We start from the raw sequence: 227263 nt of genomic DNA, 5'->3' as shown, positions 1-227263 counted from the left end.
GTCCTCCAGGGTGTAGGCAATGCGTTCCCGGGGAGCGGCCGGGTCGATGGGCACATAGGCCCCACCGGCCTTGAGGATGCCCAGCAGGCCGATGATCATTTCCGGGCCGCGCTCGACGCAGATCGCCACGCGCTGGTCCGCACGCACCCCCAGCGCCAGCAAGCGATGGGCCACCTGATTGGCGCGGCGGTTGAGCTCGCCGTAACTCAGGCGCTGCGCCTGGAAAAGCAGCGCCGGCGCCTCGGGCTGGACTCGGGCCTGGGCCTCCACCTGCTGATGGATCAGCGGGCTGTCGGGGTACTGCCCCAGGGGCGTGTTCAGGCCCTGCAGCAGGTAACGCCGCTCGCTGGCCGGGAGCATTTCCAGGCTGTACAACGGCGCCTCGGGGTTTGCCTGCAGGGCCAGGGCCAGGCTTTCCAGGGTGGTCAGCAGGTAGCCGCTGATGCGCTCGGCCCCCAGGCTGGCGTCCACCAGGGCGGTGATCTGCAGGTCCTCGCCCAGATCGTCGATGTTGACGGTCAGCGGGTAGTTGGTGCGCTCCTGGGCACCCAGCACCAGGATGCCCGGCACCAGCTCCTGGACCTGGTCGCCATCGGCCCGGTGGCTGTGGCGGTAATTGAGCATGGCGCTGAACAGCGGGGTCGGCGCACTGACTGCGCTGCAACGCTGGGCCAGGGCCAGGGAAGCGTGCTCATGGGCCAGCAAGGCGCTCAGCCGAGCATGGGTCGCCAGCACCCCGGCGCGCACGCCTTGTGCTCCCACATCCACCCGCAGCGGCAGGGTGTTGATGAACATGCCCAGGGCCCGCTCACCGCCCTCGCCCACCTCCATGCGCCCCAGCAACACGGTGCCGAACACCACCGCCTCGCGCCCGGACAGCTGGCCCAGGACCCGGCCCAGGGCCAGGTGCATCAGGCTTGCCACACTCACCCCCAGTTGCCGGGCCTGGCTGCGCAGGCGTTGGCTGAGCTGGCGCTCCAGAGGCAGCCGGTGTTCTTCAATGCGGCCGGTTGCGCCCTGCACATCCCCCAGGCCGAACGGCAGGGTCGGCTCATCGATATCCCCGAGCATCTCGCGGAAGAAGGCGGCGTGGCGCTCCTCGCTCTGCCCCAGGCGGGCCTGGGCCAGGTGGTTGCGAAACGGCACCGGCAGCGGCAACTGCTCGCGCTGGCCCAGCAGACAGGCCCGGATTTCCTGGCGCACCACATCCAGGGCGGCGTGGTCCAGGGCCATGTGATGGAACAGCAGCAACGCCACCTGGCGCGAGTTGACCGGGTCCTCGGCGTGCACCAGGCGCAACAGCGGCGCCTGACGCAGGTCCAGGCGGAAATGCCGGGAATCGTAGTGCTGCTGCAACTGGGCCAGGGCATCGCCCCCGGCGGCGTCCAGCGGCAGTGCTTCACACTGCAGCGGCGCCTGGCGCAGGACCACCTGCAGCGGTTCATCGAGGCGTTCCCAGACGATCGCGGTGCGCAGGATGTCGTGGCGCTCGATCACCCATTGCAAGGCCTCGGCAAAGGTCTGCAGCCGTTGTCGGTCGGCAAAGGCGAAATGCGCCTGGAGCACATAGGGATCGCCCTGGGGCGCGGACAGGTAGTGATAGAGCATGCCTTCCTGCAGCGGCGCCAGGGGGTAGATGTCCTGCACATTGGCGGCGCCCCCCGGCACGCCGGCAACGATGCGGTCGATGGCCGGCTGCTCCAGTGACACCAGGGGCAGCATGTCCGGGGTGATCCTGAAGGCCGGGCTCAGCCAGTGGCCGCCCTGTTCGCTCACCTGCTGCAGAAGCTGCGCCTTGTGCTGGATCAGGCTGTCCCAGAGTGCGTCGTCCAGGGCCTCGTCATCGCCCTGCACCAGCAGATCCTCGCCGTCCCGTTGAAGACGGATCGCGAGGGTCGAAAGAACGGCCATCAATTCGCTGAACTGCATGTCGTAACCTGCCTGAGAATTCGGAAATGGTTGAAGAGAACGTCCTTGTTTCAGATGCAACCTTTCAGAGGCGGCGCAGGGCCCGAGCGCTCAGCGGCCAGCGGCTCGGGCAAACGCCGCAGGCACTGATCCCGCCAGGGCTCCCGGCAGCCTGGAAACGCTAAAACATCCGTCCTTGAGTGTCTGACATGGGAAGCCAGGACATGCCCCCGGCGCTGTCCCGGCCTCCGTCCTGTGGCGCCCCTGCAAGGCCGAAGATGGGCTCAGAGGCGCCGCTGGCGCTTGAGCTGGGGAATGGTGGTGGCGGGAATCTCCAGGCGCTGCAACTGGCACTGGGTATGGGCCGCCAGGGCCGCCAGGGTCGGCTGGCTGAACAGCAGCCGGGCATCGGCATGCAGGCCCTCCTGGCGCATGCGCGCCACCAGGCTGACCGCAAGCAGGGAGTGCCCGCCCAGTTCGAAGAAATGGTCATGGCGCCCCACCCGCTCGACCTGCAGCACCTCGGCCCAGAGCCGCGCCAGGGTCGTTTCCAGCTCGCCCTGGGGCGCCTCGAACTCGCGGCTCAGCACTGCGTCCACCCCGGGTTCCGGCAACGCCTTGCGGTCCAGCTTGCCGTTGGCGCTCAGGGGCAGCGATGCCAGCCGCACATAGGCGGCCGGCACCATGTACTCCGGCAACTGCTCCAGGACATGGGCCCGCAGTGCCTCGATACCCGGCGGCGCCTGGTCCGGGTGCAGGCTGAAATAGGCCACCAGGCGCTCATCGCGCATCAGCACCGCCACCTCGCGCAGGGCCGGGTGTTGCGCCAGCCGTGCCTCGATCTCCCCCAGCTCCAGGCGCAACCCGCGCAGCTTGACCTGGAAGTCGTTGCGGCCGAGGAACTCCAGGTCGCCGTCGGCGTTGTAGCGCACCAGATCGCCGCTGCGGTACAGGCGGTCACCGGCCACGAAGGGGCTGTCGATAAAGCGCTCGGCCTGCAACTGCGGCAAGCCCAGGTAGCCCCGGGCCACGCCGACGCCGCCAATATGCAACTGGCCGCTGACCCCCAGGGGCACCGGCTGGTCATGGGCATCGAGCACATACAGCCGGGTATTGGTAATGGCCCGGCCGATGGGCAACTGCACCGGCGGTACAGGGGCCCCGGGTTCCAGGGTCCAGGCACTGCTGTCCACCGTGGCCTCGGTGGGGCCGTAGACGTTATGCAACCGGGCCTTGGGCAGGCGCCGCTGGAACAGCCGGGCGATGGCCTCGGTGAGCTCGCCACCACCGCAGAAAACGTCGGTCAGGCTGTGGCACTGTCCGCTCTCCTCCAGTTGCAGGAACTGCAGGAGCATCGCCGGCACGAACTTGATCATGGTCACCTGCTGCGCTTGCACCAACTGCGCCAGGTAGCCCGGATCACGCTGGCCGTCGGGCCGCGCCAGCAGCAGGCGCATGCCGCTGACCAGGGGCCAGAACAGCTCCCACACCGAGCCGTCGAAACTGAACGGGGCCTTTTGCAGCAAGGTGCCGCCCGGACATGGCCCACACAGTCGCGAACTCCAGTGCATCAGGTTGCCCAGGCCACGGTGCTCCACCATCACCCCCTTGGGGTTGCCGGTGGAGCCCGAGGTGTAGATCACATAGGCCAGGTGCCTGACCCCGAGCCCCGGCACCACAGGGTCATCCTGGCCCGGGTGCTGCCAGTGGTCGCGGTCGAAATCGATCAGCGGCACGGCCTGGGCCTGCAGCAGCGCCCGGGTGGGCTGGTGCACCAGCACCGCCAGTGGCTGGCTGTCATTGATCAGGAAGCTCAACCGCTCCGGCGGGTACTCCGGGTCCAGGGGCACATAGGCGCCACCGGCCTTGAGGATGCCCAGCAGGCCGATGAGCATTTCCAGGCCGCGCTCCACGCACAGCCCGACCCGCACGTCCGGCCCCACCCCTTGCTCGCGCAAGTGATGGGCCAGCTGATTGGCCCGCTGGTTGAGCTGGGCGTAGCTCAGGCATTGCTCGCCGGCCTGCAGGGCAATCGCCTGGGGCGTGCGGCGGACCTGGGCTTCGAACAGCCCGTGCAGGGTCAGCTCGCTGGGGTAGTCGGACGCGGTGGCGTTGAACGCCAGCATCTGCTGCCGATACTCCGCCGCCGGCAGGATGGACAGGCTCTGCAGCAGGGTCTGCGGTGCCTGTTCCAAGGCCTGGACCAGCCCCTCCAGGGCGCAGCTCAGGTAGTCCAGCAGACGCTGCGCGCCGATCCGCCTGGGCGCCCGGACTCCCAGGCGAAAGCCCGGTTGCAGGTCGTCCACCGCCAGCATCAAGGGGTAGCTGAGCACTTCTTCGCTGCTCAGCCATTGCGCCCCCGGCACCCCTTGCAACAGGGCCTGGGCGTCGGCGGCGACGTTGTGCCGGTAGTTGAGCAAGGCATTGAACAGTGGCGTCGGCGCCGCCACGCCGCTGCAACGCTGAGCCAGGGACAGGGGCCCCTGCTCATGGGCCAGCAGCGCGCTGAGGCGTTCCTGGGTCTGGCGCAACCCGGCCGCCACCGTCAGCCCCGCCAGTTCCAGACGCAGCGGCAAGGTGTTGATGAACATGCCCAGGGCCCGGTCCGCTCCCGCACCGGCCTGCAAGCGACCCAGCAGTACCGTGCCGAACAGCAGGTCCTCGCGGCCGCTGGAGCGCCCCAGCACCAGGCCCCAGGCCAGGTGGAACAGGCTGGCGGCACTGACCCCGAACTGCCGCACCTGATGACGCAGGCGCAGGCTCAAGTCGTGATCCAGCAGAGCACTGGCATGTTGCTGATCCAGCGGCTCGCCCGCACGCTCCTGCCACTCGAAGGCCAGGGTCGGCTGGTCCACCTGGGCCAGGTATTCACGGAAGAACGCAGCATGAGAGGCCTGTCCCATCCGCGTGCGGGCCACGTAGTCACGGTAGGCGAAGGCCGGCGCCAGCGGCTGTTGCCGGCCGTTCATGTGGTCGGCGATTTCCGCCATCAGCAGGGCCGTGGACGTGGCATCGTTGACCAGATGATGAAAGCGCAGCAGCGCGAGCCAGCGCTGGTTCGGCCGGTCCTCGGCCCAGGCCAGGGCCAGCAGCGGTGCCTGGCGGATATCCAGCGGGTTGTGCCGCGGGTGGTAATGCTCGCGCAACTGCTCCGCCAGCGAGCCGCCCTCGGCCGCCGGCTGCCACTGCTCCACCGGCAACCGGGCCTGGCGCCAGACCACCTGCAGAGGCTGCTCTGCCGCGTCCCAGACCAGGCTGGTGCGCAGAATGTCGTGGCGCTCGATCACCGCCTGCAAGGCCTGGGCGAAGGCGTCCAGGTCCTCGCGACGGGAAAAGGCCAGCAGCGCGTGCTGCTGGTACGGGTCATGCGCGGCAAAGGTCATGTGGTGGTAGAGCAAGCCCTCCTGCAGCGGCGCCAGGGGATAGATGTCCTGCACGTTGCTCACACCACCGGGAACCTGGGCCAGCACCCGGTCGATGCTTGCCTGGTCCAGGTCCACCAGGGTCAGCATCTGCGGGGTGATGTGCCGGCAATCGGCAGGTATGCCATTGGCCGGGATTTCCACGTCCTGCCGGCCCTCCACCGCCGCGGCCAGGCTGGCCAGGGTCGGCTGGCCGAACAGCACCCGCACATCGGCATGCAGCCCCTGCTCCTGCATGCGCTGGATCAGTTCCAGGGCCAGCAACGAATGGCCGCCCAGTTCAAAGAAATGGTCATGGCGACCCACCTGTTGCACCTGCAGCACCTGGGCCCAGAGCTGGGCCAGGGTGGTTTCCAACGGGCCCTGGGGGGCCTGGTACTCGCGGCTGACCAGGGCCTCGGGCCCGGGTGCGGGCAAGGCCTGGCGGTCCAGCTTGCCGTTGGCGGTGAGGGGCAATGCCTCGAGCCGTACATAGGCCACGGGCACCAGGGCGTCGGGCAACTGCCGGCGCAGGAAGTCCCGCAGGTCACTGATCGGCACGGCCTCGCGGGCGGTGAACCAGGCCACCAACTGGCCGTCCCGGGCCTGGACCAGCACCTCCTGCAGCGCGGGATGGGCGCCCAGGCGGGTTTCGATTTCTCCCAGCTCGACGCGCTGGCCACGGATCTTCACCTGATCGTCATTGCGCCCCAGGTACTCCAGGCGGCCGTCCTCCAGCCAGCGAGCCAGATCGCCGGTGCGGTACATGCGCGCACCGGGCCGGTCGCTAAAGGGATCGTCGAGGAAACGCTCGGCCGTCAGCTCGTCGCGATTGAGGTAGCCCCGGGCCACCCCGTGGCCACCGATATAGAGTTCGCCGGCAATGCCGATGGGCAGCGGGCGTTGGCGCTCATCCAGCAGATAGACCCGGGTATTGGCGATGGGCCGGCCGATATGCAGCGGCTGCCCGGCCTCGATGCTCCCGGAGGTGGCCACCACCGTGGCTTCGGTAGGGCCGTAGTTGTTGATCAGGGCAAAGCGCTGTGGCTCGGGTAACTGGCGCAGGCGATCGCCACCGATCAACAGGGTGCGCAGGGTCGGATGACCGAGCCGCTGGCTCAAGGCGTACTCGGCCACCGGCGTGGGCAGGAAGCTCACCTGCAGCGGCTGGGCCCGCCACCAGGCAAGCAACCCATTGAGGTCTTCGGGGCCGTCACTGGCCGGGGCCAGGTGCAGGGTCGCCCCGGCGCACAGGGCCGGCCAGACTTCCCAGGCCATGGCATCGAAACCGAAGCCGGCCAGGCAGGAGGTGTGGCTGCCGGCCTGCAGCTCGAAGGCCCGGCAATGCCAGTCCACCAGGGCGGACAGGCTCTGGTGTTCCACCATCACGCCCTTGGGCAAACCGCTGGAGCCGGAGGTGTAGATCACGTAGGCCAGGTGCTGCGCCGTCAGCCCGGGCACCTGGGGACCGGGCGCCGAGCCTGACTGCCATTGCTGATCGTCCAGCTCGATCAGCGGCACTGCCAGGCTCGGCAGGCGCTCGCGCAAACCGGCCTGGGTCAGCAGCGCCACCGGCTCGCAGTCCTCCAGCAGGTAGGCCAGTCGCTCAGGGGGATACGCCGGGTCCAGCGGCACGTAACAAGCACCGGCCTTGAGGATCGCCAACAGGCCGACCAGGGTCTCCAGGCTGCGTCGGGCCAGGATCGCCACCCGCTGATCGGGACCGACCCCAAGCCCTTGCAGGTGCAGGGCCAGGGCATTGGCCCGGCGGTTGAGCTGGTCGTAACTCAGCTGCTGGCCCTGGGCAACCAGGGCCACGGCGCTCGGAGTGCGCTGGGCCCAGGCCTCGACCCGCTTGTGGATGCGCTGCTCGGCAGCCAGCGGCTGGCGGGTGGCGTTCCACCCTTGCAAACGCGCGTTCTGCTCTGCGCTGAGCAGCGAAAACTGCTGCACCGGCAAGGCCACGTTCGCCAACCCCTGCTCCAGCACATGGATCAGGCAAGCGGCCAGGGCCTCGATCTCATGGGGCTGGAAATACCCCGTGTCGTAGACGTAATGCATCCAGGCGTTGTCGTCGAAACGGTTGCTGCGCAGGTGGATGGCCAGGGGCGTCGGCTCGTGGCGATTGGAAACTTTCACCGACGAGGCCACGGCATCGCCGTAGCGGTATTGCAGATCCTCCAGTTCATAGGACAGGGTCAGTTCGAACAATTGCCCGCGGTCTTCACGCAGCAGGCCGAGGGCGCGATTGAGCTCGCTCAGGGGAAAGCGCTGATGACGATAATCCTGCTTGAGCACGTCCCGCACCGCCGCCACCAGCGCCTCGAAACTCAGCTCGCGGCCGAAGTCCATGTGCACCGCACTGACTTGGGTGAAACAGCCCAGGGTCACCTTGAAGGCGGCGTTGGGCCGGTTCAGCACCGGCATGCCCAGGACCCAGTGGTCGCGCTGGCCGGTGCGGGCGAAATACACATACAAGGCCGCCAGCAGCACGTGGAAGGCCGAAGCCCCGGTGCTTGTGCCCAGGGCTTTCATCCGCTCATGCAGGGCTGCGGGAAAGGCCTGCACCAGGGTCGTCCCGGGCGTCCCGGCTTCCTGGCCCGGACGATGGCGCGGGCGCAGCAGCGGCTCCGGCAGACTCTGGTACTTGGCCAGCCAGTAGTCCCGGTCGCGGGCATAACGGCTGGACTGCTGGTAGCGCGCGTCGTCCTCGATGAAATCGACAAAGGACGGTGCGCCAGGGCCGGGCTGCTCGCCCCGCACCAGAGCGCTGTAGAGGCTACCCAAGGACTGGGACAACTGGGCAAAGCCCCAACCGTCGAGGATCAGGTGATGGGCCTCGGCTTGCATCAGGTGATGCTCGGGGCTCAGGCGAAACAGCGAGAAGCGGCACAGGCGTTCGCCACTGAGTTTGAACGGCTGCTGCATCTGCCAGTGAATCCGCGCCAGGGCAGCGGCCAGCGGGTCGGCCTCGGCGGACAGGTCGTGAAATGCCAACTGCACCGGCCAGTCGCGGTCGAAGTACTGCAACGGCAGGCCATCGCTGCTGCCCTCCAGGGACAGCACCGTGCGCAGCACATCATGCTTGCGCACCAGCGCCTCCACCGTGCGCTGCATCAGCTCGGGCTGGAGCGGTCCCTTGAGGTCGGCATAGCCGCCGATGTTGTACAGCGGCGAGTCACCGCGGCTCAGTTGATCGAGCCAGATATCCCGTTGCCCGGTGGTCAGCGGCAAGCCTTGGGCCAGCTCCGCCCCGGCGCTCATGCCATCACCGGTGCTGAACGTCCAGCAGGCAGCGCACCGTGGATGACAAGGGTGATTGGCGCGACCAGATCGGCCACGGCAAAGGCAGAAAAACGCGTCATAAGATCCTTCTCATGTGATGGGCCCGGGCACCAGCGTCCGCGGATTTAAGCATCGGCCCCACACCCTGTATGTCACCCGAAACCCGGACATTCCCGAGCCCTGTCGGAGCAGGCTCAAGGCCTTGAGAACGGCTCTGGCAGGCCGCCAGGCAAGCCCCCGCGCAGGCACCGTCAGCGCCGGGACGCTGCTGCGGATCGGCTGAAATAGCTGTAGGACATTGACCACCCGTACATGAGGCTCCTGGCCTCGCCTGCCTTGCCGTCAAGGCCTGATGAGCCTGTGCCGACAGCGCCTTGCACAACCGCGAGGACGAACGCCAGCGGGGATTGCGCGCCTGTTGCCGACCCACGGGGACTGCCCGGCAGCGCTCTGATGCGGCCTGCCTGTCCCGGTTTACCCCTACAGACGCGAAGTAAATTCTTAGGCTTAAATCAGATTTTTCCGACCAAATCAGGTGCATGAACACTGTGCCGCGGGACACCGTGGCGACCGCGTTTCGATCAGCGATTTGTCTCGATCAAGGATGATAAGGATATGGGTCTGACCAGCAGTATCGCCAACATGGAAACTCCACCCTTCTACTTCGAACTGGGGCAGTTGATCTCCAGTACCGGCCATTGCGGATTCGCCAGGGACATGCTGCAACTGGTGGACAAGCTGGTGCCGGTCAGCCAACTGCTGCTCAGTGAGTGGACCCTCGACGAACGCCAGGCCAGCTCCCTGGCAATCACCTTGCTGGGGCGGGCCGGGCTGCAGGAGGACCTGCCTCTGCCGGAGCCCCCGCGACGCCATGATCCGCTGCTGCACAAGATGCTGGAAATGGACGACTCGCTGCTGATTCAGATGAATGCCCAGGCCCAGGGCGGAACATCGCGCCACACCCCGCACCAATGCCATCTGGTCTCGCGCAAAGCCAACCGCCGCTGTGTCATCGCCCTCTACCGCGAACCCTCTCAGGGCGGTTTTTCCCTGGCCGAACTGTCCTTTCTCAAGAGCCTGTCGGCCACCCTGCTGCCGCTGTTGGAGCGCCATGCCCAACTGCACCGGCAACAGGCCCTGAAGAACCTGCGCAGCTGGAGCAGCCGCCCCGTGGATGCGCGTCAGCAGACGCCCCTGCAACGGGAGTTCGACGAGCGCCTGTCCCTGGGGGACATCAGCCTTTCGGCCCGGGAAAAAGAAGTCTGCCTGGGGCTGTTGACCGGAGGCACGGTGCCGGAAATGGCCCAGCGCCTGAGCGTCAAGAACAGCTCCATCGAAACCTACCTCAAGCGTGCCGCCGCCAAGCTCGGGGTCAGTGGCCGCCACGGCCTGGCCAAGTGGATGGTCGGCGCCTGAGGCGCGGTTGCTGCGCCCCTGTCGTCCACCCTCAGGCGGTCCTTGTCACGAGGCTGATATGCGTACCTCCCCTTCGATCCTGGCGGCCCTGGCCCTGGCCCTTGGCGGCTGCTCGCTGATCCCGGACTACCAGCGCCCAGCGCCGCCGGTTGCTGCCCATTACCCTCAAGGCCTGGCCTACGCCTCGGCCGCCGGCACCGCGGGAGCCGACTGGTCCGGCCTGTTCCAGGACCCCTTGCTGCAACGGTTGATCCACAGTGCCCTGGACAACAACCGCGACCTGCGGGTGGCGGCGCTGAACGTCGCGGCCTATCAGGCCCAGTACCGCATCCAGCGCGCCGACCTGCTGCCGGCGGTGGCGGCCAGTGTCAACGGCAAGCGCCAGCGGCTGCCCGAGCAGATGACCGGCGGCAAGGCGCTGATCAATTCCAGCTATGGGGCGAACCTGGGCATCAGCGCCTACGAGCTGGATTTCTTCGGCCGCATCCGCAGCCTCAGCCAACAGGCGTTGATGACCTACCTGGCCAGCGAGCAAGCCCGGCGCAGCGCGCAGTTGAGCCTGGTGGCCAATGTCGCCAGTGCCTACCTGACCTGGTGCGCCGACCAGGAACTGCTGGAGCTGACCCGCAAGACCCTGGCCGCGGATGAGCAGAGCCTGCGTTTGACCACCCGCAACGGCCATGCCGGGAAGATCTCGGCCCTGGACGTGGCCCAGGCCCGCACCCGCGTCGACAGCGCCCGGGCCAACCTGGCCCGCTACCAGCGCCAGGTGGCCCAGGACCTGAACAACCTGACCCTGTTGGTGGGGGCGCCCCTCCCCGCCGACCTGCCCCAGCGCAGGCTGGCCGAAGGCATGTTGGCCCAGGTGCCCGCGGGCCTGCCTTCGAGCCTGTTGCAGCGGCGCCCGGACATTCTCCAGGCCGAGTACCAACTGCAAGCCGCCAACGCCAACATCGGCGCGGCAAGAGCGGCGTTCTTCCCCAGCGTCAGCCTGACTGCCAATGCCGGCAGCTCCAGCAAGGAGCTTTCCGGGCTGTTCAAGGGAGGGGCCGGCGGCTGGACCTTTCAACCGCAGATCAACCTGCCGATCTTCAATGCCGGCAGCCTGCGCGCCAGCCTGGACTACGCCCGGCTGCAGAAGGACATCAGCGTCGCCCAGTATGAAAAGTCGATTCAGACCGCCTTCCAGGAAGTGGCCGACGGCCTGGCCGCTCGCCAGACCTATCAGCAGCAATTGATGGCCCAGGGCAATCTGGTGCAGGCCAGCCAGGACTACTACAAACTGGCCGAGCATCGCTATCGCATCGGCGTGGACAGCAACCTGGTGTTCCTCGATGCCCAACGCTCGCTGTTCAGCGCCCAGCAGGGCCTGATCAACGACCACCTGGCGCAACTGCTGGCCGAGGTCGACCTGTACCGGGCCCTGGGGGGCGCCTGGAGTGAAGCACCGAGCCTGGCCGGCACCCAGGCACAACCCTGACGCGACCCTCGGCTTGAGGTCCGAATTGAGGTTCTAGGTTGGAGGGGGAAGTAGCGGCTAGCGGGGGATGTTAAACGCATCGAACCTGAAGTGCCGACCCGGCCAGCCAAGGGCAGTAGGCAGAACACGGACCGGGCAGGCAGGTATTGCGATGTTGCAGCCCGCCCTGACCAGAAACCACCACTGGGCATGGTGCCTGTGGTGGCTGGCCGGGCGAACGGGGCAATTCTAAGCAGCGGTCCTGGCAACGTATGTAAGAAAATTCTTATTCCTGCATATCCTCGGTCGCGCAATCGACGGGGATAAAACCAGAATCTTCCAAGAATGCTCGGGACCGCCGCTGTCGCCCGCGGTTAACGGGTGCCCGGCACCAGATCTAGGATCTCCTCGATGCCCAGGCAACGGGGTTCCACCTCCAGGGTCCGGCCATGTTCGAGAATGCCCACCGCCACATCACGCATGGCCATGTAGGCACTGCGCAGCATGTGGTTGGCGTAGATCACCGCGTTGAAGCCGGCTCCTTCCAGCTCGTCGAAACTCAAGTGGGCATAGCTGGTGGGTACGCAGATCAGCGGCACCCGCGGGCATTGGCGACGGAACTGCCGGGCGAATTCGAGAATCTCCAGACCGTCCTTTTTCCGACTGTGGATCATGATCCCGTCGGCGCCGGCGGCGACATAGGCCAGGCAGCGCTCGATGGCGTCGTCCATGCCCTTGTCGAGGATCAGGCTTTCACAGCGGGCGATGATCAGCAGGTCCTCGTGGCTGCGACTGCTGCAGCCGACGCGGATCTTGTCGCAGAACTCCTCGATGGAGTCCTGAAGCTGGCTCACGGCGTTGCCGAACAGCGAGTTCTTCTTCAGCCCGCACTTGTCCTCGATGACCACCGCCGAGACCCCGGCCCGGTCCAGCATCTTCACGTGGATGGCGAAGTGCTCGGCCTTGCCCCCGGTGTCGCCGTCGAAAATCATCGGCAGCGAACAGACATCGAAGATCTCGCGAATGCCGTGCAGGCGGTTGCTGGGCGAGAGGATCTCGATGTCCGGCAGGCCCTTGTGGGTCGAGTCGGTCAGGGAACTGGACCAGATGGCGTCGTAACTCAGGCTGGGCCCGGGCCCGCGCTCCAACCTGGATTGTTCGGCCAGCAGCGCCGAGATCGGGCTGTGGGCTTCAAGGACTCGCAGACAGCGCTTGCGGCGCAGCAACTGGCTGAGGTTGGTTCGGCGAATATCAGCGTCCTGCATGGGATTCACGCGCCTCTTGTGAGTAGGAACAGCGGGTTGGCTGCGGGGCCTGGGCTCAGGGATGGGTCATGTCCAGGGCCACCACATAGCGGTCGAAATCCGCGGCCGAAACGTAGCCAAGCTGTTGCGCCACCTCCCGCAGGGACTTGCCCTCCTGGTGGGCGGTCTTGGCGATGATGGCCGCCTTGTCGTAGCCGATGTGCCGGTTGAGGGCGGTCACCAACATCAGGTTCTTCTCGATGTTGGCCTCGATCCGCGCTCGGTTGGGCTCGATGCCCACTGCGCAATGGTCGTTGAAGGCGCGGCAGGATTCGGCCAGCAAGGTGATGCTTTCCAGCACGTTGTGCACCATCACCGGCTTGTAGACGTTGAGCTGGAAATTGCCCTGGCTGCCGGCGAAGGCCACGCTGGCGTCATTGCCGAAGACCTGGGCACAGACCATGGTCAGCGCCTCGCACTGGGTCGGGTTGACCTTGCCCGGCATGATCGAAGAGCCCGGCTCGTTCTCGGGGATGTCGATCTCGCCGATGCCGCAGCGCGGGCCGCTGGCCAGCCAGCGCACGTCGTTGGCGATCTTCATCAGGGCCATGGCTAGGGTACGGATCGCCGCCGAGGTGTTGATCAGCGCGTCATGGGCCGACAGGGCGAAGAACTTGTTGGCGCAGGACTTGAACGGGTAGCCGGTGAGCTCGGCGATGATTAGCGCGCACTCGTCGCCGAACTGCGGGTGGGAGTTGAGCCCGGTGCCCACCGCCGTGCCGCCGATGGCCAGGTCGTAGAGGCCGCCAAGGTTGAGTTCGATGGCCCCCAGGGCGTAGTCGATCTGTTCGACCCAGCCGCCGATTTCCTGGCCGAGGGTGATCGGGGTGGCGTCCTGCAGGTGGGTCCGGCCGACCTTGACCACATCGCGATACTGCTGGGATTTCTCGAACAGGGTGTCTCGCAGGGTTGCCACCCCGGGCAGCAGGGTCTCGAAGATTTCCGTCACCACCACCATGTACATGGCCGTGGGAAAGGTGTCGTTGGACGATTGCCCACGGTTGACGTGATCGTTGGGGTGGATGGGCTTCTTGCTGCCCAGCTCGCCGCCGAGCATCTCGATGGCCCGGTTGGCGATCACTTCGTTGGCGTTCATGTTGGACTGGGTGCCGGAGCCGGTCTGGAACACCACCAGCGGGAAGTGATCATCCAACTGCCCACTGATGACTTCGTCCGCCGCCTTGACGATGGGCAGCGCGATGGCCTCGGGCAGTTCGCCAAGCTTGAGGTTGGCCAGGGCCGCGGCCTTTTTCAGGATGCCCATGGCACGGATCATCGGCGCGCCCCACTGGAAGCGCGAACGGCCGATGGGGAAGTTGAGGATCGAGCGCTCGGTCTGGGCGCCCCAGTACTTGTTGGACGGTACGGAAATGGAACCCATCGAGTCGGATTCAAGACGCATGTTCATGGTTCTCCAGTCTTTGCTATGCAGCACAGTCAGTCATGGGAGGCCGGGCCGTCGCCGCGCCCGGCATGGTTTGCAGGGGCCCTACGCCTTGAGCACGGAGGCCATTTTTTCCAGGTGCGCGCAGGCCCGCACCACGTACTCGTCGGACAGCGCGGCGATGCGCCGGTAGTTGATCTGCTGGCCGGTGGCCTGGGTGTAGAGTTTCAGGGCGTCGGTGGCGTGGCGGAAATGCCGGGCCTCAACGGCGCCGCAATGGACGCTGAGGAAACCGGCGATGCGGTTGGCCTCCCCCGCCGGATAACCGCAGGACTCGCGCAGCCAGTTCTTCCACAGCGGCGTCATCAGGTTGTATTCGCCGGTGTTGAACAGCTCGGTCAGGGCCATCATCTCCAGGGCTTCCACCAGGTTCGGCGCCAGGGGGCGCTTCTCCCCGACCCAGGTGGAGAACTCCTTGGTGATGGGGTTCAGGTACTTGTCCTGCAGGCGCCAGTTGTCGGAACCGCAGATGGCCGAGGCCATGCGGTGGTACAGCTTGGAATGGTGGGGATGGCCGTGCATTTCGCCTAGGCCGACGTCTTCGACGATGATCTCGCCGCAATGCCGGGCGGCCTCCAGCAGCTTGAGTTTGTTGTCGTCGCCGGGCAGGTCCGCGGACTCCTGCAACAGCCGCACGATGATGCTGGACACCGCGTGGGCCGCACCATCAGGGCTGCGCCAGCCGCAGAAAAAGGTGCACAGCGAATCCTCGGACCAGCGGCTGGATGTCATGCGCTCATAGGTCTGGCAGTAGCCGTCCAGCTTGTCGGGATGGTTTTCAAAGCCGGTCAGCAGGGCCTCCACCAGATTCCGGTCTTCGACATCCACCAGGGCCTGGTGCACGTAGCCGATGAACGCTTTGCGGGAACTCTCCATGTTTCTCTCCTGTATTTATTGTTCACTTCACGGACAGCAAGACGAGCGACGCCACCCGGGCCACCACAGGGGGCGCGGGAACAGCGGTGATGACGGTGCAACGGCGGGCGACTTGAAGCGCCTTCAGTCCATGACGATGGCCGACATGAACTGGTTGAAACGGCCCAGCCCCTCGATCAACTCCTGGTACTCGACGGCGTAGGAAATCCGGATGCAATGCGGGTCGCCACACCCCGAGCCCGGGACCACGGCGATATGCGCCTCGGTCAGCAGCAGGTCGGCCAGGTGCTCGACATCCCGCACCTGCTCGCCGCGGTAGTAGCCCCCCAGGCGGGAGGAGACGTCCAGGTAGAGATAGAAGGCCCCTTCCGGTGGTGCGTAGCGGATGCCTTCCAGGCGATCCAGGTAGGTGCGGGCAGCGTGCAGCTGCCGTTGCAGGAACGGATTGACCTGGTCGGCGAACTGCGATGAATCGGCGTTCAGGGTGTTGAGCGCGGCGTATTGGGACAGGCTGCTGGGGTTGGAGGTGGTGTGGCCCTGGAGGTTGTGCATGGCCGCGATCACCGGCGCCGGGGCGCAGGCGTAGCCGATCCGCCAGCCGGTCACTGCCTGGCTCTTGGAAAAGGAGTCGATCAGCACGGTTTGCGGCTTCAGCGCCGGGAACAGCGAGAGGATGTTGTGATGCTCATGGGGCTCGCGCACCAGGCCGCGATAGCACTCGTCGAACATCACCCAGAGCCCCTGGTTGAAGGCCAACTGAGCGATCGCCAGCAGTTGCTGGCGTTGATAGACGGTGCCCGTGGGGTTGTTGGGGGTGTTGATGACGATCATCCGGGTGCGCTCGCTCAGCGCGCCCTGCACCGCCTCAAGGGTCAGCCGGTAGTCGTCGCCCCGGGTCTCGACCAACACGGGCGTGGCGCCCGCCAGGCGGATCTGGGTGGGAAAGGTTTCCCAGTACGGGGTCGGCACGATCACCTCGTCACCGGGGTTGAGCAGCACCATGCAGGCGTTGTACAGGGCCTGCTTGGCCCCGGCAGTCACGGCCACCTCATTGGCCGCAAAAGTCACGCCGGTGCGCTGGCTGACCTGCTGGGCGAGCTTTTCCCGCAGGGCCGGCAGGCCAATGGGCGGGGTGTAGCGATTGCGCGCGTTTTCGATGGCGTCGATGGCCCCGGTGCGCATGTCCTGGCAGGCGTCGAAGGACAATTCGCCGGCGGCGAAGTTGATCACCTTGACCCCGCTTTCCTTCAGGGCGTTGGCTTTGCTGCGCATGCTGGACGTACCGGGGGCACTGAGGCCCAGGGCACGCTTGGACAAGGAAAATCGGCTTGCAGTGGCTTCGCTGTTATTCATGTTCTTACCTGCGAAAACGATCTGGAAACAAGGCGCCCCGAATACCGGAAACACCTTGCGCAGCCAACCTGGATGGGGGCTCCAGCCAGGTCTTCTTACATTCTGATGACAGTCAGAATGTCCGGCCAATACCGTTTGCGTCGTGATTGATACTGCAAAAGTAAGAAATATCTGATGCCCGCGAGGCCCCTGCCGCGAGCCCGGGCGCAGAACGCATCAGGCCCGGGCAGAACAGCCCCGGGCCTGATGATTCAAGGGTCGACAGCAAGCATCAGCCAGGGCTGGACAATGCCCGGGCATCGGCGTCCAGGCCGCGCTGCACGTACCAGGACAGCGGCAGCGTCAGCAGCAGCGTGGCGGCCAGGGCCATCACCGCCAGGGGTATCCCGGTAACGTCCCCCAGGCTGCCGAACAGCACCGGGGCCAGCGCCCCGCCACCGATGGTGCCGGTATAGAACAACGAGAACGCATGCTCGCGTTTGCCGGCCCCCGCCAGGTCCGGCACCGCGCCGTACAGCACCGAGGAGGTGCCGTTCAGCGCCAGGCCCAGCAGGGGCAACATCAGCATCAGGCCGTTGTAGGGCAGAAACACCGCCAGCACGATCAGGCTGGCGGTGGTGAACTCGGTGATCCACACCGTCTTCATCATGCCGATGCGCGCCCCCAGGTAACCGCACAGCAACTTGCCGAAGGCGCCACCGACAAACAACAGGGTCAGGGCCAGGCCGATGCCGGCGGTGCCGGCGCCCTTGGCCTTGAGCAAAAACGGCAGGAAGGTCAAGAAGCCCATGCGCACTGCACTGTCCAGGGTGCCGGTGAGGATCAACGCACGCATTCCGCTGGCCGAGCCTTGGCCCTTGACCGCCTTGGGCGCCTTCTCGCTCATGGCCGCGGTGACGGCCCGGGAGGGAATCAGCCACCACAGCAACAGCGCGGCGGCCAGCCCCAGGAGGCCGATCAGGGTGACACTGGCGCGCCAGCTGATCACCGTCAGCAACAGGCCCACCAGGCCGGGGATCAGGGTCTTGCCGATGTCCCCGGCAAAGTTGTACTGGGACAGGGCCTCCTTGACCCCGCCTCCGGCTTCGTGGGTGTCGGTGATCAAGGAAGACGCCAGCGGATGCTGGGTACTGGCCCCCAGGCCGCCCAGCAGCAGGGCCAGGAGCAACACGCTCAAGCCCCCGGCCTGCCCCGCCAGCAGGTAGGCCAGCCCGGCCAGCGCCGTGCCGCCCACCAGCAGGCGCTCGCGACCCCAGCGCTTGGCAGCACGGCTGGCCAGCAGTTGGAACCCGGCCATCATCCCGGAATAGGCCCCGCGCAACAGGCCGATCTGGGCATAGCTCAGGGCGAACTGCGCCTGCCAGATCGGCAGCAGCACGTAGATCACATCGGTGAGACCGTCGTGTACCGCATGAGCACTGCAACCGGCCACCAGGGAGCGGCGGCGTACCGAAGTGTCGGTGGCCGGCATGGCCTCCAGGGAGGCGCTGTGTTTCAGGTCATTCATCTTGGGGGCGGGCTGCGAGGTCGAAGGGATAGGAATCAGTCACAGGATAGGCAAGCCTGGGCCAGCCACAAGCCCCGTTGCCAGGGCCGGGCCGCACGCCATCAGCGCAACAACTGGCTGCAGTCGCGCATCACCCGGGCCTTGCGCTGCAGGTATTCGCAGAAGATTTCCCGCGCCACCTGGGGGTCGACACGCACCTGCATGGCATCGACGAATTCCTCGACCGCCGCCACCGCATGGGCGAAGTGGTTGCTCTCGGTGCCGCCGGTGTGCACCGTGACCCAGGCCACGGTGGTCCGGGCCTTTTCCGCCGGCACGCCCATGTCGCGCACGAACCATTGCTTGTACAGGGGGTGGATGAACTCCACTTCACCGTGGGTATAGACCTCATGGATCAGGGTGGTCAGCAGGCCCTGGAGCAGATCGCGATCGCGCAGACGGCGGAAGTCGGTCCAGTCCTTGAAGCCTTGCGCCGAGGGCAGGCAGTTTTCCTTGAGCAGCCACTGATCGTCGCCGCAGATGGGCGTTGCCATGTTGTAGAACAGGTCTGAATGCAGGGTGTTGCCCAGAGCGCCCAGGTCTTCATCGGTGATGCGCTGCAGGCTGCCGCAGGCACGATAGAGGCCGTCGGCGGCTGCCGAGCCCTGCCCCGAACGGGCCAGCAAGGTGATGCGGTTGGCCAGGCCGGAAACGCTGGTGGCGGAATTGTTGGTCTTCGACCAGCTGGCAAAGAACTTGCGCAGCACGGCAGGCGCGTGGCGGCGCGAGGTGAGCTTCTCGAAGGCATGCTCGATGTCCACCAGGGCGCTCTCTTCGCTCCAGAACGCCTCGAACAGCGCATGCTTCAAGACACTGGCCGGCATGTCGTTCAACACAGGTTCGACAATCTTCAACAACTGGCTCTGCCGGGTCAGTACGTTATTCATGGTCACCTCACGTATTCCTTGTTGGATGATGCATCTAGGGGGTTCACCGGCCTGGGATCGGCGACCGGTGCTTCGGGTTCGAGGGGCTTCCAGCCGCCCCAGGCAATCAGCAGCGACAGCAGTTGGAAAACCACGATCAGCGCCACACAGCCCTGCCAGCCCCAATGGCTCCAGAGCAGTGCCGGGACCACAGCGCCGAAACTGCCGCCCAAGTAGTAGAACGTCAGGTACAGCCCCACCGCCCCGGCCTTGTTGTGGCGGGCGGTGGCGGTGGTGAAGGAGTTGGCGGCGGCCTGCGCCATGAACACCCCGGTGGAACTCAAGGCCAGGCCCAGCACGATCAGCCACAGCGAAGGCAGCAGGGTCAGGGCCGAGCCGCCGACCCCGAGCAGGGCCGCGACCTTGAGCAACTCGGCCTGGGGCCGGGACTTGCTCAGGCGGCCGGCGATGGGAATCACCACCAGTGCCAGCAGGAATACGCTGTAGATGGCCCCCAGGGCCGCGGCGCCCAGGTCGAAGGGCGGCAGGCTGAGGTAGAGCCCGGCGTAAGTGAAGGTGGCCACCTGGGAGAACAGCACGCAGAAGCCCACGCCATAGGCCGCCAGCAAGGGCCGGCTGCACAGCTCGCGCAGATCCCGCATGCGGTTCTGTGCACGGCTGCTGACCACGGGCGCATTGGCCGGCAGCAGGAAATGGATGGCCATGCCGATCAGCAGACTCAGGCCGGCCAATAGCGCGAAGGCCTCGCGCCAGCCGACGTACTCGGTCATGAAGCCGGTGACGAAACGTCCGGCGAAACCGCCCAGCACGGTGCCGGCCACGTAGAGGCTGGTGACTTCGGTGACGGTGCCGCCGCTCCAGCGATCGCCGATGTAGGCCACGCTGGTGGCGAACACCACCGGGATCAGCATGCCTTCGATAAAACGCCAGAACAGCAACTGGGCAAAGCTGCCGGCACAGGCTGCCAGCAGCGCCGGCAGCGCCAACAGCAGGGACGCCAGGACCATGACCGAGCGCTGCTGGAAACGGCCGGTGAAACGGCTGACAAAAGGTGCGGTGATGGCCACCGCCAGGGTGGTCACGGTGATGCTCCAGCCCGCGTCCCTGATACTCACCTGAAAGCTCTGGGCGAGCTCCTGAAGAATGCCCTGGGTTGCATACAGGTTGAGAAAGGCCGCACAACCGCACAAAAACAGGGCGATGCGAGCACAATGCTGGCGCGGATTCATGAAACCTCTCGTTTTATGACGAAAGGCCTTTATAAAATACCCCGCGACCCCAAGACCAATACCGATTTACGACCGATCAATACCCAGGGAACAGGATGCTCGATCTACGCAAGTTGCGTTACTTTCTGACCGTCGCCGAGGAGCTGCACTTTGGCCGTGCCGCCCTGCGCCTGCACCTCGCGCAACCGCCGCTGACCCGGCAGATTTCGGCACTGGAAGCCGAACTGGGGTTTCGCCTGTTCGACCGCACCAGTCGCACCGTCTCCCTCACCGCCCAGGGCCGGCACTTTTTGCCTTACGCCCGGGCCGTGCTGGAACAGGTGGACCTGACCCAGGTCATGGCCAGCAAGCTGGCCAAGGGCAGCGCCGGGCAACTGGCCCTGGGCTACGCCAGCTCGATCGCCCTGTCGGACCTGTTCAGCCAGGCGATCCAGGCCTTCGCCCAGCGCTACCCGGACGTGCAACTGACCCTAGTCGAGGGCGCGTCGGTCAGCCAGTGGTCACAGATCGTCGACGGGCGAATCGATATCGGCATGAGCCGGATGCAGCCACCCAGCGAGCAGAGCGAAATCCAGGCCCTGTCCCTGGGGGACGAACCCCTGGTGGCGGCCATCTCCAGCGACAGCCCCCTGGCCGCCCAGGATCAGGTGACCCTGGCCGAGCTCAGCGAACACCCGTTGATCCTGTTTCCGGCGGACTACGGCTCGGGGCTCAACGAGGCGATCGAACAACTCTACCGGCGCAACGGCCTGCCCCTGCGACCGGGCCCCAGCGGCCGGCAGATCACCTCGATCATCGCCCTGGTCGCCGCCGGCCGGGGCATTGCCCTGGTGCCTCGCTGTACCCAGACCCTGGCCAAAAAAGGCGTGACCTACCGACCGCTGACGGACCCCGGCGCCACGGCGCAACTGCTGGTACTGACCCGCAAGCAAGGGCGCAGCCAACTGGTGGACGCCTTCATGGGGGTGCTCGACGAATTGCTCCAGGCGCAACCGCAATCTGTGGGCGCTCGCGGCATGCCACCCGGGCCTCTGCCCCACCTCCAACGATGAGCAGATCGTTGCCATTGACGTCGCTGCCCACCAACTCTCTGCTGTAGCCATGCACGTGCAAAGGTCTGCTAGACACTTCGACAGTCTTGGCAACTGGCTAGCCGCTGATGCAGGCGTATATTGATAGTGTCGATCCAGGTAGTTGAGGCGATAAAAGGTCGCCAATGGTGGGACAAGCGAGGGTGCTGGGGGCGCTAGCGGATAACCCGAAACGCTGGAGGTGTCACATGAGGCAATATCAACGACTCTTTCTGATCGCAGGTCCCACCATGCGTCACTCGCCGGCGATGGAGCGGGCAATCGCCCTGGCCGACGCTACGGGCGCCGCGCTGCATATCGCAGTGTTCATCGAAGACTTCGACCTTATGCGGTTAATGAGCAACAGCGAACAACTTCGTGAGAGTTGCCGGCAGGAGAACCTGCAGTGGTTGACGGATGAGGCCGAACTCATGCGCAGGCAGGGCATCAACGTGACCACCGAAGTTGCAGTGACCCGTGACCCGCTGCAAGCAATCCTTGAGCATGTGGCTGAAATGCAGCCGGACCTGATTATCAAGGACGTACATCATGAATCAGCGCTCAAACGCGTATTCGTCACACCTTTGGATTGGCAGTTGCTGCGTCAATGTCCGACCCCCTTACATCTGGTCAGTGAAGTCAGGTGTCCGCTTCCTCGGATGATTGTGGCGGCGGTTGATCCATCGCATCCAGAGGGTCAGATCAGCGGAATCAACGACAGCATCATTCAGGCGGCGAACGAACTGGCGACGCAATGTGAGGCTGAATTGCACATGCTGTATGCCTATGAACTGACACACACACATTTCTCTGATGCGGGTACCGGCGCCGTGACGATGCCAGGCTTCAGCGACGACGTGCGCCGGTCACTTGAAAAGTGCTTCATTGCCTTGGCGGAACGCCATGGCGTGCCACCTGAGCGGCAACACTTCATTGCAGGGCCGCCAACCAAAGCGATGGCCGAATTTGCCACTCATACTCGAGCAGATGTCTTCGTAATGGGAAATACCCATCACAAAGGGGTGGACAAGCTTATTGGCAGTACTACCGAGCATGTTCTGCATCAGGTGCCGTGCAGCGTTCTGGCCATCACGGGAGAAGCGGATCAATGAACGGAAAAACCGCCACTATCGCAGCCGGCTGTTAGTGCTGATGTGGTTTTTGACCCAAGCTGCGGACTTGCGCTGCCCCTTGGGGGGTCTGTGATAACGACGCTTCTGTGGGGTAAAGAAAATCACCAGAAAACCTTCCATTTTCATTTCCTCAGCGCGTACCGATCATTTGCTAGGACAGAAGTCCTGCGGCGTGCAATGAAACCGAGCCGAGTGAACACAGCCATTGCCCTCCTGAATCAGGGCAGCTGTCTCGGTGGAAAATGTGGAAAAGGTGGTCAGTCCGCCACAGAAGCCCGTGATGAAAGGAGGAATACCCTCTCCTGTTTTCATGCCATGGCAGCCACTGTCAGACTTTCAAGGTACAACGAGTTCGTATGAACTGGCTTAGTGAGTTTTGACACCTCAATCGAACACTATGGTGGCGCCCAGATTCGAGGTGTATCTCTACCGCGCCCTGGTCTACGCGGCGCAAATCGCAAGGAAAAACCACGACATGAAGATTCACGACCTTTTTTCCGCCCCCAGCTTTCGTAGACGCAGACCCGTTTGCAGCCCTCTTTTCCTCATCGTCATGAATGTCTAATTCAATGCAGAAAACATGTGCATGAACATAAACAGCAAAGGTGACCGTCGACCGTTTTTTATATTCCTCATCTTTTTGCGCTTGGGACTGACCTCATTTGGCGGCCCCATCGCACACTTGGGGTATTTCCGCGATGAGTTCGTCACGCGCCGGCAATGGCTGACTGAGCGTAGCTATGCTGACCTGGTCGCACTTTGTCAGTTCTTGCCAGGCCCCGCGAGTAGTCAGGTTGGTATGGCGCTGGGACTCTCTCGTTCGGGCTACTCTGGGGCGCTGGCCGCCTGGGCAGGTTTCACGCTGCCCTCGGCCATCCTTCTGATCCTGTTTGCGTTAGGTATTTCCAACCATGGCGACATCATCGCGCCTGGCGTACTGCACGGCCTGAAAGTCGTGGCCGTTGCGGTGGTCGCTCAAGCCGTATGGGGAATGGCACGGAATCTATGCCCTGATGCGTTGCGTATCACGATCATGGCGATTACGACGTGTGTGGTGCTGTTGGTTCCGTCTGCATGGGGGCAGATCGGCTCAATTGTTGTCGCGGCTTTTGCCGGCTTGCTTTTATTCAAACCCGCTCACGCCGCCGAACATGATCCACTGCCTATAAAGGTCGGTTACCGAGCAGGTTTGTTCTGGTTATCACTGTTCTTCGCTTTGCTGGTCGGCTTACCGATAATGAGCCAGATGCTACTCAATCAGACGCTCTCCATGGTAGATGCGTTTTATCGCTCCGGGTCTCTGGTGTTTGGTGGTGGTCATGTGGTGTTGCCATTGTTGCAGGCCGAAGTAGTGCCTTCAGGCTGGGTCAGCAATGAAACCTTTCTTGCCGGGTATGGTGCAACGCAGGCTGTTCCTGGGCCGCTTTTGTCCTTCTCGGCATTTCTAGGCGCTTCGATGAGCGTCGAACCCTCTGGCTGGGTCGGCGGGGTCATTTGTTTGCTAGCCATTTTTCTGCCGTCGTTTCTATTGATCGTTGGTACGTTACCGTTTTGGGAACAACTGCGGCGCAGCGTACATATCCAAGCAGCGTTGCTTGGGATCAATGCAGCGGTGGTTGGTTTGCTTCTAGCGGCGCTTTATCAGCCTGTGTGGACGAGCGCGATCCTTAAGCCACAGGACTTCGGTTTGGCATTGGTGTGCCTGGTCGCTCTGATGTTTTGGAAGCAACCGCCCTGGTTGGTGGTGATCGGTGGTGGTGTAGCCGGATGGTTGCTGAGTGCCATGCTTTGACAGTCTTTCAAACTCCGTAGGGCTTTCTCGTCCGGTTGGAATGCCCTTCTATAGCGTCCTTGCCATGGGCGGAGAGTTGGCCAGGTCGGTAATCGAGAAGCCGCGGGGAAAGCAACCGCTCTACGCGTTCCCGCTTGGCAAGCCTGATAGCGTGGGGAATGAAACGACGTTCCACCACATGAATGACTCAGCCTGGAAGCAGGCCAGGGTCAGGGCGGCGAGAATGTGGCAGGAGAAGTTCCTGCGGCCGACGCATGATGGCTTTGTCAGAATCCGCATTCGCGACACCTTGGGTAGAAGGCGACGTGCCGCGGGCGTGACTTAGGAGGATCGAAAAGCACTGCTCGGCAGCAGAACTGGATCAGCTCATTGAGGCGGCAAACAACGTATCAGCAACTGACTCGCATGCACCAGCGCTGACGATTTTGAAAAGGAGGGAGGCCTGAAGAAAATGGCCAGGGTCACTTGGAAAGTCACTATGGCAGAAACAACAAAACCGCTCGAAAGCGGCTAAGTCATTGAAAAATATGGTCGGGACGGAGTGATTCGAACACTCGACCCCTAGCACCCCATGCTAGTGCGCTACCGGACTGCGCTACGCCCCGACTAGGCGTGAAACCTGTTTCACTTCTCAGGAAACGTTGAGGAATATACCGCAAGCTTTTGAAAAGTGGAAGTATTTAATACGATGAATTACTTCTTGAGCACCACAAGCACATCTTCAAGCTCAGAGATCATCTGACGGATCAGTTGCTTGTATTGGGTGGTGTCGTCTTTGGCCTCATCACCGGAAAGGCGCAAGCGCGCTCCACCGATGGTAAACCCCTGATCATAAAGCAACGCGCGGATCTGCCGGATCATCAACACGTCCTGGCGCTGATAATACCGGCGATTTCCGCGGCGTTTGACGGGGTTGAGTTGAGGAAACTCTTGCTCCCAATAACGCAGCACATGCGGTTTTACCGCACAGAGCTCGCTGACTTCACCAATGGTGAAGTAGCGCTTACCCGGGATGACCGGGAGCTCGTCGTTATGACTTGGTTCCAGCATAAGCCTCAACTCGGGCCTTCAACTTCTGCCCTGGACGAAAGGTGACCACACGGCGAGCCGTGATCGGGATTTCTTCACCCGTTTTCGGGTTGCGGCCAGGACGCTGGCGTTTATCCCGAAGGTCGAAGTTACCGAAACCGGACAATTTGACCTGTTCGTTATCTTCGAGAGCGTGCCTGATTTCTTCAAAGAAAAGCTCGACCAATTCCTTGGCCTCGCGTTTATTCAGGCCTAGCTCTTCGTAGAGACGTTCGGCCATTTCAGCTTTCGTCAGAGCCCCCATACGTCACTTCCTTAACGTGGCGTTCAACCTTTGTTCGAGCGAGGTGAGGATGTTTTGTGTCGTGGAGTTCACCTCATCGTCATTAAGAGTGCGCGATGGATGCTGCCAGGTCAAGCCGACGGCAAGGCTTTTTCTATGCGGATCAATGCCTTTACCCTGATAGACGTCAAAGAGCCTGAGGTCTGTCAGCCATTCGCCTGCATTTTCACGAATTACGTCCAGTACTGCGCTCGCCGCCACGTCACGATCCGCCAGCAATGCCAGGTCACGGCGTACTTCTGGGAAACGCGAAAGCTCGTGGAACTTCGGAAGACGACCTTGAGCCACCTCGCCCAGAACCAGCTCAAACACGTAAACCGGACGATCCAGGCCGAGGTTTTTTGCCAGTTCCGGGTGAATAGCCCCCAGATAACCGACCTCACGACCATCACGCTCGATACGTGCAGTCTGACCAGGATGCAGCGCAGGATGCTTGCCCGGAGCAAAAGTGAATTCATCCAGTGCGCCAGCAAGGCCCAGCACTGCCTCGACATCCGCCTTGACGTCAAAGAAGTCGACACCGTCGCGACCTTGCGCCCAACCTTCAGGCAAGCGACTGCCGCAAACGACGCCGGCCAACATTGGCTGCTGCTTCAAGCCTTCCAGTTGACCGATAAAGCGCAAGCCGCTTTCAAACATGCGGACGCGATCTTGCTGACGGTTCAGGTTGTGCTGAAGTGCCTTGACCAGGCCAGGCCACAAAGAAGCGCGCATGGCCGCCATGTCAGCCGAAATCGGGTTGGCCAATAGCAGCGGTTCAACACCTGGATTGAACTGCTCAAACAATTTCGGATCGATGAAGCTGTAAGTGATTGCTTCCTGATAACCACGGGCTACCAGCAGACGCCGCAGGGCAGGCAGATCACCTTGCGCTTCCGCCTTAGCCTGAGGGGCCAGACGAGCCTGCGGATAACGAACCGGCAAACGGTTGTAGCCGTAGAGACGCGCCAACTCTTCGATCAAGTCGACTTCAAGGCTGATATCGAAACGGTGGCTTGGCACTTCAACGCGCCACTGGTCTGCACCATCAGCAGTGACTGTCAGGCCCAACGCCGTGAGCAGACGCTCGACCTCGGGACCGTCGATTTGCATGCCCAGCATCTGGGTGATGCGCTCAGCGCGCAGCGTCACAGGTGCAACAGATGGCAAGTGCTGCTCGCTGACAACTTCGATGATCGGACCAGCTTCGCCGCCAGTGATCTCCAGCAACAAGCCAGTTGCACGCTCCATGGCCTCACGAGCCAACTGCCAGTCCACACCACGCTCATAGCGATGAGAAGCATCGGTATGCAGGCCATAGGAACGGGCTTTGCCAGCAACCGAAATCTGGTCGAAGAAAGCGCTTTCCAAAAACACATCGCGGGTGTTTGCGGTAACGCCACTGTGCTCACCGCCCATAACGCCAGCGATTGCCAGGGCACGGGTGTGGTCAGCAATCACCAGGGTATCGCTACGCAGGGTAACTTCCTGGCCGTCGAGCAGTACCAGTTTCTCGCCCTCTTCGGCCATGCGCACCCGAATGCCGCCGTTGATTTCGGCGAGATCGAAAGCATGCAGCGGCTGGCCCAGTTCGAGCATCACATAGTTGGTGATGTCCACCGCCGCATCGATACTGCGCACGTCGGCGCGACGCAAGCGTTCAACCATCCACAGAGGGGTCGGCTTGGACAAATCGACATTGCGAATAACCCGACCCAGATAACGCGGGCAGGCCGTCGGAGCCAGTACTTCCACAGGGCGTACTTCGTCGTGCACTGCGGCAACCACTTTCACTTCAGGGCGCTGCACTTTAGCGGCATAGAGCGCACCGACCTCACGGGCCAGACCGGCAAGCGACAGGCAGTCACCACGGTTTGGAGTCAGATCGACCTCAATACTGGCATCGTCCAGGTTCAGATAGACGCGAACGTCCTCCCCCACCGGAGCATCGGCCGGCAGCTCCATCAGACCATCGCTGCCTTCGCCAATCTGCAGTTCGGCTTGGGAACACAGCATGCCGTTGGATTCAACGCCACGCAGCTTGGCTTTCTTGATCTTGAAATCGCCCGGCAGCTCGGCGCCAATCATCGCGAATGGGATCTTCAAGCCTGGACGCACGTTGGGTGCGCCGCAGACCACCTGGAAGGTTTCCGCGCCATTGCTGACCTGGCACACACGCAGCTTGTCGGCATCCGGGTGCTGCTCGGTGCTCAACACCTCACCCACCACTACCCCACTGAAATCTCCGGCGGCTGGCGTTACGCTATCAACCTCAAGACCGGCCATCGACAGACGAGCAACCAACTCGTCGCGACTTACTTGCGGGCTAACCCAGCCACGCAACCATTGTTCACTGAATTTCATCCTGCTCTCCTAATAGATTCGTTACGGACGCGCGACTAGCGAAATTGCGCAAGGAACCGCAAGTCGTTGTCGAAGAACAGGCGCAAGTCATTGACACCGTAACGCAGCATGGCCAAGCGCTCGGCGCCCATGCCGAAGGCAAAGCCCTGGAACTCTTCCGGGTCGATCCCGGACATACGCAGCACGTTCGGGTGAACCATGCCGCAACCCATCACCTCCAGCCAGCCAGTCTGCTTGCAGACACGGCAGCCTTTACCGCTGCACATCACGCATTCCATATCAACTTCAGCGGAAGGCTCGGTGAACGGGAAGTAGGAAGGACGGAAACGTACGGCCAGTTCTTTTTCAAAGAACACCCGCAAGAACTCTTCAATGGTGCCTTTCAGGTCGGCGAAGTTGATATCGCGGTCGACCAGCAGGCCTTCGACCTGATGGAACATCGGTGAGTGAGTGATATCGGAGTCGCTACGATACACACGGCCCGGGCAGACGATGCGAATCGGCGGCTGCTGCGATTCCATGGTGCGGACCTGTACCGGCGAGGTGTGGGTGCGCAACAACATGTTCGCATTGAAATAGAAGGTGTCATGCATCGACCGGGCCGGGTGATGGCCAGGGATGTTGAGCGCCTCGAAGTTGTGATAGTCGTCTTCAACCTCAGGGCCTTCGGCGATGCCGTAGCCAATGTGGGTAAAGAATTGCTCGATACGTTCCAGGGTCCGCGTAATCGGGTGCAGACCGCCAGAGGTCTGGCCACGGCCCGGCAGGGTTACGTCAATGCATTCGGCGGCGAGCTTGGCGCTGAGTTCCGCCTCCTCGAAAGCGGCTTTACGCGCATTGAGAACCTCTGTCACACGCTCCTTGGCCACGTTGATCAGCGCACCGACTTGCGGGCGCTCTTCGGCAGGGAGATTGCCCAGGGTCTTCATCACCTGAGTCAGCTCGCCCTTCTTGCCAAGGAAGTGAACCCGGATCTGCTCCAGGGCATTGATGTCTTCAGCGTGTTGCACGGCCTCAAGTGCTTGAGAAACCAGCGCATCCAGGTTTTCCATGTACAGACTCCAGATACAAAATAGGGGAAGAGCTTGAAGGCTCTTCCCCTATTTATGACGTTTAACACCAGAGCCCACGATAGGTGAGCCCGGATGACTGTCGGGGGTACTTAAGCCAAGGTGGCTTTAGCTTTCTCGACAATCGCAGCAAACGCCGCTTTTTCGTTCACTGCCAGATCAGCCAGAACCTTACGGTCGATCTCGATGGACGCCTTTTTCAGGCCAGCGATCAAACGGCTGTAAGACAGACCGTTGGTACGAGCACCAGCGTTGATACGAGCGATCCACAGAGCGCGGAACTGACGTTTTTTCTGACGACGGTCACGGTAGGCGTATTGGCCTGCCTTGATTACCGCTTGCTTGGCAACACGGAATACGCGCGAGCGTGCGCCGTAGTAGCCTTTAGCAAGTTTCAGAATTTTTTTGTGACGTTTACGGGCAATGACGCCACGCTTTACACGAGCCATGAGTTACTTCCTCTATTCTTGATCCAAAAATTAACGAAGGCGCAGCATGCGCTCGACTTTTGCCACGTCAGACGGATGCAGCAAGCTGCTACCGCGCAGTTGACGCTTACGCTTGGTCGACATTTTGGTCAGGATGTGGCTCTTGAAAGCGTGCTTGTGCTTGATACCGTTAGCAGTTTTCAGAAACCGCTTAGCAGCACCACTTTTGGTTTTCATCTTTGGCATGTTCGGATACTCCGCATTCAGTTGATAAACATAATCAGAAGGCCTGCCGTGCCCTGTTGATTACTTCTTCTTTTTCGGGGCGATGACCATGATCAGCTGGCGTCCTTCCATCTTAGGATGCTGTTCGACCGAACCGTACTCTTGCAGGTCAGCTTCAACCCGCTTGAGGAGTTCCATCCCCAGCTCCTGGTGGGCCATCTCACGGCCGCGGAATCGCAAGGATACCTTGGCCCTGTCCCCGTCACTCAGGAAACGTACCAGGTTGCGCAGTTTTACCTGGTAATCCCCTTCCTCCGTCCCTGGACGAAACTTGATTTCTTTAACCTGAATCTGCTTCTGGTTCTTCTTCGCAGCAGCAATCTGCTTCTTCTTTTCGAAGATCGATTTGCCGTAATCCATCACCCGGCAAACAGGTGGGACTGCGTCGGCGGAAATCTCCACCAAATCCAGCTTGGCTTCTTCAGCTATACGAAGCGCTTCATCAATCGAGACGATGCCAATCTGCTCGCCGTCAGCGCCAATTAACCGAACCTCGCGTGCCGAGATATTCTCGTTGATCGGGGCTTTCGGTGCAGCTCGTTTATCTTGTCTCATATCACGCTTAATAATAATTACTCCGAATCTTGGCGACCACGCCGGGAAACCGCTTGTGCGAGGAACGCCGAGAATTGGTCCACAGGCATCGAGCCCAGGTCTTCACCTTCACGGGTACGCACAGCGACAGTCTGCATCTCGACCTCCCGATCTCCAATAACCAAGAGATAGGGAACCTTGAGCAAAGTATGCTCGCGGATTTTAAAGCCGATCTTTTCATTTCTCAAGTCGGACTTGGCACGAAATCCGCTTTGATTGAGTGTTTTTTCTACTTCAAGGGCAAAATCTGCCTGTTTATCAGTGATATTCATCACCACGGCCTGAGTCGGAGCTAGCCACGCAGGGAACGCGCCCTCGTAATGCTCGATCAGAATCCCGACAAAACGCTCGAAGGAGCCGAGAATCGCCCGGTGCAGCATCACCGGATGCTTACGGCTGTTGTCTTCGGATACGTATTCAGCACCCAGGCGGATCGGCAGGTTGAAATCCAGCTGCAAGGTACCACACTGCCATACACGCCCCAGGCAGTCTTTCAACGAGAACTCGATCTTCGGACCATAGAACGCGCCCTCGCCCGGCTGCAGATCATACGGCAACCCGGCACTATCCAAAGCCGCAGCTAGCGCATTTTCCGCACGATCCCACAACTCATCGGAACCCACGCGCTTTTCAGGACGAGTGGAAAGTTTCATCTCGATGTCCTTGAAGCCGAAGTCGGCATAGACATCCATAGTCAGCTTGATGAACGCAGCGGACTCGGCCTGCATCTGATCTTCAGTACAGAAGATGTGAGCATCGTCCTGGGTAAAACCGCGCACACGCATGATGCCGTGCAACGCTCCCGAAGGCTCGTTACGGTGGCAAGCACCGAATTCGGCCAAGCGCATCGGCAGCTCGCGGTAGCTCTTCAGACCCTGATTGAACACCTGCACGTGGCACGGGCAGTTCATGGGTTTGATCGCGTAGTCGCGGCTTTCCGATTCGGTGGTGAACATGTTCTCGGAATAGTTGGCCCAGTGCCCGGACTTTTCCCAAAGGCTGCGATCGACCACTTGCGGAGTCTTGATCTCCAGATAGCCGTTTTCACGCTGCACCTTGCGCATGTACTGCTCGAGCACCTGGTACAAAGTCCAACCATTGGGGTGCCAGAACACCATGCCCGGCGCTTCTTCCTGGGTATGGAACAGCCCCAAACGCTTGCCAATCTTACGATGGTCGCGCTTTTCGGCCTCTTCGATACGCTGGATATAGGCAGCGAGCTGCTTCTTATCCGCCCACGCAGTACCGTAAACCCGCTGCAATTGCTCGTTTTTGGCGTCGCCGCGCCAGTAGGCACCAGACAACTTGGTCAATTTGAACGACTTCAGGAAGCGCGTGTTCGGCACGTGCGGACCGCGGCACATGTCGACATATTCTTCGTGATAGTACAGGCCCATTGCCTGCTCATTCGGCATGTCCTCCACCAGGCGCAACTTGTAGTCCTCGCCACGAGACTTGAACACTTCAATCACTTCGGCTCGCGGGGTGACCTTCTTGATCACGTCGTAGTCTTTCTCGATCAGCTGCTGCATGCGCTGTTCGATAGCCGCCATGTCTTCGGGCGTGAAGGGACGCTCGTAGGCGATGTCGTAATAGAAGCCTTCATCAATGACCGGGCCGATGACCATCTTGGCGGTCGGATACAACTGCTTGACCGCATGCCCTACCAAGTGAGCGCAAGAGTGGCGAATGATCTCAAGCCCCTCTTCGTCCTTTGGCGTGATGATTTGCAGGGTTGCGTCGCTGTCGATCACATCGCAGGCGTCGACCAGCTTGCCATTGACCTTGCCGGCCAGGGTGGCCTTGGCCAAACCTGCGCCAATAGATGCAGCGACCTCGGCTACGGATACCGCATGATCGAATGAACGTTGACTGCCGTCGGGAAGAGTAATGGTGGGCATGGCGCCTCCTCTCCTAGTGGTGACCCCTACCAAAGGTCACGTGGGTTGGGATGAGCCAGTACGCGATTCAGTCCGGCCGTTCTGTAACAAACGCCTGCCTCACAGTGGCAAGAGCCTTGCGGCCAACCGGGAAACCGAACCAGAGTGACTGGGGTTCAAATCAAAATTAATGAGGCATAGACCGCGAGGGAGAAGTGCAACACCCAAAGCTTGAAAACACCCAAGCCGGGCATGCTAGCACAGATAAATCGCAAGCACCGCGCAGCAAGTTTCCCAAAAGATACTTTCCGGTCTTTTATTGAAGAAAGTGAACTTGCGATGTACGCCGAACCTCAAATACCAAGAGAATCGTCGTCCTTGCTATCGACCTCAGGAGAACTCGACTCATGCGCCTTACCCAATTGCTTACCCTTGCCGCCCCACTCGCCCTGCTCCTGCCCTTGAGCGCACAGGCTGCATGGCCTGCCGGAGCTCGTGCCGACTATATGAAGGATTGCACTGCAGCAGCCAGCCAAAGCATCGACGCCAAAAGCGCCGAGAAACATTGCGCCTGCGGTGCAGACAAGCTGAATGAAAAATTCACCACCGATGAAATCAAGGAGCTGATGAGTAAATCCAAGCAACCTAGTGCAGAACTGAGAACCCGAGCCCTGGACGCCATCGCTGCTTGCCGAGTGGTCAAATAACCAACCACCGCTCGAAACAGGCTGTACCAAGGCATGTCAGCAGGCCTAAAACGCGGTTTTTTTCACAATTTACGCAGCTTTTACGGGTTTTTTTATCACCGTTTGTTTTCCGCGAAAGCCCCTTAAACCGGGGCCTACAGGCAAATCGAACGGCAAAATACACGGACACACCGGGCAAAGAGCACCTACAGGGGGCTCCCAAGCCGAACATTTCGACTATGATAGCTCGGTGTGCCCAGTTGGCCTGAGCAGCACAGCACTACTGAAAATATATGTTTCTTGGAGATACACCATGTCTAATCGCCAAACCGGCACCGTAAAATGGTTCAACGATGAAAAAGGCTTCGGCTTCATCACTCCTCAAGGTGGCGGTGACGACCTGTTCGTACACTTCAAAGCTATTGAAAGCGACGGTTTCAAAAGCCTGAAAGAAGGCCAAACCGTTTCCTTCGTGGCTGAGAAAGGCCAAAAGGGTATGCAAGCTGCACAAGTTCGCCCTGAGTAAGTTTTCAGCGAGCTAAAAAAACCCCGTCCATGTGACGGGGTTTTTTATGCGCGGGCAAAAAGCCTAACCCTCAACCACAGTTGACCCGAGTAACCACCAGGCCGGCATCGGTATTGAGGTTCAGGCGGTCGGAGCGGTACTCCAGAGTAATCATGTCATTAGGCTTGAGGAAACGCGCATATTGGGCTCCTGCGCGAGTACGGGCCTGCTCCAGCAGTTCGGGAGAAGCCTTCTTGCCGACGGCAAATTCGGCAGCTGTTGCTTCACAACGCGTGTGCCCGGATTCAGAGGCCACAGGTTCCTTTGTCGACCCGGTGGTGCTGCATCCACTGAGGACAACAGCGGCCAACAAGGTTCCGAATGAAGCGAGCTTCCAAGGCATGAAGCCTCCTTTTCAAAATTAAGCAGAGATCGTGCGACAGCCGATTTGGCTTTTGGTTTCAAAACAAAATGGCCTTTTGCCCTATGTCACGGACAGCGAGTAAGTCTGCCTCAGGCATCGCGACACTTTCACAGGACAATCGTCACTGAATATGAACAGTACTCAATAGATATCGATGTAGTCGAACGCCGGTTTCGGCCAGTTCTGCTTGAGTGCATTGAAGATCTGCATTACCCAAACCTCGTCACTGGCCGCCACGTTACCGACATAGCCGGATCCGGCGGCCCAGGTTTCCAGGCGAAACAACAAACCCTCGATGTCGACACCTCCCACCACTCCCGAAGAGATGTAGGCAATCCCGGTCCTGGTGACACGCAACTGGGTATGCACGTTGTCACTGGCCGAAGCCAGAAGCTGGCGCACCGCCTCCAGGGTCAGGGCATCAGGCTGATTCAAATCGATTTGCACAGAAGCTTCCTTGAGCGCAGGAAAAGCGCCAGTGTCGCATAGCCCCCCGCTTGATGCCTAAGTCGGAGTGCCAAACGCCCGGCAACATGGTTAACTCTGCGACGCAGCAAACACCCGCCCAGGCCCGGCCCTGGCGCCCGCCTTATCCGAATTCGTGAGACTTTCATGGCCACCGTGAGTATCGACGCCGACATCAAAGCCAAATGGCCCCAGGGCCAGTGCTCCTACAGCCCAGGGAGCCCGGAGGAGTTGGCGATCATTGGCATAGACCTGCTGGTCAAGGAGCTGGGAACCCAATCCGCCTGGGCGTTCATTGAGCAGGTTTTCGAGAAGTACCCTGCTGATCACCCAGGCGCACAGGACCCGGAACGGGAATAGAACCCCGCAAGCAGGAGCCTGCGGGGGCGCTGCTTACTTGAGGCGAGCCAGACGCTCGGTGAGCAAGTCGAAAAAGCCCTGAGCATCACCGTTCTCAACCCAGAACACGTTCTTTTCCTGCTTCAGGCCGTCGTACCAGTCAACGATGGTCTGGCCGAACGTCGGCCCTTCACGACTGTCGACAACCATGTTGGCCTGACGCCCGCTGAACAGCTCAGGCTTGAGCAGATAGGCGATCACCGTCGCATCATGCACCGGGCCGCCGGGAATACCGTAGTGCTCCATGTCGCCCTTGACGTACTCATTGAGGATATCCCCAACCACCTTGCTGGCATTGTTGTTCAAGGCGGCGATCTTCTGCAGTCGCGCCTCGCTGGTCAGCACCTTGTGGGTGACGTCCAGTGGCAGGTAGGTCAGCTTGACGCCACTCTTGAGCACCACTTCGGCCGCTTGAGGATCGGCGAACAGGTTGAACTCTGCCACCGGGGTGATATTGCCGCCATTGAAGTGCGCGCCCCCCATGACCACCACTTCCTTGATGCCCTGGGTAATATCCGGCGCCTGGATCAATGCCAGTGCCAGGTTGGTTTGCGGCCCCAACATGGCAATGGTGATGCTGTGGGGCTTGGCCGCCCGCAACGTATCGATCAGATAGTTGACCGCATTGCCCTTGGCCAGCGGCGCCTTGGGCTCATGCACAGTCACCCCGGAAATGCCTTCCTTGCCGTGAATATTCTCGGCATAGATCGGCGTGCGCAGCAGCGGTTTTGGCGCCCCGGCGTAGACCGGTACTTCATCGCGACCAGCCCACTCACGGGCCAGGCGCGCATTGCGCGAGGTCTTGTCCAGGCGTACGTTGCCCGCCACCGTGGTCAAGGCACGAATATGCAGCTCCTCGGGCGATGCCAGGGCGAACAACAGAGCCACCACATCGTCGGCCCCCGGGTCGGTGTCGATGATCAGATCGATTTTTTCCGCCGCCTGAGCGCCGGTAGCAGTGAGTAGAGACAAGAGCAGCAGACTCCGGAACCAGTGTTGAAACAGCAGAGCATAGCGGTGCATGGCGCACTCCTTGTGCAAGATAAGGAAAAGCCGGACAGCGGCCTAGAAGGTCACCCCGGCAACCAGGGCGATGTTGCAATACGGCTGGCACTCTCCCGTGCGAATCACTGCACGAGCCTGGCGACTGAGCACCTTGAGATCTTCGTGACTCATCAGTCTGCGCGCCCCGAGCTCGCCACTGAGGTTAAGCACGTCCAGCCCCAGTAAAGGCTGCGGCCGCTTGAGCAGAACTTCCTCGGCCAGCACGTGACTCTCCACCTGCATCTCGCTGAGCAGCACCTTGAGCGTGCCGAGAAAATCGGGCACGCCGTGGGTCAGGGCCAGATCGATCAATTCGACGCCAGGAGGCACCGGCAGACCGGCATCACCGATCACCACGATGTCGCCGTGGCCCAAAGAGGCAATCAAGCGTGACAGGGCAATATTGAGCAAAGGTGTCTTTTTCATGAAGGGACAAAGGCCTGTACGTCGGACAGTGTGGGAATGGAAGGTTGTGCACCGGCGCGCGTCACCGAAAGCGCCGCAGCGACCTGACCAAAGCGGATCGCCTCGGCCTCGCTCTTGCCGGCAGCCAGGGCGGCGGCAAAACCACCGACGAAGGTATCCCCCGCGGCCGTGGTGTCGATGGCCTTGACCTTGGGCGCCGGAAAATGCTCGAAACTGCGGCCATTGGCAAACAGCGAACCTTGTGCCCCCAGGGTGATGATGACCTTGCCGGCACCGGCGGCGATCAAGCGACCGGCCGCAGCTTCGGCGCTCTCCAGCGAGTCCACCGCCACGCCACTGAGGGCGGACGCCTCGCTTTCATTGGGAATCAGGTAGTCGATCGAGCCGTACCACTGCTCCGGCAGCGGGCCGCTGGCCGGCGCCGGATTGAGAATCACCGTCTTGCCCAGCTCACGCCCGCGCTTGAGGGTGTACCCCACCGTTGCCAGGGGCACTTCCAACTGACAGATGATCACGTCGGCCTCCTGCAACACCCGATCAAACCCGGCAACCTTCTCGGGGCTGAGCAGGCCGTTGCCACCGGCGACGATGACAATTGCATTCTGGCTACTGTCATCCACCACGATCAGGGCCACGCCGCTGGAACCCTCTACCGCGCTCACCGCCTGGCAATCGATCTGCTCGGCGAGCAAGGCACTGCGCAATTGCTCGCCATAGGCATCATCGCCAACACAGCCGACCATCGACACCTGCGCCCCCAGCCTGGCGGCCGCCACTGCCTGATTGGCTCCCTTGCCACCGGACACCGTCGCAAAGGATTTGCCAATCAGCGTCTCGCCTCCTCGCGGCAAGCGCTCGGCCCGGGTCACCAGATCCATATTGAGGCTTCCCACTACCACTACTTTTGCTGGCATACATCGATACTCAATCAATTGGATTCAGCGGTACTCGGCAAATGCGCTACTGAGCGGCGCTGTCGATTCCCGCAAGACAATATTCGGCGTAACGATGCGCTGGTCGACCGGCAACTCCCGCGCAGCGATCCGGCGCAGCAGCAACTCTGCCGCGGTCTCCCCCAGTTGCAGGATCGACTGACCCACCGTGGTCAGCGCCGGGTAGACATAACGGCTCATGAGAATGTCGTCGAAGCCGATCACCGAGAGCTCACTGGGTACACGGATATTGCGCTCCGCCGCGGCCCGCAACACACCGATGCCCATCATGTCGTTAGCGGCGAAAATGGCGCTTGGCGGGCGCCTCTCAAGCAACTGCGCCGCAGCCCGATAACCACCAGTGCTGCTGAAGTCACTTTCCAGGATGCGCCCTGCTGGCACCTCGACACCGGCTTCCTGCAACGCCTGGCGAAACCCCGCCAGACGCATCTGCGCCACGCTAGTGTTGGCCGGCCCGCCGATACAGGCGATGTCCCGGTGCCCCAGCTCCAGAAGGTGCCGGGTCGCCAGGTAGGCACCGTAATGGTGGTCGATACGCACCAGATCGGCGTCCACCCCTTCCAGCCCACGGTCGACAATCACCATCGGCGTGCGCACCCCGGCCAGGCCCTGGGCCAGACCACTGTCGCCACCAGCGGATGTCACAATCAGCCCGTCGATGCGCTTTTCCAGAAGCACACGCAGATAGTTGCGCTGCTTGTCCGGGTTATCGTCGGAGTTGCAGAGGATCACGCAGTAACCGTTGCGTTCGCAGTAGTCCTCAATCCCTCGTGCCAGTTCGGCGAAGTAGGGGTTGAGACTGTTGGGCACCAGCAGGCCGATGGTCGCGGTGGTCTTAGCCTTGAGTGAACGAGCCACCGCACTGGGTACATAGTCGAGGCGCTTGATCGCCGCCTCGACCTTGACCCGCACCTCTTCACTGACCGGCCGCGTCTTGTTCAGTACATGGGACACCGTGGTGTAGGAAATCCCCGCCAGCGCTGCCACATCCTTGATTGTTGCCATGAATCAAACCCGCCGATTGGCGCGCTGGCTGCGATAGGTGTCCAGCACCACGGCAATCACAATGACCGCACCGGTGATGATGCGCTTGGTCGGTTCTGATGCGCCGATTTGCGCCAGGCCTGCAGCCAGCACGGAAATAATCAAGACGCCGAAGAAGGTACTGATCACCGAACCGCGTCCGCCCATCAGGCTGGTGCCGCCAATCACCACCGCAGCGATGACCTGCAACTCCAGACCGGAGCCCGCATTCGGGTCTGCCGCTTCCAGGCGAGAAATTTGAAACAGCGCTGCAATGCCCGCCAACAACCCCATCAGGCTGAACACCAGGATCTTGTAGGGTTTGGGATTGATCCCCGCCAGACGCACCGCCTCTTCGTTGGTACCGATGCCGATCAGGTAGCGGCCGAACACGGTGCGCGTCAGCACCGCCTGGGCCAGGAAGATAATCAGCAGGGCAATGATAAACGACGGCGAAATGCCAAAGGCAATCGGATTCGACAACCAGGCGAAGGCATCACCGATATAGGCCGTGCGCGAGCCGGTCATCTGATAGGCAACGCCCCGGGCCATTTCCAGCACCCCCAGGGACACAATGAACGACGGGATACGCCAGGCCACAGTGATCGAGCCGGTGATGGTTCCCGCCAGCGCTGCACAGGCCATGCCCAGCAATGCCGCAGGTACCACGCTCCAGCCCCAGCCGAGAATCGCCACGCTGACTGTCGAGGCCGCCAGGGCCAGCACCGACCCCACGGACAGATCGATGCCACCGATGATCAGGACGAAGGTCATACCCACCGCCAGCACCATCAGGTCGGGAATCTGGTTGGCCAGGGTGCTGAAGGTGTCATAGGAAAGGAAGTGGCTGCTGAGCAGGGAGAACAGGACGATCATCCCCAACAACGCCCCCGCCAGACCCAGGTAGGTGCCGAGGCCGTAGTAATGGCCGCCTCGCTTGCCGCTTGCAGGTGCAGTTTTCATGATGCATTCCTAGGCGTCGCTTCGCTGAGCAACGCATCTCGTTTTTGATAGCCGGCAAAGGCGGCGGCAAGCAATTCGTCCTGAGTCCAGCTGTCACGCTCGAAGGTGTCGATCAGACGCCCGGCGGAGAGCACGCCGATGCGATCACAGATCAACATCAACTCGCGCAGGTCGCTGGACACCACCACCAGGGCCTTGCCCTGACGGGTCAACTCTCCCAGCAAGCCATAGATATCGAACTTGGCGCCGACATCGATACCGCGAGTGGGCTCGTCGAACAGCAACACCGAGCAGTCGCGCTCCAGCCAACGACCGATCACCACTTTCTGCTGGTTGCCGCCGGACAATTCGGACACCAATTGCGCCGGACTGGAACTGCGAATGCGCATGGCATCGATCTGCCGCCGGGCCAGTTGCTCTTCATCCTGGCCATTGACCAGGCCGCCACTGGAAATAGCCGGCATGTTGCCCAGGGCGATATTGGCGCTGATGGACTGGGTCAGCAGCAGCCCTTCGCCCTTGCGATCCTCAGTGATCAACGCAATGCCGTTGGCCACCGCATCCACCGGGGAGCGAATGGTCACCGGACGGGCCGGCGTGCCCAGGGCAATGCTGCCGCTGTCGGCGACGTCGGCACCAAAGATCAGCCGCAGCAACTCGGTACGCCCTGCCCCGATCAGGCCGGAGATACCGAAGATCTCGCCACTGCGCACCTCGAAGGACACATCACAAACCTTGTCCGAGCGACTCAGGTTGCTGACCGTCAACGCCGGCGCACCGATCTTGCGCTCGCCCAGGTCAATGTGTTCACCCAGCTCGCGCCCCACCATCAGGTTCACCAACTGTTCGCTGTTGTAGTTGGCCATGGGCTCGACACACACCAGGCAACCGTCACGCAACACAGCAATGCGCTGAGCCACCCGTGCCAACTCTTCCAGGCGATGAGAGATATAGATGATGGACACACCACGGGCCTGCAGGCGGGTGATCTGCTCGAAGAGCATCTCCACCTCGCGGGAAGTGAGCATGGCCGTCGGCTCATCGAGAATCAGCACATGACAGTCGCCGATCAGGTTGCGGGCGATCTCCACCATCTGCTGGTGACCGATGCCCAATTCACCCACCAGCGTGTCGGGATCGATAGCGTCCAGGCCGACCTGGGCCATAGCCTCGATCGCCGCCTTGCGCAATTGCTTGCGGCTGATCCAGCCACCACTGCTGGGCAGGTTGTCGAGAAACAGGTTCTCGGCCACCGACAGGGTCGGCAGCAGGTTGAGCTCCTGCATGACCATGCGAACCCCCGCCTCTTCCGCCTGGGTCCGGCTACCGGGACGATAGTCCTGGCCATTGAACTGCATGTGGCCGGTGGTGGGGCTGACCAGACCACCGATGATCTTCGACAAGGTGCTCTTGCCGGCGCCGTTCTCACCGGTCAGAGCCAGCACCTCCCCGCGCATCAGCGTCAGATCGATGCCGGTCAATACCGGTTGTGCATAGGTCTTGCCGATACCGCTGACCGAGAGGACAGCGTTCGCAGCGGAAACTGACATAAGAAACTCTCCATGCGCTCGCCCGAACGGGCGAGCGCCGTTGTGCCGCCGGAAGGACTACTTGGTGACCAGCTCAACCGGAGTTTCGATCACACCGTTGGCACCGCTGTCGACTTTCTCGCCCTTGAGGATCTTCAGCGCGGTCTCGATGCCGAACACCGCCTGCTTGGCAGCGAACTGGTCGGCAGTGGCCAGGACCCGGCCATCCTTGAGCATGGGTTTGATGGCGTTGATATTGTCGTAGCCCACTACCTGGACCTTGCCTGCCTTACCGGCGGCCCGCACGGCGGAAACCGCCCCCACTGCCATGCTGTCGTTACCGGCCAGCAATGCCTTGAGATTCGGGTACTCGCTGAGCATTGCCGAGGCCACACGGTTGCCTGCGTTGATTTCCCAGTCGCCGGATTGCAGCGAGACCACCTTGATCTGCGCGGCGTCCATCGCGTCCTTGAAGCCAGCGGTGCGCTGCTGTGCGTTAGTGGTGGTGGAGACCCCTTCGATGATCCCCACTTCGTCGCCGGCCTTCAGTTGCTTGGCCAGGTACTCACCCACCAGGCGAGCCCCCTTGCGGTTGTCCGGCCCCACGAAAGGTACGCTGATGTTCTTGCTTTTCAGCACACCGGGATCGAGTTGGTTGTCGATATTGATCACGGTGATCCCGGCATCCACCGCCTTCTTGATCACTGGCACCATGGCCTTGGAGTCGGCGGGTGCAATCACCAGGGCATTGACCTTGGAGACGATCATCTGCTCGACAATGCGGATCTGGTTGGCGGTATCGGTTTCGTCCTTGATGCCGTTGGACACCAGCTCGAAATCGGCGGAATGCTCTTTCTGATAAGCCTTGGCGCCGTCTTCCATGGTCAGGAAGAACTCGTTGGCCAGGGACTTCATGACCAGGGCGACCTTGGGTTTCTGCGCGGTGTCGGCATGGGCCGAAGAGAGAGGGAGGGCAGCGGATGCAGCAGCCAGAACAGCAACAGCGAGTAGACGTCCAGCGAAGGGCAGCTTCATGAATTCACTCCGATCTTATGATTATTGTGAGCAGCGTCCGCACGGCAGGGTGAGCAGGCCGTCATCAGCAGGGATGGGAGGCCGGTGCCGCACTTTGGAAAGATAGACGATTGTCGTTGTCCAAAGGCCGCGCAAACGTTTGCGTAAAACGAACTATGCGAACCTAGCCAGAGTTTGTCAACGCCGATCAGTGTCTGGAAAAAGCAGACAGACAGGGGGCAAAAACCCCACTGCTGGAGAGGAGAAACCTGTCCGCACCGTAGCGTCGAACAGGCTCAGAGGGTCATGCGGTGGTGTTTACCAGGCCGCCCGAGGAGGAGTCCTTGGCCAGCTCACGGACCAGATTGCCCGATACCTCGGCCAGGGCCCCGTTGGTCTGGGCGATCTGCCCTTGAAGGCCCATCACCACGGTCTGCTTGGCTTCAGGGGTCGGATAGTCGGCGGCCTGGGCGGCAGCCAGTTGCTGTTGCTGCTGCTTGAGCTGCTCCTGCAACTCTTGCATACGCTTGAGCAGCATCTTGACGACGATGCTCTGATTATCTCCACCCGAGTCTGCGGCTTCGGACTTTTCCGCCTGCTTGCCGGAACCCACCCGGAGGGTGTCCGACTCATCGGTGCCCAGCGCCGTGGACGCCTCCTCGGCAGTGGCGTTACTCAACGCATCAATGGTCGCCGGTGACTTGCCATTGATCAAAATCGCTCCTGCGCCAGGAAATCCGACTGACAGAGACATATGAACTCCTGAAAAAAAGATCCTGTCGGGTCATCGACCGTCTCGCGACATTCTTTAATGACCGCCCCTGCCCCTTTGCACCAAACCGCTGACGGGCATTTTCGGATTGCCGAACGCCTACCCGCGCAAACGTTCGGAAACCCGGACGCACACCACTCCATCGCCGTCAGAAAAATGAATAAAGTTGATATAAATCAGTAACTTAAAATACTTATCGGACCAAGGTAGCGCTGGTACAGATCCTGCTCAACCCTCACTGCCTCACCGCATACAGATCTGCGGTCGGGGTGTTTCTAGATGAACCTGCATCAGCACCGTCTCACTACTAGAGAGAAAATAATGAAATCTGCCTTCAAAACCTTCGTTCCGGGCGCTTTGGCCCTCCTCCTGCTTCTGCCTGCAGCTGTGCAGGCCAAAGAAGCTGAAACCCAACAGAAACTCGCCAACGTTGTGGTCCTTGCTACCGGTGGCACCATCGCCGGTGCCGGCGCCAGTGCCGCGAACAGCGCCACCTACCAAGCAGCCAAAGTCGGCATCGAACAACTGATCGCCGGCATCCCCGAGCTGAGCCAACTGGCCAATGTGCGTGGCGAGCAAGTCATGCAGATCGCTTCGGAAAGCATCACCAACGAAAACCTGCTGCAACTGGGTCGCCGCGTTGCCGAACTGGCCGACAGCAAAGACGTCGATGGCATCGTCATCACCCACGGCACCGACACCCTGGAAGAAACCGCCTACTTCCTCAACCTGGTAGAAAAGACCGACAAGCCGATCGTGGTCGTCGGCTCCATGCGCCCAGGCACCGCCATGTCGGCCGACGGCATGCTCAACCTGTACAACGCAGTAGCCGTAGCCGGCAGCAAGAACGCCCGCGGTAAAGGCGTGCTGGTCACCATGAACGATGAAATCCAGTCCGGTCGCGATGTCAGCAAGATGATCAACATCAAGACCGAAGCCTTCAAGAGCCCATGGGGCCCACTGGGCATGGTAGTGGAAGGCAAATCCTACTGGTTCCGCCTGCCTGCCAAGCGCCACACCATGGATTCGGAATTCGACATCAAGAACATCAAGAGCCTGCCTGACGTAGAAATCGCCTACGGCTACGGCAACGTCAGCGACACCGCTTACAAGGCCCTGGCACAAGGTGGTGCAAAAGCCATCATCCATGCCGGTACCGGCAACGGCTCCGTGTCCTCCCGCGTAGTGCCAGCCTTGCAAGAGCTGCGCAAGAACGGCGTGCAGATCATTCGTTCTTCCCACGTCAATGCTGGCGGCTTCGTACTGCGCAACGCTGAACAGCCTGACGACAAGAACGACTGGGTCGTGGCTCACGACCTGAACCCGCAAAAAGCCCGCATCCTGGCCATGGTCGCTCTGACCAAGACTCAGGACAGCAAAGAACTGCAACGCATGTTCTGGGAATACTGACAGCCCTCCGCTCGACCGACTCCGGTCGAGCAGGCTTCAACCACTCGCCCATCCAGGCGAGTGGTTCCGCCCTCCCACCCCCGCCTAACAGCCTCGTCGCGCCCTCCCCCGTAAAAAATCTCCCTCATCCGTGAGACAAATGCGTAAAGCATGGTCAGAGGAACTTCTTGAATCTTAAGCAGTTGCGAAATGTCCTACAGTTAAATACTGTATACACGTACAGCTTATTAAGGATTGTTCCGTGGCCACGACCCAAACGCCCCTCAGCTCCTACGAACGCCTGGGTGTACGCATCCAGAAAATCATCAACTCCCCTACCGCACAGAAAGCCAAGGCAGCCCTGATCTTCCGCCTCGCCGATGAGCCCCAGGACGAGTGGGAACGCCTGCTGGAGGAAATCGCCGAGAACGACAACGTCACCCTCGCCTATCGCGACGATGGTGGCGTGCAAATTTTCTGGGTCGTACCGAAGGAAGACTGAGTTGATGAGTGTCCGTTGTTTTGCCGTACTGCTGTTTTTCGTCACCTTCACCGCCCAAGCCGATGCCCCACGCACCTTCAGCGAAGCCAAGAAAGTCGCCTGGAAACTCTATGCCCCCCAATCAACCGAGTTCTACTGCGGCTGCAAGTACAACGGCAACCGGATAAACCTCGCCGCTTGCGGCTATATACCGCGCAAGAACGCCAAGCGTGCGGAGCGCATCGAATGGGAACACATAGTGCCGGCCTGGCAGATCGGTCATCAGCGCCAATGCTGGCAGCAAGGCGGGCGCAAGAATTGCACCCGTACCGACCCGGTCTATCAGCGGGCCGAAGCGGACTTGCATAACCTGGTACCAAGCATTGGCGAAGTGAATGGCGACCGCAGCAACTTCAGTTTCGGCTGGCTGCCGGAGCAATCCGGGCAATATGGCTCATGCCTGACCCAGGTGGACTTCAAGGCCAAGAAAGTCATGCCCCGCCCCTCGATTCGCGGCATGATCGCCCGCACCTACTTCTACATGAGCAAGCAATACGGTCTGCGCCTGTCGAAACAGGATCGACAGCTCTTCGAAGCCTGGAACAAAACCTATCCGGTGCAGGATTGGGAGCGCCAACGCAATCAGAGCGTGGCCTGTGTGATGGGGCGCGGGAACGAGTTTGTCGGAACCGTCAACCTCAAGGCCTGCGGCTGACCCAGAGGCGCCCCTTGATGTGGGCGCCTCTCGATATGGCGGGAGCGGGCTTACTGTGCAGCCTGGTGCTCGATAACCGTGACCTCGATGTCACGCTTCTTGGCCTTGATGAGTTTCTCGACCACTTCGGTCTTTTTTGCCTCGGCCTCGGCCTGGGACGCAAAAGGCCCGAGCAGCACCCGCTTCTTGCCTTCCACGGTCACCACATTGGACATGATCCCGTGCTCGATCAGCCAACCTGTGAGATCACTGACCGCCAGGGGCAGTTCGCTGCCCACCCACACATCCCACTGCGGCGCGGTAGAAGCCTGAACCGGCTGAACCTGCGTCGTCGCCAAAGCGCTCTTGTTCGCCTCGACTGGCTTGCCTTCACCGCAACCGGCCAACGCCAACACCGCCATCATCATCGCTACTGTGCGCACAACCTACCCCTAGAAAGTCTGAGGCGGCGATTTTAGCACTCAAGACAAAAGAGACCTCGTCACAAAATCAGGCCGAAACAGGAAGAATGATATTTATTGCCTCTGTATAGTTGCGCCTTGGGAATTAATAGATCGTCTGCGCGTCAGAAAGAGGCACCCACTCAGTGGAACTTCGCACTAATCTATACCTAAGACCGACCTCTGCACTGTTTGAATCTGGTGCTCTACAAAGCCATCAAGGAGAAGATCATGCTGATACTCACCCGCAAAGTCGGTGAAAGCATAAACATCGGTGACGACATTACGATCACCATTCTCGGCGTCAGCGGCCAACAGGTCCGCATCGGTATCAACGCGCCAAAAGACGTCGCGGTACACCGCGAGGAAATCTATCAACGCATTCAAGCCGGACTGACCGCCCCGGACAAACGCGAAACCCCATGAATCCAATGAGCACCCGCTCCCTGCCTGTGCCCAACAGCTGGCGCGGCGCGTGCCCTATTTGTCTTGAACCTCTCCTACAGAACACCTGCATGCCCTGACCGGATTGCGGCTATAACAGATTCCCGCCCACTGGATTGTCGTCAAGCACTGACTATGCCCTTTTCTGGCAAGTACCAACCGCGGCCTCCCGGTACGCGGCGCCTCAGCAATACAGGCGTCGCACCCGGGCTCGGCGGTCAGGCGCTGACCGCTGGCTTGAACCCCAGATCCTCAGTGAACCGCAGCAGGTAGCCGTCCGGATCAAGCACCAGCAGGTTCAACTCACCATGCAGTAACTCATCATGCCGGTACCAGCACTCCTGGATTTCCCTGCGCAGGACGATACCGGCATGCGCCAGAGCGGCAGCCATCTGGCGAATGTCCGGGCACTCGATGGACAAGTTCATGCCTCGGCCAAAAGGCGCCTGCAAGGGGCCGACGCGCCACTCTGATTCCTCCTGATCATCCTGCTCCAGCATCAACTGAGCGCCGTTGAGGGAAAGAAAGGCAAAGAAGTGTTCCGGACGCTGATACTCCACCTTGAAACCGAGGGTATCGCGATAAAAAATCAGACTGCGCTCCAGGTCCGTGACCAGCATTTCCGGAACCAGGTTATTCATTTGAAACATGGCAAAAGTCCATTGCTCATTGATCGAGCCGCGAGACTACGCCCAAGCCGATCCCAAGTGCAGCCCCGCTTACCAATGATTACAACTGAGCCAATGCCACACCAGGCGCCACGCCCATCCACCTGCAGCCGATCATCCATGGACAGCCTTCAGAAAGAAAAGGCGACCCGCATTCGGATCGACAACATCCGTGCGGGCCGCCTTGCCGTTGAGAAAAACAACGACGTCACTGTTCAGCCATGACGCTCCAGCAACACCTTGCTCCACAGGGTGAAGGCCACGGAGGGCGTCCATGCCGGGTTTGAAGTGTGCTCTTGAAGGCAGAGATAGTGATTGCCCTCGTAGCTCACTCCGTCATCCCGGAGATAGCGTTGACTGCTACTCCACTCAGGAAAGCTCGGATCGACGGCGCCACCCGCGGTCCTGACACTCAGGCTGCGACTGGGCAACGATTCACGACCCTGAGTATCAGTGGCCGTGACGAAGTAACTGTACTGGGTATCGGCACTCAGCCCCTTGTCTTCGAAGCCCAGGGAAGTCGACTGGCCCACCGCATTGCCATCGCGATACAGGGTGTAGAACTCCACCGGGCGCACACCACTGGAGGCGCCCCAGCTCAAGGTGACACTGCTACGAGTGGCTCCCAGCACCTGCAGGTTGCCAGGTGCCCCGGGACGCTCGGGCTCTGCGCCATCGCCATGGATCAACGGCGCATAACGGTTGCGGAACTCCCAGTTGTACGGCACGCCTTGCCGACTGACTCCGGCATCCCAGTTCACCGACCAGGTCATCAAGCCCTTGATGGCATGACCAGCATCCTGCAGCCGCTTGAACGCATTGCTCACAGCCGCGGGATCGATGACATAGCCCGTGGCCGCGGCATCGACGTTGCTGGGCAAGCCGATTGCCAGCTTGTCCGCCGCAATCCGGGTGTAACCGCGAGAGCCCGAAGCCAGGCTGTCGGTCAGGTAGAACAGGAAGTCCTCCTTCATCTGATCATTGTTCTGGGCAATCCAGGCGCCCTGCCCGCCATTGGCCTCCGGCACCCAGAGTCCATCGCCACCCTGGTTGTAGTATTGCGGCGCGACAAAGTCGTAGTAGCCCTCCAGGGCTTGCAGGTAAGCCACGTACTTGCCATTGCTGGTCAGGTACGGAAACTCCGGCGCCATGCTGATGATGAAATGCTTGCCCTGACCGGCATAGTGATCCTTCACCAGCTTCAAGGCTGCCGGCAACACACTCTTGTTGTCGGCATAGTCGATTGCACTCTGCTCCAGATCGATATCCAGGCCATCGAAGCCGTAAGTCTCCACCAGACGGATGATTTCGTTGGCCAAAGGCTGCTCGTCGCCCTTGCGCAACTCGATATGCGCATCGGCACCACCCAGGGAAATCAGCACGACGCGCCCCTGGCTGTTGAGCACACCGACCTGACGCCGGAACTCGGCGTCCGAGAGGTTGTAGGGCTTGAAGGTGGGAATGCCGTTGCCCTTCATGAAGGCCACCGCCACCACGTTGTACTCCTTGGGGACATCCAGCAGGCTCAGATTGGCAAATTGCCCCTGCTGATAACCGTCGGCAGAACCGGCGGCCCAGTTATGCCAGAAGCCCATGAGGATCTTCTTGCCGGCAATGCTCGGCATCATGGCGGCCGCATCGGCAGCTTGACTCTTGTTTAATGCAAAATCGATTTTATTCACGCTCTAATCCTTCAGAACTGTTAAAGGGGGCTGCACGACCGAGACTTACTTGAAGTCCAGATCGAAGGCCTGATAAAACCCGTTTCCGGTATTGGCGACAACCCACACCAGCACCACAACATGGTGGCCTTTCTTGTTTTTTGGCAGCACAACTTCATGATTAGTCTTGGCCTTCAATACCGAGCCAAACTTGTCGAATGGAACTTCGGTATAAAAATCCTGATAAAAAGCCTGAGGTTCCAGTTGTGCGCGGCTGATGCGTTGCTTCGGGTCCCAACCATCTTTAGTGATGAACCAGCTGTAGCCACGAGTGACGTGGGGCGCGGTGTACTCCCATTGCACCCGGAACACCTGACCGGGGTCCACATTGAGCAGCGGCCAGCTGAAGGCACGATTGATTTTCTTCGACATTTCCTCGTTGGTGAAGTTGATGCAGTCGCGCTCATCCACCTTGCCACCACTGAGAATGTGGCCATCTGCGGGAGGTACCGCGCTCCCGACATCGCTGTCGTAAGGTTTCGGGAAAGGCCCGGCGGTCAGAGCCGGAAAGTTTTTCCCGCCTTCCATTTCATTCACCTGCCAGGTTCCCAGCAATCCCAGCTCTACAGCAACCGCACCACGACTGGAAGGCGAAACAACGCGACCATGTTTAACTTGAGCTTGTGGCTTGTTCATATCTTTCACTCCATTGATTAAGTAAGTCTTGCTCCTTGTTGAGCACCTTTAACTTAGCGCACTTTTCTCGTTTTTTTCACCACATCACAAACTAACCATCCAGAACAATTTACACAACTCAGCGCCAGCCCTATTAAACACTAGACTTCTTTGTTCGAACTGACACTTTAAAGAGTCAATGTATTACACGCTTTTCTACACTAAAACTCATACTTTCTGCCGAGAAAAAATATCAAGCCATACAACTTGCGTTGAAAACACGGCACCCAGAAACAACAAAACCCGGCGATTGCCGGGTTTGCTGACAGAAAGGCTGAGCGCCTACACCTGAAGCGCTGTCTGGGCTTACAGACAGGTCGCCAACGCGGCCAATCGACGCTTCGAAACAGAGCTGTCCTCGATCGCGTAATAGTGGACAGCGGTGCCCGAGGGCTCGGCCTTGATATCCACGAAGACTTCAGCTGCACGGGTATACACCGTATATCCGCCTACCTTGCCAGCTTGCAGGTAGGCAGCCGCATCCACACCAAAGACCGCCTCATCCTGCCAGGCGAACTGTACGCATTGCGCCACCAGTTGATCGGCCTTGGCCGAGGTCAGGGTCTTATTGGGCGTTCTTGTCCGGGCATCGTCCATGGTGGAACTTGCACAGCCGGCCAACAACACCGCAACCATCACCGCCATCAAAACCCGCATGCTGCCACCTCGTCCATAAAACGCGAGAGTATCGCTCACACGGCGGAGAAAAGGCGTTTGAGCAGAAAAAAAGAAGCCGCGATGCCAATTGCCTTTTGTTTACAAACCCCATTGCAAGGCCTCAGGCAAAGGATTAACCTTCGCGCCCCTTCCCACACTTTTGCCAAGGAGATCCATCATGCAACAGCTGATCACCCCTTGCAGGACGTGCCTGGTTTAAACGCTGTATCCGCTACCCGTTAGCGCCTTCGCTTAACCCCGCTCCGTCCTGCCACTACCTGAATATTTTTTTCCAATCAGGAATTGGACATGGACACTTGCATCCGTCATTTGTCGAATGGCGTCTCTCTTATCGCCTCCGACACCACCTGGATCGAAGACAAAGCGCTCCAGCAACTGCACACCACCGCCCAACTACCCGGCATGCGCCAGGTCGTCGGCATGCCTGACCTGCACCCAGGCCGAGGCTACCCGGTGGGTGCAGCATTTTTTTCCACTGAGGTGGCCTATCCGGCACTGGTGGGCAACGACATCGGCTGCGGCATGGCGCTGTGGCAAACCGACCTCTCCAGCAGCCGCCTCAATCTGGACAAGCTGGAAAAGAAAATCGGCAATATCGATCTCCCTCTGGATGAACAGTGGGATGAAGAACGTGCCCAGCTGGGCCTGCCCCTCACCGGTCACGAGCACTCACTGGGCACCATTGGCGGCGGCAATCACTTCGCCGAGTTGCAACAGCTCGATCAGGTGTACGACACCGCAGCCCTGCTGGCTCTGGAACTGAATCCGAAAGCCTTGTTGCTGCTGGTGCATAGCGGCTCTCGCGGCCTGGGAGAGGCCATACTGCGGCGCCATGTGGATCAGCACGGGCACAACGGCCTGGAGATGACCAGCGCCGCTGGCGTCCAGTACTTGCAAGAGCATGATGAGGCCCTGCGCTTCGCCGAAGCCAACCGACGACTGATTGCCGAACGCCTGCTGCACAACCTGCGAGCCAAGGGGCACGCAGCTCTGGACATCAACCACAACCTGGTGTCCCCGGCGAATATCGATGGCGTCGAGGGCTGGCTGCATCGCAAGGGCGCCACACCATCGGACCAGGGTCCAGTGGTCATTCCGGGCTCCCGGGGTGACTACAGCTACCTGGTACAGCCCACTCCGACGCCTGTCAGCCTGTTCTCCCTGGCCCACGGCGCCGGACGCAAATGGCTGCGCAGCGACTGCAAGGGCCGGCTGGCGACCCGATTCAGTTTCGACCAGCTCAAGCGCACGCAACTGGGCAGCCGAGTGATCTGCGAAGACCGCGGATTGATGTACGAGGAAGCGCCCGAAGCCTACAAGAGCATCGACAGCGTAGTGGGCAGCCTGCGGGACGCCGGCCTGGTAAAGGTCATCGCCCGGCTCAAGCCGGTACTGACTTACAAACGCCGGGGGTGCTGCTGATGCTGCTGTTACAGCTGTCCTCTGCCCAGGGGCCTGCCGAGTGCGAGCTGGCGGTGACCAAGGCCTTGCGCCTGCTGTATCGCGAAGCCGAGGCACAAGGCGTACATACCAGCCTGGTCGAGCAGGTACCCGGCCAAACCCGGGACACCCACAAGTCGGCCCTGATCAGCCTTGATGGCGAACAGGCTGCAAGACTGGCTGAACGCTGGACAGGCACCCTGCTCTGGACCTGCAAAAGCCCGTGTCGCCCTGGACACAAACGCAAGAACTGGTATTTCGCCGGGCAACTGTTCAAGGCTCCACAAGACAGCATGGACGGCGAAATCCGCTTTGAAGCCATGCGTGCATCAGGTCCGGGCGGACAACACGTGAACACCACCGACTCCGCCGTGCGTGCCACGCACCTGGCAACTGGAATCAGCGTGAAAGTGCAGTCCGAACGCAGTCAGCACGACAACAAGCGCGTTGCTCGCCTGCTGATCCTGCAGCGCCTGGCGGATCGGCAACAGCAATCCGAGGAAGCACTGCGTCTGCAACGCCGCGACGCCCATCACCGAGTGGAGCGCGGCAACCCGGTACGCCGTTTCAACGGCAACGCGTTCATAGCCCAAGACTGACCCCCGGCCACGGGAGCCGGCCATCACGACGGCTCCCTGCACCAGAAGTTGGCGAGCTTCGCCTGCGCAAACAGGGAACCGCACGTAAAAAATCCTCAACCCATTCGCCAACAGGACCGCCACCCACAAAAAGAACCGTGGACGGCAACGACCAGGACAATGGAAGACACGGAGTAAAAACCTTGATTAACAGCTATTTTGAAAGCCCCCTTCAAAGGCATCCCCTTGATCAGCAAGTAACCCACCCGGATATCCAGGTGGGCCGCTACAGCTACTACTCAGGTTACTAGCGCGATCACAGCTTCAATGACTGCGCAAACTGCCTTCTTCATGATGAAGGCGCTGACCAACTGATTATCGGCAGCTTCTGCTCAATTGGCTCAGGGGCGGCATTCATAATGCCCGGCAACCAAGGGCATAGGAACGAGCGGATCAGCACCTTCCCCTTCTATTGGATGTCCGAGGAGCCTGCGTTCACAGGCGCGCAAAACGGCTACGAAGCCGCTGGGGACACGGTGATCGGCAATGATGTCTGGATGGGTTCCGAAGCAGTTGTCATGCCCGACATCAAAATCGGAGACGGTGCAGTGATAGGCACCCGCGACCTGGTGACACGAGATGTCGAACCTTAGGCAATCGTCGGCGGCAGTCCTTTCAAGACGATCCGTAAACGCTTCGACGAACGTAGCATCGAGAGGCTTCTGGCGATGCAGTGGAGGCACTGGAGCGACGACCAGTTAAAAGCGGTAATGCCACTGATGACCAGTAGCAATATCGCGGCGTTGTTTCAGCACTGGAAGGAGTTCGTTCGAGCGCCCTGACCCGACATCCCCAAGCGGCCCGCTCACTCCGGCCGCCATCAGGACAAGAAGCGCCACGCGGAAAAACAGTGATCGCACCGAAGTTCTGAAGAGCGCCTCGCAATACAATTAAAACGCCCAAAGCAAAAAGGGGCTCACCTTTCGGTGAACCCCTTCTAGACCGCCCAGCAGAGCGGATTTTGTTTGGTAGGCGCGATTGGACTCGAACCAACGACCCCCACCATGTCAAGGTGGTGCTCTAACCAACTGAGCTACGTGCCTGCTGTGAGGCGGCATTCTACGGAATTCCAAAGGGGTGTCAACACCTTTTTTGCAGCTAAGCCTATGAATATGCGAATTTTTTAATTTCGCGGCTACGAAGAAGTTTTTCTTCCTGTCTGGTAGCGAATTTTCAACTCAGGTAGCATCGACGCACTCGTAAAATATATTAAACACATGAGGTCGCAGGATGGCGAACATTCCCTACCCACAGTCTTATTACGCTGCTTCCGCCAATGCGGCCCCGGAACGCGCACAGTTGCAAGATGAGGTTGAAACCGACGTCTGCGTGATAGGCGCAGGTTACACGGGCCTGTCCAGCGCCCTGTTTCTTCTGGAAAACGGCTTCCGGGTGACCGTGCTCGAGGCCGCCAAGGTCGGCTTCGGTGCATCCGGGCGCAATGGCGGGCAGATCGTCAACAGCTACAGTCGCGACATCGATGTAATCGAACGCACTGTCGGCCCCAAGCAAGCACAACTGCTGGGTCAGATGGCATTCGAGGGCGGCCGTATCATCCGCGAGCGCGTCGCCAAGTATCAGATCCAGTGCGATCTGAAAGACGGGGGCGTGTTTGCCGCACTGACCAGCAAGCAAATGGGTCACCTGGAGTCGCAAAAGCGTCTCTGGGAGCGCTACGGCCACACTCAGCTGGAGTTACTGGACGAGCGGCGGATTCGTGAAGTCGTGGCCTGCGACCAGTACAAGGGCGGCATGCTCGATATGAGTGGCGGCCACATCCACCCGCTGAATCTGGCCCTGGGTGAAGCGGCTGCCGTGGAATCCCTGGGCGGGACCATTTACGAACAATCCCCAGCGCTACGCATCGAGCGCGGCGCCAGCCCCGTGGTACATACCCCGCAGGGTAAAGTCCGCGCCAAGTTCATCATCGTCGCCGGCAACGCCTACCTGGGCAACCTGATTCCGGAGCTGGCAGCCAAATCCATGCCGTGCGGCACCCAGGTGATCACTACCGAACCCTTGGGCGATGAGCTGGCAGCCAGCCTGCTGCCCCAGGACTACTGCGTCGAGGACTGCAACTACCTGCTGGACTATTACCGCCTCTCCGGCGACAAGCGCCTGATCTTCGGCGGCGGAGTAGTGTATGGCGCCCGTGACCCGGCCAATATCGAAGCGATCATCCGGCCGAAGATGCTCAAGGCCTTCCCGCAGATGCAAAACGTGAAGATCGACTACGCCTGGACCGGCAACTTCCTGCTAACCCTGTCACGCCTGCCACAGGTTGGTCGTCTGGGAGACAACATCTACTACTCCCAGGGCTGCAGTGGACACGGCGTGACCTATACCCACCTGGCGGGCAAGGTCCTGGCAGAGGCCCTAAGAGGCCAGGCAGAGCGTTTTGACGCCTTCGCCGATCTACCCCACTACCCTTTCCCTGGAGGCCAATTGCTACGCACTCCATTCACTGCACTAGGAGCCTGGTACTACAGCCTACGAGACAAGTTCGGCCTCTGATAAACGGCCTTTCTGACACCATAAAAAACCGCCCAACAGGCGGTTTTTTTATGCTCGGACATTTCCACTCAAATTGCACAACTGCGCCATGCTTATTGCAAAAACAAAAAACCCCGGTCTTTCGACCAGGGTCTTTGCTATCTATGCGAATCAAGCCTTTGGCTTTCTTCGTTGCTTCAAGGCGTTCAGTGGTCCTTGAAACTGATATGGCGCAGCGGACGGGACTCGAACCCGCGACCCCCGGCGTGACAGGCCGGTATTCTAACCGACTGAACTACCGCTGCGTATCGCTTGGACTTGCGTCCATGTGAACCGTTTAAATCGTCTGACTAAAAAGCTTTTGGACTTTTCAATCTCAAACCAGGTCAACCTGATCTGGAAAATATGGCGCAGCGGACGGGACTCGAACCCGCGACCCCCGGCGTGACAGGCCGGTATTCTAACCGACTGAACTACCGCTGCGCGTCGGTTGGAGGCTTCCCTGGAAGCTTCCGCCTTTCTCTCGAAAGACTCTCAGCAATGGTGGGTGATGACGGGATCGAACCGCCGACCCTCTGCTTGTAAGGCAGATGCTCTCCCGGCTGAGCTAATCACCCTTTGCTTCGCTGAGGCCGCGAAATTTACGCAGGTACCGAAGCTAAGTCAATAGCAGGCTTGAAGTTTTTTTCAGAAACAGCTGCAAGCGACACACTGCGAGGCTCAGGCAAAAGCCAAGACCGCATCATCCCTGATAAATCATTTTCTTGGTCATGCCGCCGTCCACCACGAACTCTTGACCAGTAACGAATCCCGAGTTGCGCGACAGCAGCCAAGCCACCATCGCTGCCACGTCCTCAACCGCCCCCACCCTGCCCGCTGGATGCTGGGCGTGATCAGCATCAGACAAAGGCTCGGCACGTCGCACCGCTGGATCACGAGCGTCGATCCAGCCAGGACTCACGGCGTTGACCCGAATTTCCGGCCCCAGGCTAATTGCCAGGGCGTGAGTCAAGGCCAGCAAACCACCCTTGCTCGCCGCATAGGCCTCACTGTCGGGCTCCGATTGCCGAGCACGAGTAGAAGCCAGGTTGACGATAGAACCGCCATGGGCACGCAGATAAGGCGCGCAATGCTTGGCCAGCAGCATAGGCCCGCCAAGATTCACCGCCAGCACCCGATTCCAGTAGGCCAGGTCCAGGCTTTCCAAGGTGATGTTGTGCGGATCGGCCACCGCAGCATTGCAGACCAGGGCGTCCAGGCGCCCGAACTGCCCCAGCACCTCGGCAACCCCTTGAGCCACCTGCTGCTCATCCGCCACGTCCATGGTGATGAACCAGGCATTCTCACCCAGCACCTTGGAAACCTTGGAACCGCGCTCCCGATCCAGATCGGTCAGCACCACTTGCCAGCCTTCACTGATCAGCCATGCAGCGATCCCCAGGCCAATGCCCCGCGCCGCGCCGGTGACCAGCGCAACACGACCATTAACGCCACCCTGAGGCGTGGACAACTCGATCACAAGGCTGCCAGACCGCGAGCCAGGTCGGCCTGCAGGTCAGCCACATCCTCCAGCCCCACTGCAATGCGGATCAGACTGTCACGAATACCCGCAGCCTCACGCTCCTGAGGCGCCAGACGCCCGTGGGAAGTGGTGCTCGGATGGGTAATAGTGGTTTTGCTGTCGCCCAGGTTGGCAGTGATCGAAATCAGCCGAGTGGCATCGATAAAGCGCCAGGCGCCCTCTTTACCGCCCTTGACCTCAAAGCTCACCACCGCACCGAAACCACGCTGCTGGCGCTTGGCCAGCTCGTGCTGCGGATGACTGGCAAGACCGGCGTAGTGCACCTTCTCGACACCGTCCTGCTGCTCCAGCCATTGCGCCAGGGCCAGGGCATTGGAGCAGTGGGCACGCATCCGCAAGCTCAGAGTCTCCAGCCCCTTGAGGAAAATCCAAGCATTGAACGGACTCAGGGTCGGCCCTGCAGTACGCAGGAAACCCACCACTTCTTTCATTTGTTCGCTGCGGCCGGCCACCACACCGCCCATACAACGGCCCTGACCGTCAATGAACTTGGTCGCCGAATGCACCACCACGTCCGCGCCAAGCTTCAGCGGCTGCTGCAACGCAGGGGTACAGAAACAGTTGTCGACCACCAGCATCGCACCCTTGGCATGAGCTACCTCGGCCAGTGCGGCGATGTCCACCAACTCGGCCAAGGGATTGGATGGCGACTCGACAAACAGCAATTTGGTGTTGCTCTTGATTGCCGCATCCCAGCCGGACAGGTCCGCCAGGGGTACGTAATCAACCTCAACACCAAAACGCCTGAAGTACTTCTCGAACAAGCTGATGGTCGAGCCGAATACACTGCGCGACACCAGCACGTGGTCCCCAGCACTGCAAAGGCTCATCACCACCGAAAGAATGGCCGCCATGCCAGTGGCCGTGGCGACTGCCTGCTCCGCACCTTCCAGCGCCGCGATTCGTTCTTCGAACGAGCGCACCGTCGGATTGGTGTAGCGCGAATAGACGTTACCAGGAACCTCGCCGGCGAACCGCGCAGCCGCATCGGCGGCTGTACGGAACACATAGCTGGAGGTAAAGAACATTGGATCACCGTGCTCGCCTTCCGGCGAGCGGTGTTGGCCGGCGCGCACCGCCAGGGTATCGAACGCTACGCCTTCAAGGTCGCTGTCCAGCCGACCGGCATCCCAATCCTGACTCATGCCGCCTACTCCTAATGTCTTCTTAAATGCTCTGGATCAGTTGTTGTACAGATCGATGATGGCGCTGACTGCCTGAGTCTTGGCCTTGGAAGCATCATTACGAGCGTCCTCGATCTTGTTCAGATAGGCCTCATCCACATCGCCAGTGACGTACTTGCCATCAAACACGGCGCAATCGAAGCTCTCGATCTTGATCTTGCCACCACCGACCGCTTCGATCAGGTCTGGCAAGTCTTGATAGATCAGCCAGTCGGCACCGATCAGGTCCGCCACATCCTGGGTCGAACGATTGTGGGCAATCAGTTCATGGGCGCTTGGCATGTCGATGCCGTACACGTTCGGATAGCGTACAGCAGGGGCCGCCGAGCAGAAGTAGACGTTTTTCGCGCCGGCTTCACGGGCCATCTGGATGATCTGCTTGCAGGTGGTGCCACGGACGATGGAGTCATCCACCAGCATCACGTTCTTGCCGCGGAATTCCAGCTCAATTGCATTGAGTTTCTGACGCACGGATTTCTTCCGCGCCGCCTGGCCCGGCATGATGAAGGTGCGACCGATATAGCGGTTCTTGACGAAACCTTCGCGGAACTTGACGCCCAGATGGTTGGCCAACTCCAACGCCGCGGTACGACTGGTGTCCGGAATCGGGATCACCACATCAATATCGTGCTCCGGACGCTCGCGCAGGATCTTCTCGGCCAACTTCTCGCCCATACGCAGACGCGCCTTGTACACCGAGACACCATCAATGATCGAGTCAGGACGAGCCAGATAAACGTGCTCGAAGATGCACGGAGTCAGCTGCGGGTTGGTGGCGCACTGGCGGGTGTAGAGTTTGCCTTCTTCAGTGATGTAGACCGCCTCGCCCGGAGCCAAGTCGCGAATCAGGGTGAAGCCCAGCACGTCCAGGGAAACGCTTTCCGAGGCAATCATGTACTCCACGCCTTCGTCGGTATGACGCTGGCCGAAGACGATCGGACGGATACCGTGTGGATCACGGAAACCGACGATGCCGTAACCGGTGATCATGGCCACCACTGCGTAACCACCGACACAGCGGTTGTGCACGTCAGTCACCGCAGCAAACACGTCTTCCTCGGTAGGCTGCAGCTTGCCGCGCTGGGCCAGCTCGTGAGCGAACACGTTGAGCAGCACTTCGGAGTCGGAGTTGGTGTTGACGTGGCGCAGATCGGACTCATAGATCTCTTTGGCCAACTGCTCGACATTGGTCAGGTTGCCGTTGTGCGCCAGGGTGATGCCGTACGGCGAGTTGACGTAGAACGGCTGAGCCTCGGCCGAAGTCGAACTGCCCGCAGTCGGGTAACGCACATGGCCAATACCCATGTGACCGACCAGACGCTGCATATGCCGCTGCTGGAACACATCACGAACCAGGCCATTGTCCTTGCGCAGGAATAACCGGCCATCATGGCTGGTCACGATACCGGCAGCGTCCTGGCCGCGGTGCTGGAGGACGGTTAGCGCGTCATACAGCGCCTGATTGACGTTCGACTTACCGACGATACCGACGATGCCACACATGCGACGCAACCCCTACTTAATGAAACTGAACTGAACACATCTTACTGAGGCGTTTTGGCCGGTAAGAGGTGCTCCTTGAACGGTATTTCAGCGGGTACGCTGATACCGCTGGCCAGCCACTGACTGCTCCACCCCAGAATGAGGTTCTTGGACCAGTCTGCAACCAATAGAAATTGTGGCACCAGTCGCGACTGTTGCCACCAGGAATCCTGCTGAACCGGCCCCAGGCTCAAGAGCCCGACGGCCACGACCACCAGCAACGCGCCACGCGCCGCGCCGAAGGCCATGCCGAGAAATCGATCGGTTCCGGAGAGACCGGTGACACGAATCAATTCGCCGATGAGATAGTTGACCATTGCCCCCACCAGCAAGGTGGCGACAAACATGATTGCGCAGCCCGCGATCACGCGAGCCGAAGGAGTTTCGATATAACCGCCGAGGTACTCGGACAGTGAGCCACCAAACATCCAGGCAACGACTCCTGCGATGATCCAGGTAAGCAACGACAAGGCTTCTTTGACGAAACCGCGGCTCAAGCTGATCAAAGCGGAGATGGCGATTATTGCAATGATCGCCCAGTCAACCCAGGTAAATGGCACAGTGCAGCCTACAGACGGATAAGGCGGCGCATTTTAACAGAGCGCTTGGCTGTCGGTAAGCTGCGATTCACTGTGCTTTTGAAATCAGCCAGATAGCCTCAGCCACGCTCCGGCTGGAAGCGCACCACAAACCCCTTGAGGTTGTGCTGACGACCCAACAGGTCACGCAGACGATCAGCCTCGGCCCGCTCGATCAACGGCCCGACAAACACCCGATTCTTGCCTTCAGCAGAACGGATATATGCGTTATAGCCCTGGCTGCGCAGGGTTTTCTGCAGGTTTTCCGCACTTTCACGGCTCGACAGGCTGGCCAACTGCACCGACCAGCTGATGGACAGACCATTGGCATCGATCCGACTCTGACTGGTATCAGGCTTGGCTACGGCAATCGGCTGGGCTGGGGCCGGCACAGGGGCAGGCTTAGGCGCTGGCGCCGGCTTGCTGGCCACTACAGGTGCTGGCGCAACCGCTGGCGCACTCGGAGCAATCGACATCGACGGTGCAACCTGCTGCACCACGGGCTCCTCGACAGGCACCGGTTCCTGGGGCAATACCTGGGGCTCAGGCACCACCACCGGCTCAACCTGAACCTGAGGCATGGTCGAGGCCTGTGGCGCCGGCGGCGCTTCAACCGTTACGTGGCGCTGCTCATCCTCTCGCGAGAACAGCATCGGCAGAAAAATCACCGCCAAAGCCACCAACACCAGCGCTCCAACCATTCGCTGCTTGTAGACCTTATCCAGCATTGCCATGTGCAGCTTCCTCCGTGGAGCGCCGGGCGAGCCACTCAAGCGCCTCGGCAACACAATAAAAAGATCCGAACAGCAGAATTTCGTCATCTGCAGTCGCTTGCGCACATTGCGCGTCCAACGCCGCTGCGACACTGGCATAAGACGCTACCGAAGCACCAAGGTTCTCCAAGGCGGCCTGCAGATCCTCAACAGGACGCGCCCGAGGCGAATCCAGTGGAGCCACCGCCCAGTGCTGGACCGAGGCCTGCAAACTGCCGACAACTCCCGACAGATCCTTGTCTGCCAGCAGGCCGAATACCGCCAGGCGCTTGCCGGCTACGGGTCGACGCGCCAGGCGCTCAGCCAGATACTGCGCGGCATGGGGATTGTGCCCCACATCCAGCAGCAGGTTCAGACGCTTGCCCTGCCACTCGATCTGCCGACGATCCAGACGGCCGGTCACCCGGGTCCGCTGCAGAGCTGCACCGATCAGCTCAGGCTGCCAGGGCAACCCGGTAAGCAGGTAGGCCTGCAACGCCAACGCCGCGTTTTCCATGGGCAAATCGAGCAGCGGCAGATCCCGCAACTCAACCGGATTGCCCCGGGCATCCAGACCACGCCATTGCCAATATTCTTCGGTGAGCCCGAGGTCGAAATCTCGCCCCCGGAGAAAAAGCGGACAACCCAGCTCTCGCGCCTTGTCCAGCAAAGGCTGCGGCGGATTCAGGTCGCCACACAGAGCTGGAGCGCCGGCACGGAAGATTCCAGCCTTCTCGAAAGCCACGGACTCCCGGGAATCCCCCAGGTACTCGATATGATCGACACCAATGCTGGTGACCAATGCCAGGTCGGCATCCACCAGATTGACCGCATCCAGACGCCCACCCAGCCCCACTTCCAGGACTACGGCATCCAGGGCCGCGCGCTGGAACAGCCAGAACGCCGCCAGGGTGCCCATCTCGAAATAGGTCAGGGAAACATCACCACGCCCCGCCTCTACCGCAACAAAGGCCTCGCACAGTTGCTGATCAGTGGCCTCAACGCCATTGATCTGCACCCGTTCGTTGTAGCGCAGCAGGTGCGGCGAGCTGTAGACCCCAACCTGCAGGCCCTGAGCCCGCAACAGGGAAGCGACAAAGGCACAAGTAGAGCCCTTGCCATTGGTACCCGTGACTGTGATGACCCGAGGCGCCGGCTTGCCCAGCCCCATCCGGGCCACTACCTGCTGCGAGCGCTCAAGCCCCATATCGATGGCCGAAGGGTGCAACTGCTCAAGGTAGGCGAGCCAATCGCCCAGGGTACGCTGGGTCATAGGTTTGCTGGAGCCGGCGGAACCACGATCGGTTCAACGGGAGCAGCCACGAATTCAGGCGTCGGCAGCCCCATGAGCTGGGCCAGCAGATTACCCAGGCGCGGACGCAGCTCCTGACGGGAGATGATCATGTCGATGGCACCGTGCTCCAGAAGGAATTCGCTGCGCTGGAAGCCTTCCGGCAGTTTTTCCCGCACGGTCTGCTCGATCACTCGCGGCCCCGCGAAGCCCACCAGGGCTTTAGGCTCGGCGACGATTACATCACCCAACATCGCCAGACTGGCGGAAACACCACCGTAGACCGGGTCGGTCAGCACGGAGACGAATGGAATACCTTCTTCACGCAGGCGCGCCAGCACGGCGGAGGTCTTGGCCATCTGCATCAGGGAGATCAGCGCCTCCTGCATCCGCGCACCACCGGAGGCGGAGAAGCAGATCATTGGGCAACGGTTTTCCAGAGCGTAGTTGGCCGCGCGGACAAAGCGTTCGCCAACGATGGCGCCCATGGACCCGCCCATGAAGGAGAACTCAAAGGCCGAGACCACGACCGGCATGCCTAGCAGAGTGCCACTCATGGAGATCAGAGCGTCCTTCTCGCCCGTCTGCTTCTGCGCTGCTGTCAGACGGTCCTTGTACTTCTTGCCGTCACGGAATTTCAGACGGTCAACCGGCTCCAGGTCAGCGCCCAGCTCGGCACGACCTTCGGCGTCGAGGAAAATATCGATCCGGGCGCGAGCACCGATGCGCATGTGGTGATTGCACTTGGGGCAAACATCCAGGGTCTTTTCCAGCTCCGGACGATAAAGCACCGCCTCGCAGGACGGACACTTGTGCCAAAGACCTTCGGGCACCGAGCTTTTCTTCACCTCGGAACGCATGATCGAAGGGATCAGTTTGTCTACTAACCAGTTGCTCATGCTTTCTTTCTCCAGTACCGGCGGCCCGAACGCTCTGGTTCGCAACCCCGCGTATGCCCTTGAGCTAAATTCATGTGTGCGGCGATGATCACTTCGCTACCGCGGTCAGCACCGGGCTCGACCTGCCTGCAATGAAGCGCCCCTCAGCCATCCCGACAACCCGCAATAGAGCGGTTGCCACTCGATTCCGACCCCGCCTTAAGGCGGCGCCTGCCTGTTTTGTACAGTGGTGTTATGGACGGCGGCAGACTGCCAGCCGTCACATCGACTCGTTGCTACGACGCACTGCCTGCATAAATGCCTGAATCTTTGCCGGGTCCTTGATGCCCTTGCTCTGCTCCACACCGCCACTGACGTCCACCGCGTAGGGGCGAACCCGAGTAATGGCCTCGGCGACGTTCTGCGCAGACAGCCCGCCAGCCAGGATGATCGGCTTGCTCAGCCCCTGAGGAACCAGGGACCAGTCAAAGGCCTCGCCAGTTCCCCCCGGCACACCCTCGACATAGGTATCCAGCAGAATTCCGCTGGCGCGCGGATAAGCCAGGCAGGCAGCAGCAACGTCATCCCCGGCCTTGACTCGCAGCGCCTTGATATAGGGACGGTGATAACCCTCGCAATCCGCTGCCGACTCATCGCCATGGAACTGCAGCAGGTCCAGCGGAACGGCATCGAGGATCTCCCCCAACTCGCAGCGACTGGCATTGACGAACAGCCCGACCGTCGTCACGAACGGCGGCAAGGCGGCGATGATCGCCCGCGCCTGCTGCACACTCACCGCCCGGGGACTCTTGGCATAGAACACCAGACCGATGGCATCGGCCCCCGCCGCCACCGCTGCCAACGCATCTTCTATGCGGGTAATCCCGCAAATCTTGCTGCGAACAGCTGACATGTCGTTTGAACCTCGGGGGCAAATTCGGAAAGTTCCGGATGGTAGCAAATGCTTTTCCGGGCGTCAGCCGTCAAGTTCAGACCAACCGGTGAGGAAATGTGGCCCGATGTATCGCTCCGGCAACTGGAACTCATCCTTGTATTCCACCTGCACCAGATACAGGCCGAAAGGATGGGCGGTGACCCCGCCCGTGCGGCGAATCCGGCTCTCCAAGACCTCCCGCGCCCACTCCACCGGCCGCTCGCCCGCACCAATGGTCATCAAGACCCCGGCAATATTGCGCACCATGTGATGCAGGAAGGCACTGGCGCGAATATCCAGGACAATCATCTTGCCGTGCCGGGTAACCCGCAGGTGGTGAATCTCCTTGATCGGTGACTTGGCCTGGCACTGGCCAGCCCGGAACGCACTGAAATCATGGGTCCCCACCAGAAACGCGGCAGCCTGGGCCATCCGTTCGATATCCAGCGGCCGGTGATTCCAAGTGACCTCCTCATTGAGATGGGCCGGACGGATCTGATCGTTGTAGATCACATAGCGATAGCGCCGGGCAATCGCCTTGAACCGAGCATGAAAATGCGCCGGCATCTCACGAGCCCAACTGACACTGATGTCATGAGGCAGGTTGATATTGGCCCCCATGACCCAAGCCTTCATCGAGCGCACGGCCTGGGTATCGAAATGCACCACCTGACCACAGGCATGCACACCGGCATCGGTACGCCCCGCACAAGCCACCACCACCGGAGAGTCCGCGACCCTGGACAAGGCCTTCTCCAGGGTTTCCTGGACGCTGGGCACACCAGAAGCCTGACGCTGCCAACCGCGATAGCGCGATCCCTTGTATTCAACACCCAGAGCGATGCGGGAAAAGCCTGCGGCCGCCATTTCGGCGGCCGGGTTATCTATATTTGCCAAGAACTTACAGCCTGCTGATATGCGCAAAGGCGCTCATTATAAGGCTGGCGGGAGCAGACGCCATGCACTGCCGCGGTTTAGTTGCAGATTGCTTCACCTCGACAACGATTGCATCAGCCGCCAGGTCATCGCTATATAGCAATCTACATAGCGGTAGAAAAACAAACACCCTGACCGAGAGCCGACGAATGATCGCAACCAACAAAGAAGCCGTGGGCCTGGCCTACAGCCTGGAAGGCATGCTCCACGCCAAGCGCATGACCTGGGAGGCCATCGCGCAAATGGCCAGGCGGATCAGGCCCGGCATGCACGAATCCACCGCCAGGGAGATGGGCCTGCAAGTATTACAGGAGCTGGGCATGGAACGTATTTGGCACCCACTGCTGATTCGTTTTGGCGCCAACACCCTTAAGACCTTCAAGCAACGCTCCGACAGCGACCCCCAGCTGAATGAAAACGATCTGTTCTTCATTGACCTGGGAGTCGTCTGGGATCGCCACGAAGGCGATTGCGGAGCGACTTACGTCGTAGGTTGCGACGAGGAAATGCACGCCTGTGCCGCGGCCGCCAAGAGCCTGTTCGATCAGGTGCACGATCACTGGAAAACCCATCAAGTGGCCGGCGCCGAACTGTACCAATATGCCGAAGAACAGGCCCGCGCCATGGGCTGGATGCTCAACCTGGAGATCAAGGGGCATCGGGTCAGCGACTTCCCCCACGCCATCTATCGCGCTGGAGACCTGGGGGACTTCGCCGACTGCCCACAAGTGGGCCTGTGGATCCTGGAAATCCAGATCGCCCACCCCACTCGCCCCTTTGGCGCCTTCTACGAAGACCTGCTGGTCTGAATGACCGCCAAAAGCGCCACCAACAAAAACGGCAGCCTTATCGGCTGCCGTTCTGCTCAAGCATCGGGTTGTTTCAGGCCAGCCTTGCGAGCATTTCCTGCGCTTCGCTCTTCTGCCCTTCATTACCCTCGCTGAGCACTTCGCCCAGAATATCCCGCGCGCCGTCGTTGTCACCCATATCGATATAGGCCTGAGCCAGATCCAGCTTGGTGGCCACTTCATCGCTGCCGGCGAGGAAGTCGAAATCCGCTTCCTCAGGCGCAGCCGCAGCATCTTCAGCCGTGAAGCTTGGCGTAGCCGGCTCCGCCTGATCCAGACTCTGGGCCAGACGATCCAGTTCGGCGTTGACATCATCCAGTTCGGAGGCAAAGGCGTCCTTGGGCTCTGCCGCGGCATCCATTTCATCAGCCAGGGACAGATCGAAGTCCGCCGATAGATCCAAGTCATCCAGCGTTGACTCGGTGACGGTAGGCACATCGCCAGCCGGCAGATCCTTGAGATCGTCTTCCAGGCTCAACAGGAAGTCGTCGTCACTCTGGGTCGACGCCGGCAGGTCCGCTCCGAGATCAAGGTCGAAATCCCCCAGATCATCCAGGCTTTCCTGGGCCGCAGTCTGCTGCTCAAGAACCGAACCAAAGCTCAGGTCGTCGTCCAGAGGGAACTCCTCCAGCTCAACCTCAGGTTCGGACACCACTACCGCTGGCGAAGCTGCCTCGAGGTCATCCAGGCTCAGATCGAAATCCGCGTCCAGACCTTCCACAGGCGCCGCGGGCTCAGGCTCATCCAGCAGCTCCTTGACATACTGAGCATCCAGCTCCGCAGCCACAGCCGCAGCAGCCAGCCCCGCTGTCGCCGCCACCGCCACCATCGCCGGGAAACGGCTCTTGAGCTGCTCGACCTGAGCGTGGTTATCGCCATTGGCTACCAGCTGCCGCTCCTGAGCGACGAAGGCACTGCGATCCCCCTGATGCGCATACACTTCCATCAGCTTGAGGCGCAGATCACTGCGCTGCGGCTCGAGCTTGACCGCCTCTTCAAGAATGGCTGCCGCCTGATTCAGGCGACCACCATCGATATGGTTCTGCGCCTGTCCCAGCACATCGGTGGCTCGCTCAACCGGCGCCGCCGGAACTGGCGCCATCACCGGAGCTGGAGCTGGAGCTGGAGCTGGAGCTGGAGCTGGAGCTGGAGCTGGAGCTGGAGCTGGAGCGAGCTTGACGCTTGGTGGCGGGACTTCAAGACCTTCGAAGCTACCTTCCGGAAGATCCAGTTCCTCGGCGAAGTCGCTATTTTCCTCGGACAACGCCCGCGCCATGCGCAGGTGCTTTTCCGCTTCCTGCTGAGCCTTGCGACGACGCGCCAGCAACAGCAACAGCAGCAACACCGCCACTATCGCACCGCCACCTACCAGCCCGAGAAGGATTGGATTGGTCAGCAGGTCGCCATACTTGTCTTCGTCAGCCTGGGCCGCTGGCACATCCGGAGCCGGATTGGCTGCTGGCTCACTGACTGGAGCTTGCGCAACCACTGGCGTCGCCGCAGGCGCCTCAGGTTTGGCCACCAGCTCAGCAGGCATCACCGCCGTCGGCTGAGCGACAGGGGCTGCACCTTCAGCCTGCAACTTGGCCAACTGGTTGTTCTTCAATTCGATCAGGCGCTGCAGCTTGTCCAGCTGACTCTGCAGATCCGCCATGCGCTCCTTGAGCTCAGCATTATCGCGACGGGTTGCATCCAGGCTTTCCTGAGTCACCGCCAGCTTGTTGTTCAGGGCCTTGCTATCACCCGCGACGCCCTTGCCACCAGCCTTGCCGCTGTCCGCAGAAACCAGGCTCAGGTTGTCCTTGGTGTTGACCTGCTTGGGCGCCTTTTCGGCACCCGCACGACGAGTCGCATCCACCTGCAGCTGGCTCCGTGCACCAGCGCGACGCCCCTGACGCCAGGCAGCATTCTGCGCAGCAACTTCGGCAATGGCCTTGGGCTGCGGCAACGCGGTGCTCTGCACCACGTCAGGCAGGCGCAGGACCCTGCCAGCTTTCAATCGATTGATGTTGCCGTCGATAAAGGCATCCGGGTTCAGCGCCTGGATCGCCAGCATGGTTTGCTGGATCGACGCACCATTGCGATTCTTTGCGGCGATTTCCCACAGCGTGTCACGAGGCGCAGTTGTGTATTGCTCAGGCTTGCTGATTTTGTTGGCACGAGTGACCGGGGCATTCACCGCCGGACCACTGACCGGTGCCGCCTGTGCAGCAGCAGCGGTTTGCGGGGAAAACTTCGAAGGGTCCAGCAGCACGCTGTAATCGCGCAGCAGACGACCGTTGGGCCACATTACTTGGACCAGAAACTTGACCATCGGCTCCGACAACGGCTGGCTAGAGGTCACCCGCAGTACGCTCTTGCCGCCTGGATTGAGAACAGGAGTAAAACTCAGGTCATTGAGAAAGGCCTGACGATCGACGCCGGCCTTGGCGAACTCTTCTGCCGGGGCCAGGCTGGGCACCACTTCCGCAGCAGTAAGGTCCTTGATATCGAGCAATTCGATTTCTGCTACCAGAGGCTGGTTCAGACTCGACTTCAGGGTCAGCTCCCCGAGCCCAAGCGCCTGCGCCATACCGGAGGACAGCGCCGAGGCGGCCGCTATTGCTAACACCAGTTTGCGAACTTGAACCATAGCCTCATCCTTTGTTTGAACATTCCTCGGCCAGCGAGAAGGTTTTGTAGCGGCTGCCATAAGGCACTGCGCGGGATCATGAGCGACCGCCACGCGGGATTATTTACTGCATGCCCCGGGAGCACCTGACGGCCACTCACCTCCAGCAACTTGCCAAGCATAGCGCCCAGCTAGATTCATTCTGCAAATTGTTGCCAAGTATCTTTTACAGCAGGTCTTTTATCAACAATTCAGCCAGCTGCACAGCGTTCAAGGCCGCACCTTTGCGGACGTTGTCCGAAGTCAGCCACAGATTCAGTTCCGCCGAATCGTCGACGCCCCCACGAACCCGCCCCACATAGACTACGTCCTGGCCCACGGCGTCACCCACTGCGGTGGGATAATCACCGGCGTCCACCAGTTCCAGGCCGGGAGCCGCCTCCAGCGCCGCATTCACCGCCGCCAGATCGACGTCGGCACCTGACTGCAAAGTCACGCTATAGCTATCGCCAAAAAACACCGGTGCTTGAATGCAAGTGACAGAAATCTTTAATAAAGGCTGCCCCAGCACCTCCCGCAACTCTCTCACCAGACGCTTTTCCAACAGAGTGTGTCCCTGGGCATCTGGCGTACCGACCTGAGCCAGCAGATTGAAGGCTACTTGGCGGTCGAAGAAACGCGGCTCCAGCGGTCGCACATTCAGCAGTTCGGCGGTTTGCCGGGCCAGCTCGCTGACGGCCTCACGCCCCTGGCTGGAAATCGCCAGGCAGGCGGTCAGGTTGACCCGCTGGATATCCAGCACGCCCTGCAATGGCGCCAGCGCCACCGCCAGTGCCGTGGCCGCAGCACTGGGACTGCTCAGTTGCACCGGCTTCTTTAGACCAGCCAGCACCTGGGTATTGGCCTCAGGCACGACATTGGGTGCCTGGGCCGACGGCAAGGCACCGGAGAGGTCGATCACGGCGCAATTGGCCGCTGTGGCTCGCGGAGCGAAGCTCAGGGTCACCGCAGGGCCCGCGGCGAAAAACGCCAACTGAACCTTGCCAAAGTCGAACTCGTCGACTTCTCGCACACGAACATTCTTGCCGCGAAACGGCACCGAGTGACCGGCCGACTCACTGCTGGCGAGCAGGTGCAGGTTGGCAACGGGGAAATCACGCTCTTCGAGAATCTGCACCAGGGTTTCGCCAACCGTGCCGGTGGCGCCGATAACAGCAATATCAAAGGACGGGGTCATGGTGCTACCTCAGGCGGAACGGGGGGAGCGGCACTTTACCCGGCACGGGGTGACGAGGCAATTCGCGGGGGAAAGTGCCGGTTGGGCTAAAGCACTCTTCGCGGGCGAGTCCGCTACATGAGCATGAAAAAGCCCGCGCCTTGTGCAAGGGGCGGGCTGTTTCAAACGCTTAGAGAATCAACGCTCCAGCAAGATCCGCAGCATGCGGCGCAGCGGTTCGGCTGCACCCCACAGCAACTGGTCGCCCACGGTGAAGGCACCGAGGAACTGCGAGCCCATGTTCAGCTTGCGCAGACGGCCAACCGGAATGTTCAGAGTGCCGGTGACCTTGGTCGGACTCAGCTCCTGCATGCTGATGTCGCGCTGGTTCGGCACCAGTTTGACCCAGGGATTGTGCTGGCTGATCAGCCCTTCGATATCGGCGATCGGCACATCCTTGTTGAGCTTGATGGTCAGCGCCTGGCTGTGGCAGCGCATCGCACCGATACGCACGCAAATGCCATCCACCGGGATCGGGCTCTTGAAGCGACCGAGGATCTTGTTGGTCTCGGCCTGGGCCTTCCACTCTTCACGGCTCTGGCCGTTAGGCAGTTCCTTGTCGATCCACGGGATCAGGCTGCCGGCCAGGGGCACGCCGAAGTTCTCGGTCGGATAGGCATCGCTGCGCATGGCTTCAGCCACTTTACGGTCGATGTCGAGGATGGCGCTGGCCGGATTGGCCAGGTCATCAGCGACAGCCGCGTGGGTCGCGCCCATTTGCTTGATCAGCTCGCGCATGTTCTGCGCGCCGGCGCCGGAGGCCGCCTGGTAGGTCATGGCGCTCATCCACTCCACCAGACCGGCTTCGAACAAGCCGCCCAGGCCCATCAGCATCAGGCTGACGGTGCAGTTGCCACCGATGTAGTTCTTGGTCCCGGCATCCAGTTGCTGGTCGATGACCTTGCGGTTCACCGGGTCAAGAATGATCACCGCATCATCCTGCATGCGCAGGCTGGAAGCGGCGTCGATCCAGTAACCCTGCCAGCCGGCTTCACGCAGCTTGGGGAAGACTTCGCTGGTGTAGTCGCCACCCTGGCAGGTCAGAATCACGTCGAGGGTTTTCAACTCTTCAATGTTGTAGGCGTCCTTCAGTGGAGCAATGTCCTTGCCCACCGACGGCCCCTGGCCACCGACATTGGAAGTGGTGAAAAACACCGGTTCAATAAGATCGAAGTCCTGCTCTTCAAGCATCCGCTGCATGAGCACGGAACCGACCATACCGCGCCAACCGATCAGACCTACACGTTTCATCGCAACTACACCTTTACAAAAGTGGGCCACCGTCTGTGCGGTGGGCCCGAAAGATTACAGATTCCGCAGCGCGGCGACTACTGCATCGCCCATTTCCTGCGTACCGACTTTGGTGCAACCGGCCGACCAGATGTCACCGGTGCGCAAACCCTGATCCAGCACTCGGCTCACTGCCTGCTCGATGGCATCTGCCGCGTCATTCAGGTTGAAGCTGTAACGCAGCATCATCGACACCGAGAGGATGGTCGCCAGCGGGTTGGCAACACCCTGGCCGGCGATGTCCGGCGCCGAACCGTGGCAAGGCTCGTACATGCCCTTGTTGTTGGCATCCAGGGAAGCCGACGGCAGCATGCCGATGGAACCGGTGAGCATCGAAGCCTCATCGGAGAGGATGTCGCCGAACATGTTGTCGGTGACGATCACGTCGAACTGCTTCGGCGCACGCACCAGTTGCATGGCGGCGTTGTCCACATACATGTGGCTCAACTCGACATCCGGGTAGTCCAGCGCCACTTGTTCGACCACTTCACGCCACAACTGGCTGGAGGCCAGAACGTTGGCCTTGTCCACCGAGCAGAGCTTCTTGCCACGCACCCGCGCCATGTCAAAGCCGACCCGGGCGATACGACGGATTTCACTTTCGCTGTACGGCAGGGTGTCGTAGGACTGGCGCTCGCCATTTTCCAGCTCACGGGTGCCGCGAGGCGCGCCGAAGTAGATACCGCCGGTCAACTCGCGCACGATGAGGATATCCAGGCCCGAGACAATTTCCGGCTTCAGGCTCGAGGCATCGGCCAGTTGCGGATAGAGGATCGCCGGGCGCAGGTTGCCGAACAGACCCAACTGCGCACGAATCTTCAGCAAGCCGCGCTCAGGACGGGTATCACGCTCGATCTTGTCCCACTTCGGACCACCCACAGCACCCAGCAGCACAGCATCGGCGGCACGAGCACGATCCAGGGTCTCATCGGCCAGGGGCACACCGTGCTTGTCGATGGCAGCACCACCGATGACGTCGTGGCTCAGCTCGAAGCCCAGGCTGTACTTGTCATTGGCCAATTCCAGCACCTTGACCGCCTCGGCCATGATTTCCGGACCAATACCGTCACCTGGGAGAATCAGAATCTGCTTGCTCATGCGTTCCTCATTTGCTCTGTCGGCGCACCCGCAGGCGCGCCCGGAAAAGTTCTATCGCTCGGCCCACAGCACCAGTACATCTGTACTGAACGAACCATCGGCCTCAATCTCAAAATATTCGCGCACTTCATTGCCCATTGCCTGCTGCAGCTCGCGAATTGCCGCCCGCAGCACCTGGGGCGTGCGCATGCGCTCGACCCAGGAGTTGTACTCCAGGCGCAGACGCTGACGAGCGGTACTGCGGGTATGCAACCCAGCCTCGCTGACCTGGCGCAGCCACTCCCCAGCCGAATAGTCACGAACATGACTGGTGTCACGCAGCACTTCGACGCTTTGCAGGTAAGTGTCCAGCAGTGGACTGCCCGGCGACAAGACATCAACGAAAGCCGCCACGCCACCCGGCTTCAGCACCCGGCGCACCTCTCTCAAGGCCAGGCCCAAGTCGCTCCAATGGTGAGCCGAGTAGCGACTGAAGACGAAGTCGAACTCGCCGTCGGCGAACGGCAAGCGCTCAGCTGCGCCTTTAACGGTGCGGACGTTGTGCAGATTACGCTCCTGCGCGGCTCCCGACACTACATCCAGCATCTGCTGGGAGAGGTCGTAAGCCACCACTTCCTTGACCAGCGGCGCAACGTGGAAGCTGACATGACCGGCGCCACAGCCCAGGTCCAGGACCCGGGCAGCACCCCGGCCCGCCACTTCGGCTTGTAGCAGCGCGAATTCGGCGCCTTGAGCGTGTACGGCACTGCTCAGGTAGGCCGAGGCCTGTCCACCGAATTGCTTCTGTACCACCTGGCTATGGGCGTTGCTGGTCATGCTGTGGTCCTTTTGATCAGGGGAACGGCGTTCGCTGGCCAGCCAGCTCCTGCAACACAAATCCGCAGGAGCTGGCTGCCGGCGATCAGGCGTCGCGGAACAACCAGGGCTGGCTGGCCCGATGCTTGGCCTCAAAGGCGGCAATGGCGTCAGCGTCCTGCAAGGTCAGGCCGATGTCGTCCAGACCGTTGAGCAGGCAATGCTTGCGGAAGGCATCAATCTCGAACTTCAACACCTTGCCGTCGGGACGGGTCACGGTCTGCGCCTCAAGGTCGATGTGCAACTGGTAACCCGGCGTGGCTTCGACCTGCTGGAACAGCTCGTCGACTTCGGCGTCGCTCAAGATGATCGGCAACAAACCGTTCTTGAAGCTGTTGTTGAAGAAGATGTCGGCATAGCTTGGCGCGATGATGCTGCGAAAACCGTACTCTTCCAGGGCCCAGGGCGCGTGCTCACGGCTCGAGCCGCAGCCGAAGTTCTCCCGCGCCAGCAACACGCTGGCCCCTTGGTAACGCTCGGCGTTAAGGACGAATTCCTTGTTCAACGGACGCTTGGAGTTGTCCTGGTAGGGCTGGCCCACGTCGAGGTAGCGCCACTCATCGAACAGATTCGGACCGAAGCCGGTGCGCTTGATCGACTTGAGGAATTGCTTGGGGATGATCTGGTCGGTGTCGACATTGGCACGATCCAAAGGCGCGACCAAACCATTGTGCTGGGTGAAAGCTTTCATGCTGCGCTCCTTAGATCAATTCACGGACGTCGACGAAACGACCGCTGACAGCGGCGGCGGCGGCCATGGCCGGGCTGACCAGATGGGTACGCCCACCGGCACCCTGGCGCCCTTCGAAGTTGCGGTTCGACGTCGACGCGCAATGCTCACCGGACTCCAGGCGATCCGGGTTCATCGCCAGGCACATCGAGCAGCCCGGCTCACGCCATTCGAAGCCGGCTTCGAGGAAGATCTTGTCCAGGCCTTCCGACTCAGCCTGGGCCTTCACCAGCCCCGAACCCGGAACCACGATCGCCTGCTTGATGGTGGAGGCCACTTTACGGCCCTTGGCGATCACCGCCGCAGCACGCAAGTCTTCAATCCGCGAGTTGGTGCAGGAACCGATGAACACGCGATCCAATTGAATGTCGGTGATGGCCTGGTTGGCGCTCAAACCCATGTACTTCAAGGCACGGACGATGGAGTCACGCTTGACCAGGTCCATTTCCTTGGCCGGGTCCGGCACGCGCTGATCCACGGCCAAAACCATTTCCGGCGAAGTGCCCCAGCTGACTTGCGGCTTGATTTGCGCGGCGTCGAGCTCGACCACGGTGTCGAACTGGGCATCGGCATCGGACACCAGGTCTTTCCAGGCCTCGACCGCCAAGTCCCATTCGGCGCCCTTGGGTGCAAATGGACGACCCTTGACATAAGCCACGGTCTTTTCGTCCGCCGCCACCAGTCCGACACGGGCACCGGCTTCGATGGACATGTTGCAGATGGTCATGCGGCCTTCAACGGAAAGGTCGCGAATCGCGCTGCCGGCGAACTCGATGGCGTGGCCGTTGCCACCGGCAGTGCCGATCTTGCCGATCACTGCGAGGACGATGTCCTTGGCGGTCACGCCAAAGGGCAAGGTGCCTTCCACGCGCACCAGCATGTTCTTCATCTTCTTGGCCACCAGGCACTGAGTGGCGAGCACATGCTCCACCTCGGAAGTGCCGATGCCATGGGCCAGGGCACCAAAGGCACCGTGGGTGGAGGTGTGGGAGTCACCGCAGACCACGGTCATGCCCGGCAAGGTGGCGCCCTGTTCCGGGCCGATCACGTGGACGATGCCCTGACGCACATCGTTCATCTTGAATTCGACGATGCCGTATTCGTCACAGTTGTCATCGAGGGTCTGCACCTGCAGCCGGGAGACCTGATCGGCAATCGCTTCGATCCCGCCCTTGCGCTCAGGCGTAGTCGGTACGTTGTGGTCCGGGGTAGCGATGTTGGCATCGATGCGCCAAGGCTTGCGTCCGGCCAGACGCAGGCCTTCGAACGCTTGCGGCGAGGTCACTTCATGGATGATGTGACGATCGATATAGATCAGCGCCGAACCATCGTCGCGCTGCTTGACCAAATGCGAATCCCAGAGCTTGTCGTAGAGCGTCTTGCCGGCCATCGGACCATTCCTCATCAGCTTGTTTCTATGCCCCGGGCCCTGACCGTCGGCCGATCAATAACCCCTTGGCTTGTGAGGCTGATGCTATGGCGTTAGATTAAATAACTCAAATTCATATTTTTCATGCTTTGGATAACCAACTGGAATACAACCATGGACCTGGCCAACCTCAATGCCTTTATAGCCATCGCCGAGACCGGCAGCTTTTCCGGCGCCGGTGAACGCCTGCACCTGACCCAGCCCGCTATCAGCAAACGTATCGCCGGCCTGGAGCAGCAGCTCAATGTGCGGCTGTTCGACCGCCTGGGCCGCGAGGTCGGCCTGACCGAGGCCGGACGCGCCCTGCTGCCCCGGGCGTATCAGATCATCAACGTGCTGGACGACACCCGTCGCGCTCTGACCAACCTCACCGGGGAAGTCAGCGGCCGCCTGACCCTGGCCACCAGCCATCACATCGGCCTGCACCGCCTGCCGCCGCTGCTGCGGGCCTTTACCCGGCGCTACCCGCAAGTGGCCCTGGACATCCAATTCCTCGATTCCGAGGTGGCCTACGAGGAAATCCTCCACGGCCGCGCCGAACTGGCGGTGATCACCTTGGCACCCGAGCCCCACAGCCTGATCAAGGCCACCGCGGTCTGGGACGACCCGCTGGACTTTGTCGCCGCCCCGGAACATCCGCTGGTCAGCAACGGCCAGGTCAGCCTGGCGGATATTGCCCTGCATCCGGCAGTTTTTCCCGGCGGCAACACCTTTACCCACCATATTGTCCAACGCTTGTTTGAGGCCCAAGGCCTGACGCCGAACATCGCCATGAGCACTAACTATCTGGAAACTATAAAGATGATGGTTTCCATCGGTCTGGCCTGGAGCGTCCTGCCCCGCACCATGCTCGACGATCAAGTGGCGCGCATTCCTTTACCGGGCATACAACTGCGACGCCAGCTAGGCTATATCCTGCATACCGAACGGACGCTGTCGAATGCTGCGCGGGCCTTCATGGCCTTACTGGATGCACAAGTCGATTGGCCAGGGAACCCGGCATAGCTCTTCCGGGTATTGCCCGTGCCAAGCCGAACTGTCATGAGTATCCCGCGCCAAACGAATGACTCAGCTCAAGGCCTGACACCCATGCCAAAACCCGCTGACCGTATTCCACCCATGCCGCGTATCCATGCTGTCGACCCCAGGGAGTCGGAGCAAAGCTGGGAAAGCGCACCGCAGTTGCTCGCCGCTCTCAATGGCGCGCGGCTGGGAGCCTGGTATTGGGATATTGAAAGCGGACAGATCAGCTGGTCCCGGGGCACCCAGGCACTGTTTGGCTTCGATCCACGCCAACCCCTGCCAGAAAACCTCGAATACCTCGATCTGCTCCCCATTGAAGACCGGGCCAGAACCGTACGGGCTTTTCATTCAGTGCTGGCGGGAGCGCCCCTGGAACACGCGATGCACCACCGCATTCGCTGGCCCGATGGCAGCCTGCACTGGCTGGAGATCAACGGCAGCGTGCTACCGGACAAGCATGGCAAGCCCCGAATGATCGGGGTGATCCGCGAGATCACCCACCAACGCCAGCGGGAGGAAGCCCTCAGCAGCTCGGAAAAACGTTTCGCCACCCTGTTTCACCTGTGCCCCAACATGGTGCTGCTGACCCGCCTGGAAGATGGCCTGATCAGCGAGGCCAACCAATACTTCGAAAGCCAGTTCGGCTGGCCCGCCGAACATGTGATAGGCCGCACTACCCTGGAGATCGGCCTGTGGGTTAATCCCGAACAGCGCGCCCAACTGATCAAGGCCGTGCAGAAAAAGGGCCAGGCCGCCAGCCTCGAAGTCCAGTTCCGCGCCAGCAACGGCCAGATCCACGACGGCATTCTCAGCGCGCAGAAAATCGAACTGGAAGGCAAGCCCTACCTGCTCAGCACCTTTCTCGATACCAGCGAACGCAAAAGAGCCGAACAGGCCCTCAAAGACAGCCAGGAACGCCTCGACCTGGCCCTGGATTCGGCGCAACTGGGCACCTGGGATTGGCACATTCCCAGCGGCATGCTCTATGGCTCGGCCCGGGCCGCACAATTGCACGGCCTGGAGCCGGCGCCCTTCCATGAATCCTTCGAAGCCTTTTTCGAGGGCGTCCCCACTGAAGAACGCGACAGCATGCGCGATGCCTATCGCAGCCTGCGGGAAGGCCCGGCGGGCAACTACCAGCTGACTTACCGGGTGCAACTGGCGGACGGCAGCTCGCGCTACCTGGAAAGCCGCGCTCGCCTCTATCGCGACGAGCAGGGCAATCCACTGCGCATGGCCGGAACGCTGCTGGACATCACCGAACAGGTGGAACGCGAACAGCGCCTGATCACTTCGGAAGAGAAGTTCGCCAGCCTGTTCCAGGTCAGCCCGGACCCCATCTGCCTGACCCTGCTGGAAACCGGTCAGTTCATCGAGATCAATTCAAGCTTCACCCAGACCTTCGGCTGGACCCCGGAAGATGTGATCAACCGCAGCGCCGAACAGATCGGCTTCTGGGCAGATCCCGCCCCGCGTCTGCGGCGGATCGAACAGGTGATTCGCGAACAGGCGCTGAACAACGTGGCAGTGGTGGTCAACCACAAGAGCGGCCAGGCACTGACCTGCATCATTTCCAGCCGCCTGATCACCGTCGACAAGCAGCCGTGCATCGTCACCACGCTGCGGGATATCACCCAGCAACAGCGTTCCGAGGCCGCGCTCAAGGCCAGCGAAGAGAAGTTCGCCAAGGCCTTCCACTCCAGTCCTGACGCCATCACCATCACCGAGCGCGACACCGGCCGCTACCTGGAGGTCAACGACGGCTTCTGCCGCCTGACCGGCTACCGCACCGATGAAGTGCTCGGCCACACCATGTATCAGGTCGGCATCTGGGCCGAAGAAGCCCAGCTCGCCACACTGCTGGCGGAGCTCAGGCTCAAGGGCCGGGTGCATCACCTGGAAATGCTCGGGCGTAACAAGCGCGGGGAAATCCTCACCCTAGAGGTCTCGGTGGAGCCGATCATCCTCAATGAAACCCCGTGCCTGCTGCTGACGGCCCGGGACGTCAGTCTGCTGAAGAATGCCCAGGCACAGATCCGCCACCTGGCCTACCACGATCCCTTGACCAACCTGCCCAACCGCGCCCTGCTGATGGACCGCCTGAGCCAGCAGATCGCTCTGCTCAAGCGCCACAATCTGCGGGGCGCCCTGCTGTTCCTCGACCTGGACCACTTCAAGCACATCAACGACTCCCTGGGGCACCCGGTGGGCGATACCGTACTGAAGATCATCACCGCCAGACTGGAAGCCAGCGTGCGCATGGAGGACACCGTCGCGCGCCTGGGCGGCGATGAATTCGTGGTGCTGCTCAGCGGCCTGGAAGGCTCGCGCAATGAGGTCAGTGAACAGGTGCGGCAACTGGCCGGGACCCTGCGCGAGCTGCTCTCGGAACCGATGTTCCTCGACGGCCAGCGCCTGCAGGTCACCCCCAGCATCGGCGTGGCGCTGATTCCCGATCACGGCTCGACCCCCACCGACCTGCTCAAGCGCGCCGACATTGCCCTTTACCGCGCCAAGGACTCCGGGCGCAACACCACGCAGATGTACCACAACACCATGCAGAAGGCCGCCAGCGAACGCCTGCGCATGGAAACCGACCTGCGTCTGGCCCTGTCCCGCGGCGAATTCAGCGTGCACTACCAGCCACAGGTGGATGCCCGCGACAACCGCATCGTCGGCGCCGAGGCCCTGGTGCGTTGGCAGCACCCGGAGCTGGGGGCGCAATCACCGACGGAGTTCATCAAGGTGCTGGAGGACAGCGGACTGATCCTTGAAGTGGGCACCTGGATTCTCGATGAAGCCTGCCTGGCCTTCAGCCAACTGATCGAGCAAGGCCTGGTGGACCCGCACCACTTCAGCCTATGCGTCAACATCAGCCCTCGGCAATTTCGCCAGAACGACTTCGTCGAACGAATCGAACACAGCCTGACTGCCTATGCCCTGCCCTCATCATTGCTGAAGCTGGAGATCACCGAAGGCATCGTGATCCAGAACCTGGATGACACCATCAACAAGATGCGTCGACTGAAAAAACTCGGGGTCAGTTTTGCCATGGACGACTTCGGCACCGGCTACTCCTCCCTGACGTACCTAAAACGCCTGCCGGTGGACACCCTGAAAATAGACCAGTCATTTGTCCGCGATGCCACCCACGACCCCAACGATGCGGAAATCATCCGGGCCATCGTCGCCATGGCCCGCAGCCTGAACCTGAAGGTCATCGCCGAAGGCGTGGAAACCCCACAGCAACTGGAATTCCTCCAGGGGCTGGAATGCCATCTGTACCAGGGCTACCTGCACAGCCAGCCGCTACCTCTGAGCGAATTCAAGAAGCTGCTGAAATGACAGGCACGAAAAAGGGCGCCACCAGGGCGCCCTTTTTTTACAGCGGTCTTAGTGTTGCAGAGCCGGCTGCTGCGCACCGTTGATCGGGATGCGCTTTGGCTTCGCCTCTTCCGGTACAACCCGCAGCAGGTCAATGTTCAACAGACCGTTGCTCAGGGCCGCGGCCTTGACCTCGATATGGTCGGCCAGGCGGAAGGACAGCTTGAATGCACGCTGGGCAATGCCCTGGTGCAGGTAAGTGACACTTTCATTGGCGTCGCGCTTGCCACCGCTCACGGTCAACACGCCTTTCTCCACTTGCAGTTCCAGATCGTCATCCTGGAAGCCGGCAGCGGCGATGACGATGCGGTATTGGTCGTCGGCGTGTTTTTCAACGTTGTAGGGTGGATAGCTGCTGCTCGGTTCGTTGCGCAACGCCGATTCAAACAGGTCGTTGAAACGGTCGAAGCCAACAGAGGAACGGAACAGTGGAGCCAGGGAAAATGCAGTACTCATGGGTCTATCTCCTGATTTTTCAGCGAGTGGTTATCTCCGCGACCCGAATTCGGCGTCGCGTACCCAAGAGATAGGGACCGCTCCTGACATTTCAAGAGGTTTTTTTGAATTTTTTACGCCGCTTCGCTGCGGGGCATGCCCAGCAGCCGCCCCACCTGATCCAGATCGGTTTCCCGACGCAGAGCGGTAAACAGCTCAACCGCCTCCGGATAGTTGCGAGTCAGCATGGCCAGCCATTGCTTCAAACGCCCCGGGGCTGAACGGGGGGTCAGTTGCACCACCACCTGGGCCCAGAAGTCCTGAAGCATGGGCTGCAGATCGGCCCAGGACATTTCCACCACCTCCTCCCCAGCGCGAGCGGCGGCGATCTGCCGGGCCAGGTCCGGACGCGAGACCAGCCCACGACCGAGCATGATGTCCTCCACGCCACTGATCTCCCGACAGCGCCGCCAATCCTCGACGCTCCAGATATCGCCGTTGGCGAACACCGGCACCTTGACCACATCCTGCACCCGAGGAATCCACTCCCAATGAGCGGGCGGCTTGTAACCATCAACCTTGGTCCGTGCGTGAACCACGATATGTTCCGCGCCGCCCTCAGCCAGCGCCGTAGCGCACACCAGCGAACCGTCCGGGCTATCGAAGCCCAGGCGCATTTTTGCCGTGACCGGGATATGCGCAGGCACCGCTCGCCGCACATGCTCGACAATCTGATTCAGCAGTTCGGGCTCCTTAAGCAGCACCGCCCCACCCCGGGACTTGTTGACGGTCTTGGCTGGACAGCCAAAATTTAGGTCGATCACCTCGCTGCCAAGCTCGCAGGCCAGCGCAGCATTTTCGGCCAGGCACACCGGATCGGACCCCAGCAACTGCACGCGCAATGGCACGCCGGCAGCGGTGTGCGCGCCTTGCAGCAACTCGGGAGCGAGCTTGTGGAAATAGGCAGGCGTCAGTAGACGGTCATTGACGCGAATGAACTCGGTGACACACCAGTCGATCCCGCCAACACGAGTCAACACATCCCGCAGGATGTTGTCGACCAACCCCTCCATGGGCGCCAGGGCAATTTGCATGAAACACACTCAACGAAAAATCAGGCGAAAAAACGTCCGCCAGTTTACTGGGTTTCACCCGATAACAGGAATTTTGTAGGAACGGCCGAGCGGCGTTGCGCTTAGCGACAAATGGACTCTCGGGCCTGACAGCGCCCTTGAACACGCCTTCGCTGGCAAGACGGTATCCACACAGGAGCCAAGGTGATCACGAGCCCTGCAGGGCTGGGCCGTAGCCCTCAAGGAATTCAGCGGGCATACGCTTGGGCTTGCCGCTGGACAGCTCGATGCAGACAAAAGTGGTCTGGGCCCGCAACAAGGTACTGCCATCGCTCGGACGGACCAGCTGGAAACGTCGAGTCATCTTCAGGCGCTGATCCCAATCGACGATCCAGGTGGCCAGTTGCAGCTCATCGCCTTCATAAGCCGCGGCCAGATAGTCGATCTCGTGCCGCACCACGGCCATCGCCCGATCCAGGCGACGATACTCGGCCAGATCCAGCCCCAGACGTTGCGAGTGACGCCAGGCGCAACGCTCCAGCCAGGTCACGTAGACCGCATTGTTGGCGTGCCCCAAGCCATCGATATCCTCGGCCACCACCTGCAGATCGATAACGAATGGCGTTGCCAGATCCCAACTCATGCCCAACTCCCGGTCAGATTTTTTGACCGGGGCAGTGTAGCGGATGCTCAGGCAGATTGGCGCGCCGGCAGATGGCGTCCGGTGACCAGAGTGATCACAGCGTCGATCACTCGGGGATCGGCCAACACTCGCTGATGACCACCTTCACTCAAGCGCAGCAAGCGACTGTCGAACCAGGCCTGGTGGATCAACTCCGACTCCTTGACCGGTACAAATCGATCATCTTCGGCATGAATGATCAGGCCAGGCATCTCCAACTGATACTGAGCCACGTCCAGGGTCGCGGCACGCATCCCTACATCCTTCTCCACTTGACGGATAAAGGCCGAGCGCGCCCTGGGCGGCAAGCGCATGTAGCGGGCAAAACCTCGCAAAACGCCAAGAATCCGAGCCGGCGCGGCGATACTGACCAGGGTTTCGGTGCGCAGTCCCAACTGCACAGCGAGCATGGCGCTGGCACCGCCCATGGAGTGACCAATCACTGCGCGCAAGGGGGGCAATTCCGCCGCTGCCTCCAACATCGCCCGGGCAAAGAGCACCACATTGGCCTCCTCCCCTGGAGAGCGGCCGTGGGCGGGACCGTCCAGCGCCACTGCGGTATAGCCAGCCGCCACCAGCGCCTCGATCAGGCTGGCAAATTGAGTGGGTCGCCCTTCCCAGCCATGCATCAGCAACACTGTCGGCCCCTGCCCCCAACGCAAGGCAGAGAGGCCAAAGCGCAAGGTCAGACGCTCAGCACGCTCCAGCAAGGGCAATTCCCACTCTCGGGGCGGCAGCTCACGGGGAGTCATGAACAACTGGCGCATCCGATTCGCCGCCCACTGAGGAGCCACCCAGCCCAGAGTGCCATTGACACCACGAATCCAGCTCAATCCGCTCATCGCCCAACACCTCGCAACCGAACTTCAGGTCATAGAACCGCCGACTTGGCGGCACGCAGTAGACGATCGGACAATTCACCCGGCCCAAGAGCTCGCGCCAGGGACAGCCCACCCACCATCAACGCCATATCCGCCAACGCCTTGTCCGTGTCCTCGGGGCTTGCGGCCAACTGCGCGACCATCAGCTCCATATGCTCGTTCAAAGCCTTGCGAAAACTCTCTGGCAGCCGCCCCAGCTCACCCACAGATGCCGGAATCGGACAGGCCTGCTCAGTGGAGTCGCGGTGCTTGCGCGACAGATAGAACGCTGCCGTCAGCGCCCTTCGCTCCTCACCACTCAAACCTGCGTCCAGCTCGTCGAGCAAGCCACGTCGGTGGGCGAGCAGTTGGGTGAACGCCTCAAGCATCAGCGCATCCTTGCTCTCGAAGTGCGCATAGAAGCCACCCACCGTCAGCCCGGCAGCCCCCATCACCTCCCCCACACTCGGTTCGGCCGGGCCTCGCTGGATCAGCGCCGAACTGGCAGCCTGGAGAATACGTTCGCGGGTTTGAGCTTTTTTATCGTTCATCGTTGCCTCCGAATATTACGGACAAAATATTATTCTCATAATAATTTTCCGCAAGTCGTCAGTGTGACCGCCGGTCAGAAGTGCAGGCTGAGGAAGAGAGTAAAAGTTGGCCGGACGCCAGAAAAACAAAAGGGCCATTCAATAATTGAATGACCCTTAAAAATCCCGCATAGCGGGTAAACGTGGCGTCCCCTAGGGGACTCGAACCCCTGTTACCGCCGTGAAAGGGCGGTGTCCTAGGCCACTAGACGAAGGGGACACATACCCTTCTAACAGTTGATCAGTGCTGAGTTCTGATCGATTCAAGGCCGGTGTGGCCAGGCCTTGAACTGTAAATTGGTGGAGCTAGACGGGATCGAACCGTCGACCTCTTGCATGCCATGCAAGCGCTCTCCCAGCTGAGCTATAGCCCCGGATTTTCGCCTCGCGGCGCAGCGATATCTTGCAACATCGCTTGTGTGAAACTGGCGTCCCCTAGGGGACTCGAACCCCTGTTACCGCCGTGAAAGGGCGGTGTCCTAGGCCACTAGACGAAGGGGACGCATACCCTTCTAACAGTTGATCAGTGCTGAGTACTGATCGATTCAAGGCCGGTGTGGCCAGGCCTTGAACTGTAAATTGGTGGAGCTAGACGGGATCGAACCGTCGACCTCTTGCATGCCATGCAAGCGCTCTCCCAGCTGAGCTATAGCCCCGGATTTTCGCCTCGCGGCGCAGCGACATCTTGCAACATCACTTGTGTAAAACTGGCGTCCCCTAGGGGACTCGAACCCCTGTTACCGCCGTGAAAGGGCGGTGTCCTAGGCCACTAGACGAAGGGGACGCAAACCCTTCTATACAACTGATCAGTGCTGAGTACTGATCGATTCAAGGCCGGTGTGGCCAGGCCTTGAACTGTAAATTGGTGGAGCTAGACGGGATCGAACCGTCGACCTCTTGCATGCCATGCAAGCGCTCTCCCAGCTGAGCTATAGCCCCTCGTCGGTGACGACGGGGCGAATCTTAAGGGGCGATCGGAAGGCTGTCAATTTTTTTTCCGTATTTTGAAAAAAAATTTGCCGGGATAACAACCACTTACCGCCCCGCCCCAAAAACCCTGGCTTTTTCAGCCTTAGCGGCCCGTGCCAACTCCCATAAACGGGGGGCCGCGAGCCGCCTGGAACCCACTTGGCCAGCGACCAATCGACCTGGCGCCTGAGAATCAAGCGTAGTCGAAAAGACCGTAGCCCCTTGTAGCTCCCCTGCTGCGAAGCGCCGTCAGCCGATGGCGCCCAGCAGTTTTTCCCACTCCTTGTTCTCTTTCTTCGACACGCCACCAAGCAGGTCGATGGCCTGGCGCAGACGGAAACGAGTAAGGTCAGGCCCCAGAATCTCCATGGCATCGAGCACCGACACCGAGCTGGCCTGGCCAGTGATCGCAGCGAACATCAGCGGCATGGCGTCACGCAGTTTCAGCTCCAGGGATTCAACCACTGCCTGAATGGTCGCGGTGATGCTGTCTTTCTCCCACTGGCGCAGGCTCTCGAGCTTCCACAGGATCAACTGCATCACTTGCCGCACCTGATCGCCAGAAAGCTTCTTGGATTCGAACAACTTGGCGTCCGGGGTCACGCCACCGGCGAAGAAGAAGCCGGCCAACGGTGCGATCTGGCTGAAGGTCTCCACCCGGCCTTGCACATGGGGCGCGATCTTCATCAGGTATTCAGGATTCAGCGCCCAGGTCTGCACGCGACTGGCGAACTCTTCCACCGGCAGGTCACGCAACCACTGGCCGTTGAGCCAAGACAGTTTCTCGATATCGAAGATCGGCCCACCCAGGGATACCCGCGACAGGTCAAAGTTATCGACCATTTCCTGCAACGAGAACTTCTCGCGCTCGTCCGGCATCGACCAGCCCATGCGCCCCAGATAATTGAGCATGGCTTCCGGCATGAAACCCATGCGCTCATAGAAGGTCACAGAGGTCGGATTCTTGCGCTTGGACAGCTTGCTCTTGTCCGGATTGCGCAGCAGCGGCATGTAGCACAGCTGCGGCTGCTCCCAACCGAAGTACTCGTAGAGCAGAATCAGCTTCGGTGCCGAAGGCAGCCACTCCTCACCGCGCAGCACATGGGTGATGCCCATCAGGTGGTCATCGACCACGTTGGCCAGGAAGTAAGTCGGCAGGCCATCGGTCTTCATCAAGACCTGCATGTCCATGCGATCCCACGGAATTTCGACATCGCCACGCAGCAGATCAGGCACCACACAGATGCCTTCGGTCGGCACCTTCATACGAATCACATGGGGCTCACCGGCCGCCAGACGCCGGGCCACTTCTTCCTTGGACAGCAGCAAGGCGCGGCCGTCATAACGCGGCGTCTCGCCACGAGCCATCTGCTCGGCGCGCATCTGGTCCAGCTCTTCGGCCGTGCAGAAGCATGGGAACGCGTGTCCCAGGTCCACCAATTGCTGAGCATATTTCTGATAGATATCGCCGCGCTCGCTCTGGCGATAAGGACCATGGGGACCGCCCACATCCGGCCCTTCGCTCCAGTTGATGCCCAACCAGCGCAAGGCATCGAAAATCTGCTGCTCGGACTCGCGGGTCGAACGCAACTGATCGGTGTCTTCGATACGCAGGATGAACTCACCGCCATGCTGCTTGGCAAAGCAATAGTTGAACAAAGCGATGTAAGCGGTACCTACGTGGGGGTCCCCGGTAGGCGATGGCGCGATGCGCGTGCGGACGGTGGTCATGGCATATCTCGAAAAGATAGAAAAACGAGGAATAAAACAGGGGGCGAATGGTAACAGGCGACCCCGGCCCGGCTCCAGTAAGGAGGGCATTTAAGCCAAGGTTGCGACTACAGACCGCCGCAAAGCCCATGAATGGTCAAATATCAGCGCCTGGCATTTACCACCCACGGGCTATCTGCCAGGTTCACCCGCTAGTAATTTTTCTTACACTTTTTGATTGCGGCCGCGCGCCCTGGGATTTGACCTGTTCGGGCTGGCGAGCCTCTTTTTCGGAGTGCTCAACCCGGACTTCGCCGGGCCGCAGCGCAATCAGATCCAGATCATCCGCGCCCTGGGGCAGCCGCTGATCATGATCACCATCTCGCTGATCCCACGGTTTAGGGATCGAACGCCGTTAGACGGTCAGCAAGCGCTCGCGCAGCTTGGTGATTTCGTCGCGCATCTGCGCCGCCGCCTCGAACTCCAGGTCCCGGGCCAGTTGGTACATTTTTTCTTCGAGCTGGCGAATGCGCTTGGTGATTTCGCTGGGCGAACGCAGTTCGTTTTCGTAGCGGGCACTTTCTTCGGCGGCCTTGGCCATGCCCTTGCGCTTCTTGCTGCGCGAGCCCGGCACGGTGGCGCCTTCCATGATGTCGGCGACATCCTTGAACACCCCTTTGGGGGTGATGCCGTTGGCCAGGTTGAAGGCAATCTGCTTGTCACGCCGCCGTTCGGTCTCGCCAATCGCCCGCTCCATGGAACCGGTGATGCGGTCGGCATAGAGAATCGCCCGGCCATTGAGATTGCGCGCGGCGCGACCGATGGTCTGGATCAGCGAACGCTCGGAACGCAGGAAGCCTTCCTTATCGGCATCGAGAATCGCCACCAGCGACACTTCCGGCATGTCCAGGCCTTCACGCAGCAGGTTGATCCCCACCAGCACATCGAAGGTACCCAGGCGTAGGTCGCGAATGATTTCCACACGCTCCACGGTGTCGATGTCCGAGTGCAGATAACGCACGCGCACGCCGTGGTCGGCCAGGTAGTCGGTCAAGTCCTCGGCCATGCGCTTGGTCAGGGTGGTGACCAGCACTCGTTCTTCCACCGCCACGCGCTTGGTGATTTCCGACAACAGGTCATCCACCTGGGTCAGGGCCGGGCGTACTTCCACCTGGGGGTCCACCAGGCCGGTGGGACGCACCACCTGCTCCACAATGCGCCCGGCGTGCTCGGCTTCATAGTTGCCCGGGGTAGCAGAGACGAAGATGGTCTGCGGGCTGACACCTTCCCACTCGTCGAAACGCATCGGCCGGTTGTCCAGCGCCGATGGCAGGCGAAAACCATATTCCACCAGAGTCTCCTTGCGCGAACGGTCGCCCTTATACATGGCGCCCACCTGAGGCACGCTGACGTGGGATTCGTCGATCACCAACAGCGCATCCGCCGGCAGGTAGTCATACAAGGTGGGTGGCGCGGCGCCGGCGGGACGGCCGGAGAGGTAGCGCGAGTAGTTCTCGATACCGTTGCAATAGCCCAGCTCGAGGATCATCTCCAGATCGAAACGGGTGCGTTGTTCCAGACGCTGGGCTTCCACCAGTTTGTTGTTGGAGCGCAGGTATTCCAGGCGTTCCTGCAGTTCCACCTTGATCCCCTCGATAGCGTCCAGCAGGGTTTCCCGTGGGGTCACGTAGTGGCTCTTGGGGTAGAAGGTGAAACGCGGCAGCTTGCGGATCACTTCGCCGGTCAACGGGTCGAAAGCGCTGATGCTTTCCACTTCGTCGTCGAACAGCTCGATGCGGATCGCTTCCAGGTCGGATTCCGCCGGATAAATGTCGATCACGTCGCCACGCACACGGAAGGTGGCACGAGCGAAGTCCATATCGTTGCGGGTGTATTGCAGGTCCGCCAGGCGCCGCAGCAAGGCACGCTGGTCGAGCTTGTCGCCGCGGTCCACGTGCAGAACCATTTTCAGGTAGGTTTCCGGGCTGCCCAGACCATAGATGCAGGACACCGTGGTCACGATGATCGCGTCCTTGCGCTCCAGCAGCGCCTTGGTCGCCGACAGGCGCATCTGCTCGATATGGTCGTTGATCGAGGCATCCTTCTCGATAAAGGTATCCGAGGAAGGCACATAGGCTTCGGGCTGGTAGTAGTCGTAATAGGAAACGAAGTACTCCACCGCATTGTTCGGGAAGAAGGCCTTGAATTCGCCGTACAACTGGGCCGCTAGGGTCTTGTTCGGCGCCAGTACCAGGGTCGGGCGCTGCACCTGGGCGATGACGTTGGCGATGCTGAAGGTCTTGCCCGAGCCGGTCACGCCGAGCAGGGTCTGGTGGGCCAGTCCGGCCTCGATGCCTTCGACCAGCAGGCGGATGGCCTCCGGCTGGTCGCCGGCGGGCTGGAAGCGAGTGACTAGCTGGAATTCGGACATATCTACCTCTGGGATCATTCATGCGCGGCCATACCGTACAGGAACGAGAAACACCGCGTACGACCCATGTCGCCGAGGAAAAAACCGGAATGAGCTGGATGTGGAGGCAGATACCACGGCTTTCAAGGTAAAGGTCTTACACCCGTTAACACCCGGAAGGTTGCAATAAGACTAACGGTCGAAAAATAAAGCGAAAAACTTGTCGCAAAAGGTCAATCGGCTGTCGCCCCCCGCGATGATGGCCTCTATACTAGCTCCCCGTTTGTGCACCGCTCTAGTGCATTCGGCTGGAGCGCGACACGTCCCTCCACACTCCATTCAGAGCCGCCGTAAAAATGAGCCTGTTCTCCGCTGTCGAAATGGCACCACGCGATCCAATCCTGGGCCTCAACGAAGCATTCAACGCCGACACCCGAACCAACAAGGTCAACCTTGGGGTGGGCGTGTACTGCAACGAGGAGGGACGCATTCCACTCCTGCGCGCCGTTGTCGAAGCCGAGACAATTCGCGCCGCTCAACACGCTTCCCGTGGTTACCTGCCGATCGACGGCATTGCCGCCTATGACCAAGCGGTACAGAAACTGCTGTTCGGCAACGACTCGCCCCTGCTGGCCGCTGGCCGCGTGGTCACCACCCAGGCCGTTGGCGGTACTGGTGCACTGAAGATCGGCGCCGACTTCCTCAAGCAACTGCTGCCCAACGCTGTAGTCGCCATCAGTGATCCAAGCTGGGAAAACCACCGCGCACTGTTCGAAACCGCTGGTTTTCCGGTGCGGAACTACCGCTACTACGACGCCGCCACCCACGACGTAAACCGCGCCGGCCTGCTGGAAGACCTCAACGCCCTGCCGGCCCAATCGATCGTGGTGCTGCATGCCTGCTGCCACAACCCGACCGGTGTCGACCTGACTCCGCAGGACTGGAAAAACGTCCTGGAAGTGGTCAAGGCGAAAAACCTCGTGCCATTCCTCGACATGGCCTACCAGGGCTTTGGCGACGGCATCGACGAAGACGCCGCGGCCGTGCGCCTGTTCGCCGAGTCGGGCCTGACCTTCTTCGTGTCCAGCTCGTTCTCCAAGTCGTTCTCGCTGTACGGCGAGCGCGTTGGCGCTCTGTCCATCGTCAGCAGCTCGAAGGAAGAAAGCGCTCGCGTGCTGTCCCAGGTCAAGCGCGTGATCCGCACCAACTACTCCAACCCGCCAACCCATGGCGCAACCATCGTTGCCGCGGTGCTGAACAATCCGGAACTGCGCGCCCAGTGGGAGCAGGAACTGGCGGAAATGCGCCTGCGCATTCGCGGCATGCGCACCCAGATGGTCGACTTGCTGGCCAAAGGCGCCCCTGAGCACGACTTCAGTTTTGTCGGCCGCCAGTGCGGCATGTTCTCCTACTCCGGCCTGACCGTTGAGCAAGTGACCCGCCTGCGCAACGAATTCGGCATCTACGCCCTGGACACCGGCCGCATCTGCGTGGCCGCACTGAACCAGAACAACATCGACGTGGTGACCAAGGCCATCCTCCAGGTGATCTGATTCACGGCCGTCGCGCAAAAAGGGGAAGCCATGGTGCTTCCCCTTTTTTGTGCGCGCTCAGCTAATAACCAGTCCAGCCCCTGCATCCTCTAGACTGAGGCCACGCCTCCCTTGCCGATCGAGAATCCAGATGAAAGACGATGACCTGCGGGCCGACCGCGACGAACTGGAGCACTACTTGCCCCGCTCGCAGAAACGCGAAAAGAGCCTGGTACTGCAAATCGCCCTCGGCGTGTTCCTCGGTGGTCTGGCCCTGTGGCTGGTGCAACTGGCAGCCACATCGCTGATGGCCAAGCTGATGCTGGGCACCCTGACCTTCGGCGGCTGAACCGACTCAACCCGCCAGTTCACGCATTCGCTGACTGGCGGCATCATCAAAGGCCACGTACAACGCCTCAGCGACCTGGCTCTTGATGGCCTTGGCACTCTCCAGCCCCAGGACAAAACCTTCGGCCTTGCCCGCCGCGCGGTTCAGATCCGCCGCTGCCGCTGCCTGGGTAATGGCATCCCACAACTTGTCGGCCTGAGGCCCGACTCCCTTGGGCAGGTTGATCTGCTCGATGCTCATGACAGCACCTCGCATCGCGATGCAAAAAAATGAGTGGGAACCTGGGATAAATCGAAGCGCATCATAAAAACGTACCTTTGCGGCTTGAGGCCGGCAGCGCGTGAAACCACTTCCGGGGAGCCATGGTAGCCCCTATCGGATCACGTACAGCCCCGCTAGCTGATAAAACCCTTGAAGTAATGTCAGCAGATCATTCAGAACCTCGCCGCACTGAAAAAAACATTCACAGCTTGTTGACTTCCCTTTCTGAATCAGTAAGATACGGCGCATTCCGCGATAGCTCAGTTGGTAGAGCAAGTGACTGTTAATCACTGGGTCCCTGGTTCGAGTCCAGGTCGTGGAGCCATATTCCTACACTGATTTGCCTCAAACCCAACAAGAGCGCCCTGCTCTTTTGGCAAATCAGCAGAAAAAAACCACTATCAGTTCCATGATCCGCATGTCAGCCAGACATGCGGATAAAGTGCTTTGCGAGCCGAATGGCTCAGACAAAGGTCTGGTTGCCTTGCCGCAATGGCCTGACGTAGGCTGTGCGCCTATTTTTCCGGCCAGTCAGACAACGATGTTCCTGCCAGCACAGTCCCCGTGCCTCTCCCCCTCGATGAGCCCTTCGGCAACCCTGGCCGTTGCCCAGCATGATTGCGCGATCAACCGTCGCCGCCGCAGCGTCCTGTTCGCCTTCACCTTCTCCCCGCACCAAGGCAGTCGCTAACCGCAATTGAGCCTGGCACCGCCCCGCCACCTTTGGCGCCGATGCAGAGGCTGGCTCGCCAGCGAAGACGTCTCGAAGTGCGCCGCACCATTCAATGACCGCTTCGCCAGCAGCCAGCCCCTACGCCGAGGGCACAGGCCCGGCTCTCGCCCGTATCTCGGCGGATGCTGTCACGCGGCGTCCGCAACATCTCCATTTTTCAGCGCCTGACGCTTCAGGCGCGAGTCTTGATCATGAACAAAGCCTTGTTAGCTGCCTTGATCCTGGGCATTTCCATTGTCGGCCTGAGCATCGGCTCCACAGTGCCGATCCTTGCCCTGCGCCTGTACCAGGCCGGCGCGTCGAACAATCAGATTGGCATCATGTCAGCCCTGCCTGCGGCGGGCATGATGCTTTCGGCCTTCCTGGTCAATGCCTTGTGCCAGCGCCTGACCCGGCGCCAGATCTATCTGCTGTGTTTCAGCCTCTGCGCCCTGAGCGTGGCAGCCCTGGAACTGCCGGGCGCCAACCTCTTCAGCCTGGGATTGGCCCGGGTCGCCATGGGGCTTGGGGCCGGGCTGATCATCATTCTCGGGGAAACCTGGGTCAATGAAATGGCCGAAGACGCCAGCCGTGGCCGCTTGGTGGCGGTCTACACCACCTGTTTCACCTTCTTCCAACTGCTGGGCCCTGGCCTGGTATCACTGCTGGGCACCGAGGGGCCGCTCGTACTCGCCATTGTCAGCCTCGGTTATGCCGTGGCGATCGCCGTGGTCTGGCTGACCCTGCCCCAGGAAGACTCCCCAAGTCCTCACGAGGAAAGCCGGACCTTCTCGGTGCTGGGCTTTATCCGCATCGCCCCGGCGTTGTGTGTGGGCATACTGTTCTTCGCCTTCTTCGACAGCGTCGTGCTGTCGCTGTTTCCGGTGTACGCGGCCACTCATGGCTACAGCATCAAACTGGCGGCACTGATGGTGACCATCATTCTCCTGGGAGATACGGCGTTCCAGTTCCCCCTGGGCTGGCTCTCGGACAAGCTGGGGCGCCCGGGGATCTACCTCGGCTGCGGCATCATCGCTCTGCTGATCGGCCTGTGCCTGCCACTGTTGATGCAATCCCCCGGTCTGCTCTGGCCGAGCCTGGTCATCCTCGGCGCGGCGGCGGGCGGCATCTACACCCTGGCGATCGTGCTGATCGGGCAATCCTTCAGCGGAGCGGATCTGGTGACCGCCAATGCCAGCGCCGGTCTGCTCTGGGGCATCGGCAGCCTGCTGGGACCACTGCTCAGTGGCGCCGCCATGAGCGGCGGCAGCTATGGTTTGCCCCTGACCCTGTCGGCGGCCGCCGCCGTGGTGGTGGTAATGGCTCTGTCCCTGGTGCGCCAGGGGCAGTTCAGCAAGGTCACGGAGTAAGTCACGCTGCTCAAAGGGCGGCCTGGAAACATTCACAGGCCGCCTCTTTGTCATTACCATCGCGCCATCCGAATCCCCTGATGAAAACTGTGCAATGAACCGACCTCTGTGCCTCCTGTCCCTGTGGGGGCTGTTGTCTCTGTTACCGCTACAGGCCCTGGCCGCCTCCACGGTGGATTGCGCCACCCTGAGCGACAACGCCTCTCTGGAAGCCGGCGAGTACCGCCCGCCCCTGGAAGCCAAGGTCATAGGCCAAGGACGGTTGCACTTTCACAGTGGGCCGAATGCCGCCTGCGTGAACCAGAAGCTCTATGTGATTCCGGGCGACGGCCTGACCGTGTACGCCTCCAGCGACGGCGGCTGGGCCCAAGTCATGTACATCGCCAAAAACGGTGAGGACTACAGTGGCTGGGTCGAGGAAAAACGCCTGCAACTGGGCGGTCACTACGGCGGCCCACAGCTGCCGGCCGAGGTCACGGCCTTTATCCAGCGTCACGAAGATTGCCAGCACTTTGCCGGCGAGGAGGCGTATGACGAGGAGCGTCGGGCCGAACTGGAGAAAGCCGTTAACGACGTCTGTATCGGCCATGATCGCCAGCTCGCAACCTTGCGCGGGCAGTACAAGGACAACCCCGAGGCCCTGCAAGCCCTGGAGCCCCTGGACAACCTCGAATAATGACTCACCCATAAAAAACGGCGCCTTCAGGGCGCCGTTTTTTAATGTCGCAATGATTGCACTCAGTGCGTGGTTTGCGCACTGCCTCGAGCATGGCTCGGTGCCGAGCCGTCCCCAAGCGGATTCGACGACTGTCCCGAAACCTCAGCTACCAGCGGCACTTCATTGCCTTCGGCATCGTGCAGCTTGCCACCGCTGAAGTAGTCCCCCTCACGCAGTACGGCAATGTCCTGGAAGCGCAGGCTGCGCTCGGTGCCAGCGACGAACACCGACTGCTGGTCCGAGTTGCCGGCGGTGAAATGGTTGAACGCCAGGTTCAGCAGGATCGCCATGATCGCCGACGAGCTGATGCCCGAGTGGAAGATCGTCGCAAACCAGCTGGGGAAGTGGTCGTAGAAGCTCGGCGCAGCGATCGGGATCATGCCGAAGCCGATGGAGGTCGCAACGATGATCAGGTTCATGTTGTTGCGGTAGTCGACCTTGGACAGGGTACGAATGCCACTGGCCGCCACGGTGCCAAACAGCACGATACCGGCACCGCCCAATACCGAGGTGGGCACCGCCGCAATCACCCGCCCCATGAAGGGCAGCAGGCCGAGGACTACCAGAAACACGCCGCCGGTAGCCACTACAAAACGGCTCTTGATCCCGGTGACCGCCACCAGCCCGACGTTCTGGGCAAACGCACTCTGAGTGAAGGAACCGAAGATCGGCGCGATCATGCTCGACAGCATATCGGCACGCAGCCCATCCCCCAGGCGCTTGGAGTCGACCTTGGTGTGGATGATTTCACCCACCGCGAGGATGTCCGCCGAGGTTTCCACCAGGGTCACCATGACCACGATGCACATCGACAGGATCGCTGCGACATGGAAAGTCGGCATCCCGAAGTGGAACGGCGTGGGCAGGCCAAACATCGGCCCCTGAGTGACACCGGAAAAATCCGCCATGCCCAGGAACACCGCGATCACCGTACCGATGACCATGGCAAGGAGAATCGACAACCGGGAAATCGCCGCGCTGCCGATCTTGCTCAGCAGCAACACCAGTACCAGGGTGAGGGCCGCCAGACCGATGTTCGACATGCTGCCGAAATCCGCCGCCCGGCTATTGCCGCCCATCGCCCAGCGCGCCGCCACAGGCATCAGCGTCAAGCCGATGGTGGTGATGACAATGCCGGTGACCAGCGGGGGAAAGAACTTGGTAATGCGAGAGAACACCGGCGTAATCAGCAGGCCGATCAGCGAAGCTGCAATCACCGCCCCCAGAATTGACTGGAAGCCGCCCTCGCCGCTGCTGGTGACAATCGCCACCATGGTCGATACGCCCGCAAAGGACACCCCTTGAACCAACGGCAGCTTGCAGCCGAAAAACGGCACGCCGAGCGTTTGCAGCAAGGTTGCCAGCCCCCCTGCAAACAACGAAGCGGCGATCAGCAGGCCGATCTCCGCTGGCGACAGACCGGCCGCCTGGCCGACGATCAGTGGCACCGCAACGATACCGCCATACATGGTCAGAACGTGTTGCAGGCCATAAGCCATATTCGCGGCAATACCCAAATTTTCATCTTCGGGACGTTGCTGTGAAACCTGGGGCGTATTCATGGTGTGGGGTTCCCTGTTTTTGTTATGCGCACACTGTATGCAACAACAAAGACAACTGTCCATAGGATTGTATACAGTTTATCGGTCAATCTTCCGGCACTTCCCCCTGCTGATTCACCGATAAAAAGCCCCGCTCAGGTCGTACGGATCACCCTTTTCCAGCCTGAATGGCCGCCCCAGAGCCACCGCCCCACATCGGGCCGGCAGGACCTGTGCAGCCAGCCGACATCCTCTTCCCCAACTCCACCCGCTGAAACACAACGCAAAAAAAGGCCGATCCATTGGCTGGATCGACCCTCGCTGCACACAAAAAGACCAATCAGTTGGACGGTACGCGGATCTTGTACACATTGGGTGCGACACGAATCCACTGATCGCTGACCAGCGGATAGACCCGGGTCCGCGCCGACAAACGCAACAGCTGCGAGTTGATGTTGGCCAGGGTCTTCACGTTGCCGTCACGCTGATAGCTGAGCATGTTGTCGCGCACATTGATGATGGTGTTCCAGGTGTCCTTGTTATTGATGATGTACTGGGCATTGGTTTCGAATTGCTCACCCGGATCATCATTGCGACCGTTCGGACCGAGAAACAGGTTCCAGGGCATCCAGGTGTAGAAGCCATGAAAGGTGTCCCAACCCAGGGGCCGTGGCGGCACGCCCGCATTGGCCCGCACCACGCCCCGACCGATCTCCTCGAGCAACGTCTTGGCCTGGTCATAATCCGCCGCCACCGGCGCAGTGACGTTGACTCGATTGTCCTGGCCATAGCTGAGGAAACGTGCGCCAAAGCCGTCCCAGAAACCCTTCAGCTCCTTCAAGTGCCCACGCTGCACCACGGACATGTAGAAATCCCGCAATTGGTTGTAGGCAATGATGTGGTGTCGACTCACCGGCACCGTGAACGCCGGCCCGACTCCGGACGTCTTGAGATCGGCACTGTAGTTGTCGGACGGTGGATAGGGCGACCCGGCCCGCGCGTCCATGCTCAGGTTGTAGTTGCCGTCGGGGTTGGGGACCGCGAAGCTGCTGGTGGAACACAGGCTGACCACTGCCAGCAGCGCAGCGAACAGCCCCTGCTTGAAACGCCTCAGCGGTGTTGCGGTACTGCCGGACACCGTGGATCGATGTATTTTCTGCATGATTCTCTCCATAGAAAATTGCCGGTTTGCCGGTGGATTCTATGGAGCGCCAGCTTGGGATTTTAATCGGGAAGTGCTTCCGTATTCGGCTCCCGCTCCCGGTACGACAGGTGGTGATCAGGCCTCCAGCAAGCGCTCGAGCACTCGCGACAGCTCGGGATGCTCCGGCAGACGCAAGGCAAACTCGTCCCGCAACAACTGCATCAGCTCCCCCGCATTAGTGATCTGCCGCCGCTCGCTGGGCTGCCCCACGCGATGCAAAGCGTAGCTGCCGTTGTTCAGGGTTCGGCGCACCCCCGGCCCTATCAGCGCCACCTTCAACTGACCGAGGAAAGGCGAGTCACGGTGAGTCGAGACGTACCAGTTGCCCATTTCGTAGTCCACGTCGCCCTGTATCTGCAGATCAAAGACGTACAGGGCCCGCCACTCATCCATGACCTTGGCGCGCAGGGTGTAGCTACCGTCTCGCTCGGTAATGCGATAGGGCTCGTGGGGTGTTGCCTGCTCTGCTTCAGTATCGAGCAGCAAGGGCGCAGTGGGCACCATGCCGCCGAAGCCGACATCGGCGATGTAGCGCTGCCCGTCCAGGTGCAACAGCGTCAACCTGTGACTGCGCGCGGTGAGCGCATCCTCCGGCCCGCCCATGACCACCCGCCCGGTAATGCCACGCGCCTCATAGCCCAGATGCTGCAACAGCACCAGGAACGTCTGATTGAGTTCATAGCAATAGCCACCGCGCCCCTCTTGCAGAATCTTGCGTTCCACCGTGCCCAGGTCGATGGGCACCGGCAGGCGCAACAAGGTAGAAAGGCTTTCGAAGGCAAACTCGCAGACATGTCGCCATTGCAGTTCTCGCAGGGTTTCCAGGGTCGGCGGCGGCGCGCTGTGGTAACCCAGTCGGCGCAAATAGAGGTCAATGTTCATCAGGTGCGGCTGGCTCATGCACAAATCCTTGAAATGAGTGTCGCGCAGGGCTCCGGAGATGCTTGTGCCGATCCGCTTGTCCAGCGCCGGTCCCTGCCAGGTCAACGATAGGTATAAGCCAGAAACGGGGCATTCCAACAATCGATTCGGCTGATATTTTTTATCGCATTGGCCCGGGATTGGCTCTTGCCAAGAGCTGACGGTGATTCTGTAGTAACCACCGCCCCAGTGGCCTCGCCCAGGCGCGGTGAGCGTCCTGCCTGTGGCTCAAAAATCATTCGGCACGGGGCTTCTACCGGGACCAGGGACATGACGCCGCAGGCACCACCACCTATGAGGTTGGTGGCAATACCTGCGCCAATCAGATCTTCTGCAAAGCCTGACAATGACTCAACGGTCGGAGCGCTGCAGCAGATCCTCGGCGCTCTCCACCGCCAGGGCCATCACCCGGTTGCGCCCCGTGGCCTTGGCCTGATACAGCGCTGCATCCGCCCGTTCTATGAAGACTTCGATGCTGTCGCGCCCCGTAGGGACGAAGGAGTAACAGCCCAGACTGATGGTCACGCGCCCCACTGGAGAACCGGAATGGCTGATGTTGCGCTCCATGACGCTCTGGCGAATCTGCTCGGCCATGGCCAGGGCACCGTGGATATCGGTATCGGGTAGCAGCACCGCGAACTCTTCCCCGCCATAACGCACGGCCAGGTCGGTCTTGCGATGACAACACCCTTTCAGGGCCTGGGCCACCTCTGCCAGACAATGATCGCCGGCCACATGGCCGTAGGTATCGTTGTAACGCTTGAAGTAATCGATGTCGGCGATGATCAGGCTCAGCGGCGTGCTCTGCCGCGCCCCGCGACCGAACTCGATCTCCAGGGAACGCTCGAACAGCCGCCGATTGCCCAAACCGGTCAGACTGTCATGGGTGGCAATCACCTCCAAAGCCTCCTGGGCCTTGCGCAGATCGGTTTCGATCCGCTCGTTGTTGCGCACCTGGCTCACAAACACCCAGCCGAACAGCCCCACTCCCAGCAGCACCAGAGCGACGATGGCCGTGGATTGATAGGCCGAGGCGTACCAGCCCTTGAGAATCGAGTCCTTGGAGTTGGCCGCCGCCACCACCAGCGGATACGCCTGCAACTGGCGATAGCCATACAAGCGCGTCACCCCATCCACGATCGAGGTGATCATGGCGTTGCCGGAGGTGGCCTCAGGCAGGTACTTGCTGAAAATCTCGCCACGGGACAGGGAGGCCCCCACCTGCCGCTCCTCGAATGGCCGCCGCGCGATCAGGGTGCCATCGGACAGGGCGAGAAACATCACGCCCTGCTCATCGATATTGAAGCTTTTGAAGAATTGATCGAAGTAAGCCAGCTTGATGCCGGCCATCAGCACGCCCTGGAAGTTCCCGTTCTGGTCATTGATCCGCCGCGAAATGGGAATGATCCACTCGCCGTTGGCGCGACTGCGAATCGCCGGACTGATATGGGCCTGCAGCGAAGCGTTCTGCTGGTGGAACCTGAAGTAGTCACGATCTGCCACGTCCTTGCCATGAGGCGAATCGTTAAAGGAACTGACCACCCACTGGCCTTGCTTGTCATAGAGAAACACTCCGCTGAGTTGCACCAGGGCCTGTACCCGCCGAGCAAAGATCTGTTGCAGACGCAGTCGCTGCACGGGCCCCTCGCCGATGGCCTGGATCCACTCGGAAAGGCTCATCAGCACCAGGTCGGCCTCCATGAAGGTGTCCTCCGCCTGCTGGGCAATGGCCCGAGTCAGGTTGGTGGAGTTGACCTCTGCCTGCGCCAGGTCATGGCGCCAGGACTGCTCTAGCTGGAGGTAGAGCAAACCGCACAGGCACAGGAACACCGTGGCGATAAAGGCCACCGCGGCCTTGAGCAGCGGCAAGCGTTTCAAGGTGCCACCCGGGGCGTGTTGAGCGTCGTAAATGGGGACAGGCAAAAGGGGCGTCCTGACGGGAAAAGCCTGAACTACGCGGCAGATCCCTGGTTGTTTTCGAGACCGGTTCACTGACCAGCATCCTGTAAAACATCGGCTCCATGGCGTTCAAACACAGGCCAGGGGCCGCTCGCAACCGCATCCGATCTAGCCCCTTGCAGGGGTTATCGGCCGCAGAGGACGATGCCTAAAGCGCGGATCGTCGGCTGGAACAATATTCGACGATGACCTGAGTCAGTGCCGCCACAACGGCCGGGTCCGCGTCGGACGCAGTAAACAGCCGGAACTGGGCCTGAGGCAACTCCGGCAAACCGTATTCCGCCCCCAGTGCACACAGCCCTGCTCCCAACTGACTGACCGCCATGGGCGCCACGGCGAAGCCCGACAGCACTGCGGCACGCAAGGCCCCATTGCTGCTGCAGAGCATGGCCGTACGCTGGGCGATGCCGGCTTTGGCCAACCGCCCCAGGGCCACCGCCCGATAAGGACAAGGCTCAGGAAACAGCGCCAGGGGCAAAGGCTCAGGCAAGGGTGCCACTGATTGTGGCAGCCCGGCCCAGACCAGAGGTTCGGACCAGAGCAACTGGCCTGGCGCTGCTGTTTCGCACAAGGACCCCACCACCAGCTGCAAACTGCCCTGAGCCAGAAGATCCAGGAGGGTACCGGGGATGCTCACCTGCACATCGAGCTGGATACCCGGGAACTGCCCGGCAAAATCCAGTAGCGCGCGCAACAGACGGGGCTCGGCGAAATCCTCCGCCAACCCAATCCCCACACGCCCATGGAACGGCACCCGGGTCAACTCGGTCCAGGCGTCGCGATTCAACGCCAGAATGGCTCGGGCGTAGGCCATCAGCCGCTCGCCATCGGCTGTCAGTTGCTGTGAGCGGGTGGTGCGTTGCAGCAGCGGCTTGCCGACCTGCTGTTCCAGGCGCCGCAGATGGCCGCTGACCGCCGACTGGGTCAAATGCAGTTTTTGTGCTGCACGACTGAACCCCTGTTCATCGACAACAGCGACAAAGGTACGAAGCAGCAAGGCATCGAACATATTTCATATCGCCATCAATAAGCCTTAGATCGACAATTTATATTTATAAATCAGCTATGTTGCAATAGCGGTCATCCCTGTCCACCAAGAGATTCGTTCATGACCCGGCTCCTGCACATCCAATGCTCGCCTCGCTTACATCGCTCCGCCTCCCTGGAAATCGCCCGCAGTTTTATCCAGCGCTATCAACAACAGGTTCCCGACACTCAAGTCAGCACCCTGGACCTTTGGAGCCTGGAACTGCCGGAGCTCGATCAGACAGCAATGGACGCCAAGTACGCCCGACTCGGTGGCCAGCCGTTGAACGCTAGCGAACAAAGCGCGTGGGACCGACTCCAGGAACTCGCCGCGCCCCTGCATCAGGCCGACCTGTTGGTGCTCTCCGTGCCGCTGTGGAATTTCAGCATTCCCTACAAGCTCAAGCATTTCATTGACCTGGTATCACACCAGGGAATCCTCTTCAGCTTCGACCCCGAGCACGGGCTGCAGGGCCTGTTGCGCAACAAGACAGCGGTGGTGAGCTACGCCCGCGGCCTGGATTTTTCAGCCCAGTCGAACACTCCGGCCCAAGCGTTCGATTTCCAGAAACCCTACATCGAGGCTTGGCTGAACTTCATCGGCATTGCCGACCAGCATTCGCTGGTGGTGGAGAAAACCATTCTCGGGCCTGACATCGACCAGGCCTCCCGGCAAGTGACCGCGCGCCAGGCACACGGCCTGGCCGAGCAACTGGCAGCCCGCCGTCCCTAGTACTCGAAAAAGACCGGTGGAGCGACTGACAGTTTCCGCCGGTCTGCAACCTTCCACAGTTCCCCAGGCGAAACTCCCACCGCCTCGCCCCCTTTTATCAACAGGCCTGCACTGATCGGCACGAATCATCAAAAAGCTCACAAAAACGCCGTCGGCCCATGCATTTTTGGTCTATACACAACTCATAAAATTCTTCGATACAAACCACCGTCCCGCTCCTCAGTACTTTCAGGTCGTGCGTATGGCGGTGTTGGAAGTTGATCACCAAGGAGTGGATGTTGATTGGGGGTAACACGCTTAACCGTTTCATGTTCAGGCCCTGGCGCCATCGGGAACTGCTATTGGCGCTAATCGAGCGTGAAATCACAGGCCGCTATCGCGGATCGATCGCCGGTCTGCTCTGGTCCTTCCTCAACCCCCTGCTCATGCTGCTGGTATACACCTTCGTTTTCAGCGTGGTGTTCAAGGTGCGCTGGGACACCGGCAGCGACTCGAAAAGCCAATTCGCCTTGCTGGTATTCACCGGCATGATGGTCTTCAACCTGTTTTCAGAATGCATCAGCCGTGCCCCGGGCCTGATCCCGAGCAACGCCAACTACGTGAAGAAAGTCGTGTTCCCCCTGGACCTCCTGCCCGGCGTGATACTCGGGGCCGTGCTGTTCCATACCTTGGTGAGTTTCATCGTCTGGCTGATCTTTCATCTACTGGTCTTCGGCCTGCCACCTTTCACCACCTTGCTGTTTCCCCTGGTACTGCTGCCGCTGGTGCTGTTCACGCTTGGGCTGTCATGGTTCCTGGCATCCCTGGGGGTCTACCTGCGGGACATCGGCCAGGTCATTGGAGTGCTAATGTCGGCCCTGATGCTGCTCTCCGCAGTGTTCTATCCCGTGAGCGCGCTGCCGACTGCCTATCAGCACTGGCTCTATCTGAATCCCCTGACCCTGGTCATCGAGTCATCCCGCGACGTGCTGATCTGGGGCGTCGTCCCCGATATCAGCCTATGGCTGGGCCAACTGGTGGGTGCCAGCGCTGTGGCTTTTCTCGGACACGCGTGGTTCGAGAAGACCCGCCAGGGGTTTGCCGATGTGCTCTGATCCTGTGATCAAGACCCAGGGCCTGGGCAAGTGCTATCAGATCTACGACCAGCCTCGGGATCGCTTGCTGCAATTGCTGCTGCCTCGCGGTAAACCGCGCTATCGCGAGTTCTGGGCACTGAAAGAGGTCTCCCTGGAGATTCGCAAAGGCGAAGCCCTGGGCATCATCGGGCGCAACGGCAGCGGCAAATCGACCTTGCTGCAACTGATTTGCGGCACCACGGGCGCCTCTTGCGGCAGCCTGACCCGCCACGGCCGGATCGCTGCCTTGCTGGAGCTGGGTTCGGGATTCAATCCGCAGTTCACCGGCCGCGAGAACGTCTACCTGAACGGTGCGGTGCTGGGGCTCAAGCGCGCGGAAATCGAAGCGCGCTTCGACGAAATCGCCGCGTTCGCCAATATCGGTGAGTTCATCGACCAGCCCACCAGGACCTATTCCAGCGGCATGCTGGTACGCCTGGCCTTTGCCGTCTCGGTATGCGTGGAGCCGGACATCCTGATTGTCGATGAAGCCCTGGCCGTGGGCGACGCTTCCTTTCAGTTCAAGTGCCTGGAGCGACTCGATCGCCTGACACGACAAGGCATGACCCTGCTGTTCGTGTCTCACGACATGAGCCTGATCAAGCGCTTCTGCAACCGCGCCCTGTATCTGCGTAACGGCGAAATCCGCGCCAGCGGCGCGCCGGAAGCGATGGCCGAGCTCTACCTGCTGGACATGCGCGACGAACAGCGGCGCTGGGCCAGCGCCGGAGCCATCCAGGTCACGGTCAAGACAGCGCTCAACCCGGAACACGGCATGGCTTTTGGCACCGATGAAGGACGCATCACTTCGGCGGTCTTCAGCAACACCGGAGCGCTGTACTCGAGCTTTGTCCATGGCGACAGCATCGAGATCGCCATCGACACGCTCGTCAGCGACGCCGTCAGCCGCCCCAACATCAGCCTGACCATCCAGGAGGCCAGGCTGCTGGTGATCAGCGGAGTCAATGTGTCCCTGCAAAGCGGCGCATCCGAGAATGGCTGGCGCCGCGCTTCGATCCGCCTGCAGTTCGCGGCCAACCTGGCTGCCGGGCGCTACCACATCACCCTCAAGCTGATGGATGGCGAGACCGAAGAAACCTCACAACTGATTGAAAAGCAGGTCGCCCTGCTGGCCTTCGACATTCTGCCGGGCAACAAGCATTTCCTGGGAATCGTCGATTTGCACATCAAGCCCGTCACCCGTGAAGGACAAACAACCAGGGCGACCGAGGAACACTCATGAAGGACAAGGAGTGGCAGGTAGCGATCTTCGGTACCTTTGACGTGGCCAACTACGGCGATCTGCTGTTTCCCCTGATCGCCGCCGCCGAGTTGCAGGCGCGCCTGGGCACTGTGCACCTGCATGCCTTCTCCTATAACACCCGCACGACGCCACAATGGCCCTACAACGTCACCTCGGTCAGCGAACTGCCCCGGCTGATCGAGACCCTGGACGGGGTACTGATTGGAGGCGGTTTCATCATCCGCTTCGACAAACAGGTGGCCCCGGGGTATTACCCGCCAGACCCGCAGATCCACCATCCCACGGGTTATTGGCTATCCCCCGCACTGATTGCCCTGCAGCATGACGTACCGCTGGTCTGGAATGCCCCGGGCATGCACTGCAACAACGTACCGACCTGGGCAGTCCCTCTGGTCAAACTGGCCCTGGAGCTGAGCCCCCACGTGCAAGTACGGGACACCTTGTCTCAAGACACCCTGTCGGCGCTGAGCGATGAGGCCCGAGTCGAGGTGCTGCCGGACACCGCATTCGGCCTGCCCAACCTGATCGACCTGCAGCAGCCCTCCGTGGAATACCGCCAACTCTGTGAACAGGCCGGACTGAACAGGCCCTACCTGGTGGTGCATGCGATTGCCGGCCTGGAGGGGTTCCTACAACTGTGGAAAACCCACAACCCGCTCTTTGCAAGGTGGCAGCTGCTGTTGCTGCCCATCGGCCCGGTACTGGGAGATCACGAATCGATTCTTGGCGACGACCTGCCAAGGGCCGTACGCCTGCCTACCTGGCCAGCACCGCTGCTGCTGGCCGAGATCCTCGGCCACGCCCAAGGCGTGATCGGCCACAGTTACCACCTGGCGATTACCGCCCTGGCCTTCGGTGTCCCCCTCTTCAGCTCGGCCCGCCTGGACCTGGGCAAGTACACCGCCCTGCGGGACTACGAGGGAATCCACCCCCTGCACGCTGTGCAAGAGATAGATCCCCAGTGGTTCCTGGAGCGCCTTGTACGGCGAGCCCCCTGCGCCCGACTGGTCGATGCCCGAGAGCAATTGCAGCGCCATTGGGATCGAGTGGCCGAACTCATCAGCCAGGGCCGCCGCCCCACCCGCCAGTCAATCGACCGACTCTGGCAAGCACTGCCTGGACTACTGGAAGAAACCCGCCTGGACTGGCGTGAGGAATGCCTGGAAAAACAGGCTGAGCTGGAGGCACTGCATAAGCAAATGGAGCAACTGAAACAACAACAGCGCCAGCAACAGGAACTCATGGGACACGCCTGCGGCGAACTCGACCGGGTGTATCGCTCCAGCTCCTTTCGCATCACTGCGCCACTGCGTTCCCTTCGACGCCGTTTCAACCATCTACTGGGAAGATGAACAGGATGCTAGATCTGACGAGGCTCACCAAACAGCCACTGCACAATCAACCTTTCCGCTGGGGCCAGATCGATGGCCTGTACACAGCGCAAGACGCCGCGGCGTTGGCAGCGACCTACCCCCATGACGCCTTCAAGCGAGTGTATGGATATGGCGGAGAAAAAGACTATGAGTACCAGGCGCGACAATTGGTGGAAATGGGGACTGGGCGCATCGTCCACCCTGAAGGCCTGAGCCCCGCATGGCTGGCACTCGCGACAGAACTGAGCTCTGCGGCCTATCGCCTGGCGATGTCGACACTGACCGACCTGGACCTGCGCACAGCCCCCATGGAAATCAATGTATTCCACTACGGGCCGCAGGCCTGCCTGGGTCCTCATCCCGACCTCAGCGACAAGCTGGTGACCCATATCCTGTATTTCAACGAATCCTGGAACATCAAAGAGGGTGGCTGCCTGAACATCCTCGGCTCTGCAGATCCAACGGATGTGGTAGCGGTGATCCCACCCCTGGTCGGTAACTCTGCCGTCCTGGTGCGTGCCGAACATTCATGGCACGCCGTATCACAGGTAGTGGACAACTGCCGGACCTCACGCCGCAGCATGACCGTAACCTTCTACCGTACCGGCTCTCTGAGTTCGATGTGGCCAGCCGCAGACCAGACTCCTCTGCATGACTATGAAGGGCCTCATGGCTAAAGCGCACGCAAACCTGATTGGCAACGTTATCGCCCCAAAGGAAACCGGGAATGCCACGGCCTGACCCCAAAGCACTACTCAGGCAACTGCGCAACACCTATCGGAGACTGCCACTGCCCAATCCTCTGCGCGTCCTATTGGGTCGAATTTATCGCCAAATGACATCAGTACGACGAGCCCTGCACCGCGACGTAATAGCCGACAGTCTGTTTCAACCTCCACTTTGCAACTTGCAGGAGCCGCTGGCGAATGCGCCCGACTACGTATTCTGGGGCGTCATCGACTGGGATTTTCGACACCAGCGCCCGCAACAGCTGGCCGAGCAGTTGAGCCTTGGCGGACGCCGTGTGTTCTACATCTCGGCCGCTCTGGAGGATGACCCTCGCGACGGTTTTACACTGCGCCCTCTTGATGAAAAGGGGCGCCTGTTCGAAGTCCGGCTCTTTGCCCACACCGCGCCGATCATTTACCACGCAGTACCGGATGAAACCTTGATCTGGCAGTTACGGCGCAGCATCGGTGAACTCCTGAGTTGGGCGAATTCGCCCCAGGTGGTATCGCTGATCCAGCACCCGTTCTGGGCTCCCGTGGCGGGAGCGCTGCCCAACAGTCGTGTGGTCTATGACTGCATGGATCACCATCAGGGATTTGGCAACAACGCCGCGCAGTTGCAACAACTGGAGTGCCGCCTGATCCGCGAAGCCGATGTGGTGCTGTTTGCCTCGGCATGGCTTGAACAACATTGGCACCCGCAAAGGCCAAGGACAGCTGCACAGCAGCGAGCGATTCTGCGCAACGCCGCCGACTTCGACTACTTCTCAACACCCACGAAACGCCGCTATCAAGATCCGCAAAAACGTCCCGTGATCGGCTACTACGGGGCATTAGCCCATTGGTTCGACGTAGACCTGGTGTCTGCCATAGCCAGCGCCTTTGCCCACTGCACCGTGCTGCTGATTGGCGCAGATACCGCAGGTATCGGCGCGCGCCTGCGGGGCCACGCCAATATCAAGCTCACGGGCGAGATTCCTTATGCGCAGCTGTCCGCCTACCTGCAGGCTTTCGACGTCTGCATCCTGCCGTTCCGCATCGAACCGCTAACCCTGGCCACCAACCCGGTCAAGGTCTACGAGTACCTGAGCGCCGGTAAACCGGTGGTGGCGGTGGATCTCCCTGAATTGCACGAATTCAAGCAACAGGTCGCCATCGCCGAGGACACGCCCGCGTTTATCAATGCCATCGCCCGGGCGTTGCAGGAACCTGGATGCAGCGCTGCTTCTTGCCAACGCCAGGCCTTCGCCGCGCAGCAAACCTGGCAACACCGGGTACAGGCCCTGCTTAACCTGACAGAGAATGTTGCCTCTCAACCGCTGGTGAGCGTGATAGTGGTGACCTACAACAACTTGGCCTTCACTCGGGACTGCCTGGCGAGCCTGGCTGCCGATTCCCTGAGCGAGCCACTGGAAATCATCGTCGTGGACAACGCCTCCACCGATGGCAGCGTCGAATTCCTCCAGCACTGGTCAGCGAACAGCGGACACTCGCTGATTCTCAACAACAGCAACCGGGGTTTTGCCGCCGCCAACAATCAGGGCCTGGCCCTGGCCAAGGGCGAGTTCCTGGCACTGCTTAACAATGACACCCAGGTCACCAGCGGCTGGGCACAAACCCTGCGCCGCCACCTGCAGCGCGACCCGGGGCTCGGCCTGATCGGACCGGTGACCAACAACATCGGCAATGAAGCGAAGATCGACATCCGCTATCAGGACTCACGGGAGATGGCCATCCGTGCCCGCCAATACACCTGGCGCCACGCCGGCCTGAGCGTGCCTTGCGCCACCCTCGGTTTCTTCGCGGTGATGATGTCCAGGTCAACCTATCAACGCCTAGGCCCCCTCGACGAAGCCTTCGGGCTGGGTTTTTTCGAGGACGACGATTACTGCCGCCGGGTCGAGCAAGCCGGCTTGTCCTGTGCCTTCGCCGAGGACGTGTTCATTCATCACCACCTGTCCGCCTCCTTCGAACTGATGTCCGGAAGCCAGCGCCAGCAACTGTTCAACCGCAACAAGGCTTTCTATGAAGCCAAATGGAACCGCCCATGGGTCCCGCACACCTCCAGGGAGGAGCCATGAAACTGGTCTATCTGTCGCCTGTCAGTTGGCACAGTTTCGCCCAACGGCCCCAGGAACTGGTTCGACAGTTCCACGCCAGCACCCGGGCTCCGGTGCTGTGGATCGAACCCTACCCCACTCGCCTCCCGGTGCCCCGCGACCTGCTGCAGCGCTCCCCAGCCCCTCCCAGCGAACCGGTGCCCGACTGGTTGACCCTGATCCGTCCCCGAGCCCTGCCGATAGAGCCCTTGCCCGGTTCGGGGTGGTTGAATCGACTGTTCTGGGGGCGCCTGATGCAGCAGGTCAGGCACTTCGCTCAGGGACCGACCCAGCTAGGCATCGGCAAGCCCTCGCGACTGGCCCTGCAGTTGCTGCGCGAGCCGCTCTTCGTCAGCAGTTTCTACGACGTGATGGACAACGTACCGGCTTTCTATAGCGGCTGGTCCCGGCGCGCCATGCAGCAACGCCAGCGCGAAACGGCCAGAGCCGTGACCACCGCCCTGACCTCCTGCTCGAACCTGCAGCACTATTGGTTGCAGCAGCAGGTCAATGCACGCCTGCTACTCAATGGCTGTGCCAGCGAACGGTTGCCCTCCCTGCCACTGTGCCGATCCACAGCACCTACCACGCGCCCCGTATTCGGCTACATCGGCACCCTCGCCAAGTGGTTCGACTGGGACTTCATCCTCGCCCTGGCCCAGGCCTTCCCGGAAGCCGAGGTGCGCTTGATAGGCCCGCAACACGGCAACTCACCTCCGGCCCTAGCCGCCAACATCCGCTGCTTACCGACACTGTCGCACCCAGCCGCACTGGCGGCGATGAGCGAATTCGACGTCGGGCTGATTCCGTTCAAGAGAAACGACATCACCCGTTTTGTCGATCCGATCAAGTACTACGAATACCGGGCCCTGGGCCTGCCGGTGGTCAGCACCGACTTTGGCGAAATGAGTGTTCGCCGTCATACACCGGGAGTTTTTCTCAGCGATACCGCCACGGACATTCCCCAAGTGATGCGCCAAGCCCTGGCGTTCAGCGAGCCGCTGGCGAATACCCTGCAGTTCCGCGAGGCCAACTCTTGGACGAAACGTTTCGAGGTGGCCCATGCCGCAATCCTGTGACGTGGTGGTGGTCAACTACAACGCTGGCCTTCTGCTGGAAGAGTGCGTCGCCTCAGTGCTGGCACAGGGTGTCGGCAGACTGGTATTGGTGGACAACGCCTCCCACGACGACAGCCTGCAACGGGTGCTGACCCGCTACGGTGCCGACAAACGCCTGAGTATCCTGCGCAACCCGAGCAACACTGGCTTTGCCGCTGCCTGCAACCTCGGCGCCACACAGTGCACACAGCCCCATATCCTGTTCCTGAACCCCGACACCGTGCTGCAACCCGGGGCGCTCCAAGGTCTGATCGGCGCCTTGTGCCACTCCAAAGACCTGGGCATGGCAGGTGGCTTGCTGTGCAATTTCGACGGTAGCGAGCAGCCCGGTGGTCGCCGAGTCTTTCCGACCCCACGCCGAGCGGTGGTTCGCGCCCTCAACCTCTCGGGTCTGGCCTGGCTGTCACCCCGCTTGTTTTCCGACTTTCTCCTGCACCGCGAGCCCCTGCCGACCCGACCAACCAACGTCGAAGCCATTTCCGGCGCCTGCATGCTGGTCAAACGCGAAGCCCTGGACAGCGTCGGCGGCTGGGACGAAGGCTATTTCCTGCACTGCGAAGACCTGGACCTGTGCATGCGTTTTCGCCATGAGGGCTGGAAAGTCTGCTTCGTGCCCCAGGCAAAAATCTTTCACGCCTGGGGCGCCTGCAGCCGCTCACGCCCGTTGTTCGTCGAATGGCATAAACATCGAGGCATGATCCGCTTCTATGGCAAGTTCTTTCGTGATGATTATCCGAAGGTTCTTTCCTGGTGCATTTGCGCGGGGGTATGGCTGAGGTTCGGCGCAATGGTGGGGTACTACTCTGCGGTGCGGTTGAGGCAGATAGTCGGCGTAACTCGATGACTCACCAATCGTCCCCCGTCCATCCCGGGGACAAACAAATTGCCCCTGCGCTTTCCTGATAAACTCCGCGCTATCAGATCTTTTGTTCACGATGCGAAGAAGCTTGCTTCATTTGCCGCCGTAACGTCTCAAAGCAGAACCTCATGTCCTTGAACAACGAAGCCTCCTTACAGCAAACCTTTTCCCGTCGTTTCTCCGTGGCGCCGATGATGGATTGGACCTACTAATAGTTAAGGCCTTTAAAACACAGGCCTACAGCAAGTCAACGCCCGCCACGTACCAATTTCGTACCACCACCCCTCTCTCAAAAGACCTTCCCCTATAGACATGTTGTCCGTCGTTAGGTAGCTTCCTGCCACTATGCGTACCAAAAACTAACAGGGATAGTAGTAGAAAATGGAATTTGATTTTTCAATCTTATATGACACAGATGAAAAAATATTCGATGGTCTCGATATGTATTATGGTTCACGCTCCATGCAGGGTGTCGCAGAAACCATAGTAATCGCGACTCATGGAATTGTTAATGAAAGATACATCTCTAAAACAAACGCAGCGAAAGGCTTTAAAAGTTCATTCAAGTCAAGCTTCGAGGGCTCTTTCAAGCAACGATTTAAAATTACATTCACCGACCAAAAAACAGTAAAAAAAATCATAGATATAACTCCAAAAAGCTATATCGAGCTACTGAAACATGCCATTCACGAAGCCATTGGCACTCCTACCGAACTGACAAGACGTGGTTCAAAGAAGACATTTGAAAAAATGTATTTCAGTGAAGATATTACCCACCGCCTATTCCCAGCACTGAAAGAAATTCACGCACCAATCAAGCACCAAGGGTATAAAGCAACATTATTTGCTGCCCAAACCCCACTGGCCAACTTCAACAAGAGAACTTTAGAATATCTTGAAGAGGAGATAATCAGTCCTGCACGCGAAATTCTAATTGCCAGTATAAGCCGCTTCAATGCAAGAACTGGGACCGGCAGGCTCATTACTGAAATCAATGAAGACTCGTACAGTTTCATTCCAGACACAAAATTATCCAAAGTAATTAAGCGCGCTCTTATAGATAGTCTACAAGGGGTAGCAGCTGATGTTTTCTCCCCTGTAATGGTAGAGGTGACCCGCATTACCATTAATGATGGAAGCACTAAGTACTTCATTCTACACAGCGTTAAACCAGTCTAATGAAGCGCAACGTGGCAGTTATTGTAACAACAATATTGGCAGCACTTTATTTTATATACTTTTACTTTGCAAAAGAAGAAATAAATGCGGGCTCACTAGGCACATTAGGAGACTTTATAGGGGGAAACATAAACCCTGTACTTACATTTGTCTCTACAATCTTGCTCATAGAAACTCTATCCTTACAAAGAAAAGCCACTACCATCGCTGAAAACGAGGCTGCAGATGCCAAACGCACTATAAAAGAACAAGGCACGCTCATAAAAACACAAATATTTGAAAGCTCATTCTTCAATCTTATAAATCTTTGCCTAGAAGAATACAAGAACGCCACAATCGAAACTTATGCGCCAGCAAATAAAATTTTAGAAATTAAGAAAAACATCTACCAAGGGTCAAAAGCATTTAATTATATAGAAAAATCTTTCTCCAAACGTAAGAACGAAGGAGAACCACCCGACAAAATACTAGAAAACCTCGACCATGAGCATGGCGACATAATTTTCAACGCAATTAAAACCTTCTCTACAGTTTTTGGCTTTGTCAATGAAAATGCTCCCGCCGACACTAAGGAACAATATATATCCCTAGCCACAAAACTGACTCCCACACCAATAATATACCTAATCTGTATTGCAAAACTTCACTCTACCTGGCCAATTATAAAGCCATTCGAACAAGCATATTTTTTTGAAAAAAAGGGAATTCCTGAACTATTAAGCGGATATAGCTAAAGCCTAATCGCGAATTTCCACCTAATTAAAACATGCTGAAGCTGATAGCGAGAGTCCAATACGGTGATCTGAAAGAATCTTGATTGAAACTCTACGTAACATGCCAAGCTACACCTCGTTATCACCATCCCGCATTGATAGTGAGGGTTCGACTCCCTTCCCCCACTCCAACTATTTCAAGGCCTCCAACGGTGCATGTAGATGACTGCAATCATTTGCGGGGGGGCCGAGGTCCGCTTGTGTGAATGCATGCTCAAACAGCAGTGAGAACTCAGCCAGCACTACCTCCTAGGTGCATTCGGCGTTTCATGTTGACCCATCGGAAAAAGGTTAGGACGGTTAGTTTTTCACGAACACCTCTGAAAGCCTTGTGATACGCGGCTTTCAGCTGATGGATCAAAGTTAGCTTTGGGTCAGTTCTAGGTTATTTCCTAACCTTTTGATATGTTTATTTCGAGATTTATAAATCCCTTTGAATTCAATAACTTATAGAAACATAACCTTCGACCTAACCTAAACTAACCCCTGAAAGTTAGGTCCCAAGCCCAGTAAAACCGGGCCTTTCACCCCTCCTCAGAGGCCTCAGAAAAAAACTAACCCTTTTCCCGAGGCTCCTCTCAGATTCAACATGCCATAGCCCTATTAGCAGACGCTGAAACGTGCCTACCTTCGCAGGGTTCCGCAGGCTTTTACCGCCCCAAGAACGTGCCAGAGCTCCCAGGCCGGGGCTGTTCTGAATAGATCGCAGGGGCGCAGAAAAAACGACCCATTTAGCCCGCAGGCGAGGTGGGGGGACGACGGCGCGCGCCGGGGCTGAACGACCCGGAGCGGCCTCAATACGCACCAAAACAGTGCGCTCGCGCGAGCCCCCATAGCCGCTCGTGCAGCTCGCTAGGGCAAATATGGACAGGAAGGTAGGGTTTGATGGTCAACGCAGAGCGAGGAGGCGTTGTGAACCGCAGATGGGCGCCGCTACTATCGGGCATCCTCGATATAGGCAGGAAGTATCCCCATGCAAACAGCCCAGCACGTGATGCCCGTCCCATTCTATGAGGACACCGTCGTCCTTGTCGGCAAAGACAATGAGCCGCTGGTAGCAATGAAACCGATCGTTACCAATATGGGGATGGACTGGAAAACCCAATACCGGAAGCTCAGTGACAAATTCGACTCAGTTATGGTTGAAATGACCACAACTGGTGGTGATGGTAAGCAATACGACATGGTCTGCCTCCCCCTCCGCAAACTCCCAGCCTGGCTCTACTCGATCAGCCCCAATAAAGTGCCCACCGAGCTGCGCGATAAGATCACCCGCTACCAGGAAGAATGCGACGACGCATTGTGGAGTTACTGGACCAAGGGTAGCGCCGAGCGGGCTGGGGCACCGAACGTCAATCAGCAGATAGCACTCTCCCGTCACCGCATCACCCTACTCAAAGAGTTGAACCGAACACGTAATAACGCGTTGCGTGCCGCGCTCCATGAGCAACTAGATCAAACATCTCGCCAGATGGGGTTGTCGACACCGGCACTTGAAGCGATAGGCAGGGCTGAACCGGATGTTCCGGATCTGGTCACTGAGTTCTGGGATCTGTTTTACCACCTCAGCGCGCAATCGGAGGGGCACAAGCTCAACCACGCCGTGGCGCCAGGAAAGCTTGCTATCAACCTGAATGAAGTGGCTCGAGTAGCCCAGACACAACGCTGCACAATGCCCAACCTATCCGAGTTGCGGCACGCCTTACGCCTTAGCCAACATCCACGCTTTGTCGAAGCCAACAAATGCAGCTACTCCGCACATGCCCGCAACGAAGAAGGAAAAGCGCAAAGTATCAGATGCTGGATTTTCACTGTAGAGCAGGCCGCTGACTGAGCCCCCCAACCTCGATCAACCGGCGGATACCGGTTTTTCCTCCCTGTAAATGTCGGGAGGTCTTCAAACTATAAGGAAATAAGCATGGAAATAGTCGTACAGCCTCACCATATTCCGGAAGATAATTTTGGCTCAGACTTATTCGGCCGCAAGAACTTCGGCATCGCACTTGCGAATATTGTAAAAAACTCTAAATCCCCCTTGGTTATTAGCCTGGATGGTAACTGGGGGGAAGGAAAGTCAACATTCGTTAAATCATGGCAACGAATTCTAGACAAAGAAAATGTGCCCAACATCTACATTGATGCGTTCGCTTCAGATTATGTAGACGACGCGTTCATGGTAGTAGCCGGCGCAATAACTGATTACGTCTCAGAAAACGCTCCAGAGAAAAAATCAGAAGAATTTATCGACAAAGCCAAGAATGTCGGCGCACATATCTTATCTCTAAGTGCAAAAATTGGAATTCGAGCGCTATCTGCGGGAGTTATCAAGGAAGCTGACTTACAGGACCTAGAAAAAATAGGTGAAGACATCTCTAAAGACATAAGCTCAAGCGCAGAGAAATATATAAAAGACCGTCTAACCAACCATAAAGCCGAACGCCAATCTATTGAGCACTTCAAAAAATTTCTTTCAACAGTTCCAGGTAGCCTTAAGAAATCTTCAGATAGTTCTCTGACCATTATCATCGACGAGTTAGATCGGTGCCGCCCATCCTTCGCCGTTGAGATTCTGGAAAAAATTAAACATCTCTTCTCTGTTCCAAACGTAAACTTTCTATTAGTAATCAACAAGAGCCAATTACAAGAATCAATAAAATCCACATACGGCGCAAACATTAACGCCCATACATACCTACAAAAGTTCATTACTATCGAAGCCACACTACCGAAGAAAAAAGGCAGCAATAGCGACATCGAAAAATACTGCAACCACTTAGTAAGTCAATACAACTTGAATACTGGGGAATGGAGAGAGTATTTTACTGCCTTAGGCACCCAACTGAACTGTTCTCTTCGGGAACTCGAAAGAATTTTTTCGAATTTAGCAATTATGCTAATGAGCGAAAAAAAAGATGCAGATGTACATGAACCACTTATCGCCGCGATCTGTACATTAAAAGTGATGCGCCCTGGAGTATTTTCACGATTAGCTGAGGGCAATCTTCTCATAGAAGATATTCATGAGGCGTTCAAATACCACCCAGACCCCGAAAACGAAAATTACACTATGGAGTATGTAATTAAATACCTAAGCGCCTGCTTAATGCCCGATATAGAATTCAACAACCTTGGCCATTACGATGACATCAAAAGAATAACTCAATTTATGCGCAACAGAAAAAAACTCATCGGCGCATTAGTTCAAAAACTCAATTGTTTTTCTGCAGAATAATTTGCGGCACACTAAAAGTCTAATTAGGGGTTAATAGCAAGAGGACGAACCCTTGACTTGAATCACTCGAAATGGTCGAGTAATACGACGTCGAGCTGGTGCCTCAACACCAGTTCGTCGCCTCGCTTACTGTGCGGAGGAACTATTTCTTCTCCCCTACTTCAAGCTCAAACTGCTTAAAGCTCACAACTTCGTCGCCCAACCACTCATTGACCTGTGCCAACCGTGCCTGCAGCGGTTCCAGCTCGTTGACCGCCCACACCTCAGCAGCCTCCCGCAACGACCCGAAACCACCTGCGTTCTGCGGCACGATCCCCATCAATTGCGGCGGGATGCGCAAGGCCGCGAGCAGGTCGTCGCGGCTGATGTTCTTGATTGAGCTGAACTCGTCCTTGGCCGCGACCTCACTGACCGGGATCAGCTGGATGCCGTCCTTCTTCCCCGCGGGTGCGTAGACGAACAGGTTGCGGAAGTTGCCCGGGCCTTTCGAGTTCTTCAGCGCGGTGCGCAGCGAATCAATGTCCTCTTCCTTCTGCGCCGCGTCGGTCATGTAGAGGATGAAACCGGCGTGACTGCCGTTGTTGTAGTACTTGCGGCGAAACAGGGTGGCGCTCTCGTTCAGCAGCGCGCTTTGCAGCGCCGCCAGCCACTCCGGCAGGCCGTAGATCTCCTGGTTGATATCAGCCTCGCGCAGGTGGCAGATGGAACCCGGGGCGAACTCGTGCTCATCCTTCCAGCCCCGCACCTGGTAGTAGGTCACCAGATCGGCGCCGCGGCGCATGTACTTCGCCAGCGGTGGGACCAGGCCCAGGGTGTTGCGCAGCATGTTGTTGCGCTTCTCCAGGTAGCAGTTGCCGCACCAGAGCCAGTCCAGGGCGAACTGTTCGAAGGCCTGGCGGCTGAGCAGCTTGTGAGGGATGAAGGTGCGGGCCAGCATGTTGCGCTTGAAGTTCAGCCCCGATTGCAGATACACGCTGGCTCGGGTGGTCTTGGCCAGGCCATCCATGGACATCGGCGTTTCATACCAGCGGCCATTGAGCCAGCACTGCAGGTAGTCGAGGATCTCGCGGCCATCCAGTACCGGCGTCGGGTCCCCGAAGGTGAAGGCCTCCACCGGGCCGGCCTCGGCATGCAGCAGCTCCCCATCTTTCGGGGCATTGGCGGTTACCAGCTGTTTTCCGCGGTTACGTCTGCTCATCAGTAGGACTCCATAAATCCGGTGTTCGCCGTGGTCTGCCCTTCTAGGGGTTCGTTGTGCAGGGCGTGGAAGGTCGCCCACGCCAAGTCGGCGTGGCCGGTTTCGTCGGTGCGACCGGCCGTGTAGGTGAACTGGCGCCCGGAGGCGGTGACGGTCTTTCGAATAGCCATCAGCGACTGGGCCATATCCGTCCAGCCGGCATCGAACTCCAGGCGGCCGTTCTTGATCACGTCGTAGGCCTTCAGCACCAGGCGGGTTTTGACTTCGGGCGAGTAGCTAAAGGTGGTGATGTTTGGGAAGAACGACTTCACCAGCTGCGCCACGCCTGAGCCCATGCCAGTGATGTCGATCCCGATGTAGGTCACCCAGTAGCGCTGGGTGACCTGGCGGATGGCCTCGGCCTGGGCCGCGAAGTCCATGCCCCGGAACTGGTGCCGCTCCAGGATTCGGAACTTGCCGCCGGGCACCATAGGGGGAGCGATCACCACCATACCCGCGCTATCGCCGTTTTCCGCCGGGTCATAGCCGACCCAGACCTGGCGATCGCCGAACGGCCGTGCGGCGAAGGGTTTGTAGTCCTCCGCCCAGAGGTCCCAACTGTCCACCATGCAGGGCTGCAACATCGCCAGGGGGAAGATGCTCGCCCCGTCGTCGATGAACTGGCACATCAGCAGGTTCTGGAAGGCCTCGGCGTCGTACTCAAGCCTCAGCTCGTCCAGGTCGAACAGATCACAGCCCCGCCCTTCCGCGTCAAGGATGGTGACGATCTGGCGCCAGATCCGATCCTCGCAGAGCCGCCCCTGCTGCAGGGCGTTGTGGGACACGTCGAGCTTGATCCGCTGCGCCGCCGGTTTGCCCTTGTTGAAGCGCTCGCCGGTCCAGAAGGTGTAGGCCTCGTGCGCCATGCTCGATGGCGTCGAGAAGTAGGTCCGGCGGTACTGCTTCTGCATCGCCATGCCGCTGGCGACCTTGTTGAGTTCCTTGAACTTGAAGGTCCAGAAGAATTCGTCGAAGTAGAAGTTGCCGTGATAGCCCTGGGCGGTCCGGGCGTTGGTCCCCAGGAAGTGCAGCTCGGCGCCGTTGCCCAAGATGATCGGATCACCGGTCAGCTCGATACCGACCGTCTCACGGGCGAAGGCCTGGATGTAGGCCTTGAAGATGTGCGCCTGATTCTTCGAGGCCGACAGGAAGATCTGATTGCGCCCGGTAGTCAGCGCATCGATCAGCGCCTCACGGGCGAAGTAGAACGTCGCGCCGATCTGCCGGGACTTGAGGATGGCGCGGGTACGCTGGTTGCCCGCCTTGTACCAGTCCAGCTGATAGCCGAAGCAGCCATCGATGAACGCCTCGGTCAGCTTTTCGATGTGTTCTTCATCGAACTCGTTGCGCTTCGGTGCCTTCTTCGGCCCCTCGTTACGCTTGGTCAAGTTCGGGTTCAGCTCGGTTTCGGTACCGCCTTCCGTGAAACGCCGGATGCGCGCTTGGCGTTCCAGCTGGCGGTGCAGCAGGTCGATTTCCTTGTAGTCCGCCCCTGACTTGGGGTCCTTGAGGATCAACTGCACCAGGCGCGCTTCGGTGGCCGCTTCGATGCGTTCCAGCGGCGTGGCCCGGTCCCATTCGTCCCGGGCCTTCCAACTGTGCAGGGTCTTTTCCTTCTCCCCGATCAGCTCGGCGATCTCGCACACGCGATAGCCCTGCCAATACAGATGTTTGGCGTGGCGGCGGTGATCGGTGGGCAAATCGACGATGGCATTCATGGCGCAGATGCTGCCGCCCGCGCGCGAACACTTCCCGCGCCGCCCCTTGTACGCCGCGGATCTACAACAGCGCCTCGTTGCCCGTCTCGCCCGCGCTCAACAACATGCCCTCATCGCCAAGGCACACAGCCACCGCACTGAGGATTCACGCATGGCCGGCAAAACCGACACCCCAGCCAAGAAACACCGTTCCAAGTTTTTCCGCGTCGCCGTTGAAGGCGCCACCACCGATGGCCGCCAGATCGAACGGCAATGGCTGGTCGACGCTGCCGAGACCTACAGCCAGAACACCTACGGCGCCCGGGTCTGGATCGAGCACATGCGTAGCCTGCTGCCGGACAGCCCGTTCCGCGCCTACGGCGACGTGGTCGCGTTGAAGACCGAAGAGGTCGAGATTGCCGGCGCCAAGAAGCTCGCCCTGTTCGCCCAGATCGAACCCACTGCCGACCTGGTGAACATGAACAAGGCTCGGCAGAAGCTCTACACCAGCATCGAGATCCGCCCGAAGTTCGCCGACACCGGCCGCGCCTACCTGGACGGCATCGCGGTGACCGATACCCCGGCCAGCCTGGGTACCGAAATGCTGACGTTTAGCGCCCAGCACCCGGACAAAAACCCGCTGGCGGCCCGCAAGCGCGACGCTAGCAACCTGTTTTCCGAGGCCATCGAGGTGGCCCTCGAATTCGAGGAAGTCGAGGACGAAAGCGGCAAGGTCGCTGGCCTGTTCAGCCGCGTGCTCGACCTGCTCGGTAAGAGCAAGGACAAGGAAGGCAAGGACGCCGCTCTATCCACAGAGCTTGGCGAGGCCGTCGAGGCCATGGCTGAGCACGTCGCCGGCCAGGGCCAGGCCTTCGCTGCTGAGAAAGCTGCCCGCGAAAGCCTGCTGGCCAAGCACGAGAAACTGGCTGCTGACTTTTCGGCACTGGTGGAAAAACTCGAAAAGACACCGGCTGGCACCAGCCAGCAAACGCAGTTCACCGCTCGCCCCGCGGCTACGGGTGGTGACGGGGCTCTCGTCACCGACTGCTCATCCCAACACGGACAACACCAAGCCAAGGAACATCGGAGAACACCATGCGTAACGATACCCGCGTCCTCTTCAACGCCTACCTGCAACAACTCGCGCAACTACACGGCGTGAGCGACGTCACCACTAAATTCACGGCTGCCCCCAGCGTTGCCCAGACCCTGGAAACCCGCATTCAGGAGTCCAGCGCGTTCCTCAGCGCCATCAACGTTTACGGCGTCTCCGAACAGTCGGGCGAGAAGATCGGCATCGGCATCGACGGGACCATTGCCAGCACCACCGACACCACCGTCAAGGACCGTGAGCCCCGCGACCCGAGCGGCCTGGACAACCGCGGGTACACCTGCACCCAGACCAACTTTGACACTGGGATTCGCTACCAGAAGCTCGACCAGTGGGCCAAGTTCAAGGACTTTCAGGCGCGCATTCGTGACGCCATCATCAAGGCCCAGGCCCTCAACCGGATCATGATCGGCTGGAACGGCACCAGCCGCGCCGCGACCTCCAACCCATCCACCAATCCGCTGTTGCAGGACGTGAACATTGGCTGGCTGCAGAAAATGCGCCTGGAGAACGCCGCTCGCGTGTTGCAAGAAGTGGTCGACGGCAGCGGCAAGATCCAGATCGGCGCGGGCAAGGATTTCGAAAACATCGACGCCCTGGTCATCAGCATGGTCAACGAGTTCATTGAGCCCTGGTACCAGGAAGACACCGACCTGGTGGTGGTCTGTGGTCGCCAGCTACTGGCCGACAAGTACTTCCCGATCATCAACAAAACCCAGGCGCCGACCGAGATGCTCGCGGCCGACATCGTCACCAGCCAAAAGCGCATTGGCAACTTGCCAGCCGTTCGGGTGCCGCACTTCCCGGCCAACGGCCTGTTGGTGACCCGCCTCGACAACCTGTCGCTGTACTGGCAGGAAGGCACCCGCCGCCGCACCGTCGTCGACAACGCCAAACGCGACCGCATCGAAAACTTCGAATCGGTCAATGAAAGCTACGTGATCGAAGACCTGGGCTGCGCTGCCATGGCCGAAAACATCACCCTGAGCTGAGGCCGGCGATCATGACCAACCCCTGCCGCCGTCACTTCCAGCGCGTTACAGCAGCCGTTGCAGCGGCTGCTGTCGCCGGGCCAGCCCTGACCATGGAAGGCGCCAACATTTACGAGCTGAACCTCGCCAAGCTCCAACAGGACTACCTGCGGCTGAAACAGGTGCAGTCCACCGAGGGCAAGGCAGAGCTCAAGCGACAATTGCTGCCGGAGTACGAGCCCTACGTCGAAGGCATGCTCGCCGAGGGCAAAGGCGCCCAAGACCAGGTGCTGACCACCCTCATGGTCTGGCGCATGGACGCCGGCGACTTCAAAGGTGCCCTGGACATCGCCGCCTACGTGATCGAGCACCAGCTGCTGATGCCGGATCGCTTCGAGCGCACCACCGGCACCATCGTCGCCGAAGAGATCGCCGAAGCCGCGTTGAAGGCCCAGAAGGCCGGCGGCAGCTTTGACCTGGAATTGCTACTGCGTACCGAGCAGATCACCACCAAGGAAGACATGCCGGACCAGGCCCGGGCCAAGCTGCACCTGGCCATCGGCAAGGCGTACTCGGCCCAGGTCACCGAGGATACCCCCTCAGCAGAGGCCTTGAAGCCCCTAGAACAAGCCCGGGACCATCTGGCCCGGGCTATCGAGCTGCACAGCAACTGCGGCGGTAAAAAGGATCTGGAGCGCGTCGAGCGCCTTCTGAAGAAACACACTGCCACCGGCAGTTAACCGGGCGTCCCCACGCACCCCGCCGGCTCGGGGCGGATCGGCCAGGCCGCTCCGCCTGAACGTGAAGCCCCGACCACCGGCGACTTATTGAGCGCAGCACCATGAGCGGATTCGTAGCCGGCGGCAGCACGCCAAGCGGCCACATCAACACCGACCCATTCTGGCCCTCGATCGACCTGGACCAGCTGCGCGCCACCTTGCGCATCGACAGCAGCGTCACGCCGGCCCGCCTGGAAACAGCGGTGATCAACGCCGCCATCAGCGTCAACCGGGAGCTCGATGACTGGCGCATAGCCCAGCAAGCTGCAGGCTATGCCGAACTGAAAGACATCCCCAGCCCCCTGGTCAAGGATGAATCCGCCCAGGTGCACCTGTACCGCCGAGCGATCGAGGCCGGCGTTGGCGCTGAGGTCTGTGAACGCTACCGCTCCTATGACAGCACCAACACGGGCAACCGCAAGGCCGAGGAACTGGCCCCGAACATCGATGACTACCACCGCGACCAGCGCTGGGCCATCCGCGATTTTTTGGGTACCACGCGCACCACCGTGGAGCTGATCTGATGGCTGTCACCCTTCGCGCCCTGCAAAACGACACCGTCGACGCCCTTTGCTGGCGTCACTACGGCCGCACCGCCGGCGTCACCGAGGCGGTGCTTGAGGCCAACCCCGGGCTGGCTGATCACGGCCCCACCCTGCCGCAAGGCCTCGCTGTTCAAATGCCCGAAGCCCAGACCACAGCCCCACAGCGGCAGATGGTGAACCTATGGGACTGATCCACTTGAGCCGCCTCCTTGAGACCTACCACCCTGGACCCTGGAATGAAGCGAATGCCTGACCGTCCCGACACCTGGGCCTGGTTCGCCGCCTGGCTCGAACAGAACTGGCCGACCCTGTACGCCGGCGTCCTCGCGCTGATCATCGCGGCTCTACGGATCATGTACGGCGGGGGCACCCTACGCCGAGTACTGATCGAGGCGCCGCTCTGCGGGGCGCTGGCCCTGGCTGCCAGCCACGGTCTGGCGTTGCTCGGCATCCCGGCATCGACCGCCCCATTTTTCGGCGGTGTGATCGGCCTGCTCGGCGTCGAGGGCACCCGCGCCGCGGCCCGCAAGTTTTTCAACCGCAAGGTAGAGCAACTATGAATACACTCCGGCACGGCGATCGCTCGCAGGCGGTTCGAATCCTGCAGAAGAACCTCAACAGCCACGGGGCCAGCCTGGTGGTGGACGGCGACTACGGCGACGCCACCGAAATGGCCGTGCGCGCCTACCAGCTCAAGGCCGGCCTGGTGGTGGACGGCATCGCCGGCGAGAAAACCCAAACCAGCCTGGCCGGTGGCGATTGCGCTCTGTTGCTGAAGAACGCCGACCTGGTCAGCGCTGCCCAGCGCCTGGATCTGCCCCTCGCCAGTGTCTACGCGGTCAATGAGGTCGAATCGAACGGCAAGGGCTTCTTCGCCAACGGCAAGCCGGCGATCCTGTTCGAGCGGCACATCATGTACCGCCAGTTGAAAACGCCACGCCACCCAGGTGACGACCCGGCAGAACTGAAGCGCCACGCCGACGAGCTCGCGGCGCAGTACCCGGCCATCATCAACCCGAACCCCGGTGGCTATGCCGGCGGACCTGCTGAGCATCAGCGCCTGGCCACGGCCCGCCTCATCGATGACACCGCGGCCCTCGAATCCGCTTCCTGGGGCGCCTTCCAGATCATGGGCTTTCACTGGCAGCGCCTGGGCTATGCCAGCGTGCAGGACTTCGTGACGGCCATAAGCGCGAGCGAGTCCCGCCAGTTCGACGCCTTCGTCCGCTTTATCGAGACCGATCCAGCCCTTCACAAGGCGCTGAAGGCCCGCAAGTGGGCCGACTTCGCCAGGCAGTACAACGGGCCGAACTACCAACGCAACCTGTACGACACCAAGCTCCAGCGCGCCTATGAGCGGCACAGCGCCTGCAGCTGCGGTCAGGAGGTACCGGCATGATTGATCTCGAAGCGGTGCATAAGCTCAGGGTAGAGGACGGTGACGTCCTGGTCGTGCCGGAAAACACCGAGCAAGAAGCCATGGAGCTGCTGGCCGAGGCGCTGCAATTCGTCGATCCAGGTTGCCGGGTGATTGTGATTCGCGGCCCGCTCGAACACCTGGACGTCGGCGCCATGAACAAACTGGGCTGGTACCGAGCATGACCGGCAAGATCGCCTACCTCGAAATCTCCGGTCGCCTGACAGGGAAAACCACCCGCCTGGTGAAAATCGCAAACGAGCTCACCGCCCAAGGCGAGACGGTGATTTTCGTCACCCCACAAGCGGAGGATTTACACGGGCGCCTGCCAGGGGTCGTCGTACTTTCGGACCGTCAGGCCCCTCCTGATGACGTCGACCAGGAACAAGCCATCTGGATCTACGACGAGTTCGACTGGCTCAAGTCGGCCAAGGTCCGCAACGGCGGGTACTACGCAACAACGGCGAGCCGAGTCCGCGACTTGGGGATCGATACCCCGGAAACGGATCTGCTGTTGCAACTGATCGAGCTCAACGGCGGCAGCTATCAGCGCCATCTTCTGACACCGAGGGTAATCGATGAGGCCTACTTCAATGAGGCCCGCGCGATCTATACCGACGAGCAATACCGCCAGATGGTCCTGGGGGAGTTCCTCAAATGAGCACCATCCGCCAGATCCTGCTGGGCCTGGCCCTAGTCGGCGTGCTGAGCCTGCTCGCCTGGAATCAGGAACAACGCATCGAGGTCGCCGACAAGAACAGGGAGCTGGCCGAGAAAGACACCCGGGATGCGTTGGCCGCAGCCGGGCGCAGCGAGGGCAAAGCCAACGCCCTGGAGGCTGTTCTTTCCGGCGAACGCGAGGCCCAGGCTCGTCTGCGCACGGAACAGGACTTGCTACGCCAGGGGCTCGCCAAACGACAACTCACCATCGAGGGGCTGAAACGTGAAAACGCTGATCTGCGCGCTTGGGCTGACCAGCCCTTGCCTGATGTTGCTCGCCGGCTGCGCGAGCGCCCCGCCCTCACCGGCGCCGACGCTTATCGTCAGTGGCTGTCCGGCCGTGGTGCCCTGCAGCCTGCCGGCGACCAGCCCCAACAATAACGGCGACCTGATCACCGACCTGGACCGTAGCGAGGCCGCCTGGGCCGAATGCGCGGGCCAGGTCGACATGATCTACCGCTACCAGCAGGCCAAACCATGAACAAACCCGACAGCCTGCGGGCCTTCCTGCTGGAACGGGTCCCGGAACTACGCCACAACTCCGACCGGCTGCTGATCTTCATCGATAACGGCAAAGTCCGCTGCACCGCGGCCAGCAGTCTTTCGTTCGAATACACCTATGACCTGCAGGTGATCCTGACCGACTTCGCCGGCCATCCGGACAGCGTCATGCTGCCGCTGCTGGAGTGGCTCCGCGTGAACCAGTCCGAGCTGCTGGAGAACCTCGACAAGTCCGCCGACGGCATCAAGTTCGAGGCCGACCTCATCGACAAGAGCAAGGTGGACATGAGCCTGACACTTCCCCTCACTGAGCGCGTGGTCGTTCGCACGGATGATGCAGGCAACACTACTATCAGCCACCCAGGTGAACCCCAGCGCAACCCCACATGGCCAGAGAGCGGCCCGGAATGGATAGTGCCCAATGGCTGATCTTGAAGCGCTGGAGGACTGGGCAGCCGGCCTGCTGGGTCAATTGCAGCCCGCCGCCCGCAATCAGCTCGCCCGAAGCATCGGCCAGGCCCTGCGCCGCAGCCAGCAACAGCGGATCATTGCCCAGCGCAACCCGGACGGGAGCAAGTACGCACCGCGTAAACAGCGGAACCTACGGGGCAAACAGGGACGCATCAAGCGCCAAGTGAAGATGTTCAAGAAGCTGCGCACGGCGAGCTTCTTGAAGGCTCAGGGGGACAGTAATGCGATCAGCGTTGGGTTTACTGGGCGAGTAGCCCGTATTGCGCGTGTGCATCAATACGGGCTGAGGGATCGAGCCGAGCGTGGGGCGCCAGAGGTGAAGTATGACCTGAGAGCTATCCTAGGCTTCACCGATGAAGACAGAGACCTAATCCGAAATGCACTAACCCTATCTATATACAACAATAAAAATTAGAAGCAAAACTATAAAAATCAGAATCTACCTACAACACAACCCACGACTCCAAACAAAAATCCATAAAACATTTCAGACCTTTTTAACTGCACGCAACTTAACCATCAACCCCTCCCCCTCGGAGGTAAGTGACCAAACCACATCACCCCCTCTTACAGATTCAATCTTAATCAAACCAAGAACCCTGAGCTGAATAGCAATCGTATGAAAATTATCTTCATCAATTGTAAAGTACCTATTATCAACTCCGGCCACCACACACAAAGCATTACATAGAGAAGACTTAACTGAGTCTTGATCTGGAAAATTCATCAAGTACGGAGACACATAATAAAAAATCTGACTCCAAGTCAAATCCAATGACCACTTATGAATTTTAAGACGATCCATATAGGATCCTCCGACAACGAAGTTCTCATCAAGCCCAGCCAATCCATCAATATCGAACACAGTACCTTTTTCAGAGTCAGCACTTTCCAGCTGCTCTTTCAGCCTGCTATTTTCCTTGCGAAGCTCGTTAATTTCCCTCAACAACTCTTCACTGGAACCTTCTGTTGCCCGAACCCAACCTATAGCAGGAAAAGCTTTGATAGTTTTCGACAAACTTAACGACACCAACCCTGGTAGTTCGTTACCACTCTGCCAATATTTTACAAGTCTCCCTGTTGATACTTTTTCGCGAAACTCATCAAGCTTTCTTCTAGCCTCATCACTTGCATCTGTCTTGCTTAATGGCAATTCCCCTGGACTACTATGGAGCAAAGCTACAACTCTAATCCCTTTTTTCACCGCATAGTCAAATTCTTGTTCTGTATAGCTGATTCCCTCAGGGCTCAGCGACCCATAACGCCCACCTATTATAAGTAGATAGTAATCACAATCATCTATTACCTTCTTTATGAACTCCCACTGCTCTTCATCTGTAGCTGGAAACAACTCCATCCCTGCAGGAATACAGTCCATTTCCATAAGCGTCTGATTAACTTTCTGACGCTCATCCCTTAAATCTACATACGTAGAGCTAACAAACACCTGATAACGTTTATCCATAAATTTCCCCCTCCTATTAAGTTTCCAAGCTAAATCGGTAAAGCACACACTAAACCCACTACCAACTCACAAAAACGTAGTAATCAGAGCTGACTTGTATACCAAAATCGTACAAATCCTAAAAGGACTTCTACCCCCCCCCTAACAACATAATGTTCCCCATGAACGATCTAGCCACCCTCGCCCGCCTGATTGAAAACCTCGTCCGCCTCGGCGTTGTCGCCGAAGTCCAGATGACACCTCCCCGCGTGCGAGTGAAAACCGGTGAACTGACCACCACCTGGCTACCGTGGCTGACACTGCGTGCCGGAGCCGACAAGGAGTGGGACCCGCCCACCGCCGGCGAGCAGGTTCTGCTGATTAGCCCCTCGGGTCAGCTCGGCAACGGCGTGGCCTTGACCGGCCTGTTCAGCGACAGCGCACCGGCAAACGGCGATCGTGCCGGGCTCCACCGACGCACCTACAGCGACGGCACGGTAATCGAGTACGACAGCGTCGCCCATCACCTCAATGCCACCCTGGCCCCAGGCGGTACCACCAATCTAGTCAGCGACGGGGGTATCACCATCGTCGGCCCGATCACCCACCAGGGCGACTACACCCAGACCGGCAACCACACCGTCACCGGCAAAGTCACTGTATCGGACGACGTCGTCGCGGCCGGCATCAGCCTGGTCAAGCACCTGCATGGTGGAGTGATGCCGGGCGGAGCCAAGACAGGAGCACCGGAATGAACAGAGAAACCGGCGCCGCGCTCAGCACCGAAGAGCATATCGTCCAGTCCTGCACCGATATCCTGACCACGCGCCTCGGTACCCGGGTGATGCGTCGTGAATACGGCAGCGTCCTGGCCGAGCTGGTGGACCACCCGTTTAACGACGCGACCCGCCTGCGCGCTTACGCGGCCACCGTGATGGCCCTGATGCGCTGGGAGCCACGTATAACGCTGAGCCGAGTGCAATTCGTCGGCGCGACACTTCAGGGCCAGTCAGTGATGGACATTGAATGCAGCCGCGTTGATACCAACGAGCCGCTGAGCCTGAGCGTTCCGCTGCAACTGGGGGCAAGCGTATGAGCACCTTTGTCGCCATCGACCTGGGCCAGCTGCCAGCGCCGCAGATCGTCGAGCAGATCGATTACGAGCAGATCCTCGCCGAACGCAAGGCCTACGCCATCAGCCTCTGGCCCGTGGAGGAGCAAGCCGAGATCGCCGCCCGCCTGGCGCTGGAATCCGAGCCGCTGACCAAGCTGCTGCAAGAGAACGCCTACCGGGAAACCATCTGGCGCCAGCGGGTCAACGAGGCCTCTGTCGCCAACATGCTGGCCCTGGCCAAGAACTCCGACCTGGACAACCTCGCGGCAAACTACAACGTAGCCCGCCTGGTGGTGCAGGAAGCCAACCCGACGGCCGTGCCACCGATTGCCCGCATCATGGAGACCGACGACAGCCTCCGCGAGCGTGCCCAGATGGCCTGGGCAGGCCTGAGCACCGCGGGGCCGCGCAACAGCTACATCTTTCACGCGCGCTCCGCTGATGGCCAGGTTGCCGACGCCACGGCAGAAAGCCCGGCGCCGGCCGAGGCCGTGATCACCGTGCAATCCCTGCTTGGCGACGGTACGGCCTCGCCTGCCCTACTCGCGGCGGTCAAGACCTACCTCAGCGACGACGACCGCCGGCCCGTCGCCGACCGGCTGACCGTCCAGGGCGCCGAGATCATCAATTACCAGGTCACGGCCACGCTTTACATGCTGAGCAACGGCCCCGAAAACGAGCTGGCCCTCGCCGCCGCCCAAGCCAGCCTCCGGGCATTTGTGCACCAGCGCCGGCGGCTGGGGCTGGAAGTGTCCGAATCGGTGGTGCATGCCCGGCTGCATGTTGAAGGCGTGCGCAAAGTCGTGCTGCAGGACTGGGTGGATATTGTTGCAACGCCCTATCAGGCGCCGTTCTGCACCGCCATCACACTGGCGCTGGGGGGTGAATGATGACCGACCAGCCCCTACTGCCGCGCAATTCCACGCCGCTGGAACGTCAGGCCGCCCAGGCCCTGGCCCAGATCCAGCGCGTACCGATTCCGTTGCGTCAGTTGTACAACCCGGATCTGTGCCCGGCTCATCTGCTGCCGTACCTGGCATGGGCCTTCTCTGTAGATCGCTGGTCCAGCCAGTGGACGGAGGCAGCCAAGCGTGCCGCGATCCGTGCGGCGTACTACATCCACTCACGCAAGGGCACCATCGGCGCCCTGCGCCGGGTGGTGGAGCCGCTGGGCTATCTGATCGAGGTCATCGAGTGGTGGCAGAAGGTGCCCAACGGGCCGAGGGCGACCTTTGCGCTCAAGGTCGGCGTGCTCGATACCGGCATCACCGAAGAGATGTACCAGGAACTGACCTGGCTGATCGACGATGCCAAGCCCCTCACCCGCCACCTGATCGGCCTCGATATCACCCTTGAAACCCGCCTGAACGCCTACACAGGCGTCACCGTTTTCGATGGTGACGAGATCGACGCCTACCCCTGGACCAACCCGGACCTGGACGTCGTGATCCAGGGCTATAGCGGCGTCAGCGAATACACCCTCGACGAACTGGACGTGTACCCCCATGGTTAATCAGAACTCCATTTTCGGCGGCATGCTCACCAGCCTCGGCGCCGCCAAGAAAACCAACTGCGACGCCCTGGGCATCCCGTGGGAGCCCAGCTACATGCTCATCGGTGACGCCAATGACACCGACCCGGTGCCAAGCCCTGGGCAAACGCAACTGATCCGCCAGGTCTACCGCGCACCGCTCAATGCGCTGTACGTCTCGCCGACCGATGACAAGGTGCTGATCGCCGAGCTCGTGCTACCGCCGGAAGTCGGCGGCTGGTGGATTCGGGAGCTGGCGATCGAGGACAAGGACGGTGTGTTCTGTGCGGTCGCCAACGTGGCCCCCAGCTACAAGCCGCTGCTCGCCCAGGGCTCCGGGCGGAATCAGGTCGTGCGGATGCACATCATCACCAACAGCACGACCAACATTCAGTTGAAGATTGACCCGAGCGTGGTCCTTGCGACGCGCTCCTACGTCGATCAGCGCATCCTGGAGGAGCTGAACAAGCAGGATTTCAAGCATTCGGTGCTGGTGGCGACCTCTGGAACCGTCACCCTCAGCGGCCTGCAGACGATTGACTCAGTCGTCCTGGCCGCCGGCAACCGTGTCCTGGTCAAGAACCAGGCCCAGGCCAAGGATAACGGTCTGTACGTTGTGGCTGCTGGCGCCTGGTCGCGAACCCAGGACGCCGATACCAGCATTGAAGTTACCCCAGGGCTTTTTGTTCACGTCGAGAAAGGCACAACCAATGGCGACAGCGTTTGGCAGTTGGTGGCCGATGGGCCGATTGTGCTCGGTACCACGGACCTGGCCTTTGAGATGGTCGCCGGCCGCACAGGCGTAAATGCTGGGAGCTACACCAAGGTCACGGTGGATAAATACGGCCGGGTGATTGCCGGGGTAAACCCCAGCACTCTGGCTGGGTACGGCATCACCGATACCTACACTAAGCCGGAAATTGAGTCGATGATCGCCCAGGCCTCCTCGCTTCCTGTCGGTTCGATCGTGGCGTTTCCCAAGGCGAGCGTGCCGCCGGGGTTCCTTGAGATCGATGGCAGCGTGCAGAGCAGTGCTGCTTACCCAGATCTGGCGGCGTACCTGGGGACCACTTTCAACAAGGGTGACGAAGGTGCCGGTAACTTCCGGCTTCCGGAGTCGCGCGGCGAGTTCTTGCGAGGCTGGGACCATGGCCGAGGCGTTGACCCTGGGCGAGCTCTCGGCAGTAAGCAAGACGCGTCGATTGTGTCCGCCGGTGACGCGGCAATGACAGGAGCTAGCGTTGTGGCGTTTTACAACGACCTCAACGACGATGCAGCAGCGTTCCGGGCGAGGCTTAATTCTGATGGGGTTCCGTCAGGCCTTACTAATGTTAAGTACGTTGGGACTGGGGCAAACATCAGCGGTCCAGGGACAGATTCAGCAATGTACGTCCGGCCGCGAAACGTGGCTGTTATGTGGTGCATCAAAGCCTGGAACGCGCCAATCAATCAGGGAAACATTGATATTGCGGCGCTGGCTGCTTTGGCGGCACAGGCGACTGAGATTAATCAGGGGACGGCAAAAGTCGCAACTACAGCGCAGATGCTTGATAGCGCGAACGACTTTGTTATGCCGACACCGAAGAAGCTTCGGTGGGGCTTCTCGATCAGTCTCGCATCCAATGGATATATCGCGTTTCCTTCTTGGCTCGGCGGTCTTGTTCTTCAGTGGGGGGCATCACTAGGTTTCAGCTCTACCCCTGTGCTGGTGACATTTCCGATGGCATTTCCTAACGCTGCTTTTGCGGTAGTGGCCACTACTCACATAGGGGCAACGAATGCCGCGCCGACCCAAGACGCTATCGCATCGTTTGGGCTATCGCAGACGGGAGTCAGCTTCAGGACCAACGCGGGCGCCGCACCTAACGGCGCAAAATACATCGCAGTCGGCAACTGAGGGAGGCCATATGCGCTTTTATAGTCAGACAACTCAAACAACGTACCTGCGCGGCATGCACGCGTCGATGCCGGCAGATGCGGTCGAAATCACTAATGAGCTTTACATTGCGGTGATCGGTAACCCTCCCGCAGGCAAAGCTCGCGCTCACGATGAACACGGTCTGCCATACCTTGTCGATGCCCCTGAGGTGGTCCCAGATCCGGCAGCACTGGAGCGCGAGTGGCGCGACGATGAGCTGTCCTCGGTGATGTGGTTGCGCGAGCGTCACCGTGACCAGCTCGAAATAGGCGCGGCTACCACGCTGACAGATGATCAGTTCAACGAGCTGCTGTTGTACATGCAGGCCCTGCGCGACTGGCCACAGTCGCCAGATTTTCCCGCTATCCAACACCGCCCCACTGCCCCCGAGTGGATTGCAGAGCAAATCGAGTAAACCGGCTCCGCACCGTCTCCCTGTATCCCCATCCCCTACAAGTCCGCGCGCTCGCCGATCCGACGCGCGCGCGGCAGCCTGTGCACTGTCACCCCATTCACTGCGCAGGCAAAACCCATGGCCGATTATCTTCACGGCGTGCGGGTCCTCGAACTCAACGACGGCACCCGCCCCATTCGCACCATCCCCACCGCTGTTATCGGCCTGGTCTGCACTGCCGACGACGCTGATCCGCTGGCATTCCCGCTCGATACCCCGGTCCTGCTGACCAGCGTTCAGACCGCGGTAGGCAAAGCCGGCACCAAGGGCACCCTGGGCGCCAGCCTGCAGGCCATTGCCGACCAGACCAAGCCTTACGTCATCGTGGTACGGGTCAAGGAAGGCGAAACCGAAGCCGCGACCACCAGCGCCCTGATCGGCACCACCACCGCCGACGGTAAATACACCGGCATGAAAGCCCTACTCGCGGCCAAGGCCCGCGTCGGCATGGTGCCGCGCATACTTGGCGTTCCAGGCCTCGACAACCTGCCGGTGGCGACGGCGCTGGTCTCGATAGGCCAGCAGTTGCGGGCCTTCTGCTACGTCAGTGCCCGGGACAGCAAGACCAAGGAAGAGGCCGTCGCCTACCGCGAGAACTTCGGCGCCCGCGAAGTCATGGTGATCTGGCCAGACTTCGAACATTGGGACACCACCGCAAACGCGACCACCAAAGCTTCCGCCGTCGCTCGCGCCCTGGGCCTGCGGGCGAAGATCGACCAGGAGGTTGGCTGGCACAAGACCCTGTCAAACGTCGCGGTCAACGGGGTTACCGGCATCAGCGCCGACGTGTTCTGGGACCTGCAGAACCCAGCCACCGACGCCAACTACCTCAACTCCAACGAGGTGACCACCCTGATCAACGAGGGCGGCTTCCGCTTCTGGGGCAGCCGGACTTGCAGCGACGATCCGCTGTTCGCCTTCGAGAACTACACCCGCACCGCGCAGATCCTCGCCGACACCATGGCCGAGGCGCACATGTGGGCCGTGGACAGGCCCATGACCCCGACCCTGGTGAAAGACATCATCAACGGCATCAACGCCAAGTTCCGCGAGTTGATCTCGGCCGGGTACCTGATCGGTGGCAACTGCTGGTACCAGGATGACGCCAACGACAAGGACACCCTCAAGGCCGGCAAGTTGTTCATCGACTACGACTACACGCCGGTTCCACCGCTGGAAGACCTCACGCTTCGGCAGCGGATCACCGACCGCTACCTGATGGACTTCGCCAGCAAGATCAACAGCTAACCAGGGGCTCCCCCGCGAGGGGAGTCACCCCGCGCCAGGACACCGGAGAACACCACCATGGCCATGCCTCGCAAACTGAAAAACCTCAACCTGTTCAACGACGGCAACAGCTACCTGGGCGTGGTCAAGTCGGTCACCCTGCCGCCCCTCGGCCGCAAGATGGAGTCCTACCGGGGCGGCGGCATGAACGGCTCGGTCAAGGCAGACCTGGGCTTCTCCGATGACGGCATCCAGTTCGAATGGAAAACCGGCGGTCTGGACCTGATCGCCCTGCGCCAGTTCGGCTCGGTGAATGCCTCCGGGATCATGCTGCGCTTCTCCGGTGCCTTTCAGCAGGACGACACCGGCGACGTCAGCACCGTCGAGGTGGTGGTACGTGGCCGGCACGAAACCATCGAGATGGGCGACGCCTCCCCCGGCGAAGACACCGAGCACAGCATCACCACCACTTGCAGCTACTACAAGCTGACCGTGGACAACGAAGACATCATCGAAATCGACCTGCTCAACTTCATCGAGAAGGTCAACGGCGTCGACATGCTGGAGAAGCAGCGCAACGCCATCGGCATCTGATCCCCGCCGCTCTCGGACCGAGAGCGAATAACACTGCAACCTGGAGCCCTCAATGAACACCGACGACAACACCCAAGCCCCTGCCGAAGTCGAAGACAACACTGTAGTCCTCGACACCCCGATCACCCGGGGCAAGACCACCATCGACATGATCACCCTGCGCAAACCCCAAGCCGGCGAGTTGCGCGGCGTGCACCTGGTCGAACTGCTCAACATGGACGTTGCCACCCTGATCAAGATCCTGCCGCGCATCAGCAACCCGGGCATCACCGCGCCGGAAGCCGCGGCCATGGACCCTGCCGACCTGCTGGCCTGCGGTAGCAAGATCTCCGGTTTTTTGTTGCAGAAGTCGGTGAAGACGGAAGTATCCCTCGTTGCGTAGAGGACGCCATGGCCGATCTGGCCGTGGTTTTTCACTGGGCGCCGGCTGACATGGACCAGCTGGGCCTGCAGGAACTGATGGACTGGCGCGAGCGCGCCAGGGTGCGGAGCTCCACCGATGGCGAATGACCTCAAGCTTCAGGTGCTACTCAACGCCATCGACAAGGCTACCGGCCCCCTGAAGTCGATCAACAAGAGCAGCATCGGCGCTGCCCGGGCATTGAAAGATGCCCGGGACAACCTCAAACAGCTCAACGCGCAGCAGAAAGACATCAGCGCCTGGCGCGCCCAGCGCGCCGCTGCCGAACAAACCGAGCAGGCTCTCGGAGCCGCCCGTGATCGCGTGCGAGCGCTCAGCCAGCAATTCGCCGCCACCGGTGCGCCGACCAAGGCCATGACCCGGGACATGCGCTCAGCGATCCGGGAGGCGCAGCGGCTTAAGCAGCAGCACCAACAACAGGGCGAGCAGCTTCAGGGCTTGCGCACGAGGCTCTACGACGCCGGCATCAGCACGCGCAACCTTGGGCAGGCCGAGCGTGACTTGCGCAGCAAAATCACCCAGACCAACCAGACCATAGGGCAGCAGGAAGCCAAGCTCAGGCGTCTGGCAGGGCAGCAACGACAGCTCGCCAACGCGAAGAGGAGTTACGAGAAGGCTCAGAGCGTATCCGGAGGAATGGCTGCAAGCGGTGCCGCTGGGCTTGGCGCCGGCTATGCCCTGAGCCGGCCGCTGAAGGCGGCAGTAGATGCCTTTGCCCCCGCAGAGAACGCCGCAACCCAGCTGAAGGTGTCGATGATGGCGCCGGACGGCTCCATTGCTGTCGAGTTCGAAAAAATGACGGCTCTGGCCACCCAGCTCGGTGACCGCCTGCCCGGCACTACTGCCGACTTCCAGGAAATGATGACGATGCTCCGGCGCCAGGGGCTCACGGCGACCAACATCCTCGGCGGTACCGGCGAGGCCGCCGCGTACCTGGGCGTTCAGTTGCAGATGCCGGTGACCGCCGCCGCAGAGTTCGCGGCGAAAATGCAGGATGCCACCCGGACCACCGAAGGCGACATGATGGCGCTGATGGACACCATCCAGCGCACCTATTACCTGGGCGTGGACAGCGGCAACATGCTGCAGGGCTTCAGCAAGATCTCCCCGGTGATGGACATCATCAAGAAACAGGGCCTGGAAGCGAGCAAGGTTCTTACTCCCCTGCTGGTGATGATGGATCAGGCCGGTATGGAAGGCGGCGCTGCGGGTAACGCCTACCGGAAGATTTTCCAGGGCGCGATGGCCAACGCGAAAATCCAGAAGTCACTGGATGATCTGAAGGCCGAACGCGGGATCTCGCTGAAGCTCGACTTCACCGACGGCAAAGGCGAGTTCGGCGGCATCGAGAAGATGTACGCCCAACTGGAGAAGCTCAAGGGCCTGAACACCGAGGTTCGCCTCGACCTGATCAAAAGCATGTTCGGCGACGACAGCGAGACCCTGACTACCCTCAACACCATGATGGCCAAGGGCATTGCCGGCTATCGCGAAGTCGAGGGCAAGATGCAGACCCAGGCCGACCTGCGGACCCGGGTGAACGTGCAGCTGTCGACGCTGGCAAACGTTCTGGAAGCCGCCGAGGGCAGTTGGACCAACGCCATGGCCGACGTTGGCAACGTGATGGCCCCGGAACTGAAGGAGCTCATCCAGTCGCTGGGAGAGGTGGCAAACCGTGTGGGCGCATGGGTGAAAGCCAACCCCGAGTTGACCCGCCAGATCGCCAAGACCGTCGCCGGCATCGCCTTACTGATGACCATCATGGGCGGCCTCAGCATCGGCCTGGCAAGCATGATTGGTCCCTTCGCGATGGTGCGCTACGCCCTGACCTTGTTCGGCATCAAGGGCAGCGGTGCCCTCGGCTTGATTGGCCAGGGTATCCGCGTGCTGGCCATGGCCCTGGGCGGTCCGCTGATCGCGGCTCTGCGCACGGTCAGCATTGCTATGTGGGGGCTCGCGGCAAACCCGGTGGTACTGGCAATCGCTGCCGTCGTGGCTGTCCTCGCAGGTGCCGCTTACTTGATCTACAAGAACTGGGACGCGGTGAAGGCCTATGTCATCAGCCTCTGGAACGAGATCAAAGCCGGGTTCGACGGAGGCATTGGCGGCATCTTGACCGTCCTGGCCAACTTCAGCCCCATCGGGATCATCTACCGGGCATTCGCCGAGGTCCTGAACTACCTGGGCCTCGATCTCCCGACCCAGTTCACCGAGTTCGGCAACATGATCGTCAACGGCCTGGTGAATGGCCTCCTCGCCGGCATGGGCAAGGTGAAAGAGACCATCGGCGCGATCGGCGATTCAACCATTGGATGGTTCAAGGAAAAGCTCGACATCCACAGCCCATCGCGTGTGTTTGCCGAACTCGGCGGCTTCACCATGGAAGGGCTGACACAGGGACTGCAGGCCGGCCAGAAAGGCCCGCTGAACGCGGTAAACGACCTAGGCCAACAGCTCACCACGGCGGGCAGCATGGGCCTGGGCGTTACTGCCATGCCAGGCCTCTCGGTCGATACGCGCGCGCCCATCAGCCCAGCTGCTGCGGCCACCTACGACAGCCACGACACCTACGAAATCAACATCCACCCCACGCCTGGCATGGATGCCTTGGCAATCGGCCGCGCCGTGCGGGCAGAACTTGCGCGCATTGAAAGCGAAAAAGGCGCCCGCAAGCGCAGCCAACTGTCCGACCTGGAGTAAATCGCCATGATGATGGCCTTGGGCATGTTCGTCTTCAGCCTTTCCACAGCCGCCTACCAGGAGCTGCAACGACAGACCGAGTGGCGACACGTCAGCAATACCCGCATCGGCGCCGCTCCAGCCAGGCAGTTTGTGGGCCGAGGCGACGACTCGATCACCTTGCCGGGCGTCATCCTGCCCGAATTGGCCGGATCTGTGCTGAGCCTCGACACCCTGCGGCTGATGGCGAACACCGGCAAGGCCTGGCCCATGGTCGAAGGTAGCGGCCGGATCTACGGTTTGTGGGTGATCGAGAGCCTGAGCGAGACCAAGACGGTTTTTTTCCGTGATGGCACGCCGCGGCGCCTGGAGTTCACGCTCAACCTCAAGCGCATCGATGACGACCGGATAGACCTGATCGGCGCCGCCGGCAGCACTGGCGTAAGTATCTTGAGGATGCTGCTGTGATTGATGCCGCCCTCGCCCGTGTTACGGGCTTTATCGAAGACGCTGCCAACCGGTACCGCCGCGACGCCGCCTATGCTGTCCCGGCCTTCCGCATCACCGTAGACGGCAACGATATCGCCCAACTCATCAGCCCGCGCCTGATGAGCCTGCAACTGACTGACAACCGCGGCATTGAAGCCGATCAGCTCAGCATCACCCTGAGCGATCATGACGGGCTGCTGGCCATTCCGCCGAAGGGCGCCGTGATCAGGCTTTGGCTGGGCTGGAGTGATACCGGACTGGTAGACAAGGGCACCTACACTGTCGACGAGACCGAGCACAGCGGCGCTCCGGACGTGCTCAGCATCCGGGCGCGCTCGGCCGATCTGCGCAAAGGGCTGAAAACCAAACGCGAGCGGAGCTGGAGCAACACCACCCTCGGCGATGTCCTGGGCGATATCGCCATCGGTAACGGTTTGACCGCCACCATTGCCGGCGCCCTGGACGGCCTGCCCATCCTGCAGTTGGACCAGGCCAACGAATCAGACGCCAACCTGATCAGCCGAGTCGGTGAAGAGTTCGACGCCGTGGTCACCGTCAAGGCTGGATGCCTGCTGTGCATTCCGGCCGGTGGCGGCAAGACCGCCAGCGGCATGGAGCTCCCGCACATAACCCTCACCCGTGCCGACGGTGACCAGCACCGCTATCTGCAGGCCGACCGCGACAGCTACGACGGCGTGCGTGCCTACTTCTACGACGTGAACAGTGCCAAGAAACAAGAGGCCATCGCCGGCGGCGGCGACAACCTCAAAGACCTGCGTCACACCTACAGCGACCGCCAGTCAGCACTGCGAGCCGCCCGTGCCGAATTCAACCGCCTGCAGCGTGGCAGCGCCACCCTGAGCTACACCCTGGCCGTGGGCCGGCCGGATCTGATCCCCGAACTGACCTATACCCTGGAAGGCGTGAAGCCCGAGATCGATGCGATTATCTGGTACGGCGGCAACGTACAGCACAGCCTCAGCGCCGACAGCGGCTACACCGTCAGCCTGGAGCTGGAAAGCAAGTTGCCCGAGGACACCGTCGAAGGGTTGGCCGAGGAGAACAAAGGGGATTACACAGGGATCATCGCCTACTACCGTGACAAGAAGACCAGTAAAGAGAAGACCATCACGGCCGGGGATCAGAGCAAGCCGCGGCGGCTGAGGTGGTTGTATGCGAGCAAGACGACGGCGAAGCGGGCAGTCGATCGGGAGTGGCAAAAGGTCCATGCAAAGAAAACATAGACCTCACAGGACATGCAGAAATCTTTATACATCAAGTAAGTTGATGTGCCATATCCACCAAAGACTTATAGCTACTCAACTTCGGCACAACTTCATAACTCTTTAAAATATGAAGCCTCCAATCATTAGACTCACCCTCTTTATCAGGCATTCTGCCACGCATCAAGCCAATATTATAATTAATTAAATCCCCAACAGTAACCAAGCTATATTTCGCATGAACCTTACACTTCAACACTTTAGAATCAAGTTCACGAATTACCGCAGCCCCCCATTCACCAGAAGTTATTTCCTTGTAAAAATCCAGACCTTTCGCTCTTGAAAAAACCAATATCGCCAAACAGAAAAAATGCACTTTACCTTCAAAAAAAGCGCAGCAAGCCTCTATCTGCCGTATATAAGAAACAATCTCTCTCAGCTGAACATTAAAAGCCTTACACAATACAACCATCAAAAGACAGTTTTCAGAGTACCCATCACCCGCACGTAGAGTTGATGTATCAGCTTCAACAGTCACAACACGATGCGCACTATTATAAAATTGCACCGGCGCGCCATCCACAATCACACCTAGCAAATGCGATTCAATATTTGATAATTTCCCACGTACAAAACCGTACAAATTAGCATTATCCAAAGAAAACTCGGCATCAAAAAACCTTTTCAAATACTCCCCGGAAGAAAAACCTTGACCGTAAACAGCCTTTATCGAATGCGCCAACTGACTTGAGTCCGAAGCAATTATAAACTTACAATTTTCCAACTCAAAGAAGTGCTTTATTCGCTCAAGCAACTCAATAGCATAAGTTGGCCGACACCGATCCAACTCATCTATAAAGATAAAAGCGGGGACAGCAAGAGAGTTATTTTCTGCGGCCTCCACCAATCGATCAACAACTGCCACCTTAAATTCACCAACATGCTCAGCAGTCTTAGCTTGATCCTCAATCAATGATGAAACCAGATTCTTTGCACCATCAGCCAAATCATCACCGCCATCCTTTCCTAAAAGCTCATCCAATTCAACACCAACATATTTTTTAACTAACCCTTTTGCAATAAGTGGGGCCGCCTTTCTCAAAATATTTGCGCTGAGGTCTACCGCTCGTCTCCCAGGCTCTGTAGCAGTGATATCTAGTTTGTCTTTTGTCTGCTGTTCTATACATGTAATCAATGCCAATAAAGGCTCAGCTGAGTAGTCCGTTTCCCAAGCATTAAACATGACACATACATGTTTCTTGCTCAGAGTTTCTTTCCAGCGCTGCATGAAAAACGTCTTACCCGACCCCCAAGGAGAGTTTACATTCAAAACTTTAATATGGTCATTTGAGAGAAGATACTTAGTGAGAAAATCACTACTTAGCTGACGCCCCATAAAATCATCATTCCAAACCCCTACATCTCCGCCCATACTAATACTCGCTATAAACATTCATAACTAAAAAATAAACCCCGAAACCTGTCCGGGGCCTCCGACAACTACTTAAGTAGCTGAGTGAATACCTCCAATATACGCAATACGTCTTTTTGCTGTTGCGCATTAATAGTTCTGAACATCGAAAGCAAGACTACCTCCTGCTTACTAAGAGAGTTCATACCTACGGCCGACACCTTGTTTTCAGACACGTTACTGTTCTCCAACATGCGATTACTCCATTCACACGCTACGGGTGCAGGACACCAATACGGCGCCGTCTATGCCACCCGGGGAGCAGTAGATTTTCAGCACATTCCAAGTAAACCGCTTAACATCCGTGATCTAGCGGAAAGTCAACAAGCACGAATTCATAACACATGAACCGCTCACGGAGAGGCCATTCGAAAAGGTCCGACCCTCGTATGCACCTCCAACTAGAACCCTATCTACCTCCACCCCATTTTCGCCTGTAAGCAATGCAACAGCCTTTTTCGCTAAGGCAGAGGCTTGCTTACTTTTTGCTTCGTACTCAGGCTCTGGAGCGGTAGTCCAGCCGACATTGATTCGGTCGCACTTGAATTCCAACTTCATGGAAAAGTTCTTGTCGCCAAATGTATATCCAGAAACCTTGCAACCAGAGGAGTCCACTTCTTGAGATCGTTTGAGCACTGGAGAGCCGACGGCCTTTACTATTGTTGCTTCGTCGACCTGGTGAACGTCCGCCATTGCAGCGGACGTAAACATAGGAAATAGAACAGCAGCCGCCATAGTTTTCTTCATTGTGAGTCACGTCCTTTTGAGCTCTAGGGACCAAGCGACAGCAAGGCCCTTGTATGTCGTTCCTATATCGCCCTACCTGCTTTTGCGAGCGCGTAAGCCATGCGAACTAGCGATTGTCGGTCGTCATGAGTCATGTCCCGGTAAAACTCCAACAGATGTAACTCGTCCGCCGGCACGGAGTCAGCGAGTGCTGGCCTCCGCTCACCAGTGACAACGTAAAGAATATCCACGCCTTTCTCTGCGACCGCTGCCAGGTACACAGCATCAGGGCTGCGCTCACCTTTTTCGTAGTTGTACTGGCTATTTTTCGAAGCCTGTCCAATGGCAGCGAACTCGGTCTGGTTGAATCCCAGACGTTCCCGCTCTTCCTTCAGGCGATCGCCAATTCCCACAAATGTCTCCATAGCGAATTGACTATCCCAATTTATTGGGAAATAATTCGCAAATCATCACACGAAATCACACGAAACGAGACTATGCACAACGCCTACCCAACAGAGCAAGCATGCCAAGAGGCCCGAGCTCGCCTGGCGCGCCAGGGCATTTCGGCACGAGATTGGGCTCAGCAACACACACTCAACCCTTCAACCGTGTACGCGGTGCTCAACGGACAGAAAAAATGCCTGCGCGGTGAAGCTCACCGTGCGGCCGTCCTGCTCGGCATCAAAGACGGCGAAATCACAAACTAGGGCCTCTGGCTCCAAGAGGAAACCAGAAGATGAAACGCCCGGTTCTAGCGACAAAACGACAGGTAATGAGCGCGGTGGTATGCGATTACCCAGGCGGTCGTGAGTGTGCCGCCGCTCGCCTCGGCTATGAGCTCAAGAAATTCGATAACCACGTCTATGAGAACGCCGGCAGTCGGCCGCTCAGCGATGAACAGATCCACCTGCTGGAACAGGACTCCCGCACTACTCATTTACCCGAGTACATCGCCAGCCTCTACGGAGGCATGTTTGTGCCACTGGCCAAGCCCGAAACCCTGGACAACGTCGATCTCTACAGCCGCTCCGTGAATGCCGCCGCCAAGCGCGGCTATGTCGACCAGATCATCGCCAAGGCCCTGGAAGACGGCGTTATCGAGCCTGGAGAAGCCGAGGCCATCCTTGGCGCACATCAACGCTACATGTCGGCACGACATTCCGAGGTGCTGGCCACGATCCTACTGCACAGCAAGGAGCGCCAGCATTGAGCACCTACAAACTGGTCTGCCCGCACTGCCTCAGCCGCATGCGCATTCGCACCAGCGAAGGAACGCATATTTTCTTGCGGGTGGCCTACCTGCAGTGCACCAACGAGGCCTGTGGTTGGTCAGTACGCGCTGAATTCGAGATGACCCACGAGATGAGCCCCAGCGGTATGGCCAACCCATCCGTGCGCCTCCCCATCGCCGACATCGCCCTACGCCGCGCGGCAATGAAGACCGCCAACGATCAACCCGATCTGCTCGACCAAATGGAAATGGAGTGTGCGCCATGAATCACGAACATCTGCCCCATGACTACCGCAGCTGCATGCAACGTGCGGCGTTTGCCTATCTGCAACGACATGAAGCGCAGTACCTGGTGGATTCCGACAGGCTCTACGACAACTGCGTCCGACACTTGACGACTGCCCTGGAAGTGCCGGTGTTCATGGCTGAACAGCTGGTGCACAACGCCTGGACCGAGCTGCAGGTGATCCAGCAGCGCAAATGGATTGGTGTCGATTGGGGCTCCGTTCCTGGCTGCAAGGTCGTGCATCTGATCGATACCCGAGCCGATCTGCGCTACCCAGTCCCGGCAAGGCTTCTGCCACAGACTCTGCTCACCCAGCGCGACTCTGCTCTCAAGCCGCACCCTCGATAACACCCTTTTAAAACACCCCGCCCTGCCCCGTTCCCCGTGGGTTTGGGTGAGCTTTGCCCGAAATCTGAGGTGGACCATGGAAATCGACATCGCCATCACCGCAAAACTGCCCCGCGAACAGGCCGAAGCCCTGCTCCAAGCGCTCCGGGCTGACTACAGCGCCCTGTTCAACGAACACTGGTATGACGACCGCTTTCGCATGATCCCCGAGGGTTTACGGCATGGCTCGCTACTCGCGGCTTTTCCAGTAATGGCCGCGCAAAAACGCCTGATTGGCGCCCTTAAACACTGCCTCGGCGAAGAGAAGTAACCCCAATGAACCTGGAAAGCCATTTCACGACCATGGAGCCGTTGCTGTGAACCGCAAGCCCATGGAACACCAGATCCGTCTTGACGTGATTCAGCGCCTGGAGGCCGACTTCGGCCTCCAGCACATGGCTGGCACGAAGTACATGCGCAAGGGCACCTGCCCTCAGTGCAATCAGCGACGCCTGTTCTCCCGCCACGACGAGCCCTGGTTCATCCGTTGTGGCCGGGAGCAAAACTGCAAGTACATGGCGCCCACCAAGGAGCTGTACCCTGATCTGTTCGACAACTGGAGCAAGCGCGCACCGGCTACGGATGACAATCCCACGGCCAGCGCCAAAGCCTATCTCACCTTCTCCCGCGGCTTCCGGCTGGAACTCATCACAGGTTGGTTCACCCAAGACAACTACTTCGACGGAGAGCTGAACATCGGCTCCGCGACGGTGCGCTTCCCCCTGGATCACGGCGGTTACTGGGAGCGCCTGATTGATCAGCCCTCACGCTTCGGCAAGAAGAAAGCCCGCTTTCAGCCTGGACAAAGCTACAAAGGCTACTGGTGGTGCCCGCCTTGCCTGGATCTGCTGCAGGTCAACGAACTGTGGATTGTCGAGGGAATCTTCGACGCCATTGCACTGATTCATAACGGCATATCAGCAGTGTCGGCGCTTTCCTCCAATGCCTTTCCTGAAGAGTCGCTGAAGGCATTGATCGCCGCCCGAGCAGGCAAGCCGCCCAAGCTCATCTGGGCGCTGGACAACGAGCCGGGCGCGCATAAATACACTCGGACCTGGGTCAAGCGTGCTCGCGAGCTGGGGTTCATTTGCGAAGCGGCGCAGATCCCGCAACCCGACGCTCGCAAGGTCGACTGGAACGATCTGCACCAGCGCTGGGCCTTCATGGAGGATGAGGTTGAACGGGCACACAGGATCGACAAGGACCTGGCGGAAGCACGCCACCATGGCGCCCTGCTGATCGCTGAAAGCGCCACCGACAAGGCGTTGCTCATGTACCAGTGGCGCGAGCGGGAGGAGTTTCACTTCTGCTTCGACTCCCGCCTGTACTGGTGGAAGTTGGACCTTGCCAAGTTCAACAGCGCCAAGCAGGCCCTGGAGAAAAGCGACGACCAGGACGCCCAAGTCCTTAACGAGCGGCAACTGCGAGAGAAAGCGTTGAACGTTGCCGGCTGCGTCGTCGAAATCGCCAACTGCTACCCCAAGGCTCTGTATTTCCAGCGCAACGAAATTACGGACGAGTCCTGGTACTTCTTCCGGGTCGACTTCCCTCACGACGGCGGCTCAGTGAAGAACACCTTCACTGGTGGTCAGGTCGCCGCTGCCAGCGAGTTCAAGAAGCGCCTGCTTGGCATGGCCGCAGGGGCCGTATTCACCGGTAGCGGCCAGCAGTTGGACAAGATCATGAAGGACCAGCTTTACGCTATCAAAACCGTGCAGACCATCGACTACGTCGGCTACAGCAAGGAATACGGCTGCTACGTCTTCAACGATATAGCCGTTCGCGAGGGCCAGCTCATCAGCATCAACGAGGAGGAGTTCTTCGAGATGGGCAAGCTCAAGCTGAAGTCGCTGCAGAAGGGTGTGAAGATCGGCCTGACCAAAGATGCCAAGCACTACGATCCGCGCTGGCTGGGCCTACTCTGGCAGTGCTTCGGCACCCAGGGCATCGTAGCTCTGGCCTTCTGGTTTGGCTCCCTGTTCGCCGAACAGATCCGTAGCCGCTACCAGTCCTTTCCGTTCCTGGAAGCCACGGGTGAAGCCGGCGCCGGCAAGACCACCTTGCTCACCCTGCTATGGAAGTTGCTGGGTCGTGAGGGCTATGAAGGCTTCGACCCGTCCAAATCCACCAAGGCCGGCCGTAGCCGTCTGATGGGCCAGGTATCGGGCATGCCCATCGTTCTGCTGGAGTCCGACCGCAGCGGCGACGACAAGGCACACGCCAAAACCTTTGAATGGGACGAGCTCAAGGACTACTACGGCGGCGGCACCCTGGCGACCAAAGGCGTAAAGACAGCCGGCAACGAGACTTACGAGCCCCCATTCCGCGGCACCATCGCAATCAGCCAGAACGCCCCCGTGGTGGCTTCTGAAGCGATCATGACCAGGATCGTCAAGCTGCACTTCGTCCGCCCCAACGTCACGCCAGAAAGCCGTGCAGCGGCCGACCTGCTGAACTCCCTGGAAGGCTCGACCCTGAGTAACTTTCTGCTCCAGGCCGTGCGCAAAGAGCAGGACATCATGGAGCTGTTCGGCCAGCGCCTGCCAGGGTACGAGGCCAAGCTGCGAACCCTTCACTCCCACTGTTTCGCTTGCGGCACGGCGTTCCAAGACGAGGGAAGCGCCTGTAAGCATTGTGGCAACAACCTGCGCGGCTACATCCGGGTTGAGCGCATCAACAAAAACCACGCCCAGTTGCTCGCCCTTCTGGACTGCTTGCAGACCGTTGTGAAACTCAGCGATCAGCAAATCAACGGCACCCGGGCCCTGATCATCAGCATGGCCATCGAGCGCCAAGCCTCGATCAGTTCCGACCATCCGGTGGTGGCTGAATTCTGGGAAGTCTACGAGTACCTCGAAGGCCTGGATGCCGACGGGCCGGTGGTCAATCACAGCAAGAATGAAAACGTGATCGCCATCAACCTCAACGACTTCGTGAAGGTCGCGGCCGAGCACCGCCAGAAAATCGCAGACATCAGCGAACTGCGGGATCGCTTGAAAGACTCCCGGTCCCGGAAGCTGCTCCACCCAAACAAATCGACTGACAGCGCTGTTCGTGCCTACCAGGCCCGGACCAGCAACGCCGTTATCGCCAAGCAACCCATCATGAAGTGCTGGCACTTCCAAGCCTGATCTACCCAACCCGCCAGGCGCTGCAACGCTTCGGCACCCCAAAGGAGAAGCACCATGCAAGACGATAACGAACCGACCTTGAGTGACAACGCGATCACCTTGACCTGTAGCGCCGCGGCGCTGGCTGTCCTGATTGTCCTGGGCAACCTCGCGCCGGACGTACTGCTGGCCATCGTCCGCTAACCCAACCGCCCAGGTGCTGCAACGCCTGGGCAACCCCAAAGGAGAAGCACCATGCATATCAAGGTCATCAAAGGCGCCAGGGCAACGGGAAAGACCCGCCAACTAAGGCAGATCGAGGAGCAGCGAAACGCGCAAGGAAAGCACACCAGCATCATCCACGCGGATGCATACGCCCAAGAGGGCCTGCTTTCGATCATGGAAGTCAGGATTGAGCGCGGAGAACGCACATTGCTCGTGGATGACTGCACCCGCCAGCAAATCGACGAAGTATTGAAGTGGCAGACAGCTCACGACGAGAACGATGGTTTGAAGGACCTGGAAATTTTCCTGGTTCGCATCGCCGGCTGAATTGTTCCGAAAGAGTGGTGCCGAGGGACTGCAATCCCTCGACACCGACCACCCCAAAGGAGAAGCACCATGCAAGTGAATCAACCCCAAGGCGGCACCGCAGAGGCTACCACAACACCACTCGCTGTCGGCGACAAGGTCAGTTACACCACCCTTAAAGCCCAGGGCAACAGTTACAGACTCAGTGCCCGCAATGGCGTGATCGTAGAGATCAACGGCCCTCTCGCAGTGGTTCGCATCGGCAACGGGCACCGAACCACCCTGCCGCTAACCAAGCTGACTCCGGACGGCCAGCCCAACGAGCTCACCCGCATGTTGTGCGGAGGGCTCTGAACATGGCCGAACGCTCCCGCCCGGCGCTGGCAAGCCATCGCCTGGACCTGCCGAGCCGCTGTGACATCTGCGGCAAGGCCAGATCCACCCGCACCCACCAACGCTGCAGCAAGATCCGCCAACAGAGCAAAACAGCAGAGTGGGCAGCATTCATGGCCGAACAGGCCGCAGCCAAGCAGAACAAGCCGCGGCGTTTCGCGCGCTGAACTGGAAAACGGGCGTTAAACGGGGAGCTGCAACTCCCCATCGCCCCAAAGGAGAAGCACCATGCAAATATCAGAAGAACTTATTGGCTACGCCATGAGTGTTACGCAGCAGGAGGCTCTATGAGCGTCTTCCTCCTGCTGTACCTGTGCACCAGTGTCGATCGCACTGATTGTCAGGTGATCCCGCTACAGCGCTGGGTGGGACCTGACGCGTATCAGCAATGCGTCAACACGGTGCCTGGTCTCACTGAAGCCTTGACCGCTTCCAACCGCGAACTGCACGAGTTCGATTGCGAGATCCAGGCCGACAGCGCACAACCTACAGAACACAAGGCCCGGCCGGCGTTCACTCATCAATCGTTTCGGATGTGAAGACGCCAGGGAGTTAGCCATGAACACAGCCTTTATTCTGATGGCCCAATACAACGGCCTGGCGATTATCTCGCTGGAACTGGTTTGCCGGGATTACTTCACGCACCTAACGCCGGAGGTGTTCCAGCGCAAGGTGATGAGTGGTCAGATCAAGCTACCAATTACCCGCCTAGAACCGAGCCAGAAGTCGGCCAAGGGCATCCACCTCACCGACCTGGCCGCTTACCTAGATCTACAGCGCGCGGCCGCGGTTAAGGAGCACAACCAACTCAACGGGTTAAAACCCGCCTACTGAGCCACTTCATTGATGCGGCGCCCAGTTGGACGGGCGCCCTCAACATCTTGTCGTGCCATTCCCATCCCACGTAACGATCACCCTTCCCGCGCAGGTGGGTGTAGCGCCTCATCGAGTTCCAATCCCTGTGCCCTGAAACGCTCGCCACGCGCGGGATATCCCAGTCCATTTCGAACAGACGACTGATGCCTTCGTGGCGAAGGTCATGGAAGTGTAGATCTGCGATGTTCAAGAACTTGCAGGCTTTGGTCCAGGAAGTGGAGATAGATTCAGGGCTGTAGGGGAATATGTCGTCGCCGGCCTTTGGCATCGTCTGGAGAATCTGCCACGCCTCGTCCGGCAGGTAACACCAGACATCGTTGCCGATCTTCTGCCCGGGGTTTTTCATATCGCGCACCAGTACCCGCTGACCCTGCTCGTCGACGTCCGCCCAGCGAATACGGGTTATTTCATCCAGCCGGCGCGTAGAGAACAGGGAAAAGCCCACAACTTTCAGCATATTGATGACAGTTGGGCGCCTCGCCTGCATGTCTTGGTAGTGCGTCAGCACCCTTCCCAACTCGTCCAAAGTCGGCCGGCGGTCGCGCTCACGACTTTTCAGGTTGTAGCCCAGCTTGCGTAGTACGCGCCGGGCGCCGCCCATGGCGAGCGGATCTACTTGGTACCCCCACGCATCCTTGGCAATCGCCAGAACAGCGCCGAGGTGCGCCAAGTCATTGCCGGCGGTTTGTGGCTGAACCCCGCCACCTTCCTTGCTCATCCGCCAAAGCGCGAAATCGACCAAGCATTGAGTATTGATGTCCGTGTCGGTCAGGGCGCCGAGGTACGTCTCGCCGATGGCATTGAGTGTCGCGCGCTTGGTCTTGCCCAACGGCCGGGCTTTCTCGACCTCTACCAGGTAGCGTTCGGTCATTTCTTTGAGCGTCGCACCCTTGCGGCTCGCGCGCTCGATCGCGCCAGGTTCATCAAGCTCCGACTCACGCTTACGCGCCCAGGCCTGGGCAGCCTGTTTTCGGGCGAAGGTCTGGCTCTCTTGGTAAACTTGCACTCCGTCGCGCTTGATGCGGATCTGAGCCGTGTAGCTCACGCTCCCATCTGCCAGTTTTCTTGCCCTGATAGTCGCCATATGGAAAGTGGTACGCGTCAGTTTTTGGGTGGTACATCGTACCACCGAGCCTTTAAAAACGCCTGAAAACGCCCCAAAACACGCCTTAAACACGTAGAGCAAAATGGTCCAGAATTCAGCTACAGCCCCAATAAACTCAAGCCCTACGCTGTCCCGGCGGTTTAGCGTTGCACCTATGATGGATTGGACGGACCGTCACTGCCGATTCTTCCTGCGTCTACTGTCCAAACACACCCTGCTCTACACCGAGATGGTTACCACCGGTGCGCTGCTCAACGGTGATCATGAGCGCTTCCTGCGCTATCACCAGTCCGAACATCCTTTGGCACTGCAACTGGGCGGCAGTAACCCGGCGGACCTCGCGGCCTGCGCGCGTATGGCCCAGGAGCATGGTTATGACGAGGTCAACCTGAATGTCGGTTGCCCAAGCGATCGGGTGCAGAACAATATGATCGGCGCCTGCCTGATGGGGCATCCGGCGCTGGTGGCCGATTGCGTGAAGGCCATGCGCGATGCGGTGTCGATTCCGGTGACGGTCAAGCATCGCATCGGGATCAACGGTCGTGACAGTTATGCCGAACTGTGTGATTTCGTCGGCCAGGTCCAGGATGCCGGCTGCACCAGTTTTACCGTGCATGCGCGGATCGCGATTCTCGAAGGGCTATCGCCCAAGGAGAATCGGGATATTCCACCGCTGCGCTATGACGTGGCAGCACAGTTGAAGGCGGATTTCCCGCAGCTGGAAGTCATCCTTAACGGTGGAATCAAGACCCTGGAGGCCTGCCATGAACATCTGCAGACCTTTGATGGGGTGATGTTGGGTCGTGAGGCCTATCACAATCCCTATCTGCTGGCCGAGGTGGACCAACAGCTGTTCGGCAGCACCGCACCGGTCATTTCTCGGGCCGAGGCCCTGGCACAACTGCGACCTTATATTGCCGAGCATCTGGCTTGCGGTGGCGCGATGCACCACATCACTCGCCATGTGCTGGGACTGGGGACGGGCTTCCCTGGGGCTCGCAAGTTTCGCCAGTTGTTGTCGGTGGATATTCACAAGACCAAGGACCCATTGGGCCTGCTGGATCAGGCCGGGCAACTGCTTGAAGGGCGTTAACCATCAGCCGGGTTGAACCTGATGTGGCTTTTGGTATCTCAATTACCTGAATCACGCCCCAGCATTCAAACACCTGTTTTCAGGCCTCCGCCCTTGGGGCCGTTGTAAGCCTTCCGCGCCCTTGAGCGCCTGACAGCGCTCGGGTAATGTCATCAGACCCATAGGACAGAGCACGCTCATGACTTCCAAGCTGGAACAACTGAAGAAAATCACTACCGTGGTAGCCGATACCGGCGACTTCGACGCTATCGCCCGGGTCAAGCCGGTGGATGCCACCACCAACCCTTCGCTGCTGCTCAAGGCTGCAGCCATTCCTGGCTATGCCGACCTGTTGAACGCTTGCGTCAGCGACTGCAAGGGTGATGTCGGTCTGGCCAGCGATCGCTTTGGCGTGGCTGTCGGCCAGGAGATTCTCAAGGTCATTCCCGGTCGTATTTCCACTGAAGTGGACGCCCGGCTGTCGTTCGACACCGACGCGATGCTCAAACGCGCCCATCGCCTGGTCGAACTCTATGAAAAGGCTGGCGTAGGACGCGATCGAGTGCTGATCAAAATCGCTTCCACCTGGGAAGGCATTCGTGCCGCCGAGAAGCTGGAGCGTGAAGGCATCCAGACCAACCTGACCCTGCTGTTTTCCTTCGCTCAGGCCGTGGCCTGCGCCGAAGCTGGAGTCTTCCTGATCTCGCCATTTGTGGGTCGGATCTACGATTGGTACAAAAAAGCCAACGGCAGCGACTACACCGGCGCCGATGATCCGGGCGTACAGTCGGTCACACGCATCTACAACTACTACAAGGCCAACGACTACAAGACCGTAGTCATGGGGGCCAGCTTCCGCAACCTGAACCAGATCGAGCAACTGGCCGGCTGTGACCGCCTTACCATCAGCCCAGACCTGATCGAGAAGCTGGCAGCCGACACTGGCCAGCTAGAGCGCAAGCTGAGCCCGGGCAAGACCGGCGAAGCCCGTCAGAGCCTGAACGAATCGCAGTTCCGCTGGGCCTCCAATGAAGACGCCATGGCCACTGAGAAACTGGCCGAAGGCATTCGTCAGTTTGCCCGTGACCAGGAAAAACTCGAAGCCCTGCTGGCTGCCAAGCTCTGATTGCTCAGTACCAACGCAAAAAGGGCGAACCCTCACAGGTTCGCCCTTTTTTACGCATGTTGTTTCAGCGAGTCAGTGACGCTCCAGAGCGTTCACCAGATCGTGGAAGGCTTCGCGGTTGGAGTCGTTGAGCCCCATCAGGATCTTGTGAGCCTCCAGGACCTTAATCCGCACCACTTCTTCCGACTGGTCCTGGGAAGGCAAGTCGGCCAGGCATTCCGGGCAAGGAATCGGACGATCGACGATGTTGAACACCTGATCGAAGCCCATGGACTGCAACAGCCGGGTAATGTCTTCGTGGGTGGTGACGACGGTGGGCAATAGACCTACCTTCTGCCGCGATAGGATCGACAACTTGGCCAGCAGGCCCAGAGTAGTACTGTCGATGCTGCGGGTTTCAGTGAGGTCGATCACGATCGCCGAGAAATTCAGCGCAGTGAAAATCCGCTCAATAGTCGCATCCAACGCCGAACACAGGGTCAGGCGCACTTCACCGATGAACTTCAGGACAAAAGTGCCGTCCTGCTCGGCGAACTGGATTCTACCGGTACTCATTAAAGGTTCCTGCTCAACACTAACAGGGCGATATCATCCGGCATCTCCCCTAGCGTGGCCAATCCAAAAACTTGCCGCAGGCCATCCAGGCTGCCGCCCGCAGCTCTCACCCGTTCAGGCAAGGCCGCTTCTTTTTCTTTGAGTGTAGGTTCGGGCAAAAGGTCCAGAATGCCATCGGACATCAGCGTCAAGCTGAACACCGGGGGCAGTTCCAGAATGTGGTCTTCATAGGTAGCCTCGTTGAACAGCCCCACCGGCAAACCACGCCCTTCCAGATAACGCACACTGTCTGGTGTGTACAACACCGGCAACGGCAAGTGCCCGCCAATGCTATAGGTCAACAAACCAGTCTCCTCGTCGATAACTCCACCGACCATCGTGACGTGTTTGCCCAGCTTACAACTGATCAGGCCACGGTTGATATGGCCCAGCACTTCCGAAGGCTTGAATTCCGGCAAGGTACCGTTGCGCTTGGACTCGAACAGCAGGCGCGTGGTCATGAACTTCAACAGCACGGTGACGAAGGCCGATGACGCGCCATGGCCGGAAACGTCAGCCAGGTAGAAGGCAACCCGACGCTCGTCGACGCGGAAGTAGTCGACGAAATCCCCCGACAGGTAGAGCGAAGGGATGATCTGGTGCGCGAAATTAAACTCATCAATCGACCAGGGACTGGTGGGCAGCATGTTCATCTGCACCTGGCGACCGGCGTTCTGATCTTCCTGAAGCAGATTGAGGCTGGCCTCGAGTTCGCGGTTGGCGGCTTCGAGCTTTTCTCGATAACGCTGGTTTTCCAGCAACAAGCGCGCTCGATCCAGGGCTCGACGCACAGAGTGCTCGAGCACGGCCAGATCTTCCAGAGGCTTGATCAGGTAGTCCGCCGCACCCAGGCGCAGTGCTTCAACCGCGTCATTCATCACGCCCGCCCCCGAAACCACTATCACCGGGGTTTGCGGCGACAACTCGGTCACTTGACGGATAAGTTCGAGACCGCCCATCTGCGGCATGCGCAGATCGCAGATCACCAGATCGGGGTTGTCGCGCTGGAATACCTGAAGACCCTGCTGGCCGTTAGCAGCCTGCAGTACGCTGAAGCCACTGTCTTCCAAATAGGCCGCGAGACTCGCGCGTACTACTTCGTCGTCATCGATTATCAGCAGCGTGGCACTGGTTTTTTGCATGTGGGCAAACGGCGCCAGAATTAGGTTGGCGTAGGTGGCTTGGCCCAAGGCCTGGCGCACGCTACTGGATTCGCTTTCTAGCCACTCTGAAGTGGAGCCAGGACCTTCAGCCCTGCACGCCCGCTCATCAGAGGTGCCCTTCTAAGGCGCAGACGGTACTCCCATCCGCGGGGCGTTTCAAGCTCATGCCGATGGTCGCCTGACGTCTTTACACCGCAAATCACCGGGAGTTATAAAAACCGCTAAAACCGCAACTCAATCGCAGGATGGAACCCATGAATCAGAACCAGCGTGACTACAGTGAAAAGCGCGATTACATCCGTATGCGGGTGGATGCCGAGGTCACGCTGATCCACCAGGGACAGGTGATAGAAGCGGTCTGCATTGACCTTTCCAGCAGCGGCATGCAGGTCCAGGCGCCTCGCTCATTTCAGGTCGGCGACCTACTGAGTGTGCGTATCGACTCGGAGCATGCAGCCCTCAGAGGCCTTGAAGCGGAGACCGAAGTGGTCTGGGTCAACTCACAGGAGGGTGGCGGCCAGAAACTTGGGCTTACAATCCTTAAGATGAAGTAAAACTTCCGTCCATGAAAAAGGCGGCCTCATGGCCGCCTTTTCAGTTTCTGCAAGACAGTTGCCCGATCAGAAGTCGTCTTCGACCTGACCATCCTTGACCTTGAATTCACGATTCTGCAGATAGGCATTGCGCACAAAGGTGTAGCGATCACCGCGAATCAACTTGTCCGCAGCCAGCAGGCTGGCACGAGTATCAACCACGTTCACGCCCATGGTGATGTTGCGCGCAGGGATGTCGTTCATGTAGCGATAAGGCAAGGTGTAGCTGTCCACATACTTGGCCGGCGCATCACGCAGGGTGCTAGGGCCCAGCAACGGCAGCATCACGTAAGGACCGCTGCCCACGCCCCAATAGCCGAGGGTCTGGCCAAAGTCTTCGTCATTGCGCTGCAGGCCCATCTGGGTACCGACGTCAAAGAAGCCCGCCAGCCCCAACGTGGTGTTCATCAGCAGGCGCGCAGTATCCACACCGGCGGCACGAGGCTTGGCCTGGAGGATGTCGTTGGCCAGGTTGCCGACGTCACCGAGGTTGCGGAACATGTTGTGGATACCGTCTTCCAGAAACTGCGGCGTCACCGCCTGGTAGCCTTGGGCCAACGGCTTCAGGGCATAGGTATCAAGGGTGTCGTTGAACGTGAAGATGGGACGGTTGATGCTTTCCCACGGGTCCTCTTCGGCCGCCTGGGCGGCCAGGGGAGCCAGCGTCACACCGGCACTCATACATAGCGGAACTAGATAACGGCTCCAGCGCATAGCAGGAAACTCCTTGGATTGTTCTCTCGTGGGGCTATGCCCTGAGGTTAGGTCGAGGAGTATAAAGCGGATAGGCCTGTTTAGGCAGCATCACTGCAAGCAGCCTGGAGGCATCAGTCAATCAATCCTGTTCGCATTCACCTCACTGTCACCTGCATGTCATCTTCCCCGGCTAGCCTGGAGAAGAATTTCAAGGACGTTGATATGCCCCACGCCGATGCCTTAGCCCAGACTGCAGCGCCATTGACCGCGGTGCTCTTCGGCCTCAGTGGCTGCCTGGTGGACTTCGGTGCGCGCACGCGCCTGCAAACCACCACGCACCCTGGCCCGGAACAGGTCCGGACCACGCCAGGGGCTTTGGACACCTTGCGTCATCTGCAACAACTGGGCATTCCCTGCGCCTGGCTTGAGCAACTACCCTGCGCCAGCAGCAGCCACCTGGCCGCCGCCCTGCCCGACTGGATCAAACCCACCCCAGCCGCCCCCGCTCCCTGGCCCGCTCCCGACGCCTGCTGGCAGGCGCTGATGACCCTCAAGGTGTCCCGCCTCGAGGGTTGTGTACTGGTCAGCGGCGAACCGCAACTTCTGCAGTCAGGGCTCAACGCCGGTCTCTGGACCATAGGTCTGGCCTCCTGCGGGTCCCTGTGCGGCCTGACGCCTAGTGAATGGCAGGCTCTGAGCCAGCAGGAGCGCGAACTCAAGCGCGGCAAGGCCACCCTGCAACTCTTCGGCCTGGGGGTGCACTCGGTCATCGACCACCTGGGGGACCTGAACACCTGCCTGGCGGACATCGAACTGCGCCGGCTCAAAGGTGAAAAACCCTGACATAAGCCTGTTGATCAGGATCATGCACAGTGCCCGGGAGTGGATTACTCTAAGCCGTGGGCATGGACCTTTGCCTCAAACGCGCGGTCCATCCCTGTGCCTATCAATAAAGGGAGAACGCCATGCCTGCCCGCGAACTGCAAGAACAACTCGATACCCTGCGCGAGCAATTGGAGCAGAACCCACCGCTTTCGGAAGCCGAGCGCGCCAATCTGCAGGAACTGATGCAGCAGATCGAACTGCAACTCAAGCTGGAGACCAGCACCCACGACGCCAGCCTCGCCGACGGCGTCAACCTGGCAGTGGAACGCTTCGAACTGGAACATCCGGCCATCGCCGGAACCCTGCGCAATATCGTCCAGACCCTGGGCAACATCGGTATCTGATAGCGCCCGATAACACCGCCCCATAAAAACAAAGCCCCGCATCATTTGCGGGGCTTCTGCTTACTGGCGAACCAATCGCTGATTGGCGAACTCCATGGTTTCGGTACTGCGGTACGGATTGATATCCAGCCCGCCGCGACGCACATAGCGAGCGTAGACGGTGAGTTTCTCGGGTTTGAGCAACCGCTGCAGATCAAGGAAAATCCGCTCCACGCATTGCTCATGGAAGTCCGAGTGTTGACGGAAACTCACCAGATAGGCCAGCAGGCTGGCGTGATCCAGCGCCGCGCCACGGTACTCCACCACGACACTGCCCCAGTCCGGCTGGCTGGTCACAGGGCAATTGGATTTGAGCAAGTGGCTGTGCACGCTTTCCTCCACCACTTGCGAATCATCGCAACGCAGCAGCTCAGGTCGCGGATGCTCATAGCTGTCGACACTGATATCCAGCTCGTCGATGCAAATGCCTGGCAGTGCCACCACACCTTGCGCCTCGACCTCCCCAAGGCTGCGAATACGCACCCCTACGGGCTTGTCTGCGGCGGCCGAGAGATCCTGACGCAAAGTTGCCTCAAGCGTCGCTCGATCAGCGAAGGGGGTCTGGTTCAACGAGTTGAGGTACAGCTTGAAAGACTTGGACTCGATGATGTTCGGCGAATCTGCAGGAATACTGAATTCACCAATGGCCACCACCGGCTTGCCTGAAGGCAGCAGCCAGGACAATTCGAAGCAGTTCCAGAAATCCACTCCCTTATACGGCAGGGTATCGGCACTCAAGCCCAGCTCGGCCCATTTTGCTGCCCGGGGAATCGGGAACAGCAGGGATGGCGTGTAAGTGGAAACGTATTCACTGGACTTGCCCAGCGGCGAATGTTCGGCTGCGGGATGCATGGCGGAAACCTGACTGAAGAATCAGCGGATTCTACCAGCCTTTGCTCCCGCCTTTGAGCCCCGAACGCTTAAGGGCTGACGGTGAGCTTGCCGACCATACCGGCCTGGTAGTGCCCGGGAACATTGCAGGCGAACTCCAGGCTGCCGCTTTTGCTGAAGGTCCAGGTCAGGTCGGCCTGCTTGCCAGGCTCCACCAGCACACTGTTGGGATCGTCATGCTGCATGCCGTGATCCATGCCCGCCATGGAGCCGTGGCCCATGGCTGCGTGATCCATGGTTTTCATGGCTGTAGGCGTGAGCATCCCGCTTTGCTGCATCTTGAGCATTTCCTGCTGGTGCTCGGCATGCATCGCCGCGTTACCCAGGTTGAATTCGTGGAGCAGTTGCCCCTTGTTGATCAACACAAAACGCACAGTCTCGCCGGCCTTGATCTCCAGGACCTTGGGATTGAACGACATATCGCCCATCACCACTTCGACCACCCGAGTGGCCTTGGCGGCCGCGGCCGGCTGGCCGAAGTCATAAGAGGCCGCCGGTGAAGCCCAGAGCGGTACGCTCAACAGCATCAGACAGCCTCCCAGGGCCGAGCGGCGTCGCAACCACAGGTTTTGCAGATTCATCATCAGGCTCCAACAAGATCAGGATTGAGCATGTGGCAAACTCTAACGGCCCAGCGCTGCCAGCCAGCTGACGGCTAGATTACAACTTTGTCAGCTTGATCTGCCCTGCCCCCCAGCAAGGTATAAAGCCCGGGTTACACAAGCCACGAGTACCACCATGAAACTGTTGATCGTCGAAGACCAGCCGAAAACCGGCCAGTACCTGCGCCAAGGCTTGAGCGAAGCCGGCTTCAATGCCGAGCTGGTAGCGGATGGCAATACCGGCCAGCACCTGGCGCTGACCGGTGACTACGCCCTGTTGATTCTCGACGTGATGCTCCCGGGGCGCGACGGTTGGCAGATCCTCCAGGCCGTACGCAGCGCCGGCCTGGACATCCCAGTGTTGTTCCTCACCGCCAGGGACGCCGTGGAGGACCGAGTCCACGGCCTGGAACTGGGAGCCGACGACTATCTGGTCAAGCCCTTTGCCTTCTCCGAACTGCTGGCACGGGTTCGCAGCCTGCTGCGCCGGGGTAGCGTGATGACCCAGGAAACCAGCCTGCAACTGGCTGACCTGCGACTGGACCTGATCCGCCGCCGGGTAGAACGCAGCGGCCAGCGCATTGATCTGACCGCCAAGGAGTTCGCCTTGCTGGAAATGCTCCTGCGACGCCAGGGAGAAGTCCTGCCCAAATCGCTGATCGCCTCCCAGGTCTGGGACATGAACTTCGACAGCGACACCAACGTCATCGAAGTAGCAATCCGCCGTCTGCGCCTGAAAATCGATGACGATTACCCGAACAAGCTGATCCATACCGTACGCGGCATGGGGTATGTGCTCGAAGAGCGTCCGGCCTGATGCGCCGCCTGTCACTCAGCGCACGCCTGGCGCTGCTGTTCGCCGCCTGCACCGCCGTGGTCTCGCTATTTGCAGGGGTGCTGTTCAGTCGCGCCAGCGAAGCCCACTTCATCGAACTGGACCAGCAACTGCTGGACAGCAAGCTGATCGCCCTGCGCAGCGTCTTGCAGGATGTGACCGAGGCCCGAGATTTTGCCCGGCATCAGGCACGGCTGCAGGACGAGCTGAGCCATCAACCGGACCTGGCCCTGCGGATTATCGGCAGTGACGGCCGACTCTGGTTCGACAGTGCCCCTGCCCTACCCGCCTCCTTGCCCAGCGAAGCCGGCCTGCACAACCTGAATCTGAACAGTGCGGCCTACCGGATCTACTCCGCGCCGCTCAAGCCAGGTCAACCCGACTCGCCACAGCTGGCCCTGCTGCTGAATATCACCCATCACCAGCACTTTCTGCAGCGCATGCAGCACCTGATCTGGTTCACAGTAGGGCTCTCGGCCCTGGCCACTGCCCTGCTTGGTGCCTGGGCCGCCCGCAGCGGCCTGCGACCCTTGCGACGCATGAGCGCAGTGGCCGCAGGAGTCTCCGCCAGTTCCCTGACCCAGCGCCTGCCCCAGGAACAGATGCCCGTCGAACTGGCCGACCTGGCCAGCAGCTTCAACGCTATGCTCGGCCGCCTTGAGGAATCCTTCCAACGCCTTTCGGCCTTTTCCGCTGATATTGCCCACGAGTTGCGCACGCCCCTGTCGAACCTGCTGACCCACACCCAAGTCACCCTGACCCGCCCGAGAGCGATCGAGGACTACCGCGAAGCCCTGCACAGCAACCTCGAGGAACTGCAATGGATGGCGCAACTGGTCAACGACATGCTGTACCTGGCCAAGGCCGACCATGGACTGCTGACCCCGAAATGCGAAGCACTGGAGCTGGCCGAGGAAACCGACATGCTGTTGGAGTTCTATGGCCCCCTGGCGGAAGACGCGAACGTCAGCCTGAGCCGTGAAGGCCATGCCGGCTTTATCGGTGATCGCAGCATGCTGCGCAGGGCATTGTCCAACCTGCTGGACAATGCCCTGCGTTTCACACCTCCTGGAGGATCGGTCCAGGTACGGATCAGCGACAGCCTACAGGGCTTGAACCTGAGCATCGAAAACAGCGGAGAGGGTATCGCCAGGGAGGTACTGCCGCGGTTGTTCGACCGTTTCTACCGGGTAGATCCGGCGCGACGCGAGGGCAGCAGTGAACATGCAGGATTGGGACTGGCGATCACGCAGTCGATCATTCGCGCCCATGGCGGACGGATACGTTGCGAATCGGAAGCGGGCTGGACACGCTTCGTGATCGAGTTGCCGAGCAAGCGTTGAGAGCCTGTTCACCGGCAAGCCGGCTCCTTCACCAATCAGGCAGGAGCCGGCTTGCCGGCGAGAGCGGACCTCAGGAATACCGCAAAGCGTGAGCCGGCTCGACCTTGGATGCGCGCCAGGCCGGATACACAGTGGCCAGGAAGCTGAGGATGAACCCAGCGCTACAGATCAGCGCCACATCCCCACCCTGCAGTTCGGAAGGCAGGTTGCTGACAAAGTACACATCCGAACTGAAAATCTGCTGACCGCTGATCCGCTCCAGCCAGCCCACCAGCTCGCTCACGTTCAACGCCGCAATGACCCCTAGCACCCCGCCGATCAGGGTGCCGACAATCCCGATCACCGTGCCCTGGACCATGAAGATCGCCATGATCTGCCGCGGCGTGGCGCCGATGGTGCGCAGGATTGCGATGTCCGCGCCCTTGTCGTTCACCACCATGATCAGGGTGGCGATGATGTTGAACGCCGCCACCGCGACGATCATCAGCAGCAACAGGCCGATCATGGTCTTTTCCATCTTCATTGCGCTGAACAGGCTGCCCTGGGTGTGGGTCCAGTCATCGGCGCGGAAGTCCGCACCCAGCCCCTTGGCGATATCCACCGCCACCTGTGGCGCGGCATACAGATCCTTGACCGCCAGGCGCACGCTCTGCACCTGATTGGGCTGCCAGCGCTGCATCTCTGCGGCGTCGGCCATATGGATCAGGCCCATGGAGCCATCCAGCTCGGCGCCCACCTTGAACACCCCCACCACGTTCAGGCGCTGCATACGCGGGGTGATACCCCCTGGGGCCGTGCTCACTTCAGGCACGATCAGGGTCAGCTTGTCGCCTACATTCAAGCGGAAACGCCGAGCGGTGATCTCACCGATCACCACACCGAACTCGCCGGGTTTCAGGTCTTGCAGGCTGCCCTGGACAATATGCTGGGCGACGATGGACACCTTGCCCTCCTGGGCCGGGTCGATACCGCTGATCTGGATCGGTTGCATCGCCCCCTTGTAGGAGAGCATGCCCTCCATCTCGGTGAAGGGCACCGCCGCAGTGACTTCCGGGTTCTTCAGGGCCGCTGCGGCCACTGGCTGCCAGTCATCAATGGGCTTGACCCCGACGATGGTGGCGTGGGGCACCATACCAAGGATGCGCGAGCTCATTTCCCGCTGGAAGCCGTTCATCACCGACAGCACCACGATCATCGCCAATACGCCCAGGGCGAGGCCGATCATCGAGGTCATGGAAATGAACGAGACAAAACGATTGCGCCGCTTGGCGCGGGTGTAGCGCGTGCCGATAAAGATCGATAAGGGTCTGAACATGGGCAAGGCACCCTGGAAAAATTAATGACCCGGTGTCAACGGGCCAGCCGCCGACACCGCGTGCGGCCGCATCAGATGGCGACCAGGTGACCTTCTTGCAGGTGCAGTACGCGATCCATCTGCCGGGCCAGGTTCATATCGTGCGTCACCACCAGGAAGGCGGTACGCATCGAAGTGCTGAGTTCCAGCATCAGGTCCTGAATGCCCTGGGCCGTGTGCGAGTCGAGGTTGCCGGTGGGCTCGTCGAGCATCACCAGCCCCGGCTGGTTCACCAGGGCCCGGGCGATGGCTACCCGCTGACGCTCACCGCCGGACAGTTCGGCCGGCTTGTGCTCCAGGCGATGACCCAGGCCGACCCGCTCCAGCAGCGCAGTAGCACGCTGACGGGCTTCAGGAATCGGTGTACGGCCGATCAGCAGCGGCATGCAGACGTTCTCCAGTGCGGTGAACTCCGGCAGCAGGTGGTGGAACTGGTAGACGAAGCCCAGGGCGCGATTGCGCAGTTGACCGCGAGCCTTCTCACCCAGTGCCGAGAGTTCTTCGCCGGCCAGCCAGACGCTGCCCTTGGAGGGCGTATCCAGGCCGCCCAGCAAGTTGAGCAAGGTACTCTTGCCGGAGCCCGACGTACCGACGATGGCCACTCGCTCCCCCGGATGCAGCTCCAGTTGCAGGCCGGACAGGACCACCACCGATTCCGGACCTTCCTCGTAGGACTTGCCCAGGTCACGGCAGCTCAGGATTGCTTTTTCACTCATGCCCAACTCACTCATAACGTAGCGCCTCCGCAGGCTGGGTGCGCGCCGCACGCCAGGCTGGATACAGGGTGGCGAGGAAACTCAGGACCAATGCCGCGCCGCAGACCATCAACACGTCCTCGGCCATCAGTTGCGACGGCAGGTAGTCGATGAAATACACGTCGGCATTCAGGAATTTATGGCCGATCAGACCTTCAAGGGCGGAGATCGCAGCACTGACATTCAAGGCTGCGAGCATCCCCAGCACCGCACCGATCAGGGTGCCGACCACACCGATCACCGTGCCCTGGACCATGAAGATCGCCATGATGGTGCCCGGCGTAGCGCCCAGGGTGCGCAGAATAGCGATGTCGCCCTTTTTGTCGTTCACCACCATCACCAGGGTCGAGATGATGTTGAATGCAGCGACCGCGACGATCAGCAGCAAGAGCAGGCCGATCATGGCTTTTTCCATACGGATGGCCTGGTACAGGTTGCCATGAGTACGGGTCCAGTCACGGGCGTAGAAGTGGTTCTCGCCCAACTGCTGGGCGATTTCCCAAGCGGTGCGCGGGGCCTGGAACAGGTCGTCGAACTTCAGGCGTAGACCCTGGACCTGATCCGGCTTCCAGCGGTGCAAGCGGCCCAGGTCTTCCAGGTTGGTCAGGCCCAGGTAGCCGTCGATCTCGCCGGCGCCGACATGAAAGATGCCCACCACGGTAAAGCGCTTCATCCGCGGGAACATGCCGGCCGGGGTCACCGTGACTTCCGGGGCAACGAAGGTCAGCTTGTCCCCCAGGCCAACCCCCAGCTTGGCGGCCGCCTTATCGCCGATGACGATACCGAAGCTACCGGGCGCCAGCGCGTCCAGCTGCCCCTGCTGCATGAAATGGTCGATGATCGACACCTGCCGCTCTTTGCCAGGATCTATGGCGTTGAGCAGCACCTTCTGCACCTGGCCGTTGTTGGTCAGCAGGCCCTGCATCTGGGTGAATGGCGCCACCGCCAGGACTTTCGGGTTCTGCTTGACCTTGTCGGCCAGGCTTTGCCAGTCACTGATGGGTTCACCGGATTCGATGGTGGCGTGGGGCACCATGCCCAGCACGCGGGTGCGCATTTCATGATCGAAGCCATTCATCACCGACAGCACCACGATCATCACGATCACGCCAAGGGCGAGTCCGATCATCGAGGTCAGGGAAATGAATGACACAAAATGATTGCGACGCTTTGCACGGGTGTAACGCGTGCCGATAAAAGCAAACAGAGGTCTGAACATGTCGGGGCTTGTGCAGAGGAAAAGAAGACGTCCTTGTGGCGGGGCCTGGTAAGCAGCTTTACACTCAGACCACTGCCTCTACCATGGGTTCGCCATGTCGACATTAGATGAAGAAGATCGCCGCGAATACTACCGTATCGAGGACACGATCGCACTGGAAATTAGCCCCTTGTCCGCCCACGACGCGGCGAGCAAGGAAGTGTTGCAGGATGAGTCTCCGCTGTTCAATCTACTCAGCGAACTGCACCTGAGCGAATTCGAATCACAGCACCTGCTGCGCCAGGTCAGCGAGCGCGATCGCACCCTGGCCAGCTACCTCAAGGCCATGAACAAACGCATCGACCTGCTCAGCCAGGTGGTGGCGCAGACCGTGTTCGGCAAGTTCGGCGAACCGCAGCGGGTCACCCTTTCCGAAGGCGGCATCGAGTTCAACCACCATCTGAGCTATCCCAGCGGCAGCCACCTGGCGGTGAAACTGCTGTTGATGCCGCAAGCCCTGGGTCTGCTGCTGCGAGCCAGGGTCATCCACTGTGAGCCACAGAGCTTCGGCACCTTCGAGATCGGCACCGAATTCGAAGCATTGACCGATGCCCAGCGCCAACTGCTGGCGCGCTACATCCTGCAAAAACAGGCTCAGCAACGCCGCATGGCCCGGGACCAGACAGACCCCGCCGCTGGTTGAGCCGCAAGCCTGACCCCCTCTTAAGGAACAACATCCGTGAAGGAGCAATTGTGACCCTGATCTATGGCCATCGCGGCGCTAAAGGCGAAGCACCGGAAAACACCCTGACCAGCTTTCAGGAATGTCTCAAGCACGGCGTGCGCCGCTGCGAGCTCGACCTGCACCTGTCCATGGACGGCGAGCTGATGGTGATTCACGACCCGACCCTCAAGCGCACCACTGACCGGCGCGGCAAGGTGGTGGAGCATTCCGCCGCCGAACTGGTGACCTACGACGCACGCAAAGGCGGCCCGGGCTGGGTCAGCCCCTGCCCTATTCCGCGCCTGGAAGAGCTGTTCGAGAAATGCGACTTCGAGCACTGGCAGCTGGAAGTCAAGAGCGCCTCACGCACCCGCGCCGCTACGACGGTGCTGGCGATTCGGGAAATGGCCCAACGCTTCGGCCTGCTGGACAAGGTCACCGTGACCTCAAGCTCGCGGGAAGTGCTGAAAGCGGCGGTCGAACTGACCCCGGACCTGTCTCGCGGACTGGTAGCCGAATACGCCTGGCTCGACCCCTTGAAGGTCGCCCAGAGCTATGGCTGCGAGATTCTTGCGCTGAACTGGACCCTGTGCACCCCGGAGCGACTGCAAAGGGCGCAGCGTCAGGGCTTGCATGTGTCAGTGTGGACGGTCAACGAGCCCGCGCTGATGCGCAGGCTCGCCGACTTCGGCGTAGATAGCCTGATTACAGACTTTCCCGGTTTGGCCAGCGCCACCCTCGAGAATTACTGAAATCGGTCTCCCCGGCCGGCTCAGGCCACCGGCCGGAGCCGCTCAAAAAAGCCGGTTGAGGCCGTCGTACGCTGCTACCCGATAGGCTTCGGCCATGGTCGGGTAGTTGAAGGTGGTGTTGACGAAGTACTTCAGGGTGTTGTGCTCACCCGGCTGGCTCATGATCGCCTGACCAATGTGGACGATTTCCGAAGCCTGATAACCGAAGCAATGCACGCCGAGGACCTCCAGGGTTTCCCGATGGAACAGGATCTTCAGCATGCCTTGCGGCTCGCCGGCGATCTGCGCACGGGCCATGCCCTTGAAGAACGCCTTGCCCACTTCGTAAGGCACCTTGGCCTGGGTCAGCTCCTGCTCGTTCTTGCCGATCGAGCTGATCTCCGGAATGGTGTAGATCCCGGTCGGTACATCGTTGACGAAGCGCCAGCTGCCATTGTCGACGATGCTGCCGGCGGCCGAGCGTCCCTGGTCATGGGCGGCACTGGCCAGGCTTGGCCAGCCGATCACGTCACCGGCACCGTAGATGTTCGGCACACAGGTGCGGTAGTTCTCGTCGACTTCGATCTGGCCGCGGCTGTTGACCTTGACCCCGATATTCTCCATGCCCAGCTTGTCGGTGTTGCCGGTCCGGCCGTTGCACCAGAGCAAGGCGTCGGCCTTGATCTTCTTGCCGGATTTCAAGTGCAGGATCACCCCGTTGTCCACACCTTCAACGCGGTCGTATTCCTCGTTGTGGCGCACGGTGATGTTGTTGTTGCTGAAGTGGTAGCTCAGGGCCTGGGAAATCTCCGAGTCCAGGAAGCTGAGCAACTGGCCGCGGTTGTCCACCAGTTCCACCAACACCCCAAGACCACTGAAGATCGAGGCGTATTCACAACCAATGACCCCGGCGCCGTAAACGATGAGTTTGCGCGGGGTGTGGCCAAGGCTGAGGATGGTGTCGCTATCGTAGATACGCGGGTGACTGAAATCGATGTCCGCCGGGCGATAAGGACGCGAACCGGTGGCGATGATGATGTGCTTGGCTACCAGTTTTTCCACCACGCCATTGGCGCAAACCACTTCCACGGTCTGCTCGTCGGCGAAGCTGCCAGTGCCGAAGAACACGTCGACCCGATTGCGGGCGTAGTAGCCGGTGCGCGAAGCCACCTGCTTGGAAATCACCTTCTCGGCGCTCTTGAGCACGTCCGGGAAGGAGAACCAGCGCGGCTCGCCAATGGCCCGGAACATCGGATTGGTGTTGAACTGCATGATCTGCCGGACCGAGTGACGCAGGGCCTTGGACGGAATGGTACCCAGGTGGGTGCAGTTGCCGCCGACCTGGCGACGGCTATCGACCATCGCCACTTTGCGTCCTGCTTTCGCGGCGTTCATTGCCGCACCTTCTCCAGCGGGGCCCGAGCCCAGCACCACTACGTCGTAGTTGTAGACAGCCATGCGTACTCCTCAGAACAGGCCGAGATGCCCTTCTGGCATCTCCGGCTAAATCATGCCGCGGCCAGCGGCATGAAGGATCAATTTGGCTCGGTTACGAACCCGGGCACAGTCTATAGAAGCGTCAACGCCGCGCACATTAACCCTTGGTCGCGTCGTAGGCTACTTTTGCCTGCACTACAGCATTCACAACAGCGTGCCTGGTTATTGTTTTGGTCCGGCCAACAGCGCATCGAACGCCGGGTTGCTACGTGTGACGAAGCCTTTATCGGCACGCATCACAAAAAATGCGCCGATACGGTGTTTTTGTGCGTAGTCCCAGCCTGCTTCGGGACCAAGAATCAGTAACAGCGTAGAGAGGCCATCGGCCATGAGTGCCGAAGGATGAATCACGGTCACCGACGCCAGCCTGTGAGTGATGGGCTTGCCAAGCCTGGCATCGAAGGTATGGGAATAGCGCTGGCCGTCCTGCTCGAAGTAATTACGGTAGTCGCCAGACGTGGATACACCATAGCCGTCCAGTGCGATCACCCGCTGGGCCACCTGCTGGTCGTCCCGCGGCTCCTCCAGGGCGATACGCCAGGGCGCGCCGTCCGGTTTGCGGCCCACGGCCTTGAGCTCGCCAGTGACTTCGGCGAGAAAACTGTCGATTCCCAACTGCGCAAGCCGCGCGGCGATGCGATCCACTGCGTAACCGGCGGCAAGGCTGTTGAAGTCCACCTCCACCGGCGCATCCTTGCACAGCTCCAGGCCTTCGATATGCAAGTGCCCATGTCCGACCCGCTGCCGAGCCTCGGCCAGGGCTGACGCACTGGGAATTTTTTCTTCTCGCCCCTGAGGCCCAAAGCCCCAGAGGTCGAGCAGCGGCTCCACCGTCAGATCAAAGGCGCCGCCACTGTCCCGGGACAGCTGCTCGCCAACTCGCGCCAAGTGCAACACCGACTCAGGCATCGGTTGGCAGCTGTTGCTGGGCAAGGCGTTGAAACGCTCGATATCCGAGTCACTGCGGTAGGTGGACATCTGCCGATCAACCTCGGCCAGGATTTGCTCGACCTCGGCCTTGACCCGCGACTCATCCGGCACGCCGGGGCGCTGCACGTACTGAACGGAGTAGGTGCTGCCCATGGTCGGCCCGGAGACGCTGTGCAAGCGATCGCCACCGCAGCCCGCCAACAGCGCCATCGCCCCCCACAATGCGTTCCACCACCATCGCCCTCCCGACACGATTCCCCTCCAGATCAATTGCCCCAGAGGGCGAGCTGACAACACAAATGGCCATTATGCGACAGGCGGATGCGGCATGCGCGCCAGACCTGCCAGCCTGGACGGCACCAGAAGCTCGACCCAGAGCCATCGCGCAGCACCCAAGAGTTTTTGTTGCCTGACGCCACCAGCACACATATTGTTACAAAACTGTTCAGCGTGCTGCCTCGCGCCCCACCTTTGCAGTGAGGACGAGTACTGACCAGGGATTGCTAACAAAACAGCCAAAGTGAGTGAAAAAATGTCCACGACCACGGGCAACGGCAAGGCGATCTTTCGCGTTGTCAGCGGCAACTTTCTCGAGATGTTCGACTTCATGGTCTATGGCTTCTACGCCACGGCAATCGCCAAGACCTTCTTTCCGGCCGACAGCGCTTTCGCTTCATTGATGCTGTCCCTGGCCACTTTCGGCGCCGGCTTCCTGATGCGTCCACTGGGAGCGATCTTCCTCGGCGCCTACATCGACCGTCACGGCCGCCGCCAGGGCCTGATCATTACCCTGGTACTGATGGCCGCGGGCACTGTGCTGATTGCCTGCGTGCCGGGCTACGCCACTCTCGGCGTCGCCGCTCCACTGCTGGTGCTGCTGGGTCGCTTGCTGCAGGGCTTTTCCGCTGGCGTGGAACTGGGTGGCGTGTCGGTGTACCTGGCCGAGATCTCGACACCGGGTCGCAAGGGCTTCTTCGTCAGCTGGCAATCGGCAAGCCAACAGGCGGCCGTGGTGTTTGCCGGCTTGCTGGGGGTGGGTCTGAACCACTGGCTGAGCCCCCAACAAATGGGTGACTGGGGCTGGCGCGTGCCGTTCCTGGTGGGCTGCATGATTGTTCCGGCAATCTTCATGATCCGCCGCTCTCTCGAGGAAACACCCGAGTTCCAGGCCCGCAAACATCGCCCCACCCTGCAGGAAGTCATCCGCTCCATCAGTCAGAACTTCGGAGTCGTCATTGCCGGCATGGCCTTGGTGGTGATGACCACCGTGTCCTTCTACCTGATCACCGCCTACACCCCGACCTTTGGCAAGGCCGAGCTGCACCTGTCGGACTTCGACGCCCTGCTGGTGACTGTGTGCATCGGCCTGTCGAACTTCTTCTGGCTGCCGGTCATGGGCTCGCTGTCGGACCGCGTCGGTCGTAAACCGCTGCTGCTGGGCGCCACCATCCTGGCCATCTTCACCGCTTACCCGGCGCTGTCCTGGCTGGTGGCCAACCCCAGCTTCAGCCACCTGCTGATCGTCGAGCTGTGGCTGTCCTTCCTCTATGGCTCGTACAACGGCGCGATGGTGGTGGCCCTGACTGAAATCATGCCGGTAGAAGTGCGCACCACCGGCTTCTCGCTGGCCTACAGCCTGGCAACCGCAACCTTCGGCGGCTTTACCCCGGCGGCCTGCACCTACCTGATCCACGTTCTGGGCAACCAGGCGGCACCGGGCATCTGGCTCAGCGGCGCGGCGGTGCTGGGGCTGATTGCGACACTGGTGCTGTTCCGTGGCAACCGCCACGAACTGCGTACAGCGCAGGCGGCTGGCAGCGCCTGACAGCCAACAGCGCGGACAAGTTGGCACCTACAAATGACGCCGGCCTCGCAGGCGAAAGCCACAAACAAAAACGCCCCGACAAGTCGGGGCGTTTTCATTTCAGCAGTCGCTTAGCGTGGGAATGCTGGCGGGTTGACCCCTGCCATGTCTTCCATCACGCGCACAACCTGGCAGCTGTAACCGAACTCGTTGTCGTACCAGACGTACAGAACAACGCGGTTGTCCTGAACGATGGTCGCTTCAGCGTCGACAACACCGGCGTGACGCGAACCCACGAAGTCGGTGGACACCACTTCCTGCGAATTGACGAAGTCGATTTGCTTATGCAGATCGGAGTGCAGCGCCATGTAGCGCAGGTACTCGTTCATCTCTTCACGGGTGGCGGCTTTCTCAAGGTTCAGGTTGAGAATGGCCATCGACACGTTTGGCGTTGGAACGCGGATCGCGTTACCGGTCAGCTTGCCGGCCAGCTCAGGCAGGGCCTTGGCAGCAGCGGTAGCAGCACCCGTCTCGGTGATCACCATGTTCAGCGCGGCGCTACGGCCACGGCGATCGCCCTTGTGGAAGTTGTCGATCAAGTTCTGGTCGTTGGTGTACGAGTGAACGGTTTCAACGTGACCGTTGATGATGCCGAACTTGTCATTCACCGCCTTGAGCACCGGCACGATGGCGTTGGTGGTGCAGGAAGCGGCGGACACGATCTTGTCGTCAGCAGTGATTTCGTTGTGGTTGATACCGTGAACGATGTTCTTCAGCTTGCCTTTGCCAGGCGCGGTCAGAACCACGCGGTCGATACCCGGGCAGGTCAGGTGCTGGCCCAGGCCGTCGGCATCACGCCATACACCGGTGTTGTCCACCAGCAGCGCATTCTTGATCCCGTACTGGGTGTAGTCCACCTCGGTCGGGTTCTTCGCGTAGATCACCTGGATCAGGTTGCCGTTGGCGGTGATGGTGTTGTTTTCTTCGTCGATGGTGATGGTGCCGTTGAACGAACCGTGTACCGAATCGCGACGCAGCAGGCTGGCGCGCTTGGTCAGGTCGTTTTCGGCGCCTTTGCGCACCACGATGGCGCGCAGACGCAGGCCGTCGCCACCACCGGTTTTCTCGATCAGGATGCGCGCCAGCAGACGGCCGATACGACCGAAGCCGTACAGGACAACGTCAGTGCCTTTGCGGGCTGAAGCGTTTTGCTGGCCAACCACGTCAGCCATTTCTTCGCGAACGAACTGCTCGGCGCTGCGGCCATTGCCTTCGTTACGGAATTTGAACGCCAACTTGCCCAGGTCTACCGAAGCTGCGCCGAGCTTGAGCTCGCTCATTGCTTTAAGCAGAGGGAATGTTTCGTGGACGGAGAGTTCGCTGTCGTCGGAGGAGCGATGGCGAGCAAAGCGATGAGCCTTGAGAATCGCGATGACAGACTGGTTGATCAGGCTGCGGCCATAGATCGAGCTCACCACATTGTTATTGCGGTAGAGCTGACCGATAAGCGGAATCATCGCTTCTGCGAGTGCTTCACGGTCGATCCATTCACCAAGACACTGGTCGGGCTTCTGAGTCACGGGAACCTTCCACATGTAGGGGCAGAAAAAAGGGGCTACATTATGACGCCGAGTCCCTCTCGTAGCAATGCGCGCCTGTCGTGCGGAACGTAACAAAAAGCCCTTGCAAAAAAACACCACTATGCTGGAGGCCAGTAAAACCGCGGCTTCCAGCCGCGTCAATTTTTTGGACAGCCAAGCAACCTGTATGTAACCCTCCGTAACACCGAGCAAATTCGGCACTACATTTCCGCCAAAAAAGCACATTATGTTGTCATAGCCACTACATTTGCCCTGACCGGCGTAATAGACGCATCAGCCACTGACAGTGGCCACCCGGGGCCGTTACAATTACCGACTTTCGTCGCAACGCTTGGAGCTTGACCGTCCGTGCCCGTCCTGCGTCTACCGCTACTCCCTGCCGCCGCCGGTAAACAGCATTGGGGCAACCTGCCCGGTGCCGCCCTGAGCCTGGCCATCGCCGAAGCCGCCAGCGCCGCCAAGCGCTTTACCCTCCTGCTGACCGCCGACAGCCAAAGCGCTGACCGGCTGGAACAGGAACTGGGCTTCTTCGCCCCGGATCTGCCGGTGCTGCATTTCCCCGATTGGGAAACCCTGCCCTACGACCTGTTCTCGCCGCACCAGGACATCATTTCCCAGCGCATCGCCAGCCTCTACCGGCTGCCGGAGCTGGAGCACGGCGTACTGGTGGTGCCCATCACCACCGCCCTGCACCGCCTGGCGCCAACCCAGTTCCTGCTGGGCAGCAGCCTGGTACTGGACGTTGGCCAGAAGCTCGATGTGGAACAGATGCGCACGCGCCTGGAGGCCAGCGGCTACCGCTACGTCGATACAGTTTATGAGCACGGCGAATTCACCGTGCGCGGCGCCTTGATCGACCTGTTCCCCATGGGCAGCAAGTTGCCTTACCGCATCGACCTGTTCGACGACGAAATCGAGACCCTGCGCACCTTCGATCCGGAGAACCAGCGCTCCATCGACAAGGTCGACTCGGTGCGCCTGCTGCCAGCCAAGGAATTCCCTCTGCAGAAAGAAGCAGTGACTCGCTTCAAGGCGCGCTTTCGCGAACGCTTCGACGTGGACTTCCGCCGCTGCCCGATCTTCCAGGACCTGAGCAGCGGGATTACCCCGGCCGGTATCGAGTACTACCTGCCGCTGTTCTTCGAAGAGACTTCGACCCTGTTCGACTACCTGCCCCAGGACACCCAGGTGTTCTCCCTGCCGGGCATCGAACAGGCCGCGGAAAACTTCTGGAACGATGTACGCAACCGCTATGAAGAGCGCCGCGTTGATCCATCGCGCCCGCTCCTGCCTCCGGCGGAACTGTTCCTGCCGGTGGAAGACTGCTTCGCCCGCCTGAAAAACTGGCCACGGGTGGTGGCCAGCCAGCAGGACATCGAAACCGGCGTCGGCCGCGAGCGTTTCCCGGCCCACGAATTGCCCAACCTGGCTATCGAAGCCAAGGCCAACCAGCCGCTGGCGGCGCTCTCGGGCTTCCTCGACGAGTTCCCCGGCCGAGTGTTGTTCACCGCCGAATCCGCCGGCCGCCGGGAAGTGCTGCTGGAGTTGCTGGAACGCCTCAAGCTGCGACCGAAGACCGTCGACAGCTGGCCGGATTTCGTCGCCAGCAAGGAGCGCCTGGCGATCACCATTGCCCCTCTGGACGAGGGACTGGTATTGGACGATCCGGCCCTGGCCCTGGTGGCGGAAAGCCCACTGTTCGGCCAGCGGGTGATGCAGCGTCGGCGCCGGGAAAAACGCGCCGACGCCAATAACGATGCAGTGATCAAGAACCTCACCGAGCTGCGCGAAGGCGCGCCGGTGGTGCACATCGACCACGGTGTCGGCCGCTACCTGGGCCTGGCGACCCTGGAGATCGACAACCAGGCCGCCGAGTTCCTGACCCTGGAATACGCAGAGGGCGCCAAGCTCTATGTGCCCGTGGCCAACCTGCACCTGATCGCCCGCTACACCGGCAGCGACGACGCCCTGGCGCCGTTGCACCGCCTCGGTTCCGAAGCCTGGCAGAAAGCCAAGCGCAAGGCCGCCGAGCAAGTGCGCGATGTGGCCGCCGAGCTGCTGGACATCTATGCCCGGCGCGCCGCCCGGGAAGGTTACGCCTTCGCCGATCCGAAGGCCGACTACGCCACCTTCAGCGCCGGCTTCCCCTTCGAGGAAACCCCGGACCAGCAGAGCACCATCGAAGCGGTGCGCGAGGACATGCTCTCGGGCAAACCGATGGACCGCCTGGTGTGCGGCGACGTCGGCTTCGGCAAGACTGAAGTGGCCATGCGCGCCGCTTTCATTGCGGTCCACGGCGGCAAGCAAGTGGCCATCCTGGTGCCCACCACCCTGCTCGCCCAACAGCACTACAACAGCTTCCGCGACCGCTTCGCCGACTGGCCGGTGACCGTGGAGGTGATGAGCCGCTTCAAGTCGGCCAAGGAAGTGAACGCCGCGGTGGCGGACCTGGCCGAAGGCAAGATCGACATCGTCATCGGCACCCACAAGCTGCTGCAGGACGATGTGAAGATCAAGAACCTGGGGCTGGTGATCATCGACGAAGAACACCGTTTCGGGGTGCGCCAGAAGGAACAGCTCAAGGCCCTGCGCAGCGAAGTCGACATCCTCACCCTGACCGCCACGCCGATCCCGCGAACCCTGAACATGGCCGTCTCGGGCATGCGCGACTTGTCGATCATCGCCACGCCGCCGGCGCGACGCCTGTCGGTGCGCACCTTTGTCATGGAGCAGAACCAGAGCACGGTCAAAGAGGCCCTGCTGCGTGAACTGCTGCGTGGCGGCCAGGTGTACTACCTGCACAACGACGTTAAAACCATCGAGAAATGCGCCGCCGACCTGGCCGAACTGGTGCCCGAAGCACGGATCGGCATCGGCCATGGGCAGATGCGCGAACGCGAACTCGAACAGGTGATGAGCGACTTCTACCACAAGCGCTTCAACGTGCTGATCGCCTCGACCATCATCGAGACCGGGATCGACGTGCCGAGCGCCAACACCATCATCATCGAACGCGCCGACAAGTTCGGCCTGGCCCAGTTGCACCAGTTGCGCGGTCGGGTCGGCCGTAGTCACCACCAGGCCTATGCCTACCTGCTGACACCCCCGCGCCAGCAAATCACCCCGGACGCTGAAAAGCGCCTGGAAGCCATCGCCAATACCCAGGACCTGGGGGCCGGTTTCGTGCTGGCCACCAACGACCTGGAGATTCGCGGCGCTGGCGAGCTGCTGGGCGACGGCCAGAGCGGGCAGATCCAGGCTGTGGGCTTCACCCTTTATATGGAGATGCTCGAGCGCGCGGTGAAGGCCATCCGCAAGGGCGAACAGCCGAACCTCGACCAGCCCCTGGGCGGCGGCCCGGAAATCAACCTGCGCCTGCCGGCGTTGATTCCCGAGGACTACCTGCCGGATGTCCACGCCCGCCTGATCCTCTACAAGCGCATCGCCTCGGCGACCGACGAGGACGGCTTGAAGGACCTGCAAGTGGAGATGATCGACCGCTTCGGCCTGCTGCCGGAGCCGACCAAGAACCTGGTCCGCCTGACCCTGCTCAAACTCCAGGCCGAAACCCTGGGGATCAAGAAGGTCGATGGCGGCCCGCAAGGCGGGCGCATCGAGTTTGCCGCGGATACGCCGGTGGACCCATTGGCACTGATCAAACTGATTCAGAGCCAGCCCAAACGCTACAAATTCGAAGGCGCAACCCTGTTCAAGTTCATGGTGCCGATGGAGCGCCCGGAAGAGCGCTTTAATACACTGGAGGCGCTGTTTGAACGCCTCACCCCGAAAACTGCTTGAAGGACGCCCCATGCGCCTGTTCCGCTCCCTGTCCCTGCTCTTGACTCTGATCGCGCCGATGGCGTTTGCCGACGACCTGTACCAGGTGGAAATGATCCTTGTACGGCAGAATGCCGAGCCGCAGATCCTCAGCCGTGCTGCCCCGGAAGACTGGGTCGCCGGCGCTCAACGCCTGAGCCCGGACAGCCAGCGCACCCCGTCCCTGAGCGGGATCGTCGAGAAGCTCAACGCCAGCGGCAACTACAGCGTGCTGCTGCACAAGGCCTGGCAGCAGACCCTGGGGGAAACCCCGGTCAAGGTGGCCCTCAGCGACGGGCCGGAGCAATTCGGCCAGTTCCCCATCGAGGGCACCCTGAACCTCAAGCTCGGGCGCTTCACCGATGTGGACGCAGACTTCTGGATCAACCAGATCGACAGCAATGGCCTGGTCACCCGCAGCGAACGCCTGAAGCAGCAAAGCCACACCAAGAACGGTCAGCTCAACTACCTGGACAACGGCCACCTGGCGCTGCTGATCAAGATCACCTCGCTCACCGCACCGGCGCCGCGCCCTGCTCCAACTGAAATACCGGACTGATCGAAGTCCCTATGACCCCGCCCCTGACCAAACCCCTGGCCCCGTCCTGGGTCAATCGCTTCAAGGAACAAACCTTGGAGCGTGGCCGGCGTTACGCCCTGGAAAGACGCGTGCGCATCGTGACTGCCGCAGACAGCGCTATCACTGCCAGTTGCGAAGGCTCCGGTGGCAATGTCTATCGGCAGAACATCAGCCTGCGAGAATCGAGCAAGGGCAACCTGCTGCTGATCGACGCCCATTGCACCTGCCCGGTCCGCAGCAACTGCAAACACATCGCCGCCGTGCTGTTGCAAGTGGAAGAAACCCTGGCCTTCCCCGCCGCAGCCAAGGATGCCGAGCTGCTGGAGAAACTCTCCGCTGTCCTCGACAGCCGCCGCCCCGCCGCGCCGCCACAGCACTTGCTGGAGGATGTGCAACCCGTGCCGCGCCTGTGGCTGGCAAGCATCGAATTCAGCGCTTTCGAACCACGCAACGGCAAGATGCAGCGCTATATCCAACACCGCGCCGCACTGTCATTCAACTACATGGGCGAACACGTCAGCGGCCAGAAGTATGCCGATGTGATCATCCGCCAGGAGCATCAGACCCTGCGTATAAAGCGCCACCCCGAGCGTGAGCAAGGCTGGCGCGAGCAACTGCGAAACCTGGGTTTCAAGATCGCCACCCGGCAGAGCAAGGCGTTACCGGAAAGCGCCGGCGAGCTGTTCGAGATGGTCAACGACAGCGCCTGGCTGACCTTCACCCTCAATGAGCTGCCCAAGCTGCGCAACCAGGGCTGGGAGCTGCAGATCGACGAAGGCTTCGGCTTCGACCTGACAGCCGTGGACGACTGGTACGCCAGCGTCGACGAAGCGCCAGGGCGCGACTGGTTCGACCTGGAACTGGGGATCATCGTCAATGGCGAGCGCCTAAGCCTGCTGCCGATCCTACTTAACCTGATGCGCTCCCACACCGAACTCCTCAACCCGGAACGCCTGGCCAGGCGCCGTGACGATGAGTTGATCCTGGTGAACATTCCCAACCGACCCAATTCCTTGCACGGCCCGCTGCAAGTGGCACTGCCCTACGGCCGCCTGAAACCGGTGCTGGCAACCCTGGGTGAGTTCTATCTGCATGAGCCCGGGGAAACCGCCCTGCGCCTGAGCAGTGCCGATGCCACACGCCTGAACCCACTGCAGGACCTGCCGCTGCTCTGGGAGGGTGGCGAGCATATCCGCACCTTTGCCCAGCGCCTGCGCGACATCAAGGACTACTCGGCGCCGGTGCCAGAAGGGTTGAATGCCACCCTGCGCCCCTATCAACAGGAAGGCTTGAGCTGGATGCAGTCCCTGCGCCAGCTGGAAGTGGGCGGCATCCTCGCCGATGACATGGGCCTGGGCAAAACCCTGCAGACCCTGGCCCATATCCTCAGCGAGAAAAACACCGGCCGCCTGGACCGCCCTTGCATGGTGGTCATGCCCACCAGCCTGATTCCCAACTGGCTGGACGAAGCGGCACATTTCACCCCGCAACTCAAGGTTCTGGCGCTGTATGGCGCGGGACGCAAGAAACACTTCGCGCAACTGGCCGACTACGACCTGCTGCTGACCACCTATGCACTGCTGCCCAAGGATGTTGAACTGCTGGCCGCGCAGCCCTTGCACGTACTGATCCTAGACGAGGCGCAGTACATCAAGAACCCGTCGAGCAAGGCCGCCCAAGCCGCACGCGAACTCAACGCCCGGCAGCGCCTGTGCCTGTCTGGCACGCCCCTGGAAAACCATCTTGGAGAACTCTGGTCGCTGTTCCACTTCCTGTTGCCGGGCTGGCTTGGCGATGCCAGGAGCTTCAACCGCGACTACCGGGTGCCGATCGAAAAGCACGCCAGCGAAGTGCGCCTGCAGCACCTCAACGGCCGGATCAAACCCTTCCTGCTGCGCCGCACCAAGGAGCAGGTGGCCACCGAGCTACCGCCCAAGACCGAGATCATCCATTGGGTCGAGCTCAACGAGGCGCAACGTGATGTCTACGAAACCATGCGCCTGGCCATGGACAAGAAAGTCCGCGACGAGATCACCCGCAAGGGCGTAGCGCGCAGCCAGATCATCATCCTCGAAGCGCTGCTCAAGCTGCGCCAGGTGTGCTGCGACCTGCGCCTGGTCAACGACTCGCCCCCGGCGCGGGGCAGCTCGTCGGGCAAACTCGACAGTCTGATGGAGATGCTTGAGGAGTTGTTCGAAGAAGGCCGGCGCATTCTGCTGTTTTCGCAGTTCACCTCGATGCTGAGCCTGATCGAAGCCGAGCTCAAACGACGCAAAATCGCCTACGCCCTGCTCACCGGCCAGACCCGGGATCGGCGCACGCCGGTGCGGGATTTCCAGAGCGGCAAGCTGCAGATCTTTTTGATCAGCCTCAAAGCGGGCGGCGTGGGCCTGAATCTGACCGAGGCCGACACCGTGATCCACTACGATCCGTGGTGGAACCCGGCGACCGAGAGCCAGGCTACCGACCGCGCCTACCGCATCGGCCAGGAAAAGCCGGTGTTCGTCTACAAGCTCATTGCCCGGGGCACCGTGGAGGAGAAGATCCAGCTCCTGCAACAGGAGAAGTCGGACCTGGCGGCAGGCGTACTGGACGGACGCAAGGCCGGCGACTGGAAACTGCAGAGCGAAGACATCGAAGCCCTGTTCGCCCCGCTGCCAGACAACAAAGCCGGCCGCTGACCCGATATGGGCACCCGGGAGTTGCTCCTGGTGCCCATTAGTCCGGCGTCCTCAGTCAATCAGCTGGGCAGCCCTCAACGCCTCCAGGGCCTTGAGCCAGCGAGGGTCCTGCTTGTACTCGACATTGGCAAACGCCTGACCACGCATCCGTGCAATGCGCGGCGACGGCTGCACTTTCAGGCGCTGCGCCGCGCTCAATGCCAGCTCGGCCGCAGCACGGTCATTGCACACCAGGCCCATGTCACAACCGGCACCAAGAGCGGCTTCGATCCGGCTCGCGGCATCCCCCACCACGTGAGCGCCGGCCATGGACAAGTCATCACTGAAGATCACCCCGTCAAATTGCAGCTCGCCGCGCAGGATGTCCTGCAACCAGCGCCGAGAGAAACCGGCCGGCTGGGGGTCGACTTGCGGGTAGATCACATGAGCCGGCATCACTGCCGCCAGTTGCTTGCTCAGGCGCGCAAATGGCAGCAGGTCCTTGGCACGAATCTCATCCAGGCTGCGCTCGTCGTTGGGAATCGCCACATGGGAATCGGCCTCGGCCCAGCCATGCCCGGGGAAATGCTTGCCCGTGGCCGCCATCCCGGCGCTGTTCATGCCGCGGATAAAGGCACCGGCCAACAACGCCGCGCGCTCCGCATCCCCCTCGAAAGCCCGACTGCCCACTACCGCACTGCGCTGATGATCAAGGTCCAGGACCGGAGCAAAACTCAGATCAAGGCCCACAGCCAGCACTTCGGTGGCCATTATCCAGCCACACTGTTCAGCCAGGTATTCGGCATTCGGGTTATCCGCGAGGGCGCGCATGGCCGGCAGACGAACAAAGCCCTGGCGTAGCCGCTGTACCCGGCCACCTTCCTGATCCACCGCCAATAGCAGATCAGGACGGATGGCGCGGATCGCCGCACAGAGCTCACGCACCTGGCGCGGATGCTCGATATTGCGAGCAAAGATGATCAATCCACCCACTTGCGGCTGGCGCAGGAGTTGGCGATCTTCAGCCGTCAGCCAAGTACCGGCGACGTCCACCATCAAGGAGCCTTGCAGGCCAACGGTCATAAAATTTCCTTAATCACAAATACGCGCGCCATCAGCGATGGCTTCCTGGCGACGCAGACAAGGCCGTATCCGCGAGGGACACAGCCGAGCCGATCGACATCGACGAGAGGAAAGCACAGGGGTAAAAACGGGAATCGGCATGGGCGGCTAGCTTAGCGGATGTAAGCTGTCGCGCCCACCCGTGAGGTCAAGCCTTGGCGACTGCCGGGGCCGACTTGCTACGCGGCTTGAGCTGAGCGCTAGCCATGGCTTCGTCTGTGACCCCGGTTTCGGCACGCATGCCGGCGGCGAGGAACGGCACCATCAGCCGCATCACCTGCTCGATGGAGGTATTGACCCCGAAATCGGTCTCGGCAATGGCACGCAGCGCCTTGATACCAGACATGCTGAAGGCCGCAGCACCCAGCATGAAGTGCACACGCCAAAACAACTCGATGGGGGGAATACGCGGCGCCGCTTCGTTAACCAGCAACATATAACGGCGGAATACCTTGCCATACATGTCTTCCAGATAACGCCGCAAATGGCCCTGGCTCTGACTAAAGGCCAGTCCCAGCAGACGCATGAAGATCGACAGATCGTTACCACTACGAGGCTGCACCACCAGCGCCTGTTCGACGAGGATTTCCAACAGTTCCTCAAGACTCGGCTTGCTGTCCGGTTTTGACTGCCGCCGCTCCAGCTCGCGATCAAGACTGATGCAGAAAGGTCCAAGGAAGCGCGAGAACACTGCCTGGATCAACGCCTTCTTGGAACCGAAATGATAGTTGACTGCCGCCAGGTTGACCCCGGCCTTGCTGGTGATCAGCCGCAACGAGGTTTCGGCAAAACCTTTTTCCGCGAACAACTGCTCGGCAGCATCGAGAATGCGTTCAACGGTTTCCGACTGGGCCATGGCTACTCCGCCTGACAAACACTTGTTTGAAACATACGTTTCAGGCTCTGCAATGTCAAGCCTGCCGGCCTCTGCAGAGGCCATACGGCGCGCTATTTAATCATACCTACCGACCTCTGTAGCCAGCCTTCGGCAACGGATTCCAGCATCAGGATGACGACCGCCCGGTAACCCCCAGAAAAAGGAGGATTGCCAAGTGACACTCACTGTATATAATCCCAGTCACTGTATAAAAAGACAGAGCGATCGACATGCTAAAACTGACGCCACGCCAAGCTGAGATTCTGGCTTTTATCAAACGCTGCCTCGAAGACAACGGGTATCCCCCCACCCGTGCCGAAATTGCTCAGGAGCTGGGCTTCAAGTCACCCAATGCCGCCGAAGAACACCTCAAGGCTCTGGCCCGCAAAGGCGCTATCGAGATGACTCCAGGAGCCTCTCGCGGCATTCGCATCCCCGGTTTTGAAGCCAAAACCGACGACTCGCTACCCATCATTGGTCGTGTCGCCGCCGGCGCCCCTATTCTCGCCCAACAGCACATCGAAGAGTCCTGCAACATTAACCCGACCTTCTTTAATCCTCGCGCCGACTACTTGCTTCGGGTCCAAGGCATGAGCATGAAAGACATCGGCATCTTCGACGGCGACTTGCTCGCGGTGCATACCACCCGCGAAGCTCGTAATGGCCAGATTGTAGTAGCGCGCATCGGCGATGAAGTCACGGTCAAGCGCTTCAAGCGCGAAGGCAGCAAGGTCTGGCTGATCGCCGAGAATCCGGAATTTGCCCCTATCGAAGTCAACCTGAAAGATCAGGAACTGGTGATCGAAGGCTTGAGTGTCGGCGTCATTCGCCGCTAAAGGAGGCTCCATGCAGTTCCCCCAGACACCACAGCAAGCACAACTACCACTGTTCGAAGCGTTCCTGGCCCAGCCACTGGCGCCCGCACTCAAGGAAGCGGTCGAATCGCCCTGGAACAACGATCCAGAAGCCTTCAGTGAACTGTCGCTGCGCGGCGCCACCGGGAACTGCCTGAACCTTCTGGCCCCCATCCTCAGGGAGCTGAGTCAGGATCAGGACGCCCGCTGGCTGACCCTGATCGCCCCTCCATCCAGCCTGACCCAAAGCTGGTTGCGGGAGGCTGGACTGAATCGCGAGCGCATCCTGCTGCTGCATCCACGGGGTAATCAAAGCCCGCAGCAGCTCGCTTGTGAAGCCTTAAGACTGGGCCGCAGCCATACCGTGGTCAGTTGGCTGAACCCGCTAAGCGGCAGTGCTCGGCAACAATTGATCAGTGCCGCACGCACGGGTGATGCGCAAAGCCTGAATATTCGCCTGGGATAAATACCGGGAAGTCACAGTAAATGCGCTTGAATGACGCGAGGCTTCTCCAGGATTGAGAAGCCGAAACAAATATGACGAATAACCGGAAGAAAACCGATAAACGGGTTTAGTGGAGAACCCGCGGACCGTCTTCCTTGTCGATTTCACCTTCAACCAAGCGTCCGGCCATCTGCACGCCGACGCTCAACATGGCCTTGGCCACTTCCACATGCTGACCTTGCAAAAAGACTTTGGCATCCTCGGAAAAATCCAAAGTAACCAGAGAACCCTCGTCCTCAGCTCTGCGCAGCTCAATACGACCGTCTGGCAATTCGACAATTTCTAGAAAGGACGTTGGCATAAAAGTCTGGTCTCCACGAAAGGCGGGGATTATATCAGTCATAACCCCCACCTCGCTCAGGATCTTGCATGGCAGCAGCCACTGCTCGACGCGCCACCTTCCCTTCTCCACCCGATGCCCCCTAAGCCGAACCCGCCAAAGAGGCGCAGCAGAGCCCCTCAGAAATTCGGCTTGTATTCAAAACCCGCCGACGCCTGGCTGTCGGAAAACGGCGTGACCAGTGACTTTTTCAGGGTCAACCGATTAACCAGCGAGCCGGGAAACAACTGAATGCTGTTATTGAAATGCTCCACATTCAGATTGAACAGGGTAATGGCGCCGCTGACATTGCCCTCCTGCTCGGCTACCTCACGCATCAGGTTGTTCATCAGCTCCGCAGACTTGAGCTCGGGATAGGCTTCAAACGCCAGGTTCAACCCTCCCAGCAACGCCTTGGTCTCCCGATCCACCAACTTCAACGCCTCGCCATCCGCCACAGATGGCAAGCTGGTGATAGCGCTACGGAGCCCGACTATTTTCCCCAGCAACTGGCTTTCGTAATCCTGAAAACCGGCCACTTGCGGCTCAAGCACATCCAGCACCTTGATCTTCTGCCTCTGGTAGGTGAGCACATCTGACCAGGCCCGTTGCACGCGGTTATAAGCGCTGACGATCTTGTTGTAATGCACATAGGCAAGAACACCCAAGACAATCGCAATCAATAACAACAATTCCATACCCTACTGCTCCATATCATCGGTGACTGTCAGCGGAAGCTCGAAATTGTTGTCCTGCAACTCCGCCAACTCATGCACGAGGGCCAGAACCGGAAAAAGGTTCGGCAATTTAAGCCCCTGCTTGATCTTTGCGTAGAAGCCCGGAAGGTCCTCAAGGGTTCCCGGGTCCTGATAGGCCATGACTTCGGCATCATCGAAGCTCAGACACAAGCGCCCCTGACTGGAAAACTCCAGATTCACATTCTTCAGCTGCCGACAAAGACCCAACAAGAAAACCAGGGTGGTGGGCGTTGCGAACCTTGCGCAAGCCAGCTCACTCTCACCACAAAACATGAAAGTCCTGTTGAAGTCATCGAAGGTAGTCTCGAAGACCTTGCGCCTGGTAATTTTTTTATCCGGGAGATTGCTGCGCACTGCCACGCCCCTCACCCAGGGGAACTCCACCACCAGACTGAAGCGATCGAAGCTCTCATACACCCGCTCGGACTCGCCATCGGATTTTTTCTTGATATGTGAGTTCACATAACGCAGGTGGTGAAAGACAAAAGACAGCTCGTGCCGAGCTCCCTGATAGACCCCCTTGGCCGAAGCCTCGATACGACGACTGTCATTGCCACGGTCATAGTCATCAAACTCACCGCTCAATTGCCTGAAACGCTCATCAGCTGATCCACCCGGGTCCCACAGACCATTACTGAGGAACGAACATTTACGGGCTATCTTCTTCGGTAGCTCGTCAAAGACCGCCTTACGGCTCATCCAGATGTACAGACTGGCAAAACCCAGGCACGCCGCAACAAACACCATCGGGATCACACCAGCCATGGCAGGCACGGCCGCAGCAATAGCCAGCATCAACAGCACCAGGGGCTGGGCATGATCGAATTTCAACCCACCTTTGAAAGTGCGGAGCTTGTCGATAACCTTCAGCAAATCCTCGTTTGACCTGGCGCGCGCAACTTCCGCGTCGCAGTTGGCCAACAAGCGGACCAGCTCGGCATCATGCTTGAGAAACTGCATCATTCTTCCTTGCTCAATTCGCCGGATTCAGAAGTCTGTGGAACGACAGCAGCAACAACATGACCGTCGTGCTGCTGGGCCAACCGCTCTATCTGCGCCAACAACGGATACAACCTCGGCAACTCGATGCCAGCCTCGATCCGCTCACGAAAGACCGCCAGATCACTCAGCGCCCCCGGATCGGCATAAGCCATGATGTCTTCATTGTTGAAGCTCAGGCAGAGCCGTCCCTGGCTGGAGAACTCCAGATTGACCCCATGGAGCTGGCGCGAAAGCGCCATCAACAGATCCAGCGTCGCAAGCGTGGCGAAGCGCTCGCAACGGGCGGGGTCAATGCCGCGCAGCACAAAGGTCTGATTGAAATCGTCGCGGTCGGTCTTGAAGGGCTGTCCAGACAGCGGTATTTCCAAGGGGCTGGACCGAACCGCAATCTCTCTCACCCAAGGGAAATCCACCACCAGACTGTAGCGGTGGTAGTTCGTGTAAACCGTCCTGAAGCCTCCGCTGGCCTCACGTTCGCGACTGGAGATCACATATCGTAGATGGTGATACTCGAATGCCAGCGAATGCCGCTCTCCTCGATACACCCCCTGGAGCGAGTCCAGGATACGGCGCTGCTCAATCTCGCCGCCCCGCTGGTAATCGGTGAACTCGTTGTCCAGTCTCTTCAGGCGCCAGTCGGCACTGCTGTCGAATTCGCTCAAGTCGTTGCCCAACATCATGCACTTGCGGGTAATGCTCTCCGCCAGATCCGTCAACGCCCCAGAGACGCCCTTGCTGACCCGGTAGCTGAAGAAACAAAGAGCCACAAACACCCAGAACATTCCGCCCATGCCATCCATCAACAACCCAGCCGCTAGCGCGGCAAACGCCAGCACCAGGAGCGTTATTGACTGCACATGATCGAACTCCAGGCCACCGGGGAATATCTCCAACCGGTCGAGCACCTCCAGCAGATCCGCCTTGGACTGAGCGTTGATGACTCGCATCTGGCAATCGCTCAGCAGGCGAACTAGCGCTTGGTCACGCAAGAAGAACAACATAAATCTTCCTTGATCAATTAAACGCGTCGCGCATCAAGCGACGCTCAGGCTCAACACTCGTTCAAGCCATCTCGAAAACGAATGGCCAGGGCCTTGAGATTCTGCCGCCAACTTTCCAACTCTTCCCGGCTCAGTTCCAGCTCCGACTCTTCCTCGTCCAGATTGACCGCCACGATCAGCGGCTGGGTCACATCACCCTTGGGCTTGTGTGGTGCTCGCGGCGGTTGAAAGAGTTCGCTGTAAGCGGATAGCAGTTGCGCCAGCCAGGTCTGCGGGCTCTGCGCCAATTCCACCAGCTCCGCCAGCTCGGGAATCGCAATGCTATCCAGCACTTCACGGCTAAGGATCTGCTCGACCCGCGCAGTATTGGCCTGCGGTAGCCGGTAGAACCCTGCAATTTCGTGGCATAGCCCCAGCAAGGCACCGTACAGGTGGAACAGCACCGATTCGCGCCCGGCCTGAACCTGTGCCTGGGCATTCATCGCCCGCCCCTCTTCGGCCCGGGCCAGGGACTCGAGGGCCAAGCCGGCAAAGTAGATTTTCTGATTGGTACGGGTATAGAGCTCGTGGGCCATGTAGGCAGCCTCCACTACAAGAAGAGAACCGAATGCGGACGGCACAGTTTCAAGGATCACTCCCGCGCACCGCAAGGCAAAAGAAAGGCCGCATGACTCCCAACGGAATCATGCGGCCCTGTACAGCGCTACATCGAGGAGCAAGCCCCTCGACACAAACAGTGCTTAGCGCTTGTCTTCGACCTTCCAGGTACCACCGTCGTAGAACGCACGCCAGCCGGTCGGCTTGCCATCAACCTCGGTCTGCACGTACTGCTCCTTGGTCTTGCGGCTATAGCGCACCACCGCCGGACGACCGTCCGGGTCCTTTTTCGGCGCTTCGCAAAGGAAGTGATACTTCGGATCAATTTCGTCCTTGTGCGGGATCAGCTCCAGCACCAGCGGCGCGCGGGTTTCGCGGTTTTTCGGGAACTGACTGGCGGCCAAGAACAGACCCGAAGCACCATCGCGCAGTATGTAAGTGTCGTTGACCTTCTCGCACTTGAGCTCAGGCATCTTCACCGGGTCCATCTTCGGTGGCGCCGCGTCGCCGCTTTTCAGCAGCTTGCGAGTGTTCTTGCAGGTCGGATTGGTGCAACCGAAGAACTTGCCGAAACGGCCTGTCTTGAGCTGCATCTCGCTCCCGCACTTGTCGCATTCCAGGCTCGGGCCTTCATAGCCCTTGATCCGGTAGCTGCCCTCTTCGATCTCGTAACCGGCGCAATCCGGGTTGTTACCGCAGATGTGCAGCTTGCGCTTTTCATCCAGCAGGTAAGCGTCCATCGCCGTGCTGCAGATCGGGCAACGGTGCTTGCCGCGCAGTACCAGGGATTCAGATTCGCCCTCGTCGTCCGCAGCGATCTCATCGCCCGGCACCAGGTTGACGGTGGCCTTGCATCGCTCCTTCGGAGGCAGGCTGTAGCCCGAGCAACCCAGGAACACGCCGGTGGAAGCGGTACGAATCTGCATCGGCCGACCGCAGGTCTGGCACGGAATATCGGTCATCACCGGCTGATTAGCGCGCATGCCGGTGTCAGCGCCCTCGGCCACTTCGAGTTTCTTCTTGAAGTCGCCGTAGAACTCGTCAAGGACGTTCTTCCAGTCGCGCTCGCCCTGGGCCACGTCATCGAGGTTCTCTTCCATGCCGGCGGTGAAGCCGTAGTCCATGAGGTTGGAGAAGCTTTCGGAGAGACGCTCGGTGACGATGTCACCCATCTTTTCCGAATAGAACCGACGGTTGTGCAGGGTTACGTAGCCGCGATCCTGAATGGTCGAAATGATCGCCGCATAGGTCGAAGGACGACCGATGCCGCGTTTTTCCATTTCCTTCACCAGGCTGGCTTCGGAATAGCGCGCCGGCGGCTTGGTGAAGTGCTGGCTTGGATCGAGCTTGATCAACTTCAGCACTTCGCCCTGCGCCATGTCCGGCAGCACATCGTCATCACCTGGCTTGCTGATCTGCGGCATGACCCGGGTGTAGCCGTCGAACTTGAGGATACGGCCCTTGGCGCGCAGCTCGAAGTCGCCAGCGGCCACGCTGACGGTAGTGGACAGGTATTGCGCCGGCAGCATCTGGCAAGCAACGAACTGGCGCCAGATCAGCTCGTAGAGCCGCTCAGCGTCACGTTCCATGCCCGACAGTTTGCTTGGATGGGTGTTCACGTCGGACGGACGAATCGCTTCGTGCGCCTCTTGGGCCCCTTCCTTGCTGCTGTAGACGTTGGGCGAGGCCGGCAGGTACTTGTTGCCGAACTCGTCTTCGATATAGGTCCGCGCCATCGCCACGGCATCAGCCGAGAGATTGGTGGAATCGGTACGCATATAGGTGATGTAGCCAGCCTCATACAGACGCTGGGCCATCATCATGGTCTTCTTCACCCCGAAGCCCAGGCGGTTGCTCGCGGCCTGCTGCAGGGTGGAGGTAATAAATGGCGCCGACGGCTTGCTGCTGGTGGGTTTGTCTTCGCGCTTGGCGACGCTGTAGGCCGAAGCCTTGAGCTTCTCCAGGGCAGCCATGGCCTGTGTTTCATTGAGCGGTTTGAAGGCCTCGCCGTTTTCACGGGCCACTTCAAAACGCACATTCGAGCCCTTGGCGGTGCCCAGATCAGCGTGAACTTCCCAGTATTCTTCCGGGATAAAGGCACGAATTTCGCGCTCGCGCTCCACCACCAGCTTCACGGCTACCGACTGCACACGACCGGCGGACAGGCCACGGGCAATCTTCGCCCACAGCAGCGGCGAAACCATGTAGCCCACCACGCGATCAAGAAAGCGACGGGCCTGCTGAGCGTTGACCCGATGAATGTCCAGCTCGCCGGGCTGGGAGAAGGCTTCCTGGATCGCCTTCTTGGTGATTTCGTTGAACACCACGCGCTTGTAGCGGCTGTCGTCACCGCCGATGGCTTCCCGCAGGTGCCAGGCGATGGCTTCCCCTTCGCGGTCCAAGTCCGTTGCGAGATAGATGGTGTCGGCATCCTTGGCAAGGCGGCGCAGCTCTTCAATGACCTTTTCCTTGCCGGGAAGGATTTCGTACTTGGCCTTCCAGCCATGCTCGGGGTCGACGCCCATGCGTGAAACCAGCTGCTTGCGCGCTTTTTCCTTCGGCGACAAGGCCGGGGCTTCGCCCGCAGCGGCCTTGCCACGCTTGGCGGCTGGCTCTTTGGCGGCGCTCGCCGAACCGCTGGTGGGCAGGTCTCGGATATGGCCGATACTCGACTTCACCACGTATTGGTTGCCCAAGTACTTGTTGATGGTCTTGGCCTTAGCCGGGGATTCCACAATGACCAGCGATTTGCCCATGGATCAGAAAATTCCTGAATTCGAGAAGTGAAAGGCGGTTGGCGCCTGACGCGGCCCCGCTATATATAGTGGCAACAAGGTGAGGTCAAGCGCAGGGTACTGCGCGACCTGCACTTACGTCGGTGAAAAAAGACTGGGTTCGGCCTGCACCAAAGCAAAGCGTGGGACCTGCTCGCCGTCAACTTCGACCGACTCCAGGAACATGCTCAAGGGTCGCACCCAAAAACCGTAATCCCCATACAGGGCTTGGTAAAACACTACTTCTTCTTCCGTTTCCGAGTGCCGCGCCACGCTGAAAACGCGGTACTGCGGCCCCTTGTAATGCTGATAGAGCCCAGGTTGTAACTGCATGCTCTGGCCCTCGTGCAATTTTTTTCAAAATAAAAACAAATAAATCTTCAGAAAAACAAAAACCGGGGCACAGGGCCCCGGCTTCCATCAACCCAACGCTTAAACGCGTTCGAAGACGGTCGAGATGCCCTGGCCAAGGCCGATGCACATGGTGGACACACCGAAGGTGCCGCCATTCTGCTTCATGACGTTGAGCAGGGTCCCGGAGATACGCGCACCGGAGCAACCGAACGGGTGACCCAAGGCGATCGCGCCGCCGTGCAGGTTAACCTTCTCATTCATCTTGTCGAGCACTTTCAGATCTTTCAGCACTGGCAGAGCCTGTGCAGCGAAAGCTTCGTTGAGCTCGAAGAAGTCGATGTCGTTGATGCTCAGGCCTGCGCGCTTCAAGGCTTTCTGCGTGGCCGGTACTGGACCATAGCCCATGATCGCCGGGTCCACACCCGCCACCGCCATGGAACGGATCACTGCCAGCGGCTGGATGCCCAGATCCTGGGCACGCTGGGCCGACATCACGATCATGCACGAAGCGCCGTCGGTGATCTGCGACGAAGTACCGGCAGTCACGGTGCCACCCTTGGGGTTGAACGCCGGCTTCAAGGCCGCCAGGCTTTCCAGGGTAGTTTCGGGACGAATGGTTTCATCGTAGTCGAACAGTTTCAGGAAACCGTTCTCGTCATAGCCCTGCATCGGGATGATTTCGTCCTTGAACTTGCCTTCCACGGTCGCCTTGTGGGCGAGCTGGTGGGAACGCAAGCCAAAGGCATCCTGCTGCTCACGGGTGATGCCATGCATCTTGCCCAGCATCTCGGCGGTCAGGCCCATCATGCCCGAGGCTTTCGCCGCGTACAGGGACATGTGCGGGTTCGGATCGACACCGTGCATCATGCTCACGTGGCCCATGTGCTCGACGCCGCCCACGACGAATACGTCACCGTTGCCGGTCATGATCGCCTGCGCTGCAGTGTGCAGCGCACTCATGGACGAACCGCACAGACGGCTGACGGTCTGGCCAGCCGAAGTATGGGGGATCTGGGTCATCAGCGACGCCATGCGCGCGATGTTCCAGCCCTGTTCCAGGGTCTGGTTGACGCAGCCCCAGATCACGTCCTCGACTTCCGCCGGGTCGACCTTGGTGTTGCGTTCCAGCAGTTTGCTGATCAGGTGCGCCGACATGTCTTCGGCGCGGGTGTTGCGGTGCATGCCGCCCTTGGAGCGGCCCATCGGAGTACGACCGAAGTCGACAATCACGACGTCTCTAGGATTCAAGCTCATATGTTCACTCTCGCTCTAGTGTGGGCGCTTAACCGAAGAAGCTCTGGCCGTTCTTGGCCATTTCACGCAGCTTCGCGGTCGGGTGGTACAGCGCGCCCAGATCGGCGTACTGGTCGGCCAGGGCAACGAACTGGGCAACACCGATGGAATCGATGTAGCGCAGCGCACCACCACGGAATGGAGGGAAACCAATACCGTAGACCAGGCCCATGTCAGCTTCGGCAGCAGTTTCGACGATGCCGTCTTCCAGGCAACGAACGGTTTCCAGGCACAGCGGGATCATCATCCAGTTAATGATGTCTTCGTCAGTGACTTCACGCTGCTCGTAGACGATTGGCTTGAGCACTTCCAGCACCGACGGATCAGCGATCTTCTTCTGCTTGCCCTTCTTGTCGGTTTCGTAGGCATAGAAACCCTTGCCGTTCTTCTGGCCCAGGCGCTTGGCTTCGTAGAGTACGTCCACGGCCGAACGACGATCGTCCTTCATGCGATCCGGGAAGCCTTCAGCCATCACGTCACGACCGTGGTGACCGGTGTCGATGCCGACCACGTCCATCAGGTACGCCGGGCCCATTGGCCAGCCGAATTTTTCCATGATCTTGTCAATGCGCACAAAATCCACACCGGCGCTGACCAGCTTGGCGAAACCGCCGAAGTACGGGAACAGAACGCGGTTGACCAAAAAGCCCGGGCAGTCGTTGACCACGATCGGGTTCTTGCCCATTTTCTTGGCGTAGGCAACGGTGGTGGCAACGGCCAGCTCGCTGGACTTCTCGCCGCGGATCACTTCCACCAGAGGCATCATGTGCACCGGGTTGAAGAAGTGCATGCCGACGAAGTTTTCCGGACGCTTGAGGGCCTTGGCCAACAGGCTGATGGAGATGGTCGAAGTGTTGGACGCCAGAATGGTGTCCTCTTTGACCTGACCTTCGACTTCAGCCAATACCGCTTGCTTGACCTTAGGGTTCTCGACCACCGCCTCGACCACCAGGTCGACGTGACCGAAGTCCCCGTAAGACAGGGTTGGACGAATGCCGTTGAGCACTTCAGCCATTTTCGCGGCAGTCATGCGGCCTTTATCAACGCGACCGACCAGCAGTTTCGCAGCTTCCGCCAAACCCTGCTCGATACCGTGTTCGTTGATGTCCTTCATCAGGATCGGCGTGCCTTTAGAGGCCGACTGGTAGGCAATGCCACCGCCCATGATGCCGGCGCCGAGTACTGCGGCCTGCTTCACGTCCTTGGCGATCTCATCGTAGGCCTTGGCCTTTTTCTTCAGTTCCTGATCATTCAGGAACAGACCGATCAGGCTTTGTGCGGCAGAGGTCTTGGCCAGTTTGACGAAGCCGGCGGCTTCCACTTCCAGAGCCTTGTCGCGGCCGAAGTTGGCGGCCTTCTGGATGGTCTTGATCGCTTCAACAGGCGCCGGATAGTTCGGGCCTGCCTGACCGGCGACGAAACCTTTGGCGGTTTCGAAAGCCATCATCTGCTCGATGGCGTTGAGCTTGAGTTTTTCCAGCTTCGGCTGACGCTTGGCCTTGTAGTCGAACTCGCCGGAAATAGCGCGCTTAACCAGGGCCAGAGCGGCGTCCTTGAGTTTATCGGGAGCAACCACAGCATCGACGGCACCGACTTTCAGCGCGTCTTCAGCACGGTTTTCCTTGCCGGCGGCAATCCACTCGATGGCGTTGTCGGCACCGATGATGCGCGGCAGACGCACGGTACCGCCGAAGCCCGGGTAGATGCCCAGCTTGACTTCCGGCAGGCCGATCTTGGCGCTGGCCGCCATGACGCGGTAGTCCGCCGCCAGGCACATTTCCAGGCCGCCGCCCAGGGCGATGCCATTGATCGCGGCAACGGTCGGCACGTTGAGGTCTTCGAAATCGCTGAAGATCTTGTTGGCTTCGAGGTTACCTGCCACCAGCTCGGCATCCGGCAGCTTGAAGTTATCGACAAACTCGGTGATGTCGGCGCCGACGATGAATACGTCCTTGCCACTGCTGACGATCACGCCCTTGATCGAAGCATCTGCCTTGATGGTGTCAACAGCCTGACGCAATTCATTCAGGGTTAGACGGTTGAACTTGTTGACGGACTCACCCTTGAGGTCGAAATTCAATTCGACGATGCCACTTTCAAGAGCCTTAACCGTGATGGCTTTACCTTCGTAAATCATCAACTGATCTCCACGATATGGAAGCTGAACAGTACACGTCGGACGCTGACTTCTGGCTTGGCACTAACGTCACCGTCGATGCTAACGCCAATCCGCCAGGCACACCCGCCAACGCGATAGTCGGGATTCTGTATAGAGCCGCCTGAGATACAAACGCTCATTTCATACGCCCGTTTGATTTGGGTACGCCACATTCAGGGAAAATCCGGCAATTGTCAATCGTACAAAACGCTGTTTGAAACGCGACTTTGCGGTCACTTCACTGCTCCCCAGATGATCAACACACCCCTGCATTCATCGCCATTCATAGGATCAATATTTAGAAAAATCGCCCTAAATCGTCAGCCCACAGGGAACGATAGCGACTAAGCTGGAGATATATCTGAAGAAAAGGTCAGAAAGTTTTATCAAATAGGGGCACAGCCCAGACAGCAAGAAGCCACCCCAGGGTGGCTCAAACGAGATTACCGGCCTGCCTGGCCATCCCGCCCGATGCTGAGTCGGGCTTTTTATTGCCAAACGCCCACGATTGCCGCGGGCGCCCTCCCCCATGACTTCAGGCCAAGGCCTTGAGCACCGAGGCGATATCCTGCAAGACACTGGCCTCGCCGCGCTCGCTCCAGTACAGGGCGATCAGTTGCTTGTCCGCTTCAACCTTGAAGACCCCTGGCGGCAAGGTCTGCAGATGCTGGAGCAGCAACTCATCGACACAGGGTTCACGCCACTGGTTGACCCAGCTACCAGGGGCTATCTGCCAGTAACTCCAGCAAGCCGATTGTGCGCTGCGCCTCGGCCGGTGGTATTGCGGGCAAGGATTGGGCGGCTCCTGCCCCAACCAGTGCGGCCATTCCTGGGGCGCCAGTTGCATGGCCAACCCCATGCGCCGCGCCTCCAGGCGTAGGGCGATCAAGCCGCTCTGGCGGCGCGAGGGCCGCAGCCACGCCAACGGGCTCAGAACCACCGCAAGGATTGACACCACTATCCAGACCGTCATATCAGTACTCTCGATTTTTAGATGAGCGGGGCCTGGGTGGAACCAACCCGCTTGAAACCAGCCATACTTGAAGCTATTGCAATCCTCAGGAGGAGCGCCTCATGTCCTACCACCATATTCTGGTCGCCGTAGATTTAACCGAAGAGTGCGATCCTGTTATCCACCGTGCTCGCGAGCTGTCGGTGAGCAATGGAGCCAAGCTGTCCCTGGTGCACATCGTCGAACCTATGGCCATGGCCTTCGGCGGTGACGTGCCCATGGATCTTTCGCAGCTGCAGCAGCAACAGTTCGATCAGGCCAGGGAACGCCTGGACCGGCTGATCCACAAGTACCCGGAGCTGACCAAGGAATACAGTCACCTGACCTATGGACAACCGCGCCAGGAAATACATCACCTGGCCAAGGAACAGGAATGCGATCTGATTGTGGTGGGCAGCCACGGCCGTCATGGCCTGGCCCTGCTGCTGGGCTCCACCGCCAATGACGTCCTGCACGGCGCACCGTGTGACGTGTTGGCTGTGCACCTGGCCAAACGCTAAGCCCTCACCCGACAGTTACCAGACCGGTCACTGCTCCGAAAAAAAGCCCGACGCTAAAGTCGGGCTTTTTTATCAAACACCGGTCACTCAGGCATCCAGCTCGGCCCAGCGCTCGACCATCTGCTCCAGCTCGGCATTCAACTGCTCCAGCCGGGCAATGACCGCAGCGGTTTCAGCCGCCGGACGCTGATAGAAACCGGCATCAGCCATCTCCGCCTCGACCCCGGCAATCTGTTGCTCCATGGCATCGATCTGCCCCGGCAGCGCCTCAAGCTCACGCTGCAATTTGTAGCTGAGCTTCTTCTTCGCCGGAGCCTCTTGCACGGGGGCTGGCGCTGCGGCTTGCACCGGCGCAACCACGGCGGAATTCAGTTCGGCCTTGCCGGACTTGTTCTCGGTAACCCCCAGCAGCCGCGGCGAGCCACCCTGGCGCAACCAGTCCTGATAACCGCCAACGTACTCGCGAACCTTGCCTTCGCCTTCAAAGACCAGGGTGCTGGTCACCACGTTGTCGAGGAAGGCCCGGTCGTGGCTGACCATCAGCACGGTGCCCTGGAAGGTCAGCAACACTTCTTCCAGCAGCTCGAGGGTTTCCACATCGAGGTCGTTGGTCGGCTCGTCGAGCACCAGCAGGTTGGCCGGTTTGCTGAACAACTTGGCCAGCAACAGACGGGCACGCTCACCGCCGGACAGGGCCTTGACTGGCGTACGGGCACGTTGCGGACTGAACAGGAAATCACCGAGGTAGCTGAGCACGTGACGGCTCTGGCCATCGATCTCGATGAAGTCGCGACCTTCGGCAACGTTGTCGATCACGGTCTTTTCCAGGTCCAACTGGTGGCGCAACTGGTCGAAGTAGGCCACGTCGATCCGCGTGCCCTCTTCCACCTTGCCGCTGCTCGGCACCAGACCGCCGAGCATCAGCTTGAGCAAGGTGGTCTTGCCGGTGCCGTTGGCGCCCAGAAGGCCAATGCGATCGCCGCGCTGCAGGACCATGGAGAAGTCCTTGACCAGGAACGGGCCGTCCGGGTGAGCGAAGCTGACATTCTCCAGCACCATTACCTGCTTGCCAGACTTGTCGGCGGTTTCCAGCTGAATGTTGGCCTTGCCGGTACGCTCGCGACGCTCACTGCGCTCCACGCGCAGCGCCTTGAGCGCACGCACGCGGCCTTCGTTACGGGTACGCCGGGCCTTGATGCCCTGGCGAATCCACACTTCTTCCTGGGCCAGGCGCTTGTCGAACAGCGCGTTGGCGGTTTCTTCCGCCGCCAGCATGGCTTCCTTGTGCACCAGGAAACTGGCGTAGTCGCCGTTCCAATCGATCAGGCCGCCACGATCCAGTTCGAGGATGCGGGTGGCCAGGTTCTGCAGGAAGGAACGGTCGTGGGTAATAAAGAGGACCGCGCCCTGGAAATCCTTCAGCGCCTCTTCCAGCCAGGCAATGGCGCCGATGTCCAGGTGGTTGGTCGGCTCGTCGAGGAGCAGCAGATCCGGCTCGGATACCAGGGCCTGCGCCAACAGCACGCGACGCCGCCAGCCACCGGACAACTCGGCGAGGGTCTTGTCGGCTGGCAGTTGCAGGCGGCTCAGAGTGCTGTCCACCAGTTGCTGCAGGCGCCAGCCGTCACGGGCTTCGAGGTCGTGCTGGACGTGCATCAGTTTTTCCAGATCGGCGTCGGTGACAATGTTCTGGCTCAGGTGGTGGTACTGGGCCAGCAGCTCGCCGACACCGTCCAGGCCCTGGGCAACCACGTCGAACACGGTCCGCTCGTCGGCCACAGGCAGTTCCTGAGGCAATTCGCCGATCTTCAGACCGGGTGCGCGCCATACGGAGCCGTCGTCGGGCTTCTGATCGCCCTTGACCAGCTTCATCATGCTGGATTTGCCAGTACCGTTACGGCCGATGATGCACACCCGCTCACCACGGGCGATCTGCCAGGACACCTTGTCCAACAACGGCATGGCGCCGAAAGCAAGGGACACATCGCTGAATTTGAGCAGGGTCATGTTCTTCTCCAAAAACCGGGCGCGCATTCTACCTGACTTGCGCCCTCAGAAGGCCCGCTATTTCGCCACCGGCAACCCCGAAGGCACTTTTGTTGCCAACTGATGCCAAGGGCTCGGCAAAGCTTTCACCGGTTGCTGGCAAAAGGCTAAGCTAGTGAACAATCAGTGTTGGCCTTGTCGGCACTTGTCATGATTTCTCTGCCCGGATGTCTCATGCGCAGTCGCCTTTTCAGTGTTTTATCTTGCCTGCTTCTCACCGCCGCAGCCGTCCAATCCGCCCAGGCGGCAGACCTGACTCTACAACGCCAGTATTACGATGAAGCCAAGCGCGCCCTGGCCAAGGGTGATTCCGGCCCCTACTTCCGTTACGCCGATGCGCTGCGCGACTACCCGCTGGAACCCTACCTGGCCTATGACGAGCTGACTGCCCGGCTGAAATCCGCCAGCAACGCCGAGATCGAGAAATTCCTCGCCGAACATGGCGATCTGCCCCAGGCCAACTGGATGAAACTGCGCTGGTTGCGCTGGCTGGCCGAACGCGGCGATTGGGCGACCTTCACCAAGTACTACGACCCGAAACTCAATTTCACCGAGCTGGACTGCCTCAATGGCCAGTACCAGTTGGGACACAATCTCAAGGCCGAAGGCTACGCCGCTACCGAAAAGCTCTGGCTGACCGGCAAATCCCAACCGGCCGCCTGTGACGCGCTGTTCGCCCAATGGGCCGCTGAAGGCCAACTGACCGAACAGAAGCGCTGGCAGCGGGCCAAGCTGGCGGCCGAAGCCCGCAACTACCCTCTGGCCAACAGCCTGGTCAAGAGCATGACCACCCTCGCGCCCCAGGGCCGTCTGCTGGTGGACGTGGCACAAAAGCCGGAGCTGCTGAGCCAGCCTTCGCGCTTCCAGCCCGCCGATGAGGCGATGTCCGACGTGGTCGGCCTCGGCTTGCGCCGACTGGCTCGCCAGGACCCGGACAAGGCCATGGCCCTGCTGGACGGCTATGCCAGCAGCATGCACTTCTCACGTGACGAAAAAGTGGCCATTGCCCGCGAAATCGGCCTGACCCTGGCCCGGCGCTTCGACAGCCGCGCCCTGGAAGTCATGACCAAGTACGACCCAGAGCTGCGGGACAACACCGTCTCCGAATGGCGCCTGCGCCTGCTACTGCGTCTGGCGCGCTGGGAAGATGCCTACCAGTTGACCCGCAAGCTGCCTCAGGACCTGGCCAGCACCAACCGCTGGCGCTACTGGCAGGCGCGCAGCCTGGAACTGGCCCAGCCGAAGAATCCCCAGGCCCTGGCGCTGTTCAAAGGCCTGGCCCGGGAGCGTGACTTCTACGGATTCCTCGCCGCGGATCACGCCAAGGCCCCTTATCAGTTGAACAACCAGCCGCTGATGCTGAGCCAGGCAGTCATCAACAAAGTGCGCAACACTCCGGGCGTGCGTCGCGCCCTGGAATTCCATGCCCGGGGCCAGATCGTTGATGGGCGCCGTGAGTGGTACCACGTCAGCCGGCACTTCAACCGTGACGAAATGGTGGCCCAGGCCAGGCTGGCCTACGACCTGAAATGGTACTTCCCGGCCATTCGCACCATCAGCCAGGCCCAGTACTGGGATGACCTGGACATCCGCTTCCCCATGGCTCACCGCGACACCCTGGTGCGCGAAGCCAAGGTCCGCGGCCTGCATTCCAGCTGGGTGTTCGCCATCACCCGCCAGGAAAGCGCCTTCATGGACGATGCCCGTTCCCACGTGGGCGCCAGCGGCCTGATGCAACTGATGCCTGGTACCGCCAAGGAAACTGCGCGCAAGTTCAGCATTCCCCTGGCCTCTCCCCAGCAAGTGCTGGACCCGGACAAGAACATCCAATTGGGCGCGGCGTACCTGAGCCAGGTCCACAGCCAGTTCAACGGCAACCGGGTATTGGCATCTGCGGCCTATAACGCGGGTCCTGGACGGGTGCGGCAATGGCTCAAGGGCGCCGACCACCTGAGTTTCGACGTGTGGGTGGAAAGCATTCCCTTCGACGAAACCCGCCAGTATGTGCAGAACGTGCTGTCCTACTCGGTGATCTACGGCCAGAAGCTCAACTCACCGCAGCCGCTGGTGGACTGGCATGAGCGCTACTTCGACGATCAGTGAGGCCAGCCTTCTACAAGCCCGCAGCGATGCGGGCTTTTTATTGGGCGGCCACCCATTGCGGGAGCTGGCATGCCGGCAAACAGGCCTTCGGACTCGGCACCAGCTTGATGGCCGCTTTCGCCGGCAAGCCGGCTCCTACGCAGATGCCTGAGGGCCGTCGTTGAATTGCAGGGCCGCCAATCGCGCATAGAGCGGACTGTTGGCGATCAGTTGCTGATGAGTACCTACCGCCACCAGCCTGCCCTGATCCATGACCGCAATCCGGTCGGCATTCTTCACCGTGGCTAGGCGATGGGCGATCACCAGGGTGGTGCGGTTCTTCATTAGACTGGGCAAGGCTTGCTGAATCAGATGCTCACTCTGCGCATCCAGGGCGCTGGTGGCCTCATCCAGCAACAGGATCGGCGCATCCACTAACAGCGCTCGAGCAATTGCCAGGCGTTGCCGCTGTCCGCCAGAAAGTCCCAGTCCGCCATCCCCCAGGTGAGTCTGATAACCCTCTGGCATCTGCTCGATGAACTCGTGGGCATAGGCGATCTTCGCCGCCTCCTGGACCTGGGCCAGGGTGGCACCAGGATTGCCATAGCGGATGTTCTCTTCGATGCTGCCGTAGAACAGCGCCGGGCTTTGCGACACCAGGGCAAAACAGCGCCGCAGATCCAGCGGATCGAGCTGGGTCAGGGGCACCCCATCCAGCAATATCCGCCCCTGCTGCGGGTCGTAGAAACGCAGCAGCAGATCGTAGAGGGTGGATTTGCCTGCCCCCGACGGCCCGACCAACGCCAGGGTTTCTCCGGCCTGAACCTTCAGGCTAAGGCCATCGACGGCGTAGCGGTCCGGCCTTGACGGATAGGAAAAGCTCAGGCCGTCCAACTCCAGATCGCCCTGCACACGTGCCGGCAAACTCACCAGACCGCTACTGGGCGCCTGGATAATGTTCTCCGCCCGCAGCAGTTCGGCGATCCGCTCCGCAGCTCCGGCAGCGCGCTGCAGTTCGCCAATGACCTCACTCAAGGTGCCAAAGGCGCTACCGACAATCAGGCTGTAGAACACGAAAGCCGCCAGCTCACCGCCGGAAATACGCCCGGCGATCACATCCATGCCTCCTACCCAGAGCATCACCCCCACCGCGCCCAAGACCAGGACGATCACCAGAGTGATCAGCCAGGCGCGCTGGACAATACGCTTGCGCGCGGTATCGAAGGCCTGCTCCACCGTCACGGCAAAGCGCTGCTCGTCCTGGGCCTGGTGGTTGTAGGCCTGGACCGTCTTGATCTGCCCCAGCGTCTCGGACACATAGCTGCCGACATCAGCGATCCGGTCCTGACTCAAGCGCGACAGGCTGCGCACCCGGCGGCCGAAAATCAGGATCGGCACCAGCACCAGCGGCAAGGCCACCACCACGATGCTGGTGAGCTTGGGGTTGGTGACGAACAGCAGGACGATCCCTCCCAACACCATCAGGGCATTCCGCAGGAACAACGACAGCGAAGAACCGATCACCGACTGCAGCAAGGTGGTGTCCGCCGTGAGTCGCGACTGGATCTCCGAACTGCGATTGTTCTCGTAGAAGCCGGGATGCAGGTAGATCAGGTGATTGAACACCTGACGCCGGATGTCCGCCACGCAGCGCTCGCCGATCCAGGACACCAGATAGAAACGCACGAACGTGCCTATCGCCAGGGCCAGGACCAGCAGCAGGAACAGGCCAATGGACTGGTTCAGCAAATGCGGGGACTGGGTCATGAACCCCTGGTCCACCAACAGGCGAATCCCCTGCCCCATGGACAAGGTGATGCCCGCAGTAACAATCAATGCCAGCAGGGCGCCGAGCGCCTGCCAACGGTAGGGAGCGATAAAACGGCTGGCCAGATGCAACGCCCGGCGGTGACGAGAAGAGAGCATGCAGTTCATCCATTGACGCACCGGCGACTGACCCGTTGCAGCGGCGGCAACGAGAGGAATTCGCAGGAACTTTGCTAAATCACAATGAGTCAGGTTGATTATGACCGCTGACACTAGCGCCTAGAGATTATCGGTCTAATCCGTGGCTGGCACTCCCCGGGCATTTCTGTTGGAGTGAAGTCGCCGGGCCAGCCCTTGCGGCGGTCTGTAACAGCTTGGTCACCCGGCCATTCTAGAGTAAGCACACAACCTGATGAGGAGACAGGCCATGTCCTTGCAACACAGCAGCAATGACAAGATTCAAGTAATCCGTACCCAGCCGAACCAGTCTCTGGGGTGTGCCATCATCGACGCCCAGGGTCGCGAAGTACCTATTACTGAAGAAATGATCCAGAACGCCTGCCGCGAGCTGGAAAAGCGACTGGTCAAGCCTGCTCGGCAAGATTGACAATCAGCCTCATGTCCTCTTGACCCGGCCAGACGGCCGGGTTTTTTATGCCCGCGCAATACTGCTTGAACGGGTTCAGACTTCGCTGGCGCCCAGGGCCCGAACGATCTGGCTCAGGGCTGGCGAATCACCCTGAATCCGCACCTGCAGCCCGTCAATCTCGCGACGCTCCGGATAATGCTTGCGCAGGCCGTCGAAGGCGCTGCGTTGCTGGGCGACATCATCCGCCAGGCTACGGCGAAAATCCGCATCATCACGGCGCGGGTCATACACCGCCCGGCAGATCATCGCCAGGGCCCAGGCCGGATCGGCATTGGCATTCAGGCTGACTTGCGGCACCCAGGGCGCCGGCAGCAAGGTGGCCAGGCTGACCTGTTCGGCCTGACCAAGGAAGCGGCAGTAGGCCTGGTAGATCTGCGCCGTGCCACGCTGCTTGCCATCCAGGCTGTAGCCGGCGATATGGGGCGTGGCCAGCACGCACAGGTCCGCCAGCTCGCGATCCACTGTCGGCTCCTCTTCCCAGACATCCAGCACCGCCTGCAAATCCTCACGCTGCAGCAACACTTCACGCAGTGCCTGGTTATCCACCACCGGGCCACGGGCTGCATTGATCAGCCAGGTACCTTGCTTGAGCTGGTTCAAGCGCTGGCGATCCAGCAGGTGCCAGGTGGCATGCTCGCCATGCCGAGCCAGTGGCGTGTGCAGGCTGATGACGTCGCAACGCTCGATCAATTGCTCCAGGCTGACGTAGTCGCCGCCTTCCGCTGCCTGTCGCTGCGGGTCACAGACCAGGACTTGCCAACCCAGACCGCGCAGGACCTTGATCAGGCGTCCGCCGACTTCACCAGCCCCCACCACGCCGTAACAGCGTTGAGCCAGGTCCGCCCCTTCGATCTCGGCCAGGGTCAACAGGCTGCCCAGTACATAATCCACCACGCCACGGGCATTGCAGCCCGGCGCACTGGACCAACTGATACCCGCCTGCTGGAAGTAATCCAGGTCCAGATGATCGGTGCCGATGGTGCAGGTGCCGACAAACCGCACCGGACTGCCTTCCAGCAATTGGCGATCGACTTGAGTCACCGAGCGCACCAGCAACACATCCGCCTGCTCCACGGTCGCCCGATCAATGGCACGCCCGGGGAAACGCCGGATCTCGCCGAAGCCGGCAAAGAACTCTTCGATCAGGGGAATATTTTCGTCGGCAACAATCAACATGGCTGGCTCCTCGTGCGGAGCCGCAGTGTAGGCGCAGATGACAGGCCGAGCCAGCGCGGCTTGAGGTCGAGCGCTCATTTCCCCGCGGCCGGCCATTACAAATCCACAACACTGGATTTTTTCCTGACCAGAGTGTCAACGCGTAGACTGTCGCGTCCCGCGCAACACGCCTATGGACGCTACGCCCCGTGAATTCCGTGACCGACACCCCCATCACCCCAGCCACCAGCCGCCCTGCACGGGTTGGCCGCGAACTGCACGACCTGCTGCGACTGGCCCTGCCCATCATGATTGCCCAGGTGGCCACCACCGCAATGGGCTTTGTCGATGCCGTCATGGCCGGTCGAGTCAGTCCGCGGGATCTCGCGGCCGTAGCCCTGGGCAACTCAATCTGGATTCCAGTGTTCCTGCTGATGACCGGCACCCTGCTGGCCACCACACCCAAAGTGGCCCAGCGCTTTGGTGCCGGCAAGCTGCACGAGATCAGTCCAGTGGTGCGCCAGGCCCTGTGGCTGGCGGTAGTGACGGGCCTCTCGGCCACGCTGATATTGATCAGCGCCGAACCGATACTGCACCTGATGAAGGTTGATCCGGAACTGATCAAGCCCTGCATGGGTTATCTGCACGGCATCGCCAGCGGCCTGCCGGCTGTAGCGCTGTACTACGTGCTGCGCTGCTTGAGCGACGGCCTGGGCCGCACAGTGCCGAGCATGGTCATCGGGCTTTGTGGCCTGGCCCTCAACATCCCCATCAACTACATCTTCATTTATGGCCACTTCGGTGTGCCGGCCATGGGCGGCGTCGGCTGTGGCTGGGCCACGGCGATCGTGATGTGGGCCATGATGCTGGGCATGGCCGGCTGGGTTCACTGGGCACCGGCCTATCGCAAGATCCAGCTGTTCAGCCGGTTCGACTGGCCACAATGGGCGGTGATCAAACGCCTGGTGAGTGTCGGCCTGCCCATCGGCATCGCGGTGTTCGCCGAGTCGAGCATCTTCGCGGTCATCGCCCTGTTGATCGGCAGCCTGGGTGCCACGGTAGTGGCCGGACACCAGATTGCCCTCAACGTCAGCGCCCTGATGTTCATGATCCCCTACTCCCTGGCCATGGCCGTAACGGTGCGGGTCGGCCAGTCTCTGGGCCGTCAGCAACCGCGCGACGCACGCTTCAGCGCCGGAGTCGGCATGGGCGCGGCACTGGCCTACGCCTGCCTGTCGGCAAGCCTGATGTACCTGCTGCGTGAACCCATCGCCTCGATCTACACCAACGACCCGATGGTGATCCAGGTAGCCTCGATGCTCATCGTGTACTCGGCATTGTTCCAGTTTTCCGATGGCATTCAGGTCACCGCCGCTGGCGCACTGCGCGGCTATCAGGACACTCGGGTGACCATGATCCTGACCCTGTTCGCTTACTGGGGGATTGGTTTGCCGGTGGGCTACGCCCTGGGCCTGACCGATTGGTTCGGAGCGGCCCGGGGCCCGAGCGGTCTGTGGGAGGGGTTGATTGCCGGCTTGACCTGCGCCGCGCTGATGCTGTTGATCCGCCTGACACGCAGTGCGCGCAAGCAGATCCGCATCGGCCGTTCGGCGGGTTAATCGAGCTTCTTGCGAATCCAGTAGAGGTAGGTGCCGGCCTCTTCCTGCTGCGCCACCAGTTCGTGGTCGAGGAACACGCAGAACTTGGGAATGTCGCGGCGGGTGGAAGGGTCGGTGGCGATCACCTTCAGCAGCCCGCCTGCGGGCAGGTCGCGAATGTGCTGGTGCAGCATCATCACCGGCTCGGGGCAATTAAGGCCGGTGGCGTCGAGGGTGCCGTCAACCGGCGTATCGATGATTTGACTCATGGTTCACTCCTGAAACAGGCGGCCATTGTCGCGCAATGGTGCCATCGGGTCATCAGTTGCGGGCTCCTGCGGGCGTCGCCACAACACCCCACGCCCAGGAGCCTGCTTATGTAGAAGCGGGCTCCTGCGGGGCATCCGACGCTATGACGAGGGCTACGCCGATTTGGGCTTTTTCACATCCAGGCGCCGCAGATGGCAGGTCACTTCCTCGCGGTCGTGATACAGCTGCTTGCAGCCAATCGCCACCCGAATTCCCCGCGCCTTGAAGCCCTCTTCAATCCGCTCCAGCAAACGCTTCACTTCGGCATAACGCTGCTTCATCGGCAGCTTCAGGTTGACCACGGCCTCGCGGCAATGGCCCTCGCCGATCCAGGTTTCCAGAAGTGCGGCGTTGCGCGCCGGCTTCTCGACGATGTCGCAGACCATCCAGTCCACCGGCTGTCGCGGCTTGAAGGTAAAGCCGTCCGCCATCAGGTGTTGCACCAGGCCAGTGTCCATCAGGCTTTCAGCCATAGGGCCGTTATCGACGGCGGTCACCAGCATGCCGCGATTGACCAACTGCCAGGTCCAGCCCCCTGGCGCCGCACCCAGATCGACCCCGGTCATGTCGCTGTGCAAACGCTCATCCCACTGATCCCGGGGGATGAAGTGGTGCCAGGCCTCTTCCAGTTTCAGGGTCGAACGGCTTGGCGCTTCCCGGGGGAACTTCAAGCGTGGAATGCCCATCGGCCACATGGCCGAGTTGCCGGCATCCGCCAGGCCGACAAAGACTTCACGCCCACTCTTGAAGGTCAACAGCAAGCGCGGCTTGGCGGCATCCTCCACCAGCTTGCCGGCAGCGCTCAGGGCCTTGCGCAGCGGACCTTCGAACTTTTTGCAGAAGTTCGACAATTCCTTGCCGTCATTGGTATCCACCACCTCCAGCCACAGGCTGCCGCACTGGGGAAAGCCGGCCAGGTAGGCCAGGATCACGCTAATGCGGTCGGTTTCCGGCAACTCGATGAAGCCGCCGCGGGCCCACTGCCGGGGGAAGATCAGTTCGGCAAAGCGCAGCCCCTGCATCAGGCGCTGGGCGCCATCGTCCTCGGTGCAGATGAACTCGGCGCAGGCAGTGCTGGGCTTGGCCTTGGCGTAGCCGGCGACATTCAGCCGAGCCGCGTGGTCGGCGATCTCGGAGCAGACTTCGCCCTCAAAACCGGGCCGGCAATGGATAAACAGGGTGTTCATTGAATCTCCTGGGCAAATGGCGACGAATCGATGCGCAAACCTGCCCTGTAGCAAAGCCTGTCACGAAAACCGGCGCATCATAACCGAGTTCGGAACCTTGGACTGACCCCAGGAGTCCAGTGATTAGCTATAAGCCCCAAACAGAGCTAGGTTAACCCTCTGTCCGTATCACAGGCCCGTAGCCGTGCGGGCCACAAGGAGTCATTCAATGCCATCCCTCGATAGCCTGAAAACCCTTAAAACCCTAAAAGTCGACGACAAGACTTATCACTATTTCAGCCTGCCGGACGCCGCCAAGAGCCTGGGCGATATCGACGCCCTGCCCATGTCGCTGAAAGTCCTGCTGGAAAACCTGCTGCGCTGGGAAGACGACAAGACCGTCACCGGCGCCGACCTCAAGGCCCTCGCCGCCTGGCTCAAGGAGCGTCGCTCCGACCGGGAGATCCAATACCGACCCGCTCGCGTCCTGATGCAGGACTTTACCGGTGTGCCCGCCGTGGTCGACCTGGCCGCCATGCGCGCTGCCATGGCCAAGGCCGGTGGCGATCCACAACGGATCAACCCGCTGTCCCCGGTGGATCTGGTGATCGACCACTCGGTGATGGTGGACAAGTTCGCCAGCAGTAGCGCCTTCGAACAGAACGTCGACATCGAGATGCAGCGCAACGGCGAACGCTATGCCTTCCTGCGCTGGGGCCAGAGCGCCTTCGACAACTTCAGCGTGGTGCCGCCGGGCACAGGCATCTGTCACCAGGTCAATCTGGAATACCTGGGGCGCACGGTCTGGACCAAGGACGAGGATGGCCGCACCTACGCCTTCCCCGACACCCTGGTGGGCACCGACTCCCACACCACCATGATCAACGGCCTCGGCGTGCTGGGCTGGGGCGTGGGCGGGATCGAGGCAGAAGCGGCGATGCTCGGCCAGCCGGTGTCGATGCTGATTCCGGAAGTCATCGGCTTCAAACTCACAGGCAAGCTCAAGGAAGGCATCACCGCCACCGATCTGGTGCTGACGGTGACCCAGATGCTGCGCAAGAAGGGCGTAGTGGGCAAGTTCGTCGAGTTCTATGGCGATGGCCTGGCCGACCTGCCCCTGGCAGACCGCGCCACCATTGCCAACATGGCCCCGGAATATGGCGCCACCTGCGGCTTCTTCCCAGTGGACGACATCACCCTGGATTACCTGCGCCTGTCCGGGCGCCCTGCCGAGTTGGTGAAACTGGTGGAGGCCTATAGCAAGGCCCAGGGCCTGTGGCGCCTGCCGGGCAAGGAGCCGGTGTTCACCGACAGCCTGGCCTTGGACATGGGCACCGTGGAGGCCAGTCTCGCCGGCCCCAAACGGCCACAAGACCGGGTTGCGCTGCCCAATGTGGCCCAAGCCTTCACTGACTTCCTCGACCTGCAGTTCAAGCCCACCAGCAAGGAAGAAGGTCGCCTGGAAAGCGAGGGCGGCGGCGGTGTCGCCGTGGGCAATGCCGACCTGGTGGGCGAAGCCGACTACCAGGATGCAGGCCAGACCTATCGCCTGAAAAACGGCGCGGTGGTGATCGCCGCCATCACCTCCTGCACCAACACCTCCAACCCTAGCGTGATGATGGCGGCAGGCCTGGTGGCCAAGAAAGCCGTGGAAAAGGGCCTGCAGCGCAAACCCTGGGTCAAGAGTTCGCTGGCTCCAGGCTCCAAGGTGGTGACTGACTACTATAAAGCCGCCGGACTTACGCCTTACCTGGACCAACTGGGTTTCGATCTGGTGGGCTATGGCTGCACCACCTGCATCGGCAACTCAGGTCCGCTACAGGAACCGATCGAGAAAGCCATCCAGCAAGCCGACCTCACCGTGGCTTCGGTGCTGTCGGGCAACCGCAACTTCGAAGGCCGGGTGCATCCCCTGGTCAAAACCAACTGGCTGGCTTCCCCGCCCCTGGTGGTGGCCTATGCCCTGGCCGGCACGGTACGTATCGACATCAGCAGCGAACCGCTGGGTCAAGGTAAGGATGGCCAGCCGGTGTACCTGCGGGACATCTGGCCCAGCAGCCAGGAAATCGCCGAGGCCGTGGCCCAGGTCAACACACGGATGTTCCACAAGGAATACGCCGAGGTGTTTGCCGGTGACGCCCAATGGCAAGCCATTGAAGTGCCACAGGCGGCCACTTATGTCTGGCAGGACGACTCGACCTATATCCAGCACCCTCCCTTCTTCGACGACATTGCCGGCCCCCTGCCGGAAATCAAGGACGTCAACGGTGCACGGGTGCTGGCGCTGCTGGGGGACTCGGTGACCACCGACCACATCTCTCCCGCCGGCAACATCAAGGCCGACAGCCCGGCCGGGCGCTACCTGCGGGACAAGGGCGTGGAACCGCGGGACTTCAACTCCTACGGCTCGCGTCGGGGCAATCACCAAGTGATGATGCGCGGCACCTTCGCCAACATCCGCATCCGCAACGAAATGCTCGGAGGCGAAGAAGGCGGCAATACGCTCTACATCCCCAGCGGCGAGAAAATGCCGATCTACGACGCGGCCATGAAATATCAGGCCTCGGGCACGCCGCTGGTGGTCATCGCCGGTCAGGAATACGGCACCGGCTCCAGCCGTGACTGGGCCGCCAAGGGCACCAACCTGCTGGGGGTCAAGGCGGTGATCGCCGAAAGCTTCGAGCGCATCCATCGCTCCAATCTGGTGGGCATGGGGGTCTTGCCCTTGCAGTTCAAGCTCGACCAGAACCGCAAGAGCCTGAAACTCACCGGCAAGGAGACCCTGGACATCCTCGGCCTGAGCGACGTGGAACTGACCCCGCGGATGAACCTGCCCCTGGTGATCACCCGTGAGGATGGCAGCCAGGAGAAAATCGAGGTGCTGTGCCGCATCGATACGCTGAACGAAGTCGAGTACTTCAAGTCCGGAGGGATCCTGCACTACGTGTTGCGCCAACTGATTGCATCCTGATCCACCACGAAATAAAACACCGCCTCAGGGCGGTGTTTTTCGTCGGTCTGTCGAACAAAACTCAGCTGGTTATACTTGCCGCCCGCCAAAGCTGACTCACCGGTCGCAATGGCGACTACAGATCCGCTGCTGAACAACGTTTCTGCAATACCTCTTTCTTTTGCAACAAGGATTCCACATGACCGCTTTGCCATGGATGTATCTGGCACTCCTTTCTATCGGCTACGCACTGGCCCTGAGCTACGGGCAACTGGGGCTGCTGGCCGCCCTCTCGATCTTCCTGCTGCTCTGCGCCGGATTTGCCGTACGCCAGCAACGCAGCCGCATCGGCCAATACCTGGGCCACGGCCTGTTCGTGGTGCTCGCCCTGGCTCTGGCCATGCACTGGCTGCCAGGCTTCTACAACGGCCGGGCCATCGACCCGCAGCGCTTTACCGACGACGCCGTGCCCTTCTCCATGTACCTGAATCAGGACAAACCGCTGATCGGCTTCTGGCTGCTCTTGGTCTGCCCCTGGATCGTCGGTCGGCGCTCGCTACGTCTGTCGCTCTACGCAACGGTTCTGGCCCTGACGTTGTGCGCAATCGCCGCATTGGGCGGAGCATTGCTGCTGGGAATCATCAGTTGGGCGCCGAAATGGCCGGATCAGGCCTGGTTGTGGGTGCTGAACAATCTGCTGCTGGTCACCCTGGTGGAGGAAGCGCTGTTCCGGGGTTACATCCAGGGCGGCCTGAGCCGTAAATTCAAGGCCCTTCCCTATGGTGAGAACCTGGCACTGCTGTGTGCGGCCCTGTTATTTGGCCTGGTACACCTGGGTGCTGGCTGGCAATGGACCCTACTGGCGACCATCGCCGGGGTCGGCTACGGTCTGGCCTATCGCTTTGGGGGGCTGGGTGCGGCAATTGCTACGCACTTCGGTCTCAATCTGCTGCATTTCGGCCTGTTCAGCTATCCGATGCTCGCCGGATAACCCAGCGAAAAGTTGCCCAAACCAGTACTTCAGGACAATTGACTATCAAGGAAGAAGATCAATGATTAACGCCTCGCCAACGCCATCGGAACCTCGGTGGCGCATTTTGCAAGCGACAGCTTCTGCCTAATGAGACCCAGCGCCGATTATTGAAAAATAATTTCAATAATCGGCTGAAGCGGCCGACAACCCATCAAAGCCTTGCGGATTGAAAAACCATGCGTAATAACCAGCCTGTCACTCAGCGCGAACGTACCTTCCCGGCTCAACAACGGTTGATTTCCACCACCGACGCCAAAGGCGTGATCACCTACTGCAACGATGCCTTTGTCGAGATCAGTGGGTTCTCCCGTGAAGAACTGGTTCGCGCGCCGCACAACCTGGTCCGTCACCCTGATGTCCCAGCGGCAGTGTTCGCGCACATGTGGGGCACCTTGAAACAAGGCTTGCCATGGATGGGCATCGTCAAGAACCGCTGCAAGACCGGCGACCACTACTGGGTCAACGCCTATGTGACTCCGGTGTTCGAAGGCAACCAGGTGGTGGGTTACGAATCGGTACGGGTCAAGCCCACCGCCGAACAAGTGCGCCGCGCCGAAGCGCTTTACCAGCGTATCAACTCCGGCAAGTCGGCCATTCCCAAGCGTGACAAGTGGCTACCGGTGCTGCAGGACTGGCTGCCCTTCATTCTGGTCAGCCAACTGAGCTTCATGATCGGCGCCTGGCTCAACTCCCACTGGGGCTTTGCCCTGGCTGCGGCGCTCTCGGTGCCGCTGGGCCTACTGGGCCTGAGCTGGCAGCAACGCGGCCTCAAGCGCCTGTTGCGCCTGGCCGAGCAGACCACCTCCGACCCGCTGATCGCCCAGATGTACACCGACAGCCGCGGCGCCCAGGCACGCCTGGAAATGTCGATCCTGAGCCAGGAAGCGCGCCTGAAGACCTGCCTGACCCGCCTGCAGGACACCGCCGAGCACCTCAACGAGCAGGCTCGCCAGTCCGATACCCTGGCCCACAACAGCTCCAGCGGCCTGGAACGTCAGCGGGTAGAGACCGAGCAAGTGGCCACCGCAGTCAACCAGATGGCTGCCACCACCCAGGAAGTGGCCAGCCACGTGCAACGCACCGCCGACGCCACCCAGGAAGCCAATCGCCTCACCGGTCGTGGCCGGGACATCGCCGGGGAAACCCGTGAAGCCATCCAGCGCCTGTCGGTGGTGGTGGGCGAAACCGGCCTGACCGTGACCCAGCTGGCCAAGGACAGCGACGAGATCGGCGGCGTGGTGGACGTGATCAAGGGCATCGCCGACCAGACCAACCTGCTGGCCTTGAACGCGGCCATCGAAGCGGCACGCGCCGGGGAAATGGGCCGCGGCTTTGCCGTGGTCGCCGATGAAGTGCGCCAGCTGGCGCAACGCACCAGCGAGTCCACCGGGCAGATCCACACCCTGATCGCCAAGCTGCAACAAACCGCCGCCACCGCCGTGCAAACCATGGACGCCGGTCACCGTCAGGCCGAAGAAGGCGTGGCGCGAGTGCTGGAAGCCGACCAGGCGCTGGTGGGCATCAGTGAAGCGGTGGCCAACATCACCGACATGACCACCCAGATCGCTGCCGCCACCGAAGAGCAAAGCTCGGTGGCCGAAGAGATCAGCCGCAACATCAGCACCATCGCGCAACTGGCGGACCAGACTTCGGAGCAGGCCCAGCACTCGGCCGAACTCAGCGAAGCCCTGACCCGCACCGCCCACACCCAGTACTCGCTGGTGGAGCGTTTCAACCGCTAAGCTCCCGGGCCGGCGACAAAAAAACCGCAAGCACCGGCTTGCGGTTTTTTTATGCCTGCGAACTCGCCCAACAGCCGCAGGAGCGAGCTTGCTCGCGACAGATCTACGCCGCGATACCAATTCGAGGGCCGGGTGAGCGCTTCGCGAGCAAGCTCGCACCTACAGGATCAGGCCAGTGTTTGCAGGAACGCAGCGACCTTGGTCGCCGCAGACTCTAGGTGCTGCTCATGGGTGCAACCGGAGGCCTTCAGGGGCTTGAGATCGTGATCAGCGGCCGCCAGCCAATACAGCTCGATACTCGGTGCCAGTGAGTAGGCTTCGACCGCCTGGCGATTGCCCAGGGCGTCACGCTCGCCCTGCACGATCAGGCTCGGCGTCGCCAACTCGGCCAAGTGTGCCACCCGCGGCTTCTCAGGCTTGCCGGTGGCATAGAAGGGATAGCCCAGGCACACCAGGGCATCGGCAGCCAATTCATCGGCCAGCAAACTGGCCATGCGTCCGCCCATGGACTTGCCGCCCACCGCCAGAACCCCAGTGACATAAGGTCGCACCAAGGCATACACCTCGCGCCAGCACTCCAGGAGTTTGGGTGCCGGGTTGGGCGGGCGCTTGCCGCCATCCAGGCGCCGCTGGGCCATGTAGGGAAACTCGAAGCGCAAGACGTTCACCCCATGCCCGGCAAGGCGTACAGCGATGTCGTTCATGAAGCCGCTGTCCATCGGCGCGCCGGCACCATGGGCCAGGATCAGGGTCGGAGCCTGCAACGGGCTGGCAACAGCGGCGACCTCCCATAACCAGCCCCGTTTCCGCACGCACTGCGCCCATTGATCCCCGTCAATACTGGCCTTGTGCTCATTGCTCATGCTTGCCTCGCTTTTAGTCTGCCTATAACTCCAGACGAAGTGAGCGCGCCTTGCCGTGCGCAGTCGCTTTCACTTCAGCTGAACCGTGGATGGGGAACCATGAACACTTCTATCAGTACCGCCTACAACTACAAGGTGGTCCGCCAATTCGCCATTATGACGGTGGTGTGGGGCATCGTCGGCATGGGGCTCGGGGTTTTTCTCGCTGCCCAGTTGGTCTGGCCTGAACTCAACTTCGACCTACCGTGGACCAGCTTCGGCCGTCTACGTCCGTTGCACACCAACGCGGTGATCTTCGCCTTTGGCGGCTGCGCACTGTTTGCCAGCTCGTTCTACTCGGTGCAACGCACCTGTCAGACTCAGTTGTTCGCGCCGAAAATCGCCGCGTTCTGCTTCTGGGGCTGGCAGCTGGTCATCCTCTTGGCGGCTATCAGCCTGCCACTGGGCTACACCAGCTCCAAGGAATACGCCGAACTGGAATGGCCGATCGATATCCTGATCACCATTGTCTGGGTGGCCTACGCCATCGTGTTCTTCGGCACCCTGATGCAGCGCAAGACCAAGCACATCTATGTGGGTAACTGGTTCTTCGGCGCCTTCATCATCACCGTGGCCATCCTGCACATCGTCAACAACCTGGAACTGCCGGTCAGCTTCACCAAGTCCTACTCGGTGTATGCCGGTGCGACCGATGCGATGGTGCAATGGTGGTACGGCCACAACGCCGTGGGCTTCTTCCTGACCGCGGGCTTCCTGGGGATGATGTACTACTTCGTACCCAAGCAGGCCGAGCGTCCGGTGTACTCCTACCGCTTGTCCATCGTGCACTTCTGGGCATTGATCACCCTGTACATCTGGGCCGGTCCGCACCACTTGCACTACACCGCGCTGCCGGACTGGGCTCAGTCGCTGGGCATGGTGATGTCGCTGGTACTGCTGGCGCCAAGCTGGGGCGGCATGATCAACGGCATGATGACCCTCTCGGGCGCCTGGCATAAGCTGCGCAGCGACCCGATCCTGCGCTTCCTGGTGGTGTCCCTGGCGTTCTACGGCATGTCGACCTTCGAAGGTCCGATGATGGCGATCAAGACCGTCAACGCCCTGTCCCACTACACCGACTGGACCATCGGCCACGTTCACGCCGGCGCTCTGGGCTGGGTGGCGATGATCTCCATCGGCGCGCTGTACCACCTGATCCCGAAAGTCTTCGGTCGCGAGCAGATGTACAGCACCGGCCTGATCAACACCCACTTCTGGCTGGCCACCATCGGTACCGTGCTCTACATCGCCTCGATGTGGGTCAACGGTATCGCCCAGGGCCTGATGTGGCGTGCAGTCAACGAAGACGGCACCCTCACCTACTCCTTCGTCGAAACCCTGGTGGCCAGCCACCCAGGCTTCATCGTGCGACTGGTCGGTGGTGCGATCTTCCTCAGCGGCATGTTCCTGATGGCCTACAACACCTGGCGCACCGTGCGTGCCGCCGTGCCAGCCGAAGTCAACGCCGCTGCGCAGATGGCCTGAGGAGTCCGCCATGAAACACGAAACGATTGAAAAAAACGTCGGCCTGCTGATGCTGCTGATGGTCTTCGCGGTGAGCATCGGCGGTCTGACCCAGATCGTCCCGCTGTTCTTCCAGGACGTCACCAACAAGCCGGTGGAAGGCATGAAGCCCTACACCGCCCTGCAACTGGAAGGCCGCGACATCTACATCCGCGAAGGCTGCGTACAGTGCCATTCGCAGATGATCCGTCCGTTCCGCGCTGAAACCGAACGTTACGGTCACTACTCGGTGGCTGGTGAAAGCGTCTGGGACCACCCGTTCCTGTGGGGCTCCAAGCGTACCGGTCCGGACCTGGCCCGTGTCGGCGGCCGCTACTCCGATGACTGGCACCGTGCGCACTTGTACAACCCGCGCAACGTTGTGCCCGAGTCGAAGATGCCGGCCTACCCGTGGCTGGTGACAGCAGCGGTGGACAGCAGCCATACCGAAACCAAGCTCAAGGTCATGCGCACCCTCGGCGTGCCCTATACCGACGACGACATCGCCGGGGCCACCGCCTCGCTCAAGGGCAAGACCGAGATGGACGCCCTGGTGTCCTACCTGCAAGTGCTTGGCACTGCGATCAAGAGCAAGAGGTGAGCCATGGGTTTTGAACTCGATAGCGGCATGATCCGCGGGCTCGGGACCCTGGTGGTGATGATCGCCTTCGTCGGTCTGTCGATCTGGGTGTTCAACTCAAAACGCAATCCCGAGTTTGCCCAGGCACGCCTGCTGCCCTTCGCCGACGACCCGATGCCGGGTGCGGCACCGGCCGGCAATACAACTGATGACGCTCAACCTCAAGAGCCTGCAACAAGGAGCATTCGGCCATGACCACCTTCTGGAGTACGTGGATCTGCGTACTGACCATCGGCAGCCTGATCGGCCTGACCTGGCTGCTGGTCGGCACCCGCAAGGGTGAAACCAAGGGCAGCGTGGACCAGACCATGGGCCACGCTTTCGATGGCATCGAGGAGTACGACAACCCCCTGCCGCAATGGTGGTTCCTGCTGTTCGCCGGGACCCTGGTGTTTTCCGTGGGCTACCTGATCCTCTACCCGGGCCTGGGCAACTGGAAAGGCATTCTGCCGGGCTATGAAGACGGCTGGACCCAGACCAAGGAATGGGAAAAGGAAATGGCCAAGGCGGATGTGAAATTTGGGCCGATCTTCGCCAAATTCGCAGCCATGCCCGTGGAAGAAGTGGCCAAGGACCCACAAGCACTGAAGATGGGCGGACGCCTGTTCGCGTCCAACTGCTCGGTGTGCCACGGCTCTGACGCCAAGGGTGCCTTCGGCTTCCCCAACCTGGCGGACGACAACTGGCGGTGGGGCGGCAGCGCCGACACCATCAAGGCCACCATCATGGGCGGCCGCATGGCGGCCATGCCGGCCTGGGGTGAAGTGCTCAAGGAAGCAGGCGTGAAGAACGTAGCGGCTTATGTCCGTCACGAACTGGCCGGCCTGCCCCTGCCAGCGGACAGCGACGCCGACCTGGTGGCCGGGCAGCAAGCGTTCAGCACCACCTGCGTGGCCTGTCACGGCGCCGACGGCAAGGGCACCCAGATCATGGGCGCGCCCGACCTGACCCAGCCTGCCGGCTTCATCTACGGCACCAGCCTGGCGCAACTGCAGCAGACCATCCGCCACGGTCGCCAGGGTCATATGCCGGCGCAGAGCGAACTGCTCGGCAATGACAAGGTGCAACTGCTGGCCGCCTACGTGTACAGCCTCTCCCACCACAACAGCAACAAGCCACAAGCAGAAAGCGACCAGTAAAAGATCAACGGCAAGCTGCGAGATTTCACTTGCAGCTTGCCGCTTGAAGCTTTCCCTCCTGCCTCTTTGCGACCAAGTGTCGCACCCCTCTCCCCCACCGCCTTTGCACTGATCCGAATCAGGTCTAAGCTTGCCCCGAAGTGGACTGGCAATGACCGGTCACAGGCCATCGGTATCCTTGACGTTCGAAGCTTTCGCTCGATGACAGGCCGCAAAGGCTGGTTTATACCGGCTGTCGACTGGCTTACCACCTGTCAGCTGATCCGCGGACTTCCACACACCCGGTTACAACTGACCTGACACCCCAAGTTTTTTGTCCACTGCGACATTTTGTCCGAGGGCAATTTTTGTCCCTACTCGGCATAGGGAAAGGCCGCAGAATCAGGCATGGAACGCATTGACCCAGGTCATGGCGCGTTGCAATGACCCCCTGCTTTCTCCATACTTGCGGCCGATTTTTATCCCTAATAAAACACCCAAACCGTGGAACCTTAGAATGAGCACAGCAATCAGTCCGACTGCTTATAACTATAAGGTAGTCCGCCAGTTCGCCATCATGACGGTGGTCTGGGGGATCCTTGGCATGGGGCTCGGTGTCTTCATCGCCTCGCAACTGGTCTGGCCGGAGTTGAACTTCGATCTGCCATGGACGACCTTTGGACGCCTGCGCCCGCTGCACACCAACCTGGTGATCTTCGCCTTCGGTGGATGTGCATTGTTTGCCACCTCTTACTATGTCGTGCAGCGAACCTGCCAGACGCGACTGATTTCCGACAGCCTTGCGGCCTTCACCTTCTGGGGTTGGCAAGCGGTGATCGTCGGCGCGATCGTGACCCTGCCACTGGGTTACACCACCACCAAGGAATACGCCGAACTGGAATGGCCCCTGGCTATCCTGCTGGCGATCGTCTGGGTCACCTACGGCCTGGTGTTCTTTGGCACCATCACCAAGCGCAAGACCAAGCACATCTACGTCGGTAACTGGTTCTACGGTGCCTTCATCGTGGTGACCGCGATGCTGCACATCGTCAACCACGCCTCCCTGCCGGTCAGCTTCTTCAAGTCCTATTCGGCCTATGCCGGTGCGACTGACGCCATGATCCAGTGGTGGTATGGCCACAACGCCGTGGGCTTCTTCCTGACCACCGGCTTCCTGGGGATGATGTACTACTTCGTACCCAAGCAGGCCGAGCGTCCGATCTACTCCTATCGCCTGTCCATCGTGCACTTCTGGGCGCTGATCACCCTGTACATCTGGGCCGGTCCGCACCACCTGCACTACACCGCACTGCCGGATTGGGCCCAGTCCCTGGGCATGGCCATGTCGATCATCCTGCTGGCACCCAGCTGGGGCGGCATGATCAACGGCATGATGACCCTGTCGGGTGCCTGGCATAAGCTGCGCACCGACCCGATCCTGCGCTTCCTGGTGGTGTCCCTGGCGTTCTACGGCATGTCGACCTTCGAAGGTCCGATGATGGCGATCAAGACCGTCAACTCGCTCTCGCACTACACCGACTGGACCATCGGCCACGTACACGCTGGCGCTCTGGGCTGGGTAGCAATGATCTCCATCGGCGCCCTGTACCACCTGATCCCGAAAGTCTTCGGTCGTCAGCAGATGCACAGCACCGGCCTGATCAACACCCACTTCTGGCTGGCCACCATCGGTACCGTGCTCTACATCGCCTCGATGTGGGTCAACGGCATTACCCAGGGCCTGATGTGGCGTGCAATCAACGATGACGGCACCCTCACCTACTCCTTCGTCGAAGCGCTGCAAGCCAGTCACCCGGGCTTTATCGTCCGCGCTCTGGGCGGTGCGTTCTTCGCCGCCGGCATGCTGATCATGGCGTACAACGTGTTCCGCACCGTTCGCGCCTCGAACCCGGCTGAAGCTGAAGCCGCCGCTCAGATCGCTGTAGTTGGAGCTCACTGATGAAGCACGAAGTAGTCGAGAAGAACATTGGCCTACTGGCCTTCTTCATGGTCATCGCCGTCAGCATCGGCGGCCTGACCCAGATCGTTCCACTGTTCTTCCAGGACGTTACCAACAAGCCGGTGGAGGGCATGAAGCCGCGCACCGCGTTGGAACTGGAAGGTCGCGACGTGTACATCGCCAACGGCTGTGTCGGCTGCCACTCGCAGATGATCCGTCCGTTCCGCGCTGAAACCGAACGCTATGGCCACTACTCGGTGGCCGGTGAAAGCGTCTGGGACCACCCGTTCCTGTGGGGTTCCAAGCGTACCGGCCCGGACCTGGCCCGTGTCGGCGGCCGCTACTCCGATGACTGGCAGCGTGCGCACTTGTACAACCCGCGCAACGTGGTCCCCGAGTCGAAGATGCCGGCTTATCCGTTCCTCGTAGAAAACAAGCTCGACGGCAAAGACACCGCGAAGAAAATGGAAGTCTTGCGCACACTCGGCGTCCCTTACACCGACGAAGACATCGCCGGCGCTCAGGATGCTGTGAAGGGCAAAACCGAAATGGACGCGCTGGTGGCCTATCTGCAAGGCCTGGGCACCATCATCAAAAGCAAACGGTGATCTAGATGGATATCGGGATGATTCGTGGCCTGGGCACCCTTGTTGTGATGGTGGCCTTCATCGGCTTGGCGCTCTGGGTGTTCAGCCCCAAGCGCAAGTCCGAGTTTGAAGACGCGACCTTGCTGCCGTTCGCGGATGATCCCGACGCCATCAAGCACGTCGAGCAAGCTTCTAGGAGTAACAAAGAATGACTACGTTCTGGAGTCTGTACGTCACAGTCCTCAGTCTGGGTACCATCTTCGCCCTGACCTGGCTGCTGCTGTCGACCCGCAAGGGCCAGCGCACCGAGCAGACCGACGAGACGGTCGGCCACTCCTTCGACGGGATCGAGGAGTACGACAACCCGCTGCCACAGTGGTGGTTCATGCTGTTTGTCGGCACCATCGTCTTCGCCCTGGGTTACCTGGTGCTGTACCCGGGCCTGGGCAACTGGAAAGGCGTCCTGCCGGGCTACAACTACCTCGATAACGAGAAGCAGACCCCGTTTGCCAACGGCCAGCCCGGCTGGACCGGTGTGCATGAGTGGGAAAAGGAAATGGCCAAGTCAGACGCCAAGTTCGGTCCGATCTTCGCCAAGTACGCCGCCATGCCTATCGAAGAAGTGGCCAAGGACCCGCAAGCCCTGAAAATGGGCGGTCGCCTGTTCGCGTCCAACTGCTCGGTCTGCCACGGTTCCGACGCCAAGGGCGCCTATGGCTTCCCTAACCTGACTGACGCCGACTGGCGTTGGGGCGGCGAGCCGGAAACCATCAAGGCCTCCATCATGGGCGGTCGCCACGCGGTGATGCCGGCCTGGGTGGACGTGATCAAGGAACAGGGCGTCAGTGACGTTGCCGCTTATGTCCTGACCAACCTCGACGGCCGCAAGTTGCCGGAAGGCATCAAGGCCGACCCGGTCAATGGTCAGAAGCTGTTCGCCGCCAACTGCGCGGTCTGCCACGGTCCGGAAGGCAAAGGCACACCAGCCATGGGCGCCCCGAACCTGACTCACCCGGCAGCCTTCATCTACGGCTCGAGCTTCGCCCAACTGCAGCAGACCATTCGTCATGGCCGTCAGGGCGTGATGCCTGCCCAGGAACAACTGCAAGGCAATGACAAGGTTCACCTGCTGGCCGCCTATGTCTACAGCCTGTCCCACGGTAACAAGCAGGCCGACGCCGAGTAAGACCGACGCCTGAAAGCAATACCCAACGGCCCCGCCAATGAAAATTGACGGGGCCGTTTTGTTTGCGCCTTGCATCGGCCGGTGCTCGACGGTGGATCACCCTTCCCGGCAACCCGGTAGTAACCTTTCTAGAACAAGAAGGACTTTGAGGCCTGCGGAGTCCGCCTGATCACTCCCTGGAAGAATTGAACGGCGCCGCCTGCAAATGGGTCCATAATTCATAAGTCAATTGATTCAAGTCATTACACCATCAGTTGATTTCCCCCAACGCGACCAAAGGTCGCACCCTTGCGCTAGAGCTACAGGCGTATCATTGCGCCACTGCAACACCCCTTTTGACCCCGGCCGGCATGTACTGGCCGAGGCATTTTTCCACTGCCGTGGGATGCAATGATGAGCAACCAGATTCCCGTACAAGACGTTACCCCGCCTGCCAAAAACGCGACCAACAGCGTCGACCTCTACGCCTCCAGGGAAAAAATCTACACCCGCGCCTTCACTGGCCTGTTCCGTAATCTGCGCATGCTGGGCGGCGCCGGATTATTCCTGCTGTACTTCGGCACCGTGTGGCTCAACTGGGGTGGTCACCAGGCCGTCTGGTGGAACCTGCCGGAACGTAAGTTCTTTATCTTTGGCGCCACGTTCTGGCCCCAGGACTTCATCCTGCTCTCGGGATTGTTGATCATTGCCGCTTTCGGCCTGTTCTTCATCACCGTCTATGCCGGACGTATCTGGTGCGGCTACACCTGCCCGCAGAGCGTCTGGACCTGGATTTTCATGTGGTGCGAGAAAGTCACCGAAGGCGACCGCAATCAGCGCATCAAGCTGGACAAGGCGCCCATGAGCGCCAACAAGTTCCTGCGCAAACTCAGCAAGCACAGCCTCTGGCTGTTGATTGGCTTCGTCACCGGCATGACCTTCGTCGGCTACTTCTCGCCCATCCGCGAACTGGTCATCGAGTTCTTCACGGGCCAGGCCGATGGCTGGTCGTACTTTTGGGTCGGTTTTTTCACCCTGGCCACTTACGGCAACGCCGGTTGGCTGCGCGAGCAAGTGTGCATCTACATGTGCCCCTATGCGCGCTTCCAGAGCGTGATGTTCGACAAGGACACCCTGATCGTGTCCTACGATCCGCGCCGTGGTGAAAGCCGTGGCCCACGCAAGAAAGGCGCCGACTACAAGGCCCAGGGTCTGGGCGACTGCATCGATTGCACCATGTGCGTCCAGGTCTGCCCCACCGGCATCGATATCCGAGATGGCCTGCAGATCGAATGCATCGGCTGCGCCGCCTGTATCGACGCCTGCGACAGCATCATGGACAAGATGGAGTACCCACGCGGACTCATCAGCTACACCACCGAACACAACCTCTCCGGACAGAAAACCCATAAACTGCGTCCGCGCCTGATCGGTTACGCCCTGGTGTTACTGGCCATGATCAGCCTGCTGGTCACCGCGTTCTTCATGCGCTCGCTGGTGGGCTTCGATGTCAGCAAGGACCGGGTGCTGTACCGCGAAAACTCAGAAGGCCGGATCGAAAACGTCTATAGCCTGAAGATCATGAACAAGGACCAGCGCGACCACACCTACGTGCTCGATGCCGCTGGCCTGCCGGACCTGAAGCTGCAAGGCAAGCGCGAGATCCACGTGGAGGCCGGCGATATCGTCAGCATGCCAGTGGAACTGTCCATCGCTCCAGAGCAACTGCCATCGACCACCAACGAGGTGAAGTTCATCCTCAAGGATGCCGACGATGACAGCGTCCACGTTGAAGCCAAGAGCCGGTTCATCGGCCCACAAATTCGTTAAGAGCCAAGAGAAGTGATCATGCCCGCAGCTACCACCACCAGCCCCTGGTACAAACACCTCTGGCCCTGGATCATCATTGGCATCCTCGCCTGCTCGGTGACCCTGACCCTGTCCATGGTGACCATTGCCGTGAACAACCCGGACAACCTGGTCAACGACAACTACTACGAGGCTGGCAAGGGCATCAACCGCTCCCTGGACCGTGAACTGCTGGCCCAGACCCTGAAGATGCGCGCCAACGTGCACCTCGACGAACTGACCGGCGAAGTGGAACTGCGCCTGAGCGGTAACAGCCAGCCCAAGACCCTGGAGCTGAACCTGATCTCGCCGACCCAGCCCGAGAAAGACCGCAAGATCGCCCTCACCCGCAGCGAAACCGAACAAGGTCGCTACATTGGCCAGTTGAGCGATCAGGTCGAAGGCCGGCGCTTCGTCGAGCTGCTGGGAGTCGAAGGCGACAAGACCTGGCGCATGTTCGAAGAGGAACAAGTCAGCCACGACAAAGACCTGCTGCTGGGCGATGAGCCGCTGCAAGGGGCGGAAGACCTGAACTGAACAACACCTGTCGTCCATCGCCGGCCCGCCGCCCTCCCCGTCACCCGGGTTGCAGGCGACTGGCCGGCGATGAGTTTTTTCCCGACCACAAAGACCGCCGATGACCACGCCACTGCCCTGCTACCACTGCGCCCTGCCGGTTCCCACTGGCAGCCGGTTCACCGCCGTCGTGCTCGGCGAGCCTCGGGAGTTCTGCTGCCCGGGCTGCCAGGCGGTGGCCGAAGCCATTGTTGCTGGCGGCCTGGAGCATTACTACAGCCACCGCAGTGAAGCCTCGGCCAACCCCGAAGCCTTGCCTGTGCAGTTGCTGGACGAATTGGCACTGTACGACCGTGCCGACGTGCAACAGCCCTTTGTCCGCCACGAAGGCGAGCTGGCGGAAACCACACTGCTCATGGAAGGCATCAGTTGCGCCGCCTGTGGCTGGCTGATCGAAAAACACCTGCGCAGCCTGCCAGCAGTGGTCGAGGCCCGCCTCAACCTTTCCAACCACCGCCTGCATGTGCGCTGGGCCGATAGCCAACTGCCCCTGAGCCAGGTTCTCAGCGAACTGCGGCACATCGGCTACGCCGCCCACCCCTACCAGCCGGACCGCGCCTCCGAGCAACTGGCCAGCGAAAACCGCCTGGCCCTGCGCCAGCTGGGGGTCGCCGGACTGCTGTGGTTCCAGGCCATGATGGCGACCATGGCCACCTGGCCGGAATTCAATATCGACCTGAGCCCGGAGTTGCACACCATCCTGCGCTGGGTCGCACTGTTCCTCACCACTCCCATCGTGTTCTACAGCTGCGCACCTTTCTTCAAGGGCGCCATGCGCGACTTGCGCACCCGTCACCTGACCATGGATGTCTCGGTGTCCCTGGCCATTGGCGGGGCCTACCTGGCGGGAATCTGGACCGCTATCAGCGGTGTCGGCGAACTGTACTTCGACGCTGTGGGCATGTTCGCGCTGTTCCTTCTCGCCGGCCGCTACCTGGAACGTCGGGCCCGGGAACGCACCGCAGCGGCCACAGCGCAGTTGGTCAACCTGTTGCCTGCCTCCTGCCTGCGCCTGGGCCAGGACGGCCAGAGTGAACGCATCCTGCTCACCGAACTGCGCCTGGGCGACCGGGTACTGGTGCATCCTGGCGCGGTGCTGCCGGCCGATGGAAAGATCCTCGACGGCCAGTCGAGCATCGACGAATCCCTGCTCACCGGCGAGTACCTGCCGCAACCACGCAGCCTGGGAGATAGCGTCACTGCCGGCACCCTGAACGTCGAAGGCGCGCTGACGGTGGAGGTTCAGGCCCTGGGCCAGGACACCCGGCTGTCCGCCATCGTCCGCCTGCTGGATCGGGCTCAGGCAGAGAAACCGCGGCTCGCGGAGGTCGCCGACCGCGCGGCCCAGTGGTTCCTGCTGTTTTCATTGATCGCTGCAGCAGCCATCGGCCTGCTGTGGTGGCAACTGGATGCCTCGCGCGCCTTCTGGATCGTCCTGGCCATGCTGGTTGCCACCTGCCCTTGCGCGCTGTCCCTGGCCACCCCAACGGCCCTGACCGCCGCCACCGGCACTCTGCACAAGCTCGGTCTGCTGTTGACCCGCGGCCATGTGCTCGAAGGCCTGAACCAGATCGACACGGTGATTTTCGACAAGACCGGCACCCTCACCGAAGGACGCCTGGCACTGCGCGCCATTCGCCCCTTGGGGCCGCTGTCCAGCGATGACTGCCTGAGCCTCGCGGCCGCCCTGGAGAACCGCTCCGAGCACCCTATTGCCCGGGCTTTCGGCCGTGCTCCAGTAGCGGCCGAAGAGGTCATCAGCAGCCCGGGGCTGGGCCTGGAAGGCCTGGTGGGCACACAGCGCTTGCGCATCGGCCAGCCGGCATTCGTCTGCGAACTCAGCGGTTGCCCGGTGCCCTCGATGCCCGATGAAGCCGGCCAGTGGCTATTGTTGGGCGACAGCCAGGGTGCCCTCGCCTGGCTGGTGCTCGATGACCGGCTGCGCAGCGACGCCCCAGCCCTCCTGGCCGCCTGCAAGGCTCGCGGCTGGCGTACCCTGCTACTGTCCGGGGACAGCTCACCGATGGTGGCCAGCGTCGCAGCCGAACTACAGATCGACGAGGCCCGTGGTGGCCTGCGCCCGGATGACAAGCTGCAGGTACTGCAACAGCTGCATCAACAGGGCCGCAAAGTGCTGATGCTCGGCGACGGGGTCAACGATGTGCCGGTGCTGGCCGCCGCCGACATCAGCGTGGCCATGGGTTCGGCCACCGACCTGGCCAAAACCAGCGCCGATGCAGTGCTCCTGTCCAACCGCCTGGACGCACTGGTGCAGGCCTTCAGCCTGGCCCGCCGTACCCGCCGGGTAATCATCGAGAACCTGCTTTGGGCCGGGCTGTACAATGGCCTGATGCTGCCGTTCGCCGCCCTGGGCTGGATCACTCCGGTCTGGGCCGCAATCGGCATGTCCATCAGTTCCCTGACCGTGGTGCTCAATGCCCTGCGCCTGACCCGCATGCCGCGGTCAGCCGACAGCGCCGGCGCCCCCGAAACCCGCCTGTTGCCGGCCTGAGCCGCCGGGCCTGGAGTCCAGATGCCAGCTCTATATGTGATGATTCCGGCTGCCCTGCTGATCGTGGCCATCGCCATCTATATCTTCTTCTGGGCCGTCGACAGCGGTCAGTACGACGACCTCGACGGCCCGGCCCACAGCATCCTGTTCGACGATCAAGACCCTAGCCACACCGCAGCGGTGGACGAAGCCAAGGGCCAGCCAGGCAACGACGCCGAGCCGGTCAAGAAAGCGGAACCACCTCATGCTTGAGCTGGCTCCCCTATTGGTTTCGGCGGTGATCCTTGGCTTGCTGGGCGGAGGGCATTGCCTGGGTATGTGTGGCGGCCTGATGGGCGCTCTGACCCTGGCCATTCCCCAGGAGCAACGCAGCCGGCGTTTCCGCCTGCTACTGGCCTACAACCTGGGGCGCATCCTCAGTTATGCCCTGGCCGGCCTGCTGCTGGGCCTGGCTGGCTGGGCCGTGGCCAGCAGCCCGGTGGCGCTGTTCATGCGGGTACTGGCTGGCTTGCTGTTGATCGCCATGGGCCTGTACCTGGCCGGCTGGTGGAGCGGCCTGACCCGCATCGAAGGACTTGGACGGGGCCTGTGGCGGCATATCCAGCCTGTCGCCAACCGCCTGCTGCCAGTTTCCAGCCTGCCTCGTGCACTGCTCCTGGGTGCGCTCTGGGGCTGGCTGCCTTGCGGCTTGGTGTACAGCACCCTGCTGTGGTCGGCGAGCCAGGGCAACGCTCTGGACAGCGCTCTGCTAATGCTGGCGTTCGGCCTCGGCACCTGGCCTGTGCTATTGGCCACGGGCCTCGCGGCAGAACGGGTCACCGCCCTGCTGCGCCGTCGCAGCGTGCGCATGGCCGGAGGGCTGCTGGTCATGCTGTTCGGCATCTGGACCCTGCCTGGTCCTCACCAGCACTGGCTGATGGGCCACTGATCCCAGGAAAGTGCCCGACTACAGGGCTTGCACGCCCCGTCGGCGCTACCTCAGCGGCTCCCGAACACCCTTGATACAAATCAAGATGGCCGCAGCCCTAACCCCCTAGACTCGCGAACACTGCCAGCCTATCCGGGGGAATTCCCGCATGCTCGACGCCATTCGTTGGGACACAGATCTGATCCGCCGCTATGACCTGGCGGGACCACGCTACACCTCATACCCGACCGCGGTGCAATTCAACAGCCAGGTCGGCGCCTTCGATCTGCTGCACGCCCTGCGCGACAGCCGCAAGGCCCAGCGCCCGTTGTCGTTGTACGTACACATCCCGTTCTGCGCCAACATCTGCTACTACTGCGCCTGCAACAAGGTCATCACCAAGGATCGCAGCCGCGCCCTGCCCTACCTGCAACGCCTGGAACAGGAGATGCAACTGATCGCCTGCCACCTGGCGCCCAACCAGCGGGTCGAGCAGTTGCACTTCGGCGGCGGCACCCCGACCTTTCTCAATCACGATGAGCTGCGCCAACTGATGGCGCTGCTGCGCAAGCACTTCAACCTGCTGGACGATGATTCCGGGGATTACGGTATCGAGATCGACCCCCGGGAAGCCGACTGGTCCACCATGGGCCTGCTCCGGGAGCTGGGCTTCAATCGGGTCAGCATTGGCCTGCAGGATCTGGACCCGGCGGTACAACGGGCGGTCAATCGCCTGCAGAGCCTGGAGGAAACCCGGGCCGTGATCGAAGCGGCCCGTACCCTGCAATTTCGCTCCATCAACATCGACCTGATCTACGGCCTGCCCAAGCAGACACCAGAGCACTTCGCCCGCACCGTGGAAGAAGTGATCAGCCTGCAACCGGATCGCCTCTCAGTCTTCAACTATGCCCATCTGCCCGAGCGCTTCATGCCGCAACGGCGGATCAATGGCAATGAGCTGCCGGCTCCGGCAGAGAAACTGGAAATGCTGCAACGCACCATCGAGCAATTGACCGCAGCTGGTTATCGCTACATCGGCATGGACCATTTCGCCCTGCCCGATGACGAGTTGGCAATCGCCCAGGAGGAGTCGACCCTGCAACGCAACTTCCAGGGTTACACCACACATGGTCATTGCGACTTGATTGGGCTGGGAGTATCGGCCATCAGTCAGATCGGGGATCTCTACTGCCAGAACAGCAGTGACTTGACCCAGTATCAAAATGCTTTGGCGGGTGCACAACTGGCCACTAGTCGTGGCTTGGTATGCAACACCGACGACCGTCTGCGCCGCGAAGTTATTCAACAACTGATCTGCAACTTTAGTCTTAAGTTCGAAGATATAGAAAAAGCATTCAATATCGACTTTCGTGGCTACTTCAACGAACTATGGCCGGATCTGCAGGAGATGGCCGAAGATGGCCTGATTCAACTCAGCGCCGAGGCGATTATCGTACTTCCAGCAGGACGCCTGTTGGTGCGCTCGGTGTGCATGATCTTCGATGCATACCTGGGCCAACAGAATCGCCAGCGTTTTTCCCGGGTGATCTAGGACTTCATGATCAGGGAAGCGGCCTTCATCACCTGCTCGGGGCTCAGACCTGCCTCTTTCATCGCCTTGGCCAGGGAGGCATTGGCGGTCAGCAAACCGCTGTTCAGGCTCGCCAGGGCAGACTGCAAGCTGGCAACCTTCGCCTTGGCCTCTTCAGGGCTCAGGTGTTTGTCGGCCATGACTGCCTGAAGCCGGGCAAGCTTTTCGGCAATCTGTTGTTGCAATTTTCTGATCATTTTGAGGAGTTGTTGAATATTTTCGGGCAGGCCGCTTTCCTCGATGTCACGGTCATCGCCCGCAGCACTGGAGGATTTCTGCAATCCAACGCCCGACAGCGACACTTTGACGCCCTCTCCGATCACCGATTCAGCAACTAATGGAGAGTTCCTTAGTTCATCGTCATCACTGCCTTTCGAGGTCTCTGAAAGTAGCTGCAAGTTGTTGCTGCCATTAGTAATACCGCCAACAGAGGACATAGTTTCAGCTCTCCAAGTTAACTTTGTTAACTGGTTATCGACTCATAAAAGGAATGCTTTACGACTAACAATCAATACGGCACGGACTGGCCGGAACCTCCTCCCGTGAGTTACCCTTACGGCTTATGTGTGTTTTCCCACAAGGATTCTAGAATGTCCGAGCCAGTTAAACTGCGCGCTCATAACCAGGCCCATTGCAAGGATTGCAGCCTGGCCCCTCTGTGCCTGCCACTTTCCTTGAATTTGGAAGACATGGACGCGCTGGACGAAATCGTCAAACGTGGCCGCCCATTGAAAAAAGGCGAATTCCTGTTCCGTCAGGGTGACGGCTTCGACTCGGTGTATGCCGTGCGTTCAGGTGCCCTGAAAACCTTCAGCCTCAGTGACGGCGGCGAAGAACAGATCACCGGTTTCCACCTCCCCAGCGAGCTGGTGGGGCTGTCCGGCATGGATACCGAAAGCCATCCGGTTTCGGCACAAGCCCTGGAAACCACCTCGGTGTGCGAGATTCCCTTCGAACGCCTCGACGAACTGGCTCTGCAACTGCCGCAACTGCGCCGTCAGTTGATGCGGGTCATGAGCCGTGAAATCCGTGACGATCAGCAGATGATGCTGCTGCTGTCGAAAAAGACCGCAGACGAGCGCATCGCTACCTTCCTGGTCAACCTCTCCGCACGTTTCCGCGCACGAGGCTTCTCGGCCAACCAGTTCCGCTTGAGCATGTCGCGCAACGAAATTGGCAACTACCTGGGCCTGGCGGTGGAAACCGTATCCCGGGTGTTCACCCGTTTCCAACAGAACGAACTGATTGCCGCCGAAGGCAAGGAAGTGCACATCCTCGATCCGATCCAGCTCTGCGCCCTGGCCGGCGGCTCGGTAGACGGCTGAACCACAGCACTTGCGACTGAGCCAAGCCGCTCGGTCGCGGGTATACTGGCGCGGCCTATTTGCCCGCCAGGACACCTGAAGATGGCCTTCGATTCCTTCGACATCAAATCCCTGATCCGCCCTGTCATCGACTTCCCGAAACCGGGCGTGATCTTCCGCGACATTACCCCTCTGTTCCAGTCTCCCCGGGCCTTGCGCCTGGTAGCCGACAGTTTCGCCCAGCGTTATGTCGAAGAAGACTTCAGCCACATCGGTGCCATGGATGCCCGGGGCTTCCTGATCGGCTCGATCATTGCCTACCAACTGAATAAGCCGCTGATCCTGTTTCGCAAACAGGGCAAGCTGCCTGCGGACGTGCTCGCCGAGGGCTATCAGACCGAATACGGCGAAGCCTTTCTCGAAGTCCACGCCGACAGTCTGTGCGAAGGCGATTCGGTACTGATGTTCGATGACCTGATCGCCACCGGCGGCACCCTGATCGCCGCGGCCAATCTGGTACGGCGCATGGGGGCGAAGATCTACGAGGCCGCCGCCATCATCGACCTGCCGGAGCTGGGCGGCTCGCAGAAACTGGAAGACATGGGCATCCCAACCTTCTGCCTGACGCAGTTCTCGCTGACTGAGCGCTAGGATCTACCCGCGTATTCACCAGCAAGCAGGTTTCTACAGGCCCATCTGCTTGCTGATGATTTCGTTCATCACCTCGCGAGTGCCGCCGCCGATCGAGAGAATACGGTTGTCGCGATACAGGCGCTCAACCAGGCTCTCGCGCATATAGCCCATGCCACCGAGTATCTGCACCGCATCATGGGTAATACGGTCGGCAGTATCGGTGGCAACGTTCTTGGCCATGGAGATTTCCTTGATCACACTCTTGCCGGCGGCCATCTTCGCCGCCTGGCGATAGGTGAACTCCCGCGAGACTTCCAGAGCCGTAGCCATCTCCGCCAGACGATGCTTGAGCACCTGGAACTTGCCGATGGGCTTGCCGAACGCCTCGCGCTCGCGAGCCCACTTCAGGCTTTCCTCCAGAGCCATCTGCGCCGTCATGTTGGCCATCAGCGCCAGGGCCAGGCGTTCGCTCTGGAAATTGCCCATGATGCAGGCAAAGCCCATGTTCTCGGCACCGATCAGGTTGCCCATCGGTATCCGGCAATCGTCAAAGAACAGTTCGGCAGTGTCCGAGGCCCACCAGCCCATCTTTTTCAGCTGTCGCCCCACGGTGAAGCCCGGCGTGCCCTTTTCGATCAGCAGCAAGCTGATGCCGCCGTAACCGGGCTCACCGGTACGCACCGCAACGGTGTAGAAATCGGCGCGTACGCCGCTGGTGATAAAAGTCTTGCTGCCGCTGACCCGATAATGATCGCCATCACGCACGGCGCGAGTTTGCAGGTTGGCCACGTCAGAGCCGCCGCTGGGCTCCGTCACCGCCAGAGCGCAGATTTTCTCGCCGCGCAGCACTTGGGGTGCCACTCGGTCCCGCACTTCGGGTCGAGCCCATTTGACGATGGGCGGCAGGCCGATATCCAGGGAACCCAGCCCTGCCACCAGGCCGCCGGAACCGCTGCGCATCAGCTCTTCACTGGCGGCGATCTTGGCGAACAGGTCACCTTCGTGACTGCCCCCCAGGGCTTCGGGATAGCCGATCCCCAGAATCCCTGCCGCACCGGCCTTGAGATACAGCTCGCGGGGGAAGCTTTCAGCCTCCTCCCACTGATCGATCTCGGGGAGAATTTCCCGTTCGACGAAACGTCGCACGCTGTCACGGACCAACTGGTGGCTGGGGTCGAAGTATTCCTGGCAGGCAGACATCGGCAAGCTCCTCTGAAGGGTCGAGGGAACTTACCAAGCGCTTGCTTGGTTTTCAAGAAAATGTGTGGCGGGTCTTTCGCCGGCAAGCCGGCTCCTACCGCGTTAAAGCGCTATGGGTTTGCGACCGGCGAAGGAATGGGCCAGGGTGCCGCCGTCCACCAGCTCCAGCTCGCCCCCCAGAGGCACGCCGTGGGCAATACGCGAAGTGATCAGGCCTTTGTTGGTCAGCAGTTGGGCGATGTAGTGCGCAGTAGCCTCGCCTTCCACGGTCGGGTTGGTGGCCAGGATCACTTCGCTGAAGCTCCCTTGCTCCTCGATCCGTGCCAGCAACTGCGGAATACCGATCGCTTCGGGCCCTAGACCGTCCAGCGGTGACAAGTGCCCCTTGAGCACGAAATATCGACCGCGATAGCCGGTCTGTTCCACCGCGTACACATCCATCGGTCCTTCCACCACGCAGAGCAAGCTGTCGTCGCGACGCGGGTCGGCACACTGCGGGCACAGCTCGTCTTCAGTCAGTGTCCGGCATTGACGGCAATGCCCCACCCCTTCCATGGCCTGGCTCAAGGCCTGGGCCAGGCGCAAACCACCACTGCGATCACGTTCAAGCAGCTGCAAGGCCATGCGCTGGGCGGTTTTCTGACCCACGCCCGGCAAGGTGCGCAGGGCATCGATCAGTTGGCGAATCAGGGGGCTGAAGCTCATGGGCAAAGGTCCGACAAAACGACGAGACGCGGTTTATACCCGCGCCTCAGGGTAGCGTCAAATACTCGCGTGTGCGGCAACCTTGACCACCAGCTTGCCGAAGTTGCGCCCCTCCAGCAGGCCGATGAAGGCTTCAGGCGCCTGCTCCAGGCCTTCGACCACATCTTCCTTGAACTTGACCTTGCCTTCGCGCACCCAGGGCGCCATGGCCTTGATGAATTCTGGGTGCCGGTCACCATAGTCGTCGAAGACGATAAAGCCCTGGATCCGCACCCGCTTGGTCAACAAGGCGCGCTGTAACAGCGGCAGACGGTCCGGGCCTGGCGGCAGTTCCTGAGCATTGTACTGGGCGATCAACCCGCACAAGGGAATGCGCGCCTTGGGATTGAGCAAGGGCAGCACGGCATCGAACACCTTGCCACCGACGTTCTCGAAATAGATGTCCACGCCCTTGCAGCAGGCCTGGGCCAGCTCAGCGGCAAAATCGGCGCTCTTGTGATCGATGCAGGCGTCGAAACCCAGCTCCTCGACCACGTAGCGGCACTTGTCCGCGCCACCGGCCACACCCACCACCCGCAGCCCCTTGAGTTTGGCCACCTGCCCTACCACCGAGCCCACAGCGCCGGACGCCGCAGCCACCACCAGGGTTTCCCCGGCCTTGGGCTGACCGATGTCCATCAGCCCCATGTAGGCAGTCATACCTGGCATACCCAGCACGCCCAAGGCCATGGAGGGGCTGGGCAGGCCGGAAGGCACCGGAATCAGGTTACGACCATCACTGATGCAGTGGCTCTGCCAGCCAGTGGCCCCCACGACCAGATCGCCTTCCTGGAACTTCGGATTCAGCGAACGCTCGACCCGACTCACCGCGCCACCGGTCATGACTTCATTGATTTCCACCGGTGCGGCGTAGGACGGCGCGTCACTCATGCGGCCGCGCATGTAGGGGTCCAGGGACAGGTAGAGGGTCTGCAGCAGGACTTGGCCGTCCGCCAGCTCCGGCAAGGCGACCCGCTCCAGACGGAAGTTCTCAGGGACCGGTGCACCCTGGGGACGAGAGACCAGCACCACACGCTGGTTGAGGGTCAATGTTTGCGACATCACAGACACTCCTGTATCGAGGGTTGGAAAGGACTGTATAGGGTGCAGACCCCGCGAGGGCCGTGGCGTTCGATGTTTCTACAGACGGATCGGCGGCAGCCTTCGCCCGCAATCCAGCTCCCACGAACAGCGCAGTGCTTATCGACAGGATAAAAAAAGCCAGGCTCAAGGCCTGGCTTTTTGCGTCCATCCGAAGCGCCTGGGCGACTCAGAACGGCAGCTTCATGCCTGGAGGCAGTTGCATGCCGGCAGTCATGCCGGACATTTTTTCCTGGCTGTTGGACTCGATCTTGCGCACGGCATCATTGACCGCAGCGGCAAACAGGTCTTCCAGCACTTCACGGTCATCTTCGCTGACGCCTGCCAGCAGGCTCGGGTCGATGCTCACACGCTTGATGTCGTGACGACCGGTCATGACCACAGTGACCATGTCGCCGCCAGCCTTGCCGGTGACTTCAGCGTTGGCCAGTTCTTCCTGCATCTTGGCCATTTTTTCTTGCATTTGCTGTGCCTGCTTCATCAGGCCGGCCATGCCACCTTTCATCATGGGAATTACCTCAAAGTACGGGGATTGAAACAGCGCCCGACCCAGGGTCCGGCGCCCTTTAAGTGATCAACCCTGAGCGGCCAGGGCCTCGACAGGTTCAATAGTATCCTGGCGCACCACGGCGCCGAACTCCTGGACCATCTGCTGGATGAACGGATCGCCGTGGATCGAGTCCTCCGCCTCGCGCTGACGGTCGGCCCGACGCCTCGAAGCCGCCTGGGCCGGGGTTTCCTGCTCGGGCTTGATCAGCTCGATGGTCAGGGTCAGGGTACGTCCGTGGTACTGGTTCAGCGCGTCATTGAGCCGGCGCTGCTGAGTGGCGTTGAACAGTGCGCTGTGGGCCGGGTCCAGGTGCAACAGCCAGTTGTCGCCCTCTACGGCCATCAGGGTGCAGTTGGCGGCGATGCTGCCGGTCATGCCGGAAATCGGCAGTTTCGGGAACAGTTGCAGCCACTCCAAGGCCAGGCCGGTGGCCGGCTTGGCAGCAGGTTCGGGCTCGGGCTCCGGGGCCGGATCGGCGGCGTGCTCGCTGGCCAACTCGTCCAGGTAGCTGTAGGCCGAATCCATGTCCGGCTCGATGTAGTCCTCGTCCAGGGGCGGCTCGTCGTCCAGATCAATGCCCGGGGTGGCAGCGTCGACCTCGGCCACGCTCGGCTCGGGCACCGGCGCACTGACCCACTCCGGCGCATCCGGCACCACGCTGTCGGGCGTTGGAGTTGGCATTGGCGTCAGCTCGGGCTGTTCGGCCACCACTTCCAGCACCGGTTCAACAGCTGGTTGCTGCTCGATCTGCGGCACTACCGGATCGTTCCAAGGCAGGTCGACCACCTCCTCGGCGGCCACCGGCTCAGGCTCGACGTCAACCGCTTCGACGGCAACCGCTTCGGCAACCGGCGGCGCGACAGGTACAGGCGCGACCGGCGGAGCTGGAATCGGAGCCGGAGCGGCAGCCAATGCGACCGGCGCGCTGGCAATAGGAGTAACGGGAGCCACAGGCACAGCAGGTGCTGGTACCGCCACGGCTTGGGCGGAATCAACTGTGGCCTGGCTGATCCCCACTGGCTTTAGCGGCTGTCTCGGTGCATCGGCGGTGTCCGCTGGGCGGAAGGCCAGCATCCGCAGCAAGACCATTTCGAACCCCCCTCGCGGGTCCGGCGCCAACGGCAGGTCGCGACGGCCGATCAGGCCCATCTGGTAATAAAACTGTACGTCTTCAGCCGGCAGCGCCTGGGCCAGAGCCAGTACCCGGTCACGATCGCCATGACCGTTG

General features: G+C 60.3%; 210 protein-coding genes, 12 tRNA genes and 6 pseudogenes (2 of these 228 running past the window's edge). 114 read left to right on the top strand and 114 right to left on the bottom strand.

What is annotated here, in order from left to right:
• On the bottom strand, positions 1 to 1929 hold the start of the coding sequence (locus ACMGF8_RS16020; RefSeq protein ID WP_416760254.1) for an amino acid adenylation domain-containing protein. Its footprint begins 11187 nt before the window's first position; the window shows 1929 of its 13116 coding nt (coding positions 1-1929); it begins with the start codon at positions 1927 to 1929; its stop codon lies beyond the left edge, outside the window.
• Positions 1930 to 2192: 263 nt separating this feature from the next.
• The gene (locus ACMGF8_RS16015) at positions 2193 to 8573 is read right to left on the bottom strand and encodes an amino acid adenylation domain-containing protein (protein ID WP_416760252.1); all 6381 of its coding nucleotides are present in this window, start codon (positions 8571 to 8573) and stop codon (positions 2193 to 2195) included.
• A 636-nt stretch (positions 8574 to 9209) separates the two neighbouring features.
• On the opposite strand from ACMGF8_RS16015, the gene ACMGF8_RS16010 reads away from it, so the two are divergent.
• Both ACMGF8_RS16010 and ACMGF8_RS16005 read left to right on the top strand, forming a co-directional pair.
• A complete protein-coding gene (locus ACMGF8_RS16010) occupies positions 9210 to 10010 on the top strand; it encodes a helix-turn-helix transcriptional regulator (RefSeq protein WP_207167360.1) in 801 nt (266 codons plus the stop codon).
• Between the two features lie 58 nt (positions 10011 to 10068).
• Positions 10069 to 11490, top strand: a complete 1422-nt coding sequence (locus ACMGF8_RS16005) for an efflux transporter outer membrane subunit (RefSeq protein ID WP_416760250.1) — start codon at positions 10069 to 10071, stop codon at positions 11488 to 11490.
• Positions 11491 to 11843: 353 nt separating this feature from the next.
• On the opposite strand, the gene aepX is transcribed toward ACMGF8_RS16005, so the two are convergent.
• From aepX to ACMGF8_RS15970, 7 genes are all read right to left on the bottom strand, one after another.
• Positions 11844 to 12734, bottom strand: a complete 891-nt coding sequence (aepX, locus tag ACMGF8_RS16000; RefSeq protein WP_115582002.1) for a phosphoenolpyruvate mutase — start codon at positions 12732 to 12734, stop codon at positions 11844 to 11846.
• 55 nt (positions 12735 to 12789) lie between these two features.
• Positions 12790 to 14175, bottom strand: coding sequence for a class II fumarate hydratase (fumC, locus tag ACMGF8_RS15995; protein ID WP_416760315.1), 1386 nt, complete (start codon positions 14173 to 14175; stop codon positions 12790 to 12792).
• An 87-nt stretch (positions 14176 to 14262) separates the two neighbouring features.
• Complete coding sequence (locus ACMGF8_RS15990; RefSeq protein WP_102863601.1) at positions 14263 to 15093, bottom strand: hypothetical protein; 831 nt, start codon at positions 15091 to 15093, stop codon at positions 14263 to 14265.
• A gap of 123 nt (positions 15094 to 15216) precedes the next feature.
• Positions 15217 to 16446 carry a pyridoxal phosphate-dependent aminotransferase gene (locus ACMGF8_RS15985; protein ID WP_102863602.1) on the bottom strand — a complete coding sequence of 410 codons (1230 nt, stop codon included), beginning with the start codon at positions 16444 to 16446 and terminating at the stop codon, positions 15217 to 15219.
• Between the two features lie 271 nt (positions 16447 to 16717).
• Positions 16718 to 17953 carry an MFS transporter gene (locus ACMGF8_RS15980; RefSeq protein ID WP_102882424.1) on the bottom strand — a complete coding sequence of 412 codons (1236 nt, stop codon included), beginning with the start codon at positions 17951 to 17953 and terminating at the stop codon, positions 16718 to 16720.
• 101 nt (positions 17954 to 18054) lie between these two features.
• Positions 18055 to 18879, bottom strand: a complete 825-nt coding sequence (locus ACMGF8_RS15975) for a hypothetical protein (RefSeq protein WP_102863604.1) — start codon at positions 18877 to 18879, stop codon at positions 18055 to 18057.
• A 2-nt stretch (positions 18880 to 18881) separates the two neighbouring features.
• On the bottom strand, positions 18882 to 20108 hold the full coding sequence (locus ACMGF8_RS15970) for an MFS transporter (protein ID WP_416760246.1): 1227 nt from the start codon (positions 20106 to 20108) through the stop codon (positions 18882 to 18884).
• A 95-nt stretch (positions 20109 to 20203) separates the two neighbouring features.
• Here ACMGF8_RS15970 and ACMGF8_RS15965 point away from each other — a divergent pair, with 95 nt between their 5' ends.
• Positions 20204 to 21160 carry a LysR family transcriptional regulator gene (locus tag ACMGF8_RS15965; RefSeq protein ID WP_207816313.1) on the top strand — a complete coding sequence of 319 codons (957 nt, stop codon included), beginning with the start codon at positions 20204 to 20206 and terminating at the stop codon, positions 21158 to 21160.
• Between the two features lie 227 nt (positions 21161 to 21387).
• Positions 21388 to 22290 carry a universal stress protein gene (locus tag ACMGF8_RS15960; RefSeq protein WP_416760244.1) on the top strand — a complete coding sequence of 301 codons (903 nt, stop codon included), beginning with the start codon at positions 21388 to 21390 and terminating at the stop codon, positions 22288 to 22290.
• 172 nt (positions 22291 to 22462) lie between these two features.
• Here ACMGF8_RS15960 and ACMGF8_RS15955 read toward each other — a convergent pair.
• A pseudogene (locus ACMGF8_RS15955) lies at positions 22463 to 22593 on the bottom strand (CrcB family protein); the annotation flags it as partial.
• A 304-nt stretch (positions 22594 to 22897) separates the two neighbouring features.
• On the opposite strand from ACMGF8_RS15955, the gene chrA reads away from it, so the two are divergent.
• A complete protein-coding gene (gene chrA / locus ACMGF8_RS15950) occupies positions 22898 to 24103 on the top strand; it encodes a chromate efflux transporter (protein WP_207167356.1) in 1206 nt (401 codons plus the stop codon).
• A gap of 58 nt (positions 24104 to 24161) precedes the next feature.
• Positions 24162 to 24549 (top strand): annotated as a pseudogene (locus tag ACMGF8_RS15945) (site-specific integrase); the annotation flags it as partial.
• An 82-nt stretch (positions 24550 to 24631) separates the two neighbouring features.
• On the opposite strand, the gene ACMGF8_RS15940 reads toward ACMGF8_RS15945, so the two are convergent.
• The 9 genes from ACMGF8_RS15940 to thrS all read right to left on the bottom strand — a co-directional run bounded on the left by ACMGF8_RS15940 (position 24632) and on the right by thrS (position 32096).
• Positions 24632 to 24708: transfer RNA gene (locus ACMGF8_RS15940), tRNA-Pro, on the bottom strand.
• An 88-nt stretch (positions 24709 to 24796) separates the two neighbouring features.
• Positions 24797 to 25153 (bottom strand): MerR family transcriptional regulator, encoded by a 357-nt coding sequence (locus ACMGF8_RS15935; protein ID WP_007920509.1) that lies wholly within the window; start codon positions 25151 to 25153, stop codon positions 24797 to 24799.
• Positions 25134 to 25436 carry an integration host factor subunit alpha gene (ihfA, locus tag ACMGF8_RS15930; protein WP_002553164.1) on the bottom strand — a complete coding sequence of 101 codons (303 nt, stop codon included), beginning with the start codon at positions 25434 to 25436 and terminating at the stop codon, positions 25134 to 25136. The genes ACMGF8_RS15935 and ihfA overlap by 20 nt, the downstream gene beginning before the upstream one ends.
• A gap of 3 nt (positions 25437 to 25439) precedes the next feature.
• Entirely contained in the window at positions 25440 to 27818 is a 2379-nt protein-coding gene (gene pheT / locus ACMGF8_RS15925) for a phenylalanine--tRNA ligase subunit beta (RefSeq protein WP_416760241.1), read from the bottom strand.
• A 35-nt stretch (positions 27819 to 27853) separates the two neighbouring features.
• The gene (gene pheS / locus ACMGF8_RS15920; RefSeq protein ID WP_011060419.1) at positions 27854 to 28870 is read right to left on the bottom strand and encodes a phenylalanine--tRNA ligase subunit alpha; all 1017 of its coding nucleotides are present in this window, start codon (positions 28868 to 28870) and stop codon (positions 27854 to 27856) included.
• A 110-nt stretch (positions 28871 to 28980) separates the two neighbouring features.
• Positions 28981 to 29337 carry a 50S ribosomal protein L20 gene (gene rplT / locus ACMGF8_RS15915; RefSeq protein ID WP_016963673.1) on the bottom strand — a complete coding sequence of 119 codons (357 nt, stop codon included), beginning with the start codon at positions 29335 to 29337 and terminating at the stop codon, positions 28981 to 28983.
• Between the two features lie 30 nt (positions 29338 to 29367).
• A complete protein-coding gene (gene rpmI / locus ACMGF8_RS15910) occupies positions 29368 to 29562 on the bottom strand; it encodes a 50S ribosomal protein L35 (protein ID WP_002553160.1) in 195 nt (64 codons plus the stop codon).
• Between the two features lie 60 nt (positions 29563 to 29622).
• Positions 29623 to 30174 carry a translation initiation factor IF-3 gene (gene infC, locus ACMGF8_RS15905; protein ID WP_169893379.1) on the bottom strand — a complete coding sequence of 184 codons (552 nt, stop codon included), beginning with the start codon at positions 30172 to 30174 and terminating at the stop codon, positions 29623 to 29625.
• Positions 30174 to 32096, bottom strand: coding sequence for a threonine--tRNA ligase (gene thrS, locus ACMGF8_RS15900; RefSeq protein WP_102863610.1), 1923 nt, complete (start codon positions 32094 to 32096; stop codon positions 30174 to 30176). Before thrS ends, infC begins: the two co-directional genes overlap by 1 nt.
• Before the next feature lie 386 nt (positions 32097 to 32482).
• Between thrS and ACMGF8_RS15895 the strand changes: the two genes are divergently transcribed.
• Positions 32483 to 32782 carry a hypothetical protein gene (locus tag ACMGF8_RS15895; protein ID WP_102863612.1) on the top strand — a complete coding sequence of 100 codons (300 nt, stop codon included), beginning with the start codon at positions 32483 to 32485 and terminating at the stop codon, positions 32780 to 32782.
• Between the two features lie 292 nt (positions 32783 to 33074).
• The gene (locus ACMGF8_RS15890) at positions 33075 to 33287 is read left to right on the top strand and encodes a cold-shock protein (RefSeq protein ID WP_003179963.1); all 213 of its coding nucleotides are present in this window, start codon (positions 33075 to 33077) and stop codon (positions 33285 to 33287) included.
• 70 nt (positions 33288 to 33357) lie between these two features.
• Here ACMGF8_RS15890 and ACMGF8_RS15885 read toward each other — a convergent pair whose 3' ends face one another.
• Complete coding sequence (locus tag ACMGF8_RS15885; protein ID WP_102863613.1) at positions 33358 to 33669, bottom strand: I78 family peptidase inhibitor; 312 nt, start codon at positions 33667 to 33669, stop codon at positions 33358 to 33360.
• Positions 33670 to 33831: 162 nt separating this feature from the next.
• Positions 33832 to 34137, bottom strand: coding sequence for a hypothetical protein (locus ACMGF8_RS15880; protein WP_102863615.1), 306 nt, complete (start codon positions 34135 to 34137; stop codon positions 33832 to 33834).
• Positions 34138 to 34302: 165 nt separating this feature from the next.
• On the opposite strand from ACMGF8_RS15880, the gene ACMGF8_RS15875 reads away from it, so the two are divergent.
• Entirely contained in the window at positions 34303 to 34515 is a 213-nt protein-coding gene (locus ACMGF8_RS15875; RefSeq protein ID WP_102882485.1) for a hypothetical protein, read from the top strand.
• A gap of 33 nt (positions 34516 to 34548) precedes the next feature.
• Here ACMGF8_RS15875 and ACMGF8_RS15870 read toward each other — a convergent pair whose 3' ends face one another.
• The 8 genes from ACMGF8_RS15870 to ACMGF8_RS15835 all read right to left on the bottom strand — a co-directional run bounded on the left by ACMGF8_RS15870 (position 34549) and on the right by ACMGF8_RS15835 (position 42260).
• The gene (locus ACMGF8_RS15870) at positions 34549 to 35577 is read right to left on the bottom strand and encodes a nucleoside hydrolase (RefSeq protein ID WP_102863619.1); all 1029 of its coding nucleotides are present in this window, start codon (positions 35575 to 35577) and stop codon (positions 34549 to 34551) included.
• A 42-nt stretch (positions 35578 to 35619) separates the two neighbouring features.
• Positions 35620 to 36024 (bottom strand): D-ribose pyranase, encoded by a 405-nt coding sequence (gene rbsD, locus ACMGF8_RS15865; protein ID WP_416760236.1) that lies wholly within the window; start codon positions 36022 to 36024, stop codon positions 35620 to 35622.
• On the bottom strand, positions 36021 to 36938 hold the full coding sequence (gene rbsK / locus ACMGF8_RS15860; RefSeq protein ID WP_102863622.1) for a ribokinase: 918 nt from the start codon (positions 36936 to 36938) through the stop codon (positions 36021 to 36023). Before rbsK ends, rbsD begins: the two co-directional genes overlap by 4 nt.
• 24 nt (positions 36939 to 36962) lie before the next feature.
• Positions 36963 to 37982, bottom strand: a complete 1020-nt coding sequence (locus ACMGF8_RS15855; protein ID WP_102863624.1) for a LacI family DNA-binding transcriptional regulator — start codon at positions 37980 to 37982, stop codon at positions 36963 to 36965.
• A gap of 3 nt (positions 37983 to 37985) precedes the next feature.
• Positions 37986 to 38963 carry an ABC transporter permease gene (locus ACMGF8_RS15850; protein WP_102863626.1) on the bottom strand — a complete coding sequence of 326 codons (978 nt, stop codon included), beginning with the start codon at positions 38961 to 38963 and terminating at the stop codon, positions 37986 to 37988.
• Positions 38960 to 40513: a sugar ABC transporter ATP-binding protein gene (locus tag ACMGF8_RS15845; RefSeq protein WP_115581992.1), complete on the bottom strand. Its 1554-nt coding sequence runs from the start codon at positions 40511 to 40513 to the stop codon at positions 38960 to 38962. Before ACMGF8_RS15845 ends, ACMGF8_RS15850 begins: the two co-directional genes overlap by 4 nt.
• A 57-nt stretch (positions 40514 to 40570) precedes the next feature.
• Positions 40571 to 41527, bottom strand: coding sequence for a sugar ABC transporter substrate-binding protein (locus ACMGF8_RS15840; protein WP_102863630.1), 957 nt, complete (start codon positions 41525 to 41527; stop codon positions 40571 to 40573).
• Positions 41528 to 41810: 283 nt separating this feature from the next.
• Positions 41811 to 42260 carry a hypothetical protein gene (locus tag ACMGF8_RS15835; protein ID WP_102863631.1) on the bottom strand — a complete coding sequence of 150 codons (450 nt, stop codon included), beginning with the start codon at positions 42258 to 42260 and terminating at the stop codon, positions 41811 to 41813.
• A gap of 339 nt (positions 42261 to 42599) precedes the next feature.
• Here ACMGF8_RS15835 and ACMGF8_RS15830 point away from each other — a divergent pair, with 339 nt between their 5' ends.
• The 3 genes from ACMGF8_RS15830 (at position 42600) to ACMGF8_RS15820 (ending at position 44863) form a co-directional block, all read left to right on the top strand.
• On the top strand, positions 42600 to 43688 hold the full coding sequence (locus tag ACMGF8_RS15830) for an asparaginase (protein WP_110596810.1): 1089 nt from the start codon (positions 42600 to 42602) through the stop codon (positions 43686 to 43688).
• A 211-nt stretch (positions 43689 to 43899) separates the two neighbouring features.
• On the top strand, positions 43900 to 44169 hold the full coding sequence (locus ACMGF8_RS15825; protein ID WP_102863635.1) for a DUF1654 domain-containing protein: 270 nt from the start codon (positions 43900 to 43902) through the stop codon (positions 44167 to 44169).
• Between the two features lie 4 nt (positions 44170 to 44173).
• Positions 44174 to 44863 carry an endonuclease gene (locus ACMGF8_RS15820; protein WP_102864090.1) on the top strand — a complete coding sequence of 230 codons (690 nt, stop codon included), beginning with the start codon at positions 44174 to 44176 and terminating at the stop codon, positions 44861 to 44863.
• A gap of 50 nt (positions 44864 to 44913) precedes the next feature.
• Here ACMGF8_RS15820 and ACMGF8_RS15815 read toward each other — a convergent pair whose 3' ends face one another.
• A complete protein-coding gene (locus ACMGF8_RS15815; protein WP_207167350.1) occupies positions 44914 to 45270 on the bottom strand; it encodes an SPOR domain-containing protein in 357 nt (118 codons plus the stop codon).
• 264 nt (positions 45271 to 45534) lie between these two features.
• On the opposite strand from ACMGF8_RS15815, the gene csrA reads away from it, so the two are divergent.
• Positions 45535 to 45729, top strand: coding sequence for a carbon storage regulator CsrA (csrA, locus tag ACMGF8_RS15810; protein ID WP_007920550.1), 195 nt, complete (start codon positions 45535 to 45537; stop codon positions 45727 to 45729).
• Positions 45730 to 45965: 236 nt separating this feature from the next.
• On the opposite strand, the gene ACMGF8_RS15805 is transcribed toward csrA, so the two are convergent.
• The 4 genes from ACMGF8_RS15805 to ACMGF8_RS15790 form a co-directional block, all read right to left on the bottom strand.
• Complete coding sequence (locus ACMGF8_RS15805) at positions 45966 to 46397, bottom strand: VOC family protein (RefSeq protein WP_110596809.1); 432 nt, start codon at positions 46395 to 46397, stop codon at positions 45966 to 45968.
• Between the two features lie 233 nt (positions 46398 to 46630).
• Entirely contained in the window at positions 46631 to 48097 is a 1467-nt protein-coding gene (locus ACMGF8_RS15800; protein WP_416760230.1) for a carbohydrate-binding protein, read from the bottom strand.
• A 45-nt stretch (positions 48098 to 48142) separates the two neighbouring features.
• The gene (locus tag ACMGF8_RS15795; protein WP_102863640.1) at positions 48143 to 48772 is read right to left on the bottom strand and encodes a lytic polysaccharide monooxygenase auxiliary activity family 9 protein; all 630 of its coding nucleotides are present in this window, start codon (positions 48770 to 48772) and stop codon (positions 48143 to 48145) included.
• Between the two features lie 345 nt (positions 48773 to 49117).
• Positions 49118 to 49468, bottom strand: a complete 351-nt coding sequence (locus ACMGF8_RS15790) for a hypothetical protein (RefSeq protein WP_102882495.1) — start codon at positions 49466 to 49468, stop codon at positions 49118 to 49120.
• Positions 49469 to 49777: 309 nt separating this feature from the next.
• Here ACMGF8_RS15790 and ACMGF8_RS15785 point away from each other — a divergent pair, with 309 nt between their 5' ends.
• The 3 genes and pseudogenes from ACMGF8_RS15785 to ACMGF8_RS15775 all read left to right on the top strand — a co-directional run bounded on the left by ACMGF8_RS15785 (position 49778) and on the right by ACMGF8_RS15775 (position 52349).
• The gene (locus tag ACMGF8_RS15785; RefSeq protein ID WP_416760227.1) at positions 49778 to 50911 is read left to right on the top strand and encodes an RNA ligase RtcB family protein; all 1134 of its coding nucleotides are present in this window, start codon (positions 49778 to 49780) and stop codon (positions 50909 to 50911) included.
• Positions 50911 to 51528: a peptide chain release factor H gene (prfH, locus tag ACMGF8_RS15780; RefSeq protein ID WP_416760225.1), complete on the top strand. Its 618-nt coding sequence runs from the start codon at positions 50911 to 50913 to the stop codon at positions 51526 to 51528. Before ACMGF8_RS15785 ends, prfH begins: the two co-directional genes overlap by 1 nt.
• Before the next feature lie 185 nt (positions 51529 to 51713).
• Positions 51714 to 52349, top strand: a pseudogene (locus ACMGF8_RS15775) (CatB-related O-acetyltransferase).
• A gap of 184 nt (positions 52350 to 52533) precedes the next feature.
• Here ACMGF8_RS15775 and ACMGF8_RS15770 read toward each other — a convergent pair.
• Positions 52534 to 52610 (bottom strand) — tRNA-Val (locus ACMGF8_RS15770).
• 187 nt (positions 52611 to 52797) lie between these two features.
• On the opposite strand from ACMGF8_RS15770, the gene ACMGF8_RS15765 reads away from it, so the two are divergent.
• Positions 52798 to 54081: an NAD(P)/FAD-dependent oxidoreductase gene (locus ACMGF8_RS15765; protein ID WP_416760223.1), complete on the top strand. Its 1284-nt coding sequence runs from the start codon at positions 52798 to 52800 to the stop codon at positions 54079 to 54081.
• Between the two features lie 207 nt (positions 54082 to 54288).
• On the opposite strand, the gene ACMGF8_RS15760 is transcribed toward ACMGF8_RS15765, so the two are convergent.
• The 12 genes from ACMGF8_RS15760 to truA all read right to left on the bottom strand — a co-directional run bounded on the left by ACMGF8_RS15760 (position 54289) and on the right by truA (position 63668).
• Positions 54289 to 54365, bottom strand: a tRNA-Asp gene (locus ACMGF8_RS15760).
• A gap of 101 nt (positions 54366 to 54466) precedes the next feature.
• Positions 54467 to 54543, bottom strand: a tRNA-Asp gene (locus ACMGF8_RS15755).
• Between the two features lie 58 nt (positions 54544 to 54601).
• A tRNA-Val gene (locus tag ACMGF8_RS15750) sits at positions 54602 to 54677 on the bottom strand.
• Positions 54678 to 54802: 125 nt separating this feature from the next.
• Positions 54803 to 55579: an SDR family oxidoreductase gene (locus ACMGF8_RS15745; RefSeq protein WP_102882498.1), complete on the bottom strand. Its 777-nt coding sequence runs from the start codon at positions 55577 to 55579 to the stop codon at positions 54803 to 54805.
• Entirely contained in the window at positions 55576 to 56787 is a 1212-nt protein-coding gene (locus ACMGF8_RS15740) for an O-succinylhomoserine sulfhydrylase (protein ID WP_102863647.1), read from the bottom strand. Before ACMGF8_RS15740 ends, ACMGF8_RS15745 begins: the two co-directional genes overlap by 4 nt.
• A 36-nt stretch (positions 56788 to 56823) precedes the next feature.
• Positions 56824 to 58329, bottom strand: a complete 1506-nt coding sequence (purF, locus tag ACMGF8_RS15735) for an amidophosphoribosyltransferase (RefSeq protein ID WP_102863649.1) — start codon at positions 58327 to 58329, stop codon at positions 56824 to 56826.
• A gap of 41 nt (positions 58330 to 58370) precedes the next feature.
• Entirely contained in the window at positions 58371 to 58928 is a 558-nt protein-coding gene (locus ACMGF8_RS15730) for a CvpA family protein (RefSeq protein WP_416760220.1), read from the bottom strand.
• 98 nt (positions 58929 to 59026) lie between these two features.
• Positions 59027 to 59680 carry an SPOR domain-containing protein gene (locus ACMGF8_RS15725; protein WP_416760218.1) on the bottom strand — a complete coding sequence of 218 codons (654 nt, stop codon included), beginning with the start codon at positions 59678 to 59680 and terminating at the stop codon, positions 59027 to 59029.
• Positions 59664 to 60971 (bottom strand): bifunctional tetrahydrofolate synthase/dihydrofolate synthase, encoded by a 1308-nt coding sequence (folC, locus tag ACMGF8_RS15720; protein WP_416760216.1) that lies wholly within the window; start codon positions 60969 to 60971, stop codon positions 59664 to 59666. Before folC ends, ACMGF8_RS15725 begins: the two co-directional genes overlap by 17 nt.
• Complete coding sequence (accD, locus tag ACMGF8_RS15715) at positions 60968 to 61888, bottom strand: acetyl-CoA carboxylase, carboxyltransferase subunit beta (RefSeq protein ID WP_060838410.1); 921 nt, start codon at positions 61886 to 61888, stop codon at positions 60968 to 60970. Before accD ends, folC begins: the two co-directional genes overlap by 4 nt.
• Positions 61889 to 62147: 259 nt before the next feature.
• Complete coding sequence (locus ACMGF8_RS15710; RefSeq protein WP_102863655.1) at positions 62148 to 62780, bottom strand: phosphoribosylanthranilate isomerase; 633 nt, start codon at positions 62778 to 62780, stop codon at positions 62148 to 62150.
• Positions 62781 to 62843: 63 nt separating this feature from the next.
• Entirely contained in the window at positions 62844 to 63668 is an 825-nt protein-coding gene (truA, locus tag ACMGF8_RS15705; protein ID WP_102863657.1) for a tRNA pseudouridine(38-40) synthase TruA, read from the bottom strand.
• A gap of 218 nt (positions 63669 to 63886) precedes the next feature.
• Here truA and ACMGF8_RS15700 point away from each other — a divergent pair, with 218 nt between their 5' ends.
• Positions 63887 to 64546 carry a M24 family metallopeptidase gene (locus ACMGF8_RS15700; RefSeq protein WP_102863659.1) on the top strand — a complete coding sequence of 220 codons (660 nt, stop codon included), beginning with the start codon at positions 63887 to 63889 and terminating at the stop codon, positions 64544 to 64546.
• A 73-nt stretch (positions 64547 to 64619) separates the two neighbouring features.
• On the opposite strand, the gene ACMGF8_RS15695 is transcribed toward ACMGF8_RS15700, so the two are convergent.
• The 7 genes from ACMGF8_RS15695 to leuC all read right to left on the bottom strand — a co-directional run bounded on the left by ACMGF8_RS15695 (position 64620) and on the right by leuC (position 73835).
• Positions 64620 to 67217, bottom strand: coding sequence for a FimV/HubP family polar landmark protein (locus ACMGF8_RS15695; RefSeq protein ID WP_416760212.1), 2598 nt, complete (start codon positions 67215 to 67217; stop codon positions 64620 to 64622).
• Positions 67218 to 67422: 205 nt separating this feature from the next.
• Positions 67423 to 68433, bottom strand: coding sequence for an aspartate-semialdehyde dehydrogenase (locus ACMGF8_RS15690; RefSeq protein ID WP_416760210.1), 1011 nt, complete (start codon positions 68431 to 68433; stop codon positions 67423 to 67425).
• Positions 68434 to 68610: 177 nt separating this feature from the next.
• Complete coding sequence (gene asd / locus ACMGF8_RS15685) at positions 68611 to 69723, bottom strand: aspartate-semialdehyde dehydrogenase (RefSeq protein ID WP_102863663.1); 1113 nt, start codon at positions 69721 to 69723, stop codon at positions 68611 to 68613.
• Between the two features lie 54 nt (positions 69724 to 69777).
• On the bottom strand, positions 69778 to 70860 hold the full coding sequence (gene leuB / locus ACMGF8_RS15680; protein WP_102863665.1) for a 3-isopropylmalate dehydrogenase: 1083 nt from the start codon (positions 70858 to 70860) through the stop codon (positions 69778 to 69780).
• A gap of 51 nt (positions 70861 to 70911) precedes the next feature.
• Complete coding sequence (locus ACMGF8_RS15675; protein ID WP_416760207.1) at positions 70912 to 71676, bottom strand: class I SAM-dependent methyltransferase; 765 nt, start codon at positions 71674 to 71676, stop codon at positions 70912 to 70914.
• 85 nt (positions 71677 to 71761) lie between these two features.
• Positions 71762 to 72406 (bottom strand): 3-isopropylmalate dehydratase small subunit, encoded by a 645-nt coding sequence (gene leuD / locus ACMGF8_RS15670; RefSeq protein WP_115581981.1) that lies wholly within the window; start codon positions 72404 to 72406, stop codon positions 71762 to 71764.
• Between the two features lie 10 nt (positions 72407 to 72416).
• The gene (gene leuC, locus ACMGF8_RS15665; protein WP_102863671.1) at positions 72417 to 73835 is read right to left on the bottom strand and encodes a 3-isopropylmalate dehydratase large subunit; all 1419 of its coding nucleotides are present in this window, start codon (positions 73833 to 73835) and stop codon (positions 72417 to 72419) included.
• A gap of 153 nt (positions 73836 to 73988) precedes the next feature.
• Between leuC and ACMGF8_RS15660 the strand changes: the two genes are divergently transcribed.
• Both ACMGF8_RS15660 and ACMGF8_RS15655 read left to right on the top strand, forming a co-directional pair.
• Complete coding sequence (locus ACMGF8_RS15660; RefSeq protein ID WP_102863672.1) at positions 73989 to 74879, top strand: LysR family transcriptional regulator; 891 nt, start codon at positions 73989 to 73991, stop codon at positions 74877 to 74879.
• 84 nt (positions 74880 to 74963) lie between these two features.
• Positions 74964 to 78242 carry an EAL domain-containing protein gene (locus ACMGF8_RS15655; RefSeq protein WP_102863674.1) on the top strand — a complete coding sequence of 1093 codons (3279 nt, stop codon included), beginning with the start codon at positions 74964 to 74966 and terminating at the stop codon, positions 78240 to 78242.
• 48 nt (positions 78243 to 78290) lie between these two features.
• Here the strand turns inward: ACMGF8_RS15655 and ACMGF8_RS15650 are convergent, their stop codons facing one another.
• The 12 genes from ACMGF8_RS15650 to gltX all read right to left on the bottom strand — a co-directional run bounded on the left by ACMGF8_RS15650 (position 78291) and on the right by gltX (position 84621).
• Positions 78291 to 78737: an Hsp20 family protein gene (locus ACMGF8_RS15650; RefSeq protein WP_102863676.1), complete on the bottom strand. Its 447-nt coding sequence runs from the start codon at positions 78735 to 78737 to the stop codon at positions 78291 to 78293.
• Between the two features lie 113 nt (positions 78738 to 78850).
• Positions 78851 to 79810 (bottom strand): tRNA dihydrouridine synthase, encoded by a 960-nt coding sequence (locus ACMGF8_RS15645; RefSeq protein ID WP_102863678.1) that lies wholly within the window; start codon positions 79808 to 79810, stop codon positions 78851 to 78853.
• A 187-nt stretch (positions 79811 to 79997) separates the two neighbouring features.
• Positions 79998 to 80432, bottom strand: a complete 435-nt coding sequence (locus ACMGF8_RS15640; protein ID WP_102863680.1) for an acyl-CoA thioesterase — start codon at positions 80430 to 80432, stop codon at positions 79998 to 80000.
• Between the two features lie 47 nt (positions 80433 to 80479).
• Positions 80480 to 81313 carry an alpha/beta fold hydrolase gene (locus tag ACMGF8_RS15635; RefSeq protein WP_115581979.1) on the bottom strand — a complete coding sequence of 278 codons (834 nt, stop codon included), beginning with the start codon at positions 81311 to 81313 and terminating at the stop codon, positions 80480 to 80482.
• 29 nt (positions 81314 to 81342) lie between these two features.
• Complete coding sequence (locus ACMGF8_RS15630; protein ID WP_250330792.1) at positions 81343 to 81882, bottom strand: TetR/AcrR family transcriptional regulator; 540 nt, start codon at positions 81880 to 81882, stop codon at positions 81343 to 81345.
• 183 nt (positions 81883 to 82065) lie between these two features.
• A tRNA-Glu gene (locus ACMGF8_RS15625) sits at positions 82066 to 82141 on the bottom strand.
• Between the two features lie 78 nt (positions 82142 to 82219).
• Positions 82220 to 82295 (bottom strand) — tRNA-Ala (locus tag ACMGF8_RS15620).
• Between the two features lie 52 nt (positions 82296 to 82347).
• Positions 82348 to 82423: transfer RNA gene (locus tag ACMGF8_RS15615), tRNA-Glu, on the bottom strand.
• A 78-nt stretch (positions 82424 to 82501) separates the two neighbouring features.
• Positions 82502 to 82577 (bottom strand) — tRNA-Ala (locus ACMGF8_RS15610).
• A 52-nt stretch (positions 82578 to 82629) separates the two neighbouring features.
• Positions 82630 to 82705: transfer RNA gene (locus ACMGF8_RS15605), tRNA-Glu, on the bottom strand.
• A gap of 79 nt (positions 82706 to 82784) precedes the next feature.
• A tRNA-Ala gene (locus tag ACMGF8_RS15600) sits at positions 82785 to 82860 on the bottom strand.
• A gap of 279 nt (positions 82861 to 83139) precedes the next feature.
• A complete protein-coding gene (gene gltX, locus ACMGF8_RS15595; RefSeq protein WP_416760202.1) occupies positions 83140 to 84621 on the bottom strand; it encodes a glutamate--tRNA ligase in 1482 nt (493 codons plus the stop codon).
• A gap of 229 nt (positions 84622 to 84850) precedes the next feature.
• Between gltX and ACMGF8_RS15590 the strand changes: the two are divergent.
• A pseudogene (locus ACMGF8_RS15590) lies at positions 84851 to 84991 on the top strand (hypothetical protein); the annotation flags it as partial.
• Positions 84992 to 85015: 24 nt separating this feature from the next.
• Here the strand turns inward: ACMGF8_RS15590 and uvrB are convergent.
• Positions 85016 to 87031 carry an excinuclease ABC subunit UvrB gene (gene uvrB / locus ACMGF8_RS15585; protein WP_102863684.1) on the bottom strand — a complete coding sequence of 672 codons (2016 nt, stop codon included), beginning with the start codon at positions 87029 to 87031 and terminating at the stop codon, positions 85016 to 85018.
• Positions 87032 to 87366: 335 nt separating this feature from the next.
• Here uvrB and ACMGF8_RS15580 point away from each other — a divergent pair, with 335 nt between their 5' ends.
• Positions 87367 to 88563, top strand: coding sequence for an amino acid aminotransferase (locus ACMGF8_RS15580; RefSeq protein ID WP_102863685.1), 1197 nt, complete (start codon positions 87367 to 87369; stop codon positions 88561 to 88563).
• A 130-nt stretch (positions 88564 to 88693) separates the two neighbouring features.
• The gene (locus tag ACMGF8_RS15575) at positions 88694 to 88891 is read left to right on the top strand and encodes a hypothetical protein (RefSeq protein ID WP_102863687.1); all 198 of its coding nucleotides are present in this window, start codon (positions 88694 to 88696) and stop codon (positions 88889 to 88891) included.
• Positions 88892 to 88897: 6 nt separating this feature from the next.
• Here the strand turns inward: ACMGF8_RS15575 and ACMGF8_RS15570 are convergent, their stop codons facing one another.
• Positions 88898 to 89131, bottom strand: coding sequence for a hypothetical protein (locus tag ACMGF8_RS15570; protein WP_102863689.1), 234 nt, complete (start codon positions 89129 to 89131; stop codon positions 88898 to 88900).
• A gap of 270 nt (positions 89132 to 89401) precedes the next feature.
• On the opposite strand from ACMGF8_RS15570, the gene ACMGF8_RS15565 reads away from it, so the two are divergent.
• The 3 genes from ACMGF8_RS15565 (at position 89402) to ACMGF8_RS15555 (ending at position 91910) form a co-directional block, all read left to right on the top strand.
• Positions 89402 to 89477 (top strand) — tRNA-Asn (locus ACMGF8_RS15565).
• A 599-nt stretch (positions 89478 to 90076) separates the two neighbouring features.
• On the top strand, positions 90077 to 91234 hold the full coding sequence (locus ACMGF8_RS15560) for an MFS transporter (protein WP_102864093.1): 1158 nt from the start codon (positions 90077 to 90079) through the stop codon (positions 91232 to 91234).
• Between the two features lie 94 nt (positions 91235 to 91328).
• Positions 91329 to 91910 carry an SH3 domain-containing protein gene (locus tag ACMGF8_RS15555; protein WP_115581978.1) on the top strand — a complete coding sequence of 194 codons (582 nt, stop codon included), beginning with the start codon at positions 91329 to 91331 and terminating at the stop codon, positions 91908 to 91910.
• Between the two features lie 62 nt (positions 91911 to 91972).
• On the opposite strand, the gene ACMGF8_RS15550 is transcribed toward ACMGF8_RS15555, so the two are convergent.
• The 5 genes from ACMGF8_RS15550 to ACMGF8_RS15530 form a co-directional block, all read right to left on the bottom strand.
• Positions 91973 to 93514: a nucleobase:cation symporter-2 family protein gene (locus ACMGF8_RS15550; RefSeq protein ID WP_102863693.1), complete on the bottom strand. Its 1542-nt coding sequence runs from the start codon at positions 93512 to 93514 to the stop codon at positions 91973 to 91975.
• 319 nt (positions 93515 to 93833) lie between these two features.
• Entirely contained in the window at positions 93834 to 94655 is an 822-nt protein-coding gene (locus ACMGF8_RS15545) for a hypothetical protein (RefSeq protein WP_102863695.1), read from the bottom strand.
• A gap of 117 nt (positions 94656 to 94772) precedes the next feature.
• Positions 94773 to 95597, bottom strand: a complete 825-nt coding sequence (locus tag ACMGF8_RS15540) for an arylamine N-acetyltransferase family protein (RefSeq protein ID WP_102864094.1) — start codon at positions 95595 to 95597, stop codon at positions 94773 to 94775.
• 372 nt (positions 95598 to 95969) lie between these two features.
• Positions 95970 to 97541: a GGDEF domain-containing protein gene (locus ACMGF8_RS15535; RefSeq protein ID WP_102863697.1), complete on the bottom strand. Its 1572-nt coding sequence runs from the start codon at positions 97539 to 97541 to the stop codon at positions 95970 to 95972.
• 184 nt (positions 97542 to 97725) lie between these two features.
• A complete protein-coding gene (locus ACMGF8_RS15530; RefSeq protein ID WP_102863698.1) occupies positions 97726 to 98586 on the bottom strand; it encodes a LysR family transcriptional regulator in 861 nt (286 codons plus the stop codon).
• 99 nt (positions 98587 to 98685) lie between these two features.
• On the opposite strand from ACMGF8_RS15530, the gene ACMGF8_RS15525 reads away from it, so the two are divergent.
• From ACMGF8_RS15525 to ACMGF8_RS15470, 12 genes are all read left to right on the top strand, one after another.
• Positions 98686 to 99336, top strand: a complete 651-nt coding sequence (locus ACMGF8_RS15525; RefSeq protein WP_207167339.1) for an FMN-dependent NADH-azoreductase — start codon at positions 98686 to 98688, stop codon at positions 99334 to 99336.
• A 278-nt stretch (positions 99337 to 99614) separates the two neighbouring features.
• Positions 99615 to 100430 carry an ABC transporter permease gene (locus tag ACMGF8_RS15520; protein ID WP_102864095.1) on the top strand — a complete coding sequence of 272 codons (816 nt, stop codon included), beginning with the start codon at positions 99615 to 99617 and terminating at the stop codon, positions 100428 to 100430.
• Positions 100420 to 101694 (top strand): ABC transporter ATP-binding protein, encoded by a 1275-nt coding sequence (locus ACMGF8_RS15515; protein WP_416760194.1) that lies wholly within the window; start codon positions 100420 to 100422, stop codon positions 101692 to 101694. Before ACMGF8_RS15520 ends, ACMGF8_RS15515 begins: the two co-directional genes overlap by 11 nt.
• Entirely contained in the window at positions 101691 to 103067 is a 1377-nt protein-coding gene (locus ACMGF8_RS15510; RefSeq protein WP_416760192.1) for a polysaccharide pyruvyl transferase family protein, read from the top strand. The genes ACMGF8_RS15515 and ACMGF8_RS15510 overlap by 4 nt, the downstream gene beginning before the upstream one ends.
• A 5-nt stretch (positions 103068 to 103072) precedes the next feature.
• A complete protein-coding gene (locus ACMGF8_RS15505) occupies positions 103073 to 103765 on the top strand; it encodes a 2OG-Fe(II) oxygenase family protein (RefSeq protein ID WP_416760190.1) in 693 nt (230 codons plus the stop codon).
• 158 nt (positions 103766 to 103923) lie between these two features.
• Entirely contained in the window at positions 103924 to 105897 is a 1974-nt protein-coding gene (locus ACMGF8_RS15500; protein ID WP_416760188.1) for a glycosyltransferase, read from the top strand.
• On the top strand, positions 105894 to 106994 hold the full coding sequence (locus ACMGF8_RS15495) for a hypothetical protein (protein ID WP_416760186.1): 1101 nt from the start codon (positions 105894 to 105896) through the stop codon (positions 106992 to 106994). Before ACMGF8_RS15500 ends, ACMGF8_RS15495 begins: the two co-directional genes overlap by 4 nt.
• Positions 106978 to 107877, top strand: a complete 900-nt coding sequence (locus ACMGF8_RS15490) for a glycosyltransferase family 2 protein (protein ID WP_102863705.1) — start codon at positions 106978 to 106980, stop codon at positions 107875 to 107877. Before ACMGF8_RS15495 ends, ACMGF8_RS15490 begins: the two co-directional genes overlap by 17 nt.
• 396 nt (positions 107878 to 108273) lie before the next feature.
• Complete coding sequence (locus ACMGF8_RS15485) at positions 108274 to 109071, top strand: hypothetical protein (RefSeq protein WP_416760184.1); 798 nt, start codon at positions 108274 to 108276, stop codon at positions 109069 to 109071.
• Positions 109072 to 109082: 11 nt separating this feature from the next.
• Positions 109083 to 109805, top strand: a complete 723-nt coding sequence (locus tag ACMGF8_RS15480; RefSeq protein ID WP_416760182.1) for a hypothetical protein — start codon at positions 109083 to 109085, stop codon at positions 109803 to 109805.
• A gap of 1012 nt (positions 109806 to 110817) precedes the next feature.
• The gene (locus tag ACMGF8_RS15475; RefSeq protein ID WP_416760180.1) at positions 110818 to 111678 is read left to right on the top strand and encodes a phage antirepressor N-terminal domain-containing protein; all 861 of its coding nucleotides are present in this window, start codon (positions 110818 to 110820) and stop codon (positions 111676 to 111678) included.
• A gap of 84 nt (positions 111679 to 111762) precedes the next feature.
• Positions 111763 to 113076, top strand: coding sequence for a KAP family P-loop NTPase fold protein (locus tag ACMGF8_RS15470; RefSeq protein WP_416760178.1), 1314 nt, complete (start codon positions 111763 to 111765; stop codon positions 113074 to 113076).
• A 142-nt stretch (positions 113077 to 113218) separates the two neighbouring features.
• Here the strand turns inward: ACMGF8_RS15470 and ACMGF8_RS15465 are convergent, their stop codons facing one another.
• Complete coding sequence (locus ACMGF8_RS15465; protein WP_416760176.1) at positions 113219 to 114274, bottom strand: phage portal protein; 1056 nt, start codon at positions 114272 to 114274, stop codon at positions 113219 to 113221.
• Positions 114274 to 116031: a terminase ATPase subunit family protein gene (locus tag ACMGF8_RS15460; RefSeq protein ID WP_416760174.1), complete on the bottom strand. Its 1758-nt coding sequence runs from the start codon at positions 116029 to 116031 to the stop codon at positions 114274 to 114276. The genes ACMGF8_RS15465 and ACMGF8_RS15460 overlap by 1 nt, the downstream gene beginning before the upstream one ends.
• Positions 116032 to 116182: 151 nt before the next feature.
• Here ACMGF8_RS15460 and ACMGF8_RS15455 point away from each other — a divergent pair.
• The 13 genes and pseudogenes from ACMGF8_RS15455 to ACMGF8_RS15395 form a co-directional block, all read left to right on the top strand.
• Positions 116183 to 117058 (top strand): annotated as a pseudogene (locus ACMGF8_RS15455) (GPO family capsid scaffolding protein); the annotation flags it as partial.
• Positions 117059 to 117105: 47 nt separating this feature from the next.
• Complete coding sequence (locus ACMGF8_RS15450; RefSeq protein ID WP_123392572.1) at positions 117106 to 118113, top strand: phage major capsid protein, P2 family; 1008 nt, start codon at positions 117106 to 117108, stop codon at positions 118111 to 118113.
• 11 nt (positions 118114 to 118124) lie between these two features.
• Entirely contained in the window at positions 118125 to 118832 is a 708-nt protein-coding gene (locus ACMGF8_RS15445) for a terminase endonuclease subunit (RefSeq protein ID WP_159897445.1), read from the top strand.
• A gap of 101 nt (positions 118833 to 118933) precedes the next feature.
• The gene (locus ACMGF8_RS15440; RefSeq protein WP_416760171.1) at positions 118934 to 119395 is read left to right on the top strand and encodes a head completion/stabilization protein; all 462 of its coding nucleotides are present in this window, start codon (positions 118934 to 118936) and stop codon (positions 119393 to 119395) included.
• Positions 119395 to 119607: a tail protein X gene (locus ACMGF8_RS15435; protein WP_015634862.1), complete on the top strand. Its 213-nt coding sequence runs from the start codon at positions 119395 to 119397 to the stop codon at positions 119605 to 119607. Before ACMGF8_RS15440 ends, ACMGF8_RS15435 begins: the two co-directional genes overlap by 1 nt.
• Before the next feature lie 45 nt (positions 119608 to 119652).
• On the top strand, positions 119653 to 119976 hold the full coding sequence (locus ACMGF8_RS15430) for a phage holin, lambda family (protein WP_178116211.1): 324 nt from the start codon (positions 119653 to 119655) through the stop codon (positions 119974 to 119976).
• Positions 119973 to 120815 (top strand): N-acetylmuramidase domain-containing protein, encoded by an 843-nt coding sequence (locus ACMGF8_RS15425; protein ID WP_416760168.1) that lies wholly within the window; start codon positions 119973 to 119975, stop codon positions 120813 to 120815. Before ACMGF8_RS15430 ends, ACMGF8_RS15425 begins: the two co-directional genes overlap by 4 nt.
• Positions 120812 to 121018, top strand: a complete 207-nt coding sequence (locus ACMGF8_RS15420; RefSeq protein WP_416760166.1) for a hypothetical protein — start codon at positions 120812 to 120814, stop codon at positions 121016 to 121018. Before ACMGF8_RS15425 ends, ACMGF8_RS15420 begins: the two co-directional genes overlap by 4 nt.
• Positions 121015 to 121494 carry a hypothetical protein gene (locus ACMGF8_RS15415; RefSeq protein WP_416760164.1) on the top strand — a complete coding sequence of 160 codons (480 nt, stop codon included), beginning with the start codon at positions 121015 to 121017 and terminating at the stop codon, positions 121492 to 121494. Before ACMGF8_RS15420 ends, ACMGF8_RS15415 begins: the two co-directional genes overlap by 4 nt.
• A pseudogene (locus tag ACMGF8_RS15410) lies at positions 121491 to 121856 on the top strand (LysB family phage lysis regulatory protein); the annotation flags it as partial. The gene ACMGF8_RS15415 and the pseudogene ACMGF8_RS15410, both read left to right, overlap by 4 nt.
• On the top strand, positions 121822 to 122034 hold the full coding sequence (lysC, locus tag ACMGF8_RS15405; protein ID WP_416760163.1) for an Rz1-like lysis system protein LysC: 213 nt from the start codon (positions 121822 to 121824) through the stop codon (positions 122032 to 122034). The pseudogene ACMGF8_RS15410 and the gene lysC, both read left to right, overlap by 35 nt.
• A complete protein-coding gene (locus tag ACMGF8_RS15400; RefSeq protein ID WP_416760161.1) occupies positions 122031 to 122483 on the top strand; it encodes a phage tail protein in 453 nt (150 codons plus the stop codon). Before lysC ends, ACMGF8_RS15400 begins: the two co-directional genes overlap by 4 nt.
• Positions 122476 to 122940, top strand: coding sequence for a phage virion morphogenesis protein (locus ACMGF8_RS15395; protein WP_416760159.1), 465 nt, complete (start codon positions 122476 to 122478; stop codon positions 122938 to 122940). Before ACMGF8_RS15400 ends, ACMGF8_RS15395 begins: the two co-directional genes overlap by 8 nt.
• A 72-nt stretch (positions 122941 to 123012) precedes the next feature.
• Here ACMGF8_RS15395 and ACMGF8_RS15390 read toward each other — a convergent pair whose 3' ends face one another.
• Positions 123013 to 123990 carry a DUF4062 domain-containing protein gene (locus ACMGF8_RS15390; RefSeq protein ID WP_416760157.1) on the bottom strand — a complete coding sequence of 326 codons (978 nt, stop codon included), beginning with the start codon at positions 123988 to 123990 and terminating at the stop codon, positions 123013 to 123015.
• A 161-nt stretch (positions 123991 to 124151) separates the two neighbouring features.
• Here ACMGF8_RS15390 and ACMGF8_RS15385 point away from each other — a divergent pair, with 161 nt between their 5' ends.
• The 13 genes from ACMGF8_RS15385 (at position 124152) to ACMGF8_RS15325 (ending at position 135640) form a co-directional block, all read left to right on the top strand.
• Positions 124152 to 124724, top strand: coding sequence for a phage baseplate assembly protein V (locus ACMGF8_RS15385; protein WP_416760155.1), 573 nt, complete (start codon positions 124152 to 124154; stop codon positions 124722 to 124724).
• Positions 124721 to 125065: a GPW/gp25 family protein gene (locus ACMGF8_RS15380; protein WP_370058758.1), complete on the top strand. Its 345-nt coding sequence runs from the start codon at positions 124721 to 124723 to the stop codon at positions 125063 to 125065. The genes ACMGF8_RS15385 and ACMGF8_RS15380 overlap by 4 nt, the downstream gene beginning before the upstream one ends.
• The gene (locus ACMGF8_RS15375) at positions 125062 to 125973 is read left to right on the top strand and encodes a baseplate J/gp47 family protein (RefSeq protein WP_416760153.1); all 912 of its coding nucleotides are present in this window, start codon (positions 125062 to 125064) and stop codon (positions 125971 to 125973) included. The genes ACMGF8_RS15380 and ACMGF8_RS15375 overlap by 4 nt, the downstream gene beginning before the upstream one ends.
• On the top strand, positions 125973 to 126596 hold the full coding sequence (locus ACMGF8_RS15370; RefSeq protein WP_416760312.1) for a phage tail protein I: 624 nt from the start codon (positions 125973 to 125975) through the stop codon (positions 126594 to 126596). Before ACMGF8_RS15375 ends, ACMGF8_RS15370 begins: the two co-directional genes overlap by 1 nt.
• Positions 126589 to 128511 carry a phage tail protein gene (locus ACMGF8_RS15365; protein ID WP_416760151.1) on the top strand — a complete coding sequence of 641 codons (1923 nt, stop codon included), beginning with the start codon at positions 126589 to 126591 and terminating at the stop codon, positions 128509 to 128511. Before ACMGF8_RS15370 ends, ACMGF8_RS15365 begins: the two co-directional genes overlap by 8 nt.
• A 10-nt stretch (positions 128512 to 128521) precedes the next feature.
• The gene (locus tag ACMGF8_RS15360; RefSeq protein ID WP_416760149.1) at positions 128522 to 128947 is read left to right on the top strand and encodes a phage tail assembly chaperone; all 426 of its coding nucleotides are present in this window, start codon (positions 128522 to 128524) and stop codon (positions 128945 to 128947) included.
• Between the two features lie 117 nt (positions 128948 to 129064).
• Positions 129065 to 130234 carry a phage tail sheath protein gene (locus ACMGF8_RS15355; RefSeq protein WP_416760147.1) on the top strand — a complete coding sequence of 390 codons (1170 nt, stop codon included), beginning with the start codon at positions 129065 to 129067 and terminating at the stop codon, positions 130232 to 130234.
• Between the two features lie 57 nt (positions 130235 to 130291).
• The gene (locus ACMGF8_RS15350; RefSeq protein ID WP_110596765.1) at positions 130292 to 130807 is read left to right on the top strand and encodes a phage major tail tube protein; all 516 of its coding nucleotides are present in this window, start codon (positions 130292 to 130294) and stop codon (positions 130805 to 130807) included.
• 52 nt (positions 130808 to 130859) lie between these two features.
• A complete protein-coding gene (locus tag ACMGF8_RS15345) occupies positions 130860 to 131189 on the top strand; it encodes a phage tail assembly protein (protein ID WP_053149932.1) in 330 nt (109 codons plus the stop codon).
• Between the two features lie 8 nt (positions 131190 to 131197).
• The gene (locus ACMGF8_RS15340; protein WP_041752072.1) at positions 131198 to 131317 is read left to right on the top strand and encodes a GpE family phage tail protein; all 120 of its coding nucleotides are present in this window, start codon (positions 131198 to 131200) and stop codon (positions 131315 to 131317) included.
• Positions 131307 to 133928 carry a phage tail tape measure protein gene (locus ACMGF8_RS15335; RefSeq protein ID WP_416760144.1) on the top strand — a complete coding sequence of 874 codons (2622 nt, stop codon included), beginning with the start codon at positions 131307 to 131309 and terminating at the stop codon, positions 133926 to 133928. The genes ACMGF8_RS15340 and ACMGF8_RS15335 overlap by 11 nt, the downstream gene beginning before the upstream one ends.
• Positions 133929 to 133934: 6 nt before the next feature.
• Positions 133935 to 134375 carry a phage tail protein gene (locus ACMGF8_RS15330; protein ID WP_015634845.1) on the top strand — a complete coding sequence of 147 codons (441 nt, stop codon included), beginning with the start codon at positions 133935 to 133937 and terminating at the stop codon, positions 134373 to 134375.
• Positions 134372 to 135640 carry a phage late control D family protein gene (locus ACMGF8_RS15325; RefSeq protein ID WP_416760142.1) on the top strand — a complete coding sequence of 423 codons (1269 nt, stop codon included), beginning with the start codon at positions 134372 to 134374 and terminating at the stop codon, positions 135638 to 135640. Before ACMGF8_RS15330 ends, ACMGF8_RS15325 begins: the two co-directional genes overlap by 4 nt.
• A gap of 31 nt (positions 135641 to 135671) precedes the next feature.
• Here ACMGF8_RS15325 and ACMGF8_RS15320 read toward each other — a convergent pair whose 3' ends face one another.
• Positions 135672 to 137051 (bottom strand): KAP family P-loop NTPase fold protein, encoded by a 1380-nt coding sequence (locus ACMGF8_RS15320; protein WP_416760140.1) that lies wholly within the window; start codon positions 137049 to 137051, stop codon positions 135672 to 135674.
• 848 nt (positions 137052 to 137899) lie between these two features.
• A complete protein-coding gene (locus tag ACMGF8_RS15315) occupies positions 137900 to 138229 on the bottom strand; it encodes a helix-turn-helix domain-containing protein (protein WP_110596759.1) in 330 nt (109 codons plus the stop codon).
• 84 nt (positions 138230 to 138313) lie between these two features.
• On the opposite strand from ACMGF8_RS15315, the gene ACMGF8_RS15310 reads away from it, so the two are divergent.
• The 12 genes from ACMGF8_RS15310 (at position 138314) to ACMGF8_RS15255 (ending at position 144591) form a co-directional block, all read left to right on the top strand.
• Positions 138314 to 138526 carry a DNA-binding protein gene (locus ACMGF8_RS15310; RefSeq protein ID WP_258611650.1) on the top strand — a complete coding sequence of 71 codons (213 nt, stop codon included), beginning with the start codon at positions 138314 to 138316 and terminating at the stop codon, positions 138524 to 138526.
• Positions 138527 to 138555: 29 nt separating this feature from the next.
• Positions 138556 to 139029 (top strand): YmfL family putative regulatory protein, encoded by a 474-nt coding sequence (locus tag ACMGF8_RS15305; RefSeq protein ID WP_416760137.1) that lies wholly within the window; start codon positions 138556 to 138558, stop codon positions 139027 to 139029.
• Positions 139026 to 139316, top strand: coding sequence for an ogr/Delta-like zinc finger family protein (locus tag ACMGF8_RS15300; RefSeq protein WP_053149922.1), 291 nt, complete (start codon positions 139026 to 139028; stop codon positions 139314 to 139316). The genes ACMGF8_RS15305 and ACMGF8_RS15300 overlap by 4 nt, the downstream gene beginning before the upstream one ends.
• The gene (locus ACMGF8_RS15295) at positions 139313 to 139684 is read left to right on the top strand and encodes a hypothetical protein (RefSeq protein ID WP_416760135.1); all 372 of its coding nucleotides are present in this window, start codon (positions 139313 to 139315) and stop codon (positions 139682 to 139684) included. The genes ACMGF8_RS15300 and ACMGF8_RS15295 overlap by 4 nt, the downstream gene beginning before the upstream one ends.
• 76 nt (positions 139685 to 139760) lie before the next feature.
• Positions 139761 to 139994 carry a hypothetical protein gene (locus ACMGF8_RS15290; protein WP_416760133.1) on the top strand — a complete coding sequence of 78 codons (234 nt, stop codon included), beginning with the start codon at positions 139761 to 139763 and terminating at the stop codon, positions 139992 to 139994.
• Positions 139995 to 140055: 61 nt separating this feature from the next.
• Positions 140056 to 142854: a toprim domain-containing protein gene (locus ACMGF8_RS15285; protein ID WP_416760310.1), complete on the top strand. Its 2799-nt coding sequence runs from the start codon at positions 140056 to 140058 to the stop codon at positions 142852 to 142854.
• Positions 142855 to 142908: 54 nt separating this feature from the next.
• Entirely contained in the window at positions 142909 to 143037 is a 129-nt protein-coding gene (locus tag ACMGF8_RS15280; RefSeq protein WP_256674751.1) for a hypothetical protein, read from the top strand.
• A gap of 51 nt (positions 143038 to 143088) precedes the next feature.
• Complete coding sequence (locus tag ACMGF8_RS15275; protein ID WP_416760130.1) at positions 143089 to 143385, top strand: hypothetical protein; 297 nt, start codon at positions 143089 to 143091, stop codon at positions 143383 to 143385.
• 69 nt (positions 143386 to 143454) lie between these two features.
• Positions 143455 to 143718, top strand: coding sequence for a hypothetical protein (locus ACMGF8_RS15270; RefSeq protein ID WP_416760128.1), 264 nt, complete (start codon positions 143455 to 143457; stop codon positions 143716 to 143718).
• A gap of 2 nt (positions 143719 to 143720) precedes the next feature.
• Positions 143721 to 143924 carry a hypothetical protein gene (locus tag ACMGF8_RS15265; RefSeq protein WP_416760126.1) on the top strand — a complete coding sequence of 68 codons (204 nt, stop codon included), beginning with the start codon at positions 143721 to 143723 and terminating at the stop codon, positions 143922 to 143924.
• Positions 143925 to 144044: 120 nt separating this feature from the next.
• Positions 144045 to 144296 (top strand): hypothetical protein, encoded by a 252-nt coding sequence (locus ACMGF8_RS15260; protein ID WP_416760125.1) that lies wholly within the window; start codon positions 144045 to 144047, stop codon positions 144294 to 144296.
• Between the two features lie 19 nt (positions 144297 to 144315).
• A complete protein-coding gene (locus ACMGF8_RS15255; protein ID WP_416760123.1) occupies positions 144316 to 144591 on the top strand; it encodes a pyocin activator PrtN family protein in 276 nt (91 codons plus the stop codon).
• Here the strand turns inward: ACMGF8_RS15255 and ACMGF8_RS15250 are convergent.
• Positions 144566 to 145717, bottom strand: a complete 1152-nt coding sequence (locus tag ACMGF8_RS15250) for a tyrosine-type recombinase/integrase (protein ID WP_416760308.1) — start codon at positions 145715 to 145717, stop codon at positions 144566 to 144568. The two genes, ACMGF8_RS15255 and ACMGF8_RS15250, sit on opposite strands and share 26 nt — an antisense overlap.
• Before the next feature lie 103 nt (positions 145718 to 145820).
• Between ACMGF8_RS15250 and dusA the strand changes: the two genes are divergently transcribed.
• Both dusA and tal read left to right on the top strand, forming a co-directional pair.
• Positions 145821 to 146831: a tRNA dihydrouridine(20/20a) synthase DusA gene (gene dusA, locus ACMGF8_RS15245; protein WP_416760121.1), complete on the top strand. Its 1011-nt coding sequence runs from the start codon at positions 145821 to 145823 to the stop codon at positions 146829 to 146831.
• A gap of 178 nt (positions 146832 to 147009) precedes the next feature.
• Positions 147010 to 147936 carry a transaldolase gene (tal, locus tag ACMGF8_RS15240; protein WP_102863751.1) on the top strand — a complete coding sequence of 309 codons (927 nt, stop codon included), beginning with the start codon at positions 147010 to 147012 and terminating at the stop codon, positions 147934 to 147936.
• A gap of 72 nt (positions 147937 to 148008) precedes the next feature.
• Here the strand turns inward: tal and rssC are convergent, their stop codons facing one another.
• Positions 148009 to 148491 carry an anti-sigma factor antagonist RssC gene (gene rssC / locus ACMGF8_RS15235; RefSeq protein ID WP_102863752.1) on the bottom strand — a complete coding sequence of 161 codons (483 nt, stop codon included), beginning with the start codon at positions 148489 to 148491 and terminating at the stop codon, positions 148009 to 148011.
• On the bottom strand, positions 148491 to 149672 hold the full coding sequence (gene rssB / locus ACMGF8_RS15230; protein ID WP_102864100.1) for a two-component system response regulator RssB: 1182 nt from the start codon (positions 149670 to 149672) through the stop codon (positions 148491 to 148493). The genes rssC and rssB overlap by 1 nt, the downstream gene beginning before the upstream one ends.
• A 275-nt stretch (positions 149673 to 149947) precedes the next feature.
• Between rssB and ACMGF8_RS15225 the strand changes: the two genes are divergently transcribed.
• Positions 149948 to 150247 (top strand): PilZ domain-containing protein, encoded by a 300-nt coding sequence (locus tag ACMGF8_RS15225; protein ID WP_102863753.1) that lies wholly within the window; start codon positions 149948 to 149950, stop codon positions 150245 to 150247.
• A 66-nt stretch (positions 150248 to 150313) separates the two neighbouring features.
• On the opposite strand, the gene ACMGF8_RS15220 is transcribed toward ACMGF8_RS15225, so the two are convergent.
• On the bottom strand, positions 150314 to 151000 hold the full coding sequence (locus ACMGF8_RS15220; protein ID WP_102863754.1) for a VacJ family lipoprotein: 687 nt from the start codon (positions 150998 to 151000) through the stop codon (positions 150314 to 150316).
• Positions 151001 to 151204: 204 nt separating this feature from the next.
• Between ACMGF8_RS15220 and ACMGF8_RS15215 the strand changes: the two genes are divergently transcribed.
• Positions 151205 to 151825 (top strand): phosphatase, encoded by a 621-nt coding sequence (locus ACMGF8_RS15215; RefSeq protein WP_102863755.1) that lies wholly within the window; start codon positions 151205 to 151207, stop codon positions 151823 to 151825.
• Between the two features lie 122 nt (positions 151826 to 151947).
• Positions 151948 to 152211 carry a DUF4404 family protein gene (locus tag ACMGF8_RS15210; RefSeq protein WP_102863756.1) on the top strand — a complete coding sequence of 88 codons (264 nt, stop codon included), beginning with the start codon at positions 151948 to 151950 and terminating at the stop codon, positions 152209 to 152211.
• Positions 152212 to 152271: 60 nt separating this feature from the next.
• On the opposite strand, the gene queF is transcribed toward ACMGF8_RS15210, so the two are convergent.
• Together queF and ACMGF8_RS15200 are read right to left on the bottom strand one after the other, a co-directional pair.
• Entirely contained in the window at positions 152272 to 153102 is an 831-nt protein-coding gene (queF, locus tag ACMGF8_RS15205) for an NADPH-dependent 7-cyano-7-deazaguanine reductase QueF (protein WP_416760116.1), read from the bottom strand.
• Between the two features lie 68 nt (positions 153103 to 153170).
• Positions 153171 to 153722 (bottom strand): cupredoxin domain-containing protein, encoded by a 552-nt coding sequence (locus ACMGF8_RS15200; RefSeq protein ID WP_115581969.1) that lies wholly within the window; start codon positions 153720 to 153722, stop codon positions 153171 to 153173.
• Positions 153723 to 153879: 157 nt separating this feature from the next.
• On the opposite strand from ACMGF8_RS15200, the gene ACMGF8_RS15195 reads away from it, so the two are divergent.
• Together ACMGF8_RS15195 and ACMGF8_RS15190 are read left to right on the top strand one after the other, a co-directional pair.
• Positions 153880 to 154560 (top strand): heavy metal response regulator transcription factor, encoded by a 681-nt coding sequence (locus ACMGF8_RS15195; RefSeq protein ID WP_102863759.1) that lies wholly within the window; start codon positions 153880 to 153882, stop codon positions 154558 to 154560.
• Positions 154560 to 155921, top strand: a complete 1362-nt coding sequence (locus ACMGF8_RS15190; RefSeq protein WP_102863760.1) for a heavy metal sensor histidine kinase — start codon at positions 154560 to 154562, stop codon at positions 155919 to 155921. Before ACMGF8_RS15195 ends, ACMGF8_RS15190 begins: the two co-directional genes overlap by 1 nt.
• Before the next feature lie 70 nt (positions 155922 to 155991).
• Here ACMGF8_RS15190 and ACMGF8_RS15185 read toward each other — a convergent pair whose 3' ends face one another.
• From ACMGF8_RS15185 to ACMGF8_RS15175, 3 genes are all read right to left on the bottom strand, one after another.
• The gene (locus ACMGF8_RS15185; protein ID WP_102863761.1) at positions 155992 to 157236 is read right to left on the bottom strand and encodes a lipoprotein-releasing ABC transporter permease subunit; all 1245 of its coding nucleotides are present in this window, start codon (positions 157234 to 157236) and stop codon (positions 155992 to 155994) included.
• A 71-nt stretch (positions 157237 to 157307) separates the two neighbouring features.
• Positions 157308 to 157991 carry a lipoprotein-releasing ABC transporter ATP-binding protein LolD gene (gene lolD / locus ACMGF8_RS15180; RefSeq protein ID WP_162884123.1) on the bottom strand — a complete coding sequence of 228 codons (684 nt, stop codon included), beginning with the start codon at positions 157989 to 157991 and terminating at the stop codon, positions 157308 to 157310.
• A gap of 7 nt (positions 157992 to 157998) precedes the next feature.
• A complete protein-coding gene (locus ACMGF8_RS15175) occupies positions 157999 to 159249 on the bottom strand; it encodes a lipoprotein-releasing ABC transporter permease subunit (protein WP_102863763.1) in 1251 nt (416 codons plus the stop codon).
• A gap of 94 nt (positions 159250 to 159343) precedes the next feature.
• Between ACMGF8_RS15175 and ACMGF8_RS15170 the strand changes: the two genes are divergently transcribed.
• Both ACMGF8_RS15170 and ACMGF8_RS15165 read left to right on the top strand, forming a co-directional pair.
• Positions 159344 to 159931, top strand: coding sequence for a PilZ domain-containing protein (locus ACMGF8_RS15170; protein WP_102863764.1), 588 nt, complete (start codon positions 159344 to 159346; stop codon positions 159929 to 159931).
• A 50-nt stretch (positions 159932 to 159981) separates the two neighbouring features.
• The gene (locus ACMGF8_RS15165) at positions 159982 to 160704 is read left to right on the top strand and encodes a glycerophosphodiester phosphodiesterase (protein WP_016967735.1); all 723 of its coding nucleotides are present in this window, start codon (positions 159982 to 159984) and stop codon (positions 160702 to 160704) included.
• 42 nt (positions 160705 to 160746) lie between these two features.
• On the opposite strand, the gene sthA is transcribed toward ACMGF8_RS15165, so the two are convergent.
• Together sthA and ACMGF8_RS15155 are read right to left on the bottom strand one after the other, a co-directional pair.
• Positions 160747 to 162141: a Si-specific NAD(P)(+) transhydrogenase gene (sthA, locus tag ACMGF8_RS15160; RefSeq protein ID WP_016967736.1), complete on the bottom strand. Its 1395-nt coding sequence runs from the start codon at positions 162139 to 162141 to the stop codon at positions 160747 to 160749.
• 201 nt (positions 162142 to 162342) lie between these two features.
• Entirely contained in the window at positions 162343 to 163320 is a 978-nt protein-coding gene (locus ACMGF8_RS15155; protein ID WP_207816192.1) for an FAD:protein FMN transferase, read from the bottom strand.
• 322 nt (positions 163321 to 163642) lie between these two features.
• Between ACMGF8_RS15155 and ACMGF8_RS15150 the strand changes: the two genes are divergently transcribed.
• Positions 163643 to 164935, top strand: a complete 1293-nt coding sequence (locus ACMGF8_RS15150; protein ID WP_207816194.1) for an MFS transporter — start codon at positions 163643 to 163645, stop codon at positions 164933 to 164935.
• Between the two features lie 110 nt (positions 164936 to 165045).
• Here ACMGF8_RS15150 and ACMGF8_RS15145 read toward each other — a convergent pair whose 3' ends face one another.
• Positions 165046 to 166509: a glyceraldehyde-3-phosphate dehydrogenase gene (locus ACMGF8_RS15145; RefSeq protein ID WP_102863767.1), complete on the bottom strand. Its 1464-nt coding sequence runs from the start codon at positions 166507 to 166509 to the stop codon at positions 165046 to 165048.
• A 354-nt stretch (positions 166510 to 166863) separates the two neighbouring features.
• Here ACMGF8_RS15145 and mfd point away from each other — a divergent pair, with 354 nt between their 5' ends.
• The 3 genes from mfd to ACMGF8_RS15130 are packed head-to-tail and all read left to right on the top strand — an operon-like array spanning position 166864 to position 173592.
• Complete coding sequence (gene mfd / locus ACMGF8_RS15140; RefSeq protein WP_102863768.1) at positions 166864 to 170313, top strand: transcription-repair coupling factor; 3450 nt, start codon at positions 166864 to 166866, stop codon at positions 170311 to 170313.
• 10 nt (positions 170314 to 170323) lie between these two features.
• Positions 170324 to 170890, top strand: coding sequence for a CsiV family protein (locus ACMGF8_RS15135; RefSeq protein WP_416760110.1), 567 nt, complete (start codon positions 170324 to 170326; stop codon positions 170888 to 170890).
• Positions 170891 to 170901: 11 nt separating this feature from the next.
• Positions 170902 to 173592, top strand: a complete 2691-nt coding sequence (locus tag ACMGF8_RS15130) for an SNF2-related protein (protein ID WP_416760108.1) — start codon at positions 170902 to 170904, stop codon at positions 173590 to 173592.
• 51 nt (positions 173593 to 173643) lie between these two features.
• Here the strand turns inward: ACMGF8_RS15130 and nagZ are convergent, their stop codons facing one another.
• The gene (gene nagZ / locus ACMGF8_RS15125) at positions 173644 to 174654 is read right to left on the bottom strand and encodes a beta-N-acetylhexosaminidase (RefSeq protein WP_207167331.1); all 1011 of its coding nucleotides are present in this window, start codon (positions 174652 to 174654) and stop codon (positions 173644 to 173646) included.
• Between the two features lie 187 nt (positions 174655 to 174841).
• Complete coding sequence (locus ACMGF8_RS15120) at positions 174842 to 175549, bottom strand: TetR/AcrR family transcriptional regulator (protein WP_016967101.1); 708 nt, start codon at positions 175547 to 175549, stop codon at positions 174842 to 174844.
• A 251-nt stretch (positions 175550 to 175800) separates the two neighbouring features.
• Here ACMGF8_RS15120 and lexA point away from each other — a divergent pair, with 251 nt between their 5' ends.
• Positions 175801 to 176406 (top strand): transcriptional repressor LexA, encoded by a 606-nt coding sequence (gene lexA, locus ACMGF8_RS15115; RefSeq protein ID WP_102863772.1) that lies wholly within the window; start codon positions 175801 to 175803, stop codon positions 176404 to 176406.
• A gap of 10 nt (positions 176407 to 176416) precedes the next feature.
• Positions 176417 to 176890 (top strand): SOS-induced cell division inhibitor SulA, encoded by a 474-nt coding sequence (sulA, locus tag ACMGF8_RS15110; protein WP_250329364.1) that lies wholly within the window; start codon positions 176417 to 176419, stop codon positions 176888 to 176890.
• A gap of 106 nt (positions 176891 to 176996) precedes the next feature.
• Here the strand turns inward: sulA and ACMGF8_RS15105 are convergent, their stop codons facing one another.
• From ACMGF8_RS15105 to ACMGF8_RS15060, 10 genes are all read right to left on the bottom strand, one after another.
• Positions 176997 to 177230, bottom strand: a complete 234-nt coding sequence (locus ACMGF8_RS15105) for a hypothetical protein (RefSeq protein WP_102864101.1) — start codon at positions 177228 to 177230, stop codon at positions 176997 to 176999.
• 158 nt (positions 177231 to 177388) lie between these two features.
• Positions 177389 to 177946: a LemA family protein gene (locus ACMGF8_RS15100; RefSeq protein ID WP_416760104.1), complete on the bottom strand. Its 558-nt coding sequence runs from the start codon at positions 177944 to 177946 to the stop codon at positions 177389 to 177391.
• 3 nt (positions 177947 to 177949) lie between these two features.
• Positions 177950 to 178969, bottom strand: a complete 1020-nt coding sequence (locus ACMGF8_RS15095; RefSeq protein ID WP_416760103.1) for a hypothetical protein — start codon at positions 178967 to 178969, stop codon at positions 177950 to 177952.
• Positions 178966 to 180009 carry a hypothetical protein gene (locus tag ACMGF8_RS15090; protein ID WP_416760101.1) on the bottom strand — a complete coding sequence of 348 codons (1044 nt, stop codon included), beginning with the start codon at positions 180007 to 180009 and terminating at the stop codon, positions 178966 to 178968. Before ACMGF8_RS15090 ends, ACMGF8_RS15095 begins: the two co-directional genes overlap by 4 nt.
• A 50-nt stretch (positions 180010 to 180059) precedes the next feature.
• Positions 180060 to 180584, bottom strand: coding sequence for a DUF6586 family protein (locus tag ACMGF8_RS15085; protein WP_416760099.1), 525 nt, complete (start codon positions 180582 to 180584; stop codon positions 180060 to 180062).
• Between the two features lie 165 nt (positions 180585 to 180749).
• Positions 180750 to 183362 carry a type I DNA topoisomerase gene (gene topA, locus ACMGF8_RS15080; RefSeq protein ID WP_102863778.1) on the bottom strand — a complete coding sequence of 871 codons (2613 nt, stop codon included), beginning with the start codon at positions 183360 to 183362 and terminating at the stop codon, positions 180750 to 180752.
• 114 nt (positions 183363 to 183476) lie between these two features.
• A complete protein-coding gene (locus tag ACMGF8_RS15075; protein ID WP_102864102.1) occupies positions 183477 to 183713 on the bottom strand; it encodes a DUF1653 domain-containing protein in 237 nt (78 codons plus the stop codon).
• 99 nt (positions 183714 to 183812) lie between these two features.
• On the bottom strand, positions 183813 to 184988 hold the full coding sequence (gene fadA, locus ACMGF8_RS15070) for an acetyl-CoA C-acyltransferase FadA (protein ID WP_416760096.1): 1176 nt from the start codon (positions 184986 to 184988) through the stop codon (positions 183813 to 183815).
• Positions 184989 to 185016: 28 nt separating this feature from the next.
• Positions 185017 to 187164: a fatty acid oxidation complex subunit alpha FadB gene (fadB, locus tag ACMGF8_RS15065; protein WP_416760094.1), complete on the bottom strand. Its 2148-nt coding sequence runs from the start codon at positions 187162 to 187164 to the stop codon at positions 185017 to 185019.
• Between the two features lie 556 nt (positions 187165 to 187720).
• Positions 187721 to 188158, bottom strand: a complete 438-nt coding sequence (locus tag ACMGF8_RS15060; protein WP_250329362.1) for a hypothetical protein — start codon at positions 188156 to 188158, stop codon at positions 187721 to 187723.
• Positions 188159 to 188259: 101 nt separating this feature from the next.
• Between ACMGF8_RS15060 and ACMGF8_RS15055 the strand changes: the two genes are divergently transcribed.
• Positions 188260 to 188697, top strand: a complete 438-nt coding sequence (locus ACMGF8_RS15055; RefSeq protein WP_047302975.1) for a universal stress protein — start codon at positions 188260 to 188262, stop codon at positions 188695 to 188697.
• Between the two features lie 87 nt (positions 188698 to 188784).
• Here the strand turns inward: ACMGF8_RS15055 and ACMGF8_RS15050 are convergent, their stop codons facing one another.
• On the bottom strand, positions 188785 to 190704 hold the full coding sequence (locus tag ACMGF8_RS15050) for an ATP-binding cassette domain-containing protein (RefSeq protein ID WP_102863783.1): 1920 nt from the start codon (positions 190702 to 190704) through the stop codon (positions 188785 to 188787).
• 213 nt (positions 190705 to 190917) lie between these two features.
• On the opposite strand from ACMGF8_RS15050, the gene ACMGF8_RS15045 reads away from it, so the two are divergent.
• Positions 190918 to 192846: a transglycosylase SLT domain-containing protein gene (locus ACMGF8_RS15045; protein WP_416760091.1), complete on the top strand. Its 1929-nt coding sequence runs from the start codon at positions 190918 to 190920 to the stop codon at positions 192844 to 192846.
• Between the two features lie 135 nt (positions 192847 to 192981).
• Here ACMGF8_RS15045 and ACMGF8_RS15040 read toward each other — a convergent pair whose 3' ends face one another.
• Complete coding sequence (locus ACMGF8_RS15040; protein ID WP_162884122.1) at positions 192982 to 194760, bottom strand: ABC transporter transmembrane domain-containing protein; 1779 nt, start codon at positions 194758 to 194760, stop codon at positions 192982 to 192984.
• A gap of 259 nt (positions 194761 to 195019) precedes the next feature.
• Between ACMGF8_RS15040 and ACMGF8_RS15035 the strand changes: the two genes are divergently transcribed.
• A complete protein-coding gene (locus ACMGF8_RS15035) occupies positions 195020 to 195199 on the top strand; it encodes a PA1571 family protein (protein ID WP_102863786.1) in 180 nt (59 codons plus the stop codon).
• Between the two features lie 75 nt (positions 195200 to 195274).
• Here the strand turns inward: ACMGF8_RS15035 and pdxB are convergent, their stop codons facing one another.
• Positions 195275 to 196417 carry a 4-phosphoerythronate dehydrogenase PdxB gene (pdxB, locus tag ACMGF8_RS15030; protein ID WP_250329359.1) on the bottom strand — a complete coding sequence of 381 codons (1143 nt, stop codon included), beginning with the start codon at positions 196415 to 196417 and terminating at the stop codon, positions 195275 to 195277.
• 188 nt (positions 196418 to 196605) lie between these two features.
• Here pdxB and ACMGF8_RS15025 point away from each other — a divergent pair, with 188 nt between their 5' ends.
• Positions 196606 to 198015, top strand: coding sequence for an MATE family efflux transporter (locus ACMGF8_RS15025; RefSeq protein WP_115581955.1), 1410 nt, complete (start codon positions 196606 to 196608; stop codon positions 198013 to 198015).
• Here ACMGF8_RS15025 and tusA read toward each other — a convergent pair.
• Entirely contained in the window at positions 198012 to 198263 is a 252-nt protein-coding gene (gene tusA / locus ACMGF8_RS15020) for a sulfurtransferase TusA (RefSeq protein WP_047302965.1), read from the bottom strand. The two genes, ACMGF8_RS15025 and tusA, sit on opposite strands and share 4 nt — an antisense overlap.
• Before the next feature lie 153 nt (positions 198264 to 198416).
• Positions 198417 to 199490, bottom strand: a complete 1074-nt coding sequence (gene rlmM, locus ACMGF8_RS15015) for a 23S rRNA (cytidine(2498)-2'-O)-methyltransferase RlmM (protein WP_102863789.1) — start codon at positions 199488 to 199490, stop codon at positions 198417 to 198419.
• 208 nt (positions 199491 to 199698) lie between these two features.
• Between rlmM and acnA the strand changes: the two genes are divergently transcribed.
• The 3 genes from acnA to ACMGF8_RS15000 all read left to right on the top strand — a co-directional run bounded on the left by acnA (position 199699) and on the right by ACMGF8_RS15000 (position 205194).
• The gene (acnA, locus tag ACMGF8_RS15010; protein WP_110596938.1) at positions 199699 to 202440 is read left to right on the top strand and encodes an aconitate hydratase AcnA; all 2742 of its coding nucleotides are present in this window, start codon (positions 199699 to 199701) and stop codon (positions 202438 to 202440) included.
• Positions 202441 to 202618: 178 nt separating this feature from the next.
• Entirely contained in the window at positions 202619 to 203410 is a 792-nt protein-coding gene (locus tag ACMGF8_RS15005) for a CPBP family intramembrane glutamic endopeptidase (RefSeq protein WP_110652567.1), read from the top strand.
• 218 nt (positions 203411 to 203628) lie between these two features.
• Positions 203629 to 205194 (top strand): methyl-accepting chemotaxis protein, encoded by a 1566-nt coding sequence (locus tag ACMGF8_RS15000; protein WP_102863792.1) that lies wholly within the window; start codon positions 203629 to 203631, stop codon positions 205192 to 205194.
• A gap of 167 nt (positions 205195 to 205361) precedes the next feature.
• Here ACMGF8_RS15000 and ACMGF8_RS14995 read toward each other — a convergent pair whose 3' ends face one another.
• Positions 205362 to 206057: an alpha/beta family hydrolase gene (locus ACMGF8_RS14995; RefSeq protein WP_416760086.1), complete on the bottom strand. Its 696-nt coding sequence runs from the start codon at positions 206055 to 206057 to the stop codon at positions 205362 to 205364.
• 99 nt (positions 206058 to 206156) lie between these two features.
• Here ACMGF8_RS14995 and ccoN (ACMGF8_RS14990) point away from each other — a divergent pair, with 99 nt between their 5' ends.
• The 14 genes from ccoN (ACMGF8_RS14990) to hemN all read left to right on the top strand — a co-directional run bounded on the left by ccoN (ACMGF8_RS14990) (position 206157) and on the right by hemN (position 220464).
• On the top strand, positions 206157 to 207581 hold the full coding sequence (gene ccoN, locus ACMGF8_RS14990) for a cytochrome-c oxidase, cbb3-type subunit I (RefSeq protein WP_092316610.1): 1425 nt from the start codon (positions 206157 to 206159) through the stop codon (positions 207579 to 207581).
• A gap of 10 nt (positions 207582 to 207591) precedes the next feature.
• Positions 207592 to 208200 carry a cytochrome-c oxidase, cbb3-type subunit II gene (gene ccoO, locus ACMGF8_RS14985; RefSeq protein WP_102863795.1) on the top strand — a complete coding sequence of 203 codons (609 nt, stop codon included), beginning with the start codon at positions 207592 to 207594 and terminating at the stop codon, positions 208198 to 208200.
• Positions 208201 to 208203: 3 nt separating this feature from the next.
• Positions 208204 to 208434, top strand: a complete 231-nt coding sequence (locus ACMGF8_RS14980; protein WP_016967269.1) for a cbb3-type cytochrome oxidase subunit 3 — start codon at positions 208204 to 208206, stop codon at positions 208432 to 208434.
• Entirely contained in the window at positions 208431 to 209378 is a 948-nt protein-coding gene (gene ccoP / locus ACMGF8_RS14975) for a cytochrome-c oxidase, cbb3-type subunit III (protein WP_102863796.1), read from the top strand. Before ACMGF8_RS14980 ends, ccoP (ACMGF8_RS14975) begins: the two co-directional genes overlap by 4 nt.
• A 496-nt stretch (positions 209379 to 209874) precedes the next feature.
• Positions 209875 to 211317, top strand: coding sequence for a cytochrome-c oxidase, cbb3-type subunit I (gene ccoN, locus ACMGF8_RS14970; protein WP_102863797.1), 1443 nt, complete (start codon positions 209875 to 209877; stop codon positions 211315 to 211317).
• Positions 211317 to 211925 (top strand): cytochrome-c oxidase, cbb3-type subunit II, encoded by a 609-nt coding sequence (ccoO, locus tag ACMGF8_RS14965; RefSeq protein WP_102863798.1) that lies wholly within the window; start codon positions 211317 to 211319, stop codon positions 211923 to 211925. Before ccoN (ACMGF8_RS14970) ends, ccoO (ACMGF8_RS14965) begins: the two co-directional genes overlap by 1 nt.
• Before the next feature lie 5 nt (positions 211926 to 211930).
• Entirely contained in the window at positions 211931 to 212116 is a 186-nt protein-coding gene (locus ACMGF8_RS14960; protein WP_011060239.1) for a CcoQ/FixQ family Cbb3-type cytochrome c oxidase assembly chaperone, read from the top strand.
• Positions 212113 to 213090 (top strand): cytochrome-c oxidase, cbb3-type subunit III, encoded by a 978-nt coding sequence (ccoP, locus tag ACMGF8_RS14955; protein WP_102863799.1) that lies wholly within the window; start codon positions 212113 to 212115, stop codon positions 213088 to 213090. Before ACMGF8_RS14960 ends, ccoP (ACMGF8_RS14955) begins: the two co-directional genes overlap by 4 nt.
• A 393-nt stretch (positions 213091 to 213483) precedes the next feature.
• Positions 213484 to 214899 carry a cytochrome c oxidase accessory protein CcoG gene (gene ccoG, locus ACMGF8_RS14950; protein ID WP_102863800.1) on the top strand — a complete coding sequence of 472 codons (1416 nt, stop codon included), beginning with the start codon at positions 213484 to 213486 and terminating at the stop codon, positions 214897 to 214899.
• Between the two features lie 18 nt (positions 214900 to 214917).
• On the top strand, positions 214918 to 215454 hold the full coding sequence (locus ACMGF8_RS14945) for a FixH family protein (RefSeq protein ID WP_102863801.1): 537 nt from the start codon (positions 214918 to 214920) through the stop codon (positions 215452 to 215454).
• Between the two features lie 100 nt (positions 215455 to 215554).
• Positions 215555 to 218005, top strand: a complete 2451-nt coding sequence (locus ACMGF8_RS14940; RefSeq protein WP_416760079.1) for a heavy metal translocating P-type ATPase — start codon at positions 215555 to 215557, stop codon at positions 218003 to 218005.
• A gap of 21 nt (positions 218006 to 218026) precedes the next feature.
• The gene (gene ccoS, locus ACMGF8_RS14935) at positions 218027 to 218257 is read left to right on the top strand and encodes a cbb3-type cytochrome oxidase assembly protein CcoS (RefSeq protein ID WP_102863803.1); all 231 of its coding nucleotides are present in this window, start codon (positions 218027 to 218029) and stop codon (positions 218255 to 218257) included.
• On the top strand, positions 218250 to 218933 hold the full coding sequence (locus ACMGF8_RS14930; RefSeq protein WP_102863804.1) for a sulfite exporter TauE/SafE family protein: 684 nt from the start codon (positions 218250 to 218252) through the stop codon (positions 218931 to 218933). The genes ccoS and ACMGF8_RS14930 overlap by 8 nt, the downstream gene beginning before the upstream one ends.
• 148 nt (positions 218934 to 219081) lie before the next feature.
• Positions 219082 to 220464: an oxygen-independent coproporphyrinogen III oxidase gene (hemN, locus tag ACMGF8_RS14925; protein WP_102863805.1), complete on the top strand. Its 1383-nt coding sequence runs from the start codon at positions 219082 to 219084 to the stop codon at positions 220462 to 220464.
• Here the strand turns inward: hemN and ACMGF8_RS14920 are convergent.
• Positions 220461 to 220940: a hypothetical protein gene (locus tag ACMGF8_RS14920; protein ID WP_102863806.1), complete on the bottom strand. Its 480-nt coding sequence runs from the start codon at positions 220938 to 220940 to the stop codon at positions 220461 to 220463. The two genes, hemN and ACMGF8_RS14920, sit on opposite strands and share 4 nt — an antisense overlap.
• A gap of 153 nt (positions 220941 to 221093) precedes the next feature.
• On the opposite strand from ACMGF8_RS14920, the gene fnr reads away from it, so the two are divergent.
• Positions 221094 to 221828, top strand: coding sequence for a fumarate/nitrate reduction transcriptional regulator Fnr (gene fnr / locus ACMGF8_RS14915; protein WP_102863807.1), 735 nt, complete (start codon positions 221094 to 221096; stop codon positions 221826 to 221828).
• 81 nt (positions 221829 to 221909) lie between these two features.
• A complete protein-coding gene (locus ACMGF8_RS14910; protein WP_102863808.1) occupies positions 221910 to 222458 on the top strand; it encodes an adenine phosphoribosyltransferase in 549 nt (182 codons plus the stop codon).
• Between the two features lie 33 nt (positions 222459 to 222491).
• On the opposite strand, the gene ACMGF8_RS14905 is transcribed toward ACMGF8_RS14910, so the two are convergent.
• The 5 genes from ACMGF8_RS14905 to dnaX all read right to left on the bottom strand — a co-directional run.
• Positions 222492 to 223640, bottom strand: coding sequence for an acyl-CoA dehydrogenase family protein (locus tag ACMGF8_RS14905; protein WP_416760075.1), 1149 nt, complete (start codon positions 223638 to 223640; stop codon positions 222492 to 222494).
• A 102-nt stretch (positions 223641 to 223742) separates the two neighbouring features.
• Entirely contained in the window at positions 223743 to 224345 is a 603-nt protein-coding gene (recR, locus tag ACMGF8_RS14900; protein ID WP_102863810.1) for a recombination mediator RecR, read from the bottom strand.
• A gap of 57 nt (positions 224346 to 224402) precedes the next feature.
• Positions 224403 to 225446 carry an NADP-dependent oxidoreductase gene (locus ACMGF8_RS14895; protein ID WP_305948254.1) on the bottom strand — a complete coding sequence of 348 codons (1044 nt, stop codon included), beginning with the start codon at positions 225444 to 225446 and terminating at the stop codon, positions 224403 to 224405.
• 208 nt (positions 225447 to 225654) lie between these two features.
• Positions 225655 to 225993 carry a YbaB/EbfC family nucleoid-associated protein gene (locus ACMGF8_RS14890; protein WP_305948253.1) on the bottom strand — a complete coding sequence of 113 codons (339 nt, stop codon included), beginning with the start codon at positions 225991 to 225993 and terminating at the stop codon, positions 225655 to 225657.
• A gap of 66 nt (positions 225994 to 226059) precedes the next feature.
• Positions 226060 to 227263, bottom strand: partial view of a DNA polymerase III subunit gamma/tau gene (gene dnaX, locus ACMGF8_RS14885; RefSeq protein ID WP_416760072.1) — the 3' portion only. Its footprint extends 908 nt past the window's final position; only the last 1204 of its 2112 coding nucleotides appear in the window; its start codon lies beyond the right edge, outside the window; it ends in the stop codon at positions 226060 to 226062.

The sequence above is a fragment of the Pseudomonas sp. BNK-7 genome, assembly GCF_048072025.1.
Lineage (GTDB): Bacteria > Pseudomonadota > Gammaproteobacteria > Pseudomonadales > Pseudomonadaceae > Aquipseudomonas > Aquipseudomonas danubii.
This window is presented reverse-complemented; position numbering and strand designations above follow the sequence as displayed.

Excerpts from the sequence above, each read along its gene's own strand:
- ACMGF8_RS16015 (WP_416760252.1), bottom strand. The coding sequence starts at position 8,573 with ATGAGCGCCGGGGCGGAGCTGGCCCAAGGCTTGCCGCTGACCACCGGG.
- ACMGF8_RS16010 (WP_207167360.1), top strand. The coding sequence starts at position 9,210 with ATGGGTCTGACCAGCAGTATCGCCAACATGGAAACTCCACCCTTCTAC.
- ACMGF8_RS16005 (WP_416760250.1), top strand. The coding sequence starts at position 10,069 with ATGCGTACCTCCCCTTCGATCCTGGCGGCCCTGGCCCTGGCCCTTGGC.
- aepX (WP_115582002.1), bottom strand. The coding sequence starts at position 12,734 with ATGCAGGACGCTGATATTCGCCGAACCAACCTCAGCCAGTTGCTGCGC.
- fumC (WP_416760315.1), bottom strand. The coding sequence starts at position 14,175 with ATGCGTCTTGAATCCGACTCGATGGGTTCCATTTCCGTACCGTCCAAC.
- ACMGF8_RS15990 (WP_102863601.1), bottom strand. The coding sequence starts at position 15,093 with ATGGAGAGTTCCCGCAAAGCGTTCATCGGCTACGTGCACCAGGCCCTG.
- ACMGF8_RS15985 (WP_102863602.1), bottom strand. The coding sequence starts at position 16,446 with ATGAATAACAGCGAAGCCACTGCAAGCCGATTTTCCTTGTCCAAGCGT.
- ACMGF8_RS15980 (WP_102882424.1), bottom strand. The coding sequence starts at position 17,953 with ATGAATGACCTGAAACACAGCGCCTCCCTGGAGGCCATGCCGGCCACC.
- ACMGF8_RS15975 (WP_102863604.1), bottom strand. The coding sequence starts at position 18,879 with ATGAATAACGTACTGACCCGGCAGAGCCAGTTGTTGAAGATTGTCGAA.
- ACMGF8_RS15970 (WP_416760246.1), bottom strand. The coding sequence starts at position 20,108 with ATGAATCCGCGCCAGCATTGTGCTCGCATCGCCCTGTTTTTGTGCGGT.
- ACMGF8_RS15965 (WP_207816313.1), top strand. The coding sequence starts at position 20,204 with ATGCTCGATCTACGCAAGTTGCGTTACTTTCTGACCGTCGCCGAGGAG.
- ACMGF8_RS15960 (WP_416760244.1), top strand. The coding sequence starts at position 21,388 with ATGAGGCAATATCAACGACTCTTTCTGATCGCAGGTCCCACCATGCGT.
- chrA (WP_207167356.1), top strand. The coding sequence starts at position 22,898 with ATGAACATAAACAGCAAAGGTGACCGTCGACCGTTTTTTATATTCCTC.
- ACMGF8_RS15935 (WP_007920509.1), bottom strand. The coding sequence starts at position 25,153 with ATGCTGGAACCAAGTCATAACGACGAGCTCCCGGTCATCCCGGGTAAG.
- ihfA (WP_002553164.1), bottom strand. The coding sequence starts at position 25,436 with ATGGGGGCTCTGACGAAAGCTGAAATGGCCGAACGTCTCTACGAAGAG.
- pheT (WP_416760241.1), bottom strand. The coding sequence starts at position 27,818 with ATGAAATTCAGTGAACAATGGTTGCGTGGCTGGGTTAGCCCGCAAGTA.
- pheS (WP_011060419.1), bottom strand. The coding sequence starts at position 28,870 with ATGGAAAACCTGGATGCGCTGGTTTCTCAAGCACTTGAGGCCGTGCAA.
- rplT (WP_016963673.1), bottom strand. The coding sequence starts at position 29,337 with ATGGCTCGTGTAAAGCGTGGCGTCATTGCCCGTAAACGTCACAAAAAA.
- rpmI (WP_002553160.1), bottom strand. The coding sequence starts at position 29,562 with ATGCCAAAGATGAAAACCAAAAGTGGTGCTGCTAAGCGGTTTCTGAAA.
- thrS (WP_102863610.1), bottom strand. The coding sequence starts at position 32,096 with ATGCCCACCATTACTCTTCCCGACGGCAGTCAACGTTCATTCGATCAT.
- ACMGF8_RS15895 (WP_102863612.1), top strand. The coding sequence starts at position 32,483 with ATGCGCCTTACCCAATTGCTTACCCTTGCCGCCCCACTCGCCCTGCTC.
- ACMGF8_RS15890 (WP_003179963.1), top strand. The coding sequence starts at position 33,075 with ATGTCTAATCGCCAAACCGGCACCGTAAAATGGTTCAACGATGAAAAA.
- ACMGF8_RS15885 (WP_102863613.1), bottom strand. The coding sequence starts at position 33,669 with ATGCCTTGGAAGCTCGCTTCATTCGGAACCTTGTTGGCCGCTGTTGTC.
- ACMGF8_RS15875 (WP_102882485.1), top strand. The coding sequence starts at position 34,303 with ATGGCCACCGTGAGTATCGACGCCGACATCAAAGCCAAATGGCCCCAG.
- ACMGF8_RS15870 (WP_102863619.1), bottom strand. The coding sequence starts at position 35,577 with ATGCACCGCTATGCTCTGCTGTTTCAACACTGGTTCCGGAGTCTGCTG.
- rbsD (WP_416760236.1), bottom strand. The coding sequence starts at position 36,024 with ATGAAAAAGACACCTTTGCTCAATATTGCCCTGTCACGCTTGATTGCC.
- rbsK (WP_102863622.1), bottom strand. The coding sequence starts at position 36,938 with ATGCCAGCAAAAGTAGTGGTAGTGGGAAGCCTCAATATGGATCTGGTG.
- ACMGF8_RS15855 (WP_102863624.1), bottom strand. The coding sequence starts at position 37,982 with ATGGCAACAATCAAGGATGTGGCAGCGCTGGCGGGGATTTCCTACACC.
- ACMGF8_RS15850 (WP_102863626.1), bottom strand. The coding sequence starts at position 38,963 with ATGAAAACTGCACCTGCAAGCGGCAAGCGAGGCGGCCATTACTACGGC.
- ACMGF8_RS15845 (WP_115581992.1), bottom strand. The coding sequence starts at position 40,513 with ATGTCAGTTTCCGCTGCGAACGCTGTCCTCTCGGTCAGCGGTATCGGC.
- ACMGF8_RS15840 (WP_102863630.1), bottom strand. The coding sequence starts at position 41,527 with ATGAAGCTGCCCTTCGCTGGACGTCTACTCGCTGTTGCTGTTCTGGCT.
- ACMGF8_RS15835 (WP_102863631.1), bottom strand. The coding sequence starts at position 42,260 with ATGTCTCTGTCAGTCGGATTTCCTGGCGCAGGAGCGATTTTGATCAAT.
- ACMGF8_RS15830 (WP_110596810.1), top strand. The coding sequence starts at position 42,600 with ATGAAATCTGCCTTCAAAACCTTCGTTCCGGGCGCTTTGGCCCTCCTC.
- ACMGF8_RS15820 (WP_102864090.1), top strand. The coding sequence starts at position 44,174 with ATGAGTGTCCGTTGTTTTGCCGTACTGCTGTTTTTCGTCACCTTCACC.
- ACMGF8_RS15815 (WP_207167350.1), bottom strand. The coding sequence starts at position 45,270 with ATGATGATGGCGGTGTTGGCGTTGGCCGGTTGCGGTGAAGGCAAGCCA.
- csrA (WP_007920550.1), top strand. The coding sequence starts at position 45,535 with ATGCTGATACTCACCCGCAAAGTCGGTGAAAGCATAAACATCGGTGAC.
- ACMGF8_RS15805 (WP_110596809.1), bottom strand. The coding sequence starts at position 46,397 with ATGTTTCAAATGAATAACCTGGTTCCGGAAATGCTGGTCACGGACCTG.
- ACMGF8_RS15795 (WP_102863640.1), bottom strand. The coding sequence starts at position 48,772 with ATGAACAAGCCACAAGCTCAAGTTAAACATGGTCGCGTTGTTTCGCCT.
- ACMGF8_RS15790 (WP_102882495.1), bottom strand. The coding sequence starts at position 49,468 with ATGCGGGTTTTGATGGCGGTGATGGTTGCGGTGTTGTTGGCCGGCTGT.
- ACMGF8_RS15785 (WP_416760227.1), top strand. The coding sequence starts at position 49,778 with ATGGACACTTGCATCCGTCATTTGTCGAATGGCGTCTCTCTTATCGCC.
- prfH (WP_416760225.1), top strand. The coding sequence starts at position 50,911 with ATGCTGCTGTTACAGCTGTCCTCTGCCCAGGGGCCTGCCGAGTGCGAG.
- ACMGF8_RS15765 (WP_416760223.1), top strand. The coding sequence starts at position 52,798 with ATGGCGAACATTCCCTACCCACAGTCTTATTACGCTGCTTCCGCCAAT.
- ACMGF8_RS15740 (WP_102863647.1), bottom strand. The coding sequence starts at position 56,787 with ATGAGTCAGGATTGGGATGCCGGTCGGCTGGACAGCGACCTTGAAGGC.
- purF (WP_102863649.1), bottom strand. The coding sequence starts at position 58,329 with ATGTGTGGCATCGTCGGTATCGTCGGTAAGTCGAACGTCAATCAGGCG.
- ACMGF8_RS15725 (WP_416760218.1), bottom strand. The coding sequence starts at position 59,680 with ATGGCAATGCTGGATAAGGTCTACAAGCAGCGAATGGTTGGAGCGCTG.
- folC (WP_416760216.1), bottom strand. The coding sequence starts at position 60,971 with ATGACCCAGCGTACCCTGGGCGATTGGCTCGCCTACCTTGAGCAGTTG.
- accD (WP_060838410.1), bottom strand. The coding sequence starts at position 61,888 with ATGAGCAACTGGTTAGTAGACAAACTGATCCCTTCGATCATGCGTTCC.
- ACMGF8_RS15710 (WP_102863655.1), bottom strand. The coding sequence starts at position 62,780 with ATGTCAGCTGTTCGCAGCAAGATTTGCGGGATTACCCGCATAGAAGAT.
- truA (WP_102863657.1), bottom strand. The coding sequence starts at position 63,668 with ATGGCGGCCGCAGGCTTTTCCCGCATCGCTCTGGGTGTTGAATACAAG.
- ACMGF8_RS15700 (WP_102863659.1), top strand. The coding sequence starts at position 63,887 with ATGATCGCAACCAACAAAGAAGCCGTGGGCCTGGCCTACAGCCTGGAA.
- ACMGF8_RS15695 (WP_416760212.1), bottom strand. The coding sequence starts at position 67,217 with ATGGTTCAAGTTCGCAAACTGGTGTTAGCAATAGCGGCCGCCTCGGCG.
- ACMGF8_RS15690 (WP_416760210.1), bottom strand. The coding sequence starts at position 68,433 with ATGACCCCGTCCTTTGATATTGCTGTTATCGGCGCCACCGGCACGGTT.
- asd (WP_102863663.1), bottom strand. The coding sequence starts at position 69,723 with ATGAAACGTGTAGGTCTGATCGGTTGGCGCGGTATGGTCGGTTCCGTG.
- leuB (WP_102863665.1), bottom strand. The coding sequence starts at position 70,860 with ATGAGCAAGCAGATTCTGATTCTCCCAGGTGACGGTATTGGTCCGGAA.
- ACMGF8_RS15675 (WP_416760207.1), bottom strand. The coding sequence starts at position 71,676 with ATGACCAGCAACGCCCATAGCCAGGTGGTACAGAAGCAATTCGGTGGA.
- leuD (WP_115581981.1), bottom strand. The coding sequence starts at position 72,406 with ATGAAAGCTTTCACCCAGCACAATGGTTTGGTCGCGCCTTTGGATCGT.
- leuC (WP_102863671.1), bottom strand. The coding sequence starts at position 73,835 with ATGGCCGGCAAGACGCTCTACGACAAGCTCTGGGATTCGCATTTGGTC.
- ACMGF8_RS15660 (WP_102863672.1), top strand. The coding sequence starts at position 73,989 with ATGGACCTGGCCAACCTCAATGCCTTTATAGCCATCGCCGAGACCGGC.
- ACMGF8_RS15655 (WP_102863674.1), top strand. The coding sequence starts at position 74,964 with ATGCCAAAACCCGCTGACCGTATTCCACCCATGCCGCGTATCCATGCT.
- ACMGF8_RS15650 (WP_102863676.1), bottom strand. The coding sequence starts at position 78,737 with ATGAGTACTGCATTTTCCCTGGCTCCACTGTTCCGTTCCTCTGTTGGC.
- ACMGF8_RS15645 (WP_102863678.1), bottom strand. The coding sequence starts at position 79,810 with ATGCAAATTGCCCTGGCGCCCATGGAGGGGTTGGTCGACAACATCCTG.
- ACMGF8_RS15640 (WP_102863680.1), bottom strand. The coding sequence starts at position 80,432 with ATGAGTTGGGATCTGGCAACGCCATTCGTTATCGATCTGCAGGTGGTG.
- ACMGF8_RS15635 (WP_115581979.1), bottom strand. The coding sequence starts at position 81,313 with ATGAGCGGATTGAGCTGGATTCGTGGTGTCAATGGCACTCTGGGCTGG.
- ACMGF8_RS15630 (WP_250330792.1), bottom strand. The coding sequence starts at position 81,882 with ATGAACGATAAAAAAGCTCAAACCCGCGAACGTATTCTCCAGGCTGCC.
- gltX (WP_416760202.1), bottom strand. The coding sequence starts at position 84,621 with ATGACCACCGTCCGCACGCGCATCGCGCCATCGCCTACCGGGGACCCC.
- uvrB (WP_102863684.1), bottom strand. The coding sequence starts at position 87,031 with ATGTCCGAATTCCAGCTAGTCACTCGCTTCCAGCCCGCCGGCGACCAG.
- ACMGF8_RS15580 (WP_102863685.1), top strand. The coding sequence starts at position 87,367 with ATGAGCCTGTTCTCCGCTGTCGAAATGGCACCACGCGATCCAATCCTG.
- ACMGF8_RS15575 (WP_102863687.1), top strand. The coding sequence starts at position 88,694 with ATGAAAGACGATGACCTGCGGGCCGACCGCGACGAACTGGAGCACTAC.
- ACMGF8_RS15570 (WP_102863689.1), bottom strand. The coding sequence starts at position 89,131 with ATGAGCATCGAGCAGATCAACCTGCCCAAGGGAGTCGGGCCTCAGGCC.
- ACMGF8_RS15560 (WP_102864093.1), top strand. The coding sequence starts at position 90,077 with ATGAACAAAGCCTTGTTAGCTGCCTTGATCCTGGGCATTTCCATTGTC.
- ACMGF8_RS15555 (WP_115581978.1), top strand. The coding sequence starts at position 91,329 with ATGAACCGACCTCTGTGCCTCCTGTCCCTGTGGGGGCTGTTGTCTCTG.
- ACMGF8_RS15550 (WP_102863693.1), bottom strand. The coding sequence starts at position 93,514 with ATGAATACGCCCCAGGTTTCACAGCAACGTCCCGAAGATGAAAATTTG.
- ACMGF8_RS15545 (WP_102863695.1), bottom strand. The coding sequence starts at position 94,655 with ATGCAGAAAATACATCGATCCACGGTGTCCGGCAGTACCGCAACACCG.
- ACMGF8_RS15540 (WP_102864094.1), bottom strand. The coding sequence starts at position 95,597 with ATGAGCCAGCCGCACCTGATGAACATTGACCTCTATTTGCGCCGACTG.
- ACMGF8_RS15530 (WP_102863698.1), bottom strand. The coding sequence starts at position 98,586 with ATGTTCGATGCCTTGCTGCTTCGTACCTTTGTCGCTGTTGTCGATGAA.
- ACMGF8_RS15525 (WP_207167339.1), top strand. The coding sequence starts at position 98,686 with ATGACCCGGCTCCTGCACATCCAATGCTCGCCTCGCTTACATCGCTCC.
- ACMGF8_RS15515 (WP_416760194.1), top strand. The coding sequence starts at position 100,420 with ATGTGCTCTGATCCTGTGATCAAGACCCAGGGCCTGGGCAAGTGCTAT.
- ACMGF8_RS15510 (WP_416760192.1), top strand. The coding sequence starts at position 101,691 with ATGAAGGACAAGGAGTGGCAGGTAGCGATCTTCGGTACCTTTGACGTG.
- ACMGF8_RS15505 (WP_416760190.1), top strand. The coding sequence starts at position 103,073 with ATGCTAGATCTGACGAGGCTCACCAAACAGCCACTGCACAATCAACCT.
- ACMGF8_RS15500 (WP_416760188.1), top strand. The coding sequence starts at position 103,924 with ATGACATCAGTACGACGAGCCCTGCACCGCGACGTAATAGCCGACAGT.
- ACMGF8_RS15495 (WP_416760186.1), top strand. The coding sequence starts at position 105,894 with ATGAAACTGGTCTATCTGTCGCCTGTCAGTTGGCACAGTTTCGCCCAA.
- ACMGF8_RS15490 (WP_102863705.1), top strand. The coding sequence starts at position 106,978 with ATGCCGCAATCCTGTGACGTGGTGGTGGTCAACTACAACGCTGGCCTT.
- ACMGF8_RS15485 (WP_416760184.1), top strand. The coding sequence starts at position 108,274 with ATGGAATTTGATTTTTCAATCTTATATGACACAGATGAAAAAATATTC.
- ACMGF8_RS15475 (WP_416760180.1), top strand. The coding sequence starts at position 110,818 with ATGCAAACAGCCCAGCACGTGATGCCCGTCCCATTCTATGAGGACACC.
- ACMGF8_RS15470 (WP_416760178.1), top strand. The coding sequence starts at position 111,763 with ATGGAAATAGTCGTACAGCCTCACCATATTCCGGAAGATAATTTTGGC.
- ACMGF8_RS15465 (WP_416760176.1), bottom strand. The coding sequence starts at position 114,274 with ATGAGCAGACGTAACCGCGGAAAACAGCTGGTAACCGCCAATGCCCCG.
- ACMGF8_RS15460 (WP_416760174.1), bottom strand. The coding sequence starts at position 116,031 with ATGAATGCCATCGTCGATTTGCCCACCGATCACCGCCGCCACGCCAAA.
- ACMGF8_RS15450 (WP_123392572.1), top strand. The coding sequence starts at position 117,106 with ATGCGTAACGATACCCGCGTCCTCTTCAACGCCTACCTGCAACAACTC.
- ACMGF8_RS15445 (WP_159897445.1), top strand. The coding sequence starts at position 118,125 with ATGACCAACCCCTGCCGCCGTCACTTCCAGCGCGTTACAGCAGCCGTT.
- ACMGF8_RS15440 (WP_416760171.1), top strand. The coding sequence starts at position 118,934 with ATGAGCGGATTCGTAGCCGGCGGCAGCACGCCAAGCGGCCACATCAAC.
- ACMGF8_RS15435 (WP_015634862.1), top strand. The coding sequence starts at position 119,395 with ATGGCTGTCACCCTTCGCGCCCTGCAAAACGACACCGTCGACGCCCTT.
- ACMGF8_RS15430 (WP_178116211.1), top strand. The coding sequence starts at position 119,653 with ATGAAGCGAATGCCTGACCGTCCCGACACCTGGGCCTGGTTCGCCGCC.
- ACMGF8_RS15425 (WP_416760168.1), top strand. The coding sequence starts at position 119,973 with ATGAATACACTCCGGCACGGCGATCGCTCGCAGGCGGTTCGAATCCTG.
- ACMGF8_RS15420 (WP_416760166.1), top strand. The coding sequence starts at position 120,812 with ATGATTGATCTCGAAGCGGTGCATAAGCTCAGGGTAGAGGACGGTGAC.
- ACMGF8_RS15415 (WP_416760164.1), top strand. The coding sequence starts at position 121,015 with ATGACCGGCAAGATCGCCTACCTCGAAATCTCCGGTCGCCTGACAGGG.
- lysC (WP_416760163.1), top strand. The coding sequence starts at position 121,822 with ATGTTGCTCGCCGGCTGCGCGAGCGCCCCGCCCTCACCGGCGCCGACG.
- ACMGF8_RS15400 (WP_416760161.1), top strand. The coding sequence starts at position 122,031 with ATGAACAAACCCGACAGCCTGCGGGCCTTCCTGCTGGAACGGGTCCCG.
- ACMGF8_RS15395 (WP_416760159.1), top strand. The coding sequence starts at position 122,476 with ATGGCTGATCTTGAAGCGCTGGAGGACTGGGCAGCCGGCCTGCTGGGT.
- ACMGF8_RS15390 (WP_416760157.1), bottom strand. The coding sequence starts at position 123,990 with ATGGATAAACGTTATCAGGTGTTTGTTAGCTCTACGTATGTAGATTTA.
- ACMGF8_RS15385 (WP_416760155.1), top strand. The coding sequence starts at position 124,152 with ATGAACGATCTAGCCACCCTCGCCCGCCTGATTGAAAACCTCGTCCGC.
- ACMGF8_RS15380 (WP_370058758.1), top strand. The coding sequence starts at position 124,721 with ATGAACAGAGAAACCGGCGCCGCGCTCAGCACCGAAGAGCATATCGTC.
- ACMGF8_RS15375 (WP_416760153.1), top strand. The coding sequence starts at position 125,062 with ATGAGCACCTTTGTCGCCATCGACCTGGGCCAGCTGCCAGCGCCGCAG.
- ACMGF8_RS15370 (WP_416760312.1), top strand. The coding sequence starts at position 125,973 with ATGACCGACCAGCCCCTACTGCCGCGCAATTCCACGCCGCTGGAACGT.
- ACMGF8_RS15365 (WP_416760151.1), top strand. The coding sequence starts at position 126,589 with ATGGTTAATCAGAACTCCATTTTCGGCGGCATGCTCACCAGCCTCGGC.
- ACMGF8_RS15360 (WP_416760149.1), top strand. The coding sequence starts at position 128,522 with ATGCGCTTTTATAGTCAGACAACTCAAACAACGTACCTGCGCGGCATG.
- ACMGF8_RS15355 (WP_416760147.1), top strand. The coding sequence starts at position 129,065 with ATGGCCGATTATCTTCACGGCGTGCGGGTCCTCGAACTCAACGACGGC.
- ACMGF8_RS15350 (WP_110596765.1), top strand. The coding sequence starts at position 130,292 with ATGGCCATGCCTCGCAAACTGAAAAACCTCAACCTGTTCAACGACGGC.
- ACMGF8_RS15345 (WP_053149932.1), top strand. The coding sequence starts at position 130,860 with ATGAACACCGACGACAACACCCAAGCCCCTGCCGAAGTCGAAGACAAC.
- ACMGF8_RS15340 (WP_041752072.1), top strand. The coding sequence starts at position 131,198 with ATGGCCGATCTGGCCGTGGTTTTTCACTGGGCGCCGGCTGACATGGAC.
- ACMGF8_RS15335 (WP_416760144.1), top strand. The coding sequence starts at position 131,307 with ATGGCGAATGACCTCAAGCTTCAGGTGCTACTCAACGCCATCGACAAG.
- ACMGF8_RS15330 (WP_015634845.1), top strand. The coding sequence starts at position 133,935 with ATGATGATGGCCTTGGGCATGTTCGTCTTCAGCCTTTCCACAGCCGCC.
- ACMGF8_RS15320 (WP_416760140.1), bottom strand. The coding sequence starts at position 137,051 with ATGGGCGGAGATGTAGGGGTTTGGAATGATGATTTTATGGGGCGTCAG.
- ACMGF8_RS15310 (WP_258611650.1), top strand. The coding sequence starts at position 138,314 with ATGCACAACGCCTACCCAACAGAGCAAGCATGCCAAGAGGCCCGAGCT.
- ACMGF8_RS15305 (WP_416760137.1), top strand. The coding sequence starts at position 138,556 with ATGAAACGCCCGGTTCTAGCGACAAAACGACAGGTAATGAGCGCGGTG.
- ACMGF8_RS15295 (WP_416760135.1), top strand. The coding sequence starts at position 139,313 with ATGAATCACGAACATCTGCCCCATGACTACCGCAGCTGCATGCAACGT.
- ACMGF8_RS15290 (WP_416760133.1), top strand. The coding sequence starts at position 139,761 with ATGGAAATCGACATCGCCATCACCGCAAAACTGCCCCGCGAACAGGCC.
- ACMGF8_RS15285 (WP_416760310.1), top strand. The coding sequence starts at position 140,056 with ATGGAACACCAGATCCGTCTTGACGTGATTCAGCGCCTGGAGGCCGAC.
- ACMGF8_RS15280 (WP_256674751.1), top strand. The coding sequence starts at position 142,909 with ATGCAAGACGATAACGAACCGACCTTGAGTGACAACGCGATCACCTTG.
- ACMGF8_RS15275 (WP_416760130.1), top strand. The coding sequence starts at position 143,089 with ATGCATATCAAGGTCATCAAAGGCGCCAGGGCAACGGGAAAGACCCGC.
- ACMGF8_RS15270 (WP_416760128.1), top strand. The coding sequence starts at position 143,455 with ATGCAAGTGAATCAACCCCAAGGCGGCACCGCAGAGGCTACCACAACA.
- ACMGF8_RS15265 (WP_416760126.1), top strand. The coding sequence starts at position 143,721 with ATGGCCGAACGCTCCCGCCCGGCGCTGGCAAGCCATCGCCTGGACCTG.
- ACMGF8_RS15260 (WP_416760125.1), top strand. The coding sequence starts at position 144,045 with ATGAGCGTCTTCCTCCTGCTGTACCTGTGCACCAGTGTCGATCGCACT.
- ACMGF8_RS15255 (WP_416760123.1), top strand. The coding sequence starts at position 144,316 with ATGAACACAGCCTTTATTCTGATGGCCCAATACAACGGCCTGGCGATT.
- ACMGF8_RS15250 (WP_416760308.1), bottom strand. The coding sequence starts at position 145,717 with ATGGCGACTATCAGGGCAAGAAAACTGGCAGATGGGAGCGTGAGCTAC.
- dusA (WP_416760121.1), top strand. The coding sequence starts at position 145,821 with ATGGTCCAGAATTCAGCTACAGCCCCAATAAACTCAAGCCCTACGCTG.
- tal (WP_102863751.1), top strand. The coding sequence starts at position 147,010 with ATGACTTCCAAGCTGGAACAACTGAAGAAAATCACTACCGTGGTAGCC.
- rssC (WP_102863752.1), bottom strand. The coding sequence starts at position 148,491 with ATGAGTACCGGTAGAATCCAGTTCGCCGAGCAGGACGGCACTTTTGTC.
- rssB (WP_102864100.1), bottom strand. The coding sequence starts at position 149,672 with ATGCAAAAAACCAGTGCCACGCTGCTGATAATCGATGACGACGAAGTA.
- ACMGF8_RS15225 (WP_102863753.1), top strand. The coding sequence starts at position 149,948 with ATGAATCAGAACCAGCGTGACTACAGTGAAAAGCGCGATTACATCCGT.
- ACMGF8_RS15220 (WP_102863754.1), bottom strand. The coding sequence starts at position 151,000 with ATGCGCTGGAGCCGTTATCTAGTTCCGCTATGTATGAGTGCCGGTGTG.
- ACMGF8_RS15215 (WP_102863755.1), top strand. The coding sequence starts at position 151,205 with ATGCCCCACGCCGATGCCTTAGCCCAGACTGCAGCGCCATTGACCGCG.
- ACMGF8_RS15210 (WP_102863756.1), top strand. The coding sequence starts at position 151,948 with ATGCCTGCCCGCGAACTGCAAGAACAACTCGATACCCTGCGCGAGCAA.
- queF (WP_416760116.1), bottom strand. The coding sequence starts at position 153,102 with ATGCATCCCGCAGCCGAACATTCGCCGCTGGGCAAGTCCAGTGAATAC.
- ACMGF8_RS15200 (WP_115581969.1), bottom strand. The coding sequence starts at position 153,722 with ATGAATCTGCAAAACCTGTGGTTGCGACGCCGCTCGGCCCTGGGAGGC.
- ACMGF8_RS15195 (WP_102863759.1), top strand. The coding sequence starts at position 153,880 with ATGAAACTGTTGATCGTCGAAGACCAGCCGAAAACCGGCCAGTACCTG.
- ACMGF8_RS15190 (WP_102863760.1), top strand. The coding sequence starts at position 154,560 with ATGCGCCGCCTGTCACTCAGCGCACGCCTGGCGCTGCTGTTCGCCGCC.
- ACMGF8_RS15185 (WP_102863761.1), bottom strand. The coding sequence starts at position 157,236 with ATGTTCAGACCCTTATCGATCTTTATCGGCACGCGCTACACCCGCGCC.
- lolD (WP_162884123.1), bottom strand. The coding sequence starts at position 157,991 with ATGAGTGAAAAAGCAATCCTGAGCTGCCGTGACCTGGGCAAGTCCTAC.
- ACMGF8_RS15175 (WP_102863763.1), bottom strand. The coding sequence starts at position 159,249 with ATGTTCAGACCTCTGTTTGCTTTTATCGGCACGCGTTACACCCGTGCA.
- ACMGF8_RS15170 (WP_102863764.1), top strand. The coding sequence starts at position 159,344 with ATGTCGACATTAGATGAAGAAGATCGCCGCGAATACTACCGTATCGAG.
- sthA (WP_016967736.1), bottom strand. The coding sequence starts at position 162,141 with ATGGCTGTCTACAACTACGACGTAGTGGTGCTGGGCTCGGGCCCCGCT.
- ACMGF8_RS15155 (WP_207816192.1), bottom strand. The coding sequence starts at position 163,320 with ATGGCGCTGTTGGCGGGCTGCGGTGGCGATCGCTTGCACAGCGTCTCC.
- ACMGF8_RS15150 (WP_207816194.1), top strand. The coding sequence starts at position 163,643 with ATGTCCACGACCACGGGCAACGGCAAGGCGATCTTTCGCGTTGTCAGC.
- ACMGF8_RS15145 (WP_102863767.1), bottom strand. The coding sequence starts at position 166,509 with ATGTGGAAGGTTCCCGTGACTCAGAAGCCCGACCAGTGTCTTGGTGAA.
- ACMGF8_RS15135 (WP_416760110.1), top strand. The coding sequence starts at position 170,324 with ATGCGCCTGTTCCGCTCCCTGTCCCTGCTCTTGACTCTGATCGCGCCG.
- ACMGF8_RS15130 (WP_416760108.1), top strand. The coding sequence starts at position 170,902 with ATGACCCCGCCCCTGACCAAACCCCTGGCCCCGTCCTGGGTCAATCGC.
- nagZ (WP_207167331.1), bottom strand. The coding sequence starts at position 174,654 with ATGACCGTTGGCCTGCAAGGCTCCTTGATGGTGGACGTCGCCGGTACT.
- ACMGF8_RS15120 (WP_016967101.1), bottom strand. The coding sequence starts at position 175,549 with ATGGCCCAGTCGGAAACCGTTGAACGCATTCTCGATGCTGCCGAGCAG.
- lexA (WP_102863772.1), top strand. The coding sequence starts at position 175,801 with ATGCTAAAACTGACGCCACGCCAAGCTGAGATTCTGGCTTTTATCAAA.
- sulA (WP_250329364.1), top strand. The coding sequence starts at position 176,417 with ATGCAGTTCCCCCAGACACCACAGCAAGCACAACTACCACTGTTCGAA.
- ACMGF8_RS15105 (WP_102864101.1), bottom strand. The coding sequence starts at position 177,230 with ATGCCAACGTCCTTTCTAGAAATTGTCGAATTGCCAGACGGTCGTATT.
- ACMGF8_RS15100 (WP_416760104.1), bottom strand. The coding sequence starts at position 177,946 with ATGGAATTGTTGTTATTGATTGCGATTGTCTTGGGTGTTCTTGCCTAT.
- ACMGF8_RS15095 (WP_416760103.1), bottom strand. The coding sequence starts at position 178,969 with ATGATGCAGTTTCTCAAGCATGATGCCGAGCTGGTCCGCTTGTTGGCC.
- ACMGF8_RS15090 (WP_416760101.1), bottom strand. The coding sequence starts at position 180,009 with ATGTTGTTCTTCTTGCGTGACCAAGCGCTAGTTCGCCTGCTGAGCGAT.
- ACMGF8_RS15085 (WP_416760099.1), bottom strand. The coding sequence starts at position 180,584 with ATGGCCCACGAGCTCTATACCCGTACCAATCAGAAAATCTACTTTGCC.
- topA (WP_102863778.1), bottom strand. The coding sequence starts at position 183,362 with ATGGGCAAATCGCTGGTCATTGTGGAATCCCCGGCTAAGGCCAAGACC.
- ACMGF8_RS15075 (WP_102864102.1), bottom strand. The coding sequence starts at position 183,713 with ATGCAGTTACAACCTGGGCTCTATCAGCATTACAAGGGGCCGCAGTAC.
- fadA (WP_416760096.1), bottom strand. The coding sequence starts at position 184,988 with ATGAGCTTGAATCCTAGAGACGTCGTGATTGTCGACTTCGGTCGTACT.
- fadB (WP_416760094.1), bottom strand. The coding sequence starts at position 187,164 with ATGATTTACGAAGGTAAAGCCATCACGGTTAAGGCTCTTGAAAGTGGC.
- ACMGF8_RS15060 (WP_250329362.1), bottom strand. The coding sequence starts at position 188,158 with ATGACGGTCTGGATAGTGGTGTCAATCCTTGCGGTGGTTCTGAGCCCG.
- ACMGF8_RS15055 (WP_047302975.1), top strand. The coding sequence starts at position 188,260 with ATGTCCTACCACCATATTCTGGTCGCCGTAGATTTAACCGAAGAGTGC.
- ACMGF8_RS15050 (WP_102863783.1), bottom strand. The coding sequence starts at position 190,704 with ATGACCCTGCTCAAATTCAGCGATGTGTCCCTTGCTTTCGGCGCCATG.
- ACMGF8_RS15045 (WP_416760091.1), top strand. The coding sequence starts at position 190,918 with ATGCGCAGTCGCCTTTTCAGTGTTTTATCTTGCCTGCTTCTCACCGCC.
- ACMGF8_RS15040 (WP_162884122.1), bottom strand. The coding sequence starts at position 194,760 with ATGAACTGCATGCTCTCTTCTCGTCACCGCCGGGCGTTGCATCTGGCC.
- ACMGF8_RS15035 (WP_102863786.1), top strand. The coding sequence starts at position 195,020 with ATGTCCTTGCAACACAGCAGCAATGACAAGATTCAAGTAATCCGTACC.
- pdxB (WP_250329359.1), bottom strand. The coding sequence starts at position 196,417 with ATGTTGATTGTTGCCGACGAAAATATTCCCCTGATCGAAGAGTTCTTT.
- tusA (WP_047302965.1), bottom strand. The coding sequence starts at position 198,263 with ATGAGTCAAATCATCGATACGCCGGTTGACGGCACCCTCGACGCCACC.
- rlmM (WP_102863789.1), bottom strand. The coding sequence starts at position 199,490 with ATGAACACCCTGTTTATCCATTGCCGGCCCGGTTTTGAGGGCGAAGTC.
- acnA (WP_110596938.1), top strand. The coding sequence starts at position 199,699 with ATGCCATCCCTCGATAGCCTGAAAACCCTTAAAACCCTAAAAGTCGAC.
- ACMGF8_RS15005 (WP_110652567.1), top strand. The coding sequence starts at position 202,619 with ATGACCGCTTTGCCATGGATGTATCTGGCACTCCTTTCTATCGGCTAC.
- ACMGF8_RS15000 (WP_102863792.1), top strand. The coding sequence starts at position 203,629 with ATGCGTAATAACCAGCCTGTCACTCAGCGCGAACGTACCTTCCCGGCT.
- ACMGF8_RS14995 (WP_416760086.1), bottom strand. The coding sequence starts at position 206,057 with ATGAGCAATGAGCACAAGGCCAGTATTGACGGGGATCAATGGGCGCAG.
- ccoN (WP_092316610.1), top strand. The coding sequence starts at position 206,157 with ATGAACACTTCTATCAGTACCGCCTACAACTACAAGGTGGTCCGCCAA.
- ccoO (WP_102863795.1), top strand. The coding sequence starts at position 207,592 with ATGAAACACGAAACGATTGAAAAAAACGTCGGCCTGCTGATGCTGCTG.
- ACMGF8_RS14980 (WP_016967269.1), top strand. The coding sequence starts at position 208,204 with ATGGGTTTTGAACTCGATAGCGGCATGATCCGCGGGCTCGGGACCCTG.
- ccoP (WP_102863796.1), top strand. The coding sequence starts at position 208,431 with ATGACCACCTTCTGGAGTACGTGGATCTGCGTACTGACCATCGGCAGC.
- ccoN (WP_102863797.1), top strand. The coding sequence starts at position 209,875 with ATGAGCACAGCAATCAGTCCGACTGCTTATAACTATAAGGTAGTCCGC.
- ccoO (WP_102863798.1), top strand. The coding sequence starts at position 211,317 with ATGAAGCACGAAGTAGTCGAGAAGAACATTGGCCTACTGGCCTTCTTC.
- ACMGF8_RS14960 (WP_011060239.1), top strand. The coding sequence starts at position 211,931 with ATGGATATCGGGATGATTCGTGGCCTGGGCACCCTTGTTGTGATGGTG.
- ccoP (WP_102863799.1), top strand. The coding sequence starts at position 212,113 with ATGACTACGTTCTGGAGTCTGTACGTCACAGTCCTCAGTCTGGGTACC.
- ccoG (WP_102863800.1), top strand. The coding sequence starts at position 213,484 with ATGAGCAACCAGATTCCCGTACAAGACGTTACCCCGCCTGCCAAAAAC.
- ACMGF8_RS14945 (WP_102863801.1), top strand. The coding sequence starts at position 214,918 with ATGCCCGCAGCTACCACCACCAGCCCCTGGTACAAACACCTCTGGCCC.
- ACMGF8_RS14940 (WP_416760079.1), top strand. The coding sequence starts at position 215,555 with ATGACCACGCCACTGCCCTGCTACCACTGCGCCCTGCCGGTTCCCACT.
- ccoS (WP_102863803.1), top strand. The coding sequence starts at position 218,027 with ATGCCAGCTCTATATGTGATGATTCCGGCTGCCCTGCTGATCGTGGCC.
- ACMGF8_RS14930 (WP_102863804.1), top strand. The coding sequence starts at position 218,250 with ATGCTTGAGCTGGCTCCCCTATTGGTTTCGGCGGTGATCCTTGGCTTG.
- hemN (WP_102863805.1), top strand. The coding sequence starts at position 219,082 with ATGCTCGACGCCATTCGTTGGGACACAGATCTGATCCGCCGCTATGAC.
- ACMGF8_RS14920 (WP_102863806.1), bottom strand. The coding sequence starts at position 220,940 with ATGTCCTCTGTTGGCGGTATTACTAATGGCAGCAACAACTTGCAGCTA.
- fnr (WP_102863807.1), top strand. The coding sequence starts at position 221,094 with ATGTCCGAGCCAGTTAAACTGCGCGCTCATAACCAGGCCCATTGCAAG.
- ACMGF8_RS14910 (WP_102863808.1), top strand. The coding sequence starts at position 221,910 with ATGGCCTTCGATTCCTTCGACATCAAATCCCTGATCCGCCCTGTCATC.
- ACMGF8_RS14905 (WP_416760075.1), bottom strand. The coding sequence starts at position 223,640 with ATGTCTGCCTGCCAGGAATACTTCGACCCCAGCCACCAGTTGGTCCGT.
- recR (WP_102863810.1), bottom strand. The coding sequence starts at position 224,345 with ATGAGCTTCAGCCCCCTGATTCGCCAACTGATCGATGCCCTGCGCACC.
- ACMGF8_RS14895 (WP_305948254.1), bottom strand. The coding sequence starts at position 225,446 with ATGTCGCAAACATTGACCCTCAACCAGCGTGTGGTGCTGGTCTCTCGT.
- ACMGF8_RS14890 (WP_305948253.1), bottom strand. The coding sequence starts at position 225,993 with ATGATGAAAGGTGGCATGGCCGGCCTGATGAAGCAGGCACAGCAAATG.